The organism is Naasia sp. SYSU D00948 (genome assembly GCF_017916515.1).
Taxonomy (GTDB): Bacteria; Actinomycetota; Actinomycetes; order Actinomycetales; family Microbacteriaceae; genus Naasia.
In genome coordinates, this window is the sequence record NZ_JAFMTA010000001.1 from 1,353,127 (window position 1) to 1,579,098 (window position 225,972).

Here is a 225,972-nt window from a genome sequence, read left to right on the forward strand (position 1 = left end):
GTGCGGTGCGGCTGTCGGCGTCGCCGAGGACGCTGACGGCGTTGCCGCTGACGGTGACCGGTGCGGTGACGACGGGCGCGACCTGGTTGCCGCCCGCGATGCTGCCCGAGCCGCTCGTGGTGGCCGATCCGGCGTCCGGCTGGTGCACCGGCGCGCCGGTGGCGGGCGCCGAGGCGGAGGCGTCGCCGAGCACGCTCACCGCGTCGCCGGTGATGGTCACGGGCGCGTCCACGGACGGCAGGATCTGATTCCCGCCACCGATGCTTGCGGCTCCGTCCGTCCCGGCCGCGTTCGCGGCGCACGTGCCGGCGAGGCTCAGCCCGCCGGTGACGAGGACGAAGAGCAGTCCCCGATAGAGGCTTGTCGACATGGTGGTACTCCTGATCTGTTGACGAAGAAGGGGATGACCTGCGGCGGATCGCCGCAGCACTCGAGAACGGCGGAGAGCGCCGTCATCCCTCGTCAGTCAGGAGTGGAGGAGAGGTCTCCGGCAGGAGAGGCAGGAAGCCCATCTGGCGTTTCGGCCGTGGCGAGGCCGGTCGTGCGCGGGAGGACCCGGCCGGTGTCGAGGACCGCCCACGCAGCGAAGGCCGGCGCCGAACCCAGGGCGGAGTGGAGGGGAGCCGGCGTGCCACCGGGCGTCGCCGGCGCCCAGGGCGCCTGGGCCGGGGCCTCGAGGACCGCGTCCTGCGCCGGGACCGCCGACGGGATGCCCGAGCTCCGCTGAGTCCGCTCCGCGGCGGCGGCGGCGGCAGGCGCCGGCTCCTGCAGGGGGGCGGTCGCCGAGGCGGCGGGAGCGGACGATTCGACGGAATTCCCCGCGTCCGGCAGCGCCACGGGAATCGGGGTCTCGAGCTCGGGCTGCGGCACCGTGACGGCCTCGTCGAGCACTGCGCCCACCGTCTCGGTCGCCTCACCTGCGACGGTGTCGACCACGCCCACAGCGGCAGGAACGGTCGCGATGACGGCGGGGACGGTCGCGATCACGGCGGGCACGGCGGCCTCCGCGGAGGGCAGAGCCTCCACCGCGGCAGCGCCGGCATCGACGACCGCTGCGCCGGCATCCACGACGGCGGCGAGCTCCGCGGCGGCCGGCAGCGGGGCGGCGGCGACGGGCTCGGAGAGGTCATCCAGCACGTCCAGCTCGGTGGCGGACGCGGGCGACCCTCCGAGCAGGAGGGCCGCGAGGACCCAGGCTGCGGCGAGCGCGAGAGCGGCGAGCAGCAGGCGCAGCAGGTGCGGACTTCTGCCGTGCACCGACTCTTCCATTGCGCTCACCCCCCGGTTGCTGGCGCTGTGCCGAGAAAGCTAAGCCCCAGCAGAACGGTCCGTCTACCCCTGGAGGCCGGAGCGCTTCTCCGGTTGCGCGCGGAATGCATCCCTGCCTATAGTTCGCGATTCCGTGGATGTCGACGTGTCGAGGATCGGATTTCCGCGCTTCTCTGCAGACTGGGAACTTTCGCCCTGGGTGCTCCGGAGCTCTCTCCTGCGGGTCCCGAGCCTGCCGCGCTGCCCGCTTCACCCCTAGTGTGTGGTCGTGAGACCGCCGCTGGAGACGATCATGCTGTTCGCCGCCATCGCGGCGGTGTCGCCGATCCTCGGCTCGATCTTCGGCCGGGCCGCGCAGGTGCCGCTCGTCGTGTTCGAGATCCTCCTCGGGATCCTCTTCGGACCGGCGGTGCTCGGCTGGATCACGGTCAACGAGTTCACGACGTTCCTCGCCGCCGTCGGGCTGGCGACGCTCTTCTTCCTGGCCGGCAACGAGATCGACTTCAGCGCACTCCGAAGCCGCGCGACCGGTGCGGCGGTGCTCGGCTGGGTCATCTCGCTCGTCGCGGGGCTCGGGCTCGGCCTCCTCATCGGGGGGTCGCTGGCCGCGGCGGTGTTCATCGGCATCGCCCTGACGACCACCTCGCTCGGCGCGATCCTGCCGCTGCTCCGCGACGCAGGCGAGACGCGCACGCCGTTCGGCCGATCCATCGTGACCATCGGCGCCGTGGGAGAGTTCGCGCCGCTCGTCGCCATCTCGCTGTTCCTCAGCGGGCGCAGCCCCCTCACGGCCGGGGTCATCCTGATCGGGTTCGTCATCGTCACCGCCGTGGCGATCGTCGTCGCCGCGCGCGGTCCGTATCCCCAGCTGCACGGCCTGATCAGCGCGACGCTCCACACGAGCGGTCAGTTCGCCGTCCGGCTCGCGCTCGGGATCCTCGCCGCGCTCACGTGCCTCAGCATCGCCCTCGGCATCGACATGCTCATCGGTGCCTTCGCCGCCGGAGTCCTCGCCCGCGTGCTCCTGTCCGCCGCCCCCCAGGAGGAGCGCGAGGGAGTCGAGAGCAAGCTCGAGGCCGTCGGCTTCGGCTTCCTGGTGCCCATCTTCTTCATCAACACCGGCGTCACGTTCCCGCTCGATGAGCTCTTCGGCGACGTGCGGGTCCTGCTCCTGCTGCCTCTGTTCCTCGTCCTGATGCTGCTCGTGCGGGGCGTTCCCGCCCTGCTCGGCGCCGCGACGCGCAGCCACTGGGACCGCGGCGCCGCGGTCCTCCTCACCGCGACCGGGCTGCCGATCATCGTGGCGGTGACGAATCTCGGCGTCGAGGCCAAGGACCTGAGCGCCGGCATGGCGGCCGCCCTCGTCGGCGCCGGGATGCTGTCCGTGCTCCTGTTCCCCCTGGTGGGACTCGCCCTGCGCGGCCGCGGTGTCCGGGGGACGGCGCCCGCCCTGGTGCAGGACCCGGCCGCGACCGAGGGATGACCGGGAAGCGCATCGCCGACGCAGGCGGCGCTCGCGGCTGGAAGGATCGGGCTCACGGATCGGCGGGAGGCGGCATGGACGGGCGGCGGACCTACACGCGGAGCGAGATCGACAGGGTGCGGCTGGTCATCGGGTCGCAGCTCGAGGCGTACCGGGAGCTGACCCGGGCGGTGCGGGCTGCGGATGTCGGCGACGTGCAGCCGTCCCTCGCCGAGTTCGAGCATCTGCTCTTCAACACCCTCGCCCTCGCCCTCGATCGTCCGTTCGTGCACAGGGTGCGGACGGGGACCGGCGCGGGGCCGAGTCCGCTCGACGAGCTGGAGGTCATCTGCGATTCCCTGCTCCGCGACGGCGTGCTCCGGCCCGGTCTGCCCGGATACTCGCCCGGGTCGTCGATCACCGGACTCCCCGAGGGCGAGCACATCCGGCTGTCGGCGGAGCAGTTCGAGCGCCTCGCCGAAGCGGTCTTCGCCGAGCTCGAGGAGAGGTTCGCGGAGGAGGGGCCGGCGGGTCCGCCGTCCTCCTGACGCACGCGGGACGAACGCCCTTGAACGCCCGCCCGTCCCGGTCCTAGCTTGTGCGGTGATGCGACCCCTCCTCCCAGGGTCTGCGCCGCCGTGCGATCGGAGGACGAATGGGCGTTTCGGAGGATGCGGACATCGTCGTGGTCGGCGGGGGGCCGGTCGGTCTCGCGACCGCCGCGCTCCTCGGCCGGCTGGGTCACGACGTGCTCGTGCTCGAGCAGCGACCGGAGCCCGTGCCCCCGGACGAGTCGCGCGCGATCACCTGGATGCCCGAGGGCCTCCTGCTCGCGGATCACCTCGGCATCCACGATCGGCTCGCGCAGCGGGCGGTCGTGCGCACCGCGCACGAGTTCCGCCGGTCGCCGGGGGGAGGGCCGCTGCTCACCCTCCATCTCGACCGGATGCGGCACCGGCATCCCTACTCGCTGAACCTGGCGCAGCACGACACCGAGGTGGTGCTGGAGGCCGCCGCGCAGGCCGTGCCCGGCGTCCGTGTCCTCCGCGGCTTCACGGTGAAGTCGGTGTCCCAGGACGCGACGGGCGTGGAGATTCGAGGCATCGCCGCGTCGGGAGCCGCCGACGGAGCACGGGCCCGGTTCGGCGTCGTCGCGGACGGCGCCGGTAGCACCAGGCGGGGCGGGGCCGCCATGCTCCACGTCGCCCAGCGCTTCCGGGACTACGGCACCTACAGCGCGGTCGCCGACGTCGAGCTCGCGTCGGACCCCGACCGCAACGACCGCTCCTGGATCGCCCTCGACCCGCGCCGACCGCTCGGCGCCTTCGCCTTCGGGCCGCGACGCTGGCGGCTCGTCTACCGCGTGGAGGGCGAGGAGGAGCGGCTCCGCGCCGTCGAGCCGGACTTCGTCGAGCGCATGCTGCGGCGGGCATACCCGGACGCCGTCCTGACCCGTCACCTGTGGGCGAGCACGTTCCGCCTCGGGCAGGGACAGGCGCTCCGCTACGCGTCGGGCCGCTGGGTCCTCGTGGGCGATGCCGCGCACGCGATGGGGCCGAGCGCGGGTGCCGGGATGATGGTGGGCCTCCTCGGCGCCTGGCGTCTGGAGGACGCTCTGCGCCGGCACGGCCTTGACGCGTGGGAGCGCGCCGTCGCGGAGTACGCCGAGGGTCAGCGGGCGGCCTCCGAGCGGGTCCAGTCGGCCAACGCGCTGATCTTCCGCAACATCGCGCTGCGCAATCCCGCGCTCGCCGCCGCGCGGTCGACCGGGCTGTGGCTGGCCGGCCACCTCTCCCCGGCGGGCATGCGGATGACGCGGCGGGAGACCCTCGCCGGTCTCGCGCCCGAGGTGACCGAGGCCGAGAAGCTCGCGGTTCCGAGGTCCTGAGGTAAGGAGCGGACGTGTCGACAGGCAGAGGCGACTGGTTCGGCCCGGAGCCGGTGCGCGGGCGCGGCGTGGCGCAGGTCGCCGCCCTGGTCGCGCTCGTCCTCACCGGGGTGGTGCTCATCGCCCTGCCCGACCGCGACGACCGCGTGTTCACGCTGAGTCCCGAGCACGGACCGGCGCCGCTCGACCTCGTCGGCTCGATCCTGGTGACCGCCGGGTGGCTCGGCATCGTCGCGCGGCCGCTCGTCGCTCGCCGCCGGGTGGGCGGACGGGCCGGCAGGAGGGCGCTGTCGGTCTGCCTGTTCGCCGCAGGGGTCGGGGTGGGCCTGATCGCGGCGTCGATCTTCTCGCAGCTCAGCTGGTGGTGGGCGGTGGGGGCGGCCATCCTCGTGGCCGTCCAGCTGTACTTCGTCGCCCTCTCGATCCCGCCGCGGGGCTAGACCCGGGAGAGGACCTCCTCGAGCGCTGCGCGGTACTGGGACACCTCGAAGTAGTCCGAGTGGGTCGCGACCCGCTCGTACGGGCCGGGGAGCAGCTCGGCCGCACCGCGGTCGACCACGTTCGCGACGTCGCTGTAGCTGTGCACGGGGAAGCCGAGGAAGTCGGTGCGCCGCCACAGGTTCACCCAGGCCGGTGCCCCCTTCGTGGTGAGCAGCCGGGTCAGCGTGGGGGACGTCCCGGGCCCGCGGAACGTCTCCTTGCGGCCCTTCTCGTCACGGGCGATCGTGCGCAGCCAGGGGTCCGCGCCGAGCAGCGACGGGCGCAGGCAGGACCGGGTCCCGAGCACCCGGGGACCGAACAGCTCCGGGAAGAACCGGCCGAAGTACGGCCGGGGCTGCGCCCCGTAGGTGAGCAGCCCGACGTCGTGCAGGGGGGCGTCCTCCGCCGCGTACCGCGCGAACAGCGTCGAGATCGCGAGGACGACGCCCATGCTGTGCGCGGAGACGATGACCCGCCGCCGCAGGAGAGAGGGCTCCTGGAGCCAGGTGCGGATCCGGTCGTCGAGCTCCGGGACGGCGCGCTCGGCGTACGAGGGCGGCCCGAACGGGTGACCGGCCCGCGGGAGGAAGCAGAGGAGGTCCCACAGCACCGCGACCGGTCGCTCCTTGCGCGTCAGGGCGTTGGCCGCCACGGCGCCGAGCGCCGCGAGCGCGACCGCGCCGAGCATCGTGATCGCGACGCCCGACGCCCCCCGCAGCACCTGCTCGGACAGCTCGGGAGGGTCGTAGGCGGAGACCGCCGCCGGCCCCACCTGCATGTCGACGACGAGGGTCGCCGCGAGCCCGGCTCCGATCGCCATCGCGAGCAGGCCGAGCACGGGCTCGACTCGGTGGGCCAGGGCCGCGAATCTCCGCGCTCGCAGCACCCGGACCTCCACCCGGTTCTCGGTCGGGTCCTGCTGCGGCCGGCCGCCCGCGTAGGTGCGCAGCGGCGCGACCTCGCGTCCGCCGTCCCGGACCGGCGCGGACTTCAGGCGGGTCAGCCGCGTCATGCTCGTGAGCGCCGCGAGGCCGACGGCGACCGCGACCACGAGCACGATGCCGAGGAGCACGACGCCGAACTCGGCGTACACGTCCCCCCGCTCGACGGCGGACAGCCCGAGCCAGGCTCGGGTCCCGACGACGAGGAGGCTCGCGAGGACCATCGCGGCTCCGAGCGAGAGCAGGAGGACGACGCCCGGTCCCGTTCCGTGCCACCCGGTCCGGGCGTGCTCCGAGCGGGAGCGGGCGCCGGCCACGACCACGATCAGCAGCTGCGCGGCGACCGCAAGGCCGGCCAGCGCCTGCCACAGGGGGTTCAGGAGCTCGCCCGGCAGCAGGTACGGGAGGACGAGGAGCGCCAGGGCGGAACCGAGGAGCGCCGCGGACACGGCGGTCGGGACCCCGCGACGCCACCCCAGGGCGGCCAGGGCGATCGCGAGGAGCAGGGCGATCAGGATCTGCGGCGCCACGACCAGGCCGAGGAACGGCTGGGCCGGCGGCTCCTCGGCCGGAGGGACCGCGCTCGCGATGCCCGCGAGCAGGAAGAGCAGGATCGCGGTGACGAGGAGGCGACCCGCATGGGCGCGCCGGCGCCGCACGATGTCCGTGCGACCCGGGGTCTCCGAGGCCGCCGCGAGCACGACCACGACGATGACCAGCGCGAGCGCGGCGAGGAGCCCTGCGAGGACCGCGAGCGGGGAGGAGGAGAGGACCCGCTCGGGCAGCAGGCATCCGTTGAGGAGGAAGGTCGCGGGCCGTGCGCAGCCCTCCAGCGGGGAGAACACCCGGTCCCACGCGAGCAGCACGGCGAGCAGCAGCAGCACGGCCGCGAAGTGGAGGCGCTCGGTGGTGGGCCCGATGCGCGCCTTCGACCAGAACCCCGGAGTGGCGAGCGTCGGCACGGACTCCACGCGCTCGGCGGCGAGCGTCCCCGCCATCCGGCTGACGCTCGCCTCGTACTGCACGCGGCCGCGCCGCGCGACGACGTAGATGAGGAGCATGGCGGCGAGCGGGACGAGCGCGAGGAGCGCGATCCGCTGTCCTCGCGTCAGAGCGTCGAGCGGTGACAGGACGGGTGCGAGCGGGGCGCACGCCTCGTCCGTCGAGAAGCACTGGACGGCCACGAGGTCGAACGCGACCGTCGCCAGCGCCGCGACGTAGAGAAGGGTGAGGCCGAGGCCGAAGATGCGGAGCAGGACGGCGCCGCGGCCGGGCCGCCAGGCGTTCGGGTTCGGCTGGGGCTCCATCCGCCGCGTCCAATACGCGACGTTGCAGAGCCCGAACGGCAGCACGAAGAGCCAGCCGATGTGGACCGCGAGCTGGCCGAGCAGCGGGAGCGGCCCGCCCCCCGTGCGGGCGAGCAGGCCCCACGAGTACGCCTCGCGATGCACGTTCGGCGGGGTGTCCGCAGTCTCGCGCCGCGCGGCCCAGAAGCCGCCCAGCGAGTCGCCGGCCACCTGGCGGACCTGGGAGGCCGGCACGCCGAGCATCGACGACGGCAGAGCGTTCTTGACTCCGTGCACACGCAGCTCGAGCACGGGCCGCAGGAGGGGTTTCGGCACGCGGACTCCCCACGTCGGATGCGCCGGACGTTACTCGCGGGCGGGCCCCTTGTCGAGGGCACCCTCGAGGACCCCGCTCGCCGGTCGGTCACGGCGTGCGGCGACCGCCCTGCCGCGTGCCGTCCGATGCCGTCGCCCCGATCGTGTCCGCATTTCCGGGGACACGGGGTGTCACCCGAACTGGGCGTGGCTCGGGGGCAGGAGGCGTGGGTAGTGTCGCCCTGCACACGTGGGGGCGTGTGCGGAACGCTGGGGGGCGGCATGGCGGGGACCATCGTGCGGACCCGCGCCGCCGTCCGCCTGGAGAGACGGCACCGGGAGCGGGACGAGCGGAGACTGCTCCTCGTCCGCGTCGTGGCCGTGCTCACGGTCGTGCTGGGCCTCAACTACATCGGCTGGCGGTGGCTGTTCTCCCTCAACTGGGACGCCGCATGGATCGCGATCCCCCTCGTCGTGGCGGAGACCTACAGCCTCATCGACGTGACGCTCTTCGCCCTCACCGTCTGGCGCGCCCGCCGACGGACGCAGGCGCCCGTCGCGCCGGCGGGGCTCACGGTCGACGTCTTCGTGACGACCTACGACGAGCCCGTCGAGCTGGTCCTCGACACGGTGGAGGCGGCGAAGCGCATCACCTACCCGCACCTGACCTGGATCCTCGACGACGGCGACCGGCCCGAGCTGCGCCGGGCGGCCGAGCGGGCGGGCGTCGGCTACGTCACGCGGGGCCAGGACTGGCACGACCGCCCCCGCCATGCCAAGGCGGGCAACCTCAACAACGCGATGATGTCGACCGAGGGCGAGTTCATCCTCATCCTCGACGCCGACCAGGTGCCCGAGCCGGAGATCCTCGATCGGACGCTCGGCTGGTTCACGGACCCCCGGGTCGCGCTGGTGCAGACCCCTCAGGAGTTCCGCAACGTGCCCGCCCGCGATCCGCTCGGCAGCGACGCGCCCCTGTTCTACGGGCCGATCCAGCAGGGGAAGGACGGCTGGAACGCGGCGTTCTTCTGCGGCTCGAACGCGATCCTGCGTCGCGAGGCGCTCATGCACCTCGCCATCGCCCGTTACGTCGCCCAGGTGGAGCGGAACGTCCACCGCGCTCTGAAGCAGGCCCACCGTGTGCTCACCCGGGCGCTCGCTCGGGACAACGGCGACGATCCGCTGCTCGACGCGGCGCTCGCCGCCCTCGAGCACGCCGTCCGGGAGACGCGGCGCGCCCTGGCCCAGGGGGAGCCGGTCGGCCTGTGCACGTTCCGGCTGCAGCGTGCCGTCGAGGAGATCGCCGAGGAGATGGTGAGCGTCCAGCTGCGCGAGCTCGCCGCCGACCTCGCCGACCTCGGCGAGGTGGAGGCGGCGCAGTTCGCCGGCAGCCCGCCGAGCGAGACCCTGCACCAGCTGGCGACGGGGGAGGCGTCGCCGCTCGCGGCGTTCGCGAAGGTCCAGGCCCTCATCCGCTCCATCGACGTGGACCTCGGCGGCGAGGCGCAGCCCCTCATGCCGCTGGCGACGATCTCCGTCACCGAGGACATGGCGACGGCGATGCGCCTGCACGCGGCGGGCTGGAAGAGCGTGTACCACCACGAGACGCTCGCGTGGGGGCTCGCCCCGGAGGACCTCCGGACCATGATGCGGCAGCGTCTGCGCTGGGCTCAGGGCACCGTCCAGGTGATGCTGCGTGAGAACCCCCTCGTGCAGCGCGGCCTCACCCTCGCCCAGCGGCTGATGTACACCGCCACCATGTGGAGCTACCTGTCCGGCTTCGCGACCGTGGTGTACTTCCTTGCGCCCGCCCTCTTCCTGACCGTCGGGATCCTGCCCGTCGACGCGGGGGCCGTCGAGTTCCTCCTCCGGTTCCTGCCCTTCCTCGCCGTGAACCGCCTGCTCTTCCTCGTCGCGAGCCGGGGGATCCCGACCCGTCGCGGCCGCCAGTACAGCGTCGCCCTCTTCCCGGTCTGGATCCGGGCCACGCGCACCGCGATCGGGAACGTCGTGTTCAAGCGCCCGCTCGACTTCGTCGTCACCCCGAAGACCCGCCAGCTCGGCGGCGTCCCCTGGCGGCTGATCTTCTGGCAGTGCGCCGCCGCCGCCGTGCTCCTCCTCGCCTCCGTCGTGGGCGTCGTCCGCATCCTGCTCGGAGTGGCGGAGCCGGTGGGCACCCTCGTGAACCTCGTCTGGGTCGGCGTCGATCTCGCCGCACTCGCAGTCCTCGTCCCCGCCATCCGCTACCGCGGCTTCGGCACCGAGAAGGGAGCAATCTCATGAATCAGAACGTGCGCCACCTGGACGACGGGGTCGCCGTCCTCTCCCTCGGCGGGAAGCTCAACATGGTGAGCGCCCCCGCCGTCCGGGAGAGCATCGCGGGTCTCGTGGCGGGCGGCTCGTCCCGCGTCGTCGTCAACCTCGAGGGGGTCGAGTTCCTCGACTCCTCGGGTCTCGGCGCGCTGATCAGCGGCCTGAAGAGCACGCGGCAGGCGGGCGGCGACCTCCGGATCGCGGCGCCCGGCGAGCAGGTCCGCCTCGTGCTCCGCCTCACGAACATGGAGCGCGTGCTCGTCCCCTTCGAGACCGCCGAAGAGGCGTTCGCCCGTGCCTGACACCGTGTCCCGCCCGCCGAAGGCTCCCCAGACCCTGGACCTCGCGGCCCCGCCGGACGATGTCAACAGCGTCCATGCCCTGCTCGAGGCGGTCTGGGCCGCTCACGAGGACGTCGGCCCGATCGACCGGATCTCCTTCGAGACGGCGCTGATCGAGCTGGCGTCCAACGTCATCCGTCACGGAGACGACGGGGACGGCGTCGTGTGCTCGGTGACGGTCGACGTCACCGAGGACCGGATCGAGGCGAGGCTCATCGACTCGGGCCCCCGAGGGGACATCCAGCTGAGCCGAAGCGAGCTGCCGGACGAGCTGGCGGAGTCGGGACGCGGCATCCCGCTCATCACGGCTCTGGTGGACGTGGTCCGCTACGAGCACGACGCCGACGGCAACCGCTGGTTCCTGTCGCGGAGGCGGTCGGGATGACCGGGAACTCCGTCGAGGTGACCGGGCTGACCGAGGCCGAGCGCCGGGCGGTCGCCGAGCTGAGCCGCCAGCGCTCCCTCGACGAGCTCGGCATCCTGGACACCGCCTGCAGCGAGCGCTTCGACCGCATCGCCCGGACGGCCCAGCAGCTGCTCGGCTTCGAGACGGTGATCATCAACTTCGTCGACCACGATCGGCAGTGGACCAAGGCGAGCACCCGTCCCGACCTCCCGCGGGTGACGCCGCGCGACGAGTCCTTCTGCCACTTCGCGATCCAGCAGCGCGCGCCGCTGATCGTGCACGAGCCCGAGACCGACCCGCGCTTCCGCGGCAACCCCTTCGTGGCCCGCGAGGACGGCATCCGGTTCTACGCGGGACAGTCCATCCAGGGTCCGAGCGGGGAGCGCGTGGGCGCCATCTGCGTCGCGGACTACGGGCGGCGGGAGTTCGGCCCGGAGCAGCAGGCGATCCTGCGCGACCTGGCGGTCTGGGTGGAGGAGGAGCTGGCGCTCGCCCGCGAGCTGACGGACAGCGCCCGCGTCCAGTCGGGCCTGCTCCCGCAGTCGCTCGTGACGATGCCGGGCTACGAGGCCTCCGGCGTGTGCCTGCCGATCCGCACGGTGAGCGGCGACTTCTTCGACTGGTACCCCGTGCGCGGCGGCGCCGCCTTCACGCTGGCCGACGCGATGGGCAAGGGGATCCCGGCCGCCCTCATGGCCGCGACCGTCCGCGCGACGATGCGGGCCGGATCCCGGTTCGACGGGGTCGCGAGCGCGGTCGAGGCGGCGGCCGAGACGCTCGACGCCGACCTGGAGAACTCCCGGACGTTCGTGACGCTCTTCCACGGGCACCTCGAGGAGGACACCGGTGTGCTCCGCTACATCGACGCGGGGCACGGGCTCACCCTGCTCCTGCACGGGGACGGCTCGACGGAGCGCCTGGCCTCCACGGGGCTTCCGCTCGGCGTCGGCTGGGACGTCACCTGGGAGGAGCGCGAGGTCGCGATGCGCCACGGCGATCTGCTGATCTCGGTCAGCGACGGCGTCCTCGACGCCTTCGGCGGGACGCTGGACGCGCTCGGCCAGGTGGAGCGCATCGCGCGCGAGTGCTCCGGCGCGGCCGAGGCGGTGGTGGCGGCCATCACGGAGGAGGTCGGGTCGCGGGCCCCGGACGACGTCACCGTGCTCGCGGTGCGCCGCCTCCCGGCGCTCCGCGCCTGAACCCGGCGGCGGAACGAGCGGACGGCTACGCGAAGCGGCGCAGCGAGCGCTCCCGCGCCTTCGCCGCCTCGATCTCGCGGGTCTTCGGCGGCGCCGTCGTGACGAGGTCCTCGAGCAGGTGCTGCGTGATGTGCGCGATCTCGGCGACGGCGCGATCGAAGGCCTCGGCGTTCGCCTTCGAGGGCTTCGTCGACCCGCTGATCTTGCGCACGTACTGCAAGGCGGCGGCGTGGACCTCGTCGTCGGTGGCGGCCGGCTCGAAGTTGTGGAGCGTGTGGATGTTCCGGCACATGCCGGAAGGCTAACCAGGGCCGCGGACGCTGGGAAGCCCGGGTCAGCCGGGAGCGTCCACCGCGTCGGCGATGGCCGTCAGGAGCGCCGGCCAGTCCGCGTCGCCGGCGTCCCGGCCGAACCGGACGAGGACGAGGTCCTTCTCCGGTGCGACGTAGATGTACTGCCCGAAATTGCCGCGGGCGTAGAAGTGGGGCCGGTCCTCCCGCGGCGTGACCCACCACAGGTACTGGTAGAAGTCCGCGGGGTCCGACTCGTCGTCCACCCGGGTCGACTCCTCGACCCACTCCGAGGGGATGAGCTGCTCCCCGTTCCAGTTCCCGCCCTCGAGGAAGAGACGGCCGAACTTGGCGAAGTCGATCGCCCGGCCGTTGAGGCCGCTCTCCATCTTCTCGAAGCCGCTCGCCTCGCTGTCGAGGCTCCACGAGCCGTCCGCCTCCATCCCGAGCCTGCTCCAGAGCCTGTCCTCGAGGAAGCAGGCGACGCACTCGCCGGTCGTGCGCTCGAGGATCAGCCCCAGCAGGAGCGGGTGGAAGTTGTTGTAGTGGAAGCGCCGGCCGGGCTCCTCGCTGATCTTCGCGGACACGGCGACGTCGCGCAGATCCGGGGCGTAGTAGGTGGTGGCGTCGTCGCTGAAGGGCATCCCGAGCTCGGTGTAGGCGATGCCCGAGGACATGGTGAGCAGGTCCCGGATGGTGATCGCCGCGAAGCGCGGATCCCGGTCCAGCAGCTCCGGGACGTACTCGGTGATGGGGTCGTCGACGCCGCCGATCGCGCCCTCCGCGATCGCGATCCCGACGAGGGCCGACACGACGGACTTCGCCATCGAGAAGGACGTCTGCGTGGACTCCCGCTCGTAGCCGCCCAGGTACTCCTCGTGCACGAGGACATCGCTCTGGATGGCGAGGAGGGCGGTGGTGCTCGTGCGCTCGAGGAAGTCGCCGGGCGGCTCGCCCGTCTTCTCGGTCACAGTGGTGCTGAGGGCCCGGTCGAAGGCCCGCGCCTGCTCGGCGGTCGGAGCGGTGAAGTCGAAGACGGGCCCCGCCCGCTCCACCGTGCGGGCCGGGAACCGCTTCCAGTCGTCCACGTCGGCCTCGAGCCAGACGAGGGTCCTCGCCAGCTGCGAGTGCGGTGTCGACAGGTAGGCGGCGAGCCAGAGACACAGCAGGATGACGAGGAGGGCGCCCCCGACCGCAGCCGCTCGCCGCAGCAGCCGCCGAGGTGGCGGCGGTTTCACTGAGCCGGGCATGGTCCCAGTGTGCTCCACGCGGACGGGCTAGAACCGGTCAACCGGTTGTAGCATGCGGTGACCACTCGAGGAGGAGCCTGCATGAGCGATCGACTGAACGGCAAGACCGCACTCGTCACCGGAGCCGGGACGGGGATCGGCCAGGGCGTGGCGGCCCGCTTCGGGCGGGAGGGCGCGCGTGTCGTCTTCGCCGACCGCAACGGCGAGGCCGCGCAGGCGGCCGCCGCCGAGGTGCCGGAGGGCCGGGGCCGTGCGGTCACCATGGACATCTCCGACGAGACGGCCGTCGAGACGGCGTTCGCCGAGCTCGCCGCGAACGGGTGGTCCCCGGATGTCGTGGTGGCGAACGCAGGCGTGCAGCTGTTCGGCAAGGACGCGAAGATCGCGGACCTCGACCTGCGGTGGTGGCAGCAGACCATCGACATCAACCTGACCGGCACCTTCCTGACCGTGAAGCACGCGGTCCGCTCGATGCTCGCGAGCGGCGGAGGATCGATCATCCTCACCGGCAGCCCCACCGGCATCAACGGCGAGGGGGCGGACTTCACGGCGTACAGCACGTCGAAGGCCGGGATCCACGGCATGGCGCGCACGGTGGCCGCCGCCTACGCGAAGCAGGGCATCCGGGTGAACACCGTCGTCCCCGCCTACACGGAGACGACGCTCGTGACGAGCATCACGTCCGACCCCGAGTCCCGGGCCGCCATCATCGGGCGCATCCCCGTGGGCCGTGCGGGATCGCCCGCCGACATCGAGGGGATCATGGTCTACCTCGCGAGCGACGAGTCCGCCTTCGCGACCGGCGCCCTGTTCGCCGTCGACGGCGGCATGACGACCCTCTGACCATGGATCTCGCCGAGCACGCGGCCGCCGACGCCGCCTGGGGACTGCCCGAGCCCGAGCCGCGCGAGTGGCGGTCCGGCCCATGGTCCGTGGAGCTCCGGGGGGACGAGCTCGCGGACATCCGCTTCGAGGACCGGCTGGTCCTCCGTGCGGTCCGAGCCGTCGCGCGCGACCGCGACTGGGGGACCGTCCCCGTCGAGGTGCTCTCGACCACCGCAGGGGATCGCGCGCTCACGCTCGAGGTCCGCATGGCGGGCCTCGGGGCGGACCTGCTCGGCGCGGTCGAGCTGGAGGCGACGGGCGAGTCCCTGGCCGTGGCCTTCCACGCGGTGTCCCGCACCGACTTCCTGCGGAACCGGATCGGACTCGTCGTGCTGCACCCGCCCGGAGTGGCCGGCGCGCCCCTCGCGGTGGTCGACCCCGAGGGCCGCCGGACGGACACCCGATTCCCGGAGTCGATCAGCCCGCACCAGCCGGCGTTCGACATCGCCCGCCTCGAATGGGCCTCGTGCGGGCTCGAGTGCTCCCTCGACTTCGCGGGGGACGTGTTCGAGATGGAGGACCAGCGGAACTGGACCGACGCCTCGTTCAAGACCTACAGCACGCCGCTCGCCCTGCCGTTCCCGGTCCTCGTCCCCGCCGGGACGGAGCTGCGCCAGTCCCTGACCCTGTCCGCCCGGGTGGTCGGGCCGGCCGACCCGGAGCCGGAGCCGGGGCTGGTCGTGCTGGAGGACGCCGCGCGGCCCTTCCCCTCGGTGTCCGTGGGCGCATCGACGGCGCCGGAGCCGGCTCCGCGGCTCGGGATCCCTCCCGCCGACGCGCTCGTCGTCGAGCTCGACCTCACCACGGCGAACTGGCGGGCCGCCCTCCAGCGGGCCGCCCGGGAGGCCGGGCCGCTCCCGCTCGACGTCCGGCTCGTCGCGGACGAGGCGGCCCGGCTGGCGGAGGCCGTGGACGCGCTCGCGGACCATCGGATCGCCCGCCTCGGCGTCTACGACGCGACGACGCACGTGACCGAGACGCCGCTCCTCGCCGGGCTGCGCGACGCGCTGAGGGACCGCGAGGTGGCGATCGTCGGCGGGGCGCGCTCGCACTTCACGGAGCTCAACCGGAACCACGAGAGGCTCGACCCCTCGCTGCCCGCGCTCGCCTACAGCGTGACGCCCGAGATGCACGCGGTCGAGCGGAGCCAGCTCGTCGAATCGATCCCCATGCAGCGCCTGGTGGCGCTCGACGCCGTCGCGATCGCCGACGGGCGGCCGGTCTTCGCCGGACCGTTCACGCTGAAGGCTCGGTTCAACGCGGTGGCGACGTCCTCGGCCTCGGCGGCGCAGGGCGACGACCTCTCCGCTGGATACGGCGCGGAGCTCATCGACGCGACGGACCCGCGGCAGACCTCGCCCGCGCTCGCCGCCTGGACGATCGCGAGCGCGGCCGCGTCCGCCGTGCCCGGTGTCGCCGGTCTCGCCTACTTCGAGCTCTGGGGCCCGCGCGGCCTCTGCTCGGCGTCGGGCGAGCCGTACCCGGTGGCGCGCGCCGTCGCGTGGCTGGCGGCCCTGTCGGGGCAGCGGATGCTCGTGGACCCGGAGCCCGGGCGCGGGGGCGTCTGGGTGGTGGGCGCGGTGGGCGAGGGCGGGACGACGGTCCTCGCGGCGAACCTCGCGAGCCGGCCCCGATCGCTCCGGGTCGTCCTCCCCGACGGGCGCCAGGACGAGGTCGAGCTGGAGCCGCTGGGCGCGGAGCGCCGCGAGTACTGAGCCGGGACGGCTAGCCGGAGGTGACCGGCTGCGAGAGCCGGGCGGAGGCGGTGGCCATGTGCGCCGCCATGGCCGAGGCGGCCGCGTCCGCATCGCGCGCCTCGAGGGCCCGGTACACCGCCTCGTGCTCCTGCAGCGCGTCGAGGGCGTGGCTCTCGTCCTGCACTGCGCGGTCGACCCAGATGCGCAGCAGGGACCGCACGACCTGGAGGAGGTCGAGGAGCAGCGAGTTGTCGGCGGCGGTGGCGAGCTCGTGGTGGAAGGCGAGGTCCGCCTTCACGAAGGCGGCCAGGTCACCGGTCGACTCCTGCATGCGCTCGACGTGGCGCCCGAGGGCGGCGAGCTGCCTCTCGGTGAGGCGCTCGGCCGCGAGCCGGGCCACGTAGATCTCGAGCCCGGACCTCAGCTCGAGCAGCTCCGCGGTGTTGCGCTCGCCGATCAGGAGCCCCCAGCGCAGCGTCTGCGGCAGCAGCTCGCTCGCGTTCCCGCGCAGGTATGTCCCCGAGCCGGGTCGCACGTCCACGACGCCGAGGATCTCGAGGGCGGCGAGGGCCTCCCGCACGGCGGACCGTCCGACCTCGAGCGTCGCCGCCAGCTGGCGCTCCGGCGGCAGCCGTGTGCCGGGCGCGATGGAGCCGCTCGTGAAGAGGTCGAGGAGCCGCGTCGCGACCTGCGACACCGCCGAACCGGCGGGGAGCGAACCGAGCGCAGCGGTGATCTCCGCGGAGGTGTCGTCCCGGTACGCCGGCATGCCGTCACTGTAATAGGACTTCGCCTGGAAGCGGTGGGGGCGGCTACGCCCCAAAACCGGTCAACCGGTTTGACAACCGGGGCGGCGGCCGCGAATATCTATCGAGGTCGAGCGAGCGCTCGGTTTTCAGTACATCGAAGACGATCCCCAAGGAGTCAGCGTGGACACCACTGCCCACACGACGACGAGCGTCGAGCGCTCGGCAATCAAGAAGGTCGCCGTACGGCTCGTGCCGTTCGTGGCCCTGATGTTCTTCATCAACTACCTCGACCGCACGGCGATCGGGTTCGCGGCTCCCAACGGGATGAACGAGGACCTCGCGCTCAGCGCCGCTCAGTTCGGCTTCGCGTCGGGCGTCTTCTTCATCGGCTACATCCTGCTCGAGGTGCCGAGCAACCTGGCCCTGCACAAGTTCGGCGCGCGCAAGTGGCTCGCCCGGATCATGGTCAGCTGGGGCATCGTCGCCGCCCTCTTCACCTGGGTCGGCAACTTCGAGCAGCTCGCCATCCTGCGGTTCATCCTCGGTGTCGCCGAGGCCGGCTTCTTCCCCGGCGCGATCCTCTTCCTGAGCCTCTGGGTGCCCGCCCGGCACCGCAGCACGATCCTGTCGCTGTTCTACCTGGCCCAGCCGCTCACCACGGTCATCGGCGCCCCGCTCGCCGGCGTGCTCATCCAGCAGGACGGCGTCTTCTTCGGTCTCGAGGGCTGGCGCTTCATGTTCCTCGGCGTCGCGCTCCCGGCCATCGTCGTCGGCATCATCGCCTGGTTCTACCTCAAGGACCGCCCGGCGGACGCCAAGTGGCTCACCGCTGAGGAGAAGGCCTGGCTCGAGGGCGCCCTCGAGTCGGAGCGGGTGTCGACCGAGTCGTCCCACAAGCACGTGTCCCTCCGCCACGCGTTCTCGAGCGGCCGGGTCTGGGCGCTGTCCTTCATCTACTTCGGCTTCATCTACGGCCTCTACGCCCTCGCCTTCTTCCTGCCGACGATCATCGAGGGCTTCCAGGAGCAGAGCGGCGTCGAGTTCGACGTGATCCAGAAGGGGCTCATCACCGCGGTCCCGTACCTGCCTGCGGCCATCGCGCTGTACTTCTGGTCGCGTGACGCCCACAAGCGCGGCCTCAAGACCTGGCACATCGTGATCCCGGCCCTCGCCGGCGCGGTCAGCATCCCGCTCGCCCTGTTCGCGGGCTCGCCCGTCCTCACCATCGCCGTCATTACGATCACGGCCATGGCGATCTTCTCGGCGCTTCCCAACTTCTGGACGCTGCCCACGCAGTTCCTCACCGGCGTCGCGGCCGCCGCGGGCGTGGCGCTCATCAACACGGTCGGCAACCTCGCCGGCTTCTCGGCCCCGTACATCACCGGCGCGGTCCACGACTGGACCGGTGGCTACGAGATCCCGATGTTCATCGTCGGCTTCTTCATGCTCCTCTCCGCGGTGCTCATGGTGCTCCTCTCGCGGAAGCGCCACGACGCCGGCTCGGACGCCCCGAACGCGGCGCCGCTCATCATCGACGAGACGGCGAACCGGTGACGAGGCTCTACAACGAGCCCGCGGCCTTCGCGGACGAGATGATCGAGGGGTTCGCCCTGGCGAACTCCCGGTACGTCCGGCAGGTCCCCGGCGGCGTCGCGCGTGCGACGGCGTCGCCGGAGGGCCAGGTCGCCGTCGTGATCGGCGGCGGATCGGGTCACTATCCGGCCTTCGGCGGACTGGTCGGCCAGGGTCTGGCGCACGGCGCGGCGATGGGCAACCTGTTCGCCTCGCCCTCCACGCAGCAGGTGGAGTCGGTGGCGAAGGCCGCGTCGGACGGCGGCGGTGTGCTGCTGTCCTACGGCAACTACGCCGGCGACGTGCTCAACTTCGACGCCGCGCAGGACCGGCTGCGGGCGGCGGGCATCCCCACCGAGACGGTGACGGTCACCGACGACATCTCGAGCGCCCCGCTGGCCGAGAAGCACAAGCGGCGCGGCATCGCGGGCGACCTGACGGTGTTCAAGTCGGCGGCAGCGGCCGCCGAGGCGGGCTACGAGCTCGCCGAGGTCGCCCGGGTGGCCCGGCACGCCAACGAGCGGACCCGGTCCTTCGGCGTGGCGTTCACCGGCTGCACCCTGCCCGGCGCGGCGGAGCCGCTGTTCACGGTTCCCAAGGGCCGGATGGCGGTCGGGATGGGCATCCATGGCGAGCCCGGCATCGACGAGACCGGTGTGCCGACCGCGGACGAGCTGGCCGAGCTGCTGGTGTCGTCGCTGCTGAACGAGCTGCCCGAGGGCGTGGAGTCGGCGCAGGGCGCGCGGGTGGTGCCGATCCTCAACGGCCTGGGCTCGGTGAAGTACGAGGAGATGTTCGTCGTCTACCGGCGCATCGCCCAGCTGCTCGAGGCCGCGGGCCTGGAGATCGTGGACCCGCACGTGGGCGAGTTCTGCACCAGCTTCGACATGGCCGGCACCTCGCTGACCCTGTTCTGGCTGGATGACGAGCTCGAGCGCTTCTGGAACGCCCCGGCCGACACCCCCGCCTACCGCAAGGGGTCCGTCGCCGCCGCCGAGCGGGTGCAGACGTCCGCGGACACCGCGGACAGCGAGGACCGCATCCCCGACGCGACCGCCGAGTCGCGGGAGGCGGCGGAGCTCGTGCTGCGGGCCGTCGAAGCCCTCAGCAGGACGATCGACGACAATGTCGACGACCTCGGCCGGATGGACGCGATCGCCGGCGACGGGGACCACGGCATCGGCATGCAGCGCGGCGCCCACGCGGCCCTCGAGGCCGCCCGGTCGGCGCAGTCCGCCGGCGCAGGAGCGGGAACCGTCCTGGTCCTCGCCGGCGACGCCTGGGCCCACCGGGCCGGCGGCACCTCCGGAGCGCTTTGGGGAGTCGCGCTGCGCTCGCTGGGCCTCGCCCTCGGCGACGAGTCGCGTCCGACCGCGGCGAGCGTCGCCGACGGAGTCGCGGCGGGCGTCGCGGGCATCACCTCCTACGGCAAGGCGCAGGTCGGCGACAAGACCATGGTCGACGCCCTGGTGCCGTTCACGGAGACCCTGACCCGCGAGGTCGCGGCGGGCGCGAGCCTGACCGAGGCCTGGACCTGGGCCAGCGAGGCCGCCACGAGCGCGGCGGCCGCCACGGCGGACCTGCTGCCGCGGATGGGCCGCGCGCGCCCGCACGCCGAGAAGAGCCTCGGCACCCCTGACCCCGGGGCGCACTCGTTCGCCCTGATCGTGCGCGCGGTGGGCTCGGTGCTCGCCGCGCAGGAGGAGAGGAAGTGAGCATGCCCGAACCGCTGCGGCTCGTCATCGGCAGCGATGACGCCGGATTCGACTACAAGGAGATCCTCAAGAAGGACCTCGAGAGCAACGACGGCGTCGCCTCCGTCGTCGACGTGGGAGTGGACGCGGACGGCCACACGGCCTACCCGAAGGTCGCCGTCGCGGCGGCGGAGCTCGTGGCCAAGGGCGAGGCGGACCGGGCCCTCCTGATCTGCGGCACCGGCCTCGGGGTCGCGATCGCGGCGAACAAGGTCCCCGGCATCCGCGCCGTCACGGCGCACGACAGCTTCTCGGTGGAGCGCGGCGTGCTCTCCAACGACGCCCAGGTGCTCACCATGGGGCAGCGCGTGGTGGGCATCGAGCTCGCCCGTCGCCTCGTGCGGGAGTGGCTCACGTACCGCTTCGACCCGCAGTCCGCCTCGGCCGCCAAGGTCGCCGTCATCGAGCAGTACGAGACCACGGGCAGCTGCTGATGTCCGCACGCGTGTCGGTCGGCGTGAGCCTGAAGATGTACTTCGGTCATCGGCAGGCCCGCGACTGGTTCGCGCGCGTCGCGGGCATCGCCGCGGGGCACCCGGCGGTCGCGAGCGGCGCCGTCGAGGTGTTCGTGATCCCGACCTTCCTGCAGGTGCTCCCCGCGCTGGAGGCGTTCGCGGGGACGCCCGTCCTCGTGGGCGCCCAGGACCTCGCGACCGAGGACGGCGGTGCCTTCACCGGTGAGGTGAGCGGCGCCGAGCTCGCCGAGGTGGGCGTCCGCGTGGCGGAGGTCGGCCACGCCGAGCGCCGCCGCCTGTTCGGGGAGACCGACGAGATCGTCGCGGCCAAGACCGCCGCGGCGCTCCGGAACGGCCTGGTGCCGGTGCTCTGCCTCGGCGAGGCCGAGCGGCTCGAGCCCCGCGCGGCGGCGGCCGAGGTGATCGGGCAGCTGTACTCGGCGCTCGAGGGAAGCCCGTCCGGACGGCTCCTGGTCGCCTACGAGCCCGTGTGGGCTATCGGTGCCCCGGAGCCCGCGCCGGCGGAGCACATCCGCGCCGTCGGGGCCGCGCTGCAGGAGGAGGTCGCCGTCCTCGCCGGACGCGAGGGCAGCGGCGTCATCTACGGCGGCTCCGCGAAGCCCGGACTGCTCGGCACGCTCGGCGACTCCGTCGACGGGCTGTTCCTCGGCCGCTTCGCCCACGACCCGGCGGCCTTCGCCGCGGTCCTCGACGAGGCCGCGGAGCTGGCCGCGCGGCGGGAGGTGGTGACCCGATGATCGGGCTCGGGAGCTACGCCTTCTTCTGGCAGCAGTCCGAGCGCGTGCCGGAGCCGCTGAGCCTGATCGACGTGTTCGAGCGGACGCGCGAGCTCGGCGTGGAGCTGTTCCAGATCTGCGACTACGCCCCGCTGCTCGGGATGAAGGCGGCCGAGATCCGCGACGCCGCGACCGCCGCACGCGAGCTCGGCCTCACGATCGAGCTCGGGACGAAGGGCGTCGCCGTCGACCATCTGGCGACCTTCCTCGGACTCGCGGACGTCTTCGGCGCCCGCCTGGTGCGGAGCATGGTCTACGCGCCCGGCTTCCGCCCCACGCTCGCGGAGGCGGAGGGCCTCCTCAGGACCGCCCTGCGGGACTACGAGGCAGCGGACGTGACGCTCGCGCTCGAGACCTACGAGCAGGTGCCCTCGTCGGACCTCGTGGACCTCGTCGAGCGGATCGGCAGCGACTCGCTCGGCATCTGCCTCGACCCGGCGAACAACGTGGCGGCGCTCGAGCTGCCGAAGGACGTCGTCGAGCGCTGCGCCCCGTACACGAGGAACATCCACGCGAAGGACTTCGCGTTCGCCCGCCAGGACGGCTGGGTGGGCTTCACCTACGGCGGCGCCCGCATGGGTGAGGGCCTTCACGACTACCCCCACCTGCTGCGCACGGTCGACCCCGGCGCGCGCGGCATCAACCAGATCGTCGAGCACTGGCTGTCCTGGCAGGGCGACCCCGCCACCACCGTCGCAGCCGAAGCCGACTGGACCCGGACCGCACTGGAATACCTGAGGAGCAATGCATGAGCACGACAACGACCGAGACCTACGTGATCGCCGTCATCGGCGCCGGCGGGAAGATGGGGATGCGCGTCTCCAACAACCTCGTCAAGACGGGTCACACCGTCTACTACAGCGAGAACTCGCCGGCGGGGCAGGAGCGCGTGCGCGCCGCCGGACGTGAGCTGACCGACACCTCGACGGCTGTCGCGAACGCGGACATCGTCGTCCTCGCCGTGCCGGACCTCGCGCTCGGCCCGGTGACGAAGGAGATCGTCCCGCAGATGAAGCCGGGCTCGATCGTCCTCACGCTCGACCCCGCGGCGGCCTACGCCGGCCTCCTCACCACGCGGGAGGACGTCATCCAGGCCGTGGCGCACCCCTGCCACCCGTCGATCTTCCTCGAGCGCACCACCAAGGAGGAGTGGGCGGACACCTTCGGCGGCATCGCCGCGCCGCAGGACGCCGTCGCGGCGGTCGAGTCCGACGACCCCGAGAAGAAGGCGATCGTCGAGGCGACCGTGCGCGCGATCTACGCGCCCGTCATCGACGTGCACTGGGTCACGGTGAAGCAGCTCGCGCAGCTCGAGCCCACCCTGGTCGAGACCATCGCCTGCATGGTCGGCGCCCTCCTCAAGGAGGCGCTGGACGAGGCCGTCGGCACGATGGGCGTTCCCGAGGACGCGGCCCGCTCCATCCTGTACGGCCACACGCAGGTCGCTCTCGCCAACGGCCTCCGCGGCGACAACCCGTTCAGCGACGCCTGCCTCATCGCGATGGACTACGGGCGCGAGAACATCATCAAGGAGGACTGGAAGAAGGTCTTCCGCGACGACGAGCTCGACAAGAACCTCGCGAAGATGCTCCACCTGGACAAGATCGAGCGCTGACCCGGCGCCGACGGGAGGGCGTCGTGGCTCGCCACGGCGCCCTCTTCGCGTGCCGCGGGTGATGCGGACGACTCGCGACCAGCGGGGGTGCGGGTGTCCGCACGACCGGGGGCTCGGCTACGGGCGCTCGGCGAGCATGTCCTCCATCAGGGCCGTCTCGGACTGCTGGCTGGCCACCACCGCACGGGCGAAGGACTGCACGGTCGGGTCGTCCGTCCGCGCGAGCACGGCTTCGCTCATCTCGACGGCGCCCACGTGGTGGTCGATCATCAGGCGGAGGAACAGGCGCTCCGCGTCGACGCCCGCAGCGGCGCGCAGCTGCTCGAGCTCCTCCGGGGTGGCCATGCCGGGCATCGGCGCGGCTCCGTCGTGCTCGTGCGCGCCGCCCTCGTCCATCCAGGCCATGGGCGGCTCGGAGCCCGCCTGCGGCAGCCCCCACTGCGTCAGCCAGCCGTAGAGCTGACCGGACTGGTGCGCCTGCGTGGTCGCGATGTCGTAGGCCAGGAGCCGGACCGCCTCGTCGTCGGTGCGGTCCCGGACGATCATGGCCATCTCGACGCCCTGATCGTGGTGCGTCTGCATGTCCCGTGCATAGCCCGCCTCGGCGCTCGTCGTGCTCGGGCCCGACGCCAGGATCACGCTCAGCCGGCCGATCGAGAACGCCGGAAGGGCGACGGCCGCCGCCGTCACCAGCGCGACGAGGACCAGCCGGATGCGGGATCGCTGCTCAGGCGACCTTGCCGGGGCCATCGACCGCTCCGCTGCACGAGGCGCCCGGCTCCGGAGCGTCCTCGCTCAGCCAGTACTCCTCGAAGAAGGCCGAGATGGTCTCCCGGTCGACCGAGTCCAGCTTCACCTGGGCGTTCCACGCGCTGACCGCGATCGGGCTGTCCATGCCCTCGTACGGCGAGAGGAGCGCGTGCCGGGACGGCATCAGCGAGCGCAGGGCCGCGATGTCCTCCTCGCTCACCTGTGAGGGGTCGTAGGTGATCCAGATCGCGCCGTGCTCGAGGGAGTGCACCGCGTACTCGTTCGGAACGGCCTCGGTGTAGACGCCGCAGTTGAGCCACGCCGGGTTGTGCTCGCCTCCGGTGGGCGGAGTCTGGGGATAGGTCACCGGCGTCGTGACGTGCGTGGAGACGTTCTCGAACGTCTCCACGCCGGGCACCTCGCGGCCCTCGCTGCCTGCGCTGTAGGTCGCGGGCTTGGGCGCGAGGACGAAGGAGACGACGAGGAGGGCGACGATCGCGAGCCCTCCGACGATCGCGGCCGCGATCCCGATGCGCTTGTTGCGCTTGCGGCGCTCGTTCTCCTTGCGGAACTTCTCGAGCTTCGCGGCGCGGTCGGCCGCCCGCTGCTGCTTGACGCTGAGCCCGTTCCCGGTCGAGGGCGTGCGCCCGGAGTTGGAGGACGGCATGGTGGTCGAGTTCCGTTCTGAGAGGGGGCGGCGCGGCCCGGCAGCGCGATGGTTGCGGTGTCAACAAGACGATAGCCGCTTCCCTTCCGCGTGCCCGCAGAAGTCGCCGTGACCTCGCGCAAGCCCGTTCCGGGGCGCCCCGCCATCCACGACGCTGAGACGATGCCCTACACGTCGGCGACCGCTCAACAGCTCGTCGACGCCGCGCTTCCCCTCGCCCGCGGCCGTGCCGTGGTCTGGGACTTCGACGGCGTCCTCGCGGACACCGAGCCGCTGCACGCGGAGAGCTACCGCTCGATGCTCGAGGGCCGAGGGCTGACCGTCGCGCCCGACTTCTTCGACGAGCTCGTCGGCAGCACGGAGCTCCAGATCTGGGACCGGCTGACGGAGCTGAACCCGGGACTGGGGGAGGGGACTCGCCAGCTCCTCGTCGACGAGCGCCGCAGCCTGTTCCTCGAGGCCGCGCTCGCCGAGCTCGCCCCGAGCTGGATCGTTCTCGCGCTGCTCCCGCAGCTCGCCGCCGTGGCGCGGTCGCAGACGGTCGTCTCCAACGGCGACCCGGACGTGATCGGGACCCTGCTCGACAGCTGGGGGCTCGGCGACGCGCTCGGCGTCGCCCGCCGCGCCGAGGGCGAGGACAAGCGGAGCCTGGTCGTGGAGCACTGCTCCGGCCCGGCCCTGGTGATCGAGGACAGCGGGACCTTCCTCGCTCTGGCCCGCTCGATGGGCGCCGCCACCATCGGCGTCGTGCACCAGTACAACCGGGGACGCGGCATCGAGGCCGATCTCCTCTGCGAGCTGTAGGCCCTCCCTCGGAACTGCGGGAGCGCCCGGAAACGCCGAACGCGCCCCGGGGGACGAGGCGCGTTCGACGTCGAGCTCCGGCTGGACGGCTCCGCTGCTACTTCGGCTGGACGCTCCACAGGTAGGGCACGGCGTTGCCCACCTGCACTTCGGCCTTCGTGTTCGCGTCGCTCACGAAGATGTTCTGCGGACGGTAGAAGGGTGCGTTCCAGGCGTTCTCCACCAGGTACTGGTTGAGCTCCGCCCCTGCCTCGGCCGCCTCGTCCTCGCCGCCGGTCTGGATCGTCGAGATCAGGCCCTCGACGGTCGGGTCCTGCACATGGAAGAAGTTCCATGGCGACGCGGCTGCGACCTGGAAGTTCACGAGCTGCCAGTCGGTGGGGTCCTGCTGCAGCTGGAAGAACGCGGCCGGGTACTTGGCGCTGAGGATGTCGCTGATGAGGCTGCTGACCTGGACGTCCTCGTAGTTGACCGTGATGCCGATCTGAGCGAGCTGGTCGGCGATCAGGACGAAGTTCGCCGCCGCGGTGGTCGATGAGCGGGGCATCGTCATCTCGAAGCCGTCGGCGTAGCCGGCCTCCTCCATGAGCTCCTTCGCCTTGTCGAGGTCGTACTCGTAGTACGAGTCGAGCTCCTCGTCGAAGCTGGGGGAGTACGTGGGGAAGATCTGGGTCGTCGGTGTGGCATACCCTGCCGCGATGGTCGCCGCGAGGGCCTCCCGGTCGAGGGCGAAGTTGATCGCCTGCCGTACCCTCACGTCACCGAGGGCCGGCACGAGCTTGCCCTCCCGGTCACCGATCAGGAGCCCCGCCCATCCCGGCTCGCGCTTGTTCGCGGTGAAGCCGGCGGCCTCCATCTGAGCGACGGTCGTCGGGTCGAGGACGTCCGCCACGTTGACCTGCCCGCCCTGCACAGCGCTGGCGAGCGCGGAGGGATCCGGATACACCCTGAGGATCAGCTCGTCGTAGTACTGGATGTCCGGGTTCCAGTAGTCCTCGTTCCGGTCGAAGACGTAGCTGTTGCCCACCACCGTCTCGGCCTCGTTGAAGACGTACGGCCCAGAGCCCACGGGCACCGACGCGAGGGAAGCCGGGTCCGCGGCGGGGCTCGCGACGAGGCCGGCGTTCTGCGTCAGGTACACGAGGAGCGCCGGGTCGGGTGCGGAGAGCACGATCTCGAGCGTCGTCTCGTCGACCGCGCGGACGTCCTGCACCAGCGCAAGATTCCTCGCGTTCGGGGACGTGCCGGACTTGAACGCGAGCAGGCTCTTCGCGGCGGCGTCGGCCGTGAGCTTCTCGCCGTCGGTGAAGACGACGTCGTCCCGCAGGGTCAGGGTGAGCACGGTGTTGTCGTCGTTGTACTCCCACTCCGTCGCCAGGTTCGGCTCGATGGACCCGTCCGGCGCAGCCTTGAGGATCGTGTCGTACACCGCCTGCAGGTACGGGGACTGACGCGCCCACTGGGCATCGGCCGCCGCGAACGTCGTGACCGGAACCGGCACCCCCCAGTTGAGCGTGCCGCCCCTCTCCTGCCCGGACCCGGTTCCCTCACCGGCGGAGCCTCCGCCCCCACCGCTGCACCCGCTCAGCGCGATGACCGCCGCGACCGCGGCAGCCGCCGCCCGCTTCCACTTGAACACCTTCGTCCTCCATGCCTTCCGCCCCTCGGGGGGCGACGGGAAGGGACGCTAACACGGATCCGCGCTGAAACCTAGTAAGCGCTAGGTTAGTTTGTGATACCTTTCCTGCGAGGCGAGCGGAGCGGCCGCCCGTCGAAGGAGTGGCGCATGAAGGCGATCGTTGTCCTGTTCGACAGCCTCAACCGGCGGTTCCTGCCCTCCTACGGCGGCGGGGTGGAGCTGCCCGCCTTCGAGCGCTTGGCCGAGCGCTCCGTCACCTTCGACAACTGCTACGGCGGGAGCATGCCCTGCATGCCCGCCCGGCGTGAGCTGCACACCGGCCGCTCGAACTTCCTCCACCGGTCGTGGGGACCGCTCGAGCCCTTCGACGACTCCGTCCCCGAACTCCTGCGCGCATCCGGTGTCTACACGCACCTCGTGACCGATCACCAGCACTACTGGGAGGACGGCGGCGCGACGTACCACAACCGGTTCTCGACGTACGAGTTCTTCCGGGGACAGGAGGGCGACCCCTGGAAGGGACACGTCGCCGATCCCGAGATCCCCGAGACCGTCAGCTGGCGGAGGAACGCCGCGTGGCGCCAGGACTGGATCAACAGGGCGTACATGTCGGCGGTCGAGGACCACTCCCAGACGAGAACCGTCGAGGCGGGGCTGGAGTTCCTCGCGACGAACGCCTCGGCCGACTCCTGGATGCTGCAGATCGAGTGCTTCGATCCGCACGAGCCCTTCTTCAGCTACGAGGAGCACAAGCGGCCGGCCGCCGCGGAGTACGGAGGACCGCACTTCGACTGGCCGGACTACCGCCGGGTGGTGGAGGACGACGCGACGGTCGAGCATGCGCGGGAGGAGTACTCCTCGCTGCTCCGCTTCTGCGACCAGTCCCTCGGCCGCGTGCTCGACGCGATGGACGAGCACGGACTCTGGGAGGACACGCTCCTGATCGTCTGCACCGATCACGGGCTGCTCCTGGGCGAGCGGGGCTGGTGGGGCAAGAACGTCCAGCCCTGGTACGACGAGAACATCCACATCCCGCTGTTCGTCTGGGACCCGCGCCACGGCGTGGCAGGCGAGCGCCGGGAGGCGCTGGTGCAGACCCTCGACCTCGGTCCGACGCTCCTGGAGTTCTTCGGAGTGCCGCTCACGCAGGACATGGAGGGTCGCCCGCTCTCCGAGGTCATCGCCCGTGGAGTCCCCATCCGGGACACGGGCATCTTCGGTGTGTTCGGAGGCCACGCCTGCATCACCGACGGGCGATACGTCTACATGCGCTCGAGTGCGACCGCGGCGAACGGTCCGCTCTACGAGCACACGCTGATGCCGACCCACATGAACTTCCGGTTCTCCCCCGGAGAGCTCGCAGGTGCGGAGCTGGTGCCGCCGTTCCCGTTCACCAAGGGGGCGCCCCTGCTCCGGGTGCCCGGTGCGGGGATGGGATCGCCGTACAGCTTCGGCACCCTCCTCTACGACATGGACGTGGACCCGGGGCAGCTCGAGCCGCTGCGGGATCCGGGGATCGAGCTCCGGATGGCGGAGCTCCTGGTCGAGGCGATGCGGCGGAACTCCGCGCCGCCCTCCCAGTTCGAGCGGCTCGGCCTGCCTGCCGAGGGGCCGGTCACCAAGGATCACCTCCTCATCGACAGGCAGTGGGACCAGGTGCAGCTCGGGCTCCGGGGCGTGATCCCCGCGGAGGAGTTCGATTCCGCCCATCCCGGCGTGCACACCCCCATGGCCGACCTCGTGGCAGGCGACGCCACTCGCGATGCTCTGATCGAGGTGATCCCCGCCGCGGCCCGGATGCTGCACTGGTTCGGCTATCTCACCCCCTGGCAGCTCTCCGTCATGAATCCGGCGATCGGCACCGACGTCCTCCGCGAGCTCGAGAGGCGGCTCCGTGCCGGCGCCGAGGAGCCGGCGAGACGCGCGGCCGATCTCTCCGCGACTCGGTGATCTCCGGCGCCCTCGAAGCTCGTGCCCCGCGTGCGCCCGTCGCCGTGGAGGATGGCAGGGTGACCACTGCGGAGGACATCACGGAGCCGAAGGCGCGGGCGACGCGTCCGCGAGGTGACGCGCGGCGTCAGCAGATCCTCGACACCGCGATGGAGCTGTTCGCCGGGGGCGGCTTCCACACGGTGACGCTGGCCGACGTGGCGAACCGAGTCGGGATCACCCAGGCGGGACTGCTCCACCACTTCCCGAGCAAGGCCGAGCTCCTCCTCGCCGTGCTCCAGGAGCGCGACCGGCGCAACGATCAGGAGTCGGAGGAGGACCGGACGCGCGGCGACGGCCCCCTGGACTGGTTCCTCGCGATCCTGGAGCGGAACGAGCGGAGCCCGATGCTCGTCCAGCTGATGGCGATCCTCTCCGCCGAGGCTCTCGCCGAGGGGCATCCCGGGTACGACTGGTTCCGCGACCGTCAGGAGCGCTCGATCCGGACGGTGACGCGCCAGCTGGAGCCGCTGCTCGACGAGTCTCGGCTTCCCGACGGCGTGACGGCGGAGACGGTCGCCCGATGGCTGATCGCACTCGCGGACGGAGCCCGGCTGCAGTGGCTCCACAATCCGCGGGCGGTGAGTCGCCACGGTCTCGTCGGGCAGTTCGTCGCGCTGCTCCGGCCCTACCTGAAGGATCAGGACCGGGAGCCCGACGTGTAGTCGGGCTCACCGCAGCGCGACCGGCGGTCAGACCGTCAGCCCGTGACCGAACTCGTAGAGCGGGTTCTCCGTGTCCGAGGGGACGTCCGGACGGCTGGCCCGCACCGCGTCCATCGACCGGGGCAGCTCGAACGGCAGCCGGCCCCGGGGCGCGATCCGCCCGGTCAGCGCGTCGAGCAGCGCGGCGTCGGACGCGCCGTAGGTGACGGTCAGGGCGCGTGCGGCCGCGTCGATCGGCGTGAGCACCGCGGCTCGGTCGAGGCCTACGTCGACGACGAGGGGCACGGAGGCCGCCAGCGAGCGGATCCGCTCCGCGTCGTCACCCGCAAACTCCAGCGAGCCCTGGTGGAACATCGCCTCCAGGAAGTAGTGGTCCCGCTCCTCGAAGGGCGCCTGGAGCCGCACGAGGGCCACGTCCGCCTCCGCCGGCTCATCGACGACGGCGCCGTACTGCTCGGCGATCGACCGGTCGACCCCCTCGATGTACAGCTTGACCCCGCCCGCCAGCGGCAGGACGGCCTCGTTCTTCAGCACGGTCACCGATTCCGCCTGCGCGCGGTGTCCGGCCTCCCGGAACCCGGGAGAGCCGACCACGCGCTCGGCCTCGTCCTCGTCCAGATAGGGGTCGTCGAACAGGCCGAGCCGGAACTTGACGAGCAGGAGACGGCGGACGGCGTCGTCGAGCCGCGACTCCTCGATCCGCCCCGAGCGGACGAGCTCGAGCACGAGGTCCGGGCGCTGCTCGCCGCCGAACTGGTCGACCCCGGCGTCCAGCAGCTTCGCCATGCGCTCGATCGGCGAGAGGTGCTCGACACCCCAGGCGCGAGCCGGGAAGGGCTTGCCCATGATCTCGACGTCGGTGATGAGCCCCCAGTCCGTGAGGATGACGCCGTCGTAGCCGAGCTCCTCGCGGAGGAGTCCGGTGATGATCCGGCGGTTGAAGCTGAAGCCGACCTCCTCGACGGGCTCGCCGTCGAGCTCGAGACCGATGGGCATCCCGTAGTACGGCATGATGGCCGCGGTCCCGGCGGCGATCGCCGCCCGGAACGGCGCCAGGTGCTCCTCGAACCGCCCGCCGGGGTAGACCTGCTCGCGGCCGTACTCGAAGTGCGGGTCCTCGCCGTCCTTCTGCGGCCCGCCGCCCGGGAAGTGCTTCGTGGTGGCCGCCACGCTGTCCGGGCCGATGCTGCTCCCCTGCAGTCCTTCCAGGAAGGCGACGACGAGCTCCGAGGTGAGCCGCGAGTCCTGTCCGAACGAGTGGACCTGCCGCGCCCATCGAGGCTCGGTCGTGAGATCGACCTGAGGGTGCAGCGCGGCACGGATGCCGAGCGCGACGTACTCCCGCCGGACGACGTCGCCGAAGTCCCGGAGCAGCTCGGGGGAGGCGATGGCGCCGAAGCCGAGCGGCTCCGGCCACTGCGACATCGATCCCGCAGCGAGCGAGGCTCCCGTGTTCTGGCTGAACGAGTGGCGCGGGTCGGTCGAGATCGTCACCGGGATGCCGTGCGGCGTCTCCTCGGCGAGCTCCTGGAGGGCGTTGTGCCAGCGGGCGGCCTCCCGCGGCGCGGGCAGTGCGTGCACGTTGAAGTGGTTCAGGAGCGCGACGCCGACCTGCTCGCGGGGGGAGGAGCCGAAGCGACCCTCGGTGTCGTGGTCGCCCGGCTCGCCCACCGCGATCGTCGGGTGGAACAGCAGGCCGGCCTTCTCCTCGAGGGACAGCCGGCCGAGCAGGTCCTGGGCCCGCTCCTCGGGCGTGAGCCGGGGATCCTCGTACGGGTCCAGCCGCCCGTTCCCGTTCAGGTCGCGGTACTCGACGCCGTCCTCGGTGACTGCTCGGCTGCGGCTCATGGTCCTCCTCGGCCCCGGTTCGCCCGCCCTCGGGACGACCCTCGCACACGCTATCCCGAACAGCGAGTGACCGCTAGGTTTTAGTCGCCCGGTCAGACCCCGGCCGGACGGGGCTGGGAGGGATGCGGTGCGTCGCCCAGCCTCTCCTGCTCGAGCCACATGGCCCGCTTCAGCTCCTCGCGGATGTCGGCGTACTCGGGGTCGTCGTACACGTTGCGGAGCTCGTCGGGGTCCTTCTCGAGGTCGTAGAGCTCCCACTCCGGCGGGTAGCTGTAGAAGCCCGCACCCTGCTGGCCCAGACCGTCGTTGTAGAAGTAGATGAGCTTGTACCGGTCGGTGCGCCAGCCGTAGTGGGCGGACGCCTTGTGGATGATGTCGTCGTTCTCCCAGTACCGGTAGTACGCTCCCTCGGCCGGCGGGGAGGTGGGGGCCCCGACGAGATCCCCCCAGAAGCTCCGGCCCTGCATGCGCGGGTGGTGCTCGGCGCCGGCCGCGTCGAGGATGGTCTGCGCCCAGTCGACGTTCGTGACGATGCCGTCGAACACCTCGCCCGCCGCGAGCTTGCGCGGGTAGCTGAGGAGGAGCGGCATCCGCAGCGACTCCTCGTACATGAAGCGCTTGTCGAACCAGCCGTGCTCGCCCAGGAAGAAGCCCTGGTCGGAGGAGTACATGAGCAGGGTGTCGTCGAAGTCGCCGCGCTCCTTGAGCCAGTCGATGACCCGGCCGACGTTGTCGTCGACCGAGGCGACGCAGCGCAGGTAGTCCTCCATCATCCGCTGGTACTTCCAGAGCGCCTGGTCCTCGTAGCTCAGGTGCTCGGGCGGGTTCTCCTTGAGGTCGGAGGTGCTGAGGTCGTCGGCGACCCGCATGCGGGCGCGGCGCATCGAGACCGAGCGCGTGGCGTAGTCGTCGAAGAACGTCCGGGGAACCGGGATGGGGTCGCTGTAGAGGTCCTGGTGCTTGGTGTCCGGCTCCCACGAGCGGTGCGGCGCCTTGTGGTAGATCAGGACGCACCACGGATCGTCGCCCTCGAGGCCGTCGACCCACTGCGTCGAGAGGTCCGTGATGATGTCCGTCGCGTACCCCTCGACGACCCGCTCCCCGTTCTCGGACAGCAGCTTCGGGTTCCAGTACTCGCCCTGGCCGTGCGTGCCGCTCAGGACCTCCCAGTAGTCGAAGCCCTGCGGGTTGTGGCCCTCGCCGATGCCCATGTGCCACTTGCCCACCATCGCCGTGCGGTAGCCGGCCGCCTTCAGCTGGGTGATGAACGTCGGCTGGCTCGCATCGATCGCCGTCCAGAGGGTCGTGACGCCGTTGATGTGGCTGTGCGTCCCCGTCAGGATCGAGGCGCGGCTGGGGGAGCACAGCGAGTTGGTCACGAAGCACGAGTCGAATCGGACCCCTGCCTCGCCGATCTCGTCGATCCGGGGGGTGGTGTTCACGACGGAGCCGTAGGCGCCGATCGTCTGGGTGCCGTGGTCGTCCGTGAGGATGACCACGATGTTCGGCCTGCGGTCGTTCATCGGCTCTCTTCCTGAGTGCTGGATGGGATGGTGTGGTGAGGGGCCGAGTTCCGGACGAGCAGCGCGAGCCGCGCCTCCGTGGACTCGAGCCAGGTGATGAGGTTGCCGGCGAGCAGGCGTCCCCGCTGCTGGAGGAGGAGGGAGACCTCGTCGCTCCACTCCCGCTCCTCGGGTCCGGAGTCGAGGGGCAGGAGCGAGCCGTCCCAGACGACCGGGCGGTCGTGCTGAGCGCGGCGGTACGCGAGCTCCGTCCGGACGAGCTCCAGGAGGACCTGCGGTCCCCGGTGGCGGGTGAAGGTCATCCGCACCTGGAAGTCGGGGTCCATCGGCCGCTCCGCGGGCTCGTACGGGGAGTCGACCCACTCCTCGAAGGCGGCGCGGCCGGCCTCCGTGATGCCGTAGAGCTTCGCGTCGGGGCCGGCCTCGCGCGGATCGAGTGAGGACGTCGCCCAGCCGCGCTCGACCAGCCGTGCCAGGTGGCGGTAGATCTGCGACGTCCGAGCGGTGTAGCCGAGGCTCCAGCCATAGCGGTCGAGCCACTTGCGGACGTCGTAGCCGGTCCTCGGGCGCACGCTGAGGAGCCCCAGGACGACGACGTCCAGGCGTTGCAGCATCGCACTCCTCGCATCCGCCCGCTATTCCATCAGTGGAATAGGGCTCCGGGACACGGTAGCGGGCGAGCAGGCCTTCGACAACCCGATCCCGGCTCTGATGGAATAGCCGGTCGTCGACGCTCGGACCGCGGCCCCGTTCCCGGCGCCTCTGCGAGGCCGGAAGCGTTACCGAATCGCGACCGTCGTGGCGCCCCCGAAAACCTTGTGAGCACTCGGAATTGCACCTACTCTGCGACAGGCGGTTCGACGACGGGCTGCACACAGACGAAAGGACAGCGATGTTCAAGTTCAAGCGAGCCGCGGCTGTCGCGGTCGCCGCGGCGCTTGCGCTCGCCGGCTGCGCCTCGGGCGGGGACGGCGGGAACGGCGGCGGAGGAGAGGGCTCCGGCGGTGGAGGCACCCTCACCTGGGGCATGATCGCCCAGGCGTCGACCTTCGCTCAGAAGGACATGCGCTGGGCGAACGAGTCGCCGTATGCGCAGGCCGTCTACGACACCCTGCTGCGGGCCAACCCCGAGGGTGAGCCCGAGGCCGGGCTCGCCACCGAGTGGGAGTACAACGAGGACAACACGGTCCTCACGCTGACCCTCCGCGACGATGTCACGTTCACCAACGGCGACACCCTCACGGCCGAGGACGCCGCTGCCAGCCTCCTCGCCTTCAAGGGAGGAGCGTCCCCGAACGCGAGCAACCTCGCCAACCTGGCCGGCGCGACGGCGGTCGACGACACCACGCTGGAGCTGACGCTGTCGGCGCCGGACCCCGCGCTGACGACCTACCTCACGCAGAACTCCGGTCTCGTCGCGCCCGCCGAGCTGGTCGACGACCCCGCGATGGCGAACGAGCCGGTCGGCTCGGGACCCTACATCCTCAACACGAGCGAGACGGTCGTCGGCAGCAGCTACGTCTTCGACAAGAACGAGGACTACTGGAAGCCCGAGGACCAGCACTACGACAGGCTGATCCTGCAGCCGTTCTCGGACCCGACGGCGCTGCTCAACGCGGTGCAGGGCGGGCAGCTGAACGTCACCAACACCATCGACCCCACCACCATCGGCCAGATGGAAGGGGCCGGGTTCACGGCGAACGAGCACGAGCTCAACTGGTGGGGCTTCCTCATCATGGACCGCCAGGGCACGCTCGTCCCCGAGCTGGGAGACGTCCGCGTCCGCCAGGCGATCAACTACGCGCTCGACAAGGAGTCCCTCGTCGAGGCCGTCGGCGCCGGCCGGGCGACCCCGACGTCGCAGATCTTCCCGCCCTTCTCGCCGAGCTTCGACGAGGAGCTCGAGGACTACTACACCTACGACCTCGACAAGGCGAAGCAGCTGATGGAGGAGGCGGGCTACGCGAACGGGTTCGACATCACCATGCCGCAGACCCCGCTCGTGCCCGCCGCGACCTGGACGCTCTACGCGGAGCAGCTGGCGCAGATCGGGATCACCGTCAACTACGAGCAGGTGCAGGGGCCGGAGTTCATCCCGAACATCCTCGGGGGCAAGTACGGCATGACGTGGTTCACGCTGCAGCAGGACCCGACGGACTGGCAGCTCGTGCGCTTCCAGATCGCGGAGAGCGCGGCGTGGAACCCGCTGCGCCAGACGACTCCCGAGATCCAGCAGTGGGTCTCCGCCATCCAGACCGGCACGGAGGAGGAGGCCGAGACGGCCGGCAAGGAGCTCAACCGCTACCTCGTCGAGAACGCCTGGTTCGCGCCGATGTACCGTCCGCTCTCGACCTTCATGAGTGACGCCAACACCCAGGTCCAGACCCAGCGCGGCAACGCCGTTCCGTACCTCTGGAACGTCCAGCCCAAGTAACACCAGAACGAGCGAGGGGCCGGATCCGTGCGGATCCGGCCCCTCGTCGTGTTCGCGCCTATCGGTTCGCGAAGCTCGCGAGCTTCGCGGCGGCGCCTACCGGTTCGCGAAGCTCGCGAGCTTCGCGGCGACGCCTATCGGTTCGCGAAGCTCGCGAGCTTCGCGAACATGTCCTCGAACATCAGCCGGGTGTCGAGCGCCGTGTAGATGCGCATCGGGCGGCCCGCCGGGCGGTCCTCGTACCAGCCCTCCGCCGTCATGCGAGGGGTCGGGCGGACGACGTAAGTGCTCGACGAGGGGTCGGCCTCGAACGCGGAGTGCAGCGCCGTCAAGAGGACCAGCGGCTGGTCGCCCATGGCGTAGGTCTCGCCCATCAGCAGCCCGTGCTCCTCGGCGGACGCCTGCAGGCCGTCGATGCTCTCGGCGAGGCGGCGGCCCAGCTCGCCGTGGGGACGCACTCGGGCGTCGAGCTCGGCCAGCGAGATCAGGGCCTGGCGGTACGTGTTCCGCGGGACCTGCCAGATCGGGATCGCCGAGTCGTTGAAGATCGTCTGCGCGGCGGGGATGTCGATCGCCAGGTTGTACTCGACGCGCCCCGCGATCGGGAACTCCAGCCCCAGGCCCTCGTGCTCCGGCCCGCCGATCCAGACGGCGGCGGTGATCCGCTCGGCGATCCGCGGCTCAGCGAGCACCGCGCTCGCGAGGTCCGTCATGCCCGCCCCGAGGGCGACGAAGAGCGGGAGGTCGGTGTCGTCGCGCATGGCCTCGCGCACGATCGCGTCCGCGGCCTCGGAGGCGGCCGGCACATCCGGCCGGATCAGCCCCTTGTTGCTCCCGGCGATCACCGGGATCGTGCTGCCCAGCAGCTCGAGGAGTCCTCGCGCCACCTCCGCGGCGTTGTCCGCCTGGCGGTCGGAGGGGTCGAAGTGGTCGCCGGGGGCGAGGTGGGAGCCGATGACGAACGGGATCTCCACGGACGGGCTCAGCACATGGTGCGCCAGCTGGAACAGGTCGTCCGGGTCGCCGGAGAAGTCGTTGTCGATGATGACTCGGTACCGCGGCCGCATGTCGCTCCCCTGCTCGCGAGCCCCGCCATGAGCGGGCGCCCGCCCGCCACGCTATCCGCGATGCGCAAGCGTTAGCAAAACGTTAGGGACCACTAGAAATTGGGGGCGCGAAAACCTTGTGGGCACTCGGGATTCCGCTTACAGTTCCACAGCAGACGGTCCGAAGGCGGACTGCACAGCATGGAAGGACAACGATGTTCAGACTCAAGCGCGCCGCCGCAGTCGCGCTCGCCGCGACGCTGGCGCTGGCCGGCTGCGCCGCAGGCGGCGGGGAGACCGGAGGCGGCGACGGCTCCGGCGGTGGGGACGGCGGGGGCGGCACCCTCACCTGGGGCGTCATCGCTCCGGCCTCGACCTTCGCCCAGAAGGACATGCGCTGGGCGAACGAGTCGCCCTACGGCCAGGCCGTCTACGACTCCCTGCTCCGCGCCAACCCCGACTTCGAGGTCGAGCCCAACCTCGCCACCGAGTGGGAGTACAACGAGGACAACACGGTCCTCACGCTGACCCTGCGCGACGACGTCACCTTCACCAACGGCGAGACCCTGACGGCGGAGGACGCCGCGGCGAGCCTGCTGGCCTTCAAGGGCGGCGCCTCGCCGAACGCCACGCTCCTCCGGAACCTCGCCGACGCTCGCGCGATCGATGAGACGACCCTGGAGCTCACGCTCGGCGCACCCGACCCCGGCATGCTCTCGAACCTCACGCAGAACGCCGGTCTCGTCGCTCCTGCCGAGCTCGTCGACGACCCGGCCATGGCGACCGAGCCGGTCGGCTCCGGGCCGTACATCCTGAACACCGGTGAGACGGTGGTCGGCAGCAGCTACGTCTTCGACAAGAACGAGGACTACTGGAAGCCCGAGGACCAGCACTACGACAAGCTGGTCCTGCAGGTGTACACCGACCCGACGGCCCTCCTGAACGCCGTCCAGGGCGGCCAGCTCAACGTCACGAATGTCGTCGACAAGACCACCGTTCCGCAGATGGAGGCCGCCGGCTACACGCTGAACCGGTCCGAGCTCGACTGGAGCGGCTTCCTGATCATGGATCGCGCCGGCACGCTCGTTCCGGCCCTCGGCGACGTCAGGGTGCGTCAGGCGATCAACTTCGCCCTCGACCGCGAGGCCCTGCTGGCGACGATGGGCGCCGGATTCGGCGAGCCCACCACGCAGATCTTCGCGCCGTGGTCGCCGAGCTTCGACGAGGAGCTCGACGAGTTCTACGAGTACGACGTGGACCGCGCGAAGGAGCTCCTCGCCGAGGCCGGCTACGAGGACGGCTTCGAGGTCACCATGCCGCAGACCCCGAGTGTCGCGGCCTCCACGTGGACGCTCATGGCCGACCAGCTGGCGCAGATCGGCATCACCGTCAACTACGAGCAGGTGCAGGCGACCGAGTTCATCCCGGGGATCCTCGCCGCGAAGTACCCGATGACGTGGTTCCAGCTCCAGATGGGCCCCACCGACTGGCAGCTCAGCCAGTTCCAGATCGCCGAGCAGGCGACGTGGAACCCCCTCCGCTACACCACGCCCGAGGTCGAGGAGTGGATCGCCACGATCCAGACGGGAACCGAGGACGAGGCTGCTGAGGCCGGGCAGGAGCTCAACCGCTACCTGGTGGAGAACGCCTGGAACGCCCCGTTCTTCCGTCCGACGGTGACGTTCATGAGCGACGCGAACACCGAGGCCGTGCCCCAGACCGGCAACGCGGTTCCGTACCTCTGGAACGTCCAGCCCAAGTAGTCCCCTGGTGCCGGGCCGGGCACGCCCCCGCCCGGCACCTCCCCTCAGTCCCCTCTCTCGAAGGACCGTTGATGCTCCGCTTCATACTCCGCCGCCTGCTGGCCGGCGTGATCCTCCTCTTCGCCGTCTCGAGCCTCGCCTACCTCCTGCTCTACCTCGGCGCGGGTGACATCGCCCGCCAGATCCTGGGCCAGGAGGCCACGCAGGAGCAGGTGCAGCAGCTGAACACCCGGCTCGGGCTCGACCAGCCGCTGCTCACCCGCTACTTCGGCTGGCTCGCCGGCGCCGTCACCGGCGACTTCGGCGCCTCCTGGTTCACCAACCAGCCGGTCATCGCCGCCATCACCTCACGACTGGCCGTCACGCTCTCGCTCGTGATCGGCACCGTCACGCTCACCGCGATCGTCGGAACGGCGCTCGGCGTCTGGGCGGCGCGCAAGCGCGGCGCAGCGGACCGGACCGTGCAGATCGTGTCCGTGCTGGGCTTCGCGATCCCCGGCTTCCTCATCGCCATCTTCCTGGTCAACCTGTTCGCGCTGAACCTCAAGCTGTTCCGCCCCACGGGCTACATCCCCATCGGGACCTCGTTCACGGGCTGGCTCAGCACGGTGACCCTGCCGATCATCGCTCTGGCGATCGGCGCCATCGCCGCCATCGCGGCCCAGGTGCGCGGATCCGTGATCGACACGATGCGGCAGGACTGGGTGCGCACCCTGCGCAGCCGCGGCCTGTCGGAGAACCGCGTCCTCTACAAGCACGTCCTCCGCAACGCGGGCGGCCCGGCTCTCGCGGTCCTCGCGGTGCAGTTCGTCGGCCTGCTGGGCGGCGCGGTCATCGTCGAGCAGATCTTCGCGATCCCCGGGCTCGGTCCGATCGCCACCCAGTCGACCGGTCAGGGCGACATCCCCCTCGTGATGGGCCTCGTCGTGGTGACCGCCGCGCTCGTGGTCGTCGTCAACATCGTCATCGAAATCCTGCACGGCTTCCTGAACCCGAAGGCGCGTATCTCATGAGCGAATCAGCCATCATCCCTCCGACCGAGGTCGCGACCGAGGTGCGCGCAGCGCGCTCGCACATCGGCCGCCGCATCCTGAAGAACCCGACGGGCCTGGCCGCGATCATCGTGCTGAGCCTGATCGTGCTGTCGGCGATCTTCGCCGACCTCCTGGCACCGATGAGCCCGACCACTCCCAACATCCAGGAGGTGCTCGCTCCTCCGGGGGAGGGCGGACACGTGCTCGGAGCCGACTCCGCCGGTCGCGACGTGCTCTCCCGGCTGCTGTTCGCGACCCGCTTCAGCCTCGCGGGCGCCCTGTGGGCGGTGCTCATCGCCGCGGTGATCGGCGTCACCAGCGGCCTCATCGCCGGCTACTACCAGAAGTTCTTCGAGCAGTTCTCCGTCTGGGTCATCAGCATCATCCAGGCTCTGCCCGGGATCGTGGTCCTGCTCGCCGCCCGCGCGGTCGTGGGGCCCTCGCTGTGGATCATCATGGCGGTGTTCGGCCTGATCCTCTCGCCGGCGTTCTACCGGCTGACGTACGCGGCGGTGGTCGGTGTGCGCAACGAGCTGTACGTCGACGCGGCGCGCGTGGCCGGTGTGGGGGACCTCAGCATCATCGGCCGGCACATCCTCTCGGTGGTCCGGGCGCCGATCATCATCCAGGCGGCCCTGCTGTCCGGCATCGGCATCGCGGTGCAGTCCGGACTGGACTTCCTCGGCCTGGGCGACCCGAACGTGCCGACCTGGGGGCAGATGCTCTCCGACGCGTTCTCGCGCATGTACCAGCAGCCGCTGCTGCTCGTCTGGCCCGCGGCCGCGATCGCGTTCACGTCGATCGCCCTCGTGCTCTTCGGGAACGCGCTGCGTGACGAGCTCGAGCGTGCGGCCGGCAAGCCGAAGAAGCGCCGCCGCGGCAGTGCCGCCTACACCCCCGACACCTCCGGCCCTGCGCCGGTGGTGCACGCGGAGGACCGCGAGGACGGCCGGCCGACGCTGCTCGAGGTCAACGACCTCGTGGTCGGCTACGACCAGCCGGACGGCACCGTGAAGCAGGTCGTCAACGGCGTCTCGCTGAAGGTGAAGAAGGGCGAAGTGCACGGCCTGATCGGAGAGTCCGGGTCGGGCAAGACGCAGACCGCCTGGTCGATCCTGCGCCTGCTTCCGGCCGGCGGCCGGATCGTCGCCGGCACCGTGTTCTTCGACGGCAAGGACCTCGCGCACCTGTCCGAGAAGGAGATGACGAAGATCCGCGGTCGCCGGATCTCCTACATCCCGCAGGAGCCGATGTCGAACCTCGACCCGTCGTTCACGATCGGCAGCCAGCTGGTCGAGCCGATGCGGGTCACGCTCGGCATCTCCAAGGCGGAGGCGACGAAGCGGGCCCTCGGCCTGCTCGCCCGCGTCGGCCTGCCGAACCCGCAGAAGACCTTCGACTCCTACCCGCACGAGGTCTCCGGCGGCCAGGCCCAGCGCGTGCTGATCGCCGGCGCCGTCTCCTGCGAGCCGGACCTGATCATCGCCGACGAGCCCACCACGGCGCTCGACGTCACGGTGCAGGCCGAGATCCTCGACCTGCTCCGGGAGCTGCAGAACGACCTGCACGTCGCGATCCTGATCGTCACGCACAACTTCGGCGTCGTCGCCGACCTGTGCGACCGGGTCTCGGTCATGCAGCACGGCAAGATCGTCGAGACCGGCCCCGCGCGGTCCATCTTCAAGGACCCGCGACACCCCTACACGAAGTCCCTGTTCGACGCGATCCTCGAGGACGGCGCCGCCCGCGGCCCGCTCGCTCACTCCGCGGATCGCAACATGCTCGAGGAAGGTGCGGCCCGATGAAGGCCAACGAACAGCTGCTGGTCATCGACAACGTCGAAGTCGAGTACCCCGCGAAGGGGTTCGGCAAGAAGCCGTTCCGTGCGCTCAAGGGCGTCTCGATCGACATCCACCCCGGCGAGTGCGTCGGCCTGGTCGGCGAGTCCGGCTCCGGCAAGACCACTCTCGGCCGCGCGGTGCTGGGCCTCGCCCCGGTCACCGGCGGGAAGGTGCTCTACAAGGGGAGGGACATCGCGCACCTGGGGCGCAAGGAGCGGCGCGCGCTCGCGGACGAGATCCAGGTCGTGTTCCAGGACCCGTACACGTCCCTGAACCCGTCGCTGACCATCGAGCAGACCCTCTCCGAGCCGCTGCGGGTGAAGAAGATGTCCGGTCCCGACGCGTCCAAGCGCATCCGGAGCCTGCTGGACCAGGTGGGGCTGCCCTCGAACGCGGCCGATCGCCTGCCCCGGGAGTTCTCCGGCGGCCAGCGCCAGCGCATCGCCATCGCCCGAGCCCTCGCGCTCGAGCCGGAGCTGATCGTCTGCGACGAGCCGGTGTCCGCGCTCGACCTGTCGACGCAGGCGCGCGTGCTCGACCTGTTCAAGGACATCCAGGAGGCCACCGGGGTCGCCTACCTCTTCGTCTCCCACGATCTCGCCGTGGTGCGGCACCTCAGCCACCGGGTCGCGGTCATGTACCACGGGGAGATCGTCGAGTTCGGCGACGGCGGCAAGGTCACCTCCGACCCCGAACACCCCTACACCCAGCGCCTCCTCCTCGCCGCGCCCGTGCCGGACCCCGTCCGTCAGGAGCAGCGGCGCGCCGACCGGCGCCGCCTCCTCCAGGCCCAGGAAGACCTCGCCATGCAGGCCGGCGCGGTCTGACCCTCGGCCGCCCGGCACCTCTCCTCCCAGCAGCGCCCCTGGGCCTCCACCACCCCGTCGTGGCGGAGGCCCGGGCGGACGCGCGCGCCTTCCAACCCGTATTAAGGAGTCCTCTCCATGAGCACCACCACCGCCGAGCGCATCGACGCGACCGTCGAGTCCGCCCTGTCCGAGCTGACCCTCGAGGAGAAGGTCCACCTCCTCACCGGCCGCGACTTCTGGAGCACCCTGCCGATCGAGAGGATCGGCCTGCGGAGCATCGTCGTGTCGGACGGCCCCTCGGGCGTCCGCGGACCCGTGTGGGACGAGCGGTCCCCGTCCCTCAACCTGCCCTCCGCGTCCGCGCTCTCCGCGTCCTGGGACCCCGAGATGGCGCGCCGCTACGGCGCCGTCGCGGCCTGCGAGGCCCGGCGGAAGGACGTCGACGTCGTGCTCGGCCCGACGATCAACCTCCACCGCTCCCCGCGGGGCGGGCGGCACTTCGAGGCCTTCAGCGAGGATCCGGTGCTCACCTCCGAGCTCGCGGCGACGTACGTCCAGGGACTGCAGGACAACGGCGTCGGCGCCACCCCGAAGCACTACATCGCCAACGACTCCGAGACGGAGCGGTTCACCGTCGACGTCCAGGTCGACCCGCGTCCGCTGCACGAGCTCTACCTCCGCGCCTTCGAGAAGGCCATCACCGAGGCCAAGGCGTGGCTCGTCATGAGCGCCTACAACTCGATCCACGGCGTCACGGCCACCGAGCACGAGCTCCTCGAGACGCCCCTCAAGACCGACTGGGGCTTCGACGGCGTGGTCATCTCCGACTGGACCGCGGTCCGCAGCCTCGCCTCGGCCGAGGCCGAGCAGGACCTCGTCATGCCGGGGCCGGAGGGCCCCTGGGGACAGGCCCTGATCGACGCGGTCCGCGACGGCCGCATCGACGAGGAGGTCGTCGACCGCAAGGTGCGCCGCATCCTGCGTCTCGCCGTGCGCGTCGGCGCCCTCGGCGACGCGAAGCCGGCCCCGCTCGTGCACGTCGAGGACGGCATCGCGTTCGCCCGTGAGGCGGCCGCCGACGGCATGGTGCTCCTCGAGAACCGCGGCGAGCTGCCCTGGGACGCCTCGTCGCTGCGGAGCATCGCGGTGATCGGCAACAACGCCGAGCACTCCCGCACCCAGGGCGGCGGCAGCGCGACCGTGCTGCCGGAGAGGACGGTCTCCCCGCTCGAGGGCATGCAGAACGCGCTTCCCGGCGTCGACATCCGCTACTCGGTCGGCGCGATCAACCAGACGGGACTGGCCGGCATCCCGCGCGAGCGGATGACGAACCCCGTCACCGGCGGCCCGGGCGCCCGCGTCCGTTTCCTCGGCAGCGACGGCGAGGAGCTGTTCGCCGAGGACCGCCTGTCGACGGAACTCGTGTGGTTCGGCGGCGACGCTCCCATCGCGCAGACCAAGGAGGTGGAGGTCGCCTTCACGTTCGTGCCCGCCCGATCCGAGCGGCTCGAGCTGGGCTTCTCCGCGGTCGGTCGCGGACAGTTCTGGATCGACGGCGAGCTCGTGATCGACGAGGTGCTCGAGGCCGAGGGCGACGACCTGGGCGCTGCGCTCATGGCGCCGCCCGCCCGCACGGTGACCGTCGACCTCACCGAGGGCACCCCGGTCGAGGTGCGCTACCTGTACGGGCAGCCGGAGCGGGACGACGCGCTCGCCAACGCGCTCGCGCTGAACGTCGGCACCCAGCCCGCCGCCCTCGACGAGGATCAGCTCATCGCGGAGGCCGTGGAAGCGGCGCGCGGAGCCGACGTCGCGCTCGTCGTGGTGGGCACCAACCCGAAGGTCGAGTCGGAGGGCTTCGACCGCACCGACCTCGCCCTCCCCGGCCGGCAGGACGACCTCGTCCGCGCCGTGGCGGCCGCGAATCCCCGCACGGTGGTCCTCGTCAACGCCGGGTCCCCTGTCCTGATGCCGTGGCGGAACGACGTGGCCGCGGTCGTCGTCGGGTGGTTCGGCGGACAGGAGTTCGGCAACGCGGTGGCGGACGTGCTCCTCGGAGTCGCCGAGCCGGGCGGTCGCCTGCCCACGACGTGGGCCGCCGAGGAGGAGCACGTGCCCGTGCTCAACACCACTCCGACCGACGGGGTCCTCCACTACGACGAGGGCATCCACATCGGCTACCGCGCCTGGCTCCGCTCCGAGGAGGCCCCCGCCTACTGGTTTGGACACGGGCTCGGCTACACCGAGATCGAGCTGAGCGACTTCGTCGCGCCCGCCGCGGTCATCGAGGGCGACACCGTGCACGTCTCGGTCACGGCCACGAACCGCGGGGAGCGTGCCGGCAAGCAGGTGGCGCTGGTGTTCGCCGAGCGTCCGGACTCCGCCGTGGAGCGCCCGGTCCGCTGGCTCGTCGGCTTCGCGCCCGTCCGCCTCGCCCCGGGGGAGTCGGGGAAGGTCACGATCCCGGTGTCGTCCAAGCACCTCGCGCACTGGGCCGAGGGCTGGCAGTACGAGGTCGGCGAGTTCGTCCTCCGGGCCGGTACCACCGCCGTCGAGCTCCCGCTGGAGGCGACGATCACCGTCGAGACCGACTCTTGAGGCTCCACAACCCGCTGATCCCTGGCTTCAACCCCGACCCGAGCGCCGTCCTCGTCGACGGCACCTACTATCTCGTCACCTCGACGTTCGAGTACCTGCCCGGCATCCCGGTGTACGCGAGCACGGACTTCGAGGACTGGACGCAGATCGGCAACGTGATCACGCGTCCGGAGCAGGGGCAGCTCGAGAACGCGACGACGGGCCTCGGCGTGTGGGCACCGACGATCCGGCACCGGGACGGGGTGTTCTACGTCATAGTCACGATCGCAGGCGGTCGCGGCTGCGTGGTCTACACGGCGGAGAGCCCCGAGGGCCCGTGGTCGGACGGCCTCGTCCTCGGGGGCGTCGAGGGCATCGACCCCGACCTCAGCTGGGACGACGACGGCACCGCGCTCGTCACGTATTCCGGCCTCGTCATGAAGGGCGAGGACATCGGGAAGCACAGCGGCATCCGCCAGGTGGACGTCGACCTCGCGACCGGGGAGACGCTCGCCGGCCCGCGCGACCTGTGGTCCGGATCGGGGTTCAAGTTCCCGGAGGCCCCGCACCTTTACCGCAGGGGCGACTGGTGGTACCTCATGATCGCCGAGGGCGGCACTGAGCGCGGACACGGCGTCAGCGTCGCCCGTTCCCGCGATCCCCGAGGCCCGTTCGAGCCGGGGCCGGCCAACCCCATCCTCAGCGCGCGAAGCACGAACCGCCCCATCCAGAACACCGGCCACGGCGATCTGGTCGAGACTCCGGACGGCAGGACGCTCATGGTGCTGCTCGGGGTCCGTCCCCGAGGAGCAACGCAGGCCTTCTCGGCGCTCGGCCGCGAGACCTTCGCCACCGAGGTGCGCTGGGAGGACGGGTGGCCGGTCGCGGAGCCCGTGCACCTGGATCCGCGCGAGGGGGACATGGAGGTGGAGCACCGCTTCTCCGCGGAGCTCGACCCCGGCTGGCTCGCCATCCGCCGCCCGCCCGCATCCCTCGCGGACCTGCGGTCCGAGCCCGGCCGGCTGACCCTGCACGGCGAGGGGACCGACATGACCGCTGCCCGGCCCGTCTTCCTCGGGCGGCGACAGCTGCACCAGACCGCGACGGTGGCGACGACGATCGACGCCTCCAAGGGAACCGGCGGCCTCGCCGTGCGCTACGACGAGCAGACCGTCTACAGCATCACCGTCACCGGCGAGGGGAAGGGCTCCATCATCGTCGCCGAGGCGCGGGTGCCGGGCATCACGCAGACCTGGACCGCGTCTCTGCCCTCAGGTCCGGTCGAGCTCAGGCTCGAGTCCGAGCCGTCGGCGGGCTTCCAGCCCAGCGAGCTGTCCACAGCGGACTTCCTCGACATGATGACGAGCGACTTCGTCTCCTTCATCGCCCGGTCGGGCGACGAGGAGGTGCGGCTCGCGCGCGTGGACGGCCGCTACCTCAGCGCCGAGACGGCCGCCTCCTTCACCGGGCGGGTGATCGGCCTGTTCGCCGTCACCGGGACCGTCGGCTTCGACGGCTTCCGGTACTCCGGCTCCAACCGCTGACGACGAAGAGGGGCCCGCACTCTGGCGAGTGCGGGCCCCTTCTCGTCGTCCTGGTAGGTCAGATGTCGCCGGTCACGAGCGACTCGAGGTACGTCCTCACCTCGGCCGCCATGTCGACGGAGTTCCGGTCGATCAGCCACTGGATCTGCAGGCCGTCCATCAGGGCGATCGTCGCCTTGGCGGCGCTCGCGGGGTCCACGCCCGGCCTCAGCTCACCGCGGCTCTGCAGGTCCTCGAACGCCGTCCGCGCCATCTTCCGCGTGTAGTCGTAGCGCTCCGCGAAGTACTGGTGCGCGGGGTGCTCGGGCGAGGTCGCCTCGGCGGACAGGGTGCAGAACAGCTCGACGACTCCCGGCGTCGACGCGTTGTACTTCGCCAGATCGATGAGCGACCGCAGCCAGTGCCGTCCGTCGCCGGAGCCGAAATCGAACTGCTCCTGGGTCAGGTCGTCGCGGTGCTCGAGCACGGCCGCGAGCAGGGCGCTCTTGCTCGGGAAGTGGTGCAGCAGCCCGGCCTCGCTCATCCCCACGCGATCGGCGACCGTCCGCAGGGAACCGCTGCGATAGCCTGACTCGGCGAAGACGCTGAGTGCGGAGTCGATGATCGACTTCCGGGTCTGCTCGCTCTTCGCGTACGGACCTCGCGGACCGCGCCGGCTCGGCGGTGCCTCCCCGATGACCACGGTGCCTCCTCGCTCCAGAGGTCGAACTGGACCTCAATACAGAGTATCCACTAGAAATTGGTAGTGGGACCCTCAACATAGCGGGAACGGAGGTCTCGATGAAGAGATTCCCGGGTTCCGTGTACGCACAGGGGACAGAGCCGGACCCGCGGTTCAGCCTGGCCAACGAGCGGACCTTCCTCGCCTGGATCCGGACCTCCCTCGCGCTGCTCGCCACCGGGGTCGCTCTGGAGGCGCTCGAGCTGCCGATCCAGTCCGGATTCCGGCTCGTGTCCTCGGTGCTGTTCGTGCTTCTGGCGCTGCTGGCCGCCGTCCAGTCCTGGGTCGGCTGGATGCGCACCGAGCGGTCCCTGCGACTCGAGCGCGCGCTTCCCGGGCCGTCGCTCGCCGTCCTGCTGGCCGGGGGAGTTGGCCTCGGGATCGTGCTCCTCACGGCCGGGTTCCTCCTCGCGTGAGCGCGGACAGGCCCTTCGACGCCGGGCTCCAGCCCGAGCGGACACTGCTCGCATGGCGCCGCACCGCGCTGGCGCTCGGCGTCGGCAGCGTGGTCGGCGCGCGTCTCGCCCTGCCCGTGCTCGGCGCGGCCGCGGTGGGGATCGGGGTCGCCGGCGCCGCGTCCGCTCTCGTCGCCTATGTGCTCGCCGCCCGGCGGTACCGTCGTCAGCACCGGGCTCTGACGGCCGAGGAGGAGCTCCCCGGAGGCGGTCTCGCGCTCGCCGCCCTCGCCGCTGCCGCCGCCGTCCTCGCTGCAGGCGGCCTGGCCTATGTCCTGATGCTGTCCGGTCGATCGTGAAGGAGAATCCCCGAATGGACGAGCCACTCGAGCCCCCGGTCGATCGCCGCTCGAACGCGCCGGACAACCATGCGGAGGAGGCCCCCGTCGCCTCCTGCTGCGCGCCGTCCCGGAACGCCGGAACGGCGCGGGCCATGGCCCCGTCCGTGTCGGGAGGAACCCACCGCATCGAGCAGGTGCACGTCCCGGCCGGGAGCTTCCGGATGGGGGACTCCAGCGGCGACGGGAACCGCCCGGACGGCGAGACCCCGGTCCACGACGTCGAGCTCGACGCATTCGAGATCGACGCGACGAGCGTCACCAACGCCGACTTCGCCGCCTTCGCGGACGCGACGGGCTATCGGACGGAGGCTGAGACCTTCGGGTACTCCGCCGTGTTCCACCTCGCCCTGGCCGCCGAGCCCGACGAGATCATGGGCCCCGCCGCCGGCGCTCCCTGGTGGCGCGGTGTTCGGGGCGCCGACTGGCGACACCCGGGCGGCTCTCGATCGAGCGTTGAGGGGCTGGAGGACCACCCGGTCGTCCACGTCAGCTGGAACGACGCCCAGGCCTACTGCGCGTGGGCGGGCCGGCGACTGCCGACGGAGGCGGAGTGGGAGCGCGCCTCGCGCGGCGGCCTCGACGGCGCCCGATTCCCCTGGGGGGACGAGCTCATGGACGGCGACTCCTGGCGGGTGAACATCTGGCAGGGCACCTTCCCCGGCACGAACACGACGGAGGACGGCTGGCTCACGACCGCGCCCGTCCGCTCCTTCCGTCCGAACGCGTACGGGCTGTGGCAGACCGTCGGCAACGTGTGGGAGTGGTGCTCGGACTGGTTCGACCCGAGCTACTACGGCCGTTCGCCGTCCTCGAATCCCCGGGGGCCGGGGCTCGGCATGGCGCGGGTGCTGCGCGGGGGCTCGTACCTGTGCCACATCTCGTACTGCTACCGGTACCGCAACTCGGCGCGCTCCTCGAACACCCCGGACTCGTCGATGGGCAACGCGGGCTTCCGCACCGTGGCCATCTGATCGGGCGAACCGTCAGGCGGAACCCGGGCTGGAGTCGGCGAGGACGATCGGCGACGACTGGACCGGGGACAGGAGCGGCTCCCACTCCTCGATCTGGCGTTCGAGGAAGCGGATCCACTCGTCGGTCCGCTGACGGCCCGCTGTGTCCATGTCGGCGAGGAGGCGCTCGATGAGCTCGGCGTCGACACGGACGAACTCGCCGTCGATCTCGTAGGAGCGCGGGAAGCTCCGGAAGTACTGGCGCTGATACCGGCGGTACTCGAGCTCGATCCGCATCATCGGAAGGACGCCCTTCGGGTTCAGCAGGATCATGAACAGCAGCCGGGCGCCGAAGTCGGCCTCCTGCCAGCGCGCGGGCGGCTCGTAGGGCTGGTCGAGCACGGCTGCGATCCGCCGCGCACCGTCCGCGGTCGCCTGGTACACCTTCGCCTCGGGACCGGCGCGGCGCTCGGTCCGGAAGTCGGCGAGCTCGCCCTTCACGAGCCGACCGAGCGTGCGGTAGATCTGCGCCTGGTCCGAGTTGGCGCGGATGAACACCCCCTCGACGTCGAGCCACTTCTTCAGTTCGTAGCCCGTCCTCGGCTTGAGGAGGATCAGTCCCAGCAGGATGTCGTCGAAGGTCATCCGTCTCTCCTCGTCGGTCGGCCCGCACTCATTGTGCCGGTCGCGCCACCACCGGCCGACGGCAGTCTTTCAGCTATTCGACTCGTCATATAGACTCGCCATCCGGCGGCGCGGCTCCTCCTCGCCGTCGAGTGAGGTGGCTGCCCGCTGTCGGCGGTGCCACCACGGCTGGAGGTCACATGGACGCGCGCCCGAACATCCTGTTCATCTCCACGCACGACATCAGCCCGCACCTCGGGGCCTACTCGGGAGTCTGGCCAGGCGCCGACGAGGCCTCGACGCCGAACCTGGACGCGCTCGCGGAGCGCGGGCTGCTGTTCGAGCAGGCATTCGCTGCAGCCCCTGTCTGTGCGCCGTCGAGGTCCGCGATCATGACCGGCTGCTATCCCACGGCCATCGGCACGATGCACATGCGCACGAAGGCCGTACCGCCGCCCGAGGTCGCCCTGTTCCCGCAGTACCTCCGCGCGGCGGGCTATTACACGACCAACAACTGGTTCACCGACTTCCAGGTCGACACACCGCCGACGGTGTTCGACGACTGCTCCCCGTCTGCTCACTGGCGCAACCGCCCGAGTCAGGACACGCCGTTCTTCGCCGCCTTCCACGGCATGGTCACTCACGAGTCGCAGATCTACACCCCTGACGAGGTCTTCGCGGCGGCGACGAGTCATGTCCTGCCCGAGCAGAGGCACTCGCCGGAGAAGGTGACGCTCCCCCCGTACTATCCGGACACCGCCGTGTTCCGGACCGCCTGGGCCCGCTATCTCGACCTCATCAGCGAGATGGACTCGTGGGTCGGACGTCTGCTGCGAGAGCTCGACGAGGATGGCCTCGCCGACGACACGATCGTGGTCTTCTGGAGCGACCACGGTGTGGGTATGCCGCGAGCCAAGCGCTGGGCTCACGAGGCGGGGTTGCGCGAGCCGCTGATCGTCCGATGGCCCGCCGTGATCGAGCCCGGCCGGCGGGAGGATGTGGTCGAGCTGCTCGATCTGGCGCCCACCCTCCTCACAGCAGCAGGCCTCCCGGTCCCCGATCACATGCACGGGGAGCCCCTCTTCGACTCCGGGGGTCGGCAACTGCCCTCGAAGGGCTTGGCCTTCGGGGTTCGGGATCGGATGAACGAGGCCCACGACCGGGTGCGGACTGTGCGCGACGACCGGTACCGCTACATCAGGAACCTCCACCCTGATCGGTCGGAGATGCCGCACATCGACTACCCGGACCATACGTCCACCTGGACGGAGCTGCGCCGCCTTGCGGTCGCGGAGGGCGCGCAGCTCGCGCGCGGCGTCCGCCCGGACCTGCTGTCCCCGCTGCAGCGGTCGATGACGGCTCCGGCTCGCAGCGCGGAGGAGCTCTATGACATCGGGGCCGACCCGCACGAGACCCGCAACCTCGCCCAGGACCCCGAGTACGCCGCCGTCCTGGGCCGGCTCCGGAACGCGCTGGACGGCTGGCTCGAGCGCTTCGACGACTTGGGCGCCCTCCCGGAGGAGGAGCTTCTGGAGCGATGGCTCCCCGGCGGCATCCGGCCCAGAACCGCTGCGGCGACCGTGGACCTCGTCGACGGCCGGATCGTCGCGCGGTGCGCGACGGATGGCGCCGCGATCGGCTGGACGGCGGATCCCCCCGCGGTTCCCGTCGATGCCGAGCCGGCCCCGCTCGCGGAGTCGATCGGCTCGCCGCTGGCCGACGGCCGTCGCTGGCAGCTCTACAGCGGGCCGATGGACGTGATCTCGACTCCGATCTGGTTCAGATGCTTCCGCATCGGTTTCGAGCCGAGCGACGACGTCGAGCTGCAGCCCGGCGTACCCGTCTCTCGGGCCTGAACTGCCGCCCCTGGGGCCAGGCGACGTCTTGTCCTTGCCGCGCTCGACTAGTAGATTTGTCACATAGATTAGTCTTACCGCCCCTCCGGTGCGCGCTGGGACGTGGGCGGTCGAAAGCGGATCTCCAAGGCAATCGGAAGGACAACGATGTTCAAGTTGAAGCGGGCCGCGATCGTCGCGGCGGCCGCGGTGCTGGCGCTCGCCGGCTGTGCCGGGGGCGAGGGTGGGGAGACGGGGGGCGGTGACGGCTCCGGCGCTGGAGGCGGAACCCTGACCTGGGGGGTCATCGCCCAGGCGACGACCTTCGCCCAGAAGGACATGCGCTGGGCGAACGAGTCGCCCTACGGCCAGGCGGTCTACGACTCCCTCCTCCGGGCGAATCCCGACTTCGAGGTCGAGCCGAACCTCGCCACGGACTGGGAGTACAACGAGGACAAGACGGTCCTCACCATGACCCTCCGCGACGACGTCACCTTCACCAACGGCGAACCCCTCACCGCGGAGGACGCTGCGGCGAGCCTGCTGGCGTTCAAGGGCGGCGCCTCGCCGAATGCCACGCTCCTCCGCAATCTCGGCGATGCACGCGCGGTCGATGAGACGACCCTCGAGCTCACGCTGTCGGCGCCCGACCCGGGCATCCTCACGAACCTCACCCAGAACGCCGGGCTCGTGGCGCCCGCCGAGTTGGTGAACGACCCGATCATGGCGACCGAGCCGGTCGGCTCCGGGCCGTACATCCTGAACGCCGGTGAGACGGTGGTCGGCAGCAGCTACGTCTTCGACAAGAACGAGGACTACTGGAAGCCCGAGGACCAGCACTACGACAAGCTGATCCTCCAGGTGTACACGGACCCGACTTCCCTGCTGAACGCGGTGCAGGGCAACCAGCTCAACGTCACGACCGTGATCGACCTCACCACTGTTCCCCAGATGGAGGCGGCCGGCTACACCAAGAACGAGTCCGTCCTCAACTGGACCGGGTTCCTCATCATGGACCGAGCGGGCACGCTCGTCCCCGCTCTCGGTGACGTCAGGGTGCGCCAGGCGATCAACTACGGCATCGATCGTGAGGCTCTGCTCAAGACGATGGGCGCCGGGTACGGGGAGCCGACCGCTCAGATCTTCGCGCCCTGGTCGCCCGGCTTCGACGAGGAGCTGGACTCCCTCTACGAGTACGACGTGGACCGCGCGAAGGAGCTCCTCGCCGAGGCCGGCTACGAGGACGGCTTCGAGGTCACCATGCCGCAGACCCCGAGTGTCGCGGCCTCCACGTGGACGCTCATGGCGGACCAGCTGGCGCAGATCGGCATCACCGTCAACTACGAGCAGATCCAGGCCACGGAGTTCATCCCGGGGCTGCTCAGCGGGAAGTATCCGATGTCCTGGTTCCAGCTCCAGATCGGGCCGACGGACTGGCAGCTGAGCCAGTTCCAGATCGCCGAGAACGCGACCTGGAACCCCCTCCACTACACGACCCCCGAGGTTCAGGAGTGGATCGGGACGATCCAGACCGGCAGCGAGGACGAGGCGGCCGAGGCAGGGCGGGAGCTCAACCGCTACCTCGTCGAGAACGCCTGGAACGCGCCCTTCTTCCGGCCGACCCAGATGTTCATGAGCGATGCGAACACCGAGGCGGTACCGCAGACCGGGAATGCCCTTCCGTACCTCTGGAACGTGCAGCCCAAGTAGCGGTCATCGTTGGAAGGGGGCCGGGTCCGGAAGAGCCCGGCCCCTTTCTACTATCCGACTTGTCACATAGACTGGGCGAGCGTAGAGGCGAGAGGTCGCCTCACTCGGCGATGAGGGAGACCCATGCGGGCGATCATGGTGATGTTCGACAGCCTCAACCGGAGGCTTCTGCCGAACTGGGGAGCCGACGAAATCGATGCCCCCAACTTCGAGCGCCTCGCCCGCAGAAGCGTCACCTTCGACAACTGCTACGCGGGAAGCATGCCGTGCATGCCCGCTCGGCGGGAGCTGCACACCGGCCGCTACAACTTCCTGCACCGCTCCTGGGGCCCGCTCGAGCCGTTCGACGACTCGATGCCGGAGATCCTCAAGCAGAACGGCGTCCACACCCACCTCGCCACCGACCACCAGCACTACTGGGAGGATGGCGGCGCCACCTATCACAACCGGTACAGCACCTACGAGTTCTTCCGCGGTCAGGAGGGCGACGCGTGGAAGGGACACGTCGGAGGCGTCACCCCGCCCCCCAACGACAACGGCGACAACTTCCTCACGCGCCAGGACTGGGTGAACCGGCTCTACCTCACCGACGAGGCGGACCACCCCCAGACCCTGACGTTCGACGCGGGGCTGCACTTCCTCGAGACGAACAAGGACCAGCAGAACTGGTTCGTGCAGATCGAGACGTTCGACCCGCACGAGCCGTTCTTCAGCTACGAGCGGTATCGCGAGCTCTACCCGGACCGGAACGACGACCGGATCTACGACTGGCCGTCCTACCGCCGCGTCATCGAGTCCGACGAGACCGTGGACGCCGTGCGGGCGGAGTACTTCGCGTTGGTGACCATGTGCGACCGGTCCCTCGGCCGCGTGCTCGACTTCATGGACGAGCACGACATGTGGGACGACACGATGCTCATCGTCAACACCGACCACGGCTTCCTCCTGGGCGAGCACGGCTGGTGGGGCAAGAGCGTCATGCCGTGGTTCGACGAGACCATCCACACCCCGCTCTTCCTCTGGGACCCGCGCGCGCGAGAGCAGGACGTCCGGCGGTCGAGCCTCGTGGCGACCATCGACATCGCGCCGACCCTCCTCGACTTCTTCGGCGTGCAGCCCACTCCCGACATGCAGGGACACCCGCTCCAGCCGGTCGTCGCGGACGACACCCCCGTCCGCGAGGCGACCCTCTTCGGCGTGCACGGGTCCCACGCCAGCGTCACCGACGGCCGCTACGTCTACATGCGTGCCTCCGCGACCGACGACAACCAGCCGCTCTACGAGTACACCCTCATGCCGACGCACATGCGGAGCCGCTTCTTCGTCGAGGAGCTGCGCGACTTCGAGCTCGCTGATCCCTTCACGTTCACGAAGGACGTGAAGACGATGAAGATCCCTGCGGCACCGGCGGGGAACCCCGCGGCCTACGGCACCCTGCTGTACGACCTCGCGGAGGACCCGGACCAGAAGAACCCGCTCAACGACCCGGAGCTCGAGCTGCGGATGGCCCGCCTCCTCGTGGACGCCATGCGCGAGAGCGATGCGCCCGAGGAGCAGTACGAGCGGCTGGGACTGCCGGCCGAGGGGCCGGTGACCTCCGAGCACCTGCTGATCGATCGGCAGTGGAGCCGCGTCGCTGCGGCGTCGTCCCCCGCTCCGCGCATCGCAGACTTCCCGCGCGACGCCATCGTGGTGTCCACGCCGGTCGGGCGCCTGATGGAGGATGAGCGGACCCGGCCTCTGATTCAGGAGGTGTTCCCGCTCATGCGCAACGACTCGTCCCGCCGGTACTTCTCGGGCATGACGCCGCTCATGCTGTCCGCGGCGATGCCGCAGCTGCGGAAGCAGCAGCTCGAGGAGCTCGAGTCGCGGCTCTCCGCCGCCGGCGCGGCTGCTCCGGGCACCGAGGCCTCCATCCCGGCCCACTGAGACGGATCGAGCGGCGAGGGATGGGGAGCACCGCGGCGGTCCGAACCGAGGACGGGCACCGGCCGCACCGCCAGGTGCCCGCGATGCTCAAGGTCGGGTTCATCGGCTTCGGCGGAGGCAGCGCTCTGATCCCGGTCCTCGAGAAGGAGCTGGTCACCCCGCACGGCGGGCTGACCGAGAAGACCTTCGTCCAGGACACGGTGATCGCCAACATCACGCCAGGAGCGCTGCCGGTGAAGATCGCGGCGCTGTCCGGCATCCAGCTCGGCGGTCCCGTGCTTGCGACCGCGTCGGCGGTCGCGGTCGCGCTGCCCGGCGCGGCGATCACCGTGGCCCTGCTCGCGTTCTTCGCCGCACTGGGTCCGGACGCGATCCGGATCGTCGAGTACGCCTCGCTCGGGATCACCGCGTTCATCCTCTATCTCCTCGCGCACTACGTGGCCAAGGTGATCCGCACCAGCGGACACCGCCGGCACGTGTACGTCGCCATCGCGATCGCCGCGTTCCTCCTGACCGGCGCCGACAAGACCGTCGGTCTCGTGAGCGAGGTCGCCGGGGTCGAGCAGCCGTTCACCGTCCCGGAGCTGTCGGCGCTGGGCCTCATCCTCGCCGCGATCGCCGGGATCGCTCTGGTCTCCGTGATCGAGAGGATCCGCTTCGGACGACAGCGGTTCGAGGAGCACCCGGAGGAGCCGGCCGGGCTGAAGCGGACCCTCGCGGGGGTCGCGGTGCTCGCCGGGCTCACGGTGGTGAGCGTGCTCGCCGCGGTGCTGCTCGGCCCGGCGCCGGAGAACGGCTCGTTCCTCGGGCTGATCACGTTCTCGACGCTGTCCTCGTTCGGCGGGGGAGAGGCCTACGTCGGTGTGGCGGACGGCTTCTTCGTCGCGCCCGGACTCGTCGAGTCCTCCGTCTTCTACGGTCAGGTCGTTCCGGTCGCCAACGCGCTGCCGGGCCCGATCCTCGTGAAGATCGCCTCCGGCCTCGGGTACGTCGTCGGCTTCGACCTCGCCGGTCCGGCTCTGGGCGCGGTGCTCGCGTCGGCGGCGTTCCTCGCGAGCATCGGGGCGTGCTCGGCCCTCGCGCTCGGGGTGCTCGCCGGCTACGACAAGGCCCGGCACTCCCTGTTCGTCCGGAACATCGCGAGCTTCATCCTCCCGGTCATCTGCGGGCTGCTCGCCTCGACGTCGGTGTCGATGCTGCACTCGAACGCGGCCATCGGAGCGGAGGCGGGGGTGCCGCCGGTCCTCATCGTCGGAGGCACCATCGCCGTGGCCGCCGCGGTCCCGCTCGTGCACCGCCTCGCCCGCGTGCCCGACGTGCTCATCATCGTCGCATGCGGGGCCCTGAGCCTCGCGCTGCTCGCGGCGCTCTGACCCTGCAGCGTCACGCGGGCGCGACCTCGACGAGCTCGCTCGGCTCGAAGCCGAGCCGCCAGGCGCCGACCCACACCGTGGCGCCGGACGGAGGCTCGAACGGCCCGGTGTAGAGGCGCCAGCGGCGACCGCCCGTCCTCGGCATCCCGATGGTGCTGCCGAGCACCGCCGCCAGCCCCGTCTCCTGTGCAGGGGCGGGTGCGTCGGTCGTCCAGCCGAGCGAGGAGCCCGGCGTCGAGCTGGTCGCGGTGATCCTGCCGCCCTCGCTCGTGACCTCGGGCCGCGCCGTGACCTGGGGGCGGCCGCCCGGGCGCCACCGCTCGATCAGCTCCGCCTCCGGGATCAGCCCGAGGTCCCCGTACCGATCCGTCCACTCGTCGAGCGCGGCCCGCAGCCGGTCGAGCACGGGGGCGTACGCGGGATCCTCCGCGAGGTTCGCCGTCTCGTGGGGATCCACCGCGATGTCGTAGAGCTCCTCGACGGGCTTCGACGGAGCGACGATCGCGCGCTGCAGGTCGGTGAGGAGGTCGGGCCGCTCGCCGCGGCCCAGCTGATTCGCCTCGTCCTTCGCGAGGCGGCGGAACTCGCGCCAGGTGTCGAGGTGGTCCGCGTACTCGAGGTGCCCGAGCTCCGAGCGGTCCGGGTGGAGGTTGCGGATGTAGCGGTAGCGCTCGTCCCGGACCGTGCGCGCCGCGTCCTGCTGCTCGTCCATCCGGTCCCGCGCGCCGAAGGCGTACGTGTTGGGAGACAGGAAGGTGCCGTCGCCGTCGAAGAGCGGAGCGCCGTGCATGTGCTCCGGAATGGGGAGTCCCGCGACGGTCAGCATGGTGGGCGCGAGATCGAGCAGCTGGGCGATCTGGGTCCGCACCTCGCCGGGCGGGATGGTCCCCGGCCAGCGCACGATCAGCGGCTCCCGGAGTCCCGACTCGTGCGCCCAGCGCTTGGCGCGCGGCATTCCGACGCCGTGGTCGCTCCAGAAGACGACGACGGTGCTGTCGGTCAGGCCGTCCTCGTCGAGCTGTGAGAGCAGCTCGCCGACCTGGTAGTCCATCTCGGTGATCAGGTCGAGATAGCGGGCCCACGACCGGCGGAACACCTCGGTGTCGGGATAGTAGGGCGGAAGCTGCACGTCCGCCGGGTCGTGCCGCTGCTCGGGCGAGACGTGCGCGGTCGCCGCCGCGAACGCGTCGTCGGCCAGGTAGATGGCCGACTCGTGCGTGACCATGCCGTGGAACGCCGCGAAGAAGGGCGTGTCGGGCGTCGGCCGGTTCCGCCAGTGCCCGGTCTCGCTGCAGTCGTCGAACGCGGTCGGCGGGACCTCCACCTGGAAGTCCGTGAACCAGTTGTTGGTCGTGTAGTAGCCCGCGGCGCGCAGGTACTCGGGGAGGAGCTTCACCTCCGGGGGCGGCACGGCCTTCGTGCGCATGTGCATCGTGCCGATCGCGGTGGGATAGCAGCCCGTGACGATGGCGGCCCGCGAGGGCGCGCAGACCGGACCGGCGGCGAACGCGTTGTCGAAGCGGGCGCCCTCGGCCGCGAGCGCATCCAGGTTCGGCGTCACCGCCTGCTCGGCGCCGGGCCAGACGCCCGCGTAGGTGCCGAGGTGCGGGCTGATGTCGTGGGTGGAGATCCAGAGGATGTTCGGACGCTCGGACATGCGGTCAGCCCTTCGGAGGAGGAACGCGATGGGTGCTCGCGATGGTGACGAGGTCGTGCAGCCCTGCGCGCTCGAGATCCTCGGGACGGCGGATCTTCACGTGCCGCATCAGGCGCCCGGTGCCCTCGAGGAGGCCTTCCGGGTCCGGGAGCTCGGTTCCGTAGTAGAACCCGAACACGACGTGCTTCGGGTAGGGCGCGAGCCAGCAGAACTGGTCCGTCATCTTCCGGGGCCCGGTTCCGTATCCGGCGGTCCTCTGCTGCGCCCACACGACCTCGACCGCGCGCGGGAAGACGTCGAGGATCAGCGATCGGCTCGCGACGGCGAGCTCCGGGACGGGCGCAGGGAAGTCCGACACCATGGCCTCGAACGGGGCGGAATCGGAGGTGACGACGCCCGCCGCGCTGCTCATCCTGCTCCTCCTCCGCCGGCCCTCGCCGCCTTTCGAGCGTAGTGGGCGGGGGGCGGCGGCCGGCACGAGGACAGCCCGGGACCACCGGCCCCGGGCTCTCGGGTGACACGGCTACGCGGCGGGCCCCTCCGTCAGCGTGACCGTCACGAGGTTCATCGCTCCCGTCGAGTCGGTGTAGGAGATCTCGACCGGGTCGCCGGGCTCGTGGGCGGCGATCGCGGCGCCGAGCTCGTCCGCGCTCGTGACCGGCACGCCGTCGACCGCCGTGATGCTGTCGCCCGCGACCAGACCCGCGCTCGCCGCGGGAGACCCGTCCACCACCCCGCCGATCAGGACGCCCGGGGCGCTCGGCGCGCCCGACAGCAGCACGCCGAGGAAGGCGGGAAGCCCGATCTCCACCGTGACGGTCTCCTCGCCGGATTCGACCTGCTCCCACACCTCGATCGCGACGTCGATGTCGATGGCGTAGCCGGTCACGCTCGCCGTTCCCGAGGACGCGGCGGTCACGAGGCCGATGACGTCTCCCTCGGCGTCCAGGAGCGGACCGCCGGAGTCGCCGGAGACGACGTAGGCGTCGATCTCGATCAGGCTGGTGAGCCGCTCGGCGTCCCCGCCGGAGGCGTCCCCCGCGGTGATGGTCTCGTCGAGTCCGGTGATCGTGCCCTCGGCCGCGACGAGGTCGCCGGTGCCCTCGGCGTTGCCGATCGAGGTGACGGACTCGCCGAGCGTGAGCTCCTCGGACGGGTCGAGCTCGACGGTGTCGAGGCCCGACGCGCCGTCCAGCTGGAGCACGGCGACGTCCTCGGACTCGTCGTAGCCGACGACGGAGGCGGAGTAGGTCTCCCCGGTGGACTCCACCGTGACCTCGATGCTCGTCGCGCCCTCGATGACGTGGTGGTTGGTCAGCACGGTGCCGTCCGAGGTGACGACGATGCCGGTCCCCGCCGCCTCGCCCACGCCGTAGTCGAGCTCCGAGACGATCGTGACGACGCCGATCATCTGCTCGGCCGTCGCGTCGACCGGCGGTGACTGGGTGCCGCCCGTGCTCGTCCCGCCTTGGCCCGACTCCCAGCCCGGGTAGCGGTCCCGGCCGGGCAGCAGGGCCGGGACGACGGTGGTGGTCGTGGTGTCCTCGGCGACCGAGGAGCTGCCCACGGCGGTGCCCGCCGCGAAGCTCAGGCCGAGGACGAGCGCTCCGGCGGTCGCGGCGCCCGTGATCGTCAGGGTCCGTCGGCGGCGGAACCAGTGGGCGGGCCCGCGAGGCTCGGCGGCGGCAGGGAGGTCGGCGCTCGACGCGGCGGTCGACGAGGCGGCAGGCCGGTCGGTGGCGGTCTGGAAGTCCGGCTCTCGCTCGGTGCTCGAGTCGGCCGGCTCGTTGTGGTTGGTCATCGGGATCCCTTCGGCAGTGGACTCCGCCAGGAAACGCCTCGCCCCCAAGACGATCCGATACGGCGCCTTTCGGCTTCCTATGAGATCCAGGCGGCGGGGTGGGCGGCGGCGGGGTCGCTCCCGCCGGTACGGCAAGGGCCGCGCGCCGCGTCCGCTTCCCGTGCAGGGTGGGGGGATGCAGCTGTACTCGGCATCCCCACTGGTCCGGACGCGGCAGGTCGTCGCCGACGTCGTCGCCCTCACCGCGATCGTCGTCGCGGCGGTGCTCGGGACCGGCATCGGGACGGCCATCGCCGCGCTCGGGGGCTTCGGGCGCAGCGTCGAGGAGGCGGGCGACGGGCTCCGGCGCTCCATGTCGGATGCGGCCTCCACGCTCGGCGGGATCCCCGTGCTCGGGGACGCGGCGGCCGCGCCCTTCGAGGAGGCGAGCGGCGTGGGGGCCTCGCTGGCGGCCTCCGGCCAGGACCAGCAGCGCCTCATGACGACCCTCGGCGTCACGGTGGGCCTGATCGTCGCGGTGCTCCCCATCGCGCTCGTCCTCGCCGTCTGGCTTCGGCGGCGCATCGCCTTCGCCCGCCGGGCCCGGGCCACGGCGCGGCTGGCCGCGACGCTCGAAGGCCGCGACCTGCTCGCCCTCCGCGCGCTCGTGCTTGCGCCGTCTGCCCGGCTGCTCGCCCTGGCGTCCGATCCCGCGACCGCCTGGCGGGAGCGGGATCCCGCGACGGTCGCCGCGCTCGCGGACCTCGAGCTGAAGGCCGCCGGGGTGATCCGGTGACGCGGCATGATGGCGGCATGGACCCGGTCGCCGCCCTCAACGAGATCGCCTTCTGGCTCGAGCGGGAGCAGGCGCCCGGGTTCAAGGTGCAGGCGTTCCGTCGCGCGGCCATCGCGGTCGGGGCGCTGGACGGGGAGGACGTCGTCCGCCGGGCGCGGGACGGGCGGCTGAAGAGCGTGAAGGGCGTCGGGGGCCGCAGCTACGAGGTGGTGCGCCAGGCCGTGGACGGGCAGGTGCCGGACTACCTCGCCGCTCTCCGCGAGCGCGGCGCGGGGTCGCTCGCCTCGGGCGGGGAGGAGCTGCGTGCGCTGCTGCGCGGGGACCTGCACTCGCACAGCGAGGAGTCGGACGGCACCGTGCCGATCGAGGTGATGGTCGATGCCGCACGCGTGCTCGGCCGTGAGTATCAGGCGCTCACGGACCATTCGCCGAGCCTCACCATCGCGAACGGCCTCAGCTCGGAGCGGCTCGAGAAGGAGCTGGAGCGGGTCGACGAGATCAACGGGCGCTACGACGACTTCCGTCTCCTCAAGGGGATCGAGGTCGACATCCTCGAGGACGGCACGCTCGACCAGACGCCCGAGATGCTCGGGAAGCTCGACGTCGTCGTCGCGAGCGTGCACTCGAAGCTGCGCTCGCCGCGGGAGGTGATGACCGAGCGGATGCTCGGCGGCATCCGGGACCCGCACACGAACGTGCTCGGTCACTGCACGGGCCGCCTCGTGCAGGGCACGCGCGGCACCCGGCCGCAGTCCGAGTTCGACGCCGAGCGCGTCTTCCAGGCGTGCGTGGACCACGACGTGGCGGTCGAGATCAACTCGCGGCCGGAGCGGCAGGACCCGCCCGACGACCTCCTCCGGCTCGCGGTCGAGATGGGGTGCCTGTTCAGCATCGACACCGACGCGCACGCGCCCGGCCAGCTCGCGTTCCTCGACTACGGCGCTGAGCGCGCGGCTGCCAACGGCGTCCCGGCCGACCGCATCGTCACGACGTGGCCGGTCGACCGTCTCCTGGAGTGGACCTCCCGCAAGCGCTGACCCTCGAGATGCCACCTGGTGCTCCCATTCCGCCGGGATGGCGACACCAGGTGGCACTTCGACGGTCCGGGGTGACCGTGCGGAGCGGCTCCTGTCGCGGATCGCGGGCGGCGTCCACCCCTTGAGCGCGCCGGGGGGCGGGTGGAACGCTGGCGGCGAGCCCACGAGTCAGGAGGAGCCGGATGAAGGCGATGGTCTACCGCGGCCCGTACAAGATACGGGTGGAAGAGAAGGACATCCCCGCGATCGAGCACCCCAACGACGCGATCGTGCGGGTGACGAAGGCGGCCATCTGCGGCTCGGACCTGCACCTGTACCACGGGCTCATCCCGGACACCCGCATCGGTCACACCTTCGGCCACGAGTTCATCGGCGTGGTCGAGGAAGTGGGCCCCTCCGTGCAGAACCTGAAGCGCGGAGACCGGGTGATGGTCCCGTTCAACATCTTCTGCGGCTCGTGCTACTTCTGCGCCCGCGGCCTCTACTCCAACTGCCACAACGTCAATCCGAACGCGACCGCCGCCGGCGCCATCTACGGCTACTCCCACACCACCGGGGGCTACGACGGAGGCCAGGCGGAGTTCGTCCGGGTTCCGCTCGCCGACGTCGGGCCGACCGTCATCCCCGACTGGATGGACGAGGAGGACGCGCTCATGCTCACCGACGCATGTGCGACGGGCTACTTCGGGGCGGAGCTGGGGGACATCGTCGAGGGCGACACGGTGGTCGTGTTCGGGGCCGGCCCGGTGGGCCTGTACGCCGCCAAGTGCGCCTGGTTCATGGGCGCCGGCCGCGTGATCGTCGTCGACCACCTGGAGTACCGGCTCGAGAAGGCGCGCACCTTCGCGCACGCCGAGACGTACAACTTCGTGGAGTTCGACGACATCGTCGTGCACATCAAGCACATCACCGACGGGCTCGGCGCGGACGTCGTGATCGACGCGGTCGGCGCGGAGGCGTCCGGGCACTTCCTCCAGCACGTCACCGGGAGCCAGCTCAAGCTGCAGGGCGGCTCCCCGATCGCCCTCAACTGGTCGATCGACTCCGTCCGCAAGGGCGGGAACATCTCGGTGGTCGGTGTCTACGGCACCGTGCCGAGCGCGGTCAAGTTCGGCGACGCGGTGAACAAGGGCCTGACCCTGCGGATGAACCAGACGCCGGTGAAGCGGGAGTGGCGGCGCCTGTTCGACCACGTCCGCGCCGGCTACCTCAAGCCGAGCGAGATCATCACGCACCGCATCCCTCTCGACGAGATCGCCGAGGGCTACCACATGTTCTCGTCCAAGCTCGACGACTGCATCAAGACGGTCGTCCTCCCCGCCGCATAGGAGTCGCCATGGTCTACACAGCGGACAAGCCGCACCTCGCGCCGTCGAGCGACGAGCTCCGCGCGCGGATCCCGGGATGGGGCACCGACCTCGACCCGGCGAACCGGCCCGGCGTGCCGAAGATGCGGTTCGACCCGGCCGCCTCGGGCGCCCACTGGGAGATCCCGGAGCAGCAGGAGGAGAAGGTCCCGCGCGAGCGGTCGATCGAGCACGAGCGGCTCCCACCGGTGTTCGGCACGGCTCAGCCTCTCAAGGGGCTGTCCGGCCGGATCCGCCGCTACGCGTACGAGCGCTACAGCGAGGCCCGGTCGATCCACTGGATGCTGCTCATCCTCGGCGATCGCGTGGACTCGATCGAGAGCCAGGTGAGCTCCCTGCTGGCCCTGAAGCCCGACAACCCGATCACCGAGACGGGCGTCCTCGCCGAGTTCCGGCGCGGCGGCCTCTCCTCGCGCCTCGGGAAGAACAGGGCGGACGGCTCGCACCAGTGGATCGCGGGGTTGCTCGTCGCGGCCCCGTACGTCCTGACGGGCGTCGCGCTCGTGAGCGGGATCCGGCGCCTCGCGAGGCGGCGCTGACCTTCCCGCCGCCCAGTCATGGCTCGTAGCGGGTCAGCTCGCCGTTCCGGCCGAGCTCGACCCAGGTCGTGATGCGGAGCCGGCGGAGGAATGCGTCGTCGTGGCTCACCACGAGGAGGGCGCCCTGGTAGCCGGACAGCGCGGCCACGAGCTGGTCGAGGCTGGCGAGGTCCAGGTTGTTCGTCGGCTCGTCGAGCACGATCAGCTGCGGGGGAGGGTCCGCGAGCAGCAGCCGCGCGAGCGCGACCCGGAAGCGCTCGCCGCCGGACAGCGTCCCCACGGGCCGGTGCACCGCATCCCCGCGCAGCAGGAACCGCGCGAGCCGGTTGCGCACCTCCCCGGGCGGCACCGCCGGAGCCGTCGCGCGCACGTTCTCGAGCGCGCTCGCGGCGTCCTCGAGGTCGTCGAGCCGCTGCGTCAGGTAGCCCACGCGGTCGGTGTGCGCGACCGCCGCCGGGCGCCCCGGTATCGGGTTCCGGAGCCCCAGCAGGATCTCGAGCAGCGTCGTCTTGCCCACTCCGTTCGGCCCGGTGAGCGCGACCCGCTCGGGCCCCTGCAGCACGAGCGACGAGGACGTCCCCCGCAGTTCGGCGAGGCGGCGGCCCGCCGGGACGCGAGTGTCGGGGAGGTCGACGTGGATCCGGTCGTCGGACCGGACCCGGCGCTCGGCGACGTCCAGCGCCTCGCGCGCCGAGGACACGCGCGCGTCGAGATCGCCGCGCAGCTTCCCGGCCGACACCTCGGCCGAGTTCTTGAGCGTGTTCGCGAGGATCTTCGGCATGCTCTCCGCGGCCTTGCGGCCGGCCTTCGCACGGCGGCCGATCTTCGCCTCCGCCTCGATGCGCTGGCGCCGCTCGGTGGCAAGAGTCTGCTTCGCCGTCCGCTCCGCCTGCTCGGCAGCAGCCTGCTCGACCGCGAGCATGTCGCGGTACGCCGAGAACGGGCCGCCGAAGACGGTGAGCGAGCCGCGGCGGAGCTCGGCCGTGTCGTCCATCCGGTCGAGCAGCGCCACGTCGTGGCTCACGACGACGAGCGCGCCCCGCCACGACTCGACGGCCTCGTACAGGCGCCCGCGTGAGCCGCGATCGAGGTTGTTCGTGGGCTCGTCGAGGAGAGCGATCGGCGCCCCGCGCAGCCGGATGCCGGCCAGCGCGGCGAGCACGGTCTCCCCGCCGGACAGCCGGCCGACCGGCCGGTCCAGAGCGACGTCGTCCAGTCCGATCGCGCGCAGCGCCTCCTCCGCACGCGTCTCGAGGTCCCAATCGTCCCCCAGCACGTCGAAGTGCGCCGGGGAGGCGTCGCCGCCGAGGATCGCCCGGAGCGCGGCGAGCTTGGCCGCGATCCCGAGCAGCTCCGCGACGGTGGAGCCGACCTCGAGGGTGAGGGTCTGCGGGAGGTAGTCGACCGCGCCGACGGCGGTGACCGACCCGGCGGTGGGCGCGAGCCGGCCCGCGAGGATGCGCAGCAGCGTCGACTTGCCGGAGCCGTTGGCGCCGATGAGGCCGGTGCGGCCGGCCCCGAACGCCCCCGAGATGCCGTCGAGGACGGTGGTCCCGTCGGGATGCGTCAGCCGGATGCCGGTGAGGACGAGCGAGGGAGGAAGTGCCGAGGACATGCGGCTCCTTGGGAGTCAGGAAGCACTGACTCGCGGGGCCGGAAAGCGGCGGGATCGACGGGAGTCAGCGCGCGGACAGGGGCGCGGAACCGTCGGAGATCTTCACCGGAGGCCTTTCCTCGATGGGCGCGACGAGTCTGCCAGCCGAACCGGCACCGGATCAAGAGCAGATGTCGCAGCCGGGCGCTATGGTCCCGCCATGCCAGTCACCCACGTCAACCCGAAGTCGCTGCCGTCGAACCCCGCCTTCTCCCACGCGACGATCGCGGAGGCCGGCCGCACCCTCTACATCGGCGGTCAGAACGGCACGACCTCCGACGGCTCCATCCCCGCCGACCCCGCCGAGCAGACCCGGCTCGCGCTCCGCAACCTCCTCGCGATCCTCGAGGAGGCGGGGGCGACACAGGCGGATGTGGCGAAGCTCACCATCGTGGTGGTCGACACCGTCGACATCCAGGCCGGCTTCGCGGCCTCCCGTGAGGTGTGGGGCGACGTCCCCACGGCGATCACGGTGCTCCGGGTGTCAGGGCTCGCCCGGCCCGACGCCCTGGTCGAGATCGAGGCGATCGCGAGTCTGCCGCCCGCGACATAGATCGTCGGATTCCCGCCAACCTCGCCCGCGCAGCACGAGGCCGGGCGTGCGCTCCGAGGCGAGGCGGCAGAATCGGGCGGGTGAGCTCGAAGGCCCCCGTCGCTCCTCCGGTGCGCACCCGGCGCCGGATCCATCCCGCCTGGATCGTCGCGGCGGTCGCCTTCCTCGCCCTGCTGGGAGCGGCGGGCTTCCGCAGCGCCCCGAGCGCGCTCATGGTCCCGCTCGAGGCCGAGTTCGGCTGGACGCGGAGTGAGCTGTCCGTGCCGGTCGGGATCAACATCCTGCTGTTCGGTCTCACCGCTCCGTTCGCCGCCGCTCTGATGGAGCGGTTCGGCATCCGTCGCGTCACCAGCGCCGCCCTTGTGCTCATCGCCGCCGGTGCCGCGCTGAGCATCTTCGTCACGCAGTCGTGGATGCTCATCCTCACGTGGGGCGTCCTCATCGGCCTCGGCACCGGGTCGATGGCCCTCGTGTTCGCCGCGATGGTGGCCGACCGGTGGTTCCTCGAGCGGAAGGGCCTCGTCACCGGCATCCTGACCGCGGGAAGCGCGACGGGACAGCTCGTCTTCCTGCCGATCGTCGCCTCGATCGCGGAGGACCAGAGCTGGCGGTACGCCTCGCTGCTCATCGCACTGATCGCCCTCGTCGTCGTGCCGGTCGTGGCCGCCCTCCTCCGCGACTCTCCGGCGGACCTCGGCGTCACCCCGTTCGGCTCCCCGGATGACGCGGTGGTCGCGTTCCCGCCGAGGAGCACCGTCAACCCTGCTCGCCGAGCGCTCTCGGTGCTGGGTCGCGCCGCTCGCGTCCGGACCTTCTGGGCGCTCGTCGTCGGCTTCGCGATCTGCGGCGCGACGACCAACGGCCTCATCGGCACCCACTTCATCCCCAGCCTGCACGACCACGGCGTCTCGCAGACGACGGCGGCGGGCCTGCTCGCGGTGATCGGCATCTTCGACGTCGCCGGGACCATCGCGTCCGGGTGGCTCACCGACCGGGTGAACCCGCGGATCCTGCTCGCCATCTACTACTCGGGTCGGGGCGTCTCTCTCCTGCTGCTGCCGCTCGTCCTGAGCGCGGAGGTGCAGCCGCCGATGATCCTGTTCGTCGTCGTCTACGGCCTCGACTGGGTCGCCACCGTCCCGCCGACCGCAGCTCTGTGCCGGGAGGTGTTCGGCGCGGAGGGCGCCGTCGTCTACGGCTGGGTGTTCGCCTCCCACCAGGTGGGCGCGTCGCTGGCCGCCATCGGTGCCGGCCTTCTCCGGGACGCATTCGGTGACTACGGCGGCGCCTTCCTCGCGGCCGCCGCGCTCTGCGCCGTCGCCGCGGTCGTCAGCGTCGGCATCACCCGGAAGCCGGCGTCGCTGCCCGCCTAGGGCGCTGCCGCGGCGCCGGTCTCGCGGACATCTCGCGACCGTGCCCGGGGGTGCGGGCGTCCGCAGCCCCCGTGCCAGGCTCTAGTGCCGGTGCGCCCTCGTCCGCGCCGCGTAGGCGCGCGGCGGGAACGAGAACCCCACGATCGCCCGCAGCGCGTCGAGGTCGCCGCGCACCAGGCCGTGGGTGCGCGCCTGCACGAGCAGGTTCCCGATCGCGGTGGCCTCGACCGGCCCCGCGACCACGGGAACGCCGACCGCATCCGCCGTGAGCTGGCACAGGAGCGCGTTCTGCGCGCCGCCACCCACGAGGTGCACGGTCCTGATCGTGCGGCCGGTGAGCCGCTCGATGTCCTGGATCGTTGCGGCGTACGCGTCCGCGAGGCTCTGCAGGATGCTGCGGACGAACTCGCCGCGCGTCGCGGGGACGCGCTTGCCCGCCCGGATCAGGAGCGCCTCGATGCGGGCCGGCATGTCGCCGGGCGGCAGCAGCGACGGATCGGTCGCATCGAAGGTCGGGACGTCGACCGGGGCATCCGCCGCGAGGCGCAGGAGGTGCTCGAGATCCTCCTGCTCGCCGCTCTTCGCCCAGGTCCGCACCGACTCGCTGAGCAGCCAGAGCCCCATCACGTTCTTGAGGAACCGGGTGCGCCCGTCGACGCCGCCCTCGTTCGTGAACCCGGCCCCGCGGGCCTCCTCGGTCGCGAGCGGCGACGGAAGCTCCGTGCCCACCAGCGACCAGGTGCCGCAGGAGATGTAGACGCTGTCGTCCCCGGCCGACGGGACGCCCACCACGGCGGACGCGGTGTCGTGAGAGCCCACCGTGCTGAAGCCCAGCTCGTGCGCGATGCCGAACTCGGCGCGCACCTCCGGGCTCACGGTGCCCACGTGCGTGCCGGGGGGCACGAGCTCGGGCAGGAGCGCGGACGGCAGCCCGAGCAGGTCGAGCAGCTCCCGGTCCCAGTCGGTGCTCCCCACCGGGACGAGCCCGGTCGTGCTCGCGTTCGTCAGCTCCGCGATGGCGCGACCGGTGGCCCAGTAGCCGATGAGATCCGGGATGAGCAGGAGCCGATCCGCGAGGTCCAGCATCCCGTCCTCGGCCTCCGCCGCGAGCTGGAACACCGTGTTGAAGGGCAGGTGCTGCAGTCCGTTGCGGTGGAACAGCTCCGCGGCGGACACGCGGGAGTGGACGGACTCCACTCCCCGCGCCGTCCGGTCGTCGCGGTAGTGGTACGGGTTCCCGAGCATGCGGCCTCCGCGGAGCAGCGCGTAGTCGACCGCCCACGAGTCCACGCCGGCCCCGACGAGCTCCGGCTCCTCCCGGGACGCCACCCCGAGGCCCGACATGGCCGCCGAGTACAGCGAGAGGACGTCCCAGTGGATCCCGTCCGGCGTTCGGACCGGGGTGTTCGGGAACCGGGCGACGTGCCGCAGGTGCAGCTCGTTGTGCCCGAGGGACCCGAGGATCACCCGGCCGCTCGTGGCGCCGAGGTCGATCGCCGCGACCGCGCGCATCAGCGGAGGAACGCGGCGGCGACGCCGGCGTCGACCGGGATGTGCAGGCCGGTCGTGTGGCTGAAGTCGGGACCGGTGATCGCGGCGACCGCGTTCGCGACCGACTCCGGCAGCACCTCGCGCTTGAGGATCGTGCGCTGGGCGTAGAACTTGCCGAGCTCCTCCTCCGGGATGCCGTACGTCTTCGCGCGGTTGGCGCCCCAGCCGCTCGCGAAGATGCCGGAGCCGCGCACGACGCCGTCCGGGTTGATGCCGTTGACCTTGACGCCGTGCTCGCCGAGCTCGACGGCGAGGAGGCGGACCTGGTGGGCCTGGTCGGCCTTGGTCGCCGAGTAGGCGATGTTGTTGGGACCCGCGAACACGGAGTTCTTCGACGAGATGTAGATGACGTCCCCGCCCATGCCCTGGTCGATGAGGGCCCGCGCCGCGGCCTTCGACACGAGGAACGAGCCCTTGGCCATGACGTTGTGCTGGAGGTCCCAGTCGGCCGCGGTCGTCTCGAGCAGCGGCTTCGACAGCGACAGGCCGGCGTTGTTGACGACGAGGTCGACGCCGCCGAACGCGAGCACGGTCGCGTCGATCGCGGCCTGCACCTGCTCCTCGTCGGTGACGTTGGCCTGGACGCCGATCGCGACGTCCGAGTTCCCGATCTCCTCCGCAGCGGCCTGCGCCTTGGCGAGGTCGAGGTCGGCGATGACGACGCACGCGCCTTCGGCGGCGAGGCGGGTCGCGATCGCCTTGCCGATGCCGGAGGCGGCGCCCGTGACGATCGCGACGCGGGACGCGTGCGACTTCGGCTTCGGCATCCGCTGGAGCTTGGCCTCCTCGAGCGCCCAGTACTCGATCCGGAACTTCTCCTCGTCCGAGATCGGGGCGTAGGTGGAGAGCGCCTCGGCGCCGCGCATCACGTTGATCGCGTTGATGTAGAACTCGCCGGCGACGCGGGCGGTCTGCTTGTTCGCGCCGTAGCTGAACATGCCGACGCCCGGCACGAGCACGATGAGCGGGTCGGCCCCGCGGATCGCGGGGGAGTCCGGGGTCGCGTGGCGGTCGTAGTACGCCTGGTAGTCGGCGCGGTACTCCTCGTGCAGCTCCTTGAGGCGCGTGATGGAGTCCTCCACGGACGCGGTCGCGGGCAGGTCGAGCACCATCGGCTTGACCTTGGTGCGCAGGAAGTGGTCCGGGCAGCTCGTGCCGAGGGCCGCGAGGCGCGGGTGCTCGGCCCGGGCCAGGAAGTCGAGGACCACCGGGTCGTCCGTGAAGGAGCCGACCATCGGGCGGTCGGTGGAGGCGAGCCCGCGGATCGTCGGCGCGAGCCGCGCGGCCTTCGCGCGGCGCTCCTCGTCCGGCAGCGCCTCGTACCCGTCGAGGACGGCGCCGAACGGGTCGGCCTTGCCGTGCTCCTGGATGTACTTCTCGGCCGTCGCGATGATCCACAGCGAGTTCGCCTCGGCCTCGTCGCTCGTGTCGCCCCACGCGGTGATCCCGTGGCCGCCGAGGATCGTGCCGATGGCCTCGGGGTTCTGCTCCTTGATCGCCGCGATGTCGAGGCCGAGCTGGAAGCCCGGGCGTCGCCACGGGACCCAGACGACCTTGCCGCCGAAGATCTCCTTCGTCAGCGCCTCTCCGTCCGCTGCCGTCGCGATCGCGATGCCCGAGTCGGGGTGCAGGTGGTCGACGTGCGCCGCGTCCACGAGGCCGTGCATGGCCGTGTCGATGGACGGGGCGGCGCCGCCCTTGCCGTGCAGCGTGTAGTCGAACGCGGCGACCATCTCGTCCTCGCGCTCGACGCCGGGGTAGACGTCCTTCAGGGCGCGCAGGCGGTCCAGTCGGAGGACCGCGAGTCCCGACTCCGTGAGGGTGCCGAGGTCGCCGCCGGAGCCCTTCACCCACATCAGCTCGACCTGCTCGCCGGTGACCGGGTCGGTCTCGGAGCCCTTCGCGGACGTGTTGCCGCCCGCGTAGTTCGTGTTCTTGGGGTTGGCGCCCAGCCGGTTCGAACGCGTCAGCAGTGCCGCGACGGTGGGGTTGGTCATGAGGATGCAGCTCCAGAGTGTGAGGAGGTCTCGTGGGCGGTCCCCACGAGCGGGTTGGGGATGAGCCACGCGACGATGCGCTCGATGCTGCGCGTGGCACCGGGCGTGCCCGGCTCGTCGAGATGCCCGTGGCGCGTGTCGTCCTCCCGGATGAGGAGGAGGTCGACTCCGGCCGCGGCGAGCTCTGACGCGAACAGCTCGCCCGAGGAGCGGAGGCTGTCGGCGTCCGAGTTGAGGATGAACACCGGCGGGAGCCCGTGCAGGTCCTGCGTGCCGGCGAAGGCGTACGGCGAGGCGAGGACGGCGGGCTCGCCGACGTAGTTGATGTTGATCGCGAGGACCGACTCCGGCTCGAAGCGCGCCTCCTGCGGGAGCGCCTCGATCTTGGCGGCGAGCTCCGGCCGATGGGGCGGGAGCTCCGCGTGCACGAGCGGGTACGCCAGGACGATCGACCGCGGCTGGACGCGGCCCTCGTCTCGCAGGCGGAGCGAGGCACCGGCGGACAGGTTCGCGCCCGCGCTCGCGCCGCCGAGCGACCAGTGGCCCTCCGGGACTCCGAGGTCCGCGGAGGTGGCGGCCCACTCGAACGCGGCCGACACCTCCTCGGAGGCCACGGGGAACTGCACGCCCTCGCGCGGCCCGACGTCCAGGTGCGGAGCGAGGCCGGTGGTCGGCGCGAGCTGGTAGTCGACGGAGACGACGGGGATCCCGCTCGCCGCGATCTGCCGGGCGACCCAGTCCGCCTCGGGCATGTCGAGATCCCCGAACGCGAAGGCCCCGCCGTGAACCCAGACGAAGCCCGCGAGCGGCGGGTTGTCGAGCTGCCGGTACGTGCGGACCCGCAGCGGGCCGTGCGGTCCCTCGATCTCGCGGTCGTGGACCTCGAGGGCCCCGATCTCGGCGTCCGTCATCGGTTCAGGCGCCCCAGCCGGCCTGGTTGCCGCCGACGCGCTCGGCGTCCACCTTCTCCTGGTAGCCGCTCTCGAGGAACGCCCGCATCGGGTCGGCGGGGAGACCGCGCGACTCGCGCCAGGCGGCGAGCTCCGGACGGACGTCACGGTAGAAGGCGTCCATCATGATGTCGTTCGCGGCGAGGACGTCGCCCGCCTGCTGAGCCGCCGTCAGCGCCTCGCGATCGAGCAGCAGGGCGCGCGCGAGCATCTCCTGCACGTTGAGCACGCTGCGGATCTGGCCCGGGATCTTGCGCTCGATGTTGTGGCCCTGGTCGAGCATGAACGCGACTCCGCTGTCCTTGCCGTACCCGCCGCCGCGCAGGACCTCGACGAGGATCCGGAACAGCTGGTACGGGTCCGCCGCCCCCACGATCAGGTCGTCGTCGGCGTAGAACCGCGAGTTGAAGTCGAACGAGCCGAGCTTCCCGAGGCGCAGCAGCTGCATGACGATGAACTCGATGTTCGTTCCCGGCGCGTGGTGGCCGGTGTCGAGGCAGACGAACGCCTTGTCGCCGAGCGCCGCCACCTGGGCATAGGAGGTGCCCCAGTCGGGAACGTCGGTGTGGTAGAAGGACGGCTCGAAGAACTTGTACTCGAGGACGAGCCGCTTGCCGTCCGGGATGCGGGCGTAGATCTGCTCGAGGGAGTCGGCGAGGCGGTCCTGGCGCGCGCGCATGTCGTCCTGGCCCGGGTAGTTGGTGCCGTCCGCGAGCCAGATCTTGAGGTCCTGCGACCCCGTCTCGCCCATGATCTCGATGCACTCGAAGTGGTGATCGATGGCCTTCTGCCGCACACGCTCGTCGAAGTGCGCGAGGCTGCCGAACTTGTAGTCGTCGTCCTGGAACGTGTTCGAGTTGATCGTGCCCAGCGCGACGCCGAGGCCTTCGGCGTGCTGCCGCAGAGCGGCGTAGTCGTCGACCTTGTCCCACGGGATGTGCAGCGCGACCTTCGGAGCGAGGCCGGTGAGCTCGTTCACCTTGGCGGCGTCGGCGATCTTCTCGAACGGATCGCGGGGGACACCAGGCTGGCCGAACACCCGGAAGCGGGTGCCCGAGTTGCCGAAGGCCCAGGAGGGGAGCTCGATCGCCTGCTCGGCGAGCTGATCGGTGATGGCGGAGAAGTCGGTCATTGCCGTCCTAACTGGGCGTCCTTGCCGGATGAATCGATTCATTCTGGAGCGCAGGGGCTCCCGTGTCAATCTATTCCGCTCGGCGCGCCCGCCCCAAGGGGAGGGATGGTCGCGGTGCGCGAGGAGTAGTGACACGTGCAAGTGATTCTGGCACACTGCCCGCATGACTCTTCAGCAGGGCGAGGTCGCCCCTCCCGCCGTCCGAACGTCGATCCGGCCCGGAGAGGTGTGGCTCGACACCGCCGGCAACCGCATCCAGGCGCACGGGGGATCCGTGATCGCGGTCGACGGCGTCTTCTACTGGTACGGCGAGAACAAGGAGTTCACGACGCCCGGCAGCGACATCTGGCACTGGGGCGTGCGCTGCTACTCGTCGACGGATCTCTACAACTGGGAGGACCGGGGCCTCATCATCCCCCCGGACGAGGACGACCCGACCTCGCCGCTGCATCCCACGCAATACCTCGACCGCCCGCACATCATCTACAACGAGCGCAGCGGCCGGTTCGTCTGCTGGATCAAGGTCATGACGAAGGGGGAGGCGACTCAGCGGTCCACGGTCCTCGTCGCGGACTCGATCCTCGGCCCGTACCGCATCGTCCGGTCCTGGATCCGCCCGCTCAGCATGCATGCCGGCGACTTCGACCTGGTGGTCGACCCGAGCGACGGCAAGGGCTACTACTACTTCGAGCGCGTGCACTCGGAGCTGATCTGCGCCGACCTCACCGACGACTACACCGATGTGACGGGCTACTACTCGACGCACTTCCCGCAGCCGCAGCCGCCGTACGTCCGCGAGGCCCCCGCGTACTTCCGCCGGGGCGGCTCGCACTACCTCATCACCTCCGGCACGACCGGGTACTACCCGAACCAGTCGGAGGTCGCGATCGCGAAGACGTACCACGGGCCGTTCACCGTGCTCGGGGACCCGCATCCGACCGACGCGTCCCGGACGTCGTTCCGGACGCAGATCTCGTCGGTGTTCAAGCACCCCGGCAAGAAGGACCTCTACATCGCGCTCGGGGACCGGTGGCTGCCGAACTACCACGCGGACGGGGCCCAGGCGCGGGACGCCTTCGAGGAGTACTACCGGCGGCACGACCTCACCGTCCCGCTCGAGGAGTTCGCCGAGGTCAACACGTCGATCGCCGACTACGTCTGGCTGCCCATCCGCTTCGAGGGCGACATGGCGCTCATCGACTGGCGCGACGAGTGGCGGGTCGAGGACTTCGACTGACCCGTCAGGTCGAGGCGCGCTCGACCACCTGGGCCCGCTCGGGGAGGAGGACCTCCGCGCCCTCCTCCCCGCGGGCGATCCCGGCGACGCTGGCCGCGAAGGCGGCGACGAACTCGGTCACGTCGGATTCCACGGTCGACAGGGCCGGCACCGCGAGCGGTCCCAGCGGGTGATTGTCGACCCCGATGACCGCGATCCTTCCCGGGACCGGCACCCCCGTGTCGTGGGCCGCCGCGAGCACGGCGAAGGCCACCTCGTCGTTGTACGCGCAGACCGCGTCGGGAGCGGGGTCGGCGTCCAGCAGGGAGGCGAGCTCCCGGCCTGCCTGGGCCCGGTCGTCCGGCACGGTCAGCAGCAGGGGCTCGGGGAGGCCGAGCCGCTCGGCCGTCGACCGGATCGCCCGCCAGCGGATCTCCGACGTCGGCTGGAGCTCGGGCCGGGACGGCGCCGCGTACGCCAGCACCCGTCGCCCCCGGCCGGCCAGGTACTCGACCTGCGCGGTCGCCGCCCCGGCCAGGAAGCCGTCCAGACCGGGGAACGCGGGGCGGACCGGGACCGAGAACTGCTGACGGAGGTCGGTGAACGCGGCCTCCTCCTCGCCGGCCGAGGAGAGCACGACGGCGGGGGCGAGATCCACGGACGCCCCCCGCTCGTCCTCGGTGCCGAGCTGCCAGACGAGGTGGAGGCCGTGCTCGCGGAGCGCGAGCCCCAGCTGAGTGACGATGCCCGCCGCCACGAAGTCGGTCGCGTGCTGGAGGCCGGGGGTCAGCATGAGCACGAGGGTGCTGCGAGCTCCGCGCAGCAGGCGGGCGGGTCCGTACGGCCGGTAGCCCAAGCGCTCGGCCGCGTCGAGGACGCGCTGTCTGGTCGCCTCGGGTATGGTCTGCCGGGTGTCGCCGTTCAGCACGTAGCTGACGGTGGCCCGGGACAGGCCCGCCTCGCGCGCGACGTCGGTGCTGGTGACGCGGCCGCTCATGCCCGATCGTCTCCGGTTCCGTGGCTCATGGCGACACCGTAGTGCACCGGAATCCTCGCCGTACACGTGCCATTGACACGTGCAAGTAGACCGCTCTACCATCGCCTCGATCGGGACAACGACGCCCGACGGACACCAGGAGGTCCTCATGCGGCAGAAGCTCGCCGTCACCGCCGCCGGCGCCGCCCTCGCTCTCGTTCTGAGCGGTTGCGGGGGAGGCAGCAGCAGCGGCCAGGCCTCGTCGGACGGCCCCCTCGAGATCTCGTTCCTCACGGGATCCGCGGAGGGCACCGGCAGCGCCTTCACCATGCAGAAGCTCGTCGACGACTACGGCAGTGACGCCGCTCTCGAGATGGACTATCTCGGCGCGGACATGGATCAGAAGATCCAGCTCCTCGCATCGCAGGACGCCCTTCCGACGTTCTTCCAGATCGGCACCCCCTCCCAGGTCGTCGACCTGTACGAGGCGGACAAGATCGTCGACCTCGAGCCGGTCCTCGAGGATCTCGGCGTCCTCGACAACCTGAGCCCGCTGTCGATCGACATCATCAAGAAGACCTACGGCGGCAGGCTGCTGGGTCTCCCGCTCGAGGTCGCGATCGAGGGCTTCTGGTACAACACCGCGCTCTTCGAGGAGAACGGCATCGAGCCGCCGCAGACCTGGGACGACCTCGCCGCGGCCGCCGAGACCCTGAAGGCCGCGGGCATCCAGCCCTTCGCGACCGCGGGGAAGGCGGGCTGGCCCGTCACGCGGCTCGTCAGCGGGTACATCCACCGCGAGGTCGGCCCGGACGCCTTCACCGCGATCCACGACGGCGACGCCGCCTTCACCGACCCGGAGTACGTCGCCGGCGCCCAGGCCGTCGCGGACTTCGCGGCCGCCGGCTACTTCGGCGAGGCGCCGGGCGCACTCGACTACGCCCCGGCGCAGGACCTCTTCCTGCAGGGGAAGGCGGGCATGTACTACATGGGGTCCTGGGCGATCAGCGACTTCAACAAGACCGACCTCAACAAGATCGGCGCCGAGAACATCGGCTGGTTCCCGATCCCCGCGGTCGACGGCGGGGCGGGCGACGTGGGCCAGACCCCGGCGAACGTGGGTCTCCCGATGGCGGTCACGGCGAAGACCCTCACGCCCGAGGTGAAGGAGTTCCTCAAGTACCTCGTCGAGAACTACGGCGACGTCGCGATGGAGGACCTGGACCTCATCACCGGCTTCGCGACCGACGTCGAGCCCGACTCGCCCCTGGTCGCCGAGACCGCGCAGCGCATCGCCGGCATCACGGAGTCGGTCGGCTGGTTCGAGGCGAAGCAGGGACCCGAGGGCACCTCCGCCTCACAGCAGGGCGGCACCGCACTGATCTCCGGGACACTCACTCCGCAGCAGTTCATGGAGCAGGTCCAGGCCGCACAGTAGTCGCGGACCGATCGAGCGGCGGGTCCGGGGCGCTCCGACCCCGGGCCCGCCGCTTCCACGAACGAGGGGGATCGAATGGACAAGGTCCTGAGCGACCGCCGCGCGATCGCGGTGTTCCTCGCACCCGCGCTGCTCCTGTACAGCGCCATCATGCTCGTGCCGATCGTGTGGTCGGCGGGCTACACCTTCGTCGACGGCGACCCGATCACCGGCTTCGAGTGGGTGGGCCTCGGCAACTACGCGCGCCTGCTCGGCGACTCGGGGTTCTGGGACGCGACCTGGCTGAGCGTCCGGTACGCGGTCGTCGCCACAGTGCTGCAGGTCGCCGCGGGCCTCGGGCTCTCCCTCCTGTACGTCTTCGTCCTCCGGCGCTCGTCGGCGCTGATCCGGACGCTCGTCTTCTTCCCGATGGTGCTCCCGACGGCCGCGGTCGCACAGATGTTCGTCAAGCTGTTCGAGCTGGTCCCGCAGCCGGGACCGCTGAACGCGCTCGCCACCTCGCTCGGGTTCGGCGCGACCGACTGGCTCGGCCGGCCGGACACCGCGTTCGCGGTGATCGTCCTCATGGACGTCTGGCGGTCGATGGGGTTCTACGCGGTGCTGCTCTACGCCGGCCTCGTCACCATCCCCGACGACGTGATCGAGGCCGCGAGGCTGGACGGCGCGCACCGCTGGAAGCTCGTGCGCCACATCGTGCTCCCGTCGATCCTCCCCGTCCTCGTCTCGGCGCTGATCTTCAGCATCAACGGCAGCATCAAGGTCTTCGACTCGATCTACGCCCTCACGGGCGGCGGCCCGAACGGGGCGACGACCCCGCTCACGCTGCTGATGTTCCGGACCTCGTTCAACTTCATGGAGTACGGCTACGGCAGCACGATCGCGATGGCGCTCACGGTGCTGAGCCTCGTCGTCACGGTGGCGATCTTCCGCGGCGCCCGGAAGGACCTCACCTCGTGACCGCCATGGCCTCCTCGCTGGAATCCCGGAATCTGGCCGCGGCTCGGCCGCGTCGCGCGTCGTCCGCGCTCAAGATCGTGCTCGGCGGCCTCGGCATCGCCGTGCTCGTCCTCGTCTACGTCGTGCCGCTGCTCTGGCTGTTCGCCTCGTCCCTGAAGTCGCCGGACGAGTTCAGCCTGAAGCCCATGTGGTCCCTTCCCGAAGGGCTGCACTGGCAGAACTACGCCGACGCATGGACCCGCGGCAACATGGCGGCGTACATCGCCAACAGCGCGGTCGCGACCTTCCCGGCCATCCTGCTCCTGCTGCTGACCGGAGTGATGGCGGGCTTCGCGCTCGAGGTGCTGCGCTGGCGGGGCCGGAACGTGGTCCTGCTCACGTTCCTGACGGGTCTCATGGTCCCGCTGCAGATGATCCTGCTGCCGCTGTTCACGATGTACATCCGGGCAGGACTGCTGAACAGTCCGATCGCGCTGATCCTGACCTACACCGCCACGGGCCTTCCGCTGACGGTGTTCCTGATGGCGGGGTACTACCGCTCTCTGCCGCGCGAGATCATCGAGGCCGCGGTCGTCGACGGCGCCAGCATCTACCGGGTCTTCTTCTCGATCTCGCTGCCGATGCTGCGCAACGCGATCCTCACGATCGCGATCGTGCAGTTCTTCTTCTTCTGGAACGACCTGCTGTTCGCGCTCACCTTCACGACGACGAACGACTCGCGGACGATCCAGGCCGGTCTGCTCAGCTTCGTCGGGCAGTTCGGTCAGACCGAGTGGGGACCGACGTTCGCGTCGATCTGCATCTCGATCGTGCCGACGCTGCTCATCTACCTGGTGCTCAACCAGCGCGTGATGAAGGGCCTCACCGAGGGGGCGGTCAAGGGCTGAGCCGGGTCGGCCCGCAGGGGCGAGGGGCCCGCCGCAGGCTCGGACCGTCAGGCCGACGAGGCGCGGACGACGAGCTCCGGCTGGAAGACCACGTCCTGCGGCGGCTTCCCCGGGTCCCCGGCCTCGCCGAGGAGGAGCTGGACAGCGGTCTCGCCGATGAGGCGGCTCGGCTGGCGGATCGACGAGAGCGGGACGACGGCCGTGCTCGCGAAGTCGATGTCGTCGTAGCCGATGAGCGCGATGTCGCGCGGCACGCGGAGGGATCGCTGCATCACGAGGGCCTGCAGGAGCCCGACGGCGACGAGGTCGTTGGCGGCGAAGACGGCGTCCGGCCGGTCCTCCGCAGGACGGGCGGCGATCTCCTCCCCGGCGCGGCGGCCCTCGAGCACGGTCAGGGAGGCGGTCTCGAGGACCTCGAGACCGGCGCCGTCCACGCCGTCCGCCGCCGCACGAGCCCCGAGGAGGCGGTCCGCGACCTGCCGCACGCCGGCCGGTCCGCCGACGAAGGCGATGCGGCGGCGTCCCGACTCGAGCAGGTGCTCGACGGCCAGCCGGCCTCCGGCCACGTCGTCGACGGCCACCGAGCTGAGGGAGCCGTCCTCGCTGCGGCGGTCGACCAGGACCGCGGGGGTGCCCCGGCTGCGCAGCCGCCGCAGCCGCTCGTCCACGTCGCCGTTCGGGGAGATCAGGACGCCGTGCACGCGCTGCTTCTCGAACAGGTCGAGGTAGGAGAGCTCCCGCTCGGCATCCTCGTCGCTGCTGCCGAGGAGGACCGTGAAGCCGTGAGCCGCGGCCTCCTCCTGCGCCCCGCGTGCCACCTCGGCGAAGAACGGGTTGCTCACGTCGAGGACGACGAGCCCGATCGTGGTGCTCCGCCCCGCCCGGAGCTGGCGCGCGGCGTCGTTGCGGACGTACCCGAGCTCCTCGATCGCGCGCTGGACGCGGTCCACTGCATCGGGCGACACACGGTCGGGACGGTTCAGGACGTTCGACACGGTCCCCACCGACACTCCGGCGTGCCTCGCCACGTCCCGGACGCTCGTCGTCGACACGTCGCTCCCCTTCCAGCATCCCGGCGTGCCGCCGCCGGGAGGGGCGGCCGGACGTGCGATCCGAGCCGTCCCCTGGCCGAACTCTAGTGAACCGATTCAGGGTCGGGCTAGAGGCGTGGCGCATCCCCGCAGACCCGAGTCGCTCCTCGTCAGGAACGCGGGCGGGCGTCATCGCTCGCCGCCCCCTTGCCGCTCCGGCGGGGACGGAGTTGAGTGAACGGGTCGAAGGAGGATCGGATGAGGAGCACCCGGCTCGGCGCGTCGGACCTGGAGGTGTCGCGGATCGCGCTCGGCACCATGACGTTCGGCTGGGAGGCGAGCCGGGAGGAGTCCTTCGCGATCCTCGACGCCTATGCGGAGGCGGGGGGCAACTTCCTCGACACCGCGGACGTGTACTCGAACGGCGCGAGCGAGGAGATCCTCGGCGAGTGGCTGAGGGGGCGGGACCGGGACCGGTTCGTCGTCGCCACGAAGGGTCGCTTCCCGGTGGCCGGTCAGCCGTCCGCGCTCAGCAAGGAGTACCTGGACGGTGCGCTCGACGCGAGCCTGCGGCGGCTCGGCCTGGACCACGTCGACCTCTACCAGGCGCACGCGCCCGACTCCCGGCACGCGCTCGCGGAGTTCGCGGAGTTCCTGGAGGGCGCCTACCGCTCGGGGAAGGTCCGGTACGGCGGGGTGTCGAACATGACCGCCGCGCACCTGGTCGAGCTGCACCTCGCCGAGCGCGAGCTCGGGATCCCGCACATCATCGCGCTGCAGCCGCAGTACAGTCTCCTCGTCCGCGACGTCGAGCTGGAGATCCTGCCCACAGCGCAGCTGCTCGGCATCGGCTCCATCGCCTGGGGGCCGCTGGCGGCGGGGTGGCTGACCGGGAAGTACGTGCGCGACGCGCCGCCGCCCGAGGGGAGCCGGCTCGGCGACGACCCCGAGCGCGGGGTCGAGGCCTGGAGCAAGCGCGGCACCGAGCAGACCTGGTCCGTCCTCGAGGTCCTCGAGCGCGTCGCCCGCGAGGCGGGGCAGACCCAGGCGGTGGTCTCCCTCGCCTGGCTGCTCAGCCGGCCGGGGCTCTCGAGCGCGATCGTCGGCGCCCGGAGCGTCGACCAGCTGACCGGCACCGTGGGGGCGAGCGACGTCGACATCGATCCCGCGCTCCTGGAGCAGCTCTCCGCCGTCAGCGCTCCCGAGCTGCCGGGCTACTACGCGTTGATGGCGCAGAACGCCCGGCAGCACTGAGCGCGTCAGCGGTTCAGTCGTCGGAGCCGGCGGAGACGTCGGCGAGAGCGCGCTCGACGGCCTCGACCACGTGGGTGGGCATCGAGAACAGCGACATCCGCAGCGGAGTGTGGCTCGCCCATGGCGTGTGCCGCCGGTACGCCCGTGCCTTCTCCGGGTCGTCATCGGCGATGGCGCCGACGATCGCCGAGAACGCCTCGCGGTCGTCGACCACATGCGTGAGCGGAGAGTCCATCGTCAGCTCGCGGACCGGCTTCTGCGGCTCGGCCACCTCGGCGGTGAAGGAGTGGCTGCCGGAGCCGACCCGGCGCGGCTCGGTCTCGCCGGGAAGCCAGACCGACGCGCTCGTGTTGGCGGGCACGACGAGCTCGAGCGAGAAGGCCGTCCCCTCGCGCCGCCACTCCACGCTCGCGAGGCCGTACGGCGTCTCGTGCGAGGTCTTCGCCCAGTCGATCTCCTCGAGGAGGACGGGACGGACCTCGATCTCCTTGTATCCGGGCGCGGCAGGGGCGAGGCCGCCGACGGACCGGTGCAGCCAGTCGGCGACAGCCCCGAAGGCGTAGTGGTTGAACGACGTCATCTCGCCGGGATTGATCGAGCCGTCCTCGAGCATGCTGTCCCAGCGCTCCCAGATCGTCGTCGCGCCCATCGTCACGGCGTAGAGCCAGGAGGGGTTCTGCGTCTGGGTCAGCAGGCGGCCGGCGACGTCCGCATGTCCGGAGGCGACCAGGGCGTCCTGGATGAGCGGGGTGCCGACGAAGCCGGTGCTCATGTGGAAGCCGGCCCCGCGCACGAGGAAGGCGAGACGGTCGCCCATCGCCCTGCGGCGGTCGGGCTCCTGCACGAGATCGAACTGGAGCGCGAGGGCATAGGCGGTGGGCGCGTCGCTCACCACGCGACCGGTGGGGGTCACGTACTCGCGCACCCACGCCTCGCGGACCCGCTCGGCCAGCTCGCCGTAGCGCGCCGCCTCCTCGCTCCGGCCGAGCTGCTCGGCGGCCCGCGCGACGAGCCACGTCGACCGGTACAGGTAGGCGCTCGCGACGATGTCGTCGTCGGTCTTCGCGTCGCCGGGGCGCTCCGGGGGCGCGTCCGGGTCGAGCCAGTCGCCGAACTGGAAGTGCCCCTCCCAGAGCATCCGCTCGCCGGCGATCCGCAGCAGCGCGTCCGCCCAGCCCCGCATGCTCTCGAACTGGTCCTCGAGGACCTGGAGGTCGGCGAAGCGCTCGTGCAGAACCGTGGGGACGACCGTCGCGGCATCACCCCACGCGGCCGCCGCCCTCGGCTCGGTCGGCAGGACGCTCGGGACGATGAAGGGGACGACGCCCTCGTGCGGCGCCTGCTCGAGGGCGAGGTCCTCGAGCCAGGAGGTGAGGAACGCGTCGCAGTCGAAGAGGTAGCTCGCGGTGGGGGTGAAGACCTGGATGTCCCCGGTCCAGCCGAGACGCTCGTCGCGCTGGGGGCAGTCGGTCGGAAGGGACAGGAAGTTGCCCTTCATGCCCCACACGACGTTCTCGTGGAGCCGGTTGACGAGTGCGTGGGAGCTCTCGAACCACCCGGTGCGGCGCATGTCGCTGTGCATCACGACGGCGGTGACCGCGGAGGGGTCCAGCTCGCCCGGCCAGCCGTCGATCTGGGCGTAGCGGAAGCCGTGGAAGGTGAACCGCGGCTCCCACGTCTCCTCGCCCCCGCCCGCCAGCGTGTAGTGGTCGGTCGCGGCGGCACGGCGCAGCGGGCGGGTGCCGAGCTCGCCGTGCTCGAGGACCTCCGCGTGACGGAGGGTGAGCACGGTCCCGGCCTCGCCGGTCACGCGGATGCGCAGGCGCCCGACGAGGTTCTGCCCGAAGTCGAGCACGGCGGCGCCGCTCGGCGTGCGGATCACCTCCGCGACGGGCAGCTCCTCGGTGCGGCGCACAGGCTCGGCCGCGCGCGGCGTGGGCACGACGCTCGTCTCCACGACCCGCACCGCGGCCCACTCCTCGGCGAAGCCGGGGGAGGACCAGCCCTCCTTCTGCAGGCGGGCGTCGTAGTCCTCGCCCTGGTAGATGCTGCTCGCCGTGCGCGGTCCGTCCCCGGTCGCGCGCCAGGACGCGTCGGTGGCGACGACCTCCTCGGCGCCGTCCTCGTACTCCAGGACGAGCTGGGCCGCGACGCTCGGCTGGTCGCCGTAGAAGCGGTGCGTGTTGTCGCGGAAGCCGTACTCCTCCGTGAACCAGCCGCCCGCGAGCTCGATCCCGATCGCGTTCGCGCCCTCCTGGAGGAGCTCCGTGACGTCCGTCATGTCGTAGAGGAGCCGCCACTGGTAGCTCGTCCAGCCGGGCTTCAGCTCGGCGTCGTCGGTCTCGCGGCCGTTGAGGAGGATCTGGTGCACGCCCTGGGCCGTGGAGTACAGGGTGGCCCGGCGCAGCGGCCGGTCGACCGCGAACTCGTGCCGGAGCAGCGCGGGCTGCGCCTCGCCGGCGGGATCGGCGAGACCGATGAACTGTGCCGCCCACTCGCCGTCCGCCAGGTGCCCCGCCGTGATGATCAGCGGCTCGCTCCAGTCCGAGGTCTCTCCGTCCTCGCCCGTGACGCGGACGCGGAGAACGGCCTGCTCACGGGGAGCGAGGGGAGCGAAGGGCCACGCCACGAACACCGACTGGTCGCCCTCGATCCGGGTGGTCTCGCCATCCCGCTCGATCTCGGCGGACGCCTGCCGCCACCCCTCTCCGGGCGCCTCCACCATCCAGCTGAGGCGCGGGGTCGGGGTCGCGACCGGGGCTCCGTCGGATCGTCGCTCGGCCTTGACGCGGAGAACGCGTGCGGGCTGGTCAGCACTCATGTGCTCTGCTCCTCTTGGGTTTCGTCTACGTCCGGGCGGACGGAGGTCAGCCGGCCTGCGCGACGGCAGGCGCGGTCACGACAATCGTGTGCTCGCCGTGACCCAGTTCGCGAGGGGCGTCCTCGCTCCCGTCCACGGTGACGGTCGACGCGTCGGTGACGGGGAGGTCGAGCCAGGCGGTCGAGCCGAACGGCACGGTGAGGCGCGCCTCGAACCGGTCGTCGGCCGACAGCCGCCAGTCGATCGCGAGGCGACCGAGGCGCGTGTCGATGCTCGCCTGTGCCGAGCGCACACCGGTCGCCGGCCGCGGCGCCACCAGGACGACCCGGTAGCCCGGGTGCTCCGGGACCGGGGCGAGCCCCGCGACGCGCCGGTACATCCAGTCGACGACGGCGCCGTACGCGTAGTGGTTGAAGGACAGCATGTGGCCGCCCTCCTCGGTGTCCATGTCTCCGGGATGGATGGAGCCGTCGGGCCGGAGGGCGTCCCAGCGCTCCCAGACCGTGGTGGCCCCCATGTCCACCTGGTACAGCCAGGAGGGGGCGTCGTGCCGCAGCAGCATGAGGTACGCCTCCTCGACGTGGCCGGTGTTCGCGAGTGCGTGCAGCACGAGCGGCGTGCCGAGGAAGCCGGTGGAGATGCGGCCGTTCTCGGCCCGCACCTGGTCCGCGAGGGAGCGGGCGATGGCGTCGCGATCCTCGTCCGGAGCGATGCGGAATTCGATCGCGATGGCGCAGCCGGTCTGCGTGTCGATCGCGTGGTCGCCCCACTTCGCCCAGGTGGCGGCTCCGACCTCGTGGGCGAGCCTTCCGTAGCGCTCGGCGTTCGCCGGGTCGCCGACGAGGTGCTCCGCTCGAGCGAGGAGGCGCGCGCTGTGGGCGTAGAAGGCGTTCGCGACGAAATCCGACGACACCTTCGCCTTCCACGGCTCGGCGCCGGGGGCGTCGGGGTCGAGCCAGTCGCCGAACTGGAACTCGGTCGGAAGCAGTCCGCCCAGGCCGGCCCGGCCGGACAGGTAGTCGACCCAGCGCCGCATGCTCTGCAGCTGACGGGACAGGACCTCGGTGCTGCCGAAGGACTCGTAGACCGACCAGGGCACGATGGTGGCGGCGTCCGCCCAGCCGGCCTTGCCCATGATCCGCTCCGGCACCCCGTCGGCGTGGAAGTCGGTGTCCGAGACGATGTTCGGCACGACGGCGGCCACCGATCCGTCCTCGCCCTGGTCGAGCTCGAGATCCCGCAGCCAGGACAGCCAGAAGGACTCCACGTCGAAGAGGGTGTTCGCGGTGGCGGCGAAGGCCTGGGCGTCGCCCGTCCAGCCGAGCCGCTCGTCGCGCTGCGGGCAGTCCGTCGGGACCGACACCGAGTTGTCGCGCCAGGACCACGCCACGTTGGAGTGGAGCCTGTTGAGCGAGTCGTCGGAGGACTGGAAGCTCCCCCGGACCTCGGTCGTGCTGCTGATGGCGACCGCCGTCGCCGACACGACCGACGCCCCGACGACGTCGGCGTAGCGGAACCCGTGGAAGGTGAACACGGGCTCGAGGGCGATCCGGCCGTCCTCGGCCAGGACGTAGACGTCGCTCGCCCGGGCGGAGCGCAGCGAGCGGGTGTGGATCCGCCCGTCGGGCTCCAGGACCTCCGCGTGCCGGATCGTGACGGTGTCGCCCGCCTTCCCGTCGACGACGAGACGCACCCAGCCCGCGATGTTCTGGCCCGCGTCCAGGAAGACGTGGTCGCCGCGATCCTCCGCGGTCATCTCGAACTCGGCGATCGTCTTGACGCCGGTCGTGATGCGCGGCTCCAGCACGGCGCGGTCGACCTCGACCTCGCGCACCGGCTGCCAGGAGGAGTCGTCGAAGTCGGCGGTGTCCCAGCCGGCCGGGTCGAGGCGGAGGTCGAGGTCGGTCCCGTCGTAGATGCTCGACATGGTCACGGCGCCGGTCGACGTCCGCCAGCCGGCATCGGACACGATCCGCACGGACGAGCCGTCGGCGAGCTCGACGTCGAGCTGGGCGAGCAGCGCGAGATCCGGGCCGTAGTGCGAGGCGCGGTCGGTCCAGCCCAGCCGGCCGCGGTACCAGCCGTCGGCCAGCGCGGCACCGATCGCGTTGCGTCCTTCACCGACCAGCTCGGAGACGTCCCAGGTGGTGACCACGACGCGGTCCTGATAGGCGGTCCAGCCCGGCGCGAGGTGTTCGTCGCCGACCTTCTGCCCGTTCAGGCGGATCTCGTGGAGGCCGAGCGACGTGACTCGCAGTCGCGCCCGCACGGGCAGCGACGGCAGGTCGAACGTGGTCCGCAGCAGCGGGGAGGGGCCCGCGAGGGGAGTGTCCGCGCCGATGGGGACGGCGGTGAAGTCGCCGAGGTCGAGTGCGCCCTCGATCTCGAGGTCGTCGCTCCACTCCGTCCAGCCGGACGGGGTGGCGATGCGGACCGCGTAGCGGCGGACGCCGCCGGCCGCGAGCGGGCCTCCGGGCGCCGGCACGGCGATGCTGTCGCCGCCGGGGATCGTTCCGGTCTCGCCCGTCGCGTCACCGGTCCACCGCAGCTCGTAGCCGAGCTGCCGGGCGCCGGGATCGCTGCTCGCGACCTGCCAGGTGAGGCGGAGACCCTCGAGCGGGACGCCGAGCAGTTCCGGGGGGTACTGGCTGCGCAGCGAGGTGACGGTGGTGGCGGAATCGGTGGCGGAGCCCGCGGGCAGGGAGTCGGACACCCTTGTCCTTTCGACGACGACGACCCTCGCCACACTAGTGGAACGATTCACCGACCGTCCAAGGGGGGCGTGTCGTCCCGCGATCGGGCGGATCAGCTACCCGGCGGCCCCGCGGAGGGCGGACGTGTGGAGCCGCGCACCACCAGGCTCGGCTCGATGACCTCGTGCACGGGCTCCGACCGTCCCGCGATCCGCTCGAGCAGCAGTCGGATCGCGCGCTCGCCCATCCGGACGCCCGCCTGGTCCACGCTCGTGAGCGAGACCGCCGGGTGGCTCGCCACGCGCACGTTGTCGTACCCGGCCACGGAGATCCCCGGGTCCACCTCCGCCACCGCGCGGAGCGCTCCCATCGCGAGCTCGTCGTGTCCCGCGAAGATCGCTGTCGGGGGCTCGTCGTCGGCGAGCAGGGCGAGCGTCGACTCGTACGCGGACACGTCGCCCTCGCCCGACCGCTGCACGCGCACCAGTCCGCCGTTACCCGACTCCGTCATCGAGGCGATGTAGGTCTCGAGCCGGAGGGAGTGGGGTGTCCCCGATCCGGGCGCCGTCACCTCCTCGTCCCGCGTCAGATGCGCGATCCGCCTGTGGCCGAGACCCAGGAGGTGCTCCATCACCAGGCGCGCTCCTTCGGAGTCGTCCCCGACGACCGTGTCGTAGTGCTCGCTCGCGTCGTGCCGGCCGAGCATCACGATGGGCGTGTGCTCAGCCAGTCGCTCGAGCCAGTTCGTGGAGACCTGCGGCGAGATGGCGACCACTCCGTCGACCTGCCGGTCGGCCAGCGCCTCGATGGCGCGATAGCCCTCGCGTCCGGGTCCCCCCGCTGCGGGAGCGATGATCAGCTGGTAATCGGTGCCCTCGAGCGCCGTGGTGGCCCCGGCGAGGACCATCGTGAAGAACTGGTTCGCGAAGTCCGGGATCTCGATCCCGAGTGTGAAGCTCGATCCGCGCATCGCCCGGGCTGCGATCCGGGGTCGGTAGTTGAGGTGTTCGATCGCCGCACCGACCCGGGTCCGCATCCCTTCGCTGACCCCGTACGCATTGCGGAGGACCTTGGAGACCGCCGCCCGCGACACCCCGGCCTCGCGGGCCACGTCCTCGATCGTCGCAGGGCGGCGGCCGTTGGGGTGGGACACCGTGTTCTCCTGTCCGACGGATGAGCGGGGCTCCATCGTCGCCGATCGGCCAGGGGGGCGCCAGCAGCGCCGAGCCGCCGCGCCCCAGCAAGGGGGCGCGTCGGCACGTGAAGCGGCACGAAACGGGGAGTTGCCGCATAGATCGCTCTACGCGTTACTCGATCGTTAGCGAGATCGTGTTTGACGCGGTCGTACCCTGGCCGTACCGTGGCACGCAATGAACCGTTTCATGCGGTTCGGCGCACCAACAACGAAGTTGTCTTTACACGGAGGTAAAGAATGTTCTCCCGGCAATCACGGCGCTCGATGCTCGCGTTCGGCGCGAGCGGGATCGCCCTCACCCTCACACTGGCGGGCTGCAGCGGCGGCGGTGGCGGGTCGGGCGAAGGGGAGGACGGCAACGTCACCCTCTCGATCCTGATCCCCAGCGACGAGGCGACGGTCACGACCTTCGATGCGCTCATCGAGGAGTTCGAGAAGCAGAACCCCGACATCACCGTCGAGACCGAGACGCGCCCCGGCGGCGCCGAGGGCGACAACATCGTCAAGACCCGCCTCTCGACGGGCGAGATGAACGACCTCTTCCAGTACAACTCCGGCTCGCTGTTCCAGGCGCTCAACCCGGACCAGACGCTCGTCAACCTGGACGACCAGGACTACGCCGACAAGCTGGCCGAGGAGTTCCGGACCGTCGTCTCGACCGACAACGGCGTCTACGGCGTCCCCTACGGCCAGGCCATGGCCGGTGCCGTGCTCTACAACAAGACCATCTACGAGGAGCTCGGGCTCGAGATCCCGCGCACCTGGGACGAGTTCATGGCCAACAACCAGGCCATCAAGGACGCCGGACGCGCCGCGCCCATCGTCCAGACCTACGGCGACACGTGGACGTCGCAGCTCTTCGTGCTCGGTGACTTCTACAACGTCCTCGCCGAGGACCCGGACTGGGCCGAGAAGTACACGAACAACGAGGCCAAGTTCGTGGACGAGCCGGCGCTGGCGGGCTTCCGTCACCTGCAGGAGGCGTTCGAGGCCGACTTCTACAACGAGGACTTCGCCTCGGCCCTCTACGCCGACGGCGTCAGCATGGTCGCGACCGGGGAAGGCGCCCACTACCCGATGCTGACCTTCGCGGCACAGCAGCTCGCGGTGACGAACCCGGAGGCGTTCGACATCGTCGGCACGTTCCCGCTCCCGGGCGAGAACGCGGAGAGCAACGGGCTCACGGTCTGGATGCCCGCCGCGATGTACATCCCGAAGAGCACCGAGGGCGCACAGCTCGAGGCCGCTCAGAAGTTCAACGAGTTCATGACGACGACCGACGCCTGCGACATCCAGAGCGTCACGATCCCGCCGCAGGGTCCGTTCGTGGTCGAGGGCTGCGAACTGCCGGAGGATGTCCCGGCGATGATCTCCGACATGCAGCCCTACTTCGACGAGGAGGGCAAGACGGCTCCCGCCCTCGAGTTCCTCTCGCCGATCAAGGGCCCGGCTCTCGAGCAGATCACGGTCGCTGTCGGCTCCGGGATCACCTCCGCTGAGGACGGTGCCGCGCAGTACGACGAGGACGTGAAGAAGCAGGCTCAGCAGCTCGGTCTCGAGGGCTGGTAGGGGCGTAGCCTCTGACCGTCAACGTGGGGCCGGTCGCCGGCGCGGCCGGCCCCACGCCATATATCGATCGACGGAGATCCGATGACGACAACGACGACGCGGCCTGGGGCGGGGGTCGCCGCAGCCGGCGAGGACACCGGTCCAGGGCGCAAGCGGCGGGGCATGAAGAGCCCGTACCCGCTCTGGTTCTACATGCCGGCGGGACTCTTCTATGTGGTCCTGTTCCTCATCCCGACGGGCGCATCCTTCTACTTCGCCCTCACCCGATGGACCCTCTTCGACATCGAGTTCATCGGCTTCGACAACTTCATCCGCTTCTTCCAGGAGCAGGCCCTCGTCCAGGGCTTCATCAACACCTTCATCTACGCCTTCGTGACGTCCGGTGCGAAGGTAGTCCTGGGGCTCCTGCTCGGTGTCCTCCTGACATCCCAGATCATCGCCCGGGGCTACCTGCGGAGCGTCGTCTTCTTCCCGGTGCTCGTCAGCACGATCGGCGTCGGAGTCACGTTCAAGGTGCTGCTCGACCCCTTCGATGGACTGGTGAACCAGGTGCTCGGCTGGTTCGGGATCACCGGGCCCGGCTGGCTGACGGACCCCGCGTGGGCCCTGATGTCCGTCGCGCTGGTCGACATCTGGAAGGGGATCGGCCTCGCCACCCTCATCTACATCGCAGGCATGGTGGCGATCCCTCAGGAGTACTTCGAGGCGGCGAAGGTGGACGGCGCCAACTCGTGGAAGAACTTCTGGCACATCATCCTGCCGCTGGTGCGGCCGGCGACCACGACGGTCATCATCCTGTCCCTGATCGGCGGTCTGCGCTCGTTCGACCTCATCTGGGCGATGACGCGAGGAGGCCCGGGGTTCACGAGTGACGTCATCGCCTCGGTGATCTACAAGCAGTACCAGGCCGGGTTCTACGGCCTGTCCACCGCGGGCAACGTCGTGCTGTTCATCGTCGTCGCGGCTCTGATCGTGCCGCTGTCCGCGTGGCTCAACCGAGGGGAGAAGGACGCGTGAGGAACAACACGTGGCGCTTCGGCGGGGGGATCGCGGCCATCGTGCTGTCGATCATCGTGTTCATCGTGCCGTTCATCTTCATCTTCCTGACCGCTGCCAAGAACCAGCAGGAAGCCACGGCTCTCCAGTTCACCTGGCCGACGGAGTTTGCGCTGTTCGACAACATCGTCCAGGTGCTCCAGGCGCGGGACTACCTGCTGCTGACGGCCTTCCTCAACAGCGTGATCCTGACCGTGGGAGCCGTGGCGATCATGGTCATCCTGTCGGCGATGGTCGGCTTCGTGCTGCAGCGGCGGCGCTCGCGCTGGAATCCGCTCGTGAGCGGCCTCGTGCTCGCAGGCCTCATCATCCCGCCGGCGGTCGTGCCGACGATCTGGATGCTGCAGACGCTCGAGCTGTTCAAGACGATCCCCGGGCTCATGTTCGTGCACGTCGCCTTCGGGCTGTCGTTCTGCGTGCTGCTGTTCCGCGCGTTCATGGCGACCATCCCGCGGGAGCTCGACGAGGCGGCGATCATCGACGGATGCGGCCCGATCCGGCTGTTCTTCACCGTGATCTTCCCGCTTCTCCGGTCGGTGATCATCACGGTGATCGTCGTGCAGGCGGTGTCCGTCTTCAACGACTTCACCTACGCGCTGTACTTCGCGCCCGGGGACGAGAACGCGACCGTGCAGCTGCAGCTGTACAACTTCTCGGCCCAGAACGTGACCCAGTGGAACCTGCTGTTCGCGAACGTCCTGCTGATCACGATCCCGCCGCTGATCATGTACATCTTCTTCAACCGGCAGATCGTGGCGGGCATGACCTCCGGCGCGGTGAAGGGCTAGCGCCCGAGCCGGCGATCCAGGAAGCCCCACGCCTCGGCCTGCATCTCGGGGTCGAAGGCGTGGGGTCCCGGGAAGAAGCTGCCCTCGTAGGACGACGTGGAGTCGCGGGAGCGGAGGCGCTCGTGCGCCTCGCGCATCCCGTGCAGGGGGAACAGCTCGTCGTGCTCCCGGTACTGCACGAGCAGAGCGTGCTCGGCGTCCAGCCGGGGGAGGTCCGGCAGATCGATCTCGCGCGCGAGGCCGGGCACGTTGATCAGCCACGAGTGGAAGCGGGCGTGAGCGTCGGCCATCGAGCGCCACGTCGTCATCATCGCCACCGTGACTGTCGCGCGGACGCGCGCGTCGAGCACGCCGAGGAACAGGGCGCGACCGCCGCCGCCTGAGAAGCCGAACGCCCCCAGCCGGCCGGGGTCGACGCCGGGGATCCGGCTGAGCTGTTCGAGGGCGAGCAGGTCGTCCGAGGCGACGACGCCTGCGAAGGAGGAGCCGAGCAGCGAGGCGGTCTTCTCGAGGACCTCCTCGTGCAGCGCCGAAGCCGTGTTGTACTCGTCGATCTCGCTCCAGGGCCGGCCCTCCGACAGGCGGAGGCGGCCGAGGGCGGAGGCGAGCTCGCGCTCGCGCTCGGACAAGGCATCGGCGGGAATGCGGCGCGTGCCCCAGGCGAAGGCGTCGTGGGCGAGCACGGCGTAGCCGCGGCGTGCCAGCTCGAGAACCGGGGCGCCGCCGTACTGCAGCCTCCCATGAGCAGCGGCGTAGGGGTCGCCGTCGTCCAGGCCCGGGGCGACGAACTGGTCGGCGCCCGTCCACATGGCACCGCCGTGGCTGTGCAGGGCCAGCACGCCCGGGATGTCGCCGGACGCCTCGAGCGGGCGGGCGAGCCACGCGCCGGTGGTGGGGCCGATGCCCGTCTCCCAGCTGAGCCGCTCGAGTCGCACGTCCCCGACCGTTCGCGAGGGGATCCTGTGCACCGGACCGGGACGGGGGGCGGGCACCCCGAGGATCCGAGCGAGCTGGGCCGCGCGGTCGTCCGCGCCCTGGAGACGCGGCCGATCCGCGAGCGCCGACGCCCATGCGCTCATCCCGCTCCTCCTCGCGACGCTCCATGCTACGGTCGGGAAGCGGTTGCCTCAGGCAAGCAAGCTGCATGCGGCGCGGGGAGCGGAACGATGGAGTCGACGGGTCCGGCAGTCGGGCATCTTCGCGTGGAGCACCACCGGGAGCCGATGGGGATCGGCGAGTCCCGGCCCCGCCTCTCCTGGTGGGTGACCGGCGGGGAGCAGGCGGCCTACGAGGTGCGCCGGCGGAACGCCGACGGCACCGAGGAGACGTCTCCCGTCGTCCACTCGGCCGAGCGCGTGCTGGTCGACTGGCCCTTCCCGGAGCTCGCGTCGCGTGAGGCGTGCCGTCTGGCGGTGCGCCTGACGAGCCCGGAGGGGATCGTCGGGGACTGGAGTCAAGAGCTCGCCGTCGAGGCCGGTCTCCTCCACCCGGGGGACTGGACAGCCCGCTTCGCCGAGCCCGGGGATGACCGAGGCGCCGGCGGACCCGCGCATCTCCTGCGCCGATCCTTCCGCGTCGGATCGGCCGTGCGCCGAGCACGCCTCTACGCCACCGCGCACGGCCTGGCGGTCTTCGAGATCAACGGACGGCGCGTGAGCGACGAGCTGCTCGCGCCCGGCTGGACGAGCTACGAGCACCGGCTCCGCTACCGCACGGCGGACGTGACGCCGCTGCTGCAGGAGGGCGAGAACGCGCTCGGCGCGCATCTGGCCGACGGCTGGTATCGGGGCCGCTTCGGCTTCGACGGCGGGCGGATCAACGGCTACGGCGAGCGGGTCGGAGTGCTGGCGCAGCTGGAGATCGAGCACGCGGACGGCAGCCGCACCGTGATCGAGAGCGACGGCGAGTGGACCAGCGCGGAGTCGCCCGTCCGCTCCTCCAACATCTACGACGGAGAGGAGTTCGACGCGCGGCTGCGGGTGCCGGGATGGTCCTCTCCGGGCTTCGACGACGGAGCCTGGGCCGGCGTCACGCTCTCCGATGCCCGACCCGAGGTGCTCGTCGCGCCCATGGGGCCTCCCGTCCGGGCCACCGAGGTGCTGCATCCCGTCGCGCAGGGCGAGGTGAGTCCGCGTGTGCTGCGGCTCGACTTCGGCCAGAACCTGGTGGGCCGCCTGCGGATCCGCCTGCGAGGGCCTCGCGGGGCCTCCGTCACGCTGCGTCATGCCGAGGTGCTCGAGCACGGGCAGCTCGGAGTGCGTCCGCTCCGAGCCGCCCGTGCCACGGACCGGTTCGTTCTGGGCGGAGCCGGCGAGGAGGAGTGGGAGCCCGAGTTCACCTTCCACGGCTTCCGGTACGCCGAGATCGCGTCCTCCGACCCCGAGATCACGGTGCTGCAGGCGGTGGCCGTCGTCCTGCACACCGATATGGAGGAGACGGGATCCTTCTCGTGCTCGGATCCTTTGGTCGAGCGGCTGCACGAGAACAGCCGCTGGGGGATGCGCGGGAACTTCATCGACGTCCCCACCGACTGCCCGCAGCGCGACGAGCGGCTGGGCTGGACGGGAGACATCAACGTCTTCACCCCGGCGGCGACCGGCCTCTACGACTGCTCGGGCATGCTCGCCTCCTGGATGGAGGACCTGCTGGCCGAGCAGCGCGACCGCCCGGACGGCATCCCCCCGCTGGTCGTGCCGGACTTCCTCACCGTGGACTTCCCCTCCGCCATCTGGGGCGACGCGGTCGTCGACGTGCCGTGGGTGCTGCACGAGCGGTACGGCGATGCCCGCATCCTCGCCCGCGCCCTCCCGGGCATGACGGCGTACGTCGACGCGGTCGCGGCGCGCGCCGGAACCTCGCTGATCTGGGACTCGGACTTCCAGCTGGGCGACTGGCTCGACCCGTCGGCGCCCGCGGACGAGCCCGGCGCGGGCCGGACGAGCGGGGCCCTGGTGGCGACCGCGTACTTCGCCCGTTCCGCCGAGCGCACCGGCCGCGCGGCCGCACTCCTCGGCGAGGAGGAGATCGCGGAACGATACCTGGCACTGGCCGGCAGGGTGCGGGACGCCTTCGCGGAGGAGTTCGTCAGCCCGCGCGGGCGCGTCGCGAGCGACTCGCAGACCGGCTACGCGATCGCGCTGACGTTCGGGCTCCTCCCGACCGACCAGCAGCGACGGCATGCCGGCGAGCGGCTGGCCGAGCTCGTGCACGCGGGCCGGTATCGCATCGGGACGGGGTTCGCGGGAACACCCCTCCTCCTCGACGCGCTGGTGTCCGCGGGGCACCCCCAGCTCGCCCACCGCATGCTGGCGGAGACGGGCTGCCCGTCCTTCCTCTACCCCGTCACCATGGGCGCGACCACGGTCTGGGAGCGGTGGGACAGCATGCTTCCGGACGGCACGATCAATCCGGGGGAGATGACCTCCTTCAACCACTACGCCCTCGGAGCCGTCGCGGACTGGCTGCAGCGTCGCCTCGCCGGGCTGGCTCCGGCGGCGCCGGGCTACCGGCGCATCATCGTGGAGCCCGTCCCGGGCGGCTCCATGACCTCGGCCGCGTTCCGGCTGCTCACGCCCTATGGCCCGGCGCGCTCGTCCTGGACGCTCGACGGCGCCTCCTTCGAGCTCGTGGTGGAGGTGCCGGAAGGAACGACGGCCGAGGTCCGTCTGCCCGACGGGCGGGACCCGATGGAGGTCGGACCGGGCCGGCACACCTTCACCGCCACGCTGGAGCTGGCCGCATATCCCCCTGCCGTGCCGCCGGCGGTCCGGCAGCCGCCCGTCTCGATCGACCCGCAGCACGCCCGGCGCTGACCGCCGTCCGGCGCGTCATGCGGGAAGGGCGAGCACGACCCGCTGGGGGCCGGCGACCTCCTCGCCGTCCTGCCGCATGAGTACAGCACCCGAAGGGACGTCGACCGTGACGGTGTCCCCCTCCGCCACGACGCAGATCTCGCCGTCCGGCGTCGGCACGACCGCGGCGGCCCACTCCAGTGCGCCGAGCGCGGGTCGCACCTCGAACCGGCGCCAGCCGTCCTCGAGCGGGCGGACTCCGAGCACGATGTCGGGAAGCAGGGCGGCAGGCCCTGACGCCCAGGCGTGGCAGAGGCTCTTGCCGAAGGGGCGGCCGTACATCGCGTAGGGGCTTCCGCCCTCGCTCGCGAACTCCTCCCAGAAGGTGCGCGCGCCCACGTCCAGCATCGCGCCCCAGAGGGCGGAGATCCGCGCCACCGCTTCGTCCGGCGCGCCCGCGCGCGCGAGCCCGAGGAGCGCGAACGAGGCCATGAACGGGGTCCTGGGCGGGTCGGCCGTGAGGAGCGCCGACCGCACGCCCTCCGGAACCGGACCGGCGTGGATGCCCGACAGCACCGCGAGGAAGTTCGGGTAGGCGGAGGAGGTGCCGGGCTGCCCGAGGTACTCCCGCCAGGCGTCCGCGTCCTCGTCCCACGCCTGCTCGACGAGCGTGACGCGCAGACGCTCGGCGAGTCCGCGCCACCGGGGAGCGCCCGGATGCCCGGCGGCGCCGAGGAGGGCCGCCCCGCTCTCCAGAGCCCAGAACCACAGCATCTGCAGGGCGGTGTACGGCGGACCGGGAGCGACCTGGACGCCCCAGTCGATGAAGACCGAGCCCTCGGCGGCGTCCCCGAACCCGTCCGGCTCCTCACGGGGACGGAACACCCCGTCCGGCCCGGCGTAGCCGGCGAGATGCTCGAGGAAGCGCTGCAGGTGCTCCGCGTCGGCGGTGGGCGCGGGCCCGAAGTACCGTGCGACGGCCGCCGAGTTGATGACCCACCACAGCGAGTAGTCCGAGATGCCGTTGACGTAGCCGTGGCGCGGCTGCCCCAGCGCGGTGGAGCTGTCGCGGGCGATGGCGGCGTCGGCGAAGGCGTAGGCGTTCGAGAGCGTGTTGAGTGCCTGGTCGCCGGTCCAGGGCATCCGGTCCCGCTTGATCCCGTCGAGCATCAGCTCGTGCATGCAGAGGCGCAGGGTGTACGCGCTCGTCGCCCAGATGGCGCTCAGCCGCTCATCGGAGCAGAGGAAGGCCCCTCGTCGTGGCGCCGGATGCGCGGACGCCTCGACGACGACCTCGGCCGGCTCCACATCGTTGACGGCGAGCCAGCGGAAGCCGAGCTCGTGCAGCGAGGTCCACCGTCCGTCGTCGAGCTGCACCAGCTCGTGCCGGACCTCCTGGTCGGCCGGGTCGGCGAGGGCCTCCTCCCGCGACTCGCCGGTCGAGAGGCGGGGAACGCCGTCGCAGCGGAGGACGGGCCGGCCGAGCACCGGAGCCTCCAGCTCGTACAGGCCGTCGGGGCGCTGGAGGGCGGGCAGGGTCACAGTCGGCTCGCGGTCGAGATGGGGAGGGGATCCGGGACCGCCCCGGCGCACGCTCGCGGGCGCCCAGGCGGCGCCGTCCCCCGAGGCCTCCCACCGCGTCCCGGTCGCGAACCCCTGCGGGCTGAGGATGCCGACGGCGGCGGGGGAGTCGGCTCTGGCGGTGACGGACACGGTGAGGACGCGACCCGGGGGCAGCTGGGCCGTCAGCACGCCGCCGTCCTCGCTCGTCTCCACCGCCAGTCCGTCGACCGTCACGCGCAGCTCCCCGTCCGCGGCGAGGGTGAGGGGCGCGGCCGTGCCCTCCAGACGGCGCCGGAACTCGACGCGGCTCTGGAGGGCCCCGTAGTTGCCCGCGTAGTGCACGGACCGGTTCGCCGCGAACCCCTCGCGCACCAGCCGGTGGAGCCGGGCGAGCTCGAACTGACCCCGCCCGTACAGCCACTCGACCCGCGCGGGAGGTGAGTCCGGGAGATCCGGCAGCGGATCGGGGCCGAGGAGCCGCGCTCGGCTCACGATCTCGGCGGCGCTGCGGGGTAGATCGATATACACCGTTCCTGGCTACTGCACGACGAACCCGGACGCAAGCGGCCGCGGCGGCCGGCAGCGCAGCGCCGAGATCCGTCCGGTCACCGCGAGCGGCCCCGCCCCGAACGGGACGAGCAGCGTCGTCCCGCGGCTCAGCGGGAGGCTGCCGCCGTGCCAGCCGAGGATGGCAGTGCCGTCGAGCACGACGAGGATCGAGAAGCCCGGGTCCAGCTCGATCCGCTGCTCGGACTCGATGCGCTCCGCTCGGAAGAACCGGTCGGCCTCCTCGGGGAACAGGGGAGTGATGCCGCGGTCGTTCCCCGCGGACGCCCGTCCGCCGGTGAGCTCCAGGATCCGTTCGGGGGGCGTGGCACGGCGGTCGAGCGCGCCCAGCGCGACGTCCGGCTCGAGCCCGAGGAACGCGTCATCGGCCGTCAGGCCCCGGTATCCCTCGTACTCCATCAGGACCGACAGGTCGCTCGGCTCCTGCAGCTCCACGAGGGTGACGCCGGGACCGATCGCGTGCGGCATGCCTGCCGGCACCAGCAGGGTTCCGCCCGGCTCCAGAGGCACCAGGTGCATCGCGTCGAGCATCTCCTGGACCCGCTGCCCGCGGACCCACGACCTCACCTCGTCATCGCTCACGTCCCGAGTGAAGCCGAGCCGGGCCCAGCCGGGATCCCCGTCCGGGCGGACCGCCACGACGATCCACGCCTCGGTCTTGCCGTGGCCGAGCGACAGGTGCTGCCGGGCGAACGCGTCATCGGGGTGGAGGTGCACGAAGAGCCGCTCGGCGGTATCGAGCAGCTTGACGAGCAGCTCCGTGCCGGCACCGAAGCGCTCGACGTGGTCCCGACCGAGCCAGCCCTCCGGATCCGCCTCGACGGCGTCGCGGAGCAGGACCCCGGACGGGAGGCGGCTGAGCCCGATCCCTCCGCCGGCGAAGATCTCCGTCGTCGATCCGACGAAGTCCTCGGGGCTGTACTCGCTCGGCCTCGGTGTGCCGCGGAACGTCGCGATCCCGGCGCCGCCGCGGTAGGGCCGGTCGGGCTGGTTCGGCCCCAGCGGGATCGGGGCGAGCGAGGTCGTCATCGGTCTCCTCCTCGTCGCGGTGCTCGTGTCAACGCTAGCCCTGCGCTCGCCGGCGGGTGATGCGAGAGGATACGAGCGTGAGCGCCGCCGACCTTCAGCAGGTCGCCGACGAGCTGTACTCGCTCCCGCTGCCCCAGTTCACGGCGGAGCGGAACGCCCGCGCCAAGGAGATGCGCTCGGGCGGCGACCGGGCGCTGGCTGCCGAGATCGCCCGCCTCCCGAAGCCGTCCGTCGCCGCGTGGGCCGCCAACACGCTCGTTCGGGAGCGGGGCGACCAGGTCGGCGACGTGCTCTCGCTCGGCGCCATGCTGCGCGAGGCACAGCAGGACCTGGACCCGGACGCGCTGCGCACCCTGACCCAGCAGCGCCGGCAGCTGGTGGCCGCACTCGGCCGCGAGGCCGCCCGCATCGCGGCCGGCAAGGGGCAGCAGCTCAGCTCCGCAGTGGTCGAGGAGCTGGAGCACACGCTGCAGGCGGCAATGACCGACCCCGACGCCGCCGACGCTCTGCGCACCGGCCGCCTCCTCCGCTCCCTCTCGGGCACCGGCCTCGAGGCGGTGGACCTCACGGATGCCGTCGCGCTGCCGGGCGGGACGCCGGCTCCTGCGCCGCGCCGGAAGGCGACCGCGCCACCGCGGGACGACCTCGCGGCAGCCCGCGAGCGGCGGAAGGTCCAGGAGCAGGACGACGCCGAGGAGCGCGCCCGAGCCGCCCGTGAGGAGGCCGAGCGGGAGCTCGAGCGCGTCCGTGGGGAGGCCGACGAGGCGGACGCGGCGGCGGGACGCGCGGACCGGGTGCTGCGCGACGTCGAGCGGCGACGCGAGGAGGCGCGGGGACGGCGGGAGGAGCTGCGCGCGGAGCTGCGGCGCCTGAAGGCCGCGCTCGCCGAGGCCGAGCAGGGCCTCGGCACGGTGGAGGACGAGCTGGAGGACCTCGAGACGGAGCGCGACGAGGCGGCTCGGGCCGCCGACCGCGCTCGCCTCGCCGCCGACCGGATGCAGGAGGAGCTCCGGCGGGGCGAGGACCGGCTCCGGTCCGCCGAGAGAAGCCCGCAGACGTCCTAGAGGCAGGACACGTTGTAGTCGAGGTCGCCCTTCACGTACTGCACCAGGCTCACCGTGCCGCCGCTGGTCAGGGGATCGGACGAGCAGCGGACCCTGGCATCCGCCTCGTTCCTCGCGCCCGCGAGCCAGGAGGGCAGTCCGTTGAGCGGGCTGCCGGTCGGGACCACCCCGACGATGAGGCTCCACTGGTAGGAGGTCGAGTAGAGCCCGACATCGGCGCCGATCCCGGCGAAGTAGGCGACCATGCCCTCCAGCGAGGCGCGGTTCGCGGTGAAGTCGAACCGGGACCAGCTGTTCATGGTCTCGACGTCGAGCCACCACCGGTAGGCCAGTGGGTCGGGCACGTTCCGCAGCGTCGCGTCGTCCTGCGCCATCGAGTAGCCGTAGACGAAGGCGCACGCGGCGCCCTCCGCGTTCCGGCAGCTGCCGTACGGGTTGTAGATCGATGTGCCCTGCCTCGTCGTGTTCGAGGCCGGCCACCAAGACGCCTGCAGTCCCGGGTTGGCGGTGTTGACGTAGAGCGCCACCTTCGGCTGGATGGTCGCTCCGGTGGATCGCTGCGCCCAGCTGAGCTGCCGCAGGAAGCAGGGGTTCGAGTCGTTGGCGAGACCCCCGTTGACGCCGATGATGGCGAACGCCTGACCCGCGGGCGGCCGAGAGCCGCACTGCGGCCACGAGATGTCGATGCCGACGGGGTCCGGATCATGGGACGCCATGGCAGGCTGCGGCGCGATGAGGACGGCGACGGCGGCCAGCAGCGCCGTCATGGCCCCCATCAGCCGATACCGCATCCGGCAAGTATGAGGCGGAGACCCGTCGCGGGCAACACCGGATCGACGTCGGCACGACGGGCGCCGGGGGACAGCGGCCTTGTCCGCTGAGCGCACGATCGGGGGGGTGGGATCGATGTCCCACGTGCCTCGTGTGGGGGACAATTCGCGGATCCGGTCCCCGTGTCGGGGGACATTCCGTTCCGCGTACCCGTTCGACGGTCTAACTTCTGACGCACGGGATCCGGAGCGCGAGCGAACAGATTCCGAACCAGCCGAACCGAAAGCTACCCGATGCTCCCCGGCCACGGGGGGCAGGCAGTCGGATCGACCTCCCGGCAGTGAACTGATCGCCGATCCACCCAATCGGCTCCGCAACGCGAAGCAGTTCAGACCGAATGCCGGTGGCGGTGTCAGCCGCCACCGGCAGAGTCGGTCTCCGCGATGCCGGCCCGCAGCGTCTCCGTGAGCCGCTGCAGCTCGTCGAGCTGTTCGGGAGCGAGCGCGGGGCCGATGGTCCGCTCGATCGACTTCATGTGCTGAGAGGCGACCTCGAGGAACGTGCGGTACCCGGCCTCGGTCAGGTGCACGACCGTGCCGCGCCGATCCGTCGGATCCGGCAGGCGCTCGAGCAGGCCCCGCGCCACGAGGCGGTCCACCAGCCTGCTGATGCTCGGCTGGCTCAGGAGCACGACGCCGTTCAGGTCGCGCATGCGGGCGCTCCGACCCGGCAGGCGGCTCAGGTTGAAGAGCACGTCGTACTCGTTGAAGGACAGACCGGGCGGGAAGTCGGCGACGAGGCGGCGCATCACGGCGACCTGGGCGCGGAACAGCGACTCCCATGCCTCGACCGCGCTCGCCATGACGCCTCCAGCCTAGGGGCGAGGCGCGCCGGTGCCCGATCCTGGTGGTTGCGGCGCCGTCCTGGGCCGGAACAGAATCGAGGGCCGGTCGCAGAGGCTAGCGACCGGCCCTCTCCCTTGCACCAAGAGTGTCCTGCAATCACATTCCGCGGTAGCTGCCACAGCAAACAACTAACGCTCTTCGAATATATAACGGTTCGATAACGGTCGCCAGTCCCCCGCCTGTCCTTTTTCCTGGGAGTTCGCTCGGTTCCGCCGCGCCGGATCAGAAGTCGGGGCTGGGACCGCGGTGCGTGTGCCGGACGACGACGTCGGCGTGGCGGTCGAACCGGTAGCCGGTGCCGCGGACGGTGCGGACGATGTCCTGGTAGTCGCCGAGCTTCGAGCGGAGGCGACGGACGTGCACGTCGATCGTGCGCTCGTTCGGCGCATCGGCGTCCGGCGCAGGCCAGAGAGCGGAGATGATCTCCGCGCGCGCGACGGTGCGTCCCTCGCGGAGCACGAGGTACTGCAGGAGCTCGAACTCCTTGTACGTGAGGGGCGCCGTCTGCTCGTTGAGCAGGACGCGCTTGCGCGAGAGGTCGATCACGACGCCCTCGACCACGTCGGGGGAGGGCTCCTCGACGTCGCGCTGCCGCGCGAGGGCGGCGGGATCCTGCAGAGCGAGGCGCACGACGTCGACGTCGCGGCCCCCGACACCGCGCGGAGCGAGGGCGACGGCGGCGTGCGTCTGGGCGCCGGGGACGAGGTCGGAGGTCAGGCGGCGGAGCGCCTCGACGAGCGTGACGAGGTCGGTTCCGGCGGCGGCGGCCTTCGCCTCGTCGACGCCGACGTAGAGGACGAAGCCGCGGGCCTCGGTGCCTTCGGGAACGGCGCGGAGCTTGGCCGAGGAGGTGGCGGGCGAGGCGGAGCGGACGGTGGGAGCCGGTGCGACAGCTGCGATCGACATGGGAGGAAAGCCTTCGATGATGAGTTCCGGCGGTTCGCCGGGGAGTCGTGCTGGATTCGGGGACTCCTGAGCGGAGATCCGGGAGGGGTCGCCCTCGGAGACGGCGTCGAAGGACGTCACTGAGGAGGGCGTGGGAACGGGCTGAGCGGGAGAGTCGTCAGCGGCACATTCGACAGCACATCGCGCGGCCGGCCATCATCATGCCGGCGTTCCCCAGGGCCTCGAAGGAGGTCGGGATGCGCGAGTTGTCAGACATGGCGTCGATCCTGAAGCACCGTGCGGGCGAGTGTCAAGTCGCGCAGCCGGGATGTCGGCGTCAGGAGGCGGTGCCGTAGAGCCGGTCCCCGGCGTCGCCCAACCCGGGGACGATGTAGCCCACCTCGTTGAGGCGCTCGTCGAGCGCGCCCAGCACGATCGTGAGATCGCGGCCCTGGGTGGCCTCCTCCACGGCACGGAGTCCCTCGGGAGCGGCGATCAGGCAGACGGCCGTCACGTCCTGGGCGCCGCGGTCGAAGAGGTAGTCGATCGCCGCGAGGAGGGACCCGCCGGTCGCGAGCATCGGGTCCAGGATGAAGCACTGGCGCCCGCCGAGGTCGTCCGGCAGCCGCTCGGCGTAGATGGTGGGCTGAAGGGTCTCCTCGTCGCGGACCATGCCGAGGAACCCGACCTCGGCGCTCGGCATCAGCTTGACCATGCCCTCCAGCATCCCGAGGCCCGCGCGCAGGATCGGGACCACGAGCGGCTTCGGATTGCTGATCGCGAGGCCGGTGGTCGTGGCGACGGGCGTCTCGATCCGGATGGGCTCGACGCGGACGTGGCGGGTCGCCTCGTAGGCGAGGAGGGTCACGAGCTCCTCGGCGAGTGCCCGGAACGTCGGCGAGGGAGTGTTCTTGTCGCGGAGCACCGTGAGCTTGTGCGTGACGAGAGGGTGGTCGGCGACGTGCACTCGCATAGGGTCAATCTAGCCCGGGCGGGTTCGGGCCCGGCGAGGAGGGTCGGTGCGGGCGTACGAGGAGTGGATGCGCCTCGCCCTCGAGGAGGCGCACGTCGCGCTCACGACCGATGATGTCCCGGTCGGCTGCGTCGTGGTCGATGCCGCCGGAACCGTCGTCGGGCGCGGCCGGAACCGACGGGAGGCGGACGGGGATCCGCTCGCCCACGCCGAGCTCGTCGCGCTCCGTGACGCCGCCGCCGCCCGCGGGGAGTGGAACCTCGAGGACTGCACCCTCGTGGTCACCCTCGAGCCCTGCGTCATGTGCGCGGGGGCGGTGCTGCAGTCTCGACTCGGGCGGCTCGTGTACGGGGCGTGGGACGACAAGGCGGGCGCGGTCGGGTCCGTCTACGACGTGATCCGCGACCGGCGGCTGCCGCACCGGGTGGAGGTCGTCGCCGGGGTGGCGGCGGAGGAGAGCGCCGCGCTGCTTCGGGAGTTCTTCCGGAAGCGGCGCGACTAGTCCGCCTAGGCGCTCCGTCGGCCGGTGGTCAGCGATCGCGCGTGACGCCAGGCGGACCCGGGTGATGCCAGGGCGGGAGACTCAGTCGAGGGCGCGGATGACGATCGTCTCGGTGGGCGTGCCCGAGTCGGCCGCGATGTCGGGTTCGACGAAGACCGCACGAACCCGGCTGTCGGTGGTCTTCACCTTGTGCTCGACGTCGGCGATGGCGAGGACGACGTCCGGAAGCCGCAGAGAGGGCGAGAGGCCGACCCGCGTGACGACGACGATCCCCTCGTCGCCACGGTCGAGGGCGTGCAGGGCGGAGACTCCGCGGACCTGGGGCACCTCGAGGATGGCTCGCTCGATCTCGGACAGCTCCTCGGACACCTTCGACATGCAGACCTCCCGGTTTCCGGATGGCTGCGATTCTAGGATGGGCAGCGTGTCGGACGCCGCCGGAATCGCACTGCCCACCATCGCGATCCTCGGGGCAGGATCCATGGGCGGCGCCATCCTGCAGGGCCTCCGGCAGCCGGGAGTCACGGTCGAGGGCGGCATCCGCGTGACGAATCGTCACGCCGATCCCTCGAGGCACTCCGGCGTGACCTCCTATGCCCTCGAGGAGGACGAGACGGCGAACCGCCGCGCCGTCGAGGGCGCCGGGGTCGTGCTCCTCGGCGTGAAGCCGGTCGGGATCGCTGCGCTGCTCGAGGACATCGCGCCGGCGCTCGCCGAGGGGACCCTCGTGATCAGCCTCGCGGCAGGTGTGACGCTCGCCGCCATGGAGACGCGGCTCCCTGCCGGCACCCCCGTCGTCCGCGCGATGCCGAACACCCCCGCCACGGTCGGCCTCGCGGTCACGGGGATCAGCGCGGGCAGCGCGGCCGGTCCCGACCACCTGGCGCTGGCCCGTGCGCTGTTCGAGACCGTCGGCGACGTCCTCGAGGTGCCCGAGGAGCGGATCGACGCCCTCAGCACGATCTCCGGCTCCGGGCCGGCGTACGTCTTCTTCCTGATCGAGCAGCTGCAGGCGGCCGCGCGGTCCCGGGGCTTCGACGAGGAGGAGGCTCGGCTTCTGGTGCAGGGGACGTTCCGGGGCGCGGTCGAGCTGCTGCGCACGACGGACCTGCCTCCCGAGGAGCTGCGCCGGCGGGTGACGAGCCCGAACGGGACCACCGAGCGTGCGATCGCCGTCCTCGAGCGCGCGCGGCTCGACGAGGTGTTCGACGAGGCGACGGCCGCAGCGCTGGCTCGCGCGAGGGAGATAGCGCGCGAGCTCGCCTGACGGCGGGCGTGGTGCTCGCGAGGCGGTGATCGGCTCCGCACGGAGAAGCGTCGCAATCCACTTCAACCAGTAGTTGAGGGTTGCTGTGGAAAACCGTTCCCGGTGAGGTCGGAGTGTCGGTGGTGGCGGGCAGAATCAGGCGCGTGGAAAGGCCCACCGACACTCTCGCGGCGCAGGCGGCCGCGCTCGCTCAGCGGGTGGCGGAGCTGGCCTGGGCCGGGGAGGCGGCGTCGCTGGCGGAGGTGGCCGACGGGCTCACCGACGCGGCGCTGATCGAGTGCCTGGAACGGGTCGGGAGCCTTTCGAACCTGGTCGATGCGATCGGCAGCCGGCTGGCCGGAGTGTTCACGGCCCGCTCCGCCCGCGACGGGGAGGAGCCGCTGGCGAAGCGGCTGGGCAGCCGGTCCGCGCCGCTCGCGGTCGCCGCGGTCGCGCACGTGTCCACCGGCACCGCGACCGGCTGGTGCCAGATCGGCGACCAGCTTCGGCTCCGCCGCTCGCTCACCGGGGAGCTGCTGCCCGAGCCGCACCCCGTCACCGCCGCCGCCCTGGAGACCGGGTCGATCGGCGCCGACGCCGCCTCGCTCATCCTGGACACCCTCGGCACCGTCGCCGACCAGGCCGACCCGGAGCGGCTGACCGCGTGGGAGGAGTTCCTGGTCGGTGAGGCCCTCACCGAATCCAGCACCGGGCTGCGGCAGGCCTGCCGCGCACTGATCGCGCACGCCGACCCCGACGGCATCCAACCTCGCGAGGAGGAACTGCGCGCCAAAGCCGGCGTGAGGATCCTCACCCGCCGCGACGGCATCACCCGCTACCTCATCGACGCCGACCCGGAAAGCGACGGCTGGCTGCGCACCGCCCTCGATGCCCGCACCGCACCCCGCCGCGAGGTCCGCTCCACCGACCAGGACGTCCCCTCAGACACTGCCCTCGAAGACTCCCGCACCCTCGGCCAGAAGCGGCTCGACGCCCTCGTCGGCATCGCCCGCGACTCACTCACGCACGACCCCGGCGAGGTCTCCGGCACCGCCGTGACCATGCTGGTCACCATCACCCACGACGCGCTCGTCACCGGCATCGGCGCCGCCACCATCGACGGCATCGACCAGCCCATCTCCGCCGCGACCGCCCGCCGGCTGGCGTGCCACGCCAGGATCCTCCCGGTCGTGCTCGGCGGGGACTCCCAGCCCCTGGACCTCGGCCAGAGCCGCCGCCTGTTCAGCCAAGCCCAGCGCTACGCCATGACCATCCGCGACCGCGGCTGCATCTGGCCCGGCTGCCACGAACCACCCGGCCGCTGCGAAGCCGCCCACCTCACCGCCTGGCACCAGAGCCCCGGCCTGCCGCACGGACCCACCGACCTGAGCAACGGCGTCCTGCTCTGCCGCTTCCACCACCGACGACTCGACAACGACGGCTGGACCATCCGATTCATCGACCGGACCCCGCACCTGATCCCACCACCCTGGGTCGACCCCACCGGCACCCCACGACCAGCCGGACGCCACACCCTCGCCGCCTGACGCGTACCGCGCCGCGGCTACCGCTGCAGAGCGCGCGCCACCGGCCGCACTCTTGCTCCGCTGAAGCTTCTCCGCCATCGGCGCTTGCTCCGCCGTCAGTGGCTGCTCCGCATTCCGGCGCTGCTTCCGCCGACCTGCGCTACCTCCAGGGGGAGCTCCGCCCGACGTGTCAGACCAGGGCCGCGAAGCGCTCGATGTCGCCCGTCGTGCCCGACACGATGACGAGGTCGTGCGTCGAGACGACGGTGTCGGCCGTCGCGTACGTGAACGGCTTTCCCGGCGACTTCACGCCCACAACGGTGACGTGGTGCTTCTTCCGGACCTGGGACTGACCGAGCGGCATGTCCCGGATCGGCTTCGGCGGGTGCATCTTCACGATCGCGAAGTCGTCGTCGAACTGGATGTAGTCGAGCATCCGGCCCGAGACGAGGTGGGCGGTGCGCTCTCCCGCCTCCGCCTCCGGGTAGATGACGTGATTCGCGCCGATGCGCTCGAGGATCGTGCCGTGCGAGCGGGAGATCGCCTTCGCCCAGATCTGCGGAATCCCGAGGTCGACGAGGTTGGCGGTGATCAGCACGCTCGCCTCGACGGAGGAGCCGACGGCGACGACGGCGACCTGGAAGTCGCGCGCCCCGAGCTGCTGCAGCGCCTCGATGCTGCGCGCATCCGCTTGGACCGCGTGCGTCACCCGCTCCGCCCACTTCTGCACGAGGCCCGCGTCCTCGTCGACCGCGAGCACCTCGCGGTCCAGACGGTCGAGCTGACCGGCGGTGGCGGCGCCGAAGCGTCCCAGCCCGATCACCAGGACGGGCGCATTGTGCGGGATGCGATCAACCAACGATCGGCCTCTCCTCGGCTCGATTGAACAGCTGCTGCCGCTGGCTCGCGGCGAGGGCCGCAGCGAGCGTAACCGTTCCGATCCGGCCCATGAACATCGTGGCACTCATGACGTACTTGCCCGGATCGTCGAGGGTCGCCGTGAAGCCGGTGCTGAGCCCGACGGTGGCGAACGCGGAGATCACGTCGAAGAGCACGAAGTCGAGCCCGGCGTCCGAGAGCTGCAGCAGGATGATCGAGGCGACCGCCACGGTCGTCGCGCCCCACAGCACGACACTGACGGCGAGCCGCAGCACGTCGCCCGGGATCTTCCGCTCGAAGACGCCCATCGACGCGTTCCCCCGAGCCTCGGCGAATGCGGCGATGAAGAGGACCGCGAGCGTCGTCACCTTGATGCCGCCGGCGGTCGAGGCGGATCCGCCGCCGACGAACATCAGCATGTCGGTCACGAGCAGACTCGACTCGCGGAGATGACTGAGGTCGAACGTCGAGAACCCGCCGGACCTCGTCATGACGGACAGGAACAGCGACTCGAACGCGATCTCGGGCAACGGCTGATCGCCGTACGAGTCCGCGTTGCCCCACTCGAGCACCATGTACGCGAGAGCGCCCGCGAACATCAGGAACACCATCGCCACGAGCGTGAGCTTGACGTGGACCGACCAGCGGTGGGGGCGACGCAGATTGTGCGAGAGCGCGTAGATGACCGGGAAGCCGATGGCGCCCAGGAACACCGCCACCATCATCCAGGACAGGAACCAGATGTCGTCCACGAAGGGGTCGAAGCCGACATTGGGCAGCACGAAGCCCGTGTTCGTGAAGGCGGAGGTCGAGAACGCGATCGCGTCGCCCGCTGCGATGACGGGATCCACTCCCTTGAGCAGGATGCTGGGGTAGAGCAGGATCGCGATGGCCAGCTCGATGACGATCATGCTGACCGCGACGGTCAGCAGCAGGCCGCCGACCTCCGCGAGACCGGAGCTCGATGACCCGCGGCGCATCGCCATCGGGTTGACGTCGCCCGCCACGAGGAGCCGCTGACGCAGGCTCAGCCGCCGCGACACGATCAGGCCCATCACCGAGGCCATGGTCAGGACGCCGACGGCGCCCAGCTGCGTGCCGATCACGATGACCACCTGACCGAGGACCGACCAGTGGGTCGCCATGTCGACCGTCGCCAGGCCGGTCACGCAGATGGTGGAGGTTGCCGTGAACAGGGAGTCCGCGAGGCCCGTGATGGTGCCGTCGGCCGACATCACCGGCAGGGACAGGAGGAACGTGAACAGGGCGATCATCCCGATGAACAGCGCGATCGCGAACCGGGCGGGCGTGACCGAGACGAAATGGGACAGCACACCGGCTGCCCGCTCCGCCAGGTTGCGGCCGCGCGTGAGCCCGTTGCTCATGCTTTCTCCTTTATCCCCATGGGGGATGGGGCTTTCTCCTCCAGAGCCCTACCCTTGCAGAATGGCGGACATCTTCGACGTCGTGGCCGACCCAACACGGCGCGATCTGCTGCAGATCCTGCTGCAGCGATACGCCGAGGGAGCCGGTGCTCCTCACGGCGGAGAGTCCAGCGTGGGGGAGCTCGTCCAGCGTCTGGGCCTCAGCCAGCCGACCGTCTCCAAGCATCTGAAGGTCCTCCGGGACAGCGCACTCGTGACGGTGCGCGACCAGGGCCAGCACCGCTTCTACAAGCTCGACCTCGCACCGCTCAAGGCGCTCGAGGACTGGCTCGTGCCCTTCCTCACCGCGGACCTGCCGCAGGAGGACGTGGCGCTGCTCGAGCCCACACCCGTCCTCGTGCTGCCGGAGCGACTCCGCAGCGTCGCCCGGACGCTGGGCGCGGCGGGAGCGACGGCGGTGTACTCGGCGCAGCGCGTGGTCCGGCCGCGGCAGCGGTCGCGGGGCGTCCTCGGTCCGGTGCCCTGACCCTCCTTTACACGCGTTCTCCGCCGCACGTAAGGTGACTCCACCCTCTGCACCCTTCTCCTGGAGAGCCCGATGTCGCTCGCGGACGCCCGTTTCCTCACCGTCGCCGAAGTCGCCGACATGATGAGCGTGTCCCGCATGACGGTGTACCGACTCGTGCACTCGGGCGACCTCCCCGCGATCCGCTTCGGCCGCTCCTTCCGAGTGCCCGAGTGGGCCGTCGAGGAGGCGCTCCGCAACCTCGTCTCCGAGGCGTCCTGACGCGGGGGCCGGCGTCCGCCGGCCGTTCGGTACACTGGGTCGTCACGTTTTCCCGGTTCTGCAGTGGAACCCGGGCTCTCCGTTCGTTCCAGTGAGGTGGACCCATGGGCTCAGTCATCAAGAAGCGCCGCAAGCGCATGGCGAAGAAGAAGCACCGCAAGCTGCTTCGCAAGACCCGTCACCAGCGCCGCAACAAGAAGTAGTCGCGGCCCCGATCCTGGTGCGCCGTTCCCTTTGCGGGGCCGGCGACCGGATCCTTCGCAACGCCGGCTCCCTCTCGGGGCCGGCGTTCGTTCTTTTGTGGTGCCCGCTACGCTGACGCGGTGGCGACGGTGATCGTGACCCTGCTGGGCAAGCCCGGCTGCCATCTCTGCGACGACGCCCGCACCGTCGTTGAGGACGTGGTGGCCGGGTTCCCCGCCGGATCCGTCGAGTTCGAGGAGCGCAGCATCCTCGACGACGCCGACCTCCTCGAGCGCTACGCGGACGACATCCCGGTCGTGCTCGTCGCGGGCCGCGTGCACACGTACTGGCGGGTCGACCCCGACCGACTGCGCCGCACGGTCGCCGACGCGCTCGCCTGACGCATCCCGGGCCGATCCGGAGGATCCGGGCCGGAACGCCGGCCCGGAGACGCCGAACCGGCCCCGGTTGCGCCGAGCTAGGGCTTCAGCCGGTTCGGCCCGCGGAAGAGGTAGGTGACCTCGCGGATGCTCGGCAGGCCGAGCAGCAGCATGATCACCCGGCTGAGACCCATACCGAACCCGCCGTGTGGCGGGACGCCGTACCTGAAGAAGTCGAGGTACGAGCCGAGCTCCTCGACGTCGAGGCCCATGTCGCGCGCCTGCGCCTCGAGCACGTCGATGCGGTGCTCGCGCTGCGCGCCCGTCGAGATCTCGACGCCGTTGAAGATCAGGTCGTAGCTGTTCGTCAGTCCCTGATCGTCCGCGTGACGCATGTGGTAGAAGGGCCGGATGCTCGACGCGTAGTCCGTGAGGAAGACGAACTCGTGCCCGTACGTCTCCTTGACGTACGCCGCGATGCGGCGCTCGCCCTCCGGGTCCATGTCCTCGTCCGCGCGCGGGACGACGTATCCGCGGTCCGCGACGATCTGCTTCGCCTCCGCGAGCGGGATGCGCGGGAACGGCAGCGCCGGCACGGTCACCGAGACGCCGAACGCCTTCTCGATCTCGTCGCCGTGCCGGTCCTTGACAGCGGTGAGGGCGGCGACGAGGAGCTCCTCGTGCATCCGCATGACGTCCTCGTGGCTGTCGACCCAGCTGATCTCGGCGTCGATGCTCACGAACTCGGTCGCGTGCCGCGAGGTGAATGAGGGGTCGGCGCGGAACGCGGGGCCGATCTCGAAGATCTTGCCGAAGCCCGCCGATTGGGCCATCTGCTTGAAGTGCTGCGGGCTCTGAGCGAGGTATGCCGTGGTCTCGAAGTACGGCACCTGGAAGAGCTCTGCGCGCGACTCGCTCGGGCTCGCCATGAGCTTCGGCGTGTGGATCTCGATGAAGCCGCGCTCCACCCAGTACGTGCGCAGGGCGTGCTCGAACGTCGTCTGGATCCGGAAGATCAGGTTGTGCTCCGGACGCCGCAGGTCGAGCCAGCGCCAGTCGAGCCGCTTGTCGATGCTCGTGTCCTCAGCGATCGGGCTCTCCGGCAGGGAGGCGCCGGTGACCTCGAGGGCGCCGATCCGCACCTCGATGCCGCCGAGCTTCACGCGCTCGTCGTGCTTGAGCTCGCCGTCGACCCGCACGAAGCTGCCGAGCGCCAGCCCGGAGATGATGCGCGAGGTGTCGTCGTCGCCCTCGGGGCGGGGCCGGACGAGCTGGACGGCGCCCGACTCGTCGCGGAGGACGAGGAACTGCACCTTCTTCTGATCCCGGACGGTCTCGACCCAGCCGGCGACGGTGACGGGGCCGTCCTCGAGGGCAGCGAGGTTCTGGACGAGGGTGCGCTCACTCACGGGCTCCAAGCCTAGGGGCTTCCGCGACGGGCGAACGGGCGGCGGGGATCGGCGCAGGATCGCCACAGGAGAGCCTCCGTAGACTTGACTGCGTGGTCGCCAGCGCTCTCCATCTCGTGCGCCACGGCGAGGTGGACAACCCGGGGCGGGTGCTCTACGGGCGCCTCCCCGGCTTCCGGCTCTCCACGCTCGGCAACCGCATGGCGGAGGCCGCGGCCGAAGCGCTGGCCGACCGTCCCGTCCGCCGGGTGATCGCATCCCCGCTGCAGCGGACCCAGGAGTCGGCGGCCCCGGTCGCCGCGGCCTTCGAGCTGCCGGTCGAGACCGACGAGCGGCTCATCGAGCCGTTCAACCGGTTCGAGGGCAAGCGCGTCTCCTTCGGCCCCAGCATGCTGGCGACGCCGGAGGCCTGGCCCTGGATGAGCAACCCGTTCCGACCCAGCTGGGGGGAGCCGTACGTCAGCATCGCGGCCCGGATGCTCGCCGCGATCAGCGACGCCTACTCCTCCGTCGACGACGGCGATGTGGTCCTCGTCTCGCACCAGCTGCCGATCTGGATGGTGCACCGCAGCCTCCGCGGCGAGCGGCTGTACCACGATCCGCGCCGCCGCCGCTGCGACCTCTCGAGCATCACGACCGTCGAGATGCGGGGTGCCCGCTTCGTCGAGACCCGCTACCTCAACCCCGCCGGGCCCCTTGCGCGCGCGGCCGTCGACGAGGGGGCCGTGTGAGGCGATTCCTCGCCGCGCTCGCGCTCGTCCTGGCGGCGGTCTCCCTGGCCGGCTGCGGCTCCGACCCGCTCGCGGAGCAGTACCGGGAGGGCAGCGGCAAGGAGTACATCGCGGGCGACGGCACCGTCGAGACCTACGCGGCCGGACAGCGGGAGGCGCCGCGCGCGTTCAGCGGCGAGACCGAGCAGGGCGGCTCCATCAGCTCGGCCGAGCTCGCGGGGACCGTCACCGTGCTCAACTTCTGGTACGCCTCCTGCCCGCCCTGCCGTGCGGAGGCGCCCGACCTGCAGGCGCTCGCGGAGCAGTTCGAGCCGGACGGTGTGCGGTTCGTCGGCGTGAACACGCGCGACGAGGCGGGGACCGCAAGCGCCTTCGCCGAGACCTTCGGCATCACGTACCCGTCGATCCTCGACTACCGGGACGCGGCGGTGCAGCTCGCCTTCAGCGAGGCGATCCCGCCGAACGCCGTCCCCACCACGCTCGTCCTCGATCACGAGGGCAGGATCGCCGCCCGGATCCTCGGCCAGGTCACCGAGCCCGGCATCCTCAAGGCGATCATCAGCGACACCGTCGCAGAGACGGCCTGACATGGGCAGCGTCGCCGACGCCGTCACCGGGCCCCTCGCGCTCGCGCTGCCGGTCGCCCTCCTCGCGGGGCTGGTGTCGTTCGCGTCGCCGTGCGTGCTCCCGCTCGTGCCCGGCTACCTCGCGTACATCGGCGGGTTCGCCGACGGCCGATCCACCGCGGCGGACCGGCGGGGCCGGCTGCGCCTGGCGTCCGGGGTCGGCCTGTTCATCCTCGGCTTCGCCGTCGTGTTCGTCGCCTTCGGGATCGCGTTCGGCGCCGCCGGGTTCTGGCTGGTGCAGTGGCGGGACCTGATCACGCGCATCGCGGGCGTCGTCGTCATCGCGCTCGGCATCGTGTTCGCCGGGCGGTTCGGCTGGTTCCAGCGCACGGTGCGCCCCCGCTGGCAGCCGGTCGCCGGCATTGCGGGGGCACCGCTGCTCGGCGCGATCTTCGCGATCGGCTGGACCCCGTGCATCGGTCCGACGCTCGCCGCCATCCTCGGCATCAGCCTCGACGGCGGGTCGCCGTGGCACGGAGCCGTGCTGGGCCTCGCCTACGCGCTCGGACTCGGCATCCCGTTCCTCCTCGTGGCGCTCGGCTTCGGCTGGGCCGCGCGCTCGATCGCGTTCCTCCGCCGGCACATCCGTGCCATCAACCTCGCGGGCGGCGTGCTGCTCGTCGCGATCGGCGTGCTCATGGTGACGGGGCTCTGGAACGCGTGGATGCTGCAGCTCGGGGCGGTGATCGGCGGCTATGTCACGGTCCTCTGACCTCGCCCGGCCGACCGACCACATCGAGCAGGAGGACGGCGCCGAGCCGGTCGGCGGTCCGCGGCTCGGTCCGATCGGATGGGTGCGGTTCGCCTGGCGTCAGCTGACGAGCATGCGGACGGCGCTGTTCCTCCTGCTGCTCCTCGCGATCGCCGCCGTGCCGGGATCCCTCGTCCCGCAGCGCAGCTCGGACCCCAACGGCGTCGTGCAGTACCGGGCCGACCACCCCGACCTGTACCCGATCGTGGACGCGCTGCAGGGGTTCGACGTCTACACCTCCGTCTGGTTCTCGTCGATCTACCTCCTGCTGTTCGTGTCGCTCATCGGGTGCGTGCTGCCGCGCACCCGCCAGCACTGGCAGGCGATGCGGAGCCGGCCGCCGCGCACCCCGGCCCGGCTGTCCCGCCTCGACGCCGCCGAGGAGCGCGTCGTCACGGGAGACGCCGACGACGCCCTCGGCCGGGCGGAGGCGCTGCTGCGGAAGCGCCGCTACCGCACCGAGCGCTACGGCGCCTCGATCTCCGCCGAGCGCGGCTACCTGCGGGAGACCGGGAACCTCGTCTTCCACGGCTCGCTCGTGGGCATCCTCGTCGCGGTCGCCGTGGGCGGGAGCCTCGGCTACAGCGGTCAGAAGATCGTCGTCGAGGGCGAGCCGTTCGTGAACTACGTCGGCGGCTACGACTCGTTCAACCGCGGGCGGCTCGTCCCGGACACCGCGCTCGACCCGTACCGGATCCGCCTCGACCGGCTCGACATCGTGTACGAGCGGGAGAACGAGAACGCCGTCGGGCAGCCGATCGACTACACCGCGCACGTCACGGTGCAGCAGCCGGACAGCGGATCCGCTGCCGACGCCGACATCAAGGTGAACGAGCCGCTCCAGATCGACGGCACCGACGTCTACCTGCTCGGCAACGGGTACGCGCCCCGCATCACGGTGCGGGACGCGGACGGGGACGTCGCCTTCTCGGGCGCCGTCCCGTTCCTGCCGCAGGACCAGCAGATGACGTCGGTCGGCGTCGCGAAGATCCCGGACGGCCTTCCCGAGCAGCTCGGCATGATCGGGTTCCTCTATCCGACGGTGGGTCAGCTGGAGTCCGGCGCGCTCGCCTCGGGCTTCCCGGATCTGCTGGATCCGGTCCTCTCCCTCAACGTGTACCGCGGTGACCTGGGCCTCGACACCGGTGTGCCGGTCTCGGTGTACACGCTCGACACCGACGACCTCACGCAGATCGCGGGACGCGGCACCGACGTGCCGGCGGTCGAGCTGCGGCCCGGCGAGACCCAGCAGCTGCCCGACGGACTCGGCAGCGTCACCTTCGACGGAGTCAGCCGGTTCGCCTCGCTCGAGATCCACCACGACCCCAGCCAGGGCTGGGTGCTCGCCTTCTCGATCCTCGTGCTCGCAGGTCTGCTCGCGTCCCTGTTCGTGCCGCGCCGGCGCATGTGGGTGAGGGTGCACGAGGAGCAGGACGGGCGCCTGCGCGTCGAGTACGCGGGCCTCGCCCGGGGCGACGATCCGGGCCTCGCCGCCGCCGTCCGGGAGCTCGCGGACGAGCATTCCGGCTCGGAACGGACTGTCGGTGGCACGACGTAGGCTGTCGCCGTGACTCAGACCCTCGACGAGTTCTCCGCCCTCCTGCTGTACCTGGCGATGGGTGTGTACGCGATCTCGTTCATCGCGTTCACCCTCGACCTGGCGCGCCGGTCGGCGGGGGCGGCCGTCGTGGCGGAGAGCGCGGCGGACCGCGTGGCCCGTGCGCGCGGGGCCGCTCGCGGGTCGGCTGCCGGGTCCGTCGCCACGCTCGACCCGCCCCGCGCGGACGCGCCGGCACGCCCGCGGGAGTCGCTGACCCTGCGGGTCGGCGTCACTCTCGCGATCCTCGGCTGGGTGCTCCACCTCGGGGCGACCGTGCTCCGCGGCGTCGCCGGCGCCCGGGTGCCCTGGGCGAACATGTACGAGTTCAGCATGACGGGGACCCTCATCATCATGGGCGTCTTCCTGCTGCTCCTCGCCCGGCGCGACCTCCGTTTCCTCGGCGCGATCATCACCGGGATGGTCGTCCTGATGCTCGGCGTCACGACGGTCGGATTCCGCGTCGACGTCGTCCCGCTGCCGCCGGCGCTGCAGTCGTACTGGCTCGTGATCCACGTGCTCGTCGCGATCCTCGCCACGGCCTTCTTCACGGTGGGCGCCGCGCTGTCGATCGTCCAGCTGGTGCGCGCTCGCCGTGAGAACGGTCCCGAGTCGGGGCTCCGGCTCCCGGTGGCGATCCCCGGCACGGTCACGCTCGAGAACTGGGCCTACCGCGTCAACATCGTCGGGTTCATCTTCTGGACGTTCACCCTCATCGCCGGAGCGATCTGGGCGGAGCACGCCTGGGGCCGGTACTGGGGCTGGGACACCAAGGAGGTCTGGACCTTCATCATCTGGGTCATCTACGCGGGCTACATCCACGCCCGCGCGACCCGGGGATGGCGCGGCTCCCGCTCGGCCTGGCTCGCGATCGTCGGCTACTCGGCCGTGCTGTTCAACTTCGGCATCGTCAACGTCTTCTTCAAGGGCCTGCACGCCTACAGCGGCCTCTGACCCCGCGTCGTAGAACCCTCGAAGTGCCACTTGGTGCTCCCATCCCGCGGGAATGAGAGCACCACGTGGCATTTCGGCGGCTACTGCGGAGGCTGCAGGAGGGCGTGGCAGCGGGTGATGCGGGCGCGCCACCACTCCGCGCGCTCGGGTGACGCGGCGTAGCGGTCGAGGAGCGCGGCGTCCGGCTCGACGCGGCGGACCCGGATGGCGCCGTCGCGGGGGAGCAGCGGGTCCTCGGTGACGTCGGCGGCGAGGAGGGACGCCGTCCCGAGGCCGCAGTCGTAGTCGAGGTCCGGCAGGGCGGCGGCGAGCCAGGCGCCCATCGCGAGACCCACCGACGTGTCGAGGGCGCTCGACACCACGGCGGGCAGACCGGCCTCCGCCGCGAGCTCGAGGGCCGGCCGCACCCCGCCGAGCGGCGCGGCCTTGAGCACGAGGATGCCCCCTGCCCCTGCGCGCACGGCCGTGAGGGGATCCGCGGACTTCCGGATCGCCTCGTCGAGCGCGATCGGGATGTCGAGCTCGCGCAGCCGCCGGTTCAGCTCGACGAGGTCGCCGACCGACTCGCACGGCTGCTCGAGGTACTCGAGGTCGAACCGCTCCAGGCGGTGCACCGCCCGCTCCGCCTCGTCGAGCGTCCACCGGCCGTTCGCGTCGAGCCGGATCCGGCCCTCGGGACCCAGAACCTCGCGCACGGCCCGGACGCGGGCGACGTCCTCATCCGCCGTCTGGCCCGGCTCGGCCACCTTGACCTTGGCGGTCCGGCAGCCGGGGAACGCGGCGAGGACCTCCGGGACCTCGCCGGGCGCGACGGCCGGCACCGTGGCGTTCACGCGCACCTCGGACCGCAGGAGCTCAGGCTGCTCCGTCCAGCCGAAGTCGAGCGCGGCGGCGAGCCAGCGCGCCGACTCCGCGTCCCCGTACTCCGGGAACGGCGAGAACTCCGCCCAGCCCTGCGGCCCGCGCACGAGCGCCGCCTCCCTGCGGGTGATGCCGCGGAACCGGCGCCGCATCGGCAGGTCCACCACCCGCAGGTCCGCGAGGACCTCCTCGAGCGGCACCGTCATGCGGCCATTCTGCCGCCGGAATAGAGTGGGCACATGGTGTCCGAGCTCTTCGACGAGCGGCAGTGGACGCCAGGGCCGGGTTCCGACGGCTTCTCCGACATCACCTACCACCTCGATACGAGCGGTCAGGTGGCGCGCGTCGCGTTCCACCGTCCCGAGGTGCGCAACGCCTTCCGGCCGCAGACGGTCGACGAGCTCTACCGCGCTCTCGACGACGCCCGGCAGAACCCGCGCGTCGGCGTCGTGCTGCTCACGGGCAACGGTCCGAGCCCCAAGGACGGCGGCTGGGCCTTCTCGTCCGGCGGCGACCAGCGGATCAGGGGCCGTGCCGGGTACGAGTACGGCGACGACCCCGCCCGCACCGGCCGCCTGCACATCCTCGAGGTGCAGCGGCTCATCCGGTTCATGCCGAAGGTCGTCATCGCGGTCGTCCCCGGCTGGGCGGCCGGGGGCGGCCACTCGCTGCACGTCGTCTGCGACCTCACGATCGCGAGCGCGGAGCACGCCCGCTTCAAGCAGACGGACGCCGATGTCGGCTCGTTCGACGCCGGCTACGGCAGCGCCTACTTCGCTCGCCAGGTCGGGCAGAAGTTCGCGCGCGAGGTCTTCTTCCTCGCCCGGGAGTACGACGCGCGGCGCGCGCTCGAGGCGGGCGCGATCAACGCCGTCGTGCCTCACGCCGAGCTCGAGGCCACCGCTCTCGACTGGGCCCGGGAGATCCTGACCAAGTCGCCGACGGCGATCCGCATGCTGAAGTTCGCCTTCAACGCGGTCGACGAGGGACTCGTCGGGCAGCAGGTGTTCGCCGGCGAGGCGACCCGGCTCGCGTACGGCACGGACGAGGCCGCCGAGGGGCGCGACGCCTTCCTCGAGAAGCGGCCGCCGGACTGGTCCGGCTTCCCCTGGCACTACTGAGGGAGCACGCGGCATGAGGGAGCTCGCCGTCCTGCCCGGCGGTCCCGCCGTCGTCCTTCCGACCCTTCGGGCGGCGCTGTCGGGCGACGGGCCCGCCGTCCTTCCCCTCGCGTCCGGCGCCCCGGCCGCCGGACTGCCCGCGCGGGTTCCCCGGCGCATCGCGGCCGTTCTCCAGACGTCGGGCACTGCCGGGCCTCCCAAGCGCGTCGCGCTGACCGCGAACGCCCTCCTCGCCTCCGCCGGGGCGACGGAGGCCGCTCTCGGCGGACCGGGGCGCTGGGTGCTCGCGCTGCCCGTGCACTACATCGCCGGATTCCAGGTGCTCGTCCGCGCGATCGCGGAAGGAGGCGACCCCGTCGTCCTGCCGCCGGGACACCTCGACCCCGGCTCCTTCGCCGACGCCGTGGAGTCGATCCCGGCCGCGGAGAGGGCCTACACCTCCCTCGTGCCCGCGCAGCTCGGCGACCTCCTCGCGGCACCGGAGCGCAGGGTTCGGGAGGCCCTCCGGCGGCTCGACGCCGTGCTCGTCGGGGGTCAGCGGCTGCCCGACCAGCTCCGCGAGGCGGCCCTCGATCACGGCATCGGGGTCATCCGCACCTACGGCTCCTCGGAGACGAGCGGCGGCTGCGTCTACGACGGCCTGCCCCTCGGTCCGGCCGAGGTCCGCATCCGGGACGGCGAGGTGCGCATCGCGGGACCCATGCTCGCGGAGGAATACCTCGGGGATCCGGAGCGGACGGCTGCGGCGTTCGTGCACGAGGACGGGCTCCGGTGGTTCCGGACCGGGGACGCCGGGGAGCTGCACGAGGGACGGCTGCGCGTGACCGGGCGCCTCGACGACGTCCTCGTCTCCGGCGGCGAGAAGGTCTCGGTCGGGCTGGTCGAGTCCGTCGTCCGTGAGCTCCCGGGGCTCCAGGACGCCGTCGTGGTCGCGGCTCCCCACGCCCGGTGGGGCGATGCCCCGGTCGTCGTGCTCCCGCACGCGGCCGACGAGACGGTGCTCGCCGCCGTCCGTGACGCGGTCGGCGCCCGCCTCGGCGCCGCCGCGCGCCCGGACCGCATCGAGACCGTCGACCCGCTCCCGACCCTGGCGACGGGCAAGCCCGACCGGATCGCCCTCGCGGCGCTCGTCGCCGCCCGCTCCCGCGCCTGACCCGCGTCCACCGGCGTCGGACGACACCCTCCCCTGGCCCTCAACAGGCGGAATCTTCCTCGACAGGCTGCGCGACGGCGTGTCGCCCTGTCCACGACGATTCCGCCTGTTGAGCGCGAGAAGGACCGGAGCCTGACGGACGGGTCCGGAGCAGGGTGACCGCGAGTCCCCGCGCCCTAGGATTTCCCGGTGGCACAGAGCAAGAAGCGTCCTCCCCAGCGCCGCCCGCAGCGCGGTCCCCGCCCTTCGGTGGGGGCAGTACCCGCCCGCGGCAGGACGACCGCCAGGCCGGGAGGAGCACGCCCGGCCCCGCCGCGGAAGGCGACGCTCGCGGACTGGATCGCCGCGTCGCGATGGCGCACGCTTCCTCTGTCGATCGCGCCGGTCGCGGCCGGCACCGGAGCGGCGTACGTCGCCGACGGCGGCGTCTTCCACGAGTACCGCATCCCGCTCTGCCTCGCGGTGGCGGTGTTCCTCCAGCTCGCTGTCAACTACGCCAACGACTACTCGGACGGCATCCGCGGCACGGACGACTTCCGGGTGGGGCCCGCACGGCTGACCGGCTCGGGCGCTGCGAAGCCGCGGCACGTGCTCATCGTCGCGCTCGTGTTCTTCGCGCTCGCGGCGATCGCGGGACTCGCGCTGGTGATCATGTCCCAGCAGTGGTGGCTGCTCCTCGTCGGCGCCGCCGCCATCGTCGCGGCCTGGTTCTACACCGGCGGCAAGCGCCCGTATGGCTACGCCGCCCTCGGCGAGGTCGCCGTCTTCCTGTTCTTCGGGCTCGTCGCGACCGTCGGCACCACCTTCGTGCAGACGGGCGACGTGAACACGGAGTCCTGGCTCTCCGGGATCGGCATCGGATTCCTGGCGTGCGCGGCGCTGCTTGCGAACAACATCCGCGACATCGACCAGGACCGCGCGGCGGGCAAGCGCACCCTCAGCGTCCTGATCGGTCCGGTCGCCTCGCGGGTCCTCTACTGCGTGCTGCTGGTGCTCGCGTTCGCGATCCTCGCCTTCTTCGCGATCTTCTACCCGTTCGCGTACCTCGTGTTCTTCGGGCTCCTGATCGCGATCCCGGCGGGACTCATCGTCGCGACCGGGCGCACAGCCCGGGAGTTCGTCCTCGCCCTGGTGCTGACGAGCGCGCTCACCCTGGTCTACGGCGTCGGGCTCGCGGCCGCGTTCATCCTCTGATCGGCACGGCGTCCTCTGAGCGGGACCGCGGCGATCAGCTGCGGAAGTCCGGGGTGTCGAGCGCGGCGTCCTCGGACTCGCCGTCGGTGTCCCGGGAGGGAGTGCTCCGCCGGTCGTGCAGCTGCCGCGACAGTCGGGACCTCGGACCGGCGAGGAAGATGACCGACAGGCAGAAGGCGATGACGGCCGCGACGATGGTCGAGACCCACGGCGGCGCGGGCATCACGAGCAGCAGGACGACGAGCACGACGGCGAACAGGCCCACCCGTGCGAGGGTGAACCACAGCCAGGTCAGCCCCGCGCCCCGCCGTTCGTCCACCCGGCAAGTGTAGGCACGGTGGGCGTTCAGCCCGCTCGTCTATGGTTGTCGCATGGCCCGGTTCTGGGTGATCGCAGCGGTGGTCGCCGCCGCGTTCATGATCTACTCGCTCGTCGACTGCGCCATGACCGACCGCTCCCGCATCCGCGGCCCCCGCAAGGGCGTCTGGCTCCTGATCATCCTTCTGCCGGTGCTCGGCGGGCTCCTCTGGTTCCTCGTTGGGCGCGGTCGCGCCTCCGGCCGACCGACCCGCACCGTCGCCCCGGACGACGATCCCGCGTTCCTCCGGCGCCTCGCTCAGGACAAGGACCAGGAGGAGCGGATCCGCCGCCTCGAGCAGGAGCTCGCCGACCTGGACGGGGACGGGCCGCCGCCGCAGGAGCGGCTTCCCGAGCGGGACAAGGACAGCGACGGGGGCGACAAGCCCGACCGGCGCGATGCCTGAGGCGGGCAACCCCGCGAGCACCTTCGCCACGGCGCTGCTGACGCGCCTGGTGGCAGGCGGTGTCCGCCACCTCGTCCTCGCGCCCGGGTCCCGCTCGCAGGCGCTCGCGCTCGCGGCCGCCCGGCTCGAGCAGGACGGCGCCGTCCGCCTGCACGTGCGCATCGACGAGCGGGATGCCGGCTTCCTCGCCCTCGGCATCGCGCTCGAGACGCGGCGCCCCGTGCCGATCATCGTGACCTCCGGCACCGCGGTCGCGAACCTCCATCCCGCGATGCTGGAGGCGTGGCACTCCGGGGTGCCGCTCGTGGCGCTCACGGCGGACCGCCCGGAGGAGCTGCGCGGCGTCGGGGCGAACCAGGCGACGCGGCAGCCGGGCATCTTCGGGCCCGCCGCGGTGTGGTCGGCGGATGTCGACGCGCCGTCGCCGGGCGAGGACAACTCCCGAGCGGTCGCGCTCGCGGATCAGGTCCTGTCCGCGTCGGCGGCCGGGCCCGTGCACGTCAACCTCGCGTTCCGCGATCCGCTCTCCGGTGCCGCGGGCGACGTCCCGGCGCCGGACCGGAGCGCCGCCGAGGAGCGGACTCCGACCGCGACCCCGATCGAGCTCCGGCCCCGGGCGGTGGTCGTGGCGGGCACGGGAGCGGGACCGGAGGCGGCCGACTTCGCGCGCGCCGCCGGCCTCCCCCTCGTGGCCGAGGTGACAAGCGGGGCGCGCTTCGGTCCGAACCTCGTCCCGGCCTACCGCACCGTGCTCGCCGATCCGGAGCTCGGCGGCGCCGTCGAGCAGCTGGTCGTCTTCGGGCGCCCGAACCTCAGCCGCGAGGTGCCCGCTCTCGCCGCCCGTGTGCCCACCGTCACCGTCCGGACCCCTGGTGCGGAGCAGTTCGACCCGGGTCGCCGCGCCAAGATCGTCGACGCCGTGGCCCTCCCCGAGGAGCCCTTCGACCCGCAGTGGCTGCGGGCATGGATCGTCGCGGGCCGGCGGGCGCAGATCCCCGAGGACGACGTGCCCTACCTCGGCGACCCCTTCTCCGAGTCGCCCACGGCGGCCGGACGGGTGGCGCGTGCCGTGATGGCCGCGCTGCGGGCGCCGGTCACGCGGCAGTCGCTCGTGGAGGCCGTCTGGCGGGCGACGTGGCCGCACGACCGCCTCGTCCTCGGCGCCTCCCGCCTCATCCGCGACGCCGACCGGCACGTCCCCGGCAAGCGCATCCGCGTCCACTCGAACCGCGGGCTCTCCGGGATCGACGGGACCGTCGCCACCGCGCTCGGCGTCGCCGCGGGAGCGGCGGACGACCCGCGATCGGCCGCGGGGACGACGCGCGTGCTGCTCGGCGACCTCGCGTTCCTGCACGACGTCGGCGGACTCCTCCTGCCGCCCGGCGAGCCGCGCCCGCGTGTGCAGCTCATCGTGGGCAACGACGGCGGCGGCACGATCTTCGACGGGCTCGAGGTCGCGTCGGACGCCGACCCTGCGGCGTTCGACCGCGTCCTGTACACCCCGCACACGGTCGAGCTCGCGCCGCTCGCGGCCGCCTACGGCTGGGAGCACCAGCGCGTCTCCTCCCGCGGCGACCTGGACAAGGCGCTCACCGCGCCTCCGCGGGGGCCGTCGCTCCTCGAGGTGCCCCTGCCTCGCTGACCGCGGCGTGTCCTCCCGACGGTTCGGCGCCTCGCACATACCGTGACGGCGAAGGGGGCTGCGATGGCGACGGATGATCTTCTCGGTTTCACGATCCTGATCGTGTCGGGCGGTGCGATGGTCGTCGGCCTCGTCCGCCAGTTCGCGCCCCAGGTGCGCCGCCGCCGCGACTAGCGGATCAGCGGAACGCGTCCATTACGGGCTTCAGCTTGAGCGTGGTCTCGACGAGCTCGCGCTCCGCGTCGGATCCGCCCACCACGCCGGCGCCCGCATAGGCCGTCACGGTCCCGTCCTGGTCCACCTGAGCGCAGCGCAGGGCCACCGCCCACTCCCCGTCGCCCGCGGCGTCGACCCAGCCGACCGGTCCGGCGTAGCGGCCCCGGTCGAACGGCTCCAGCTCGGCGATGAGCTCGAGCGCGTCCGCCGTGGGGAAGCCGGCCACGGCGGCCGTGGGATGCAGCGCCTCCACGACCTGCAGCGTGCCGACCGACGGGGCGAGCACCCCGGTCACGTCGCTCGCGAGGTGCCACACGTTGGGCAGCATCAGCGGGAACGGCGCCGGGCTCGCGCTCAGCTCACCCGCGTACGGCGCGAGGGCGGAGAGCACGCTCACCACCGCGAAGTCGTGCTCGTCGAGGTCCTTCGCCGATACGAGGAGCGCGTTGGCCCGTGCGGCATCGGATGCGGGATCGAGGCCGCGCGCCGTGCTGCCGGCGAGCACGCGGGCTCCGAGCCGCCTGCCCCGCGCGCGCACCAGCGTCTCCGGGCTCGCTCCCAGAAGGCCGTCCACCGCGAAGGTCCAGCACTCCGGGTAGCCGGCGGCGAGCCGGACGAGCGCCGTTCGCAGATCGGATCCCTCGGGGACGCTGCCCACCATGTCGCGAGCGACGACGACCTTGCCGAGGGCGCCGTCCTCGATGCGTCGCAGCCCCTCGCGGACGGCCGCGACGTATCCCTCCGGTGTCAGTCGGCCGGGGGAGAAGCGGATGCGGTAGTCGGCGGCCGGGACGGGGTGGAGCTCGGGCGCCGGTCCTTCCTGCCCGTCGAGGGAGATGCGCGTCAGCCAGCCGGTGCCGCCACGGCGACCCACGATCAGGCGCGGCACGACGACGGTGCTGGTGCGGTCCGAGCCGTCGGCGAAGGCGAGCGTCCCGAAGGCGACGAGGCCGGTCCCGGGAACCCGCACGTCGTCCGCGATCTCCGCTCGGGCGACCAGTTCCGTCCACGCCGCGCGCGCTCTTCCGAACCGATCAGGTCCGCGGAAGGTGAGGCGGACCGCCTCGCCGAGGCCGACGAGGCCGTCCCCGCCGCGCATCCAGACCAGCGGATGCCGAGGATCGGCGTAGGGCAGGAGGGCCTCGGCCGCGAACTCCTCCGTCGTCACCGACAGGGTCGGCGGGGGCGCGGAGGGCACCGCCTCAGCCTAGCCGGGCGGTTCGCGGGCCCCTGACGGCGGCCGCTCAGGAAGGGACGGGGGCGCCGCGCCCTACAATTGAGCCGTGAACCAGGCCGACCTTCGGAAGAGGGGAGCGGACGTGGCAGCGATGTTCGACAAGGTCTCGGCGCGCTACGACCGCACCAACACCGTCCTCTCCGTCGGCAACGACATGATCTGGCGGGCCGCCACCGTGCGCGCCGTCCGTCCCCGGCGCGGTGAGCGCATCCTCGACCTCGCGGCCGGGACCGGCACCTCGAGCGCCGCCCTCGCCCGATCCGGGGCCCACGTGGTCGCGGCCGACTTCTCGGACGGGATGCTCGAGGTCGGCCGCCGCCGGCACGCCGGCACTCGCACCATCGAGTTCGTGCACGCGGACGCGCAGCAGCTGCCGTTCCGCGACGGGGAGTTCGACGCGGTGACCATGTCGTTCGGCCTCCGCAACGTCGAGGACCCGAAGAAGGCGCTCGCCGAGCTCTTCCGTGTGACCAAGCCGGGTGGGCGGATCGTGATCTGCGAGTTCTCGACCCCGCCGAACGGGCTCCTGCGGCGGGGGTACGCGCTCTACCTCAAGCGCGTGCTGCCCGTGGTCTCCCGCGTCACCAGCTCGGACGCGCCCGCCTACGACTACCTGGGCGACTCGATCCTCGACTGGCCGGACCAGCGCACCCTGAGCCAGTGGATTCGGGACGCGGGGTTCGTTGACGTGGGATACCGGAACCTCACGGCCGGCGTGGTCGCGATCCACCGCGGCCGCAAGCCGGCCGGGGCGTCCCGGTGACCCGGGCGGTTCCGGTGACGCGGCGGAGCAAGGCGCTCTCCCAAATCGGCCTGACCGAGCGGATCTTCACCAGCGCGGAGGACCGGGCGACCGCTGCGGCGATCGACGCCGGGCTGACCGAGGTCGAGGAGGGGATCCTCCGCGAGGTCGCCTTCACGGACGTCGTCGCGAACGTGACCTCGCGCTACCTCCTGTCCGCGGGCGGCAAGCGGGTGCGCCCGATGCTGACGCTCCTCACGGCGCAGCTCGGCGACGGCATCGTCCCCGACGTCCTCACCGCCGCCCAGGCGGTCGAGATCACGCACCTCGCCTCGCTGTACCACGACGACGTGATGGACGACGCCGAGCAGCGGCGGGGCGTGCCGACCGCGCAGGCGGTGTGGGGCAACTCGGTCGCGATCCTGACCGGCGACCTGCTCTTCGCCCGCGCGAGCAAGCTCGTCGCAGTGCTCGGTGAGCGCGCCATCCGGCTGCAGGCGGGCACCTTCGAGCGTCTCGTGCTCGGGCAGCTGCACGAGGCGGTCGGCCCGCAGCCCGACGAGGACCCCGTCGAGCACTACCTCGGCGTCCTCGCTGACAAGACGGGCTCGCTGATCGCCGCCGCGGCGCAGCTCGGCGTGTTCTTCTCGAACGCTCCGCGGGAGTACGAGGAGCCCGTCATGCTGTTCGGCGAGAGGATCGGTGTCGCCTTCCAGCTCGTCGACGACGTGCTCGACCTCTCGCCGCGGGCCGAGGAGACCGGCAAGGTCGCCGGCACCGACCTCCGCGCGGGCGTTCCCACGCTCCCGCTCCTGTACCTGCGCCGCCAGGCGAGGACGGACACCGACGCCGCCGCGCTGCTGCAGCGGATCGAGGCGGACCTCGCCTCGCCCGACGGAGCCGACCTGCCGCGCGCCATCGAGGCGCTCCGCGAGCACGAGGTCACGTCGATCACCCTCGCGGAGTCGCACCGCTGGGCCGAGGAGGCCGTCGCGGCGCTGGCGCCGCTTCCGGACGGCACCGTGAAGAGGGCTCTGACTCGGTTCGCGGACGTGATGGTCGAGCGGACCAGCTGACGCGGATCCGCAGACGTGCTCTAGAACGGATCCGCTGACGCGGTCCGCAGACAAGGTAAGGAACGACTACGCATGACCAAGCTTCGGCTTGCCATCATCGGCGCGGGCCCGGCGGGCATCTACGCGGCCGACCTCGTCCGCAAGGCGGAGCGCAGCTTCGACGTCTCGATCGACCTGTTCGAGCGGCTGCCCGCCCCGTACGGCCTCGTGCGCTACGGCGTCGCGCCCGACCACCCGCGCATCAAGGGCATCATCTCCGCGCTGCGCGAGGTGCTCGACCGCGGCGACATCCGCTTCTTCGGGAACGTCGAGTACGGCGTCGACATCACCCTCGACGACCTGAAGCGCCACTACAACGCCGTCATCTTCGCGACCGGCTCGACGAAGGACGCGAGCCTCGACATCCCCGGCATCGACCTGCCGGGATCGTACGGCGCCGCGGACTTCGTGTCCTGGTACGACGGGCACCCGGACGTGCCTCGCGAGTGGCCGCTCGACGCCAAGGAGGTCGCCGTCATCGGCAACGGCAACGTCGCGCTGGACGTGGCCCGCATCCTGGCGAAGCACGCCGACGATCTGCTGCCGACCGAGATCCCCGACAACGTCTACGAGGGGCTCAAGGCGTCGCCCGTCACCGACGTGCACGTGTTCGGGCGTCGCGGTCCGGCCCAGGTCCGCTTCACGCCGCTGGAGCTGCGCGAGCTCGGCGAGGTGCACGACGTCGACATGATCCTGTACGACGAGGACTTCGACTACGACGAGGCGTCGAAGACGGCGATCGCGACCAACAAGCAGGTGCTCGTGATCGACCGGGTGCTGCAGCAGTGGCGGAAGCGCCCGGCCGGAACGGCCAGTCGCCGCCTGCACCTGCACTTCTACGCGAAGCCGCTCGAGATCGTCGGCAACGGCAAGGTGGAGGCGTTCCGCTGGGAGCGCACCGAGCCGGACGGCGCCGGCGGCGTCCGCGGCACCGACGAGATCCGCGAGATCCCGGTGCAGGCCGTGTACCGGGCGGTCGGCTACTTCGGCTCCCCGTTGCCCGGCGTCCCGTTCGACGAGCGCCGCGGCGTCATCCCGAACCGCGAGGGCCAGGTGATCGACGACGCCGACGAGCCGGTGAACGGGGTCTACGCGACGGGCTGGATCAAGCGCGGACCGGTCGGACTGATCGGTCACACGAAGAGCGACGCCATGGAGACCCTCCAGCACGTGCTGTCGGACCAGCCGAACTGGTGGACGCCGTCCGAGCCCCAGGAGGAGGCGATCCCCGCCCTGCTCGAGGCGCGCGGCGTCCCGTACACGACGATCGACGGCTGGCACCGGCTCGACTCCCACGAGCTCGCGATCGGCGAGGCGGTGGGCCGCACGCGGATCAAGGTCGTGCCCCGCGAGGACATGACCCGCATCTCCCGCGCGTCCTGACCCCTGGGTCCCCGGCCCCCGCGTCCTCCCCTCTCGCTCAGCAGGAACAGCGGGCCTTCAGCAGGCGGATCTGCGCCCGCGGCACCTGCTGAGGCGCCGACCTTCCTGCTGAACCCCAAGGTGCGGGGGGCGCGGCGGTGGGATTCAGCCGCGGACCGCCACGCGCGCGAGGAAGGCGGCGACCCGTCCGGCGACGTCGTCCGGGTCGGTCAGCCACGGGGCGTGGCCCCCGGGGACGACGTGGAGCTCCGCGTTCGGCAGGGCGGCCTGGACCTGCTCCCCGACCTGAACCGACCCGAACGGGTCGTCGCGCCCCCAGACCAGCTGCACCGGCTGCCGGACGCGGGCCAGGCCGGCCGCGGTCAGGGCGTACTCGGGGCGCGCTCCCCGCAGCCGCAGCGCCGCATGCAGGAGCGTCGGCCAGGCGCTGCGGTACGACGGCAGCGCCTCCATCGCGAGGACCAGCTCCCGGAGCTCCTCGTAGTGGCGGAGGTCGACGCCCGCGCTCGCCAGCGTCCGCTCCACCTGGCGCGGGGATGGACGCTGGAGCCGCAGGAGCAGGGGCCCGAGGCCGCGCACGGACAGCAGCCGCATCGGAGGCGGTGCCGACGTGCCCAGCGCGAGCGCCGGACAGCCGAGGAGGACCAGGGCGGACACCCGCTCCGGGCGCTCTTGTGCGTACCAGAGGGACCAGAGGGCGCCCATCGAGCCGGCGACCAGGACGGCGGCCGGGATGCCGAGCGCGTCGAGGCTGCCGTCGAGATGAGCGACCGCCGTCGCACGCAGATCGCGGACCGGACCGCGGAGCGGGTCGCCGAGCCCGAACCCCGGCAGTTCGAGGGCGTGAGCGCGGTACCCCGGCAGCCGGCCGATCAGCGGGGCCCAGCCCGCGGCCGGCATGCCTCCGCCCGGGACGAACACCAGCGAGGGACCGCTGCCGGTCACGAGGGCGCGTGCCCTGCTGCCGGCCGCGGCGAAGGTCGCCTCCTCCGCCGCGAGCCCCTCGCGCTCGAGGGCTTCGCGCTCGTGCTTCCTGAACTCCTGCATTGGAAACTCCGCCCTTGACACCGTGTCAAGTGCGACGGTACGACTAGGTTTACACCGTGTCAAGAGATGAACCGGCGTCGACCCGTCACCGGATCCTCGAGGCCGCATGGGGTGCCGTCGAGGAACTGGGCGCGGGCGTCCGGATGGGCGACGTGGCTCTGCGAGCAGGGGTCTCCCGTCAGGCCGTCTACCTCCACTTCAAGGACCGGGCGGCTCTGCTCCTCGCGCTCGTCGATCACATGGACGAGACGCTCGAGGTCGACCGCCTCGTGGGCGAGGTGTTCGCCGCACCCGGCGGGGTGGCGATGCTCGACCGGGCCCTCGCGCTGTACGCCCAGCTCACACCGCGCATCGACCGGGTCGCACGCGTGCTCGAGCGATCCGACGACCCCGCCATGGCGGCCGCCTGGCGAGACCGCATGAGCAGGCGGCGCTCCGGACACCTCGCGGTCATCGGCCTCATCGCCGCGGAGGGACGGCTCGCGGATGGGTGGACCGTCGAGGAGGCGGCGGATCTCCTGCAGACGCTGACGCTTCCGGCGACGTGGCGCACCCTCACCGAGGAGCTGGGGTGGACGTCCGAGCAGTACCGGGAGGGTCTCGGACGGACCCTGCGGAGCGCGCTGCTCAAGCCCTGAGCAGCCCACGCGCGCCGGCGCCGGGCCCTACTGCAGGGCGGAGGTCAGACGGGCCAGGTTGTCGACGACGGAACCCGCGAAGTGCTGGCCGCTCCACTCCTCGAGGGTGAGGCGGCGGCTGGCGCGGCGGTAGTCGTCCTCGACGCGGCGCAGCCGGTCGACGAAGTCGCGGCCGCGGACCATCAGCGAGACCTCCATGTTCAGGCTGAAGGACCGCATGTCCATGTTGCTCGAGCCGATGACCGCGACCTGATCGTCGACCGTGACGTGCTTGGCGTGGAGCACGACCGGACGGTGGTACAGCCAGATCACGACGCCGGCCTCCAGCAGCGCCCGGTAGTAGGAGCGCTGTGCGTGGTAGACGAGGAACTGGTCGCCGATCTCGGACACGAACAGCTCCACCCGCACCCCGCGCTGGACCGCGGTGGTGATGGCGTAGAGCATCGACTCGTCCGGGACGAAGTACGGCGAGGAGATGACGATGCGCTCCTGCGCGTAGTACAGGAGCGCGTTGAAGAGCCGCAGGTTGTTCTCGCCCTCGAAGCCGGGGCCGCTCGGCACCACCTGGCAGTCGAGCATGTGCTCGGCGACGTGGTCGTCCATCGGCTCGGCCTCGCGGGCGAGGAACTTGCCCGTCTCGCCGTACCAGTCGGTGATGAAGATCGCGTTGATCCCCGCGACGATCGGGCCGCGGAGCCGGACCATGAGGTCCTTCCACTGCAGCTCGCGTCGCCGGTTGATCCAGCGGTTGTAGCTGCGGTGGATCATGTTCTGCGATCCCATGTAGGCGACGTTGCCGTCGACCACGAGCAGCTTGCGGTGGTTGCGGAGGTCGGGTCGCTGCCAGCGCCCCTTGAGCGGCTGCACCGGGAGCATCAGGTGCCACTCCGCCCCTGACCTGCGCAGCCGGCGGATCGTCCTGCGGTATCCCGGGTACTGCAGCGAGGCCACGTGATCGAGCAGCACCCGCACCGTCACGCCCCGGCGCACGGCGTTCTCGATCGCCGCGAAGAAGGGCTCGGTGGCCCGGTCCGCGGAGAGGATGTAGAACTGCGCGTGCACGTAGCGGCGCGCGCGGTTCACCTCGTCGGCCATGGCCCGGATCGCGTCGTCGTATTCGGGCAGCAGGTGGGCCGAGTTGCCGCCCACCATCGGCATGGAGCCGAGCCTCCGGTTCAGCTCCACCACGGACTCGAGCCAGGAGGGCCACCCGGGCGTCGTGTTGACCCGGTCCATGCCCTCCGTGGTCTCCACGATGAACCGGTCGATCTCGCGCTGCCGCTCCCGCCGCCGCTTCGGCAGCTTGGGGCTGCCGATCAGGAGGAAGAGGATCAGGCCGACGTAGGGGAGGAAGAGGACGAGGAGGAGCCACGCGGTCGCCGACGTCGGCTTCCGGTTGCGGGGGATGACGATGACCGCCCCGATTCGGATCGTCAGGTCGAGGACGATCAGGAAGACGGTGACCGCCAGCGTGGCACTGGCGGAATCCATGCCGGGCAGTCTACTGAGCGCTTCTCACATCCCTCTTTCACGCGTTCGGGGGACGCGGACGAGGGGGAGCGCGATCAGCGGAAGTTGACGAACTGGAGGTCGAGGTCGAGGTCGGCGCCCTTGAGCAGCGCGATCGTCGCCTGGAGGTCGTCCCGGCTCTTGGACTGCACCCGCAGCTCGTCGCCCTGGATCTGGCTCTTCACGCTCTTCGGCGCCTCGTCCCGGATGAGCTTGTTGATCTTCTTCGCGTGCTCCTGGTCGATGCCTTCCTTGAGCTTCGCCTCGATGCGGTACTCGCGGCCGCTCGCGTGCGGCTCGCCGGCGTCCAGGCTCTTGAGCGAGATGCCGCGCTTGATGAGCTTCGTCTCGAACACGTCGAGGACCGCCTTGGCGCGGTCCTCGCTGTTGGCCTTGATGAGGATCGTCTCGCCGCTCCACGCGATCGAGGCGTCGGTGCCCTTGAAGTCGTAGCGCTGCTCGACCTCTTTGCGCGCCTGATTGAGGGCGTTGTCGGCCTCCTGCCGGTCGACCTTGCTCACGACGTCGAACGAGGAATCTGCCATGACGCCATGGTAACGAGCGGCCGCGGAGCGCCTGTCAAGGTCGGCGGGCGCCCGATGCGCCGTGCCTAGGGTGAGCAGGTGCTGGAGTTCGACGGCAGCGGCGCCCCGTTCGCGGTCGTCGGCGTGGCCATGCTGGCTGCCGCGCTGCTCCCGCGAGTCCTCGGACGGCTCCCCGTCTCCATGCCGATGGTCTTCCTGGCCGCCGGCCTGCTGGGCTTCGCGCTCCTGCCCGACCTCCCCGCTCCCGACCCGATGGAGCACGCCGAACTGGCCCTGCACCTCACCGAGGTGTGCGTGATCATCTCGCTCATGGGAGCGGGGCTCGCCCTCAATCGCCGCGTCTCGTGGCGCGGCTGGTCGTCGACGTGGCGCCTCCTCGCGATCACGATGCCGCTCTCCATGCTCGCGGTCGGCGTCCTCGGGTGGGCGGTGCTCGGCCTGGGTGCCGCAGCCGCCCTCCTCCTGGCTGCGGCCCTGGCGCCGACCGACCCCGTGCTCGCGACCGAGGTGCAGGTCAGCGAGCCGGTCACCGAGGCGGAGGCGGCGGACGACGAGATCCGCTTCTCCCTCACCTCCGAGGCCGGACTGAACGACGGGCTGGCCTTCCCGTTCACCTACGCCGCGATCGCCGTCAGCCTCGCCGGCGCGGGCTCGCTCGAGTGGCTCGGCTCCTGGTTCCTCGTCGACGTCGGCTGGCGGCTGGCGGTCGGGGTCACGGTCGGGCTGCTCGCCGGTTGGGCGCTCGGCCGGCTGTTCTTCTCGTCGATCGCCGAGCGGCTCGAGCTGGCGGAGCGCGCGGAGGGCTTCGTCGCGCTCGCGGCGACCTTCCTCGCCTACGGCGTCGCGGAGCTCGCGGAGGGCTACGGCTTCGTGGCCGTCTTCGTCTGCGCGTGCGCGATCCGCGCGGCGGAGCGGACGCACCAGTACCACGGCGTGCTGCACAACTTCGTCGAGCAGGTCGAGCGCCTGCTCACCGTGGTCGTGATCGTGCTGCTCGGCGGAGCCGTCGCACGAGGGCTGCTGGCGAGCGTCGGCTGGCTGGAGATCCTCGTCGCCGCCGCCTTCCTCCTCGTGATCCGCCCGGTCACCGGCTGGGCCGCGCTCACGCCCGGCAAGACGGGCCCGCGGGAGAGGGCGGTCATCTCCTTCTTCGGGGTCCGGGGCGTCGGCTCCCTCTTCTACGTCGCGTTCGCGCTCACGCACGGCGAGTTCCCCGAGGAGGAGCGGATCTGGGGGATCGTCGGCCTCGTCATCGTCGGCTCGATCCTGATCCACGGCGTGGCCGCGACGCCCGTCATGGCCTTGATCGACGAGAAGCGCGCGCGACGGGCGGACCGCCGCGGCGACGGGCACGCCCCGGAGACCGTTCCCGTATGACGTGAAGCCGTTGCCCGGATGTGCGCCGGAGGTGGATCATTGCCCCATCCGACGGAGGCGATAGGACGGCGAGACGATGCCCGAGTCAGGCGGCGAACCCCCCTCGTACCGCGCGCAGCTGCTCGCGACCGAGCACTGGAGCCTCCTCGCCTCCCGGAGCACGACTCAGAGCGAGGTGCTCGTGCGCATCAACATGTTCCTGACCCTGGTGTCGGCGGGGCTCGTGAGCCTCGCCCTCATCGGGCAGGCCACGGGGTTCGGCGAGTCGTTCCGGCTGTTCGCGGTCGTGGTCCTCGCGTTCATCTGCGTGGTCGGCGTGCTGACGCAGGTCCGGGTCCTCAACGTGGGACAGGAGGACCTCATGTACGTCCTCGCGATGAACCGGCTCCGGGGCGCCTATGTCGAGCTGGACCCCGGGGTAGCGCCCTACCTCATGGCCTCCACGCACGACGACGAGGAGGGGATGAGCCGGACGTACTTCTTCCTCGGCAGGAGGAGCTCGCTCAGTCAGCTGTCCGGCAGCAGCATGATCTTCATCATCGTCGTGGTGTCGATGCTGCTCGGGCTGCTCGGCGCCACGATCACCCTGGCGTCGGGTGGACCGACCGGCCTCGCGATCACGATCGGCACCGTCGTCGGGCTCGCCCACGCCCTCGTCGCGGTCGGGATCGGCGGCGTCCAGTTCTACTCGTTCTGGCGCACGTACCGGCCCCTCAGCCCCACCCCGGAGCCCTCCGAGGCGACATGAACGTCGTCGCGCAGATCCTCGCCGTCCTCCTCGGGCTGACCGGGATCGGGGTCGGGATCCTCGAGTCATTCTTCTACCGGCACCCGCGGCTGTTCCCGATCTTCCGCATCCGGCCGGAGGATCGGCGAGCGGTTCGCCTGTGGGTGGTGAACCAGGGCTTCTACAACATGGTCTTCGGACTGGGCAGCATCCTCGGGGTGATCCTCGTCAACACCGGCGAGGTGGTCGTGGGGCGCACGCTCGTCCTGTTCGTCGCCGCCTGCCACATCGTGCTCGGGATCGTGCTCGGGGTCTCCGAGCCGAAGCTGTGGCGCAGCGCCGCGGGGCAGGCAGGGCTGCCGGTGCTCGTGATCGCCGCGACGCTGCTGCCGTGACCCCGGCCGCGGGAGGCGGGGGCCGGGCGAATTTCGCCCGCGTCGGCGCCGCTTGTATCCTTGTCGAGCGCCTCCGGTCGGATCGAACGATTCGGCCGGAGCAGCCTGGCGAGTTACCCAAGCGGCCAAAGGGATCTGACTGTAAATCAGCCGGCATAGCCTTCGGGGGTTCGAATCCCTCACTCGCCACGAACGACGAAAGGACCGCCCGCAGGGCGGTCCTTTCGTCGTCGTCAGCGGGTGGAGGACGAGAAGCGCTCCCGGACACCGCACATCCCATCCCGCGCGGTTGGATGGAGACATGACGCTCGCCCCGCACGGACTCGACGAACTGCTGCTCATCGCCCGCGACACCGCCCTCGCGGCCGGTGCGCTCGCCCTCCAAAGGCGTCGGGACGGCGTCGAGGTCGCGGCGACGAAGAGCTCGCCCATCGACATCGTCACCCAGGCGGACCGGGACGCCGAGGAGCTCATCCGCTCCCTCCTCGCCGACGCCCGTCCGGACGACGGCTTCCTCGGCGAGGAGTCCGGAGCAGGCGGCGGCACGAGCGGGCTCACCTGGGTCGTGGATCCGATCGACGGGACCGTCAACTTCCTCTACGACATCCCCGCCTGGGCGGTCAGCATCGCCGTCGTCGAGGGCGACCCGGACCCGCTGACCTGGCGGGCGCTCGCCGGATGCGTCCTCAACCCGGTCACGGGCGAGGTCTACACCGCCAAGGCCGGCGGGGGAGCGCGGCTCGGGGACGTGGAGCTCGCGGTCAACCGGGACGTGGCCCTCGACCGCGCGCTGGTCGGCACCGGATTCGCCTACGCGCTCGACAGCCGGAGGCCGCAGATCGACGTCGCCTCGGCCGTGCTCGGCCAGGTGCGGGACATCCGCCGCATCGGCTCCGCCGCCCTCGATCTGTGCGGAGTCGCGGCCGGCCGCTTCGACGCCTACTATGAGTGGGGCCTGAATCCGTGGGACCACGCCGCGGGAGCCCTGATCGCCGCCGAGGCGGGGGCCGCGGTGGTGGGCAGGGACGGTGCTCCCGGTGGCAAGGACCTTCTGGTCGCCGCCGCTCCGGAGCTCGCGAGCGAGCTCGCGGTCCTCGTCGAGACGCTTCGCAGCAGGTAAGCGAACCTGAGCGGAACCTCCGAATTCCGATCACTCGCTCGCTTTTAGGTGGCGTCGGCCTCTACGGTGGTTGGCGGCCCTCGTACGGGGGGCATACCCGAACCGTGCCCGTTTCCCGGCGAGCCCCTCGCCGCGCTGATCCCGAGACTCCTACGCGTGCAGCTTTCCCCCTCTTCGTACGTCCCCGTGCCCGGCTCCGACGGCACAGCCCCCCGGCGTTCTGCCGCGGCCCCCGCGCCGACCCGGCGCGGTCGCCGCTCCAGCTGGGTCGAAGGCCCGCGCCAGCCCCGCCCCCGTCGCGGGCTCTCGATGCGCGTCGCGCGGCCGATCGTCACGGCGACGACCATGCTGTCCGTCGTCGCGATGGCGTTCGTGACGTCGGTGCCCGCCAACGCGGTCCTCAACGGCGACGACCTCGTGTCGGTGCAGACCACCGGCTCGGTGACGGCCAAGGCGCAGCGCCTGGCGGAGACCTCCGCCGCCGCAGCGGCGATCAGCCGGGACAACTACACCGCCACGTCGGCTCCCAAAATCACGGTCACCACGCCCACCGGCCCCGTCGCGGTCGCCATGTCGACGGCGGAGGCCGTCCGCTGGCCCTTCGACGGCGAGCTCCGCCTGTCCGACGACTTCGGTCCCCGCGTCTCCCCGTGCTCGGGCTGCTCGTCGATGCACCCCGGCACGGACTTCCTGCCCGGTGAGGGCAACCCGGTCTACTCAATCGCGGACGGGGTCGTGACTCAGGTCGTCTCGTCCGACGTCGGTCTCGGCGTGCACGTCGTCATCGAGCACCTCGTCGACGGTCAGGTCATCACGAGCACCTACGCCCACCTGCAGTTCGGCTCGCTGACGGTCGTGCAGGGCCAGAAGGTGCCGATCGGCACCCAGATCGGGCGGGTGGGCAACACCGGCGCCTCCACCGGACCGCACCTGCACTTCGAGCTCCGCCCGGGTGGCGGGGACCCGATCGACCCCTACGCCTGGCTGTCCGCGCGCGTCGGCTGACCGACGCGCCGTCGGACTGCGCCGCCCCCCGAACGGGGCGACCGGTAGTGTGAGCCCCGTCCGACGACCGGGGGGCGATCAGACGTGCAGTTCACCGAGGCAGCTCTGCGAGATTCCGACCCGTCGAGCCGACGCGTCAGGAGAGCCAGCGCGAGCCGTCCCGGACTCCGCCGGCGCCCCGTCTCGCTCGACCATCGCGGGAGCTCGTCGTCCGCGCGGGCGCCCAAGCCGACCGTGCGCCGGACCTTCCTCAGCGGGCTGACCATCGTCTTCGTGGCTGCCGTCACCCTCGTGACGGTCGTGCCCATCAACGTCCTGATCACGCCTGCGGAACTCGCGGAGGCCTACGCGCCCTCCGTCGTCGTGACGTCGGCGGAGCCGCAGCAGCTGGCCGCCGTGAGCGGCGGCGCCGACGTCCCGATCAGCCGGGACCAGTACACGGTGACCGCGCTGAGGAAGAAGCTCCTCGCGGTGACGGCGGGACGCAGGGCTTCGTACTTCAACGACCCGAGCTGGAAGGTCCAGTGGCCGATCGGTGTCGGCGTGCCGATGTCCGACCAGTTCGGGCCCCGCGTCCTCTGCGCCTCCTGTGGCGTGACGCAGCACCGCGGCACCGACTTCCTGCCGGGCCGCGGCGCTCCCGTTCAGGCGATCGCCGAGGGCGTCGTCCGCTACGTCGAGGAGTCGGACAACGGCCTCGGCGTGCACGCCATCATCGACCACCGCATCGACGGCGAGCTCGTGTCCTCGGTGTACGCCCACATGGAGTTCGGCTCCCTCGCGGTCTATCCGGGTCAGTCGGTGTCCGTGGGCCAGCTCATCGGAACCGTCGGTGACACCGGGTTCTGCTTCGGCCCGCACCTGCACTTCGAGATCCGCCTCGGCGGCACGCAGCACGTCGATCCCGTGGCGTGGCTGGAGCACCACGTCGGCTGAGGTCAGCCCGAGACGCGAAGCCAGACGGTGGTGTCGGCCGGCAGCGCCGCCTCGGAGAGGGGCTCGCTGGAGAGCAGCACCTCGCCGGCGGGCAGCTCGACCGGAGTCTCGCCCGTGTTGGCGACGACGGTGACCTCGCCGACGACGAGCGCGACGACCTGCTCCGAGTAGCCGGGCAGCCACTCGATCGCACCCCTGCCGAGGCCGTGCTCGCGCCGCAGCTCGAGCGCCCGCCGGTAGAGCTCGAGGGTCGAGCCCGGTACCCCCTGCTGCGCATCGCGCGCCAGCTCGGCCCACTCCTCCGGCTGCGGGAGCCACGTCCTGCCGGTCGGGCTGAAGCCGTACGCGGGCGCCGACGCCTCCCACGGAATGGGCACGCGGCACCCGTCGCGTCCGTAGCGCTCGCCTCCGGTGCGGTACCAGGTCGGGTCCTGCCGCGCCTCGTCGGGGAGGTCGATCACCTCGGGCAGGCCGAGGTCCTCGCCCTGGTAGACGTAGGCGCTGCCCGGCAGGGCGAGCATGAGCAGGGACGCGGCCCGAGCGCGCCGGATCCCGAGGTCCGGGATCGGCTTGCCGTCGCTGTTCGGCCCGATGCCGGCCCCCTGAGGGTTCTCGGCAGTCAGCGCGAGCCGGCTCGCATGGCGGACGACGTCGTGGTTCGACAGCACCCACGTGCTGGGCGCGCCGACAGCGCCGAAGGCCGAGAGCGAGTCGGCGATGACACGGCGCAGCGCGGGGCCCTCCCACGGCGTCTCGAGGTACGCGAAGTTGAAGGCCTGGTCCATCTCGTCCGGCCGCACCCACTTGGCGAGCTTGGGCAGCGGATCCACCCACGCCTCGGCCACGAGCATCCGGTCGCCCTCGTACTCGTCCAGCACGCGCCGCCACTCCCGGTAGATCTCGTGGACGCCCTCCTGGCCCCAGTAGGGCGGGGTAGGGGGCTCCTGCGCGGCCTCGGCCTCGATCTCGGGCGTGAGCGGCACGCCGGCCCCGCCCATCGAGCCACCCGTCAGAGGCTTGGCGTAGTCCGGCAGGCCCTCCTCCTTGACCAGACCGTGCGCGACGTCGACCCGGAAGCCGTCGACGCCCCGGTCCAGCCAGAAGCGGAGGATGCGGACGAACTCCGCGCGGACCTCCGGGTTGCTCCAGTCCAGATCGGGCTGGCTCTCGTCGAAGAGGTGCAGGTACCACTGGCCGGGGGAGCCGTCGGGCCGGGCGGTGCGGGTCCAGGCGCGGCCCCCGAACACGGACTCCCAGTTGTTCGGCGGAACGTCGCCGTTCTCGCCCCGGCCGTCGCGGAAGATGTAGCGCGCCCGCTCCCGGCTCCCCTCGGGGGCGGCGAGAGCTTCCTCGAACCACGCGTGCTCCGACGAGGTGTGGTTCGGGACGAGGTCCACGATCACCCGGAGGCCGAGCTCGTGGGCCCGCTCCTGAAGTCGGCCGAAGTCCTCGAGGGTGCCGAAGATCGGGTCGACGTCGCAGTAGTCCGAGACGTCGTAGCCGCCGTCGCGCTGCGGCGAACGGTAGAAGGGGGAGAGCCAGATCGCGTCGACGCCGAGCTCCGCGAGAGCGGTCAGGCGGGCGGTGATGCCGGCGAGGTCGCCCATCCCGTCCCCGTTCGCGTCCGCGAAGGAGCGGGGATAGATCTGGTAGATGACGGCGGAGCGCCACCACTCGTCTCCCCCTGGCGTGGTCGCGACCGGCGCGGGGTCGGCGACCTGCTCGGGCGTCTGGGAGGTGTCGTCTGCGATCGTCACCCCAGCACCCTAGCCAGGCGGCCGGGGCGGCAAGGGAGACGCCGAGGAGGTGCTAACCTCTTACGGTGCCGAAGGCGAGGGGCACGTTTCCGCCGCCTTCACGCGCCCCGATAGCTCAGTGGTAGAGCATCTCCATGGTAAGGAGAAGGTCAAGGGTTCAATCCCCTTTCGGGGCTCGACCTCCAGCACCGCCTCGGCGGGACTGGAGCCGCGGCGGGGTAGCTCAGGTGGTTAGAGCACACGGCTCATAATCGTGGTGTCGCGGGTTCAAGTCCCGCCCCCGCTACTTCCAAGCTCGGCCTCGGCTCCATGCCGACCACGAGCGAGCTCGCCGAGTGCCTCGGCGTCCAGCCAGGCGATCTACGACCTCCGGGTTGAGGTTGACCCCGGCAGGCTCGATCCCGTCGGCAGTTGCTCCAGTTGCTCATCGGCGCGCTCCTCAACGAGGGGCTCGTGCGGGCGCCGCTTCGGGTAGAGGTAGCGAACGACGAGAACGCCGAGGACACCCCCGATCACCTGCGCGCCGATGTACCCGGGAGCCGATGTCGGCGCGATCCCGGCGAAGGTGTCGCTGAACATGCGGCCGACGGTGATCGCCGGGTTCGCGAAGCTGGTCGAGCTGGTGAAGAAGTAGGCCGCGCCGATGTACGCCGCGACGGCCGGCGCCGCGAGGTGCGCCTTGCCGGAACGAGCGAGCGAGAAGATCACGAGCACCAGGCCCGCGGTGGCGACCACCTCGGCGAGAAGATGTGGCCCAGTCAGGCGGTGGGTGGTGCTCCAGTTGAGGGCACCCACGTCGAACATCGCGTTCGCGAGGATGGCGCCGGCGATGCAGCCGAGGATCTGCGCCGGGACGTAGGCGAGGACATCCCGCCAGGGCCGGTAGCCGAGCGCGGCGTCCGCTGCGGACACGACCGGATTGAAGTGCGCGCCGCTGACGTGCTGGAAGACCGCGATCAGCACGAACAGGCCGAGCGCGGTCGCGAGTGCGTTCTCCATCAGCTGCAGACCGCCATCACCCGGTGAGAGGGTCTGCGCGGCGATGCCGGAGCCGACGACGAGTGCGGAGAGCAGCAGGGAGCCGAGGAACTCGGCGACGAGCCTGCGAGTCGCCGCGCCGCTCACGCGGTGACGAGGAGCTCGGCGACCGAGTCGAGCGCGCCCGGGACCAGCCGGTAGTACGCCCAGTTCCCTCGCTGGCTGCGAGTCAGGTAGCCCGCCTCGGTCAGGAGCTTCAGGTGATGCGAGACCGTCGGCTGGCTCAGCCCGATCGGCTCGGTGAGGTCGCAGACGCACGCCTCCGCATCCTCGGAGGCGGCGACGATCGAAATCAGCCGCAATCGCGCGGGATCGGCGAGGGCCTTCAACTTCCGGGCCAGCAGCTCCGCCTGCTCCGAGTCGAGCGTCTCCCTCGTGATCGGAGAGCAGCACGCCGAGATGTCGGTGAGGGGAAGCAGGGTCGACGAGGCCATGGTCAGCATCGTAGCGCTGTATTGACAATCTTCGATACAGCTCGAGATACTCCGTATCGATGAACTTCGATGCGGCGCCGGGTCGGCGCCTATGGACCAGGAAGAGAACATGACCCTCATCGACCTTGCCGCCCCTGTCGTCCGGTCCTCTCGACTCGACGGATTGCCGGTCGCCATCATCGGCGCCGGACCCATCGGCCTCGCCGCCGCGGCTCACCTGCTGGAGCGCGGTCAGGACTTCGCGATCTACGAAGCGGGGAAGTCGGCCGGTGCTGCTGTCGCCGCCTGGGGGCACATCCGTCTCTTCTCGCCGTGGAAGCACCTCGTCGACCCTGCCGCGCGCCGTCTGCTCTCCGCCGCCGGCTGGGCCGAGCCGGAGCCCGAGGGGCTGCCGACCGGGGGCGAGCTCGTCGCCGACTACCTTGCGCCCCTGGCCGCCCTTCCCGCGATCGCGTCGCGCACCCTGACCGGAGCGGAGGTGGTCAGCGTGAGCCGAGAGGGGATGGATCGCACCCGCTCGACCGGACGCGCTCAGACTCCGTTCCTGCTGCGGCTGCGCACCGCCGACGGCGTGAGGGAGGTCACGGCCCGTGCCGTCATCGACGCTTCCGGGACCTACCGGACCTCGAACAGCCTCGGCTCCAGCGGCCTGGACCCTCTCGGGTTGGACGAGGTCGGCGAACAGGTCACGAGCGCGATGCCGGATGTGCTCGGCGCGGAGCGGAAGCGCTTCGCCGGCCGTCGCGTCGCCGTCGTCGGCGCCGGTCACTCCGCCGCGAACACGCTGCTGAACCTCGCGACGCTCGCCGCCGAGGAGCCCGGCACCGAGGTCGTCTGGGTGATCCGGAACAAGAGCGCCGTCCGCGTCACCACCTCCGCTGAGGACGAGCTCCAGGCCCGCGCCTCGATCGGGGCCCGCGTCGATGCCCTGGTCGACGCCGGGACGATCGAACGTGTGGACAGCTTCGAGGTCGTCCGGCTGCGGAGGACCTCGGACGGCCGCGTCGAGCTCGTGGGTCGTCGTGGCGATGGCCTTTCGAGCATCGAGGTCGACCTCGTCGTCAACGCCACCGGCTTCCGCCCCGACCTGGACATGCTGCGCGAGATCCGCCTCGAGCTGGACGAGATCGTCGAGGCGCCCAAGCGTCTCGCGCCGCTCATCGACCCGAACGTCCACACCTGCGGCACGGTCGAGCCCCACGGCTTCGCCGAGCTCGAGCAGCCGGAGCCGAACTTCTTCCTCGCCGGCATGAAGAGCTACGGCCGCGCGCCCACGTTCCTGCTCGCGACCGGGTACGAGCAGGTGCGCTCGATCGTCGCGTTCCTCGACGGAGACGTCCGGGCCGCGCGCAACGTCGAACTCGTCCTCCCCGCCACGGGCGTCTGCTCGACAGGAATCGGAGGCGGCTCCTCCTGCTGCTGATGTCCGTCCGGCATGGCCCCGACCCTCGTAGACTCGCGGCCATGCCGGACGGACACGAGCTCGACGTCGTCGAGCGGAGTGTCGCGGAGCGGGCCGCGCGAACCGCCCGGACCCTGACCGACCCGACCCGGATGCAGATCCTCAGCCTCATCGTCGGAAGCCCCGACGGGCGCGCGCTCGTCGGTCAGCTCGCCGAGCGGCTCCGACTCCGACAGCCGACCGTCAGCCACCACGTCCGCATCATGGTGGACGAGGGCATCCTCGACCGCGACCAGCAGGGACGGGTCGCCTGGTACTCCATCCGTCCGGAACGCCTTCCGCAGGTCCTCGACCTGCTCCATGGCGCCGCTCCCGCCGAACACGACGAATCCGTGCTGGGCCGCATCGCCGACGACCTCGCCCTCCGCTTCGAGGGGATGTTCTCGCCAGAGACGGTGGACCGGTACGTCCGGGAGAGCTACGAGATGCTCGCGACCCGGGCCAAGATCACCAAGTACCTCCCATCGCTGACGGGAAAGTTCGCGGCCGACCGGCTGCGCGCCCTCGCGAGCGCGGAACGCCACCTCCGCGCGGCGGTGCCGGAGGTCCTCTTCGTCTGCGTGCAGAACGCCGGCCGCTCCCAGCTCGCGGCGGCGATGCTCCGCTTCCTCGCCGGAGACAGGGTCGAGGTGCGCACGGCGGGATCGGAACCGGCGCCGGACGTGAACCCTGCGATCGTCCGCGTCCTCGACGAGATCGGCGTGCCGCTGGCCGGCGAGTTCCCCAAGCCGCTCACCGACGAAGTCGTTCGCGCATCCGACTACGTGATCACCATGGGCTGCGGCGACGCCTGCCCGATCTACCCCGGCAAGACCTATCTGGACTGGGATCTGCCCGACCCCGTCGGCAAGTCGATCGACGAAGTCCGCCTCATCCGCGATGACATCTCCACACGCGTCCGGTCCCTCCTGACCCAGATGAACCTTCCGTCTCCGGTGAACGACCGGTGAAACCTCTCCGCGACACCTTTCTCGACCCATAGATAGGCGCCTATGCTTCAAGCGAGCCGTGAAGGAGAGAACCAAATGAGCGACACCCCCACCGTCCTGTTCGTCTGCGTGCACAACGCCGGCCGCTCCCAGATGGCCGCCGGCTACATGGAGGAGCTGTCCCAGGGACGCGTTCAGGTGCTGTCCGCCGGCTCGGCCCCGAAGGATCAGATCAACCCCGTCGCCGTGCAGGCCATGGCGGAGGAGGGCATCGACATCGCGGGCAACGTGCCGAAGATCCTGACCACTGAGGCGGTCAAGGAATCGGACGTCGTGATCACCATGGGCTGCGGCGACGAGTGCCCCTTCTTCCCGGGCAAGCGCTACGAGGACTGGGAGCTCGTCGACCCGGCCGGCAAGGACATCACCGTCGTCCGCGAGGTCCGAGACGACATCAAGCAGCGTGTCCAGCGGCTCCTGTCCGAGATCCTGCCCGTCACCGCCTGACTCAAGGCGCACCTGGCCACCCGGACCTGGCTCGACTCCCCACGCCCTACTGCAGCCGCTTCCTCAGGAAGTACCGCTCCTGCCCCGATCCGGCCGGCATGTCGTCGATGGTTCCGTAGACGCTGTAGCCCTGCTTCTCGTAGAAGCCGAGCGCCTGGAAGGACATGGTGTCGAGCATCGAGTGGCGGCAGCCGCGCTCGAGCGCTGCCCGCTCGGCGCGCTCGAGGAGCTCCGTGCCCACGCCCTGACCCTGCAGCGACTCGTCGAGCCAGAGCGTCTCGACGTAGAGCCAGCCCCAGTACGTGCCTCCGGTGAGGCCGCCGATAGTCCTGCCGGCTGCGTCGCGGACGAACAGGGCGAGGGGCTCCCAGTTCGTGGGGCCGACGTGACGGACGTTGTACGCGTCGAGTCCCTCTCGCACCGCGCGACTGTCGTCGGCGCTCGGCTCTTCGCTGAACGTGATCGTGTAGGCGTCTGCGCGCTCGTCGTCGGCCACGACGGTTCCCTCCCTGCGGTCGCCGGTCACCAAGGTTCGCTCCCTAGCCTGGGGCGATGGACACTCCCACGATCCTCCCGCGGCGCGCCTCGTGACCTCGCACCATCGCGTCGTGGTCGTCGGCGGCGGCAACGCGGGTCTCTCCGTCGCAGGCCGGCTCGCGCGCTACGGGGTCGACGACGTCGTCGTGGTCGAGCCCCGCGAGCATCACCGCTACCAGCCGCTGTTCTCGCACGTGGCCGGCGGCACGGCCAGGGCGAGCCAGGCGGTGCGCCGTCAGGCCGACGTGATCCCGCGCCGGGTCGGCTGGATCCAGGACGCCGTGGCCGAGTTCGACCCGGACTCCGACACGGTGCGCCTCTCCTCCGGCGAGGAGCTCGGCTACGACCACCTGATCGTCTGCCCGGGCATCCAGGAGGACTGGGACAGCATCCCGGGCCTGTCCGAGGCGATCCGGACCGGTGCGGCGGCGTCGCACTACGCGTTCGAGCTGCTCGGGACGGCGTCGCGCCGCCTGCGCGACCTGCGGGCCGGGACGGTGGTGTTCACTCAGCCGCCGGGACCGGCGAGCTGCGCGGGAGCAGCGCAGAAGCCGATGTACCTCGCCTGCGACTACTGGCGGGCGACCGGCGTGCTCGCCGACATCCGGGTCGTGTTCGTCGTCCCCACACCGACGATGTTCGGGATGCCGGCGATCGACGAAGAGCTCGAGCGCAAGGTCGAGGAGTACGGCATCGAGGTCCGGCGCGAGGCGCGGCTGCTCGAGGTGGATGCGCCGGGCAGCACCGCCCTGATCGGTTCCACCGCGGACGGGACGGAGCGGATCGCCTACGACTACCTCCACGTGGTTCCCCCGCAGTCCGCCCCCGACTTCCTCAAGGCGAGCCCGCTGCCGGCTCCCGGCGACCCCGGCGGCTTCGTCGAGGTCGACCCGCGCACTCTGCGGCATGCGCGCTACCCCAACATCTGGTCGCTCGGGGACGCGGCCGCGACCACCAACTCGAAGTCCGGCGGGGCGCTCCGCAAGCAGACGAAGGTGCTGGCCCGCAACCTGGTCGCGGCGCTGGACGGCCGAGAGCCCGTCGCCCGGTACGACGGGTACTCGGTATGCCCCTTCACCGTCTCGCGGAGGACCATGGTCTTCGCCGAGTTCGACGACGAGTACCGGCCGCAGCCGACGATCCCGTTCTGGCCGGGGCTCGCGCGCGAACGGCGCCTCACCTGGCTCGCCGACCGGTACGTGCTGCCCTGGGTCTACTGGCACCTCATCCTGCAGGGGCGGGCGTAGGCCGGCGCGCCATCACCGAGAGCTCGAGTTCCCTACCACAGACGGACCGGTTCGAGATGTCCCCCGAATGGGGTGGACCGGACCCCGCCGAACCACTACGTTGGGCTGGGCGCTCCCTTCGGGTAGCCGGGGCGTTGCCTTCGGGAATCCTGCGGGCCGTCTGGACGGGCTGGTCCAGGCGGCCCGCAGTCTCGGCGAGAGCCTCGCCGTCAGTCGTGAAGCGGCAGCCGCACGAGTCCGCCCTGGATCCGCAGCTCGAGCTCACGCGTGAGCGGCATGTCCTCCGGCAGCCACGCGGCCGCCCCTTGAGGGAACTGGACCGCCGCCCTCCAGATGCCGTGACGGAGGGTCCGCCGGACCCCGCCGACGGCCCTCAGCACGACGGCGTCGGGTCCGCGGAGGGTCACGGCCGCCGAAACCTGGTCGGGGGAGACGTCCACGCCGCGGAGCCGGAAGTCGGCGGACACTGCGAACGAATCCCGCCGCCGCACGAACCGCGAGTCGCGGATCTCGGCGGTGAACGAGGGCACCGGCCGGAGATGTCGTTCGCGCGCGCGCTCGAGCACCGTCCGCCAGCGCTCCAGCACCGCCTCGTCGGAGAAGGCGGACGCCTGCCGCGCCGCCTGCTCCCGCATGCCGTCCGGAACCCCGCGAGCAATGGCGGCGATGCGGTCGGAGAGGGCCGGAACGTCGGCGGGCGGGACCAGGAAGCCGCTGCGCCCGTCCTCGATGATGTCCGCCGGTCCGTAGGGGATGTCGTAGCTGATCGGGATGCAGCCCCGCGACATCCCCTCGGTGAGGACGAGCGGGAAGCCTTCGGAGCGGCTCGTGAGGAGGAAGAAGGAGGCGCGACGGAACTCGTCGAGCGCGTCCGGGCGGAAGCCGTGGAGCACGACCGGGCCGGCGACGCCGAGCTCCGCCACGAGGGCCTCGAGCTCCGGCCGCAGGGGACCCTCGCCGTAGACGTCGAGCCGGACGTCGGCGCCCGACTCCCGGGCGAGGGCGACGGCCCGGATGGCGTCGTCGACGCGCTTGCGGTCGATGAGGCTGCCGAGAAGCACGCCCCGGAGCGGGTCGCGCGGCTCCGGGGGCGACGGCGTCGGGAGTGCGGCGGCGTTCGGCACGACGTGCACGGCGTCGGAGCGTCCGAGGAGGACGGCGAGGTCGTCGCGCTGCCGCTCCGACAGCACCACCACCGCGTCGAGGTCGTCCAGACGGGGCAGGACGTCGATCCGCGTGGGCTTGAGCGGTGCCCAGGGACGCGACTCCCCGTCCAGATGCGAGTTGTGCAGCACGTGGATGCGCGTCGCCCGCGGCGACCGGTACTCCAGCAGTGCGCCGGCGGCCGCCTTGCTGTCCACGACGAGGAACGCGTCCTCATCGCCGAGGACGGTGTCGAGCCACCAGTGGTAGAACGGCCGGGCCCTCGTGAAGCCGAAGACCGGGACTCCCGCGGCATCGCACAGCACGATGGAGCGGCCGCCCAGCTCTCCGGGCACCCGGGTGTCCCGGCGGTCGCTGATGGCGAGAGTGCCGTCGGGACGGCGGCGGTCCAGCTGGAGCAGTGTGCCGTCGGCGGCCCGGCGGAGGCTCGTGCGGCCTCCCGCGGGCAGGGGGGCGAAGCCGTCGAGCGCAGCCGCCTTCGTTCCTGCAGGCGGTCCCGGCCGCGCCGGGGCGTCCGTCAGCTCGTCCCAGAGGTTCCGGACCCGCAGGAGAGGGTCCAGTCTCCCGTCCGCGCGCAGATCGCTCACGATCCGGTCGTAGTCGTCCCGGGCGTCGAAGGTGAGGATGTCGACGGGGGCCCCCGTCGACTGCGCGAACGTCCGGGATCGCCTCAGCATCGCGGAAGTCATGCCGCCGAACGTCCGCTCGAGACCCCACAGGACAGCGAACTGGCGGCCGCTCGGAAGCGGCGCGGAAGCGATGCTCATCGGGCACCTCCCGGGCGCGTCTCAGGCTTCCCGCCAGCCTAGGGCGAGTGTCGGAGGCCCCTCCTAAACTGGGGGCACCGACACGCCCGGGACACAACATCTATGGAATGACACGAGTGTCATTCCCGTTATATAGTGAAGCACTACCGCAAGGTGGATGACAGCGACAGCTCATCGAAGGGGAGACGCTCATGGAATTCGACAACGAACTCGGCTACGCGGTCCCGGTCGACCCGATGGACCTCCTGCAGTGCGACAGCTGCCAGTGAGCTGGCGCTGACACGAAGCGGAAGAGCCCCCGAGCGCATGGCGCCGGGGGCTCTCGCTTTGCAGCGGCGAGGGGGCTCATGGCGCGAAACTAGACTGACGGGGTGGCAGTGAATCCGGCGGTCGAGGGCCGAAGCTATCCGCCCACCGAGCCCTACCTCGTCGGACGCGAGAAGGTGCGCGAGTTCGCCCGGGCCGTCTTCTCCGCGGATCCCCTGAGCCTCGACCCGGCCGCGGCCCGCGAGGCCGGCTTCGCGGACGTCGTGGCGCCGCCCACGTTCGCCGTCGTGGTCCAGGAGCACACGCTCGCCCAGCTCCTCGCCGACGAGGAGGCGGGCGTCGACTTCACGAGGGTGGTGCACGGCGACCAGCGGTTCAGCTTCACCCGGCCGATCGTCGCGGGCGACGAGCTCACAGCGACGCTGACGATCACGGGCGTGAAGAGCCTCGGCGGCAACTCGATGGTCACGGCCGAGTCCGTGATCCGCGACGGTGCCGGCGAGCACGTCGTCACTGCCGTGTCGACGCTCGTGGTGCGGGGGGAGGACTCGTGACCGAGCTGGCCGTGGGCGATGTGGTCGCCGAGCGCACGATCCCGCTGACGCGCGACTCGCTCGTGCGCTACGCCGGCGCGTCCGGCGACTTCAACCCCATCCACTACCGGGACGACGTGGCCGAGCAGGTGGGCCTTCCCGGTGTCCTCGCGCACGGGATGCTGACGATGGGCGCCGCGGTGCAGCCGGTCGTCGACTGGGCGGGCGGCGCCTCCCGCGTCCGGGACTACCAGGTCCGGTTCACGCGCCCGGTCGTCGTCGACCCCGTCGAAGGGGCGACGCTCGAGGTGACCGCGAAGGTCGGCGCTCTCGACACCGAGGCGGGAACCGCGCGCATCGACCTCACGGTGAGGGCAGCCGGCGCCACCGTCCTCGGCAAGGCGCAGGTCGTCGTGCTCGTGCCGGGAGCATGAGCGCGCCGGTCGGGGTCACCGAGGAGGAGGACGTCGCGCTCGCCTCGCTGACCACCCTCCGGGTCGGCGGCCCCGCTCGCCGCGTCGTGCGCGCCGGATCGGCGGTGGAACTCGTCGAGGCCGCGCTCGACGTCTGGTCCGATGGAGAGCCGTGGCTCGTCGTGGGCGGAGGCTCGAACCTCGTCCCCTCGGATGAGGGATTCGACGGGACGGTCCTCCTCCCGGTCGGGCGCGGCATCCGCACGCTCGACCCGTCGCCGGACGGCCGGGTGCTGCTGCGGGTCGACGCGGGGGAGCCGTGGGACGACCTCGTCGCCTTCTGCGTGGACGAGGGCCTCGCCGGCATGGAGGCGCTCTCCGGGATCCCGGGATCGACCGGGGCGGCTCCCATCCAGAACATCGGCGCCTACGGGCAGGAGCTCGGGGCGAGCGTCGTCGCGGTCGAGTTCCTCGACTACGCCACCGGCGACCTGTCGCGGCTCCCGGCCGCCGAGCTGGGGCTCGGGTACCGCACGTCGGTGTTCAAGCGCGGTCGCCAGGGGATCGTCACCGAGGTGGAGTTCGAGCTCACCGCGTCCGAGCTGAGCGCGCCGGTCCGCTACGCGCAGCTGGCGAACGCCCTCGGCGTCGAGCTCGGGGACCGGGTGCCGCTGCGGGAGCTGCGCGATGCCGTCCTCGACCTGCGGCGCAGCAAGGGGATGGTGCTCGATCCGGGGGATCCCGATTCGGTGAGCGCCGGATCGTTCTTCACCAACCCGGTCGTCGGCGAGAGCTTCGCTCGCACCCTTCCCGCCGAGGCGCCACGGTGGCCGGTCGGAGGCGAGGACGCGGACGTCATCGCCTCGCTCGGCGACCCGATCGCCGCTCCGGTCCCCCACGAGCACCGGGTGAAGCTCTCCGCCGCCTGGCTCATCGAGCGCTCGGGCGTGACCCGCGGCTTCAGCCTGCCAGGATCGCGTGCCGCCGTCTCGTCCAAGCACTCCCTCGCGATCGTGAATCGCGGCGGGGCGACGGCCGAGGAGATCGCCGAGCTCGCCCGGTTCATCCGCGCCCGGGTCCAGACCGAGTTCGGGGTCCTGCTCCAGCCCGAGCCGGTGCTGGTCGGCCTGACGGTCTGACCCGCTAGCGGTTCGGCGGCAGCAGGCCGAGCTCGAGCGCGCGCGTCACCGCCCTGGTGCGGTCGCCGACCTCGAGCTTCTCGAACACGTGCAGCAGGTGGGTCTTGACCGTCGCCTCGCCGATGAACAGCTCGCGCGCGATCTCCGGGTTGCTCCGGCCGGCGGCGACGAGGGTCAGCACCTCCTGCTCCCGGGTGCTCAGCCGCACCGCCGGGCGGCTCTCCTTCCGCACCCGGCCGACCAGCGTCGCCGCGATGGACGGCGCCAGCACGGTGTCGCCGGCCGCGACCGACAGGATGCCCGCGAGGATCTCCTCGCGCGGCGCGGCCTTCAGCAGGTACCCGCTCGCGCCGGCGGTGATGGCGTCGAGGATGAGCGTGTCGCTCTCGTAGGTGGTGAGCACGAGCACCCGGGCGCCGGAGCCGCCCGCGGCGATTCGCTCCGTCGCGCCGACCCCGTCCAGGCCCGGCATCTGCAGGTCCATGAGCACGACATCCGGCCGGAGCTCCTCAGTGAGCCGGACCGCCTCGGCCCCGTCCGCGGCCTCGCCCACGACGTGCAGTCGCTCGTCGTCCGCGAGGAGCGCCACGATGCCGCTCCGGACGATCGGATGGTCGTCCGCCACCAGCACCCGCACCGGCGCCTCGCTCATGCCGTCCTCCTTCCCTCGCCCGCGATCGGGGCCCGCACCGTCAGTCTGGTGCCGCCGCCCTCGCGGGGCGCCACGGCGACGTCGCCGCCCACGAGCTCCAGCCGTTCCCGCATGCCGGCGATGCCGAACCCCGGCGACGACTCCGGCATCCCGGCGGCGAGGCCGCGGCCGTCGTCCTCCACGGTGAGGACGACGCCGTCCGGCGCCTCCTCGATCGTCAGCGACGCCGCCCGTGCCCCGGAGTGCTTGCGGATGTTCGCGAGGGCCTCCTGGGCGCAGCGCAGGAGCACCACCTCGAGCTCCCGGGGCACCCGCGCCTGCACGTGCGCCGACACCGCGATCCCGGTCTCCCGCTCGAACCGCGCCGCCAGCCGGTCCGCGGCGTCCGCGAGGCCACCGTCGACCGCGACGGATGCGTTCGCGGCCACGACGGCCCGGGCCTCCGTGAGCGCGTCCCGCGCGATGGACTCGATGAGCGCGAGGTCCTCGCGGAGCTGCTGAGGCGTCCTGGCCGGCGATGAGGCGCGCTGCGCGGTGATCACGAGCCCGGTGAGGCTCTGCGCGAGAGTGTCGTGCAGCTCCCGGGCGATGCGCTCGCGCTCGGCCGCCGTCCCCTGCTCCCGGTTGGCCGCGGCGAGCCGGTCCTGCGCCGCTGTGAGCTCGTCGAGGAGCCGCGCGCGCTCCTCGCCCCACTCGGCGATGCGGGTGATCCACAGTCCGAAGGCGAGGCTGAACGCGAGGGACAGCGCCGTGATCGCGGCGGGGGCGAACACGGAGCCGTCGTAGGCGACGACGAGGCCGGCGAAGACCCCGACCGCGACCGCCGCGTTCCAGGCCACGGCCGCCCGCGTGGACTCGGACCGGACCCAGACGAAGGGGTAGACCAGGGACTGCAGCAGGGCCGCGTTCGGCTGGATCGCGATCACCGCGGCCGCGAGCAGGATCAGCACGGCCGCGAAGGCGGCGCCCACCCGCGGCCGGGCGAACGACAGCCGGCCGAACGCGAGCCAGCAGAGCGGGACGAGCGCGAGGAGCACGCCTGCCGCCAGCCGGCGCTCCGGGGCGCTCTCCTGCGCCATGGTCAGGGCGAACGCCGCCAGCGGCACCCCGGCGAACGCGAGGTGCCACCAGCGGAGGGACCGGGCGAGGCCGGTCGCGGGATCGCTCACCGGGTCAGGAGTCCTTGCGGATCCAGCGGAAGGCGAACCGGCACGCGATCAGCCCGGCGACGAGCCACACGCCGAGGACGAGCGCCGTGGTGCCGAGGTCCCAGGTGCCGGTCTGCTCCTGGGCGGCGAAGGCGTCGGGGAGGAACACCGAGCGCATGCCCTGGGCCATCCACTTCAGCGGGAACACCGAGGCGAGGTTCTGCAGCCAGTCGGGCAGCGCCGCGAAGGTCACGTAGACGCCGGAGACGAACTGGAGCACGAGCACGATCGGGATGATGACCGCGGACGCGCTCTTGCCCGAGCGCGGCACACCGGACAGGGCGATCCCGAGCACCGCGGACGTCCCGAGCCCGAGGAGGTACACCCACGCGAACGTGACCCACTTCTCCGGCGCGGTCGGCAGCGGGACGCCGAACAGGATGCGCGCCACCGCGAGCAGGAGCGCGAGCTGCAGCAGCGACGTCACGAGCACCTGGCCGAACTTGCCGAGGAAGTAGGACAGGACAGGCAGGGGCGTGCCGGCCAGCCGCTTCAGCGTGCCGTCGCCCTTCTCCATCGCGATGTCGATCGCGAGGTTCTGCACGCCGGAGAGCAGGAGGCCCGCTGCCGCCATGCCCGGGAGGTAGGAGTGGGCCATGCTGATCCCGTTCACCGGATCGGGCTGCCCGTTCACGCCGACGAGGCCCGCGCCGCTGAAGGCGACCGAGAAGATCGCGAGCATCACGACGGGGAACAGGAACGTGAAGAAGAGGGTGTCGCCGAGCCGGAAGTAGCTGCGGATCTCGTACGCAGCCCGGGACAGGCCGAGCCTCAGCGCCGACGGCCGCCGGGCGGCCACCGCGCGCAGGGGGAGTGCCGTGGTGCTCATGATGAGACCTCCGTCGCCGAGCCCGCCGCGACGAGCTCCAGGTAGACGTCCTCCAGGGTGGGCCGGGCGACCTCGAGGTCCTCCGGCTCGTGGCCGAGGCGGCGGACCAGCTCGCTCACGACGGCGCCGGGCGTCTCGGTGCGCAGCTGGCGGCGCTCGCCGCGCTCGGTCCACCGGACGGTGGGGGTGCGGGCGTCCTCGCCGCCGAGCTCCGCGATCGCGCCGGACGCGACGATCGCCCCGCCCGCGATCACCGCGGCGCGGTCGCTCAGCTGCGCCGCCTCGTCGAGGTAGTGGGTGGTCAGCAGGATCGTCGTCCCCTCGCCCTGGAGGCGGCGGATGAGCTCCCGGAACCGCCGCCGGGCCTCCGGATCGAAGCCCGTGGTGGGCTCGTCGAGGAACAGCAGCTCCGGGCGGCCGATGATCCCGAGCGCCACGTCGACGCGCCGGCGCTGTCCGCCCGAGAGGGCCTTGATGCGGGTCGTCGCCTTCTCCTCCAGTCCGACGGAGGCGATCACCTCGTCGACGTCGCGCGGAGCGGGGTAGAAGCCGGCGAAGTGGGTCAGCTGCTCGCGGACCGTGACGTTGCCCGACTCGCCGGTGCTCTGCAGCACGATCCCGAGGCGCGCCTTCCAGTCGAGGTCGCCCTCGTGCGGATCCACGCCGAGGACGGACACGCTGCCCGACGTCCGCTCGCGGTAGCCCTCGAGGATCTCGATGGTCGTCGACTTGCCGGCGCCGTTGGGGCCGAGCAGGGCGAACGTCTCGCCGCGGAAGATGTCGAAGTCGATGCCGCGCACCGCCTCGCGGGTGCCGTAGCGCTTCACCAGGTCGCGCACCCGGACGACCGGCTCGGATCGGGGGATGTCCATGGCGACCATGCTGGCCGCGCCCGCTCGCTCCCGGCACCGGCCGATGGTCTGATTCCGGCATCCACCGACCGGTGGATGCCGCCGCTGGTCGCGCGGACATGCGCTTCCCGCTGCCGGGCGCGAGTCGTTCCTACGACCCGCGCCTCAGCCGAAGAGGCGCTGGAGGCGCTGCACGCCCTCGAGGAGGGCGTCGTCGCCGAGCGCGTACGAGAAGCGGAGGTAGCCGCTCGGCCCGAACGCCTCGCCCGGCACCGCCGCGACCTCCGCCTGCTCGAGGATCAGGTCCGCGAGCTCGAGCGACGTGGTCGGGGTCGTGCCGTTCCAGTCGCGGCCGAGCAGCGCGGTCACGTCCGGGTAGACGTAGAACGCGCCCTCGGGCGTCGGGGTGACGAACCCGTCGATCGCATTGAGCTCCGCGACGATCCGCCGGCGCCGTCGGTCGAAGGCCCGGCGCATCGCCTCCACCTCGTCCTGAGGGCCGGTGAGGGCCGCGATCGCGGCGCGCTGTGAGATGTTCGACACGTTCGAGCTCAGGTGCGACTGCAGGTTCGCCGCCGCCTTGATCGCATCCGCCGGTCCGACCATCCAGCCGAGGCGCCATCCGGTCATCGCGTAGGACTTCGCCACGCCGTTCACGAGGATCGTGCGATCCGCGAGGGACGGGACCGCCCGGACGATCGACACCGCGGCCTCGGGCGTCGCGTCCTCGGCGAGCCCCTCCGGGTAGACGAGGTTCTGGTAGATCTCGTCGGCGATGACCCACAGCCCGTGCTCGTCGGCCCACTGGCCGATCTCGCGAGCCTGCTCGGCGCTGTAGACGGCCCCGGTCGGGTTGGAGGGGGACACGAAGAGCAGCACCTTCGTGCGCTCGGTGCGCGCGGCCTCCAGCTGCTCGACGGTCACCAGGTAGTCCTGGTCGGCTCCGGCGAACACCTCCACGGGAACGCCACCCGCAAGCTTGATGACCTCCGGGTACGTCGTCCAGTACGGAGCCGGCACGAGCACCTCGTCGCCCTCGCCGACGATGGTCGCGAACGCCTGGTACACGCCCTGCTTGCCGCCGTTGGTGACGATCACCTGCGACGGGGAGACCTCGAGGCCGCTGTCGCGCAGGGTCTTCGCCGCGATCGCCTCGCGCAGCTCCGGGAGGCCCGCCGCGGCGGTGTAGCGGTGGTTGCGCGGGTCCCGCACGGCGCGCTCCGCGGCCTCGACGATGAAGCCCGGTGTGGGGAAGTCCGGCTCGCCCGCCGCGAAGCTGATGACCGGGCGGCCCTCCGCCTGGAGCGCCTTCGCCTTAGCATCCACCTTCAGGGTCGCCGATTCGCTGATCGCGGCGATGCGGGGGGAGATGCGCGAGGAGGCCATGCCTGCAAGACTAGCCAGGCGCCCGGGAGGCAAGGATCGGCTCGTCACCGGGCCTCTGTTAGACTGGGCGACACTGGTCGGAAGAAGCCAGCATTTGCCGCGCCCATCGGCGGAACATCGTCTCCCCTCGGGAATGGCGAAGCCCTGTGCCTCTTCCTCCTAGGGCGGTGGCTCAATTGGTAGAGCAGCGGTCTCCAAAACCGCAGGTTGCAGGTTCGAGTCCTGTCCGCCCTGCAGCCGTCCACGCAGCCGCGTGGACGGGCCCGCCGCCGAGCGGGTCCCTGGCCCGACCGGCCGAGGTGGAACACAAGGAGTTGTCGTGGCGCGGAAGGTGATCGACGAGCCCAGCGAGGACGTCGTAGCCATTGCGAGACGGGAGCGGCAGGCCCGACGGTCGCCGTTCGCCCGCATCGCGCTCTTCATCCGCCAGGTGATCGGCGAGCTGAAGAAGGTCGTGACCCCGACTCGGCGCGAGCTGTTCGGGTTCACCGCGGTGGTGCTGGTCTTCGTCATCATCATGATGGCGATCGTCGGCGGCCTGGACTTCGTCTTCAGCGCGCTGGTCGTCTTCGTGTTCGGGAACCCGCCCGCCTAGCCCACGTTTCCGCCCGCTCCCGCGGGCAGCAGAGAGAGAGCACAGTGTCCAACGAGTTGCGCGGGTACCGCGATCACCGTGGAGACCTCGACGTCGTCCCGGCCGCCGAGCAGGACTCCGAGGTCGGCGAGGTCCAGGAGGGTGACGTCCTGGGCGGTGGCGAGGTCGGCCACGCCCCCGAGGGCCCGGGCGGCATCCATGTCGTGAGCGACGACGAGGAGAACCTCGACGAGGTCCTCGACGCCGTCGAGCAGGCCGCGGACCCGGAGGCGGACGCCCTCGTGGACGAGGCGCTCGAGATCGACTCGATCGACGAGGCGGATGCCGCTGTCGCCGCGACGGACGACGAGGCCGAAGAGGCCGCGCTGGACCCGTACGAGGAGTTCCGCCGCGACCTGCGCCTCAAGCCGGGCAAGTGGTACGTCATCCACTCCTACGCCGGCTTCGAGAAGCGCGTGAAGCAGAACATCGAGCAGCGCAAGGGCAGCCTCGGCCAGGAGGACGCCGTGTTCGAGGTCCAGGTCCCCATGGAGGACGTGGTCGAGATCAAGAACGGCCAGCGCAAGCTCGTGAACCGGGTGCGGATCCCGGGCTACGTGCTCGTGCGCATGGACCTCAACGAGGACTCCTGGTCGATGGTCCGGCACACGCCGGGCGTCACCGGGTTCGTCGGCAACGCGCACAACCCGACGCCGCTCCGCTTCGAAGAGGCGTTCAACATGCTGAAGAGCACGGTGCAGGTGACCGAGGCTCCCGCGAAGGCCGCCGGCGGCGCCCGCGGTGCCGCGACGCAGGCGCGCTCCATCGCCGCCGAGGTCGACTTCGAGATCGGCGAGACGATCACCATCAAGGAGGGCTCGTTCGCGGGCCTGCCCGGAACGATCAGCGAGATCAAGCCGGAGAGCGGCAAGCTCACCGTGCTCGTCTCCCTGTTCGAGCGCGAGACGCCGGTCGAGCTCAGCTTCGACCAGGTCACCAAGCTCTAGCCGGGAATACCGGGAGCGCCTCGAGCGCTCGAACTCCAGACCACCGCACCTCGGAACCGCCGGGGAGGCGGGAGAGCGGCCCCGGCCGCTCGATGAAAGGGAAAACACACAATGGCACGTCAGAAGAAGGTCACGGGGCTCATCAAGCTCCAGATCAAGGCTGGCGCCGCGAACCCCGCCCCGCCCATCGGGCCGGCGCTGGGTCAGCACGGCGTCAACATCATGGAGTTCTGCAAGGCGTACAACGCCGCGACCGAGTCGCAGCGCGGCAACGTCATCCCCGTCGAGATCACCGTCTACGAGGACCGGACCTTCACGTTCGTCCTCAAGACCCCGCCGGCCGCCGAGCTGATCAAGAAGGCCGCGGGCGTCGCGAAGGGCTCGGCCACGCCGCACACGGCGAAGGTCGCGAAGCTCACGCGTCAGCAGGTGCGCGAGATCGCCGAGCAGAAGCAGCCCGACCTCAACGCGAACGACATCGAGGCCGCCGAGAAGATCATCGCCGGCACCGCCCGTTCCATGGGCATCACGGTCGAGTAAGGGCGGGGAGAAGAACATGGCACAGAAGTCCAAGGCCTACCGCGCCGCCGCTGAGAAGCTCGAGCCGGGCAAGTACTACACCCCTGCGGAGGCCGTCGGCCTCGCCAAGCAGACCGGGTCGAAGAAGTTCGACTCCACCGTCGAGGTCGCGCTGAAGCTCGGCGTCGACCCGCGCAAGGCGGACCAGATGGTCCGCGGTACGGTCATCCTCCCGCACGGCACCGGCAAGACCGCCCGTGTCATCGTGTTCGCGAACGGCGCCAACGCCGACGCGGCGCGTGCTGCGGGCGCCGACGAGGTCGGCGGCGACGAGCTCATCGAGCGCGTCGCGAACGGCTGGACCGACTTCGACGCGGCGGTGGCGACTCCGGACATGATGGGCAAGGTCGGCCGCCTCGGTCGCGTCCTCGGCCCCCGCGGCCTCATGCCGAACCCGAAGACCGGCACCGTCACGCCGGACCCGGCCAAGGCCGTGTCCGACATCAAGGGCGGCAAGATCGAGTTCCGCACGGACAAGCACGCGAACGTCCACTTCGTGGTCGGCAAGGCGGGCTTCTCCGAGGAGCAGCTGAGCGACAACCTGCGCGCCGCACTCGAGGAGGTCCTCCGGCTCAAGCCGGCCGCCGCCAAGGGCCGCTACATCCAGAAGGGCGCCGTGTCGACCACGTTCGGCCCCGGCATCCCGCTGGACGTCAACGCGCTGTAGAGACGCATCCGGAACGCCCGGCTCCCTCGCGGGGCCGGGCGTTCCGCCGTTCCCGGAGGTCCCCATGCCCGTCGTGCGCCCCGCCGCTCCGGCGGACGCCGCCGCCCTCGCTGAGCTCGCCGCGCTCACGTTCCCGCTCGCGTGCCCGCCCGGCACGTCGCCGGAGGCCATCGCGCAGCACATCGCGACGACGCTCAGCGTCGCGAGCTTCGAGGGGTATCTCGCCGATCCGGGCCGCATCCTCCTCGTCTCGGCCGCGCCCGAGGGACTCGCCGGCTACACCATGCTCGTGCGGGGTGAGCCGCAGGACGCGGACGTGGCGGCGGCTGTCACCGTCCGCCCCACGATCGAGCTGAGCAAGGTGTACGTCCACCCGGATCGGCACGGCCGGGGAGTCGCCGGCGAGCTCGTCGCGGCGACCCTCGTCCGCGCCGTCGAGGAGGGCGTCCGCTCGGTGTGGCTCGGCGTCAACTCCGAGAACGCGCGCGCCATCCGCTTCTACGGCAAGAGCGGCTTCGCGATCGCCGGGCCGCGCACGTACTTCGTCGGCGACCAGCCGCACTCCGACCACGTGATGGTCGCCCTCCTCTGAGCGCCTCCCGACCGGGACCCAGAAGTGCGAGGCGCTCGCACCGTGCCGGAGAATGGCGGGCGTGATCGGCGACCGGGAGCTCGTGTTCGACGAGCGGTTCGACGACCCGGCCGGGTTCGGCAAGCGCTGGATCCCGCACTACCTGCCCCAGTGGTCGTCGCGGGAGCGCACCCGGGCCCGCTGGCGGCTCGCGCACGACGGGCTGCACCTGCTCATCGAGGCGGACCAGGAGCCGTGGGCTCCCGAGTGGGACGGCGGCATCCGCGTCTCCAACCTGCAGACGGGCGTCCGCTCCGGACCGATCGGCAGCCGCGACGGGCAGCACCGGTTCCGGCCGGACCTCGTCGTGCGCGAGGCGCAGGCCGAGCGCTGGGCGTGGACCCCGCAGCGCGGCCGCATCGAGATCCGGGCCGCGGCGAACGCGGATCCCCGGACCATGGTGGGCCTCTGGCTCATCGGCGTGGAGCGCACCCCGGAGGAGAGCGGCGAGATATGCCTGCTCGAGATCTTCGGCGGCGAGATCCATGCCGATCGCGGCATGATCGGTATGGGCGTCCATCCCTTCGCCGACCCGGCGCTGACGGACGACTTCGAGAAGATCGAGATCGAGGGCGACCTCACCGCCATGCACGACTACGCGGTCGAGTGGACCCCGGAGGGGCTCGTGTTCGAGGTCGACGGCGTCGTGGTCAAGACGAGCGCGCAGTCGCCGTCGTACCCGATGCAGCTCATGCTCGACGTCTTCGAGTTCGAGCCGGATCCCGAGGGCCGGTATCCGAAGGAGTTCGTCGTGGAGCGGGTGCGGGGATGGGCCCCGGTCAGTAGTCGCTGACCTGCAGCACGACCTTGCCGCGCACGTGGCCCTGCTCGAGCAGGCGGTGCGCGTCCGCGGCGCGTTCGAGGGGGAAGACCGCGTCGGCCGTTACCCGGACGTCGCCGGAGTTGATCAGGCGCGCGATCACGGCGAGCGTCCCGCCGTCCGGCACCACCCAGAAGCCGGTGGCCCGCACGCCTGCCGCGGCGGCGTCCTCCCGCATCGTCGTCCAGCCGCCCGAGGGGAGGCTGATGAGGTGGCCGCCCGCGCGCAGGACGTCGAGGGAGCGGCGGCCGGTGTCCCCGCCGACCGCGTCGATGACGACATCGAGGCCGTCGAGGACGTCCCCGAAGTCCTGGCTCGCGTAGTCGACCACGCGGGACGCGCCGAGCCCGGTGAGCCAGCGGGCGTTCTCCGCCGAGGCGGTCGTCGCGACCTCGGCGCCGAAGTACGACGCGAACTGCACGGCGAAGTGCCCGACGCCGCCCGCGCCCGCGTGGATCAGCACCCGCTGGCCCTCGTGCGCCTTGGCCAGTTCGACGACCGTGCCCCACGCGGTGAGCGCCGCGAGCGGAACCCCCGCGGCCTCGACGTGGGACAGCACCCGGGGCTTGCGGGCGAGGTTCAGCGCCGGCACGCTCACGTACTCGGCGTAGCTTCCCGTCGTGCGGGGAAAGGCCGTCATGCCGAACACCTCATCGCCCGGCTGCAGGGGGAAGGCGTCGTAGGGCGACTCCACAACGACGCCGCTGAAGTCGAAGCCGGGGACGAGGGGCCACGACGCCGCGCGAGAGACGCCGCGTCCGGCGCGGGTCTTCGCATCGACCGGGTTCACACCGGCGGCGAGCACGCGCACGAGGACCTCACTGCCCGTGCGCACCGGCGAGGGTACGGAGGACGAGATGCGCAGCTCGTCCGGTCCGCCCGGTCGGCCCGCCGTCACCGCGCGCATGAGCTCCGGCACGGCACGGTCGACGGTGGGGACGAGGCCTCGCTGCACTGTGCCCGACACGAGCGTCCTCCTCCCCGGCGCACGGGCGCCATGCCCGCTCAGTCAACCGGGATTGTGAGTCGGCGGTGTTTCGTTCGCGTTCCAGGCCCGAGAAGGATGCCGCGCCCCAGTTCCTGACGACTCGCCGAGAAGGCGCCCCCGATTTGTTGCGCCTCCCGCCATGGCGGTTACCGTAGACACGCAACAGAAAGTTGTCGCTGGTGACCACGAAACTTTCCTGACAGTGGCGTCAGCGGTACGAAGACAAAGGAGTGCTTCTCGTGTCCTTCCGTCGAACCTTGGTTCTCGGTACAGCGAGTGTGGTGGGTGCGGCCACGCTCGTCCTGGGTGGTGTGCCGGCCTACGCCGCTGCGCCGCACTCGACCCCCGCCTCGCACCAGCACGACGACTCCCTCCGCGACCTGGGCGCGGAGTACGGCCTCCGGATCGGCACGGCCGTCAGCCCGGCCGGCCTCCAGGACCCGGAGTACCGGGAGATCATCGCGGAGGAGTTCTCCTCGGTGACCGCGGAGAACGAGATGAAGTGGGAGACCCTCGAGCCGGTCCGCGGCGAGTACAACTGGGGCCCCGCTGACGAGCTCGTCGAGTTCGCGAAGGAGAACCACCAGCTCGTGCGCGGCCACGTGCTGCTGTGGCAGAACCAGCTGCCCGCGTGGCTCACCGAGGGTGTCGCCGACGGCACCATCGGCACGGAGGAGCTCCGGGAGATCCTCCGGCAGCACGTCTACAACGTGGTGAGCCACTTCAAGGGCGACATCTGGCACTGGGACGTCGTCAACGAGGCGTTCGTCGATGACTGGGAGACCGGGGACTTCGAGTCGGGCATCCACCCGGAGCGCTTCTGGGTGCAGCACCTCGGGCCGGAGATCCTCGCCGACGTGTTCCGCTGGGCGCACGACGCCGACCCGAAGGCCGTCCTCTTCTACAACGACTACGCGATCGAGCACATGGGCCAGAAGAGCGACGCGCTCTACGCCTGGGTCCAGGAGCAGCTCGCCGCGGGTGTCCCGATCGAGGGCATCGGCTTCCAGACCCACCTCTCGACCGAGTACGGGTTCCCGGGCGGGTTCCAGGAGAACATGCAGCGCTTCGCCGACCTCGGACTCGACATCGCGCTGACCGAGGTGGACGTGCGGACGTTCGTCGACAGCCCCGAGACGCAGGAGCCGCTGACGCCGGCCCTCCAGCAGCAGCAGGAGGACTACTGGCGGCAGACCATCGAGGCCTGCCTCGCCGTCCGCGAGTGCGTCTCGTACACGGTCTGGGGCGTCTCCGACGAGCAGTCGTGGGTGCCCGGCTGGTTCACGGGCATGGGCTCGGCCCTGCTCTGGGACGAGAACCTCGAGCGCAAGCCGCAGTACTACGTGGTCCAGGACGTCCTCGAGACCGCGGACGCGAAGCACCGCACGGGCCGCGGCGCCGGCCGCAACTGACCCGATGCGGGGGCGGGTCTGACCGCCTCCATCACGAAGCGGGCCGGGGAATCTCCCCGGCCCGCTTCTGTGTTCCCGCAAAGGAGCGCCACAGGCCGCTCATAGACTTCTTCCCATACTGAGAGGCATGGCCTCCTCCGACACCGCCGCCCGCGTGGCCCGTGCCCCCATGCGCCGCGCCGACGGCTCCCCGATCCGGGTCCTCGTCGTCGACGACGAGGCGACGCTCACCGATCTCCTCTCCATGGCCCTCCGCTACGAGGGCTGGGAGGTGAAGACGGCGGGCGACGGCCGGCAGGCCCTCGCCATGGCGCGGGAGTTCAAGCCCGACGCGATCGTCCTCGACATCATGCTCCCGGACATCGACGGCCTGCAGGTGCTCCAGCGCGTGCGCGCCGACGGCACCGACACTCCCGTCCTCTTCCTCACGGCGAAGGACTCGCTGGACGACCGGATCACGGGCCTCACGGCGGGCGGCGACGACTACGTCACGAAGCCGTTCAGCCTCGAGGAGCTCGTCGCGCGGCTCCGCGGCCTCATCCGCCGCTCGATCGTCGCCGTCTCGGACGAGTCGGACCCGGTGATCACCGTCGGCGACCTGTCCCTCGACGAGGACAGCCACGAGGTGTTCCGCGCCGGCGAGCCGATCGAGCTCACCGCGACGGAGTTCGAGCTGCTCCGCTACCTGATGCGGAACCCGCGCCGGGTCCTCAGCAAGGCGCAGATCCTGGACCGGGTCTGGAGCTACGACTTCGGCGGCAAATCGAGCGTTGTCGAGATCTACATCTCCTACCTGCGCCGCAAGATCGACGCCGGCCGCGCCCCGATGATCCACACGGTCCGCGGAGCCGGGTACATGCTGAAGCCGGCGCCATGACCGGAACGCGATCGCTCCGGCTCCGGCTGGTGCTGATCGTCGCCGCCCTCCTTGCCGCCGTCGCCGCGGTGATCGGCGTCGTGTCCGTCGCCGTCCTGCAGACCTACCTGGTCGGGCAGGTGGACGCCGAGGTGCTCGAGGCCGCGGACCGGGCGGGCCGCGGACCGGGCGACGGGTCAGGGCCGGGCGGCGGGTTCGTGCTCGGCCAGGGCGAGGGCACGGTGATCGCGCTCGTCGAGGCCGGCCGGGTGACCTCGTCCGGCTACCTCGACCGCTACGGCGAGCTCCAGTCCCTGTCCGAGCCCGCGCAGGAGGCGATCCTCCAGCTCATCGGGGACGGCAGGCCGCACAGCGTGGACCTCGGCGGCGACCTGGGCGAGTACCGGATGGTGGCGATCGTCGACTCCGGCTTCGGACGCGCCCTCGTCACCGGACTGCCGCTGTCGCCCGTGCAGGACACGGTCCGACAGCTCGGGGCCATCGTCCTCGTCGTCACGGCGATCGGCCTCCTGCTCGCGTGCGCGGCGGCGTGGATCACGGTCGGTGCCGCGCTGCGGCCGCTGCGCCGGGTCGCATCGACCGCGACGAGCGTCGCGGAGCTGCCCCTCGACCGCGACGTCGACATCAGCATCCGCGTGCCGGAGAAGGACACCGATCCGGCGACCGAGGTCGGCCGGGTGGGCGCCGCCCTCAACCGCCTCCTCGGGCACGTGGGCGAGGCGCTCGCGGTGCGCAAGGCGAGCGAGGACAGGATGCGGCAGTTCATCGGGGACGCGAGCCACGAGCTGCGGACGCCCCTCGCCTCGATCCGCGGGTATTCCGAGCTGACCCGGCGCACGCAGCCGGACCTGCCGGAGGACGTCCGGCACAGCCTCGCGCGCATCGAGTCCGAGGCGATCCGGATGACCTCCCTCGTCGAGGACCTGCTCCTCCTCGCCCGCCTCGACTCGCGCCGCGAGCTCGAGCGCCGGGAGGTGGACCTGTCGCGCGTGGTGCTCGAGGCCGTCGGCGACGCCCATGCGGCGGGCCCGGACCACGACTGGACGCTCGACCTGCCCGAGGAGCCCGTCGTGCTGCAGGGTGACGAGGCGCGGCTGCGTCAGGTCGTCGTCAACCTCCTCGCGAACGCCCGCATCCACACCCCGCCCGACACGACGGTGACGGCGGGCCTGGAGCGCGCGGAGGACGGCACGTTGACGCTGCGGGTCCGCGACAACGGGCCGGGCATCGACCCGGCGGTCGCCTCGACCCTGTTCGAGCGGTTCTCGCGCGGCGACGCCTCCCGCGCCCGCACCACCGGCACGACGGGCCTCGGACTGTCGATCGTGCGGGGCGTCGTCGAGGCGCACGGCGGCACGGTCCGCGTCGACAGCGCGCCGGGCTCGACGGTGTTCACCGTGACGCTCCCCGCCGTGCCGCCCCGTGAGGACGCCGTCCGGCCGGAGCCCGCGACGGCCACGGCGTAGCCGGGCGTCAGCCGACCAGGTGCGTCGGCTCGCGCAGGGCGCGGTCCGGCTCGGGCGCCGTGACGGTCGGCTCCGGCGCGGCGTCGAAGCTCGGCAGCAGCGTCGTCGGCAGGGAAACGGCGAGGGCTCCCCAGGAGCACGCGTAGCCGAGAGCCGCGGGAAGCGCGAGCGCGGCCGGCCGGCCGGGCTCCGCCGGGACGTCGTCGCGGACCGAGTGCGCGAGGAAGCCGGCCAGGGTCGCGTCCCCGGCGCCCGTGGTGTTGACGACCTCGCTCGCGACGGCCCTGCCCCAGTGCGCCTCGTCCGCGGTGATCGCGAGGGCGCCGTCCACGCCGAGGGACACCAGCGCGATCTCGATCCCGAGCGCGTTGAGCTCGCGCCCGGCCTCCAGCGCGTCCTGGATGGTGTGCAGGTTCCGGCCGACGAGGTTGGCGAGCTCGTCCGCGTTCGGCTTGATGAGGTTGACGAGGCCGCTGCTGACCCAGTGCTCGAGCGGCGGGCCGCTCGTGTCGAGGGCGACGCGGGTCCCTCTCGCTCGGACGGCCCCGAAGAGGTCGCTCAGGTCGACGTACTCGCCCGTCTCGGCGATCCTCGGATGCACGCCCGAGACGACCAGCCAGTCCGCGTTCGTCTCATCGACCTGCTCGCGCGCGAGCTCGCACACGCGCGCCCAGTCCGACGAGCTCATCGGGATCGCCGTCTGGTTGATGTTGGTGGTGCGTCCGCCCCGGTCGACGACGGTCGTGTTGACGCGGACGCGGCCGGCGATCGGCACGATCCGCAGGATGTGCGGGTACGGGGTGCGGAAGAGGAGGTGCTCGTCGTCCTTCCCGATGGGCAGGATGCCCGCCACGGGGACCCGGGCGAGGTGCAGGGTGCGCGCGACGTTGAGGCCCTTGCCGCTCATGTACTCGTGCACCTCGTACGCGCGGTTCACCTTGCCTTCGGCGAAGGAGTCGACCAGGTAGGTGCGGTCGAGCACGGGCGCGGGCGTCAGTGTCACTACTGCGGTCAACGTGGTCCTTCCGCGACGCCGCAGCGCCGACATGGGAGCGCCGGCGTGGGCGCCGGCTCCGATCAGCCTACTGACGCGCCGCGAAGCACCCCGGTCGCGGGCGGTCACCGGGAACTCCGGCGCTGTTTCCCGCCCGTAACACCCGCGGCCTAGGGTGACGGCTGTGGCCGACCTCATGCTCAGAACGCGCTTCGACGCGCTCCAGCCCGGAACGGGGCCCCGCCCCGGGGACCACTACCTTCCCGCGCGCCCGGAGGAGGTCTTCTGGGGCCGGCTGCCCTGCGAGGAGGACGCGCCGGTGCTGACGGTCCGTCCGGGCGAGACCGTGACCGTCGACACGCTGAGCCACGAGGGCGTCCTCGAGGACCAGGGGCGGGACCCGCTCGCGTTCTTCGGCCGCCACGGGGTCCCCGCCGGCCTCGTGCTCGAGGACGCCGTCGCGCTCGCCGCGTCGGCGCATCCGCGCACGCCGGACGCCGACGGCCCCCACGTGGTGACCGGACCGATCGCGGTGGAGGGCGCGCAGCCGGGAGACCTGCTCGCGATCGAGATCGTGCGCCTCGAGCCCCGCGTCCCCTACGGCGTCGTCTCCAACCGGCACGGCAGGGGCGCCCTGCCCGGGGAGTACCCGGTGGGAGGCCGCACCGTCAGCCTCTTCTCGCCGCTGGAGCAGGCGGCCGACGGCGCCCTGAACGGGACGCTGCCGTTCGGGCCGGACTCCGACCGGGTCGCGCGCTTCCCGCTCGCGCCCTTCCTCGGTGTCATGGGTGTGGCCGTCGCCGGACCGGAGCGGCCGCACTCGGTGCCGCCCGGCGCGTTCGGCGGCAACATCGACGTCAAGCTCCTCGTCGAGGGAACCCGCCTGCTGCTGCCCGTCCAGGTTCCGGGCGCCCTCGCCTACGTCGGCGACCCCCACTTCGCCCAGGGCGACGGCGAGGTCGCCCTCACCGCCCTGGAGGCGTCCCTGCGCGCGACGCTGCGCTTCGAGGTCCTCCCCGCCGCGGAGGCGACGCACGAGTACGGAGCCGTCAGCGGACCCCTCATCGACACCGGGAAGTACCTCGTCCCCACCGGACTGCACGAGGACCTCGACGAGGCGGTGGCCCGCTGCGTCCGCGCCTCGATCGAGCTGCTGCATGCCCGATGGGGCATGGACCGCGCGCACGCCCTCGCCTACCTCTCCGCCGCGACGGACTTCGACATCTCGCAGGTCGTCGACCGGGTCAAGGGCGTGCACGCGCGCATCCGGGTGGCCGACCTCGATGGCTGAGATGCCGCGCACCGACGACATCACGGCGGACGGTCCCGTCCCCGACGGGCTCCTCGACGCGTTCTGGCGCTACGAGCAGGCCCTCATGGAGGACGACGTGGCCGTGCTCGACGAGCTCTTCGCGCCCGGTCCGCACACGCTGCGCGGCGATGCCGGCGGGCTCCTCGTGGGCTCCGACGCCATCGCCGCGTTCCGGCGGGCGCGCGGCGGCGCGCCGCGCCGTCGCATCGGAGCGGTGCACGTCCGCCGCGCCGGCGAGCAGTCGGCGCTCGTCGTTGCGGTGCTCGAGCCGGAGACCGGCGGGCGGGGCCAGCAGACGCAGCTCTGGCACCGCCACGCCGAGGGGTGGCGGATCGCCGCCGCGCACGTGAGCACGCCGGCGCCCGCGCTCGACCGCCGGATCTGGCGCGTCGCCGGCACCCCGCTCGTGCCCGGGTTGGGAACCGGCCCGCTCGTCGGGGAGACCGTCGCGGTCAAGGACCTGTTCGCGATCGCCGGACAGCGGATCGGCGGAGGGGTGCCGCAGTACCTCGACGAGGCGCAGGAGGAGAGGACGACCGCGCCGGCGGTCCAGGCCCTCCTCGACGCCGGCGCCGACGTCACGGGCATCGCCCGCACGGACCAGTTCGCGTACAGCATCGCCGGAGACAACGGCTCCTACGGAACGCCGCCGAACGCCGTCGTGCCGGGGGCGCTGCCCGGCGGCTCGTCGAGCGGACCCGCGTCCGCGGTCGGCCTCGGTCACGTGTCGGTCGGCCTCGCGACCGACACCGCGGGTTCCATCCGCGTGCCCGCCTCCTACCAGGGCCTGTGGGGCCTGCGCACGACGCACGGCGCGGTGCCCGCCGAGGGGCTCCTGCCCCTGGCCCCGTCCTTCGACACGGTCGGCTGGCTGACCCGGGACGCGGGCACCCTCGAGCGCGTGGCCGGGGCGATGCTGCCGCAGGGCGGTCCGGCGGAGCAGCCGCCCGCCGTCGTGCCCGCCCTCCTCGACACCCTCGAGAGCGACATCCGTGCGGCCTTCGAGTCGGCGGTGGGACGGCTCGTCGCCGACGGACTGCTGGAGGCGCCCGACGACGCGTCGGTTCCCGACGTCGGGGGCACCTACTCCGCCTTCCGCACCGTCCAGGCGGCCGAGGCGTGGCGCGTCCACGGCGAGTGGCTCGAGGCGCACCCCGGCGCGGTCACCGGCGCTGTCGCAGCCCGCTTCCGAGCCGCCGCTGCGGTGACGGGGGATGAGGAGCGCCGAGCGCGGGACGTCCTGGCCGAGCGGCGCGACCAGCTGCGGCGGCTGCTGACGGAGCGCGTCCTGCTGCTGCCCGCCGCCGCCTCGCCGGCGCCCCTCATCTCCGCTGCGCAGGACGAGGTCGATCGGCTGCGTGCCGCCACGCTCACCCTGACCTGCCTCGCCGGGGTGGCGGGGGCACCGTCGCTGTCGGCACCGCTCGCCGGAGTCCGCGGGGCCCCGCTCGGGGTCGCCCTCGTGTCGGCGCCCGGCACCGACGTCGCGCTGGTCCGCCGCGCCGCGCGGTTACATCCCTGAAACACCCGTTTCGTACACTTGCCTCCTGAAACGCGTGTCTCGCACGCGACGAGGAAGGATGCCGTGACCGCCCTGCCCATCGCCCCGCCCCCGCGGCTGCTCATGGGACCCGGTCCCATCACCGCCGACCCCCGCGTCCTGCGCGCCATGTCGGCTCAGCTGGTCGGGCAGTACGACCCCGCCATGACCGGGTACATGGCGGAGACGCAGGAGCTCTACCGGCAGGTCTTCCGCACGCGCAACGACGCCACCCTGCTCGTCGACGGGACCAGCCGCGCCGGCATCGAGGCCGCGCTCGTGTCGCTCCTGCGCCCCGGGGACCGCGTCCTCGTGCCGGTGTTCGGGCGGTTCGGGCACCTCCTCGTCGAGATCGCCCAGCGCGCGGGCGCCGAGGTGCACACGATCGAGACCGAGTGGGGCACGGTGTTCGCGCCGGAGCAGATCGAGGCGGCGGTCCGCGAGGTGCGACCGGCGATGCTCGCGGTCGTGCACGGGGACACCTCCACGACCGTCGCCCAGCCTCTGGAGGGCCTCTCGCACGTTTGCCGCGAGCTCGGCGTCCTCTTCTACACCGACGTCACGGCGACCCTCGGGGGCAACCCGGTCGAGTCGGACGCCTGGGGCCTCGATGCGGTGAGCGCGGGCCTGCAGAAGTGCATGGGCGGACCGTCCGGCAGCGCTCCGCTGACCCTCTCGCCGCGCGCGGTCGAGGTCATCGACTCCCGGCGCAGCATCGAGGCCGGCATCCGCGACGCCGAGTCCGAGGTCCGGTCGGACCCCATCCGCAGCAACTACCTCGACCTCGCGATGATCCTCGACTACTGGGGGCCGAAGCGCCTCAACCACCACACCGAGGCGACGACGATGCTCTACGGCGCCCGCGAGTGCGCCCGGATCCTGCTCGAGGAGGGCCTCGACGCCGCCGTCGACCGGCATCGGCTGCACGGCGCCGCGATGCTGGAAGGCGTCCGCGGGCTGGGGCTCCGCCCGTTCGGCGACCTCGAGCACAAGATGACGAACGTCGTCGGTGTCGAGATCCCCGAGGGCGTGAACGGGGACGCCGTGCGCGGCGAGCTCCTGGAGGACTACGGGATCGAGATCGGCACGTCGTTCGGACCCCTGCACGGGCGGATCTGGCGCATCGGCACCATGGGCTACAACGCGCGGCGCGACGCCGTGCTGACGACGCTCGCCGCCCTCGAGCAGGTGCTGCGGCGCGCGGGCGCGCCTGTGACGGCCGGTGGCGGAACCGGTGCCGCCCTCGACGTGTACGGAGCGGCGGCGTGAAGCCGACGCTCGCGGCGCCCGGCGTCGACCGCGCCCTCGCGCACCTCGACGAGCTCGCCCGCATCTCCTCGCTGCCCGACGCCCTCGAGCGCGTCTCGCTCTCGCCCGAGCACAAGCTCGCCAACGCGCTGACCGCCGGATGGATGCGCGAGGCGGGCATGGAGACGTGGCAGGACCAGGCGGGCAACCAGTGCGGCCGCCTCGAGGGCCGCGAGCCCGACCTGCCCGCGCTCGTGCTCGGCAGCCACCTCGACACCGTCAAGGACGCGGGCCGGTACGACGGCATGCTCGGCGTGATGCTCGCGATCGAGGTCGTCGACCGCATCCGGCGGAGCGGGCGCAGCCTGCCCTTCGCGCTCGAGGTCGTCGGCTTCACCGACGAGGAGGGCACGCGGTTCGGGACCGCGCTGCTCGGCTCCCGGGCGTTCGCCGGCACCTGGGACGACGCGTGGCTCGGCCTGACCGACCGCAAGGGCACGACCCTGGCGGATGCGGCACGCGCCTTCGGTCTCGACCCCGCCGCCATCCGTGAGGCCGGCCGCCGGCCCGAGGAGCTCGTGGGCTACCTCGAGGCGCACATCGAGCAGGGCCCGTACCTCGAGGACGCCGGCCGGCCGCTCGCGGCCGTCTCCTCCATCGCCGGCGCCCGGCGCTTCGCGCTCACCGTGACCGGGCGAGCCGGCCACGCGGGCGGCACCCCCTACGACCGGCGGCGGGACGCCCTGGTCGGCGCCGCGGAGATCGTCGTCGAGATCGAGCGCGTCGCGAAGGAGACGGGCACCATCGGGACCGTCGGCCGCATCCGCGCCTTCCCCGGCGGTGTCAACGTCGTCCCGGGGACCGCGCGGTTCTCCCTCGACCTGCGCGCCGAGTTCGACGAGCAGCGGGACGGGGCGTGGGGCCGCATCGACGCGTTCGCGCGCGAGGTGTGCGCCCGCCGCGGGCTGGGCTGGAGCGTGGAGGAGTTCTACCGCGCGGACGCCGTGCACTGCGACCCCGCGCTTCAGGCGGCGATCGAGGAGGGGATCCGCACCGTCGACCCGGATCCGCCCGTCCTGTGGAGCCGCGCCGGCCACGACGGGATGGCGGTCGCGGCCGTCACGGGCATCGCGATGCTCTTCCTCCGCTGCGGCAACGGCGGCATCAGCCACCACCCGGACGAGACCGTGACCACGGAGGACGTGCGAGCCGCGCTCGACGCGTTCGAGGCGGCCGTGCTCGCGGTCGCCGACCGGCACGGCGGATGACGACCCTCTCCGACGCGGTCGCCTCCTCGTACGGCGACCTGTCGCCGCAGGAGCAGCGCGTCGCCGACCTCATCCGGGCCCGCCCCGACGAGATCGCCCTCTACTCGTCCGCCGAGCTCGCCCGGCTGTCGGGCGTCTCCAAGGCCACGGTGTCCCGCCTGTACCGGAGGCTCGGCTTCAGCGGCTCGCGGGAGGTGCGGGACCTGCTCCGGGCCCAGCGCGGCGGGGGAGTGCCGGTCGACCTCGCCCCGGGGCGCGGCGTCGACGACCGGCTGGCCGGGCAGTACCGTTCCGATGTGGAGAACCTCACCCGGTTCTACGAGTCGCTGGACGCGGGGGTCATCACCGACGTGGCCGCCCGTCTCGCCGTGGCGAAGCGGGTCCTCGTGGTCGGCCACCGCAGCGGCTTCCCGGTCGCCCTGCACCTCCGGCAGCAGCTGGCGCAGGTGCGCGACGGCGTCCGGCTCGCCCCGGAGCCGGGGCAGTCGGTGGGGGAGGAGCTCGAGGGGCTCGAGTCCGGGGACGTCGTCGTCCTCCTCGGGTTCCAGCGCCGCCCCGCGGGGTTCCTGCGCCTCCTCGACACCGTCGCCGCCTCGCCGGCGACCGGGGTGCTCGTCACCGACCCGTCGGGACGCCGGTACGACGGCGTCCTCTCCGCGACGATCGAGGTCCCGACGCGCTCGCCGTCGGCGTTCGACAGCTACGCCGTGGCGGGAAGTCTCGTCAGCGTCCTCGCGGGAGCGGTGCTCGCGGCGGTCGGCGAGGGCGGAGCCGCTCGGGTGTCGGCGATCGATCGCCGGTACACCGAGCTCGGCGAGCTGGAGGTCCGGTGACCCCTGACCTGCGCCGCGAGGTGCTCGCCGATCACGCCCGCCGGCGTGCGGGGTTCCAGGGATCGCCGCACGACGGCGCATGGCAGGAGGCGCGGATGCGCTCGGACACATGCGGCGACGACGTCACGATGCGGATCTCGGTGGACGGGGGCCGGATCGCCCAGCTCGAGTGGCACGGCATCGGGTGCGAGGTGTCGCAGGCGAGCGCGTCGATGCTCGCCGAGCTGGTGCCCGGCCGTCCGGTCGCCGAGGTCCCCGCGCTCGTCGGCCGGGTGCAGGCCCTCGTGCAGGCGCCCGAGGGCACCGAGGATCCGGGGCTCGGCGACGCCGAGGCGCTCGCCGGCGTCGGCCGCTACCCTCTGCGCGCGAGGTGCGCGCTCCTCGCCTGGCGGGCGCTCGAGGCGGCGGCGCTGGGCGCGCCCGCCGCCTGAGCGCGGACTCCCGATCAGCGTCGGTCGACGTCCTCGCCCGACCACAGGTCACCGCACTCGATCTCCTCGACGCCCGCGGCCACGAGGTACTGCCGTGCGCCGTGGTCGCCCGACAGCGCCTCGCGGAGTGGTCGCCAGTGGTCCCGCCCGATGACGACCGGGTGACCGGGGCGGCCGGAGTAGACGGCCTGCCGGAGCATCCCCGGGTCGCCGACGCCCCCGGTCATGCGGCGCACGGCGGAGGCCGGCAGCCCGGGCAGGTCCACCAGGGTGACGACCACGGCGACGGCCGGCAGCGCCTCGACGGCCTCGAGTCCGGCAGCGAGGGACGCGGCGATGCCCTCCCGCCACCGCTCGGCGACGATGGTCCGGACGCTGTCCGGCACGAGAGCGGCGGCCGCCTCCGCGGAGGCGCCGAGCACGGCGATCACCGGATCCGCGCCGCCGTCCGCGAGTGCGCGCGCGGCGTGCTGCAGCCACGGCTCGCCGTCCTCGCTGCGCGCCAGGGCCTTCGGAGCGCCGAAGCGGAGGCCGCCCCCGGCCGCGAGGATGAGCCCGGGGAGGGTCGCGGAGGCCACGGATACAGTTAACGGCACGCGACGGACGGAACGGAGGCCGGGTGCTGGAGGTTCCCGACACGGAGCTGCGCGAGCGGCTCGCGGCGGCGCTCGGCGTGGCGCGCTGGGTGGACGAGGTCGCCGCGAGGGCGCCGTACCGCGACGTCGAGGAGCTGGTGGACATCGGCCGGGCCGCCGCGACGCCGCTGTCGGACGCCGAGCTCGACGAGGCCGTCGCGCATCATCCGCGCATCGGCGAGCGGCCGCAGGGCGAGGGGTCCGCTCAGCGGCTGTCGTCGGGCGAGCAGGCCGGGCTCGGCGCCGCCGAGGAGGGCCTCGATGCCGCGATCGCGCGCGGGAACCGGGTGTACGAGGACCGGTTCGGCCGGGTGTTCCTCATCCGGGTCGCCGGGCGGACCCGCGAGGAGGTGGCGGACGAGCTGCAGCGCCGGCTCACCAACTCGCCGGATCAGGAGGCCGAGGAGGCGAAGGAGCAGCTGCGCCAGATCATGGAGCTGCGGCTCCGGAACCTGTTTCCCGAGGGGACGGCATGAGCCACATCACGACGCACGTCCTCGACGCCGCCCTTGGCCGACCCGCCTCGGGCGTGGCGGTCGCCCTGCAGGCGCGCACGCCGGAGGGCTGGGCCGCCGTCGGCAAGGGTGAGACGAACGCCGACGGCCGCGTGCCGGACCTGGGCCCGGACCTGGTGGAGCCGGGCGTGTACCGGCTCCTCTTCGCGACGGGGGACTGGTTCGAGGCGAGCGGCCGCGACACCTTCTACCCGGAGATCCAGGTGACCTTCACGGTGACCGGTCCGGACCACTACCACGTCCCGATCCTGCTCAGCCCGTACGGCTACTCCACCTACCGCGGGTCCTGAACGCCGGCGGACTGCTCGCCCTCAACAGGCGGTCCTGCCTCGGACAGGGGGACACGCCGCCTCCGCTGCTGTTGACGGCGAAACCGCCTGTTGAGCGCGAGGGCGACGAGCGCGAGGGCGAGGGCGACGAGCGCGACGGCGACCGTCAGTAGTCGGTGCGGCTCTCGAGGGCGAGCCAGGCGTCGAAGGGCGCCGGAGCTACGTCGATGCGGTGACCGTCGATCTGCAGGTGCCACTCCGAGCGGTCCCTGCGGAACAGCTCGTGGAACGCGCTGTCGTCGAAGCCGCCGCGGGCCGCGTCCTCGCGGTCCGCCGCGTAGACGACCCGGTCGACGCGCGCCCACAGCGCCGCGGACAGGCACAGCGGGCACGGCTCGCACGAGGTGTAGAGCGTGGCGCCCGCCAGCGAGAAGTCGCCGACGGCCCGGCAGGCCGCCCGGATCGCCTCGACCTCGGCGTGCGCCGTCGGGTCGAGGCTCGCCGTCACGCGGTTCGCGCCCTCGGCGAGGAGCACGCCGTCCCGGACGACCAGCGCGCCGAACGGACCGCCCCCGCCCGCGACGTTGGCCAGAGCGAGCTCGACCGTCCGCTCCAGCCAGCCGCGGTCCTCGGCGCTCACGCGAGCCCCGCCGAGGATCGCCACGCGTCGCCGGCCTCCGGACCGCCCTCGCGCACCACGGTCGCCTCGATGAGGCCGTAGGGGCGGTCGGCCGCGTGGAACACCTCGCCCGAGTTCTCCACGCCGAAGGGCGTGAAGTCGACGACGAAGTGGTGCTTGTTCGGGGCCGCGAGCCGGATCTCGGCGATCCGCGGGTGGGCTTCGAGCGCCGCGCGACCCATGTGCCACAGCGTCTGCTGCAGGGCGAGCGAGTGCACCGTGGCGAACTGCTCGAGCATCGCCTGCCTGACGCCCGCGTACATCGCGTTCCAGTCGGTCCCTTCGACGTCGTCGCCGCTGACCCGCCACTTGGCGACCAGGGATGTGGCCATCACCCGGTCATCGGTCGGGGCGAGCGTCGTGTACTCGTCCGTGAGGAAGTCCTTAAAGGCGGAGCCGGTGGACTTGAGGAGGACGAGGTCCTTGACCCCCTGCACGACGTGGGCGGCGCCCGCCTCCACCGTGATCGCCGCAGTGCGGACCTCCTGGCCGCTGCGGACCCAGCTGTGGTCGTGCTCCACGCCGCCGACCGTCACCCGCGTCCAGTCGAAGCGCTCGATCTCGATCCGAGCGGACTCCACCGGCTCGACGTCGTCAGTGAAGTGACGCGCGAGGGAGAGGCCCCACTCCTCGACGGGATCCACCGGGTGCGTCTTGGCCCAGACGAAGGCGGTGTTCTTCTGGGTGTCGGTGGGGAGCACCGACGACTGGTCGCCCTCCAGGTACGCGGCGGAGAAGTCCCCGCGCAGCGCAGTCGTCACGTTGAGGTCGACGATCTCGTGGCGGGGGGTGTCGCGGACGATGCGCACGACGCGCGTCTCCGCCTTCCCGTATTGGTTCGATCCGAGCACGATGGCCATGGACGCGAGCCTGGCAGAGGCGTGTGTCGGCGGTGTTACCGCGACCGCCACTCCCGTTCCAGCAGCGCGTAGACGAGGGTGCTCGACCACTCGCCCTTGAACCAGTCGTCCTCCACGAAGTGGCCTTCGAGCCGCATCCCGAGCCGCTCGAGCACCCGGGCGGAGGGCGCGTTGCGGGCGTCGAGCCGGCCGATCACGCGGTGCATCCCGAGGTCGTCGAAGGCCAGGGCGAGCAGAGGGCGGCACGCCTCCGTCGCGAACCCGCGACCGGCGACGTCCGGCGAGAAGATGTAGCCGATCTCGGCGGTTCCCTCGGGCTCGGCAGGGCGCATGAGGACGACGTCGCCGACGAGGACCCCGTCGTGCTCGACGCCGAGCGTGATGTTGGCGCCCGGCTGCTCCGGCAGCGAGGTGACCGCCCACATCCCGCCCATGCGCCGGTCGATCTCGGCGAGGTCCATCGGCTCGAACGGCACGTACCGGCACACCTCGGGGATCGACCGGTAGGCGAGCAGCGCCTCGCGGTCGTCCGACGTGAGCGGGCGCAGCAGCAACCGCTCGGTGCGGATCGGGTAGTCGGGGACGATCATCTCGGCCGCTTCAGGAGCCGGCCCGCAGCCGGACCTTCCGGGTTCACGGGGCGCCCGCGCAGGAGGGTCGCGCGGACGCGACCGGAGAGATCCGCCCCGTCGTAGGCGCTCACCGGGTTGCGATGGAGCAGCCCGCGGGCGTCGACGTGGAGCGGCTCGTCGGGGGCGAAGACCACGAGGTCGGCCTGCGCTCCCGCGGCGATCCGCCCGCGGTCGGGAAGGCCGGCGAATCGGGCCGTGTTCTCGGCCATCCACCGCACGACCCGCTCGAGCGGGATGCCGCGCCGGCGCGCCGCGGTCCACACGGCCGGCAGGCCCAGCTGCAGCCCTGCGATGCCGCCCCAGGCCACCGAGAAGTCCCCGTCGCCCGCGAACTTGCGCTCCGGAGTGCTGGGGGAGTGGTCCGAGACGATGAAGTCGAGGGTGCCGTCGAGCAGTCCTCGCCACAGCGCGTCCTGGTTCGCGGCGTCCCGGATGGGCGGGCAGCACTTGTACTGGGTCGCTCCGTCCGGGATGTGCTCCTCGTCGAGCGCGAGGTAGTGCGGGCATGTCTCCGCGGTCACCGGCAGTCCCTCGGCCTTGGCCGCGGCGAGCACGGGAAGCGCGTCCGCGGCGGACAGGTGCAGGATGTGCGCCCGCGCGCCGGTCCTGCGCACGCCGTCGATCACCGCCTCGATCGCGCTGATCTCGGCCTCGGGCGGGCGGGAGTCGACGAAGCGGGGATAGCTGCGGCCGCCCTCGTTGCCGCTGCGCTCGAGCACGGCCGGATCCTCCGCGTGCACGATGAGGAGGCCGCCGAAGCCCGCGATCTCCTCGAGCGCCCGGAGCAGCTGCTCCCGCGACAGCTCCGGGAACTCGTCGACGCCGCTCGGGGAGAGGAACGCCTTGAAGCCGAAGACTCCCGCGTCGTGCAGCTGCCGGAGCGAGCCGAGCGAGTCCGGCACGGCCCCGCCCCAGAACCCGACGTCGACCACCGAAGCGGCCCGCGCCGCATCCCGCTTCAGCTCGAGCGCCGGCACGTCCACAGTGGGCGGGATCGAATTGAGCGGCATGTCGATCAGGGTCGTGACCCCTCCGGCCGCGGCGGCCCTCGTGGCCGTCGCGAACCCCTCCCACTCGGTGCGGCCGGGCTCGTTGATGTGCACGTGCGTGTCGACCAGCCCGGGGAGCAGCACCTCGTCGTCCGCGAGGTCGGTCACCTCGCCGGCGCTCAGCTCCGCGTCGACCTGCGCGACGGCCGCGATGCGCCCCTCGCGGATCCCGACGGCGGCCGGGCGGAAGGACCCGTCCACGAGGACCCGGCGCCCGCGCACCACCCGGTCGAGCCGTTCCGCCATGTCGTCCCCGTTCCGTCGAGCGCCGCTCGCCGCATTCAACCAGGAGCGTGCGACAGCGGTGTTACAGGGAAGCAGGCCAGGCGACGCTGATGAGCGACAGGAGCGCTGCCAGTCCGCCCGCCCACGCCGCCCCGCGCACTCCGGCTCGCGGGGACCCGCGGCGCCGGCGGAGGTCGAGCACTGCGAGGACGACCGCGCAGGTCCCGAGCGGGATCGCCGCGACCTCGCCGACGAGCCATGGCGACACGGGCAGGCCCACGAGGGCGTCCATCGGGATCAGCCCGCCGAGGATCCAGGAGTACGAGAACAGCCAGAGCGCCACGGCGGCGACCGCCAGGACGATCGAGGCAGTGCCGAGCGGCGTCCGTCGCATGGACGCATTCTGCAGGGCGACCGGGGGCCGGCGCGGGAGGGTCAGCGGAACACCGCGCGTCGCGTCGCGGCGAGCCGCTCGAGCAGGCCGGCGGACTCGGCGGGGCCGTCGTGCGCCGCGAGCTCGTCGCGCAGCTCCCTCGCGCGCTCCCGGTATCCGGGCTCCGAGAGGACCGTGCGCACGGCGTCCCGCACCTGACCGGGCCGCGGGGTCGCGGTGCGCAGGTTGATGCCGACGCCGCTGTACGAGATGCGGTTCGCGACCTCCGCCTTGTCCTCGGTGGTGCCCGCCGCGACGATCGGCACGCCGGATGACAACGCGTACTGGACGCCGCCGTACCCGCCGTTCGTCACGAAGGCGGCGACGTGCGGGAACAGCGGACCGAACGGCACGAACGGCGCGGTGCGGACGTTCGCCGGAAGGCTGCCGAGCGCCTCCGGCTGCCGGACGCCCGCGACCACCACGAGCACGTCCTCGCCGGCGAGCCCGCGGATCGCCGGCAGCGCGAGGTCGCGCAGGCGGGTGGCGACCGTGCCCTGGGTGACGAGCACCACCGGGCGCTCGCTCGTCGTCGCCTCCTCCCACCACTCCGGTAGCGCGACGTCCGGCGCCGGCGGCACCAGCGAGCCCACGAAGTGCACCTGCGGCGGCAGGTCGGACCGCGGGTACTCGAATCCCGGCACCGAGGGCTGCAGGTACAGATAGGGGGACGCGGGCGGACCGTCGAAGGCGCGCGGGGCCGCGCCCACCGCGACGCACTGCTGGGCCAGCTCGACCGAGACCGCTCCGAAGACGACGCGCGACGCGACCGTGCGGAGCACGCGGTTGCGCATCCGTCCGGGAAGCGTGGCCGAGGGCAGGCGCCCGAGACCGAACGGAGCGACCTCCCGGCCGGGCAGGCCGAGGCAGGAGACGTTGTAGATGGCGTTCGGAGGCCCGCCCGTCTCGGTCAGGGTCAGCACCGCGTGCATCGCGGTGTCCCCGACGACGGCGTCGGCGGGGAACTGCGCGAGCACGCGCGTCAGGTCGCGGTGCTGGGCCGCGATCTGCCGCATGAAGAGGTGGAGGAAGTCGAAGCGGATCTGGTCGAGACCGCTCAGGTTCGCGCGTCCGGGGAACGCGCGGTTGTAGTCCGAGTCGTCGAAGTCGTAGGCCTGCCGGTACGGCTCGTACCTCGCGCCGGCCGCCTCCGCCTGCTCGCGGAACTTCCGTCCGCAGTACCAGTGGACCTCGTGGCCGCGCCGCACGAGCTCGCGGACGATCGGGATCCCCGGGAGCATGTGCCCGGTGATCGGGTGCGTGGCGATCAGGAACTTCGGCATCCTGCCCCTCCGCGGTCCGGTGGCCTGCACGCTAGCATCCCCTCCACACAGCGAGCGAGGGCCGGCCCGCTGCCGTGCGGGTACGGTGCCCCGATCGGGCAGGATGGGCAGGCCTGCGCCGCCGGAAGGAGAGACGGATGCTGGAGATCGCCGAGCGGCTGCTCACCGCCGCCCGCGAGGGCGAGCCGGTGGCCGTGGTGACGGTGACCGAGGTGCTGGGCAGCGCGCCCCGGGACATCGGCACGTCGATGGCGCTCGCCGGCGGACACGTGCTCGGCAGCATCTCCGGCGGATGCGTCGAAGCCGCCGCCGTGGAGGCGTGCGAGCGGGTGCTCGACACCGGCCTGGCCGAGGTCTCCCGGTTCGGCTTCGGGGACGACGAGGCGCTCGCGGTGGGGCTCGCCTGCGGAGGCGAGCTCGACGTCGTCGTCCACATTCCCGATTCCGCATGCGTCCGCGCGGAGCTCGAGGAGGCGGCGAGGGGACGTGCCGCCGGCATCGCCACCGTCGTCGGCGGTCCGCCGGCACTCCTCGGGAGGAGCATCGCCTGGGGCGCCGGGCGCGGCCTGGCGGGTGAGATCGCCGACCGCGAGCTGCGGGACGCCGGCCTCGAACCGGCACGGGTGCGCGCCGCGATCGACGCCCAGGTCGCGACGGGCGTCAGCAAGGGGGTCGACCTCGAGTGCGACGGGACGCCGCTGCGGCTGTTCGTCGAGTCGGCGCTGCCTGCCCCACGGCTCCTGCTGTTCGGTGCCGTCGAGTTCGCCGCGGCGCTCGCCGCGGCCGGCAGGGCGCTCGGCTACCGCGTGACGGTGTGCGACGCCCGCCCCGCGTTCACCACGCCCGAGCGCTTCCCCGATGCGCACGAGGTCGTTCCCGAGTGGCCCCACCTCTACCTCGCCGGGACGCCCACCGACGACCGCACCGTCGTCTGCGTCCTCACCCACGACGACCGCTTCGACCTCCCCCTGTTGCGGGAGGCCCTCAGCCGGCCGCTCGCGTACATCGGCGCGCTGGGGTCCCGGCGCACCGCCGAGCGCCGCCGCAGCGCCCTCCTCGACCTCGGCCTCCCGGAGGAGGCGGTCGCCCGGCTCCACTCGCCGATGGGCCTCGACCTGGGAGCCGCCACCCCCGCGGAGACCGCGGTCTCCGTGCTCGCGGAGGTGCTCGCGGTGCGCACGGGAGGCACCGGGATCGCCCTGCGGGAGACGGAGGGCCCCATCCATCGCGCGCGCACCGAGGCCGGGGCCGGCCTGTGAGCCGGCGACGGGTCCGGCCTGGCCGGACGGCGTAACACCGCCGACACACCGGTGGGGTTCACTGGATCCGCCCGGGCAGGAAGGGAGGCGAGCCGTGGATCTCAACACCGTCATCGGCTATCGCCTCGCCCGCACACGGGAGGACCTCGCCCTCGCTCCCGGTGAGCGCATCCTCGCCGGCGGCACCTGGCTCTACTCGGAGCCCCAGCCCGAGGTGACCGGGCTCGTCGACCTCACCGGGATGGGCTGGCCCTCACTCGAGCTCCCGCGGCAGGGCGGGCTGCGGATCGCGGCGACGTGCACCCTCGCCGAGCTCGTCGCGCTTCCCCGGCAGCCCCGCTGGCCGGCGCAGCCCCTCTTCGAGCAGTGCGTGAACGCCCTGCTCGCCTCGTTCAAGGTCTGGAACGTCGCCACCGTGGGCGGCAACGTCTGCCGCTCGTTCGCCGCGGCGGGGATGGTCGCGCTCGCGGTCGCGCTCGACGGTGTCGCGCAGGTGTGGCGGCCGGACGGCACCGACTACCGCCTGCCGGTGGCGGAGCTGGTGACCGGGAACGGCACGAATCGCCTCGCCGCCGGGGAGGTGCTCCGCGCGGTGGAGCTCCCGGAGCACGCCCTCCGTGCCAGCACAGGGTTCCGGAAGATCGCCCTCGCCGAGCTCGGGCGTTCGGGTGCGGTCCTCACGGGCCGGGTCGATCCGGACGGCTCGGCGGTGTTCGCCGTGACCGCCGCCACGGCCGCGCCGACCGTCCTTCGCTACCGCGCGCTCCCCGGAGCCGACGAGCTCCGCCACGACGTGCTCGGCGCGCCCGGCTACTACACCGATCCGCTGGGGACGTCCGACTGGCGCCGAGGCGTGAGCGCCGTGCTCGCGGAGGAGATCCGGCAGGAGCTGGAGGCCGCGTGAGGTTCCGCGTCAACGGCGAGGACGTCGAAGCCGAGCCGCGCCCGGGTCAGTGCCTGCGCACGGTGCTGCGCGAGAACGCCCGCTTCGAGGTGAAGAAGGGCTGCGACGCGGGCGACTGCGGGGCCTGCACGGTCCTCCTCGACGGCCAGCCCGTCCACTCCTGCATCTTCCCCGCGCAGCGCCTGGAGGGCCGGGAGGTGACGACGGTCGCGGGCCTCGGCACCCCCGACGACCCGCATCCGATGCAGGAGGCGTTCGTCGAGCACTTCGGCTTCCAGTGCGGGTTCTGCACGCCGGGCATGGTCGTCACCGCCTCCACCTTCAGGGAGGAGGACCTCGACGACCTCCCGCGCCGGCTGAAGGGCAACCTGTGCCGGTGCACCGGGTACCGCGCGATCGAGGACTCGATCCGGGACGGCGTCCGCCGGCAGCGGGGCCCGCAGGACCGCGGGTCGACGGGGCGGGGCGCGCAGAACCTCGGGTCCACGGGCCTGCCCGCGCCGATCGAGGCGGGCGGGGCGGTCGGCCGCTCGGTGCATCCGCCGGCGGCCCGCCGGGTCGTCGCAGGCGCCGAGCCCTTCACGTTCGACGTCGACGTGCCCGGCCTGCTCCACCTGCGGGTGCTCGGCAGTCCCCACCCGCACGCGCGCATCACGTCCATCGACACGACCCGGGCGGAGGCGGTGGACGGGGTCGTGCTCGTCCTCACCCACCGCGACGTTCCGGATGTCCGCTACTCGACCGGCCGGCACGAGCACCGCGACGACGACCCGGACGACACCCGGATGCTCGACGACATCGTGCGCTTCCGGGGGCAGCGCGTCGCGGCGGTCGTCGCCGAGACCGCCGGGGCCGCCGAGGAGGCGTGCCGGCGGATCGACGTCGAGTACGACCCGCTCCCCGCGGTCTTCGATCCCGAGGAGGCCAGGAGCCCGGGCGCGCCCGTCCTGCACCCGGACCGGACGGCGGACGATCGCGTCGACGACGCGGCCCGCAACGTCATCGCCGCCGTGCACAGCGGCTACGGCGATCTCGACGCCGAGTTCGCGCGGGCGGATGCGACGGTGTCGGGCGAGTGGCGCACGCAGCGCGTCTCGCACGCCCAGCTCGAGACGCACGGCGCCCTTGGCCGCCTCGACGAAGACGGGCGGCTCGTCATCCGCTCGAGCACCCAGGTGCCCTTCCTGACCCGCGCCGAGCTGAGCCGCATCCTCGGCCTGCCCGAGGACCGCGTGCGCGTGCTCACCGGCCGTGTCGGCGGCGGCTTCGGCGGGAAGCAGGAGCTGTTCGCCGAGGACCTCGTCGGGCTCGCGGTGCTGCGGACCGGCCGCCCGGTGGCCTGGGAGTTCAGCCGCACGGAGGAGTTCCAGCGCACCAGCGTGCGGCACCCGTTCCGCGTCCGGGTCCGCGCCGGGGCCACCCGGGACGGCCGCCTGACCGCGCTCGCCGTCGACGTCCTCAGCGACACAGGGGCCTACGGGAACCACTCGCGCGGCGTCCTGTTCCACTCCCTCGCGGAGTCGATCAGCCTCTACCGGGCGCCCGCGAAGCGCGTGGACGCCGAGGTCGTCTACACGAACAACGTCCCGTCGGGCGCCTTCCGCGGCTACGGGCTCGGACAGGTGATCTTCGGGGTCGAGTCCGCTCTGGACGAGCTCGCCGAGAAGCTCGGCATCGACCCGTTCGAGCTGCGCCGGATCAACGCGATCCGCGAGGGCGAGCCGATCCTCACCGGGCACGGCGAGGCCGAGGACGGCCTGATCTGGGGCAGCTACGGCCTCGACCAGTGCCTCGACCTCGCGCAGGCCGCCCTCGCCCGCGGCAACGGCGTGGCGGCGCCGGAAGGGGACCGGTGGCGGGTCGGGGAGGGCATGGCCGCGTCGATGATCGCGACGCTCGCTCCGCGCGGGCACTCGTCGACGGTCACTGTGACGGTCCGCCCGGACGGCGCGTACGAGGTCGGCGTCGGCACGACCGAGTTCGGCAACGGCACGACGACGGTCCACCAGCAGATCGCCGCGACGGTCCTCGGGACGACCCTCGACCGGATCCGGATCCGCCAGTCGGACACGGACGCCGCCTCGTACGACACCGGCGCGTTCGCCTCGGCCGGCACGACGGTCGCCGGGAAGGCGCTCGCGGCCGCCGCGGGATCCCTGCGCGAGGTCCTGATCCGCGCCGCTGCGAGGCTGACGGGAGCCGACGCGGCCTCGGCCGTGCTCGAGGCGGACGGCGTGCGCCTGGGGGACCGGCTCCTGGGCTTCCCCGAGCTGATCGCCGCGGGCCCTCCCGAGCGGCGCCACGGCGACGGCCTGCGGACCGACGGCAGCGAGCACGGCGACCTCCGATCCCTGTCGTTCAACGTGCAGGCCTTCCGCGTCGCGGTGGACGTCGAGACCGGGACGGTGCGCATCCTCCAGTCCGTGCAGGCGGCGGACGCAGGCACGGTCATCAACCCGGAGCAGTGCCGCGGCCAGGTGGAGGGCGGCACGGCGCAGGCGATCGGCGGTGCCCTCTACGAGGAGGTCGTGCTGGACGGGGAGGGGCGGATCCTCAACCCCGTGTTCCGGATGTACCGCGTCCCGCAGCTCGCGGACATCCCGCGCACGGAGGTCCTCTTCGCGCAGACGAGCGACGACCTCGGCCCGTTCGGGGCGAAGTCGATGAGCGAGTCGCCGTACAACCCGGTCGCCGCGGCGCTCGGGAACGCGATCGCGCGCGCCCTGGGCCGCCGCCCCTACGAGACGCCGTTCTCGCGCGACCGGGTCTGGCGGCTCGCCCGCTCCTGACGCCGCAGGACCGGCCCGAGCCGCCGGCCCCGGCTCAGGCGGGCAGCTGCACGCCCTGCTCCGCCGCGTAGGTGCGCACCCGCTCCACGTACGCCGAGCGCCTGCCGGCGGGCAGCCAGGAGGCCTCGAACGAGTTGATGGCGAGCTGCGCGAGCTCCGCCGGGCCGAGGTCCGCCTGCTCGGCGAGCGCGACGTAGTTGTCCGCCACGTACGCGCCGAAGTACGCGGGGTCGTCGGAGTTCAGCATCACCCGGACCCCTCGGCGGAGGAGGCCGACGATCTCCTCCGCCTTCATCTGCTCGGTCACGAACGAGTTGGACACCGGGCAGCACGTGAGCCCGAGGCCCTTCTCGCGGACGACCTCGACCAGGGCCTCGTTCTCGACGATGTTGGTGCCGTGGTCGATCCGGTCGACGCCGATCTCCTCGATCACCTGCCGGATGTGCTCGATGGATCCGGCCTGGTCGATGTCGCAGTGCATGGTGAGGAGGAAGCCCTCGGCCTTGGCCCTGGCGAAGACGCCCGCGAACTTCGCCGGCGGGTTGTCCCGCTCGTCCGAGTCCAGGCCGACGCCGACGATCCACTGCCGGTAGGGCAGCGCCTCCATCAGGGTCGCCATGGCGTACTCCGCCGAGAAGTCGCGGAGGAAGCAGAGGATGAGCTCCGCCGAGATCCCGAGCTCGTCCTGGGCGCGGAGGGCCGCCCGGCGGTACCCGCCGATCACGTTCTCGAACGGCACCCCCCGGCTGGTGTGCGCCTGCGGGTCGAAGAACATCTCGACGTGGACGACGCCGTTCTGCTGCGCCCGCTGGAGATAGGCCCAGGCGAGGTCGTGGAAGTCCTCGGCCGTCTGCAGGACCTGCATCGCCGGGTAGTACACCGCGAGGAAGCTCGTCAGGTCGGTGAAGCGATACGTCGCCCGGACGTCCTCGACCGTCTTCTCGGCTAGCTCGATCCCGTTCCGCTCCGCCAGGGCGAACTTGAGCTCGGGCTCGAGCGTGCCCTCGAGGTGCAGATGCAGCTCCGCCTTGGGCAGGCCGTAGGCGAACGCCGTCAGGTCGATGTGCCGGGTCATGGGTTCCTTTCGAGAGAGGGGGATCAGCTTCGGCCGGCCATGCCCATGCGGGCTAGGACGACGGCCTCGATCACCTGCACCAGCTGATAGAGGAGCAGCGAGAGCAGGGTGACGACGACCACGGCCGCCCACAGCGCGGGGAACCTGGCCTGCGTCGCGAAGATCATCGCCGCGCGTCCGACGCCGTCCCCGGTCGAGAGGAGCTCGGCGAGGAGGGCGCCCGTGATCGCTCCGGGGACGGAGACCCGGATCGCCGCGAACAGCGAGGGCAGGGCGCCCGGCAGGGCCACCTTGCGGACCGCGGTCCAGGTGCTGCCGCCGTAGACCGAGACGACGTCGAGCATCTCGGGCGAGGCGCTCCGCAGGCCGAACGCGATGGTGACGAGGGCGGGGAAGAGCACGACGATGCCGCCGATCACGGCGACGGAGGCGTCGGTGCCGAAGCCCACCGCGAGGATGATGACCGGGGCGAGGGCGACGAGCGGCACGGAGCGCAGCAGCGTCGCAAGGGGCATGAGCGCCGACTCCACCGTCCTCGACAGGCGAAAGAGGATCGCGGCGGCGACGGCCACGGTGAGGCCCGACGCGAAGCCGATGGCCGAGTGCCGCAGCGTCACGAGCAGGTCCGCTCCGAGCTCGGCCCGGTTGGCGGCGGCCTCCTCGTCGAGGAAGAGGAAGTCGACGACGTCCAGCGGGCCCTTCGCGACGTAGGGCGAGACGCCTGTGAGGTGGACGACCGCGAGCCAGAGGGCGAGCACGAGGACGAGCGTGGAGAGCGCGACCAGGGAGCTCTGCGCGAGCGCTCGCAGGATCGCCCGCCGTGTGCCGGACGCGGCGGAGGGGTGCGGCCGCGCGGGCGCGGGAGAGGGGACGCGGGTGTCGGGCATGTCAGGCGCTCCGTCCGGACGACCAGGGCGCGACCAGTCGCGCGACGAGTCCCACCAGAGCGAAGCCCGCGATCGCGACGACGGCGCACAGCAGGAACAGGGCCCACACGCGGGGCGAGTTGAGCGAGACCTGCGAGGCGACCAGCATGGGCCCGACGCCCCGGTCGATCTTGCCGAAGTACTCCCCGAGGATCGCGCCGAGGAAGGCCGCGGGGACGGCGATCTGGAGCGCGTTGAGGATGGCGGGGAGCGCCGCGATCAAGCGCACCTTGCGCAGCTGCGTGAGACGCGAGCCGCCGTAGACGGCCACGACGTCGAGCGCGGCCCGGTCCGCGGCCTTCAGCCCGAGGAGCGTTCCCACGACGGTGGTGAACACGACGGAGAGCGCGGCGAAGAAGACCGCGGTCGACGAGGGCTCGCCGGGGCCGCGGGCGCCACCCAGGATCACGATGGCGAGGGGGCCGATCGCCACGATCGGGACGCAGTAGGTGATGACCGCGAGCTGGGAGATGACCCCGTCGAGCCAGGGCACGACCAGGACGAGAGCGGCGAGCACGATCGCGATCAGGTTGCCCCAGAGGTAGCCGAGTCCGGCCTCGGTGATCGTGACGGCGAAGCTCGACCAGTAGAGCTCGACCCCGTCGTCGATCAGCGCCTGCAGGACGGCGGGCGGCGCCGGGATGGGGGCGTAGGAGCCCGTCGAGGGGACGAGGAGCGACGCGACCCACCAGGCCCCGACGAGGGCGGCGGCGCCGAGGAGGCCCGACGCCCATCCGGGCAGGACCAGGGACCTCATGCCCGCTGCACCGCCGGGGTCACGGCCGAGGAGGCGGGGACCGGTTCCGCCACGCTCGCGGGAGCGGCGCCGTCGGTGCTGAACAGGAGATCCGACGCGTGGTCGACGTAGGCGTGGAACTCGGGTGTCCGCATCATCTCGGGGGTCCGCGGGCGCGGGAGGTCGATCTCCATGACCTCCTTCACGCGCCCCGGTCGGGCCGACATGACCGCGACCTGGTCGGACAGGAAGATCGCCTCGGAGACGCCGTGCGTCACCATGAGCGTCGTCGCCGGCTTCTCGGTCCAGATCCGCAGCAGCTCGAGGTTGAGCCGCTGCCGAGTCATGTCGTCGAGCGCGCCGAACGGCTCGTCGAGCAGGAGCACGGACGGCTTCAGCACGAGCGACCGGGCGATGGAGACGCGCTGGCGCATCCCTCCGGACAGCTGCGCCGGCTTCGCCTTCTCGAACCCGCGGAGCCCGACGAGATCGATGAGCTCGTCGACGTAGGCCCGATCGACCGGCTTGCCCGCGATCTCGAAGGGGAGGCGGATGTTCGACAGCACCGAGCGCCAGGGCAGGAGCGCGTGCTCCTGGAAGGCGATCCCGAGCTCGTTGTCCTTCCGGAGCTCTGCCGGGCTCTTGCCGTCGACACGGGTCGTCCCCGAGGACGGGCGCTCCAGGCCGGCGAGGATGCGGAGGATCGTGGACTTCCCGCAGCCCGACGGGCCGAGCAGGGAGAGGAAGCTTCCCTGGTCGGTGTGGAGGTTGGCGTCCTGCAGCGCCACGACGGTGCGGGTGCCGACGCGGAACTCCTTGTGCAGGCCGCTGATGTGCAGGCCGGTGCCCGAGGCCGAAGGGCCCCGGGCACCGGCGGACGTGCTCGTCGTCACAGAAGGGATCCGATCAGCCCGCGTAGTCCACGAGGTCCGGGTTCTCCTCGTAGACCTCCTCGAGCAGCGAGAGGTCGAAGAGGTCGGAGGCCTCGATGTCGAGGCCCACCGCCTGGAGCGTCGCGATGGTCTGCTCCTGGAGGTCCTCGGTGATGACGAAGAGGCCGTGCTCCTCGGTGTCCGGCGACACGACCAGCTCGTTCTGCGCCTCCGACGCGACGACGGCCTTCTCCATGTCGAGCTCGAGGTCCGCGCCGTACTCCTCGACCGCGAGGCGGGCACCCTCCTCCGGGTCGGCGAGCTGGTCGGTCCAGCCCTTGATCTCCGCGACGAGGAACGCCTTCAGCTTCTCGCGGTCCTCGGCGATCGTCTGGTCCGTCACCGTGAACGTCTCGGCCACGAAGGGCAGTCCGTTCTCCGCGAAGTCCATGGTCGTCGTCGCGAGGCCCTGCATGCTGACCGTGATCGCCTCGTTCGTGATGTAGGCGACGAAGCCGTCGACGTCGCCGTTCACGAGCACCGAGGGGTCGTAGTCGACGGGCACCACGGTCACCTGCGACGCGGCGATGTCGTTCGCGGCGAGGAGCGCCTCGAAGAGCGACGTGTTCGACGCCTGGACGCCGATGCGCTTGCCGATCATGTCCTCCGGCGCGGCGATGTTCCCGCCGTCCGCGAGGGACAGGATCGTGAAGGGGTTGGCCTGGAAGGTCGCGCCGATGATCTTGAGCGGGGCCTCCTCGTTGGCCACGACGGTGCCGACCGCGACCGAGTCGGACAGGGCGACGTCCGCGCTGCCCGAGAGCAGCTCGGCCGTGCCGGTGGAGGGGCCCGCGGTCATGACGACCTCGGAGAAGCCGGCCTCCTCGAAGTAGCCCTTGCTGTCGGCGAAGAACTCGCCGGCGAACTCCTCGTTCTTGATCCAGGACAGCTGCAGGTTGAGCTCCCCGTGATCGGCGCCTCCCCCGGAGCCGGACGCCTCTCCGGTGTCGCCGGAGGCGCCGCCGGAGCAGGCGGCGAGGGTGAGGGCGGCGGCGCCTGCCGCGAGGGCGAGGGCGAGCCGGCGGGGCCGGCTCAGGGAGGGTCGCGGTGCCATGGGGATAGGTCTCCTCGGGATCGGGAGCCGGAACTTCCGGCGGCGGTGTCCGCCGCTGCTGTGCAGGGAGCCCGGCGGTGGACAACAGTGCGAGGCTAGGAGGCGGGTGTTTCGGGCAGATGCGCGCCTGTTTCCGTCACGTAAACAACGGGACGGCCAGGCCGTCAGGGCCCCGTTTGGCCCCCGGCGCGTCGTCGCCTACACTGTTCGGAGCCAAAGACCGCCGGTTGTCGGTGCGCCTGCAGATCCTCGGATCGGGATGCGCCGCCTAAGGCTCGCGGATGCGAGGGCCTGCGCAGGCGTATGAAGACGTCCCGATCGGGATCCGAGCTCCGTGCGCATGCGCCGGAGCTCTTCTCATTCGTGCTCCGTGCGGTCCTTTTCGACACGTAAAGGAGTCCCATGGCGACGAAGGAAGCGTCGGTCGCCGAGCTCACGGACCAGTTCCGGAACTCGAACGCCGCCCTGCTGACCGAGTACCGCGGGCTCACGGTGGCGCAGCTCAAGACGCTGCGCAAGAGCATCAGTGAGCACGCGACCTATGCCGTGGTGAAGAACACCCTCACCAAGATCGCGGCCAACGAAGCGGGCATCTCGTCGTTCGACGACGATCTCGCGGGGCCGTCCGCGATCGCCTTCGTCCACGGTGACACCGTCGCCGTCGCGAAGGCGCTGCGGGACTTCGCCAGGGCGAACCCCCTGCTTGTCGTGAAGAGCGGCTACCTCGACGGTGCTCCCCTGAGCGCCGACGATGTGACGAAGCTCGCGGACCTCGAGCCCAAGGAGGTGCTGCTGGCCAAGGTCGCCGGCGCCGCCAAGGGTCTCCTGTTCCGCGCCGCCTACACGGTCAACGCGCCGCTGTCGAAGGCCGTTCGCACGGTCGACGCGCTGCGCGACAAGCAAGAGTCCGCCGCCGCCTGACCCTCAGGCACGGCACGAGAAACCTGATCCCAGGACAGACAACAAACAAGGAGATACCGATGGCGAAGCTGTCGACCGACGAGCTGCTTGACGCGTTCAAGGAGCTGTCCCTGATCGAGCTCAGCGAGTTCATCAAGAAGTTCGAGGAGACCTTCGACGTCACCGCCGCCGCGCCCGTCGCGGTCGCCGGTGCCGCCCCTGCCGCCGGCGGTGCCGGTGGCGCTGCCGAGGAGGAGGAGGAGAAGGACTCCTTCGACGTCATCCTCGAGGCCGCGGGCGACAAGAAGATCCAGGTCATCAAGGAGGTGCGCGCCCTCACCAGCCTCGGCCTCGGTGAGGCGAAGGCGCTCGTCGACGGCGCCCCCAAGCCCGTCCTCGAGGGTGCCAACAAGGAGACCGCGGAGAAGGCCAAGGCGCAGCTCGAGGGCGCCGGCGCCACCGTCACCCTGAAGTGAGCTCGCGCGGCGCATCGCGCCGCCGAGGTCGGGTCAAGGAGCGCCGCATGCGTGCGGCGCGTCTTGAGACCCAGCCGTTCCCGTAGGCGCATCCGCGCCGAGGGAATCTCGTCCCACAAGGGCGTCCCGGGGACGCCGCTCCTTCCGGAGCGGCGTCCCCTTCCTTTTTGCCCGATAGCAAGACGTAACGATTAGGACAACCTCCTCTTGCGCCCTCTTCCCAGGTCTGGCCCCGGGAGTAGCGTGAGCCGAAGGGCTCCGGCACCGCTTCCACACCCTGGGCTGCCGTATCCCGCTCGATGAAGAGGCAGGAGAATCCATGAGATCCACAATCACCCGCCGGCTGATGCTTCCCATCGCACTCGCTGGGGCGGCCGGGCTCGTCCTCGCCGGCTGCGCCGATGGAGGCGGGGGCGGAGGCGGCGGCGGAACCGGGCCCGGCGACGTCGGGGAGGCGGACGGCGTCGTCACGATCCTCGGCACGATCGTCGACACGGAGGCCGAGCTGCTCGAGGAGTCGTGGGCCGAGTGGGCCGAGGAGAACGACATCGAGATCCAGTACGAGGGCACCCAGGAGTTCGAGGACATCATCGGCACGCGCGCGCAGTCCGGTGACACCCCGGACCTCGCGATCACCCCGCAGCCGGGTCTCGTCGCCGACCTCGCGTCGCGCGGCTACCTGCAGGAGGCCCCCGAAGGGGTCGCCGCGAACGTGGCGGAGTACTGGACCGAGGACTGGGCCCAGTACGCGACGACCGACGGCGTCCTCTACGGCGCGCCGCTGATGGCGAGCGTCAAGGGCTTCATCTGGTACTCGCCGCAGACCTTCGCCCAGAACGGCTGGCAGGTCCCCACCACGTGGGACGAGCTCCTCACCCTGAGCGAGACGATCGCCGCCTCCGGCACCAAGCCGTGGTGCGCGGGCTTCGCCTCCGACGCGGCGACCGGCTGGCCGGGCACCGACTGGATCGAGGACCTCGTGCTGCGGCAGTCGGGCCCTGAGGTCTACGACCAGTGGGTCTCCCACGAGATCCCGTTCACCGACGACGCCATCGCGAGCGCCTTCGACAGCCTGGGTGAGATCCTCCTCAACCCGGACTACGTGAACGCGGGCATCGGCGACGTGGTCTCGATCAACAGCACGCCCTTCGGTGCGGACATCGCCACCGCCGTCGTCGACGGTCGCTGCCCGATGACCCACCAGGCGTCCTTCTTCGAGGGCTTCCTCACCGACGCGGGCGGCACCGTGGCCGAGGACGGCGACGTGTGGGCCTTCCTCACGCCGGGTCCCGAGGCGGGCGAGACGGCCGTCACCGGTGGTGGCGAGATCGTCGCGGCCTTCTCGAACGACGAGGACACCATCAAGGTCCAGGAGTACCTGTCGAGCCCCGAGTGGGCGAACAGCCGCGTCGCCCTCGGCGGCGTGATCAGCGCCAACAAGGGCCTCGACCCGTCGAACGCCTCGAGCGCGGTTCTGGAGCAGGCCATCGGGATCCTGCAGGACCCCGAGACCACGTTCCGCTTCGACGCGTCCGACGTGATGCCCGCCGCGGTCGGTTCCGGGACCTTCTGGTCCGGGATGGTCGACTGGATCAACGGCACCCCGACCGAAGAGGTGCTCGAATCCATCGACGCCGGCTGGCCGTCGGAATAGAACTCTGACAGGAGGGCCGCGCGGGCTTGTTCCGGGCGGCCCTCCCTGTTTCCGCTTTCGCGTCCACCGTCGAACTCGAAAGGCAACCCGTGCTCAAGGACTTCTTCAACTGGCTGGGCGACCTACCGCCCCTCCTGCAGGTCCCGGTCGTCATCCTGGCGTTCCTCGCCGCCGTGGGCCTGCTGCTGTTCTTCCTCGAGGTGGCCCCGCGTCGTGGACGCGGCTACACCATCATGCGCGTCGCCGTCGCGGTGCTCGTGCCCGCCTTCGTCCTCTTCGCCTTCGGCTCCGTGTGGTGGGCCATCGCCATCGGAGCGCTGGCGGGCGGGGCGATGTTCCTGCTGGACTACCGCTCGCGGGCGGGCACGGGCTACGTGCTGCAGCTCGTCGGGTTCCTCGCTCCGGCGCTCTTCCTGCTGGTGATCGGGCTCATCTACCCGAGCATCGCGACGATCTTCCAGGCCTTCCAGAGCTCGCGGGGCCGGTGGGTCGGCTTGGAGAACTTCGCGTGGATCTTCAGCCAGCCGGACAACCTCGTGACGATCCGGAACACGATCATCTGGGTGCTCGTCGTGCCGATCATCTCGACGATCGCGGGGCTCGCCTACGCGGTGTTCATCGACAAGTCGCGCGGTGAGAAGTACTTCAAGATCCTCGTGTTCATGCCGATGGCGATCTCATTCGTCGGCGCGAGCATCATCTGGCGGTTCATCTACGGCTACCGCGAGGCGGGCCAGAGCCAGTACGGCCTCCTGAACCAGATCGTCGTCTGGTTCGGCGGCACTCCGGTGAACTGGCTGCAGCAGGCTCCCCTCAACACGTTCCTGCTGATCGTCGTCCTCATCTGGGTGCAGACGGGCTTCGCGATGGTGGTCCTCTCGGCCGCCATCAAGGGCGTGCCGACCGAGCAGATCGAGGCGGCGCAGCTCGACGGGACGAACGCCTGGCAGCGGTTCCTGAACGTGACGGTCCCGGGGATCCGCAGCTCGCTGGTCGTGGTCCTCACGACCATCTCGATCGCCTCGCTGAAGGTCTTCGACATCGTGCGCACGATGGGGACGGCCTACCCCGACACGGACGTCATCGCGAACGAGATGGTGACGCTGGCGCAGAACTTCGAAACCGGGCGCTCCGCAGCGTTCGCCGTGCTCCTGTTCATCCTCGTGCTGCCGATCGTGATCTACAACGCACGGGTCATCAAGAAGCAGAGGGAGATCCGATGACCTCGACCATTCCTGCCGACCTTCCGCTCCCCGGAGCGAAGACCACCCAGGGGGCGGTCGAGCGAGCGGACGAGGGGAACATCACCCGGCGGAGCAAGCGGCGGCTGACGAGCCGGGGAGCGACGATCGCCTCGCTGGTGATCGCCATCCTGTGGACCATCCCGACGTTCGGGCTCTTCGTGACCTCGCTGCGGCCGCAGGAGGAGATCACCCGCTCCGGTTGGTGGGAGGTCTTCCTCCGCTGGGACCTCACGCTCGAGAACTACCAGACGGTGCTCGCGAACGAGGACCTGAGCCGGTCGTTCATCAACTCGATCGTGATCACGCTGCCCGCGACGGTCGCGCCGCTCGTCGTGGCCGCGCTCGCCGCGTACGCGTTCGCGTGGATCGACTTCAAGGGCAAGAACACCCTCTTCATCCTCGTGTTCGCGCTGCAGATCGTGCCGATCCAGATGACGCTGGTGCCCCTGCTGACCCTGTTCTTCCGCGGGCTGCACACGGCCGGGGGGACGCTGTTCGAGGGCTTCCAGGGCGCCGGGATCTACACCCAGGTGTGGATCGCGCACACGATCTTCGCCCTCCCGCTCGCGATCTTCCTGCTGCACAACTTCATCTCGGAGATCCCGGGCGAGGTCATCGAGGCGGCACGGGTCGACGGCGCGGGCCACGGGCAGATCTTCCTGCGGATCGTGCTGCCGCTCACCGTCCCGGCGATCGCGTCCTTCGCCATCTTCCAGTTCCTCTGGGTCTGGAACGACCTGCTGGTGGCGCTCATCTTCGCCAGCGGCGAGGCGTCACCGATCACCCGCACATTGGCGGAGCTGACGGGACAGTTCGGCCGGACCGCCTACCTGCTCCCGGCCGGCGCGTTCATCGCGATGATCGTCCCGCTCATCGTGTTCTTCGCGCTGCAGCGGTACTTCGTCCGCGGCCTGCTCGCCGGCTCGACGAAGGGCTGATCCGCACTCACCCGACGTGCCTCCGGACCCGGCCGATCAGCCGGATCCGGGGGCGCGTCCGTCTCGCGGCTACTCCGACGTCCAGGTCCGCCAGAGCAGCGCGTACTCGCCGTCCGCCGCCATCAGCTCCTCGTGCGAGCCGATCTCGACCAGCCGGCCGGCCTGCATCACGGCGACCCGGTCGGCGTCGCGTGACGTGTGCAGCCGGTGCGCGATCGCCACGACCGTGCGACCGTGCAGGACGGCGTTCATGGTCCGCTCGAGATCCCGGGCCGAGCCGGGATCCATCAGCGAGGTCGCCTCGTCGAGGACGAGCGTCGAGGGGTCGAGCAGCAGGAGGCGGGCGAGGGCGAGCTGCTGGGACTGCGCCGGGGTGAGGGGGCGGCCTCCGGAGCCCACGGGTTCCTCGATGCCGTCGGGAAGCCCGCTGACCCAGGACCAGGCGTCCACGACGCGCAGGACCTCCACGAGATCGTCCTCCGTCGCGGACGGAAGGGCCAGGCGCAGGTTCTCGGCGATCGTGCCGACGAACACGTGGTGCTCCTGGGTCACGAGCGCGACGTGCCGGCGGAGGTCCTCGACGGGGAGGTCGACGAGTCGCACGCCGCCCACGGTCACCCGCCCCTCTCCCGGCGCGTCGATCCCGGTGAGCAGGCGGGCCAGCGTCGACTTCCCGGAGCCCGTCGGACCGACGACGGCGAGACGCTCGCCGACCCGCAGGTCGAGGTCGATGCCCCGCAGCACCTCGATGCCGGTCCGGTAGGAGTAGTGCACGTCCTCCGCCACGAGGTGCTCGTCGACCGGGGTCTCGCCGCTCGGGGTCCGGTCGGGCGGCACCTGGCTCACGCCGATGATCCGGGAGAGCGCCGTCGTGCCGACCTGGAGCTCGTCCATCCAGATGATGAGCTCCTGGATGGGCCGGACGAGCTGGGTCGCGAGGAGCGCGACCGCGGTGACGTCGCCGATCGTGGCGGCGCCGGTCGAGACGAGGTAGGAGCCCCACGCGACCACCGCGACGACGGGCAGCAGGAACCCGAGCTCGGTGACGGGGAAGAAGACGGTGCGCAGGCCCAGCGTGTGGAGCTCCGAGTCGCGCCGCTCGCGCACGGCGGCGTCGACCTCGTCCCGCCGAGCGGGTGCGAGACCGATGGCCTCGACCGTGCTCGCCGCCTCGACGGTCTCGGTGACGGTGCCGCTGAGCGTGGCGAACGACGCGAGCTGCCGCTGGTATCCCGTGGCCGCCCGCCGCAGATACCAGCGCACTCCGAGCGCGATCACGGGCACGCCGGCGAACACGGCCAGGGCGACGAGCCAGTTCGTGAGCAGGGCCGCGCCGACCGTGAGGATCGCCGTGACCAGGGCGACGAGAACGCGGGGGACCCCGAACCGGACCGTCTGAGCGATGCTCTCGACGTCGTTCGTGGTCCGGGAGAGGAGGTCGCCGGTGCCGGCCCGCTCGACCGTCGTGAGGGGGAGCCGGCTCACCGCGGCCAGGAGCTCCTCGCGGAGCCGCGCGAACACCGTCTCGCCGAGGACCATGGATCTCAGCTGGGCGTAGCGCGTGAGGACGGCCTGGGCGAGGACTGCGCCGAGGAGCCAGAGCGCGGCCGCCGACACGGAGGACGTCGTGGCGGTCCCCGCCGCGATCGCGTCGAGAACGCGGCCGATCAGCACCGGACCGACGAGGCCGGCGAGGGCCGCGAGGGTGTGCAGGCCGAGCACGGCCGCGAGCCCGAGGCGGTGGTCGCGCATCAGCCGCAGAGCGGTCCTGCGGACGTGGCGGGTGTCAGCGATCGGCAGCAGCATCGTCCCTCCTCTCGGGCGCGCGGGTGACGATCGAGCGGTAGAGGCGTCCGGCGCGGTCGGTGCGCCGCAGCAGCTCCTCATGTCTGCCGGTGGCCACCAGGTGCCCCTTCGACAGGACCGCGACCGTCTGCGCCTTCTGCAGGAGGAGCGGGCTCGCCGAGACGACCACGGTGGTCCGTCCGGAGCGGGCCTCGGCGAGGCGCTCCGCGATCCGCTCCTCGGTGCGCGAGTCGACGGCGCTCGTCGGCTCGATCAGCACGAGGACCTCCGCCTCGGTCAGCAGGGCGCGCGCGAGGGACAGCCGCTGCCGCTCGCCTCCCGAGAAGGACCGCCCGCGCTCCGGGATCGGCTCGTAGAGGCCCTGCGGCAGGTTCGCGATGGTCTCGGCGGCGGCCGCGGTGGACACGGCGCCCTCGACCCGGCGGATGGCGCCCGTGTCGGTCGACGCCTTCTCGGGCTCCCGGATCCGGGTCACGTCGAGCCCGTCGATGAGGCGGCCGCTGAACAGATGCGGCACGGCGTCGTTCACCACGATCCGCTTCCGCACCGCGTGGACGGGCACGCTCGTGTGCGGCTCGCCGCCCCACAGCACGGGGGCCTCCGCGCTCGCGAGGTCGTCGAAGCGCCCGAGCCGGGTGGCGACCTCGGCGGCGGCGTCCGGGTCCTCGTCGACCAGCGCGGTGAGGAGCCCGGGCTCGATCGTCACACCGGAGGCGACGTCGTGCAGTCCCGAGCCGGGCGGTGGTGGGGGGACCGGAGCCGCCGGATCCTTGACCGCCGGCTCGACGGCGAGCACCGCGGTGATCCGGCGGACGCCGACGATGCCGCGGGAGAAGACGCCGAGCGACTCGACCGCCGTGCGGATCGGCAGGACGAGGAACGCGGCGTACCCGTGCAGCGCGACGAGGTCGCCGGGCGTCGCGCGTCCGGCGAGGACCAGCTGAGCCCCGTACAGCACCACGGCCGCGAGGAAGAGACCCGGGATCAGGACCTGCGCCGCGTCGAGCAGCGAGGCGACGCGGGCCACGCGCACCCCCGCGTGGCGCACCTCCTGGCTGCGGGCGGCGTAGCGGGCGACGAACTCGTCCTCCCCGCCGACGCCGCGCAGCACCCGCAGCCCCGCCACGGCGTCCGCGCCGAGCGTCGCGAGGCGGCCGAACGTGGCCCGCTGCTCGAGCTGCCGCCGGGCCAGCGGCCGGACGAGGATCGCGAGCAGCGCCGACGCGGCCGGAACCCCGAGCAGGACGAGGAGGCCGAGCTCGAGCGACACGGTGGCGAGGATCCCGGCGACCACGAGCCAGGCGACCACCGAGCCGACGAGGCGGGGGAGGATGTCGAACATCGCGCCGAGACGGTTCACGTCCGCGGAGACGGTGGCGACGATCTCGCCCGTCGTCTTGTCGGCCGTGATGGCGCGTCCCGTGTCGGCGGCGTGGTGCCCGAGGAGGCGAGCGACCGTGAGCGAGGACCGCAGGCGGCTCGTCACCGCGGTCCTGTGGCGCATGACCCCGGCCCCGACCTGCACGAGCACGGCGGTCAGCAGCGCGAGGAGCCAGGGGAGGAGGTCGCCGCCCCGCTCCGAGGTCCCGGCGTCGATGGCGCGGCCGAGGAGGAGCGGCCACACCGACTGGGCGAGCATCCAGACGACGCCGTAGAGCACCCCGGCGGCGAGGAGAGCCTTCTGCCGCCCGGCCAGCCACAGGAGGAATCCCGTCACCGAGCGCAGCGGGGGCCGGGTGGCGGGGGGATCGGGGAGCGGGGGACTGGCGGCGGAGCGGGGCACGGGGCCTCCGGGTTCAGGGGGGCGGACGGAGGGCGGCGAGCTCGTCGGGCGGCAGCGTGCGGGGGTCGCGGCCGTGCAGGAGGAGCGTCACCTGGGCGGCGGTCTCCAGCTCCTCGGCGAGGTCGACGGCCGCGTCGATGCCCTCGCCCGAGACCACGGATCCGTGCTGGGCGAGGAGGAGCACGGCGGCGCGGGCCGCCAGCAGCTCCACGCCGGCGGCGAGCTCCGCCGATCCGGGTGCGGCGTACGGGGCGACCGGGACGTCGCCGAGGCGCATCACCCGGTACGGGGTGAGCGGGGGCAGTGCGGCGCGGCCCTGCTCGTCCGGCGGGAGGCAGGAGATCGCGGTCGCGTAGGGGGAGTGGAGGTGGACGACCGCCGTCGCGTCCGGACGCTGCCGGTACATGGCGAGGTGCAGCGGGTACTCCTTCGAGGGCCTGCCCGTCCGGACGGTCCCGTCCTCGAGGGAGACCTCGGACAGGTCCGCGGCCTCGACGCGGCTGAGGCTCGACCCCGTCGGCGTGAGCAGGATCCGCGTCCCGATCCGGACGCTCAGGTTGCTCGAGCTGCCCGGCGAGAGCCCGCGCGCCGCGAGGTGGCGGGCGGCGCGGACCAGGTAATCGGCGTCGCCCGTCACGGTGCCGTCTCCCAGGCCGTGCGGAACAGATCCGGGCCGCCGAAGTTCCCCGACTTGAGCAGGAGCGCGACCTCGGGCGAGCCCGGAACCGCCGTCGCCCGACCGGTGGTCCACGGGACTCCGGGCGCGGCGAGGGTGCCGACCGCGAGCCGGCGCAGGCCGAGGGCGGACGTCACCGCGCCCGAGGTCTCCCCGCCCGCGACGAGCAGCCGGCGCACGCCGAGCTCGCGGACGCCCGCGACCGCGAGGCGCCCGAGGGCCGACTCGACGAGCTCGGCCGCGCGCTCCACGCCGAGGGCGGCCTGCGCGGCCCGCACGAGCGCGGGCTGGGCGGTGGCGGACACCAGCACGGGATCCTCTCCTGCGGCGGTCACCACGTCACGCAGCCGCGCGACGAGGCCGTCCAGGCCGTCCCGCGACAGGGCCACGGGGTCGAGCCGCAGGACCGGCCCCGGGAACGCCGCCACCTGCTGCCGTGTCCGTTCGGACGCGCTTCCGCTCAGCACGAGCCGCGCGCCGCCCGCCGGAAGGACCTGTGCGGAGGGGGCCGCCCCGGTGCTCCGCCGGCGGGCGAGGGCGAGGGCGACGCCCGCGCCGCCGCCCAGGACCAGCGGGACGCGCACCTCGTCCGCCGCCGCGGCGAGGACGTCCAGGTCGCCGTCGTCGATCGCGTCCACGAGGAGATGGCGCGCGCCGGACTCCGCCCGGGCCTCGATCTCGCGGGCGAGGGCTCCGGCGCCCGCGCGCACAGCGGGCAGGGGAAGGAGCACGACGGGGGACGGCGTCTGCCGGGAGAGCACGGCCACGAGGTCGCTGTCGCGCATCGGCGTGAGCGGATGGTCGCGCATCGGGGACTCCGAGAGGAGCCGGTCGCCGACGAACAGGTGCCCGAGGTACTGGGTCCGTCCGGCGGCCGGGGTCGCCGGGGTGCCGAGCGTGATCCGGCCCTCCGCGGCGAGGGCGTCCGCCACCGGACCGATGTTCCCGCGGTCGGTCGAGTCGAAGGTGGAGCAGTACTTCTGGTAGATCCGCGCCGCCCCGCGGTCGCGGAGCCAGCCGGCCGCGGCCGCGGACTCGCGCACCGCGTCCGTCGCGGCGACCGTGCGCGTCTTGAGCGCGACGACCACGCAGTCGTCCTCCGCCCGCTCGTCGTCCCCGGGCACCCCGAGGTGCACGCTGGTGGTCACGCCGGCGGCCGCGACGCCTCCCGCGAGGTCGCAGGCGCCCGTCACGTCGTCCGCGACGACGCCGAGCCAGGGGCCCGTCACCGCGGCTCCTCGAGCGGATCGGCGACGTAGAGCACGTCGTGGGCCGCCGCGAGGAGGTCCCGGCCTTCGGCGGACAGGGTGGCGCTCGTGATCACGAGGTCGATCGCGTCGAGGGTCCCGAACCGGATGGGCGCCCGGGCCCCGATCTTCCCGGAGTCGACGAGCAGGATCCGGTGCCGGGCCGCCGCCGACATCGCCTGCTTGACCTCGGCGTCGAGATCGTTCGCGCACAGGAGACCGGTCGTGTCGACGGCCGTCGCCGACAGGACGGCGACGTCGATGGAGACCCGGGAGATGCCGTCCCGCGTGGCCTGGCCGCCGAACGACCGGGTGGAGGGCTGGTACGTGCCGCCGAGCCCGATCACCGAGAGGTCGTCGCGCTCCGTGCAGGTGCTGAGGACCGGCATCGAGTGGGTGACGACCGTGGTGCCGGGGGAGAGGAGCGCGGCGACGCCGGCGACCGTCGTGCCGGCGTCGAGCGCGATCGTGGCAGCGCCGGACAGGCGCTCCGCGCACGCCGCGGCGATGGCGGCCTTCTCCAGCGAGGCGGAGAGGTCCCGCTCCTCGAAGGAGGTCCCGCGTACGCCGCCCGCCGGCAGGCTGGCGCCTCCCGCCACGCGGCGCGCCTGGCCCTCCGAGTGCAGCTGGCGCAGGTCGCGGCGAATCGTCATCTCCGAGACGCCGAGCTCCTCGGCGAGCGCGGCCGACGACACGTATCCCTCGCTGCTGAGGCGCCGGAGCAGCTCCGCGCGTCGCGCTGGTGCCTCGGTGTAGCGCACCCGTCCATCCCACCGTCACCGAGAAAAGTTGTCAACGATCTGACAGAGGCTTGACGGGAATGTTCGGAAGTGAACAGAATCGGATGTGACCAGCGGAGCCGCCGCCCGCCCGGCGGCGATCGCCCTGGGCGTCGACATCGGCAGCACGAACCTCAAGGTCGCTCTGGTCGGCGCGGGGGACGGCGTGACCGAGCTGGCCGTCGCGAGCGCGCCGACGCCCGTGGACGGCGAGGAGCTCGTCCGGACCGCGGAGGATCTGATCCGCACCGTCCTCGCTGCGGCGCCCGCCCGTCCTGACGCCGTCGGGATCGCCTCCATGGCCGAGTCCGGCGTCCCCCTCGGCGCGGACGACCGCCCCCTCCGCGCCGTCGTGCGCTGGGACGGACTCGACGACACGGGCGACCTGGACGCCCTCCTCGAGGGCCTCGGAGCCGAGAGGCTCTACGCCGCAACGGGCGTGCCCCCCCTCCCCAAGGCGCCGCTCGCGCAGTGGGCCCGGCTCGCGAGGACCGAGCCCGGCATGTGGGAGCGCCTGCACCGCTGGGCCGGGGTGGCCGATCTGGTCGGTCTCGCGCTGACCGGCGAGCTCGTGACCGATCAGACCCTCGCCGCGCGCACGATGGCCTACCGGACGGCCGAGGCACCGACCGTGTTCGCCCCCGAGCTCCTGGCCGCGGTCGGGCTCCGTCAGGAGCAGCTGCCGCGCGTGCTCCGGCCGGGGGAGGCGGCCGGCGCCACCACATCCGGCGCGGCCGCACGGACGGGGCTCGCCCCCGGCACGCCGGTCTACATCGCCGGGCACGACCACGCCGTCGGGGCCTGGGCCGCCGGCGCCCGCAGGCCCGGAGAGGCGGCCGACTCGCTCGGCACCGCCGAGGCGCTCGTCCGCGTCCTCTCCTCCGCGCCGGAAGCCGACGCCGTCCGGCCCACCGGCATGAGCATCACGCGCACGGTGACCGGCGAGCCCGCGCTGCTCGCCGGGTCCGCCGCCGCCGGAGCCTTCGTGCGGTGGTGGTTCTCGCACCGGATCGGCGCCCGCGACGCGAACGACGTCCTGGAGGAGCTCGGCCGGCTCGGCGATGCGCCGACGGGTCTTCTCGTCCTGCCCTACCTCTCCGGTCGGCAGACGCCGCGGCCGGAGCGGCGCTCGGACGTGCGGATCCTCGACGCGGACGGCGCCGAGGTGGACGGGCGATCGGTCGACGTGGCCGTGCTCGCGCGCGCGATGCTCGAGGGCCTCGCGCTGCACGCGCGGTGGATGCTCGCCGAGCAGTCCGCGATCGCCGGACCGCCCGCTGCGCCGCTGCGGATCCTCGGCGGCCCGGGCGGCGGCAACGAGCCGTGGATGCGCATCAAGGCCCAGGTGCTGCCGATCGAGGCGCGGCTGACCGTCGCCGCCGAGCCGGTGGCGTCCGGTGCGGCGCTGCTCGCCGCCGCGCGGGCGGGGCTGCTGCCGGACGAGCCCCCGGCGCTTCCGAGCAGGGCGCTCGTCCGCGAGCCGGGGGATCCCTATTCCGAGCTGTACGAGCGGTTCGTGGCTGCCGCATCCGGCGCCGCGGCCGTCCGGGAAGGAGAACGATGACGACGACGACCGGCGTTCCGACCCTCGATGCCATAGCCCGCCCGGGCGGCGGCTTCGCGATGGTCGCGATGGACCAGCGCGAGAGCCTCCGCGCGATGTTCGACCAGGCGGGAGCGGGGCGGCCCGAGGACGAGGTCCTCGTGCGCTTCAAGCTCGACGTGGCCGAGGTCCTCGGGCCGCTCGCCTCCGGCTTCCTCATCGACCGGCACTACGGGTTCGATCGGGTGCGGGACGAGGGCCTCCTCCCCGCGAGCGACGGGCTCATCCTCGCCGCGGACGCCCTCCAGCAGGAGGACGGGGGACCGGTCGAGGAGACCGGCCTCGACGAGGACGTGGTCGGGGGTGCTCTGGACCTCTCCGGCGTCGCGGCCCTGAAGCTCCTCATCATCTGGCGACGCGACGCCCGGCGGGAGGAGCGGGTGGAGCTCGCCGACCGGTTCATCCGCCGGTCGGCGGAGCTCGGCCTCCTCTCCGTGCTCGAGCCCGTCGTCCGCGCCACCCCCGCCGAGCTGGACGCCGGCACCTGGGACATGGACGCCGCGATCCGGGAGGCCGCGCGCGAGCTCTCGCCCCTCGGGCCGAGCCTGTACAAGGCGCAGGTGCCCCTCGCCGGTGCGGGCGACGCGGACGAGCAGCGACGGGCGAGCGAGAGCCTCGGGAAGGCCGTGCAGGGCCCCTGGGTCGTCCTGTCCCAGGGCGTGGAGCGCGACCGCTTCCAGGGTGCGGTCGAGGCCGCCTGCCGGGCGGGCGCCAGCGGCTTCCTCGCGGGGCGCGCCCTCTGGAGCGACGTGGTCGGCTCGCCCGACGTGCCCGCGCGGCTGCGGGAGCTCTCCCGGCCGAGGCTCGAGCGGCTCATCGAGGTCGTCGACCGGAACGCGCGTCCCTGGCGGGAGGCGCGATGACCGGCGCACGCCTCGGGCTGCTGCACACCGTGCCCGCCCTGGCCGTCACCTTCGACGACCTGCTCAAGCGCACGGGCCACGGCGGGCCCATCGTGCACGTCGTTGACGCGGGACTGCTCGCGGCGGCGGTCGACCACGGGGTCGACGACGAGGTGCGGGCGGAGGTGCTCCGCCACGTCCGCCATCTCGCCGACGACGGCGCCGACGCCATCCTCGTCACCTGCTCCTCCATCGGCGAGGCCGTCGAGGAGGCGGCCCGCCGCGTCGACGTGCCCGTCCTCCGGGTCGACGCGACGATGGCCGAGGAGGCCGTCGCCCTCGCCGCCGATCGGGCCCAGGGCGATCGATCCGGCCGGATCGCGGTGCTCGCGACCCTCGCGGCCACCCTCGGACCCACCGGCCGGCTCCTCGAGAGCCGCGTGCGCGAGGCGTCCTCGCCGGTCGAGGTGACCGCTCGCGTCGTGGGCGGGGCGGCCGCCGCGCGAGCCTCCGGGGACCAGGCGGGGCACGACCGTCTCGTCGCCGACGCGATCGCCGAGGCCGCCTCCTCCGCCGACGTGGTCGTACTCGCCCAGGCGTCGATGGCCGCCGCAGCGGCCGGGCTCGACCTCGACGTCCCCGTCCTCACCTCGCCGGAGGGCGGCGCCGCGGCCCTGGTCGCCGCGGTGACGAGGCTCCCGTCGTGACCGGCCGGCACGAGGTCCAGCTCCTCGCCTATGCGGATCGGCTCGGCGGAGGGATCGCGGGGACCCGGGAGCTGCTCGAGGGGCCGCTCCGCGCGTTCGCGGGCGTGCACCTGCTGCCCTTCTTCGTGCCCTTCGACGGCGCCGACGCCGGATTCGATCCGGTCGACCACGGGAGCGTCGATCCGCGGCTCGGGACGTGGGACGACGTCCGGGCGATCGCCGCTCGGCGCGAGGTCGTCGCCGACCTGATCGTGAACCACGTGTCCGCCGACTCCGCCGAGTTCCGCGACTGGCTGGAGCACCAGGAGGGATCGCCCTACGAGGGCATGTTCCTCACGTTCGACGCCGTCTTCCCCCGAGGCGGTACGGAGGCGGAGATCACCGCGTTCTACCGTCCGCGTCCCGGCCTGCCGTTCACGGCGTACCGCACCGGCGACGGGCGGCGCCGCCTCGTGTGGACGACGTTCCTGCCCACGCAGGTCGACATCGACGTCCGCCATCCCGCCGGCATCGCCTACCTCGAGCGGCTGCTCGACGCGCTCGCCGCCGGCGGCGTGACGACGATCCGCCTGGACGCCGTGGGCTACGCCATCAAGACGCCCGGCACCGACAGCTTCATGACCGAGCACACGCTCGAGTTCGTGCGCCACATCACCGCGATGGCGCACCGCGGGAACCTCCGCGTGCTCGTCGAGGTCCACGCCCACTACTCCCAGCAGCTGGCGATCGCGCCGCTCGTCGACCTCGTCTACGACTTCGCGCTTCCCCCGCTCCTGCTGCACTCGCTCGGCACGGGCACGGTCGACCGCCTCGCGCGCTGGCTCGAGATCCGGCCGGCCAACGCGATCACCGTCCTCGACACCCACGACGGCATCGGCGTCATCGACGCGGGACCGTCGGCAGAGCGACCGGGGCTCATCTCCCTCGAGGAGATGCGGGACATCTTCGAGCGGGCGGCCGAGGCGACCGGCGGGCACTCCGCTCTCGCGTCCGTCGTCCCGGCCTGGATGGCCCTGCCGCACCAGATCAATGCGACGTTCTTCGCCGTCCTCGGCGGCGACGAGGACGCCTACCTGCTGTGCCGTGCCGTGCAGTTCCTCCTGCCCGGCACGCCGCAGGTGTACTACGTCGGCCTGCTCGGCGGGCTCGACGACCGGGAGCTGTTCGCCCGCACGGGGAACGGGCGCGACGTGGGCCGCCACTTCTACACTCCCGACGAGATCGACGCGGCGCTCGGCGGGACGGTCGCCCGGGCGGTCCTCGCGCTCGTGCGGCTGCGCGCCACACATCCGGCCTTCGACGGGGAGTTCTCGTGGGCCGTCACGGGGGCGGACTCGCTCCGCCTCGCCTGGAGCGCGGGCGAGGTCGGCGTCGCCCTCGAGATCCGGACCGCGCCGGCCGCTCGCGGCTTCGTCCTCGAGGTCAGCGGCCCCGAGGGCACGTCCCGCCACGACAGCGCCGAGTCGCTCGCCGGATGACCCTCGTCGGCGTCCTCCAAGCCGCCGGCGGGCGGGGATGCGGAGGCTGGGGGAGAGCCACAAGCGCGTGGGACCGGCCCGGAGACTCGGCCTAGTCTGCCGCGGTGGACATCCTGCGCCGCTCCCTCCGGCTGCTCCAGCTGAACCTGACCGCGGGTCGCCGTCCCCCGCTGGACCTCCACGACGTGGCGGTCATCGAGGGCCGGGTCTGGCCCACCGACCTCGACGAGCTGCGGCACGTCAACAACGGCGTCTACCTCTCGATGATGGATCTGCCGCGCCTCGACCTCCTGATGCGCTCCGGCCTCTGGCCCCGCTTCCGCGCGGCGGGCATCTATCCGGTCGTCGCGTCGCAGACGATCACGTACCGCAAGTCGCTCCAGCTCTGGCAGCGCTTCCGCATCGAGACGCGCATCGTGGGCTACGACGACCGTGCGGTGTATCTGGAGCAGCGCTTCGTGGTCGACGGCGAGGTGTACGCGCGGGGCTTCGTGAAGGGACGCTTCCTCCGCCGGACCGGCGGCGTGGCGACGATCGAGGAGGTCGGGCGGCTCGCCGGCATCGACCCCGCGCTGCACCCGATCCCGGAGTGGATGCGGAGCTGGTCGGAGCACGTGGCGCTGCCCTCCAGCCGGGCCGAGGCGCCGAGCCGCTGGGACTGACGCCTACGGGCTCCGCTGGTCGACCGGCTCGTCGAGCACCTCCGCGACGACCTCGGCGAGGCCGAAGGGCGGGATCCGCACCCTCCCCGGCGTCACGCGCACGGAATCCCCGCTCCAGGTGACGGAGGCGTTCACCGCGTCCGCGGAGGTGTTCCGCAGCCGGATCCGCACCCCTGCGCCGATAGGCCGGACCTCGGCGAGCAGCGCCTCGGCAGGCGCCACGCTGAGCCCGGACGGGCCCTCGAGCCCGAGCGGACCGGCGTAGGCGCGAGCCTGGAGAGGCTGCAGCAGGTCGCGCCCGAACCGCTGGACCTCCGCCGGCGTCGGACGGGCGGGCCGGAAGCGGTACCGGTAGCGCCACGTGCCCTCCTGCCGCGCCTGGAAGTTCGTGAAGTGCAGGTTGTTCATCAGCCAGCTGTTGATGTGGCCGGTGCCCGGCTCGAAGGTCCGCGACCACCGTCCGGTCCGGAACCCGCCGAGCTGGACGAGCGGGGGGTCGAGCGCTCCCCAGAGGACGCCCCCGTCATCCCCGTCCACGCCGACCGCGTGCTGGATCGAGTACCAGTCCTTGCTCGTGTCCGGCAGCTGCTCGCGGTCGGCCTCGTACACGGCGCCCGCCGTGTCGAGGAGGAAGCGGGGCGCCGACACCGCGAAGGGGAAGGCGACGAAGATGCTCTCCGGGGCGAATACCTCGGGCTTGACGAGGTCCACCTCGAGGTCGAGGAGGTCGCTGTCGCGGTAGAGCCGCAGCACCGCGGTCACGGACGGCACCGTCGGCGCCGAGCCCGTCCAGCGCACCTCGACGGTGTCCGCCGTCTCGAGGATCTCCGGCTCCGCCTGGCCGGAGGACGGTGTGCGCACGAAGTCGGGTCCGGGGAAGTCGGGGGAGAAGTGCTTCGGGGTGCGCGTGATCATCGGGTGCGTGCTCCCCGGCGCGACCTGCTCGACGACGACGGCGCCGACGCCGTGCCCGGCGCCCGGGTCCACGAGCTCGCGACCGGACGCGAGGTGGACGAGCGACACGACGCCTCCGGCCGCGGGGTCGACCCTGACCTCGTACCGCTCGGTGCGGGTCGTGCGCCCGATCCGCGGCGCGGGCGGCACCGGAGGGACCGGGAGGAGCGCGAGCCCGAAGGGCGGCACCTCACGGGCGAGCACGGTGGCGTTCCGGACGCCGTCGATCTCGACCGTGACGGGCTCCGTGCGCGTGCTCTCGGTCGGGTTGACGACGACGATGCCCCGCCGCTCGGGCGCACCGTCCGGGGCGCCGCTCGCGGCGAGCCGGAAGAGCCCCTCCACCGCCAGGTCCCGGGCCCAGTCGTACGCGCCGTAGGCGAAGCCCGCCTTGGCGTTCCAGTGGGAGTGGCTGAAGACCGAGTGCGGCTTCGAGTAGGTCTCCCAGGAGCCCCAGGTGTGCTCGGTGAAGAGGAGGAGGTCGTCCTCGACCGCGGCGAGGTCGCGCTCCACCTCGTCGTCGGTGCGCAGGCGGACGGGTCCGCGACGGTAGCCGAGCACGGCGGCGGTGGCGACCGGGCCGTCGCCGCGCAGGCGGGCCAGGCCGAGTGCGGCCTGCGCCGTGAGGGAGAGCGAGCGGGCCTCGCGGTAGACCGCGACCTCGCGGGCGGTGGATCCGTGGCCGTGCGACCACCAGTCCGACCACTCGCCGCGCACGACCGGGATGTCCGCTCCGCGGGCCTGCTCCTCGAGGACGTCGAGCGCCTCATCGACGGTGGCGGTCGCCATGCGGACGTCCGGGTGCCGGTCGTTCCAGTGCCGGACGACCTCGAGGAACAGCGGTGTCGGCCAGCGGTTGTCGTTCGCCGCGTGCACGATCGCGGCGTCGTACGGGTAGTCGTCCCGCGCGGCCAGCCGGTCGAGGAACGCCGCGATGCTTGCCTCCGCGAGGTCCACGTCGCCGTCGACAATGCCCCACTCCTCGCCGAAGCCGTAGTGCGTGGACAGCCACACGAAGATCCGCTCGCCGTCGGGCGCCTCCCACCAGAAGCCCGTCGGCTGCTCGAAGGGCGCCCGCCCGTGATCGGGATTGAGCGCCATCAGGAGGCGAGTCACCCCCGCCCGCCGCATCGCGGGCACGGCGCCCCAGGACAGGCCGTTGACGTCCCCCTGCTGCTGGGTCCGCACCGGGATCCCGGCCCGTTCGAAGGCGGCGAGGCGGTCGTAGGCGACGTCGAGCTCGGCCGCGGAGGCGAGCTGGGTGGGGTTGAGGTACCCGGCCGTGACCGCGAGGCGCCCCTCGCTCACGCCCGCTCGCAGCCGAGCGGCGTCCTCGGGACTCGCGTGCTCCAGGAAGCGCAGCACCGGGCGGGCCACCTCGAAGGTCCAGCGGAAGTCGTCGGCGCCCGAGGAGCGGTGGGCGTCGGCGAGATCCAGCACCTCGGCCACGACGGCCTCGTGCATCCGGTCGATGACACGCGGGCTGTTCGTGTAGCCGACATCGTGGTGGGTGTGGCCTACGAGAAATACTCTGGTGATGGTGCCCATGGCACTCCCTCACTCGCCCTGGTGTGGCATCGTTCCCAGACGACCCTAGTGCGGCGATCGCGGCTCCGACAAGCCGCTTTCCGCGCGTTTCTCACGATTCTGTCTCATCCGGTGGCGTCGGGTTGTGGGGGATCAGGAGGTCGGCCATACTCCGGAGTGGGAAGGATTCCAGTTACAGCCCAGGAGTCTGCCCTCCGGCGGGAGCGACGGTGCCTCGCTGGATCTCTTGCGAAGGGAATCTGATGAAGAAGAGGCAAAGGGTCCTCCTCGCCGTCACTGCTGTGACGTCGATCGCGGCTCTCACGGCATGTGGATCGGGAGGCGGAGGAGGCGGCGGCAACAACGCCGGCGGGAACGCGGACTTCTCGGCAGAGCCCACCGGCACGCTCAACGCGTGGGGCTTCGAGAACGCCGACGACGTGGGCCAGGCGCGCCTGGACTACGCGGCGGAGCAGCTCGCGGACGTCGACATCCAGCTCGAGCAGACGGCCTTCGACGCCCAGAAGTTCACCGCGGCGACCGCGAGCGGCCGGGTCCCCGACGTCGTGCAGATGAGCTCCCAGTTCGTCGGCACCTACGCGGCCAAGGACCTGATCCTCCCGCTCGACGAGTGCCTCGCGGAGAACGACGTCACCGCCGACCACTGGTACGACGCGGTCATCGACGACGTCACCTACGACGGCTCGATCTACGCCGTGCCGCAGTTCTACCAGCCGCCGGCCATCCTCGTGAACACGCGCCTGCTCGACGCCGCAGGCCTCACGCCCGAGAGCATCGACACGTCGAACCGCGAGGGTCTCCTCGCCGCGGTCCAGGCCCTGTACAAGGAGTCGGGCGGCAACCCGTCGACGCTCGGCATGGACCCGAACGTCCCCGGCAGCGCGGGCCTGTGGTTCCTCGGCAACGGCGGCCAGATCATGGACGAGGACGGCAGGCCGACCCTCGACAACGAGGCCAACGTGGACGCCCTCAACTTCCTCAAGCAGCTGACGGACGCCCAGGGCGGCTTCGCGAAGGTGAAGAGCTTCATCGACACCTTCGACATGTTCGGCGCGGAGAACCAGTTCGTGAAGGACCAGGTCGCCTCCGGCGTCTACGCCCAGTGGTACCCGAACGTGCTCGCCGCGACGCAGGCGAACATCACGATCAACGCGGTCCCGTTCAAGGACAAGGACGGCAACCCGTTCACGGTCGCGAGCGGCACCGCCTTCGTGATCCCGAAGGGCGCCGAGAACCCGGCCGCCGCCTGCGCGTGGGCCCTCAACCTGACCTCGGACGAGGCGTGGATGGCCGCGGGCGAGGCCCGTGCCACCACGATCGAGGAGGACCCGGACCCCAACCGCATGAACACCGGCCTGTTCACCGGCTCGCCCTCCGCTGACCAGGCAATCCGTGAGCAGTTCGTGGTCCCGACCGGCAACGCCGGCTTCGACCAGGTCATCGCGACCTTCTACGAGGTCGTCGGCGAGGGCAAGTCCTTCGGCTCCTCCGCGGCGGGTCAGGAGATCCAGACCGAGCTGCAGACCGCGGTCACCGCTGCTCTGAACGGCGAGAAGACGCCGGAACAGGCCCTCGCGGACGGCCAGGCGGCCGCCCTCCGGGCCTACGAGCAGACGACCGGCCAGTAGCGGCCGATCGCACCACTGAGGGCGGTCCTCCTCCGGGAGGGCCGCCCTTCGGCGTTCCCGGGCGCGGTGAGGGTGTGCGGGAGCGGTGGAGGTGGCGGTGGCCGGGGAAGGTACAGCCGGCGACGCGGGGACGGCAGCAGCGGCGACGCGAATACGTCGAGTGCGCCCTCGCACACCGAGCGCGCCCTGAAACACCGATTGCGCCCCGGGCACGAGGTGCAGTCGGTGTTCCGAGGCGCACTCGGAAACAGCGAACGCCCCCTGCCACGCCGGGTCGGAAGCGAACGCGGTCGGAGTCACCCAGCGCTGCTTCCCTACGACCGAGCGCGGGTCGAGCGACGATCGCGGCCTGTACACGACCCGCGCTCGTCGTCGAGATCCGCGCTCGGCATTTCAGCGCGCGGGCGCGTCGCCGCGTTCGCCTGCCCACGTAAGCACGTCGGTATCCGCATTCGCCGCCCTGCGTCCCGCCTGCCCGAGCGCGCAAGCACAGCGTGCGCAGCCCTGGACCGCCCGCCCGCGGTGGCGCCGGCATCAGCGTGCCCCGCGCCCCCCCCCACGTCGCTCGCCCCCGCGCCGCCGCCCGCCGCGCGGCGTCCCGCCTCTCAGCGCACGACGGCGACGGCGAACCCGTCCCAGCCCTTCGAGCCCACCGTCTGCAGCGCGGTCGCGTCCAGGCGCGGGTGGCCGCCCAGCACCTGCAGCGCCTCGCGGCTCCCCGCCGAGGCCGGGTCCGCGCCGTCGACGACGCCGCCGCCCCGGACGACGTTGTCCACCACCAGCACCGATCCCGGGCGGCACAGGGCGAGGGCCGCCTCGATGTAGCGAGGGTTGTTGGGCTTGTCCGCGTCGAGGAACACCAGGTCGAACGGGTCCCCGCCCTCCTCGCGCAGCCGCGCGAGCGAGTCCAGCGCCGGACCGACGCGGATCTCGACCCGGTCTGCGAAGCCTGCTCCCGCCACGTTCGCCGCGGCGACCTCCGCGTGCCGAGGAGAGAGCTCGAGCGTGACGATGCGGCCCTCCTCCGGCAGGCCCCGCGCGAGCCAGACCGTGCTGTACCCGCCGAGCGTGCCGACCTCCAGCACCCGGCGGGCGCCGGAGAGCCGCGCGAGAAGCATCAGGAGGCGCCCCTGCAGGGGCGAGACGTCGATCGCGGGGAGCGCCGCCGCACGATTCGCGGCGAGCACCTCGTCGAGGACCGTGTCGTGCACGTCCAGCACGCCCTCGAGGAAGCGGTCGACGTCGGCCCAGCTGCTCGCCATGCGTCCACCCTGGCACGGAGTGCCGCGCGGGTCATCCGGACGGACGCCACCCCGTGCCTCGACGTGCGATGTCCGCAGCGCCCGCGGACACCGCCCCGGGAACGCCGAACGCCCCGGCCCGCCGGAGCGGTGCCGGGGCGTTCGGTGAGCGGCGGATCAGCCCTTGCGGCCCTGGGTCGCGATGCCCTCGATGAAGTACCGCTGCCCGAAGGCGAACAGGATCAGCATCGGGAGCGTGACCAGCAGCGCGGCCGTCATGACCCACTGGTAGTCGCCCTGACCGCCGTTGCCGGGGCTGAAGGCGGTCATCGCGTAGGAGATGCCCAGCGGCACCGTGAAGCCCTCGATCGACCCGAAGTTCAGGTAGATGAGCGGTGCCTGCAGGTTGTTCCAGCTGGCCTGGAACTCGAAGATGAACACGATGATGAAGGACGGGATCGACAGCGGGGCCGCGATCCGCCAGAAGAGTCCCCAGTAGCTCGCGCCGTCCACGCGCGCCGCCTCGAACAGCTCCCGCGGCAGACCGAGGAAGAACTGGCGTTGCAGGAAGATGTAGAAGGCGGATCCGAAGAGGTTCGCTCCCCAGAGGGGGATGTTGGTCCCGACGAGACCCAGGTTGTTCCAGATCAGGTAGACCGGGATCAGGGTCACCGCGCCGGGCAGCATCATGCTGGCGAGGACGAGGCCGAAGAGCAGGTCGCGTCCCGGGAACTTGAAGTAGGCGAAGCCGAACGCGACGATCGAGCTCGACAGCGTCACGAGCGCCGCCGCGAGCACCGCGATCAGGAGGCTGTTGCCCACCCAGTTGAGCAGCGGCAGCTTGTCCCACACCTCGGCGTAGTTCTGCGGGTGGAACGTCCTCGGGATCAGCCGGTTGTCGAACACCTCGCCCCGCGGCTTGAGGCTCGCGGAGAGCAGCCACGCGAACGGGTACATGAACAGGATCGCGAAGCCGATCAGGAGGACCCACAGGACGGCCTTCCCGACGACGCTCCTGACCGGACGCCCGGGTGCCGCGGGCGACTTCCCGCCGGCTTCCTGGATGCCGACCGACTGGAGCCGAGGGTCGACGGTCGCCTGGCTGGTGCCGATGGGCGCGTTGGTGCTCATCGCTTGTCCCCCTCGTAGTAGACGAACCGGTTTCCGAACTTCACCTGGATGAGCGTGATGATCATGATGATCACGAAGATCAGCCACGCCATGGCCGCCGCGAAGCCGAAGTTGAAGCTCCGGAAGGCCTGCTGGAACAGGTAGACCGCGTAGAAGAGTGATGCGTCGGGGGAGGCGTTCGTCTGGTTGCGCCAGAACAGCAGGAACGCCTGGTCGAACACCTGCAGCGCCGCGATCGTGAGCACGAGCACGTTGAAGAAGATCGTGCCCGAGATCATCGGGATGGTGATGTTGAAGAACTGGCGCACCTTGCCCGCCCCGTCGAGCGACGCGACCTCGTAGAGGTCCCTCGGGACGTTCTTGAGCGCGGCCAGGAAGATGATCATCGTGCCGCTGACCGACCAGAGGGTCATCAGCACGATCGACGGCTTCACCCAGTTGGGGTCGGTCAGCCACTGCGGGCCCTGGATGCCGATCGCGGCGAGCGCCCGGTTGATCGCTCCGAAGTTGCCGTTGAGCAGGAGGAGGAAGACCGAGGCGGCCGCCACCGAGGGCGTCATCTTGGGCAGGTAGTAGATGGTCCGGAAGAAGCCCGCGCCCTTGCCCACGCGGTTCAGCAGCATGGCCAGGAACAGGGCGAAGGCGATCTCGAGCGGGACCGCCATGATCGCGTAGAAGAGGGTGTTGCCGAGGGCCAGCATCACGCGGGGGTCCTCGAACAGCTCGGCGTAGTTGGCGCCGCCGTTCGGGATGGCCGTGTCGGTCGCGAGGTCGTAGTCGCTGAACGAGATGACGAGGCTGTAGACCATCGCGCCGAGCGTGAAGACCAGGAACCCGATGACCCACGGCGCGACGAACAGGTACCCCGCCATCGCCTCGCGCTTGTTGTACTTGTCGCGCGGCTTGAGGCGGGACTGCTTGGGGTTCTTGCCCTCGCCCTCCTTGACGGCGGCGGTCGCGCGATCCTCGACCGCCGTCATGGCCGGTTGGCCTTGCGCTGGCGGATGGCCCGGGGGAGGTGGTCGACCTGTGGCTTCATCGTCATCCCTTTCAGAGACGCCTGCGGCTCCGGCCAGTCGGATGTGGCATCGTTGCCACACAGGGCGACTATAAGTGCCGACCTGCCGGTCCGCAACTCGGCGGCGCGTTCCTGCCGTCATCGCTGATGATAGGGCCGCGCGGTGCCGCCGAAGCCAACGACTTGGGCACGATTGCGCCACCGGGCCAGGAGAAACACCGCCGCCGCGGCGCGTGGGTGCCGGGGCCGCGGTAGGTCGGACGTGCTCAGGCGAGGGCCGCGCTCGTCGCGCTGTGGACGGGCGCGAACGCGTGCGACGCCGCCGACTCGTAGGCGGCGAGGATGATGCCGAGCACCTCGATCCCCTCCTTCTCGCTGTGCAGCGGACGCGTCCCGTCGAGGAGGCAGCGCGCGAAGTGCGCGATCTCCGCGGCGAACTCGTCGACCGGCGGGAACTCGAGGAGCGCGCGCTCGCCCGAGCGCAGGGAGTAGGAGAGATTCGGGCCGTCGCTGAAGAGGGAGCCCTTCTCGCCGACGACGGAGAAGCGCTCGGTGTTCGACGACGGCATGTAGGCCCAGCTGGTGGTCAGGGTGCCGAGCACGCCGTTGTCGAAGCGCACGAGCACCTGTGCTGAGTCCTCGCCCTCCATGAAGCGGAGGCGGTGGGTGCTGAGCATCGCGGCGACCTCGACCGGCTCCCCACCCGCGAGCTCGAGCATCAGGTACGTCGGGTGGTAGCCGGTGTCGATGAGCTCGCCGCCGCCGCTCGTCGCCGCGGACGCCCGCCAGCCCATGTTCTCGGGGCTGAAGTCGTTGAAGAAGCTGTCGGTGGTGCGGACCTCGTAGATCTCCCCGAGCAGTCCGCTCCGCAGGAGCTCGACCGCCTTCGCCACCGGCGGCGAGAACAGCTGGTTGTGTGCGCACATGAGGGTCATACCGCTCCGCTCGACGGCGGCGTGGACCTCCCGCGCCTCCTCCTCGGTGAGGCACAGCGGCTTCTCGCAGAGGATGTGCTTCCCGGCGTTCGCTGCGGCGACGATCGCGTCCTTGTGCAGGTGGTGGGGGAGGCAGATGTCGACGGCGTCGATGTCCGCCTCCTGCAGCAGCTCGGTGTAGCTCGCATACGTCGCGGCCCCCGTCGGCTCCGCCCGTCGGGCGGCGTTGGCGGCGACCGGGTCGGCGATCGCGACCAGCTCCGTCGTGTCCCGATTCGCGAGGTAGCCCTTCACGTGGGCGCCCGCGATGCCTCCGGCCCCGATGAGTCCGACGCGGATCTTCCTGGTGCTGGTGGTCATGGCCTTCTTCTCAGGTGCTGTGGATGGCGGGAACGGAGTAGTCGAGGGTGCGGCCGGCTGCTGCGGCGTGGTTGGCGGCCTGCACCAGCCGGGTGAGCTCGACGGCCGCGGCGGTGTTCTCGTCGGTGTCCCGGCCCTCGCGGATGGCGGCGATCCACGCCGCCAGCGGCAGCGGCCGGTCGGCGGGCGTGGGCAGCTCCACCCACTCCTCGCCCGAGAACGCGTCGCCCTTGGCGAGGAGTCCGCGGCCGGCGAACCCCAGGACGAGCGAGCCGCGGGTGCCCCGGACCTCGATGGCGGACGCGCCCGGAGTGGTGACGTTGCTCGCCTCCACGACGGCGAGCGCGCCGCCGGGGTAGCGCAGCGTGACGACCGCGTTGTCCTCGAGGGGCTCTCCGGTGACGGACGAGTAGACGGCGCTGACCGTCTCGGGATGCGATCCGAGGAAGTGCTGGGTCAGGTAGACGGCGTGGCAGCCGAGGTCCGTGAGCGCGCCGCCGACGGCGTCGGCCGGCTCGTAGAAGCGGCGCGGGAGCCAGCCGGCGACCGAGCCGTCGTGCGCGAGGCGCACCCGGGTGTAGGTGACCCGGCCGAGCGATCCGTCCTCGATGGCGGCGGCGATGGCCGCGGTGGCGCCCTCCGTCAGCCGGGGCAGCGAGACGGCGAGCCGGACGCCCATCTCGCGCGCCGCGTCCACGAGCGCCTCGCACTCCGCGACGGTCGGAGCGAGCAGCTTCTCGGTGAACACGTGCTTCCCAGCGGCGATGGCGCGGCCGATCACGTCGGTGTGCGCTGCCGTCGAGGTGGTGACCACGATCCCATCCAGATCGGCCCTCGCGAGGAGCTGGTCGAGGTCGTCGGTGAACGGGATGCCGAGCCGGTCCGCGCCGTCGCGGCCGCGGAGGGCGTCGTCGTCCCAGGCGGCGACGAGCTCGGCGCCTTCCATGGCGCGGATCTGGGCGGCGTAGTCCTCGGCGTGGACGTGCCAGAAGCCGACGAGGGCAAGGGAGAGCGGTTCCGACAAGGGGACTCCGGATGCGGGGGATTGCTGTGGGAACGATGCCAGCGGTGGTTGGTTCCGGGATCGTAACTTCTGCTCGAAAGGCGGCGCTAGGGGAAGCGGCAGGGTGGGGCGGGCGACTCTCCGCACGGGTGCGACGATGGGCGTGAGGAGGGTGTCAGCGGCCGGTCGTAGGCTCACTCGCGTGAGCTTCGGACAGGCGGGACGGCCTCGGCGCCGGGTCGCCGGTCGCGACGAGGAGGCGCAGCGCGCCGTGAACGCGGAGGCCCCGCGCATCGAGCACCTGCTGCGCCGGATCCTGGCGCTGTTCGCCCCGCACCGGGCGACCCTCACGCTCACCATCTCGCTGGTCCTGATCGACGCGGCGCTCACCGTGGTGCCGCCGCTGCTCACCCAGCAGGCGTTCGACCGGGGGCTGTTCCCGCCCGGCGGGCCCGACCTGCCGGTGCTGCTCGAGCTGGTCGGCCTCATGGTCCTCATCTGGGTGGCCTCGGCGGGCCTCGGCATCTGGCAGACGTACCTGACGGCGTCCGTCGGCAACAGGGTGATGGGCGCACTCCGCGTCTCGCTCTTCCAGCACCTCCAGCGGATGGAGCTCGGGTTCTTCACGCGCACGAAGACGGGCGTGATCCAGTCCCGGCTGCAGAACGACGTCGGAGGCGTCGCCGGTGTCCTCAATAACACGATCTCGAGCGTGATCGGCAACCTCGTCACCGTCCTCGCCGCGTTCGTCGCGATGCTGCTCCTCAGCTGGGAGCTCACCCTCGTCGCCCTGGTCCTGCTTCCGGCGCTCGCGTACGCGCAGCGCCGGGTGGGCAGGGTACGGGCGAAGATCGCGGCCGCGACACAGGAGTCCCTGTCCGAGATGAGTGCCATCACTCAGGAGAGCCTCAGCGTCTCCGGGATCCTGCTCGCCAAGAGCTTCGGCCGCGCGGACGCGGAGAACGAGCGGTACGCGGAGGAGAACCGCACCCAGATCCGGCTCCAGGTCCGCCAGGCGATGAGCGGCCAATGGTTCTGGGCCCTCGTGCAGATCTTCCTGTCGATCGTGCCGGCCGTCGTCTACCTGGTCTCGGCGTACCTGATCCAGGGCGGCGCGGACATCACCGCGGGAACGATCGTCGCCTTCACGACCGTGCAGGCCCGGCTGATGTGGCCGCTGCTCGGGCTCATGCGCGTCGCGCTCGATCTGCAGACCGCGGGCGCGCTCTTCGCGCGGATCTTCGAGTACCTCGACCTCGTGCCGGCGATCCGGGATCGGCCAGGCGCCGTCGCGCTCGGCCCCCGCGATCCGCTCGGGCGCATCGAGTTCCGCTCGGTCACCTTCCGCTACCCCGGCACGCCGGACACGGCGCGGCCGACGCTCGAGGACGTGTCCTTCCGGGTGGAGCCCGGCCAGTTCGTCGCCTTCGTCGGCCCGTCGGGCGCGGGGAAGACCACCATCTCCTACCTGATCCCGCGCCTCTACGACGTCAGCTCGGGCGCCGTGCTGTTCGCGGGCCACGACGTGCGGGACCTGACCCAGGAGTCGCTGCGCGAGCAGATCGGCATCGTCAGCCAGGAGACCTACCTGTTCCACGCGACGATCCGGGACAACCTGCGGTACGCGCGGCCGGACGCCGGCGACGACGAGCTGCGGCGCGCGGCCGAGCTCGCGAACATCGCGGAGACGATCGAGTCGTTCCCCGAGGGCTACGACACGGTGGTCGGCGAGCGGGGCTACCGGCTGTCGGGCGGGGAGAAGCAGAGGATCGCGATCGCCCGCGTCATCCTGAAGGACCCGGCGGTCCTCGTCCTCGACGAGGCGACCAGCGCGCTCGACTCGGTGTCCGAGCGGGCGGTGCAGGCGGCACTCGACACCGCCACCCGCGGCCGCACCACGATCGCCATCGCCCACCGCCTCTCCACGGTCGCGGAGGCCGACGTCATCCACGTCGTCGAGCGGGGCCGCATCGTGGAGAGCGGCACCGCCGAGCAGCTGTTCCGCCGCGGCGGCCTCTACAGCCGTCTCGCCGGGCAGCAGGAGTCCCGGTCGGCCTGACCCCGCCCCTTCTCCTGGCCCGGCCTTCCTCTCGCTCAACAGGCACTTTCGCCGCCGACAGGCTGCCGAGGCCCTTCCGACGCTGTTGGACGCAAAGCTGCCTGTTGAGCGCAGGGGAAGGGCACGTAATGCGGATCCGGGCCGCCGGTAGACTCGAGGTCGTGCGCTCTCCGACGTGCCGCTGTCCTCGCCGCTAGGCGCCGACATCCGTCCTGCCCGTGCGCTCGCCCGGCGAGCCGGGCCCCGACCGAGAGCGAAAGCCATGAAGTACGCCCGCACCGTCCTCGACCTGATCGGCGGCACGCCGCTCGTGCGCCTCAACCGGGTGACCGAGGGGATCGGCGCCACCATCCTCGCCAAAATCGAGTACCTGAACCCGGGTGGATCGAGCAAGGACCGCATCGCGGTCCGGATCATCGACGACGCCGAGCGCCGCGGTCTCCTCCGGCCCGGCGGCACCATCGTCGAGCCGACCTCGGGCAACACCGGGGTGGGGCTCGCCCTCGTCGCGCAGCAGCGCGGCTACCGCTGCGTGTTCGTCCTCCCGGACAAGGTCGGCGAGGACAAGATCAACGTCCTCAAGGCCTACGGGGCCGAGGTCGTCGTCACCCCCACGGCGGTCGCCCCCGAGGACCCCCGCTCCTACTACAGCGTCTCGGACCGGCTCGCCCGCGAGATCCCCGGCGCGTTCAAGCCCGACCAGTACTCGAACCCCAACGGCCCGCTGTCTCACTACGAGACGACCGGGCCCGAGATCTGGGCCGACACCGAGGGCCGCGTCACGCATTTCGTGGCCGGCGTGGGAACGGGCGGCACCATCACGGGTGTGGGTCGCTACCTCAAGGAGATCTCGGGCGGCGCGGTTCAGGTCATCGGCGCGGACCCGGAGGGATCCGTGTACTCCGGCGGCACGGGACGGCCCTACCTGGTCGAGGGGGTCGGCGAGGACTTCTGGCCGTCCGCGTACGACCCGTCCGTCGTCGACCGCATCATCGCCTCCTCCGACGCGGAGTCCTTCGACCTCACGCTGCGGCTCGCGCGCGAGGAGGGCCTGCTGGTCGGCGGCTCGAGCGGGCTCGCGGTGAGCGCGGCGATCAAGGCCGCGCGGGACCTTCCCGACGACGCCGTGGTCGTGGTGCTCCTGCCGGACGGCGGCCGCGGCTACCTCGGCAAGATCTTCAACGAGGAGTGGATGCGCTCCTACGGGTTCGCCGGGGTCGAGGAGCAGGAGAGCACCGTCCGCGACGTCCTCACCGGGAGGACCGGCTCCGTCCCGGATCTCGTCTACGTGAGCCCGGGGACGACCGTCCGCGACGCGATCGCGACCATGGAGAAGCACGGCGTCGCCCAGGTCCTCGTCCTCGCCGCGGACCCGCCCGTCGTGATGGGAGAGGTGCTCGGCGCCGTCGACGAGAAGCACCTGCTCGACCTGGTGTTCGGCGGCCGCGTGCAGCTCGACGACCCCGTGGGCGGCGTCGTCGGTCCCCGTCCGGGTCTCATCGGTGCCGGGGAGAGCGTCGCCGTGGCGCGCACAGCGCTCGTCGCCTCCGACGCCCTGCTCGTGACCGAGGGCGGCAAGCCGATCGCCGTGCTCACCCGCTCCGACCTCCTATCCTTCCTGTCCGCCTGATCCGAGGGAATCCATGTCCTCCCGCTTCGACACCCGTGCCATCCACGCCGGCCAGGAGTTCGACCCGGCCACCGGCGCCGTGGTCCCGCCGATCTACCAGACCTCGACGTTCGTCCAGGACGGCATCGGCGGGCTGCGCGGGGGCTATGAGTACGCCCGCTCCGGCAACCCGACTCGCGACTCGCTGCAAACCCTGCTCGCGGCGCTCGAAGGCGGCAGCCACGGCGTCGCCTTCTCCTCGGGGCTCGCAGCGGAGGACGCCCTTCTGCGCGCGGTCCTCCGTCCCGGCGACCACGTCGTCCTGGGCAACGACGTGTACGGCGGCACGCACCGCTTGATTTCGCGCGTCCACGGCCCGTGGGGCGTCGAGGTGGACCCGGTCGAGATGAGCGACTTCGACCAGATCCGCGCGGCCGTCCGGCAGGGGAGCACCAAGGTGCTGTGGGTCGAGACGCCGAGCAACCCGCTCATGAAGATCACCGACATCGCGGCGCTCGCCGAGATCGGCAAGGAGGCCGGCGCGCTCGTCGTGGTCGACAACACGTTCGCGTCGCCCGCGCTGCAGCGTCCGCTCGAGCTCGGCGCCGACGTCGTCGTGCACTCGACGACGAAGTACCTGGGGGGCCACTCGGATGTCCTCGGCGGCGCGGTCGTGACGAGCGACGAGGAGCTCGCGGAGAAGGTCCGCTTCCTGCAGTTCGCCGCCGGCGCCGTGCTCGCGCCCATGGAGGCGTGGCTCACGGTGCGCGGCATCAAGACGCTCGGCGTCCGGATGGAGCGCCACTCGAAGAACGCGCTGGCGGTCGCCGAGCACTTCGCGGAGCACCCGAAGATCGAGCGCGTCTACTACGCCGGTCTCCCGACGCATCCCGGGCACGAGCTCGCGGCGCGGCAGATGACGTCGTTCGGAGGGATGCTGTCGATCGCGCTCAAGGACGGCGAGCAGGCGGCGCGCACCATGGCCGAGTCGACGAAGCTCTTCCAGCTCGCCGAGTCGCTCGGCGGCGTCGAGTCGCTGATCGGGTACCCGGCGGAGATGACGCACGCGTCGGTCCGCGGGACTCCGCTCGAGGTCGCGCCGAACATCCTGCGGCTCTCGGTCGGCATCGAGGACGTCGACGACCTCCTCGAGGACCTGGAGCAGGCGCTGCCTCGCTCCTGACGGCGCCGCCGAGCGGCGGGAGCGGGGACGCGCACCGCGATGTGACAGTGTCACATCGCGGCCATACTGGTGCCGTGACCGTCGATGGCACGGACCGCAGGCCCGCGAGCATCCGCGACGTCGCGCGCCTGGCCGGGGTCTCGCACCAGACGGTGTCCCGCGTCCTGAACGACTCGCCGAGCATCCGCGACGAGACGCGCGCTCGGGTGCTCGACGCCATGGGCCGGCTGCAGTACCGCCCGAACCGGGCCGCGCGGGTGCTCGTCACGAGCCGCTCGCGCACGATCGGCATCCTCACCTCCGACCGGATGCACTACGGGCCCTCGAGCAGCATCGTCGCCATCGAGGCCGCCGCCCGCGCCGCCGGGTACTCGGTCGTCACCGCCAACCTCCCCTCGACCGAGCCGCAGGCCATCGCCGCCGCTCTCGATCACCTCCTCGACCAGGCCGTCGAGGGGCTCGTCGTGATCGCGCCCCAGGCCCGCGTCTCCACCGCGATCTCGTCCCTCGCGAGCCGGGTGCCCTACGTGACGCTGCAGTCCGCGGGCGCCGACGAGTCGCACTCGGTGTCGGTCGACCAGATCGCGGGCGCGCGCCTCGCCACCCGTCACCTGCTCGACCTGGGTCACCGCCGCATCCGCCACGTGTCGGGGCCGCCCGACTGGATGGAGGCCGAGGGCAGGATGCGCGGCTTCCTCGCCGAGCTGGCCGACTGGGGCGTCCCCAGCGGCGAGATCAGCGCGGGGGACTGGACGGCCGACTCGGGCTACCGAGCGGGCCAGGCCCTGCTCGCGGAGGGCGGGGTCACCGCGGTCTTCGCCGGCAACGACCAGATGGCGCTCGGCGTCCTGCACGCGGTGCGCGAGGCAGGCCTCGACTGCCCCGGCGACGTCAGCGTCGTCGGCTTCGACGACATGCCCGAGGCCCGCCACTTCGCTCCCGCTCTCACGACCGTGCGCCAGGACTTCGGCGAGCTCGGCCGCCGCTGCGTGATCCGGCTGCTCGGTGAGCTCGAGGACGGCCGCACGTACAGCGGGTCGATCGCCCCGGAGCTCGTGGTCCGGTCCTCGACGGCGGCCGCCTCATGCTGACGCCCCCGGTGCCCGCGAGCGGTTGACACCGGCGGGAGACGGGCGCCTAGGATGGCGACGGTCATGTGACCGTTCACATCCGATCGACGAAGAGGTCTCCGTGAGCGCGAGAACGCATCAGCCGACCGACGGGCCCGCGGGCAGCAACTCGAAGGTGCCGGCGGCACGGACCGGCGGGGCCGTGAGCGCGTTCTCCCCCGAGGTCGAGGCGGCGATCGCGCGCCAGCGCCACGACGTAGCGCGCCTGCACGCCGAGCTGATCCGCTGGGGCCTCGTGATCTGGACCGGCGGCAACGTCTCCGGACGGGTCCCCGGTGCCGACCTGTTCGTCATCAAGCCGTCCGGTGTGAGCTACGACGACCTCGCGCCCGAGAACATGATCCTCTGCGACCTCGACGGCAACGTCGTCCCCGGCACCCCGGGCAGTGAGAACGCGCCCTCGAGCGACACCGCCGCGCACGCCTACGTCTACCGGAACATGCCGGAGGTGGGCGGCGTCGTGCACACGCACTCGACCTACGCGGTGGCCTGGGCGGCGCGGGGCGAGCCGATCCCGTGCGTGATCACCGCGATGGCCGACGAGTTCGGCGGCGAGATCCCCATCGGCCCGTTCGCGATCATCGGCGACGACTCCATCGGGCGCGGCATCGTGGAGACGCTGCGCGGCCACCGCTCGCGGGCGGTGCTCATGCAGAACCACGGCCCGTTCACGATCGGCTCGAGCGCGAAAGATGCCGTCAAGGCGGCGGTCATGGTCGAGGATGTCGCGCGCAGCGTGCACATCGCCCGCCAGCTCGGCGAGCCGCTGCCGATCCCGCAGGAGGCGATCGACGCGCTCTTCCACCGGTATCAGAACGTCTACGGCCAGCAGGGGGACGACCGCCGATGAGCGCCGACGACGGAACGGCCGCCGCCCGGGACGCCATCGTCGCGGGACGGGCGACTCTCGGCATCGAGCTCGGGTCGACGCGCATCAAGGCGGTCCTCCTCGGCGACTCGCCCGCCGTCGTGATCGCGGCCGGCAGCCACGAGTGGGAGAACCGCTTCGCCGAGCGGATGTGGACCTACTCCCTCGAGGACGTCGAGACGGGCCTCCGGGCGGCGTACGCCGACCTCGCCGCCGATGCCGAGCGCCGTTACGGCGTCCGCCCCGCCAGCTTCGCGGCGCTCGGCGTCTCCGCGATGATGCACGGCTACCTCGCCTTCGGCGCCGACGACGAGCTCCTCGTCCCCTTCCGCACCTGGCGGAACACGACGACCGGCCGAGCGGCCGACGCCCTGACGGAGCTGTTCGGGACGAACATCCCGCTGCGCTGGTCGGTCGCGCACCTCTACCAGGCGGTCCTCGACTCCGAGCCCCACGTGCCCCGCGTGCGCTTCCTCACCACGCTCGCCGGATACGTGCACTGGCGCCTCACGGGCCGGCGCGTGCTCGGCGTCGGCGACGCCTCGGGCATGTTCCCGATCGACGTGGCGACCGCCGACTACGACGCCGAGCTCCTCACGCGCTTCGACGAGCTCGTGGCGGAGACCGTGCCGGGACTGCGGCTCCGCGAGCTGCTGCCGGACGTGCTCGTCGCCGGGCAGCCGGCCGGGACCCTGACCCCGGAGGGCGCCGCGTTCCTGGACCCGTCGGGGACGCTGCAGCCCGGCGCCGTCCTGTGCCCGCCCGAGGGGGACGCGGGCACCGGCATGGTGGCGACGAGCGCGGTCGCCCCGCGGACCGGCAATGTGAGCGCGGGGACGAGCATCTTCGCAATGGTCGTGCTCGAGCGCCCGATCGCGGGCATCCACCGGGAGCTCGACGTCGTCACGACGCCCGCGGGCGACGCGGTCGCGATGGTGCACTGCAACAACGGCGCGAGCGAGCTCGGCGCCTGGGCCGGGATCTTCGGCCGCTTCGCCGAGGCCGTCGGCGCCTCTGCGGACGGCGACGCGGTGTACGAGGCCCTCTTCCGGGAGGCCCTGCAGGGCGACGCGGACGCGGGCGGTCTCCTCGCCTACAACACGCTCGCCGGCGAGCCGATCCTGGGGCTCGACGAGGGGCGGCCGCTCGTCGTGCGGACCCCGGACAGCCGGCTCACGCTCGCGAACTTCGTGCGGGCCCAGCTCTACGGGGCCTTCGGTGCGCTCGCCCTCGGGATGCGGGTGCTGGAGGCGGAGGGAGTCGTGCTCGACCGGATGATGGCGCACGGGGGCATGTTCCGCACCGCGGGCGTCGCCCAGCGCTTCCTGGCGGGGGCGCTCCGGGCACCCGTCGCCGTCGCGCACATGGCGGCTGAGGGCGGAGCCTGGGGCATCGCGGTGCTCGCCGCCTACGTCTCCGCCGCCGAGAAGGGCGACGCGCAGGGCATCGACCTCGACACGTACCTGAGGGAGGAAGTGTTCGCCGGCTCCGCGGTCGACACGGTCGACCCCGATCCCGTCGACGTGACCGGCTTCGCCGCATTCCTCGACCGCTACCGCGCAGGGCTCCCGGTCGAGCGCTCCGCGGTGGACGCGCTCTGACCGACGCTTCGACGAGAAGGAGAACCATGCCCTCGATCACCCCCGACCTCGCCGCCCACCAGGTCTGGTTCCTCACCGGCAGCCAGGGCCTCTACGGCGAGGAGACGCTCCGCCAGGTGGCCGAGCAGTCGACCCGCATCGCCGAGGAGCTCGGCGCGGCCCTGCCCGTGGAGCTCGTCTGGAAGCCCGTGCTCACCGACACGGACGCGATCCGGCGGGCGGCCCTCGCCGCCAACGCGGACGACCGCGTCATCGGCGTGATCGCGTGGGCGCACACGTTCTCCCCGGCGAAGATGTGGATCACGGGGCTCGACTCGCTGCGCAAGCCGCTGCTGCATCTGCACACGCAGGCGAACGTGGACCTGCCCTGGTCGAGCATCGACTTCGACTTCATGAACCTCAACCAGGCCGCGCACGGCGACCGGGAGTTCGCGTACATCCAGACCCGCCTGGGCGTCGCCCGAAAGACGGTCGTCGGGCACGTGTCCGACATCCGCGTGCGGGCGGAGGTGGAGACGTGGTCGCGCGCGGCCGCCGGATTCGCGGCGGCCCGCTCGCTCCGGCTCGCGCGCTTCGGCGACAACATGCGGTACGTGGCGGTGACCGAGGGTGACAAGACGGAGGCGGAGCTGCAGTTCGGCGTCCAGGTGAACACCTGGGGCGTGAACGAGCTCGCGGCCGCCGTGAACGCGGCGGCGGACTCCGAGGTCGATGCGCTCGTCGCGGAGTACGAGGAGCTCTACGACGTCGTGCCCGAGCTGCGCCGGGGCGGCGAGCGGCACGGGTCGCTCCGGGACGGCGCTCGCATCGAGCTCGGCCTGCGCTCGTTCCTCGAGGGCGGCGGGTTCGGCGCGTTCACCACGAGCTTCGAGGACCTCGGCTCGCTGCCGCAGCTGCCCGGCCTCGCGGTGCAGCGGCTCATGGCGGAGGGCTACGGGTTCGGCGCGGAGGGGGACTGGAAGACCGCGATCCTGGTCCGGGTCGCGAACGTCATGGGGACGGGGCTCCCGGGCGGCGCGAGCCTCATGGAGGACTACACCTACCACCTCGAGCCGGGCAACGAGCTCATCCTCGGCGCGCACATGCTCGAGGTCAGCCCCGGCCTCACGACCTCCCGGCCCAGCCTCGAGATCCATCCGCTCGCCATCGGCGGGAAGGCCGACCCGGTGCGCCTCGTGTTCACGGCGGACCCCGGGCCGGCGGTCGTCGTGGCGATGAGCGACATGCGGGACCGCTTCCGGCTGGTCGCCAACGTGGTGGAGAACGTGGAGCTGCCCGAGCCCATGCCCAAGCTCCCCGTCGGGCACGCGGTCTGGAAGCCGGCCCCCGACTTCCGCACCAGCGCAGCGGCCTGGCTGACCGCCGGAGCTGCCCACCACACGGTGATGTCGACCGCTGTCGGGGTGGACGCGTTCCGCGACTTCGCCGAGATGGCGAGGACCGAGCTGCTGGTCATCGACGAGTCGACGACGCCTCACGGCTTCCAGGACGCCGTCCGCTGGAATGCGGCATATTACCGGCTGGCCCGGGGGATCTGACACCCCCGCAGTCGGTCGGACACGGTTCGGTCACGGCCGTTGCGCGACGTCCCGGGCGGTCATAAGTTCTGGGAGTCGGCACAGCGCCGACGCGGGCGCTCCCCGTTCCGAGGGCGCCACGACGAGGTGTTGCCTGCCCGAGGAGGGGACTTCCCCTGCCTCCCGCGGGCCGCCCTGTCGCGACGCCCCGAGACCGCGCGAACCGAGTGGTGACCCTCCACAGCCCAGCGGTGCACGGAGGGCCACCGGCTCAGACCTGACACATCCACGAAGGGAACCTGCTCCCAATGTTCACAGTGAAGAAGCTCGCGACGATGTTCGTCGCCGGCGGCGTCCTCGCCTCGCTCGCCGCCTGCGCCCCTCCCGGCGCCCCGGCCGGTGGCGGCGGCGGTGAGGGCGGCGAGGGAGGCGCGGACTGCAACGTCGGCATCTCGATGCCGACCCGCAGCCTCGAGCGCTGGATCAACGACGGCGAGAATCTGCAGCAGCTCCTCGAGGAGGACGGCTGCACCGTCGACCTGCAGTACGCCGACAACCGGACCGAGCAGCAGATCACCCAGATCCAGAACCAGGTCGCGGGTGGCGCGCAGATCCTCGTCGTCGCCGCGATCGACGCTGCCACGCTGGGCCCCGTCCTGGAGGATGCGGCCAGCCAGGACATCACGATCATCGCCTACGACCGCCTGCTCACCGGCACCGAGGCGGTCGACTACTACGCCACCTTCGACAACTACCAGGTGGGTCAGCTGCAGGGTCAGTTCATCGAGGAGGAGTTGGGGCTCGCCGACGGCGAAGGTCCGTACAACTTCGAGCCCTTCGCCGGCAGCCCCGACGACAACAACGCCGGGTTCTTCTTCCAGGGCGCGTGGGACGTCCTTCAGCCCTACGTGGAGAGCGGCCAGCTCGTGATCCCGTCGGGCAAGCTCTCGGCCACGAACGACGACTGGAAGTCGATCGGAATCCTGGGCTGGGGCTCGCAGGACGCTCAGGACGAGATGGACAACCGGCTCCAGTCGTTCTACACCGGCGGCCAGAAGGTCGAGGTGGTCCTCTCCCCGAACGACAGCCTGGCGCTCGGCATCGAGGCGTCGCTGAAGTCGGCGGGGTACCAGCCCGGAGTCGACTGGCCCCTCATCACCGGCCAGGACGCCGACAAGGCGAACGTCCAGGCGATCCTGAACGACGAGCAGGCGATGACCGTCTGGAAGGACACCCGTGAGCTCGGCAAGCGGGTGCACGAGATGATCAAGTCCCTGACGGCCGGCGAGGAGCCGGAGGTGAACGACACCGAGACGTACGACAACGGCGTCAAGGTCGTGCCCTCCTACCTGCTCGACCCGCAGGTGGTCGTGAAGGAGGACGTGGAGCCGGTCCTGATCGAGTCGGGCTTCCTCGACCCGGCGGACGTCGGACTCTCCTGAGCAGGGAGCGGCCGGCGGCGCACGTGCCGCCGGCCGCTGCCTTCCGATCGACGGCGAATGCAGGGCGTAGTAGAAGGAGCGATGGGGTGAGCGACGACGACGTCATCCTCAGGATGCGGGACATCACGAAGGACTTCAGCGGGGTCAAAGCCCTCGACGGGGTCTCGATCGAGGTGCGTCGCGGCGAGGTGCATGCGATCTGCGGCGAGAACGGGGCCGGCAAGTCGACCCTGATGAAGGTGCTCAGCGGGGTCTACCCGCACGGCACGTTCGGCGGGACCATTGAGTTCGACGGTCACGAGGCGGCCTACCGGTCGATCAACGACAGCGAGCACGACGGCATCGTGATCATCCATCAGGAGCTCGCGCTGAGCCCGTACCTCTCGATCGCCGAGAACATCTATCTCGGCAACGAGATCCAGAAGAACGGCGTCATCGACTGGAACAAGACCAATCGCGAGGCGGCGCTGCTCATGGAGCGCGTCGGCCTCAATGAGAACCCCGCGACCAAGATCCACGACATCGGCGTCGGCAAGCAGCAGCTCGTCGAGATCGCGAAGGCGCTCTCGAAGGAGGTGAAGCTGCTCATCCTCGACGAGCCGACCGCGGCGCTGAACGACGAGGACTCCGAGCATCTGCTCGGACTGATCGACAACCTGCGCAAGCAGGGGATCACCGCGATCATCATCTCCCACAAGCTCAAGGAGATCCGGCGGATCGCGGACACGGTGACGATCATCCGGGACGGCAAGACGATCGAGACGTTCTCGATGAAGGGGCCCGACGCGACCGAGGGGCGCATCATCCGCTCGATGGTCGGGCGTCCGCTCGACAACCTGTTCCCGCCCCGGGAACCGAGGATCGGTGAGGAGAAGTTCCGGGTGGAGGGCTGGACGGTCCATCACCCGGTGCACCCCGAGCGGAAGGTCATCGACAACGCCTCCTTCACGGTGCGGGCGGGCGAGATCGTCGGCTTCGCGGGACTGATGGGAGCGGGGCGGACCGAGCTGGCGATGAGCATCTTCGGACGCTCGTACGGGACGGACATCAGCGGCCGCCTCTACAAGGACGGCAAGGAGATCACGGCACGCACCGTCGACGAGGCCATCCGCAACGGACTGGCGTACGCCACCGAGGACCGCAAGCGGTACGGGCTCAACCTCATCGGGGACATCACGGTCAACGTGTCGGCGGCCGCGCTCGCCAAGCTCGCCAAGCGGGGCGTGATCGACCGGAACCGCGAGTACAAGGTGGCCGACTCGTATCGGACGCAGATGAACATCAAGGCCCCGACGGTCGCCGCCATCACGGGGAAGCTGTCGGGCGGCAACCAGCAGAAGGTCGTGCTCAGCAAGTGGATCTACTCGGGTCCGGATGTGCTGATCCTCGACGAGCCGACGCGAGGGATCGACGTCGGCGCGAAGTACGAGATCTACGGGATCATCAACGCGCTGGCCGCGGAGGGCAAGGCGGTCATCGTCATCTCCTCGGAGCTTCCCGAGCTTCTCGGCCTCGCGGACCGCATCTACACGATCTCCGAGGGACGGATCACCGGGGAGGTCCCGCGTGAGGAAGCCACCCAGGAGAAGCTCATGCACTACATGACCGCAGGAAAGGACTGAGCTCATGACCACCACCACACCGGTCCAGGCGAAGGATCCGAACGCCGCGCAGACGCCGCGCCGGCGTCTGCGCCTCGGCGTGGACCTGCGGGCATACGGGATCCTCGCGGCGCTGCTGGTCATCGTCGTCCTCTTCCAGATCCTGACCGGTGGCCGGCTCCTCTTCCCGGGCAACGTCAACAACCTCATCCAGCAGAACGCCTACGTGCTGATCCTCGCGATCGGCATGGTGATCGTCATCGTCGCGGGGCACATCGATCTGTCGGTCGGCTCGGTCGTCGCCGTGGTCGGCGCGATCGCGGCGATCTCGATGATCGACTGGGGTCTCCCGTGGTGGGGCGCGGTGATCCTCTCCATCGTGGTGGGTGCGATCATCGGCGCCTGGCAGGGATTCTGGGTGGCCTTCGTGGGCATTCCGGCATTCATCGTGACCCTGGCCGGCATGCTCCTGTTCCGCGGCCTCGCGCTCGTGCTGCTGACCGGCGGCACCATCAGCGGGCTTCCCGCGCCGTTCGTCGCGATCGGCTCCGGTGCCCTGCCGAAGGCCGGTGAGCCGGACCTCATCACCCTCGGGGTCGCGGCGGCGGCGAGCGTCGTCGTCGTCCTGCTCCAGCTCCGTGAGCGGGCGGCGCAGCGGCGTCTCGACCTGCCCGTGGAGAAGCCGGTGTCGTTCTGGGCGAAGATCATCATCGCCGTCGTGGCGATCATGTACGTCGGCTACCTGCTGTCCTACAGCCGCGGGCTGCCGATCATCCTGCTGATCCTCGCCGCGCTGGTCGTGGTCTACACCTTCATCCTGAATCGCACGGTGTTCGGCCGGCATGTGTACGCGATGGGCGGCAACCTGTTCGCCGCCATGATGTCCGGCGTGAAGACCAAGTGGGTCAACTTCTGGATCTTCGTGAACATGGGCGTCCTGGCCGGTCTCGCAGGCGTGGTCAGCACGGCGCGAGCCGGAAGCGCCGTGGCCTCC

203 protein-coding genes, 4 tRNA genes and 1 pseudogene (1 of these 208 only partly in view) are annotated in these 225,972 nt (G+C 71.7%); 128 read left to right on the plus strand and 80 right to left on the minus strand.

Annotated features, from left to right (window positions below):
* Together J3P30_RS06445 and J3P30_RS06450 are read right to left on the minus strand one after the other, a co-directional pair.
* A pseudogene (locus tag J3P30_RS06445) lies at positions 1-370 on the minus strand (hypothetical protein); the annotation flags it as partial.
* A 92-nt stretch (positions 371-462) separates the two neighbouring features.
* Positions 463-1,278 (minus strand): hypothetical protein, encoded by an 816-nt coding sequence (locus J3P30_RS06450; RefSeq protein WP_210480112.1) that lies wholly within the window; start codon positions 1,276-1,278, stop codon positions 463-465.
* A 259-nt stretch (positions 1,279-1,537) separates the two neighbouring features.
* On the opposite strand from J3P30_RS06450, the gene J3P30_RS06455 reads away from it, so the two are divergent.
* The 4 genes from J3P30_RS06455 to J3P30_RS06470 all read left to right on the plus strand — a co-directional run bounded on the left by J3P30_RS06455 (position 1,538) and on the right by J3P30_RS06470 (position 5,059).
* Positions 1,538-2,752, plus strand: a complete 1,215-nt coding sequence (locus J3P30_RS06455; RefSeq protein WP_210480113.1) for a cation:proton antiporter — start codon at positions 1,538-1,540, stop codon at positions 2,750-2,752.
* Entirely contained in the window at positions 2,749-3,279 is a 531-nt protein-coding gene (locus J3P30_RS06460; RefSeq protein WP_210480114.1) for a hypothetical protein, read from the plus strand. Before J3P30_RS06455 ends, J3P30_RS06460 begins: the two co-directional genes overlap by 4 nt.
* Positions 3,280-3,386: 107 nt before the next feature.
* A complete protein-coding gene (locus tag J3P30_RS06465) occupies positions 3,387-4,619 on the plus strand; it encodes an NAD(P)/FAD-dependent oxidoreductase (RefSeq protein ID WP_210480115.1) in 1,233 nt (410 codons plus the stop codon).
* A 14-nt stretch (positions 4,620-4,633) separates the two neighbouring features.
* Complete coding sequence (locus tag J3P30_RS06470) at positions 4,634-5,059, plus strand: hypothetical protein (protein WP_210480116.1); 426 nt, start codon at positions 4,634-4,636, stop codon at positions 5,057-5,059.
* Here the strand turns inward: J3P30_RS06470 and J3P30_RS06475 are convergent.
* Positions 5,056-7,662 (minus strand): hypothetical protein, encoded by a 2,607-nt coding sequence (locus J3P30_RS06475; RefSeq protein ID WP_210480117.1) that lies wholly within the window; start codon positions 7,660-7,662, stop codon positions 5,056-5,058. The genes J3P30_RS06470 and J3P30_RS06475 overlap by 4 nt on opposite strands.
* Before the next feature lie 261 nt (positions 7,663-7,923).
* Between J3P30_RS06475 and J3P30_RS06480 the strand changes: the two genes are divergently transcribed.
* Genes J3P30_RS06480 through J3P30_RS06495 form a run of 4 tightly spaced genes read left to right on the plus strand, consistent with a single transcriptional unit; the run spans position 7,924 to position 11,900 of the window.
* A complete protein-coding gene (locus tag J3P30_RS06480) occupies positions 7,924-9,924 on the plus strand; it encodes a glycosyltransferase family 2 protein (RefSeq protein WP_210480118.1) in 2,001 nt (666 codons plus the stop codon).
* Positions 9,921-10,256, plus strand: coding sequence for an STAS domain-containing protein (locus J3P30_RS06485; protein ID WP_210480119.1), 336 nt, complete (start codon positions 9,921-9,923; stop codon positions 10,254-10,256). Before J3P30_RS06480 ends, J3P30_RS06485 begins: the two co-directional genes overlap by 4 nt.
* Positions 10,249-10,680, plus strand: coding sequence for an ATP-binding protein (locus J3P30_RS06490; protein ID WP_210480120.1), 432 nt, complete (start codon positions 10,249-10,251; stop codon positions 10,678-10,680). Before J3P30_RS06485 ends, J3P30_RS06490 begins: the two co-directional genes overlap by 8 nt.
* Complete coding sequence (locus J3P30_RS06495; RefSeq protein WP_210480121.1) at positions 10,677-11,900, plus strand: PP2C family protein-serine/threonine phosphatase; 1,224 nt, start codon at positions 10,677-10,679, stop codon at positions 11,898-11,900. Before J3P30_RS06490 ends, J3P30_RS06495 begins: the two co-directional genes overlap by 4 nt.
* A gap of 25 nt (positions 11,901-11,925) precedes the next feature.
* Here J3P30_RS06495 and J3P30_RS06500 read toward each other — a convergent pair whose 3' ends face one another.
* Together J3P30_RS06500 and J3P30_RS06505 are read right to left on the minus strand one after the other, a co-directional pair.
* Positions 11,926-12,192 carry a DUF2277 domain-containing protein gene (locus J3P30_RS06500; protein ID WP_210480122.1) on the minus strand — a complete coding sequence of 89 codons (267 nt, stop codon included), beginning with the start codon at positions 12,190-12,192 and terminating at the stop codon, positions 11,926-11,928.
* A gap of 42 nt (positions 12,193-12,234) precedes the next feature.
* Positions 12,235-13,440 (minus strand): serine hydrolase, encoded by a 1,206-nt coding sequence (locus tag J3P30_RS06505; RefSeq protein ID WP_210480123.1) that lies wholly within the window; start codon positions 13,438-13,440, stop codon positions 12,235-12,237.
* Positions 13,441-13,521: 81 nt separating this feature from the next.
* Between J3P30_RS06505 and J3P30_RS06510 the strand changes: the two genes are divergently transcribed.
* Both J3P30_RS06510 and J3P30_RS06515 read left to right on the plus strand, forming a co-directional pair.
* Positions 13,522-14,283, plus strand: a complete 762-nt coding sequence (locus tag J3P30_RS06510; protein WP_210480124.1) for an SDR family NAD(P)-dependent oxidoreductase — start codon at positions 13,522-13,524, stop codon at positions 14,281-14,283.
* A 2-nt stretch (positions 14,284-14,285) separates the two neighbouring features.
* Positions 14,286-16,040, plus strand: a complete 1,755-nt coding sequence (locus J3P30_RS06515; RefSeq protein WP_246852728.1) for a hypothetical protein — start codon at positions 14,286-14,288, stop codon at positions 16,038-16,040.
* Positions 16,041-16,050: 10 nt separating this feature from the next.
* On the opposite strand, the gene J3P30_RS06520 is transcribed toward J3P30_RS06515, so the two are convergent.
* The gene (locus tag J3P30_RS06520) at positions 16,051-16,791 is read right to left on the minus strand and encodes a FadR/GntR family transcriptional regulator (protein ID WP_210480125.1); all 741 of its coding nucleotides are present in this window, start codon (positions 16,789-16,791) and stop codon (positions 16,051-16,053) included.
* 247 nt (positions 16,792-17,038) lie between these two features.
* On the opposite strand from J3P30_RS06520, the gene J3P30_RS06525 reads away from it, so the two are divergent.
* The 6 genes from J3P30_RS06525 to J3P30_RS06550 are packed head-to-tail and all read left to right on the plus strand — an operon-like array spanning position 17,039 to position 22,964.
* Entirely contained in the window at positions 17,039-18,325 is a 1,287-nt protein-coding gene (locus J3P30_RS06525) for an MFS transporter (RefSeq protein WP_246853088.1), read from the plus strand.
* The gene (locus tag J3P30_RS06530; protein WP_210480127.1) at positions 18,322-20,058 is read left to right on the plus strand and encodes a dihydroxyacetone kinase family protein; all 1,737 of its coding nucleotides are present in this window, start codon (positions 18,322-18,324) and stop codon (positions 20,056-20,058) included. The genes J3P30_RS06525 and J3P30_RS06530 overlap by 4 nt, the downstream gene beginning before the upstream one ends.
* Positions 20,059-20,060: 2 nt before the next feature.
* Entirely contained in the window at positions 20,061-20,531 is a 471-nt protein-coding gene (locus J3P30_RS06535; RefSeq protein ID WP_210480128.1) for a ribose-5-phosphate isomerase, read from the plus strand.
* Positions 20,531-21,310, plus strand: coding sequence for a triose-phosphate isomerase family protein (locus J3P30_RS06540; RefSeq protein WP_210480129.1), 780 nt, complete (start codon positions 20,531-20,533; stop codon positions 21,308-21,310). The genes J3P30_RS06535 and J3P30_RS06540 overlap by 1 nt, the downstream gene beginning before the upstream one ends.
* A complete protein-coding gene (locus J3P30_RS06545) occupies positions 21,307-22,101 on the plus strand; it encodes a sugar phosphate isomerase/epimerase (RefSeq protein WP_210480130.1) in 795 nt (264 codons plus the stop codon). The genes J3P30_RS06540 and J3P30_RS06545 overlap by 4 nt, the downstream gene beginning before the upstream one ends.
* Positions 22,098-22,964: a phosphogluconate dehydrogenase C-terminal domain-containing protein gene (locus tag J3P30_RS06550; protein WP_210480131.1), complete on the plus strand. Its 867-nt coding sequence runs from the start codon at positions 22,098-22,100 to the stop codon at positions 22,962-22,964. The genes J3P30_RS06545 and J3P30_RS06550 overlap by 4 nt, the downstream gene beginning before the upstream one ends.
* 117 nt (positions 22,965-23,081) lie before the next feature.
* On the opposite strand, the gene J3P30_RS06555 is transcribed toward J3P30_RS06550, so the two are convergent.
* Together J3P30_RS06555 and J3P30_RS06560 are read right to left on the minus strand one after the other, a co-directional pair.
* Positions 23,082-23,714: a DUF305 domain-containing protein gene (locus J3P30_RS06555; RefSeq protein ID WP_210480132.1), complete on the minus strand. Its 633-nt coding sequence runs from the start codon at positions 23,712-23,714 to the stop codon at positions 23,082-23,084.
* Positions 23,692-24,381 (minus strand): DUF3105 domain-containing protein, encoded by a 690-nt coding sequence (locus J3P30_RS06560; RefSeq protein ID WP_210480133.1) that lies wholly within the window; start codon positions 24,379-24,381, stop codon positions 23,692-23,694. The genes J3P30_RS06555 and J3P30_RS06560 overlap by 23 nt, the downstream gene beginning before the upstream one ends.
* Before the next feature lie 108 nt (positions 24,382-24,489).
* Here J3P30_RS06560 and J3P30_RS06565 point away from each other — a divergent pair, with 108 nt between their 5' ends.
* Positions 24,490-25,185: an HAD family phosphatase gene (locus J3P30_RS06565; RefSeq protein WP_210480134.1), complete on the plus strand. Its 696-nt coding sequence runs from the start codon at positions 24,490-24,492 to the stop codon at positions 25,183-25,185.
* A 97-nt stretch (positions 25,186-25,282) separates the two neighbouring features.
* Here J3P30_RS06565 and J3P30_RS06570 read toward each other — a convergent pair whose 3' ends face one another.
* Positions 25,283-26,824, minus strand: a complete 1,542-nt coding sequence (locus J3P30_RS06570) for an ABC transporter substrate-binding protein (protein WP_210480135.1) — start codon at positions 26,822-26,824, stop codon at positions 25,283-25,285.
* 147 nt (positions 26,825-26,971) lie between these two features.
* On the opposite strand from J3P30_RS06570, the gene J3P30_RS06575 reads away from it, so the two are divergent.
* Positions 26,972-28,774, plus strand: coding sequence for a sulfatase (locus J3P30_RS06575; RefSeq protein ID WP_210480136.1), 1,803 nt, complete (start codon positions 26,972-26,974; stop codon positions 28,772-28,774).
* Positions 28,775-28,833: 59 nt separating this feature from the next.
* A complete protein-coding gene (locus J3P30_RS06580) occupies positions 28,834-29,478 on the plus strand; it encodes a TetR/AcrR family transcriptional regulator (RefSeq protein WP_210480137.1) in 645 nt (214 codons plus the stop codon).
* Positions 29,479-29,505: 27 nt separating this feature from the next.
* Here J3P30_RS06580 and J3P30_RS06585 read toward each other — a convergent pair whose 3' ends face one another.
* The 3 genes from J3P30_RS06585 to J3P30_RS06595 all read right to left on the minus strand — a co-directional run bounded on the left by J3P30_RS06585 (position 29,506) and on the right by J3P30_RS06595 (position 33,463).
* Positions 29,506-31,326 carry a glycoside hydrolase family 3 protein gene (locus J3P30_RS06585; RefSeq protein ID WP_210480138.1) on the minus strand — a complete coding sequence of 607 codons (1,821 nt, stop codon included), beginning with the start codon at positions 31,324-31,326 and terminating at the stop codon, positions 29,506-29,508.
* A gap of 92 nt (positions 31,327-31,418) precedes the next feature.
* Positions 31,419-32,849 (minus strand): sulfatase, encoded by a 1,431-nt coding sequence (locus tag J3P30_RS06590; protein ID WP_210480139.1) that lies wholly within the window; start codon positions 32,847-32,849, stop codon positions 31,419-31,421.
* Positions 32,846-33,463, minus strand: coding sequence for a PadR family transcriptional regulator (locus J3P30_RS06595; RefSeq protein WP_210480140.1), 618 nt, complete (start codon positions 33,461-33,463; stop codon positions 32,846-32,848). Before J3P30_RS06595 ends, J3P30_RS06590 begins: the two co-directional genes overlap by 4 nt.
* A gap of 278 nt (positions 33,464-33,741) precedes the next feature.
* On the opposite strand from J3P30_RS06595, the gene J3P30_RS06600 reads away from it, so the two are divergent.
* A complete protein-coding gene (locus tag J3P30_RS06600; RefSeq protein WP_210480141.1) occupies positions 33,742-35,283 on the plus strand; it encodes an ABC transporter substrate-binding protein in 1,542 nt (513 codons plus the stop codon).
* Between the two features lie 134 nt (positions 35,284-35,417).
* Here the strand turns inward: J3P30_RS06600 and J3P30_RS06605 are convergent, their stop codons facing one another.
* The gene (locus J3P30_RS06605) at positions 35,418-36,350 is read right to left on the minus strand and encodes a nucleoside hydrolase (protein WP_210480142.1); all 933 of its coding nucleotides are present in this window, start codon (positions 36,348-36,350) and stop codon (positions 35,418-35,420) included.
* 194 nt (positions 36,351-36,544) lie between these two features.
* Here J3P30_RS06605 and J3P30_RS06610 point away from each other — a divergent pair, with 194 nt between their 5' ends.
* The 6 genes from J3P30_RS06610 (at position 36,545) to J3P30_RS06635 (ending at position 45,897) form a co-directional block, all read left to right on the plus strand.
* Positions 36,545-38,092, plus strand: coding sequence for an ABC transporter substrate-binding protein (locus J3P30_RS06610; protein WP_210480143.1), 1,548 nt, complete (start codon positions 36,545-36,547; stop codon positions 38,090-38,092).
* A 71-nt stretch (positions 38,093-38,163) separates the two neighbouring features.
* On the plus strand, positions 38,164-39,105 hold the full coding sequence (locus tag J3P30_RS06615) for an ABC transporter permease (protein WP_210480144.1): 942 nt from the start codon (positions 38,164-38,166) through the stop codon (positions 39,103-39,105).
* Positions 39,102-40,931: a dipeptide/oligopeptide/nickel ABC transporter permease/ATP-binding protein gene (locus J3P30_RS06620; protein WP_210480145.1), complete on the plus strand. Its 1,830-nt coding sequence runs from the start codon at positions 39,102-39,104 to the stop codon at positions 40,929-40,931. Before J3P30_RS06615 ends, J3P30_RS06620 begins: the two co-directional genes overlap by 4 nt.
* On the plus strand, positions 40,928-41,794 hold the full coding sequence (locus J3P30_RS06625) for an ATP-binding cassette domain-containing protein (RefSeq protein WP_210480146.1): 867 nt from the start codon (positions 40,928-40,930) through the stop codon (positions 41,792-41,794). Before J3P30_RS06620 ends, J3P30_RS06625 begins: the two co-directional genes overlap by 4 nt.
* A gap of 117 nt (positions 41,795-41,911) precedes the next feature.
* Positions 41,912-44,374: a glycoside hydrolase family 3 protein gene (locus J3P30_RS06630; RefSeq protein ID WP_210480147.1), complete on the plus strand. Its 2,463-nt coding sequence runs from the start codon at positions 41,912-41,914 to the stop codon at positions 44,372-44,374.
* Positions 44,371-45,897 (plus strand): glycoside hydrolase family 43 protein, encoded by a 1,527-nt coding sequence (locus J3P30_RS06635; RefSeq protein ID WP_210480148.1) that lies wholly within the window; start codon positions 44,371-44,373, stop codon positions 45,895-45,897. Before J3P30_RS06630 ends, J3P30_RS06635 begins: the two co-directional genes overlap by 4 nt.
* Positions 45,898-45,955: 58 nt before the next feature.
* Here J3P30_RS06635 and J3P30_RS06640 read toward each other — a convergent pair whose 3' ends face one another.
* Positions 45,956-46,579, minus strand: a complete 624-nt coding sequence (locus J3P30_RS06640) for a TetR/AcrR family transcriptional regulator (protein WP_307807424.1) — start codon at positions 46,577-46,579, stop codon at positions 45,956-45,958.
* A 98-nt stretch (positions 46,580-46,677) separates the two neighbouring features.
* Between J3P30_RS06640 and J3P30_RS06645 the strand changes: the two genes are divergently transcribed.
* The 3 genes from J3P30_RS06645 to J3P30_RS06655 all read left to right on the plus strand — a co-directional run bounded on the left by J3P30_RS06645 (position 46,678) and on the right by J3P30_RS06655 (position 48,385).
* A complete protein-coding gene (locus tag J3P30_RS06645; protein WP_210480149.1) occupies positions 46,678-47,034 on the plus strand; it encodes a YidH family protein in 357 nt (118 codons plus the stop codon).
* Entirely contained in the window at positions 47,031-47,372 is a 342-nt protein-coding gene (locus tag J3P30_RS06650) for a DUF202 domain-containing protein (RefSeq protein WP_210480150.1), read from the plus strand. The genes J3P30_RS06645 and J3P30_RS06650 overlap by 4 nt, the downstream gene beginning before the upstream one ends.
* A gap of 134 nt (positions 47,373-47,506) precedes the next feature.
* Positions 47,507-48,385 (plus strand): formylglycine-generating enzyme family protein, encoded by an 879-nt coding sequence (locus J3P30_RS06655; protein WP_210481898.1) that lies wholly within the window; start codon positions 47,507-47,509, stop codon positions 48,383-48,385.
* A 12-nt stretch (positions 48,386-48,397) separates the two neighbouring features.
* Here the strand turns inward: J3P30_RS06655 and J3P30_RS06660 are convergent, their stop codons facing one another.
* Entirely contained in the window at positions 48,398-49,009 is a 612-nt protein-coding gene (locus J3P30_RS06660; RefSeq protein ID WP_210480151.1) for a PadR family transcriptional regulator, read from the minus strand.
* A gap of 179 nt (positions 49,010-49,188) precedes the next feature.
* On the opposite strand from J3P30_RS06660, the gene J3P30_RS06665 reads away from it, so the two are divergent.
* From J3P30_RS06665 to J3P30_RS06680, 4 genes are all read left to right on the plus strand, one after another.
* On the plus strand, positions 49,189-50,844 hold the full coding sequence (locus J3P30_RS06665; RefSeq protein WP_210480152.1) for a sulfatase: 1,656 nt from the start codon (positions 49,189-49,191) through the stop codon (positions 50,842-50,844).
* 147 nt (positions 50,845-50,991) lie between these two features.
* Positions 50,992-52,533, plus strand: coding sequence for an ABC transporter substrate-binding protein (locus J3P30_RS06670; protein WP_210480153.1), 1,542 nt, complete (start codon positions 50,992-50,994; stop codon positions 52,531-52,533).
* A gap of 123 nt (positions 52,534-52,656) precedes the next feature.
* Positions 52,657-54,462 carry a sulfatase gene (locus J3P30_RS06675; RefSeq protein WP_210480154.1) on the plus strand — a complete coding sequence of 602 codons (1,806 nt, stop codon included), beginning with the start codon at positions 52,657-52,659 and terminating at the stop codon, positions 54,460-54,462.
* 20 nt (positions 54,463-54,482) lie between these two features.
* Complete coding sequence (locus tag J3P30_RS06680) at positions 54,483-55,835, plus strand: chromate transporter (protein WP_210480155.1); 1,353 nt, start codon at positions 54,483-54,485, stop codon at positions 55,833-55,835.
* Positions 55,836-55,845: 10 nt separating this feature from the next.
* Here J3P30_RS06680 and J3P30_RS06685 read toward each other — a convergent pair whose 3' ends face one another.
* From J3P30_RS06685 to J3P30_RS06695, 3 genes are all read right to left on the minus strand, one after another.
* Complete coding sequence (locus J3P30_RS06685; RefSeq protein WP_210480156.1) at positions 55,846-57,492, minus strand: sulfatase; 1,647 nt, start codon at positions 57,490-57,492, stop codon at positions 55,846-55,848.
* A 4-nt stretch (positions 57,493-57,496) separates the two neighbouring features.
* The gene (locus tag J3P30_RS06690) at positions 57,497-57,904 is read right to left on the minus strand and encodes a DUF1801 domain-containing protein (protein WP_210480157.1); all 408 of its coding nucleotides are present in this window, start codon (positions 57,902-57,904) and stop codon (positions 57,497-57,499) included.
* 111 nt (positions 57,905-58,015) lie between these two features.
* Positions 58,016-59,293: a S1C family serine protease gene (locus J3P30_RS06695; protein WP_210480158.1), complete on the minus strand. Its 1,278-nt coding sequence runs from the start codon at positions 59,291-59,293 to the stop codon at positions 58,016-58,018.
* A 175-nt stretch (positions 59,294-59,468) separates the two neighbouring features.
* Here J3P30_RS06695 and J3P30_RS06700 point away from each other — a divergent pair, with 175 nt between their 5' ends.
* From J3P30_RS06700 to J3P30_RS06715, 4 genes are all read left to right on the plus strand, one after another.
* Positions 59,469-60,068 carry a hypothetical protein gene (locus J3P30_RS06700; RefSeq protein ID WP_210480159.1) on the plus strand — a complete coding sequence of 200 codons (600 nt, stop codon included), beginning with the start codon at positions 59,469-59,471 and terminating at the stop codon, positions 60,066-60,068.
* Positions 60,069-60,085: 17 nt separating this feature from the next.
* Positions 60,086-61,105, plus strand: a complete 1,020-nt coding sequence (locus tag J3P30_RS06705) for a PHP domain-containing protein (RefSeq protein WP_210480160.1) — start codon at positions 60,086-60,088, stop codon at positions 61,103-61,105.
* Positions 61,106-61,287: 182 nt separating this feature from the next.
* On the plus strand, positions 61,288-62,433 hold the full coding sequence (locus J3P30_RS06710) for a zinc-dependent alcohol dehydrogenase (protein ID WP_210480161.1): 1,146 nt from the start codon (positions 61,288-61,290) through the stop codon (positions 62,431-62,433).
* Between the two features lie 8 nt (positions 62,434-62,441).
* Positions 62,442-63,011 (plus strand): hypothetical protein, encoded by a 570-nt coding sequence (locus J3P30_RS06715; protein ID WP_210480162.1) that lies wholly within the window; start codon positions 62,442-62,444, stop codon positions 63,009-63,011.
* Between the two features lie 16 nt (positions 63,012-63,027).
* Here the strand turns inward: J3P30_RS06715 and J3P30_RS06720 are convergent, their stop codons facing one another.
* Complete coding sequence (locus J3P30_RS06720; protein WP_210480163.1) at positions 63,028-64,626, minus strand: ABC-F family ATP-binding cassette domain-containing protein; 1,599 nt, start codon at positions 64,624-64,626, stop codon at positions 63,028-63,030.
* 199 nt (positions 64,627-64,825) lie between these two features.
* Here J3P30_RS06720 and J3P30_RS06725 point away from each other — a divergent pair, with 199 nt between their 5' ends.
* Entirely contained in the window at positions 64,826-65,218 is a 393-nt protein-coding gene (locus tag J3P30_RS06725; RefSeq protein WP_210480164.1) for a RidA family protein, read from the plus strand.
* An 80-nt stretch (positions 65,219-65,298) separates the two neighbouring features.
* A complete protein-coding gene (locus tag J3P30_RS06730; protein ID WP_307807425.1) occupies positions 65,299-66,591 on the plus strand; it encodes an MFS transporter in 1,293 nt (430 codons plus the stop codon).
* A gap of 81 nt (positions 66,592-66,672) precedes the next feature.
* Here J3P30_RS06730 and J3P30_RS06735 read toward each other — a convergent pair whose 3' ends face one another.
* Genes J3P30_RS06735 through rhaI form a run of 4 tightly spaced genes read right to left on the minus strand, consistent with a single transcriptional unit; the run spans position 66,673 to position 72,221 of the window.
* Positions 66,673-68,103 carry a rhamnulokinase family protein gene (locus J3P30_RS06735; RefSeq protein ID WP_210480165.1) on the minus strand — a complete coding sequence of 477 codons (1,431 nt, stop codon included), beginning with the start codon at positions 68,101-68,103 and terminating at the stop codon, positions 66,673-66,675.
* On the minus strand, positions 68,103-70,139 hold the full coding sequence (locus J3P30_RS06740; protein WP_210480166.1) for a bifunctional aldolase/short-chain dehydrogenase: 2,037 nt from the start codon (positions 70,137-70,139) through the stop codon (positions 68,103-68,105). Before J3P30_RS06740 ends, J3P30_RS06735 begins: the two co-directional genes overlap by 1 nt.
* Positions 70,136-71,050, minus strand: a complete 915-nt coding sequence (locus J3P30_RS06745) for an alpha/beta hydrolase (RefSeq protein ID WP_210480167.1) — start codon at positions 71,048-71,050, stop codon at positions 70,136-70,138. Before J3P30_RS06745 ends, J3P30_RS06740 begins: the two co-directional genes overlap by 4 nt.
* Before the next feature lie 4 nt (positions 71,051-71,054).
* A complete protein-coding gene (gene rhaI, locus J3P30_RS06750) occupies positions 71,055-72,221 on the minus strand; it encodes an L-rhamnose isomerase (protein WP_210480168.1) in 1,167 nt (388 codons plus the stop codon).
* Positions 72,222-72,384: 163 nt separating this feature from the next.
* Between rhaI and J3P30_RS06755 the strand changes: the two genes are divergently transcribed.
* Positions 72,385-73,458: a family 43 glycosylhydrolase gene (locus J3P30_RS06755; RefSeq protein ID WP_210480169.1), complete on the plus strand. Its 1,074-nt coding sequence runs from the start codon at positions 72,385-72,387 to the stop codon at positions 73,456-73,458.
* A gap of 4 nt (positions 73,459-73,462) precedes the next feature.
* Here J3P30_RS06755 and J3P30_RS06760 read toward each other — a convergent pair whose 3' ends face one another.
* On the minus strand, positions 73,463-74,434 hold the full coding sequence (locus tag J3P30_RS06760; RefSeq protein WP_210480170.1) for a LacI family DNA-binding transcriptional regulator: 972 nt from the start codon (positions 74,432-74,434) through the stop codon (positions 73,463-73,465).
* A gap of 148 nt (positions 74,435-74,582) precedes the next feature.
* Here J3P30_RS06760 and J3P30_RS06765 point away from each other — a divergent pair, with 148 nt between their 5' ends.
* The 3 genes from J3P30_RS06765 (at position 74,583) to J3P30_RS06775 (ending at position 77,695) form a co-directional block, all read left to right on the plus strand.
* Positions 74,583-75,851: an ABC transporter substrate-binding protein gene (locus J3P30_RS06765; RefSeq protein ID WP_210480171.1), complete on the plus strand. Its 1,269-nt coding sequence runs from the start codon at positions 74,583-74,585 to the stop codon at positions 75,849-75,851.
* A gap of 75 nt (positions 75,852-75,926) precedes the next feature.
* Complete coding sequence (locus J3P30_RS06770) at positions 75,927-76,808, plus strand: carbohydrate ABC transporter permease (RefSeq protein ID WP_210480172.1); 882 nt, start codon at positions 75,927-75,929, stop codon at positions 76,806-76,808.
* Between the two features lie 5 nt (positions 76,809-76,813).
* Positions 76,814-77,695: a carbohydrate ABC transporter permease gene (locus J3P30_RS06775; protein ID WP_210481900.1), complete on the plus strand. Its 882-nt coding sequence runs from the start codon at positions 76,814-76,816 to the stop codon at positions 77,693-77,695.
* 47 nt (positions 77,696-77,742) lie between these two features.
* On the opposite strand, the gene J3P30_RS06780 is transcribed toward J3P30_RS06775, so the two are convergent.
* Positions 77,743-78,747, minus strand: coding sequence for a LacI family DNA-binding transcriptional regulator (locus tag J3P30_RS06780; protein ID WP_210480173.1), 1,005 nt, complete (start codon positions 78,745-78,747; stop codon positions 77,743-77,745).
* Positions 78,748-78,984: 237 nt separating this feature from the next.
* On the opposite strand from J3P30_RS06780, the gene J3P30_RS06785 reads away from it, so the two are divergent.
* Positions 78,985-79,980, plus strand: coding sequence for an aldo/keto reductase (locus J3P30_RS06785; protein WP_210480174.1), 996 nt, complete (start codon positions 78,985-78,987; stop codon positions 79,978-79,980).
* Positions 79,981-79,993: 13 nt separating this feature from the next.
* Here the strand turns inward: J3P30_RS06785 and J3P30_RS06790 are convergent, their stop codons facing one another.
* From J3P30_RS06790 to J3P30_RS06800, 3 genes are all read right to left on the minus strand, one after another.
* On the minus strand, positions 79,994-82,801 hold the full coding sequence (locus J3P30_RS06790; protein WP_210480175.1) for a family 78 glycoside hydrolase catalytic domain: 2,808 nt from the start codon (positions 82,799-82,801) through the stop codon (positions 79,994-79,996).
* A gap of 46 nt (positions 82,802-82,847) precedes the next feature.
* Positions 82,848-85,514, minus strand: coding sequence for an alpha-L-rhamnosidase (locus tag J3P30_RS06795; RefSeq protein ID WP_210480176.1), 2,667 nt, complete (start codon positions 85,512-85,514; stop codon positions 82,848-82,850).
* Positions 85,515-85,606: 92 nt separating this feature from the next.
* Complete coding sequence (locus tag J3P30_RS06800; RefSeq protein WP_307807426.1) at positions 85,607-86,647, minus strand: LacI family DNA-binding transcriptional regulator; 1,041 nt, start codon at positions 86,645-86,647, stop codon at positions 85,607-85,609.
* A gap of 279 nt (positions 86,648-86,926) precedes the next feature.
* On the opposite strand from J3P30_RS06800, the gene J3P30_RS06805 reads away from it, so the two are divergent.
* The 3 genes from J3P30_RS06805 (at position 86,927) to J3P30_RS06815 (ending at position 90,102) form a co-directional block, all read left to right on the plus strand.
* Positions 86,927-88,258: an ABC transporter substrate-binding protein gene (locus J3P30_RS06805; RefSeq protein ID WP_210480178.1), complete on the plus strand. Its 1,332-nt coding sequence runs from the start codon at positions 86,927-86,929 to the stop codon at positions 88,256-88,258.
* 81 nt (positions 88,259-88,339) lie between these two features.
* Positions 88,340-89,275 carry a carbohydrate ABC transporter permease gene (locus J3P30_RS06810; RefSeq protein ID WP_374058541.1) on the plus strand — a complete coding sequence of 312 codons (936 nt, stop codon included), beginning with the start codon at positions 88,340-88,342 and terminating at the stop codon, positions 89,273-89,275.
* Entirely contained in the window at positions 89,272-90,102 is an 831-nt protein-coding gene (locus tag J3P30_RS06815; RefSeq protein ID WP_210480179.1) for a carbohydrate ABC transporter permease, read from the plus strand. Before J3P30_RS06810 ends, J3P30_RS06815 begins: the two co-directional genes overlap by 4 nt.
* On the opposite strand, the gene J3P30_RS06820 is transcribed toward J3P30_RS06815, so the two are convergent.
* Entirely contained in the window at positions 90,099-91,181 is a 1,083-nt protein-coding gene (locus J3P30_RS06820) for an acetylesterase (protein WP_210480180.1), read from the minus strand. The two genes, J3P30_RS06815 and J3P30_RS06820, sit on opposite strands and share 4 nt — an antisense overlap.
* 123 nt (positions 91,182-91,304) lie before the next feature.
* Here J3P30_RS06820 and J3P30_RS06825 point away from each other — a divergent pair, with 123 nt between their 5' ends.
* Positions 91,305-93,914 (plus strand): family 78 glycoside hydrolase catalytic domain, encoded by a 2,610-nt coding sequence (locus J3P30_RS06825; protein WP_307807427.1) that lies wholly within the window; start codon positions 91,305-91,307, stop codon positions 93,912-93,914.
* 15 nt (positions 93,915-93,929) lie between these two features.
* Here J3P30_RS06825 and J3P30_RS15550 read toward each other — a convergent pair whose 3' ends face one another.
* A complete protein-coding gene (locus J3P30_RS15550) occupies positions 93,930-95,984 on the minus strand; it encodes an alpha-L-rhamnosidase C-terminal domain-containing protein (RefSeq protein WP_210480182.1) in 2,055 nt (684 codons plus the stop codon).
* A 9-nt stretch (positions 95,985-95,993) separates the two neighbouring features.
* Entirely contained in the window at positions 95,994-97,052 is a 1,059-nt protein-coding gene (locus J3P30_RS06835; protein ID WP_210480183.1) for a class I mannose-6-phosphate isomerase, read from the minus strand.
* 77 nt (positions 97,053-97,129) lie between these two features.
* Here J3P30_RS06835 and J3P30_RS06840 point away from each other — a divergent pair, with 77 nt between their 5' ends.
* A complete protein-coding gene (locus tag J3P30_RS06840; protein WP_210480184.1) occupies positions 97,130-98,116 on the plus strand; it encodes a hypothetical protein in 987 nt (328 codons plus the stop codon).
* On the opposite strand, the gene J3P30_RS06845 is transcribed toward J3P30_RS06840, so the two are convergent.
* The 4 genes from J3P30_RS06845 to upp all read right to left on the minus strand — a co-directional run bounded on the left by J3P30_RS06845 (position 98,113) and on the right by upp (position 101,650).
* Complete coding sequence (locus J3P30_RS06845; protein WP_210480185.1) at positions 98,113-98,907, minus strand: hypothetical protein; 795 nt, start codon at positions 98,905-98,907, stop codon at positions 98,113-98,115. The two genes, J3P30_RS06840 and J3P30_RS06845, sit on opposite strands and share 4 nt — an antisense overlap.
* 392 nt (positions 98,908-99,299) lie before the next feature.
* Positions 99,300-99,749, minus strand: a complete 450-nt coding sequence (locus J3P30_RS06850) for a MarR family winged helix-turn-helix transcriptional regulator (RefSeq protein ID WP_210480186.1) — start codon at positions 99,747-99,749, stop codon at positions 99,300-99,302.
* Between the two features lie 265 nt (positions 99,750-100,014).
* Positions 100,015-100,698 carry a winged helix-turn-helix domain-containing protein gene (locus J3P30_RS06855; protein ID WP_210480187.1) on the minus strand — a complete coding sequence of 228 codons (684 nt, stop codon included), beginning with the start codon at positions 100,696-100,698 and terminating at the stop codon, positions 100,015-100,017.
* A gap of 316 nt (positions 100,699-101,014) precedes the next feature.
* A complete protein-coding gene (gene upp / locus J3P30_RS06860; RefSeq protein WP_210480188.1) occupies positions 101,015-101,650 on the minus strand; it encodes a uracil phosphoribosyltransferase in 636 nt (211 codons plus the stop codon).
* A 67-nt stretch (positions 101,651-101,717) separates the two neighbouring features.
* On the opposite strand from upp, the gene J3P30_RS06865 reads away from it, so the two are divergent.
* Entirely contained in the window at positions 101,718-102,152 is a 435-nt protein-coding gene (locus tag J3P30_RS06865) for a nucleoside deaminase (protein WP_210481902.1), read from the plus strand.
* An 81-nt stretch (positions 102,153-102,233) separates the two neighbouring features.
* Here the strand turns inward: J3P30_RS06865 and J3P30_RS06870 are convergent, their stop codons facing one another.
* Positions 102,234-102,530, minus strand: a complete 297-nt coding sequence (locus J3P30_RS06870) for a hypothetical protein (protein ID WP_210480189.1) — start codon at positions 102,528-102,530, stop codon at positions 102,234-102,236.
* Positions 102,531-102,567: 37 nt separating this feature from the next.
* Between J3P30_RS06870 and proC the strand changes: the two genes are divergently transcribed.
* Both proC and J3P30_RS06880 read left to right on the plus strand, forming a co-directional pair.
* On the plus strand, positions 102,568-103,419 hold the full coding sequence (gene proC / locus J3P30_RS06875; protein ID WP_210480190.1) for a pyrroline-5-carboxylate reductase: 852 nt from the start codon (positions 102,568-102,570) through the stop codon (positions 103,417-103,419).
* A gap of 143 nt (positions 103,420-103,562) precedes the next feature.
* The gene (locus J3P30_RS06880) at positions 103,563-104,945 is read left to right on the plus strand and encodes an HNH endonuclease signature motif containing protein (protein WP_210480191.1); all 1,383 of its coding nucleotides are present in this window, start codon (positions 103,563-103,565) and stop codon (positions 104,943-104,945) included.
* Between the two features lie 169 nt (positions 104,946-105,114).
* Here J3P30_RS06880 and J3P30_RS06885 read toward each other — a convergent pair whose 3' ends face one another.
* Positions 105,115-105,783 (minus strand): TrkA family potassium uptake protein, encoded by a 669-nt coding sequence (locus J3P30_RS06885; protein WP_210480192.1) that lies wholly within the window; start codon positions 105,781-105,783, stop codon positions 105,115-105,117.
* Complete coding sequence (locus J3P30_RS06890) at positions 105,776-107,188, minus strand: TrkH family potassium uptake protein (protein WP_210480193.1); 1,413 nt, start codon at positions 107,186-107,188, stop codon at positions 105,776-105,778. The genes J3P30_RS06885 and J3P30_RS06890 overlap by 8 nt, the downstream gene beginning before the upstream one ends.
* Positions 107,189-107,249: 61 nt before the next feature.
* On the opposite strand from J3P30_RS06890, the gene J3P30_RS06895 reads away from it, so the two are divergent.
* From J3P30_RS06895 to J3P30_RS06910, 4 genes are all read left to right on the plus strand, one after another.
* Positions 107,250-107,714: a helix-turn-helix transcriptional regulator gene (locus tag J3P30_RS06895; protein ID WP_210480194.1), complete on the plus strand. Its 465-nt coding sequence runs from the start codon at positions 107,250-107,252 to the stop codon at positions 107,712-107,714.
* Positions 107,715-107,786: 72 nt separating this feature from the next.
* Complete coding sequence (locus J3P30_RS06900; RefSeq protein WP_210480195.1) at positions 107,787-107,975, plus strand: helix-turn-helix domain-containing protein; 189 nt, start codon at positions 107,787-107,789, stop codon at positions 107,973-107,975.
* Positions 107,976-108,079: 104 nt separating this feature from the next.
* A complete protein-coding gene (locus tag J3P30_RS06905; protein WP_003792170.1) occupies positions 108,080-108,178 on the plus strand; it encodes a 30S ribosomal protein bS22 in 99 nt (32 codons plus the stop codon).
* A 120-nt stretch (positions 108,179-108,298) separates the two neighbouring features.
* Positions 108,299-108,559 carry a glutaredoxin family protein gene (locus J3P30_RS06910; RefSeq protein WP_210480196.1) on the plus strand — a complete coding sequence of 87 codons (261 nt, stop codon included), beginning with the start codon at positions 108,299-108,301 and terminating at the stop codon, positions 108,557-108,559.
* Positions 108,560-108,636: 77 nt separating this feature from the next.
* On the opposite strand, the gene aspS is transcribed toward J3P30_RS06910, so the two are convergent.
* Complete coding sequence (gene aspS / locus J3P30_RS06915) at positions 108,637-109,947, minus strand: aspartate--tRNA(Asn) ligase (protein ID WP_210480197.1); 1,311 nt, start codon at positions 109,945-109,947, stop codon at positions 108,637-108,639.
* 92 nt (positions 109,948-110,039) lie between these two features.
* Between aspS and J3P30_RS06920 the strand changes: the two genes are divergently transcribed.
* From J3P30_RS06920 to ccsB, 5 genes are read left to right on the plus strand one after another with little or no spacing between them, the layout of a single operon-like run.
* The gene (locus J3P30_RS06920) at positions 110,040-110,678 is read left to right on the plus strand and encodes a histidine phosphatase family protein (protein ID WP_210480198.1); all 639 of its coding nucleotides are present in this window, start codon (positions 110,040-110,042) and stop codon (positions 110,676-110,678) included.
* Complete coding sequence (locus J3P30_RS06925; RefSeq protein WP_210480199.1) at positions 110,675-111,265, plus strand: TlpA disulfide reductase family protein; 591 nt, start codon at positions 110,675-110,677, stop codon at positions 111,263-111,265. The genes J3P30_RS06920 and J3P30_RS06925 overlap by 4 nt, the downstream gene beginning before the upstream one ends.
* Before the next feature lies 1 nt (position 111,266).
* The gene (locus tag J3P30_RS06930) at positions 111,267-112,016 is read left to right on the plus strand and encodes a cytochrome c biogenesis CcdA family protein (protein ID WP_210480200.1); all 750 of its coding nucleotides are present in this window, start codon (positions 111,267-111,269) and stop codon (positions 112,014-112,016) included.
* Positions 112,000-113,613, plus strand: coding sequence for a cytochrome c biogenesis protein ResB (locus J3P30_RS06935; protein WP_210480201.1), 1,614 nt, complete (start codon positions 112,000-112,002; stop codon positions 113,611-113,613). Before J3P30_RS06930 ends, J3P30_RS06935 begins: the two co-directional genes overlap by 17 nt.
* A gap of 9 nt (positions 113,614-113,622) precedes the next feature.
* On the plus strand, positions 113,623-114,606 hold the full coding sequence (gene ccsB / locus J3P30_RS06940) for a c-type cytochrome biogenesis protein CcsB (RefSeq protein WP_307807429.1): 984 nt from the start codon (positions 113,623-113,625) through the stop codon (positions 114,604-114,606).
* A gap of 80 nt (positions 114,607-114,686) precedes the next feature.
* Here the strand turns inward: ccsB and J3P30_RS06945 are convergent, their stop codons facing one another.
* On the minus strand, positions 114,687-115,673 hold the full coding sequence (locus J3P30_RS06945) for an o-succinylbenzoate synthase (protein WP_210480202.1): 987 nt from the start codon (positions 115,671-115,673) through the stop codon (positions 114,687-114,689).
* Between the two features lie 33 nt (positions 115,674-115,706).
* On the opposite strand from J3P30_RS06945, the gene J3P30_RS06950 reads away from it, so the two are divergent.
* The 3 genes from J3P30_RS06950 to J3P30_RS06960 all read left to right on the plus strand — a co-directional run bounded on the left by J3P30_RS06950 (position 115,707) and on the right by J3P30_RS06960 (position 118,935).
* Positions 115,707-116,588, plus strand: coding sequence for a 1,4-dihydroxy-2-naphthoyl-CoA synthase (locus tag J3P30_RS06950; RefSeq protein WP_210480203.1), 882 nt, complete (start codon positions 115,707-115,709; stop codon positions 116,586-116,588).
* A gap of 13 nt (positions 116,589-116,601) precedes the next feature.
* On the plus strand, positions 116,602-117,741 hold the full coding sequence (locus J3P30_RS06955; RefSeq protein WP_210480204.1) for an AMP-binding protein: 1,140 nt from the start codon (positions 116,602-116,604) through the stop codon (positions 117,739-117,741).
* Positions 117,742-117,930: 189 nt separating this feature from the next.
* Positions 117,931-118,935: a 1,4-dihydroxy-2-naphthoate polyprenyltransferase gene (locus tag J3P30_RS06960; protein ID WP_210480205.1), complete on the plus strand. Its 1,005-nt coding sequence runs from the start codon at positions 117,931-117,933 to the stop codon at positions 118,933-118,935.
* 34 nt (positions 118,936-118,969) lie between these two features.
* Here J3P30_RS06960 and J3P30_RS06965 read toward each other — a convergent pair whose 3' ends face one another.
* Entirely contained in the window at positions 118,970-119,254 is a 285-nt protein-coding gene (locus tag J3P30_RS06965) for a DUF4229 domain-containing protein (protein WP_210480206.1), read from the minus strand.
* Between the two features lie 52 nt (positions 119,255-119,306).
* On the opposite strand from J3P30_RS06965, the gene J3P30_RS06970 reads away from it, so the two are divergent.
* Together J3P30_RS06970 and menD are read left to right on the plus strand one after the other, a co-directional pair.
* On the plus strand, positions 119,307-119,699 hold the full coding sequence (locus J3P30_RS06970; protein WP_210480207.1) for a PLD nuclease N-terminal domain-containing protein: 393 nt from the start codon (positions 119,307-119,309) through the stop codon (positions 119,697-119,699).
* On the plus strand, positions 119,692-121,341 hold the full coding sequence (gene menD, locus J3P30_RS06975) for a 2-succinyl-5-enolpyruvyl-6-hydroxy-3-cyclohexene-1-carboxylic-acid synthase (protein WP_210480208.1): 1,650 nt from the start codon (positions 119,692-119,694) through the stop codon (positions 121,339-121,341). The genes J3P30_RS06970 and menD overlap by 8 nt, the downstream gene beginning before the upstream one ends.
* Positions 121,342-121,519: 178 nt before the next feature.
* On the opposite strand, the gene J3P30_RS06980 is transcribed toward menD, so the two are convergent.
* Positions 121,520-122,755, minus strand: a complete 1,236-nt coding sequence (locus J3P30_RS06980) for an isochorismate synthase (protein ID WP_307807430.1) — start codon at positions 122,753-122,755, stop codon at positions 121,520-121,522.
* 85 nt (positions 122,756-122,840) lie between these two features.
* Between J3P30_RS06980 and ubiE the strand changes: the two genes are divergently transcribed.
* From ubiE to J3P30_RS06995, 3 genes are all read left to right on the plus strand, one after another.
* Positions 122,841-123,557 carry a bifunctional demethylmenaquinone methyltransferase/2-methoxy-6-polyprenyl-1,4-benzoquinol methylase UbiE gene (gene ubiE, locus J3P30_RS06985; RefSeq protein WP_210480209.1) on the plus strand — a complete coding sequence of 239 codons (717 nt, stop codon included), beginning with the start codon at positions 122,841-122,843 and terminating at the stop codon, positions 123,555-123,557.
* Complete coding sequence (locus tag J3P30_RS06990) at positions 123,554-124,612, plus strand: polyprenyl synthetase family protein (RefSeq protein ID WP_210480210.1); 1,059 nt, start codon at positions 123,554-123,556, stop codon at positions 124,610-124,612. Before ubiE ends, J3P30_RS06990 begins: the two co-directional genes overlap by 4 nt.
* A gap of 72 nt (positions 124,613-124,684) precedes the next feature.
* On the plus strand, positions 124,685-126,034 hold the full coding sequence (locus J3P30_RS06995; protein WP_210480211.1) for an FAD-dependent oxidoreductase: 1,350 nt from the start codon (positions 124,685-124,687) through the stop codon (positions 126,032-126,034).
* Positions 126,035-126,178: 144 nt separating this feature from the next.
* Here the strand turns inward: J3P30_RS06995 and J3P30_RS07000 are convergent, their stop codons facing one another.
* A complete protein-coding gene (locus tag J3P30_RS07000) occupies positions 126,179-127,081 on the minus strand; it encodes an alpha/beta fold hydrolase (protein ID WP_210480212.1) in 903 nt (300 codons plus the stop codon).
* Between the two features lie 56 nt (positions 127,082-127,137).
* Between J3P30_RS07000 and J3P30_RS07005 the strand changes: the two genes are divergently transcribed.
* Positions 127,138-127,719 carry a TetR/AcrR family transcriptional regulator gene (locus tag J3P30_RS07005; protein ID WP_210480213.1) on the plus strand — a complete coding sequence of 194 codons (582 nt, stop codon included), beginning with the start codon at positions 127,138-127,140 and terminating at the stop codon, positions 127,717-127,719.
* A gap of 27 nt (positions 127,720-127,746) precedes the next feature.
* Here J3P30_RS07005 and cls read toward each other — a convergent pair whose 3' ends face one another.
* Both cls and J3P30_RS07015 read right to left on the minus strand, forming a co-directional pair.
* Positions 127,747-129,210, minus strand: coding sequence for a cardiolipin synthase (gene cls / locus J3P30_RS07010; RefSeq protein ID WP_210480214.1), 1,464 nt, complete (start codon positions 129,208-129,210; stop codon positions 127,747-127,749).
* A 74-nt stretch (positions 129,211-129,284) separates the two neighbouring features.
* On the minus strand, positions 129,285-129,773 hold the full coding sequence (locus J3P30_RS07015; RefSeq protein ID WP_210480215.1) for a YajQ family cyclic di-GMP-binding protein: 489 nt from the start codon (positions 129,771-129,773) through the stop codon (positions 129,285-129,287).
* A 129-nt stretch (positions 129,774-129,902) separates the two neighbouring features.
* On the opposite strand from J3P30_RS07015, the gene J3P30_RS07020 reads away from it, so the two are divergent.
* From J3P30_RS07020 to J3P30_RS15555, 7 genes are all read left to right on the plus strand, one after another.
* Positions 129,903-131,150, plus strand: coding sequence for a sodium:proton antiporter (locus J3P30_RS07020; RefSeq protein WP_210481905.1), 1,248 nt, complete (start codon positions 129,903-129,905; stop codon positions 131,148-131,150).
* 76 nt (positions 131,151-131,226) lie between these two features.
* Positions 131,227-131,898, plus strand: a complete 672-nt coding sequence (locus tag J3P30_RS07025) for a hypothetical protein (RefSeq protein ID WP_210480216.1) — start codon at positions 131,227-131,229, stop codon at positions 131,896-131,898.
* Positions 131,895-132,272 (plus strand): DUF1304 family protein, encoded by a 378-nt coding sequence (locus tag J3P30_RS07030; protein ID WP_210480217.1) that lies wholly within the window; start codon positions 131,895-131,897, stop codon positions 132,270-132,272. Before J3P30_RS07025 ends, J3P30_RS07030 begins: the two co-directional genes overlap by 4 nt.
* 107 nt (positions 132,273-132,379) lie before the next feature.
* A tRNA-Tyr gene (locus J3P30_RS07035) sits at positions 132,380-132,461 on the plus strand.
* 112 nt (positions 132,462-132,573) lie between these two features.
* On the plus strand, positions 132,574-133,392 hold the full coding sequence (locus J3P30_RS07040) for an inositol monophosphatase family protein (RefSeq protein ID WP_210480218.1): 819 nt from the start codon (positions 132,574-132,576) through the stop codon (positions 133,390-133,392).
* Between the two features lie 309 nt (positions 133,393-133,701).
* The gene (locus tag J3P30_RS07045; RefSeq protein WP_210480219.1) at positions 133,702-134,397 is read left to right on the plus strand and encodes a M23 family metallopeptidase; all 696 of its coding nucleotides are present in this window, start codon (positions 133,702-133,704) and stop codon (positions 134,395-134,397) included.
* A gap of 234 nt (positions 134,398-134,631) precedes the next feature.
* On the plus strand, positions 134,632-135,333 hold the full coding sequence (locus J3P30_RS15555; RefSeq protein ID WP_210480220.1) for a M23 family metallopeptidase: 702 nt from the start codon (positions 134,632-134,634) through the stop codon (positions 135,331-135,333).
* A gap of 2 nt (positions 135,334-135,335) precedes the next feature.
* Here J3P30_RS15555 and J3P30_RS07055 read toward each other — a convergent pair whose 3' ends face one another.
* Positions 135,336-137,090, minus strand: a complete 1,755-nt coding sequence (locus J3P30_RS07055; protein ID WP_307807431.1) for a glycoside hydrolase family 13 protein — start codon at positions 137,088-137,090, stop codon at positions 135,336-135,338.
* A gap of 104 nt (positions 137,091-137,194) precedes the next feature.
* Here J3P30_RS07055 and J3P30_RS07060 point away from each other — a divergent pair.
* Together J3P30_RS07060 and J3P30_RS07065 are read left to right on the plus strand one after the other, a co-directional pair.
* Positions 137,195-137,266, plus strand: a tRNA-Thr gene (locus J3P30_RS07060).
* Between the two features lie 36 nt (positions 137,267-137,302).
* Positions 137,303-137,376, plus strand: a tRNA-Met gene (locus J3P30_RS07065).
* A 74-nt stretch (positions 137,377-137,450) separates the two neighbouring features.
* Here the strand turns inward: J3P30_RS07065 and J3P30_RS07070 are convergent.
* Together J3P30_RS07070 and J3P30_RS07075 are read right to left on the minus strand one after the other, a co-directional pair.
* The gene (locus tag J3P30_RS07070) at positions 137,451-138,215 is read right to left on the minus strand and encodes an MIP/aquaporin family protein (RefSeq protein ID WP_210480221.1); all 765 of its coding nucleotides are present in this window, start codon (positions 138,213-138,215) and stop codon (positions 137,451-137,453) included.
* Complete coding sequence (locus J3P30_RS07075) at positions 138,212-138,562, minus strand: metalloregulator ArsR/SmtB family transcription factor (protein ID WP_210480222.1); 351 nt, start codon at positions 138,560-138,562, stop codon at positions 138,212-138,214. The genes J3P30_RS07070 and J3P30_RS07075 overlap by 4 nt, the downstream gene beginning before the upstream one ends.
* A 109-nt stretch (positions 138,563-138,671) precedes the next feature.
* Here J3P30_RS07075 and J3P30_RS07080 point away from each other — a divergent pair, with 109 nt between their 5' ends.
* From J3P30_RS07080 to J3P30_RS07090, 3 genes are all read left to right on the plus strand, one after another.
* Positions 138,672-139,985, plus strand: a complete 1,314-nt coding sequence (locus J3P30_RS07080) for an NAD(P)-binding domain-containing protein (RefSeq protein WP_210480223.1) — start codon at positions 138,672-138,674, stop codon at positions 139,983-139,985.
* A 41-nt stretch (positions 139,986-140,026) separates the two neighbouring features.
* Positions 140,027-140,974, plus strand: a complete 948-nt coding sequence (locus J3P30_RS07085) for a metalloregulator ArsR/SmtB family transcription factor (protein WP_210480224.1) — start codon at positions 140,027-140,029, stop codon at positions 140,972-140,974.
* Positions 140,975-141,049: 75 nt separating this feature from the next.
* Positions 141,050-141,460: an arsenate reductase ArsC gene (locus tag J3P30_RS07090; protein ID WP_210480225.1), complete on the plus strand. Its 411-nt coding sequence runs from the start codon at positions 141,050-141,052 to the stop codon at positions 141,458-141,460.
* Positions 141,461-141,506: 46 nt separating this feature from the next.
* On the opposite strand, the gene J3P30_RS07095 is transcribed toward J3P30_RS07090, so the two are convergent.
* On the minus strand, positions 141,507-141,986 hold the full coding sequence (locus J3P30_RS07095; RefSeq protein WP_210480226.1) for an N-acetyltransferase: 480 nt from the start codon (positions 141,984-141,986) through the stop codon (positions 141,507-141,509).
* A 61-nt stretch (positions 141,987-142,047) separates the two neighbouring features.
* Between J3P30_RS07095 and J3P30_RS07100 the strand changes: the two genes are divergently transcribed.
* Positions 142,048-143,244 (plus strand): NAD(P)/FAD-dependent oxidoreductase, encoded by a 1,197-nt coding sequence (locus tag J3P30_RS07100; RefSeq protein WP_210480227.1) that lies wholly within the window; start codon positions 142,048-142,050, stop codon positions 143,242-143,244.
* Between the two features lie 209 nt (positions 143,245-143,453).
* Here J3P30_RS07100 and J3P30_RS07105 read toward each other — a convergent pair whose 3' ends face one another.
* On the minus strand, positions 143,454-145,175 hold the full coding sequence (locus tag J3P30_RS07105) for a glycosyltransferase (RefSeq protein WP_210480228.1): 1,722 nt from the start codon (positions 145,173-145,175) through the stop codon (positions 143,454-143,456).
* Positions 145,176-145,546: 371 nt separating this feature from the next.
* On the opposite strand from J3P30_RS07105, the gene J3P30_RS07110 reads away from it, so the two are divergent.
* Genes J3P30_RS07110 through J3P30_RS07120 form a run of 3 tightly spaced genes read left to right on the plus strand, consistent with a single transcriptional unit; the run spans position 145,547 to position 147,527 of the window.
* Entirely contained in the window at positions 145,547-145,996 is a 450-nt protein-coding gene (locus tag J3P30_RS07110) for a MaoC family dehydratase N-terminal domain-containing protein (protein ID WP_210480229.1), read from the plus strand.
* Positions 145,993-146,409, plus strand: a complete 417-nt coding sequence (locus J3P30_RS07115) for a MaoC family dehydratase (RefSeq protein WP_210480230.1) — start codon at positions 145,993-145,995, stop codon at positions 146,407-146,409. The genes J3P30_RS07110 and J3P30_RS07115 overlap by 4 nt, the downstream gene beginning before the upstream one ends.
* A complete protein-coding gene (locus J3P30_RS07120) occupies positions 146,406-147,527 on the plus strand; it encodes a UDP-N-acetylmuramate dehydrogenase (RefSeq protein ID WP_210480231.1) in 1,122 nt (373 codons plus the stop codon). The genes J3P30_RS07115 and J3P30_RS07120 overlap by 4 nt, the downstream gene beginning before the upstream one ends.
* A gap of 4 nt (positions 147,528-147,531) precedes the next feature.
* On the opposite strand, the gene J3P30_RS07125 is transcribed toward J3P30_RS07120, so the two are convergent.
* From J3P30_RS07125 to J3P30_RS07145, 5 genes are all read right to left on the minus strand, one after another.
* Positions 147,532-148,179 (minus strand): response regulator transcription factor, encoded by a 648-nt coding sequence (locus J3P30_RS07125; RefSeq protein ID WP_210480232.1) that lies wholly within the window; start codon positions 148,177-148,179, stop codon positions 147,532-147,534.
* Positions 148,176-149,348 carry a sensor histidine kinase gene (locus J3P30_RS07130; RefSeq protein WP_210480233.1) on the minus strand — a complete coding sequence of 391 codons (1,173 nt, stop codon included), beginning with the start codon at positions 149,346-149,348 and terminating at the stop codon, positions 148,176-148,178. Before J3P30_RS07130 ends, J3P30_RS07125 begins: the two co-directional genes overlap by 4 nt.
* A gap of 4 nt (positions 149,349-149,352) precedes the next feature.
* The gene (locus J3P30_RS07135) at positions 149,353-150,216 is read right to left on the minus strand and encodes an ABC transporter permease (RefSeq protein ID WP_210480234.1); all 864 of its coding nucleotides are present in this window, start codon (positions 150,214-150,216) and stop codon (positions 149,353-149,355) included.
* Positions 150,213-151,088, minus strand: a complete 876-nt coding sequence (locus tag J3P30_RS07140) for an ABC transporter ATP-binding protein (RefSeq protein WP_210480235.1) — start codon at positions 151,086-151,088, stop codon at positions 150,213-150,215. The genes J3P30_RS07135 and J3P30_RS07140 overlap by 4 nt, the downstream gene beginning before the upstream one ends.
* Before the next feature lie 144 nt (positions 151,089-151,232).
* The gene (locus J3P30_RS07145; protein ID WP_210480236.1) at positions 151,233-152,453 is read right to left on the minus strand and encodes a pyridoxal phosphate-dependent aminotransferase; all 1,221 of its coding nucleotides are present in this window, start codon (positions 152,451-152,453) and stop codon (positions 151,233-151,235) included.
* Between the two features lie 161 nt (positions 152,454-152,614).
* On the opposite strand from J3P30_RS07145, the gene J3P30_RS07150 reads away from it, so the two are divergent.
* The 7 genes from J3P30_RS07150 to J3P30_RS15390 all read left to right on the plus strand — a co-directional run bounded on the left by J3P30_RS07150 (position 152,615) and on the right by J3P30_RS15390 (position 156,704).
* Positions 152,615-152,687: transfer RNA gene (locus tag J3P30_RS07150), tRNA-Trp, on the plus strand.
* Positions 152,688-152,772: 85 nt separating this feature from the next.
* Complete coding sequence (gene secE, locus J3P30_RS07155) at positions 152,773-153,048, plus strand: preprotein translocase subunit SecE (RefSeq protein WP_210480237.1); 276 nt, start codon at positions 152,773-152,775, stop codon at positions 153,046-153,048.
* A 44-nt stretch (positions 153,049-153,092) separates the two neighbouring features.
* Positions 153,093-154,034, plus strand: coding sequence for a transcription termination/antitermination protein NusG (gene nusG, locus J3P30_RS07160; RefSeq protein WP_307807432.1), 942 nt, complete (start codon positions 153,093-153,095; stop codon positions 154,032-154,034).
* 111 nt (positions 154,035-154,145) lie between these two features.
* Positions 154,146-154,574: a 50S ribosomal protein L11 gene (rplK, locus tag J3P30_RS07165; protein WP_210480238.1), complete on the plus strand. Its 429-nt coding sequence runs from the start codon at positions 154,146-154,148 to the stop codon at positions 154,572-154,574.
* A gap of 16 nt (positions 154,575-154,590) precedes the next feature.
* On the plus strand, positions 154,591-155,280 hold the full coding sequence (rplA, locus tag J3P30_RS07170; protein ID WP_210480239.1) for a 50S ribosomal protein L1: 690 nt from the start codon (positions 154,591-154,593) through the stop codon (positions 155,278-155,280).
* Between the two features lie 64 nt (positions 155,281-155,344).
* Complete coding sequence (locus tag J3P30_RS07175; protein WP_210480240.1) at positions 155,345-155,872, plus strand: GNAT family N-acetyltransferase; 528 nt, start codon at positions 155,345-155,347, stop codon at positions 155,870-155,872.
* Between the two features lie 61 nt (positions 155,873-155,933).
* A complete protein-coding gene (locus tag J3P30_RS15390) occupies positions 155,934-156,704 on the plus strand; it encodes a glycoside hydrolase family 16 protein (protein WP_210480241.1) in 771 nt (256 codons plus the stop codon).
* Here the strand turns inward: J3P30_RS15390 and J3P30_RS07185 are convergent.
* The gene (locus J3P30_RS07185) at positions 156,691-157,698 is read right to left on the minus strand and encodes an NADP-dependent oxidoreductase (protein ID WP_374058542.1); all 1,008 of its coding nucleotides are present in this window, start codon (positions 157,696-157,698) and stop codon (positions 156,691-156,693) included. The genes J3P30_RS15390 and J3P30_RS07185 overlap by 14 nt on opposite strands.
* Positions 157,699-157,976: 278 nt before the next feature.
* On the opposite strand from J3P30_RS07185, the gene J3P30_RS07190 reads away from it, so the two are divergent.
* The 3 genes from J3P30_RS07190 (at position 157,977) to J3P30_RS07200 (ending at position 161,474) form a co-directional block, all read left to right on the plus strand.
* Positions 157,977-159,131, plus strand: a complete 1,155-nt coding sequence (locus J3P30_RS07190; protein WP_210480242.1) for an endo-1,4-beta-xylanase — start codon at positions 157,977-157,979, stop codon at positions 159,129-159,131.
* Positions 159,132-159,258: 127 nt separating this feature from the next.
* Positions 159,259-160,008 carry a response regulator transcription factor gene (locus J3P30_RS07195; protein WP_282593728.1) on the plus strand — a complete coding sequence of 250 codons (750 nt, stop codon included), beginning with the start codon at positions 159,259-159,261 and terminating at the stop codon, positions 160,006-160,008.
* A complete protein-coding gene (locus J3P30_RS07200; RefSeq protein ID WP_210480243.1) occupies positions 160,005-161,474 on the plus strand; it encodes a cell wall metabolism sensor histidine kinase WalK in 1,470 nt (489 codons plus the stop codon). The genes J3P30_RS07195 and J3P30_RS07200 overlap by 4 nt, the downstream gene beginning before the upstream one ends.
* 7 nt (positions 161,475-161,481) lie before the next feature.
* On the opposite strand, the gene J3P30_RS07205 is transcribed toward J3P30_RS07200, so the two are convergent.
* Positions 161,482-162,489 (minus strand): 1-phosphofructokinase family hexose kinase, encoded by a 1,008-nt coding sequence (locus J3P30_RS07205; RefSeq protein ID WP_210480244.1) that lies wholly within the window; start codon positions 162,487-162,489, stop codon positions 161,482-161,484.
* A gap of 175 nt (positions 162,490-162,664) precedes the next feature.
* On the opposite strand from J3P30_RS07205, the gene J3P30_RS07210 reads away from it, so the two are divergent.
* The 6 genes from J3P30_RS07210 (at position 162,665) to sufU (ending at position 169,100) form a co-directional block, all read left to right on the plus strand.
* Positions 162,665-163,759, plus strand: a complete 1,095-nt coding sequence (locus J3P30_RS07210) for an acetamidase/formamidase family protein (RefSeq protein WP_210481910.1) — start codon at positions 162,665-162,667, stop codon at positions 163,757-163,759.
* On the plus strand, positions 163,752-165,302 hold the full coding sequence (locus tag J3P30_RS07215; RefSeq protein ID WP_246852731.1) for an AtzH-like domain-containing protein: 1,551 nt from the start codon (positions 163,752-163,754) through the stop codon (positions 165,300-165,302). Before J3P30_RS07210 ends, J3P30_RS07215 begins: the two co-directional genes overlap by 8 nt.
* Before the next feature lie 102 nt (positions 165,303-165,404).
* The gene (locus tag J3P30_RS07220) at positions 165,405-166,589 is read left to right on the plus strand and encodes an alanine--glyoxylate aminotransferase family protein (protein WP_210481912.1); all 1,185 of its coding nucleotides are present in this window, start codon (positions 165,405-165,407) and stop codon (positions 166,587-166,589) included.
* The gene (locus J3P30_RS07225) at positions 166,586-167,836 is read left to right on the plus strand and encodes an allantoate amidohydrolase (protein WP_210480245.1); all 1,251 of its coding nucleotides are present in this window, start codon (positions 166,586-166,588) and stop codon (positions 167,834-167,836) included. The genes J3P30_RS07220 and J3P30_RS07225 overlap by 4 nt, the downstream gene beginning before the upstream one ends.
* A complete protein-coding gene (locus J3P30_RS07230) occupies positions 167,833-168,669 on the plus strand; it encodes a MurR/RpiR family transcriptional regulator (RefSeq protein WP_210480246.1) in 837 nt (278 codons plus the stop codon). The genes J3P30_RS07225 and J3P30_RS07230 overlap by 4 nt, the downstream gene beginning before the upstream one ends.
* The gene (gene sufU / locus J3P30_RS07235; RefSeq protein WP_210480247.1) at positions 168,666-169,100 is read left to right on the plus strand and encodes a Fe-S cluster assembly sulfur transfer protein SufU; all 435 of its coding nucleotides are present in this window, start codon (positions 168,666-168,668) and stop codon (positions 169,098-169,100) included. Before J3P30_RS07230 ends, sufU begins: the two co-directional genes overlap by 4 nt.
* A gap of 14 nt (positions 169,101-169,114) precedes the next feature.
* Here sufU and J3P30_RS07240 read toward each other — a convergent pair whose 3' ends face one another.
* Positions 169,115-169,678, minus strand: a complete 564-nt coding sequence (locus J3P30_RS07240) for an NTP transferase domain-containing protein (protein WP_210480248.1) — start codon at positions 169,676-169,678, stop codon at positions 169,115-169,117.
* 41 nt (positions 169,679-169,719) lie between these two features.
* Between J3P30_RS07240 and uraD the strand changes: the two genes are divergently transcribed.
* Both uraD and uraH read left to right on the plus strand, forming a co-directional pair.
* On the plus strand, positions 169,720-170,211 hold the full coding sequence (gene uraD, locus J3P30_RS07245) for a 2-oxo-4-hydroxy-4-carboxy-5-ureidoimidazoline decarboxylase (protein ID WP_210480249.1): 492 nt from the start codon (positions 169,720-169,722) through the stop codon (positions 170,209-170,211).
* On the plus strand, positions 170,208-170,540 hold the full coding sequence (gene uraH / locus J3P30_RS07250) for a hydroxyisourate hydrolase (RefSeq protein ID WP_210480250.1): 333 nt from the start codon (positions 170,208-170,210) through the stop codon (positions 170,538-170,540). The genes uraD and uraH overlap by 4 nt, the downstream gene beginning before the upstream one ends.
* A 145-nt stretch (positions 170,541-170,685) precedes the next feature.
* Here the strand turns inward: uraH and J3P30_RS07255 are convergent, their stop codons facing one another.
* The 6 genes from J3P30_RS07255 to J3P30_RS07280 form a co-directional block, all read right to left on the minus strand.
* Positions 170,686-171,159: a nucleoside deaminase gene (locus tag J3P30_RS07255; protein WP_210480251.1), complete on the minus strand. Its 474-nt coding sequence runs from the start codon at positions 171,157-171,159 to the stop codon at positions 170,686-170,688.
* Positions 171,156-172,058, minus strand: a complete 903-nt coding sequence (gene pucL, locus J3P30_RS07260; protein ID WP_210480252.1) for a factor-independent urate hydroxylase — start codon at positions 172,056-172,058, stop codon at positions 171,156-171,158. The genes J3P30_RS07255 and pucL overlap by 4 nt, the downstream gene beginning before the upstream one ends.
* A 35-nt stretch (positions 172,059-172,093) precedes the next feature.
* Positions 172,094-172,648 carry a GNAT family N-acetyltransferase gene (locus J3P30_RS07265; protein ID WP_210480253.1) on the minus strand — a complete coding sequence of 185 codons (555 nt, stop codon included), beginning with the start codon at positions 172,646-172,648 and terminating at the stop codon, positions 172,094-172,096.
* On the minus strand, positions 172,645-173,985 hold the full coding sequence (gene allB, locus J3P30_RS07270) for an allantoinase AllB (protein WP_210480254.1): 1,341 nt from the start codon (positions 173,983-173,985) through the stop codon (positions 172,645-172,647). Before allB ends, J3P30_RS07265 begins: the two co-directional genes overlap by 4 nt.
* A gap of 61 nt (positions 173,986-174,046) precedes the next feature.
* Positions 174,047-174,358 (minus strand): hypothetical protein, encoded by a 312-nt coding sequence (locus J3P30_RS07275; RefSeq protein WP_210480255.1) that lies wholly within the window; start codon positions 174,356-174,358, stop codon positions 174,047-174,049.
* A 41-nt stretch (positions 174,359-174,399) separates the two neighbouring features.
* Complete coding sequence (locus J3P30_RS07280; RefSeq protein ID WP_210480256.1) at positions 174,400-175,680, minus strand: glycosyltransferase; 1,281 nt, start codon at positions 175,678-175,680, stop codon at positions 174,400-174,402.
* A gap of 137 nt (positions 175,681-175,817) precedes the next feature.
* Here J3P30_RS07280 and J3P30_RS07285 point away from each other — a divergent pair, with 137 nt between their 5' ends.
* From J3P30_RS07285 to J3P30_RS07295, 3 genes are all read left to right on the plus strand, one after another.
* Positions 175,818-176,939, plus strand: a complete 1,122-nt coding sequence (locus J3P30_RS07285) for an XdhC family protein (RefSeq protein WP_210480257.1) — start codon at positions 175,818-175,820, stop codon at positions 176,937-176,939.
* Positions 176,940-177,033: 94 nt separating this feature from the next.
* Positions 177,034-177,843, plus strand: a complete 810-nt coding sequence (locus tag J3P30_RS07290; RefSeq protein WP_210480258.1) for an FAD binding domain-containing protein — start codon at positions 177,034-177,036, stop codon at positions 177,841-177,843.
* Positions 177,840-180,632: a molybdopterin-dependent oxidoreductase gene (locus J3P30_RS07295; protein ID WP_210480259.1), complete on the plus strand. Its 2,793-nt coding sequence runs from the start codon at positions 177,840-177,842 to the stop codon at positions 180,630-180,632. Before J3P30_RS07290 ends, J3P30_RS07295 begins: the two co-directional genes overlap by 4 nt.
* A gap of 34 nt (positions 180,633-180,666) precedes the next feature.
* On the opposite strand, the gene add is transcribed toward J3P30_RS07295, so the two are convergent.
* The 5 genes from add to J3P30_RS07320 are packed head-to-tail and all read right to left on the minus strand — an operon-like array spanning position 180,667 to position 185,355.
* A complete protein-coding gene (add, locus tag J3P30_RS07300) occupies positions 180,667-181,707 on the minus strand; it encodes an adenosine deaminase (protein WP_210480260.1) in 1,041 nt (346 codons plus the stop codon).
* Between the two features lie 23 nt (positions 181,708-181,730).
* Positions 181,731-182,594 carry an ABC transporter permease gene (locus tag J3P30_RS07305; protein WP_210480261.1) on the minus strand — a complete coding sequence of 288 codons (864 nt, stop codon included), beginning with the start codon at positions 182,592-182,594 and terminating at the stop codon, positions 181,731-181,733.
* A 1-nt stretch (position 182,595) separates the two neighbouring features.
* Entirely contained in the window at positions 182,596-183,390 is a 795-nt protein-coding gene (locus J3P30_RS07310; protein ID WP_210480262.1) for an ABC transporter permease, read from the minus strand.
* On the minus strand, positions 183,387-184,262 hold the full coding sequence (locus tag J3P30_RS07315; protein ID WP_210480263.1) for an ABC transporter ATP-binding protein: 876 nt from the start codon (positions 184,260-184,262) through the stop codon (positions 183,387-183,389). Before J3P30_RS07315 ends, J3P30_RS07310 begins: the two co-directional genes overlap by 4 nt.
* A gap of 13 nt (positions 184,263-184,275) precedes the next feature.
* Positions 184,276-185,355 (minus strand): ABC transporter substrate-binding protein, encoded by a 1,080-nt coding sequence (locus tag J3P30_RS07320; RefSeq protein WP_210480264.1) that lies wholly within the window; start codon positions 185,353-185,355, stop codon positions 184,276-184,278.
* Between the two features lie 402 nt (positions 185,356-185,757).
* Here J3P30_RS07320 and rplJ point away from each other — a divergent pair, with 402 nt between their 5' ends.
* The 5 genes from rplJ (at position 185,758) to J3P30_RS07345 (ending at position 190,567) form a co-directional block, all read left to right on the plus strand.
* Entirely contained in the window at positions 185,758-186,276 is a 519-nt protein-coding gene (gene rplJ / locus J3P30_RS07325) for a 50S ribosomal protein L10 (RefSeq protein ID WP_210480266.1), read from the plus strand.
* Positions 186,277-186,335: 59 nt separating this feature from the next.
* Entirely contained in the window at positions 186,336-186,731 is a 396-nt protein-coding gene (rplL, locus tag J3P30_RS07330) for a 50S ribosomal protein L7/L12 (protein WP_210480268.1), read from the plus strand.
* A 319-nt stretch (positions 186,732-187,050) separates the two neighbouring features.
* A complete protein-coding gene (locus J3P30_RS07335; protein ID WP_210480270.1) occupies positions 187,051-188,385 on the plus strand; it encodes an ABC transporter substrate-binding protein in 1,335 nt (444 codons plus the stop codon).
* An 89-nt stretch (positions 188,386-188,474) separates the two neighbouring features.
* The gene (locus J3P30_RS07340; protein WP_210480272.1) at positions 188,475-189,608 is read left to right on the plus strand and encodes a carbohydrate ABC transporter permease; all 1,134 of its coding nucleotides are present in this window, start codon (positions 188,475-188,477) and stop codon (positions 189,606-189,608) included.
* Positions 189,605-190,567, plus strand: coding sequence for a carbohydrate ABC transporter permease (locus J3P30_RS07345; protein ID WP_210480274.1), 963 nt, complete (start codon positions 189,605-189,607; stop codon positions 190,565-190,567). The genes J3P30_RS07340 and J3P30_RS07345 overlap by 4 nt, the downstream gene beginning before the upstream one ends.
* Positions 190,568-190,636: 69 nt before the next feature.
* On the opposite strand, the gene J3P30_RS07350 is transcribed toward J3P30_RS07345, so the two are convergent.
* The 5 genes from J3P30_RS07350 to J3P30_RS07370 all read right to left on the minus strand — a co-directional run bounded on the left by J3P30_RS07350 (position 190,637) and on the right by J3P30_RS07370 (position 196,840).
* Positions 190,637-192,373, minus strand: a complete 1,737-nt coding sequence (locus tag J3P30_RS07350; RefSeq protein WP_210480276.1) for an ABC transporter ATP-binding protein — start codon at positions 192,371-192,373, stop codon at positions 190,637-190,639.
* Entirely contained in the window at positions 192,354-194,090 is a 1,737-nt protein-coding gene (locus tag J3P30_RS07355) for an ABC transporter ATP-binding protein (RefSeq protein ID WP_210480284.1), read from the minus strand. The genes J3P30_RS07350 and J3P30_RS07355 overlap by 20 nt, the downstream gene beginning before the upstream one ends.
* Positions 194,091-194,169: 79 nt before the next feature.
* Positions 194,170-194,793, minus strand: a complete 624-nt coding sequence (locus tag J3P30_RS07360) for a class II aldolase/adducin family protein (protein WP_210480286.1) — start codon at positions 194,791-194,793, stop codon at positions 194,170-194,172.
* On the minus strand, positions 194,790-196,061 hold the full coding sequence (gene otnK, locus J3P30_RS15560) for a 3-oxo-tetronate kinase (RefSeq protein WP_210480288.1): 1,272 nt from the start codon (positions 196,059-196,061) through the stop codon (positions 194,790-194,792). The genes J3P30_RS07360 and otnK overlap by 4 nt, the downstream gene beginning before the upstream one ends.
* On the minus strand, positions 196,058-196,840 hold the full coding sequence (locus tag J3P30_RS07370; RefSeq protein ID WP_210480291.1) for a DeoR/GlpR family DNA-binding transcription regulator: 783 nt from the start codon (positions 196,838-196,840) through the stop codon (positions 196,058-196,060). The genes otnK and J3P30_RS07370 overlap by 4 nt, the downstream gene beginning before the upstream one ends.
* Before the next feature lie 85 nt (positions 196,841-196,925).
* Here J3P30_RS07370 and J3P30_RS07375 point away from each other — a divergent pair, with 85 nt between their 5' ends.
* The 5 genes from J3P30_RS07375 to J3P30_RS07395 all read left to right on the plus strand — a co-directional run bounded on the left by J3P30_RS07375 (position 196,926) and on the right by J3P30_RS07395 (position 202,150).
* On the plus strand, positions 196,926-198,422 hold the full coding sequence (locus J3P30_RS07375; protein ID WP_210480292.1) for an L-fuculokinase: 1,497 nt from the start codon (positions 196,926-196,928) through the stop codon (positions 198,420-198,422).
* Positions 198,419-199,324 (plus strand): hypothetical protein, encoded by a 906-nt coding sequence (locus J3P30_RS07380; RefSeq protein WP_210480294.1) that lies wholly within the window; start codon positions 198,419-198,421, stop codon positions 199,322-199,324. The genes J3P30_RS07375 and J3P30_RS07380 overlap by 4 nt, the downstream gene beginning before the upstream one ends.
* Positions 199,321-200,010, plus strand: coding sequence for an aspartate/glutamate racemase family protein (locus J3P30_RS07385; RefSeq protein WP_210480296.1), 690 nt, complete (start codon positions 199,321-199,323; stop codon positions 200,008-200,010). Before J3P30_RS07380 ends, J3P30_RS07385 begins: the two co-directional genes overlap by 4 nt.
* Positions 200,007-201,488, plus strand: a complete 1,482-nt coding sequence (gene gtfA, locus J3P30_RS07390; RefSeq protein WP_210480298.1) for a sucrose phosphorylase — start codon at positions 200,007-200,009, stop codon at positions 201,486-201,488. The genes J3P30_RS07385 and gtfA overlap by 4 nt, the downstream gene beginning before the upstream one ends.
* A 104-nt stretch (positions 201,489-201,592) precedes the next feature.
* Positions 201,593-202,150, plus strand: coding sequence for an acyl-CoA thioesterase (locus J3P30_RS07395; RefSeq protein WP_307807433.1), 558 nt, complete (start codon positions 201,593-201,595; stop codon positions 202,148-202,150).
* A gap of 3 nt (positions 202,151-202,153) precedes the next feature.
* Here J3P30_RS07395 and J3P30_RS07400 read toward each other — a convergent pair whose 3' ends face one another.
* The gene (locus J3P30_RS07400) at positions 202,154-204,652 is read right to left on the minus strand and encodes a hypothetical protein (RefSeq protein ID WP_210480300.1); all 2,499 of its coding nucleotides are present in this window, start codon (positions 204,650-204,652) and stop codon (positions 202,154-202,156) included.
* 242 nt (positions 204,653-204,894) lie between these two features.
* Here J3P30_RS07400 and J3P30_RS07405 point away from each other — a divergent pair, with 242 nt between their 5' ends.
* A complete protein-coding gene (locus tag J3P30_RS07405) occupies positions 204,895-206,280 on the plus strand; it encodes an ABC transporter substrate-binding protein (protein ID WP_210480302.1) in 1,386 nt (461 codons plus the stop codon).
* A gap of 605 nt (positions 206,281-206,885) precedes the next feature.
* Here J3P30_RS07405 and J3P30_RS07410 read toward each other — a convergent pair.
* From J3P30_RS07410 to J3P30_RS07430, 5 genes are all read right to left on the minus strand, one after another.
* Entirely contained in the window at positions 206,886-207,542 is a 657-nt protein-coding gene (locus J3P30_RS07410) for an O-methyltransferase (protein WP_210480304.1), read from the minus strand.
* Positions 207,543-207,698: 156 nt separating this feature from the next.
* Entirely contained in the window at positions 207,699-208,652 is a 954-nt protein-coding gene (locus tag J3P30_RS07415; RefSeq protein ID WP_210480306.1) for a carbohydrate ABC transporter permease, read from the minus strand.
* Positions 208,649-209,524, minus strand: a complete 876-nt coding sequence (locus J3P30_RS07420) for a carbohydrate ABC transporter permease (RefSeq protein ID WP_246853127.1) — start codon at positions 209,522-209,524, stop codon at positions 208,649-208,651. The genes J3P30_RS07415 and J3P30_RS07420 overlap by 4 nt, the downstream gene beginning before the upstream one ends.
* A gap of 412 nt (positions 209,525-209,936) precedes the next feature.
* A complete protein-coding gene (locus J3P30_RS07425; protein ID WP_210480315.1) occupies positions 209,937-210,965 on the minus strand; it encodes a Gfo/Idh/MocA family protein in 1,029 nt (342 codons plus the stop codon).
* A 10-nt stretch (positions 210,966-210,975) separates the two neighbouring features.
* Positions 210,976-211,989: a Gfo/Idh/MocA family protein gene (locus tag J3P30_RS07430; protein WP_210480317.1), complete on the minus strand. Its 1,014-nt coding sequence runs from the start codon at positions 211,987-211,989 to the stop codon at positions 210,976-210,978.
* A gap of 136 nt (positions 211,990-212,125) precedes the next feature.
* On the opposite strand from J3P30_RS07430, the gene J3P30_RS07435 reads away from it, so the two are divergent.
* From J3P30_RS07435 to mmsB, 10 genes are all read left to right on the plus strand, one after another.
* Positions 212,126-214,027: an ABC transporter ATP-binding protein gene (locus J3P30_RS07435; protein WP_210480319.1), complete on the plus strand. Its 1,902-nt coding sequence runs from the start codon at positions 212,126-212,128 to the stop codon at positions 214,025-214,027.
* Positions 214,028-214,289: 262 nt separating this feature from the next.
* The gene (locus J3P30_RS07440) at positions 214,290-215,657 is read left to right on the plus strand and encodes a cystathionine beta-synthase (RefSeq protein WP_210480321.1); all 1,368 of its coding nucleotides are present in this window, start codon (positions 214,290-214,292) and stop codon (positions 215,655-215,657) included.
* A 13-nt stretch (positions 215,658-215,670) separates the two neighbouring features.
* Positions 215,671-216,819: a cystathionine gamma-synthase gene (locus J3P30_RS07445; RefSeq protein ID WP_210480323.1), complete on the plus strand. Its 1,149-nt coding sequence runs from the start codon at positions 215,671-215,673 to the stop codon at positions 216,817-216,819.
* A 74-nt stretch (positions 216,820-216,893) separates the two neighbouring features.
* Positions 216,894-217,910, plus strand: coding sequence for a LacI family DNA-binding transcriptional regulator (locus J3P30_RS07450; RefSeq protein WP_210480325.1), 1,017 nt, complete (start codon positions 216,894-216,896; stop codon positions 217,908-217,910).
* 181 nt (positions 217,911-218,091) lie between these two features.
* On the plus strand, positions 218,092-218,799 hold the full coding sequence (locus J3P30_RS07455; RefSeq protein WP_210481914.1) for an L-ribulose-5-phosphate 4-epimerase: 708 nt from the start codon (positions 218,092-218,094) through the stop codon (positions 218,797-218,799).
* Positions 218,796-220,418 carry a xylulokinase gene (locus tag J3P30_RS07460; protein WP_210480327.1) on the plus strand — a complete coding sequence of 541 codons (1,623 nt, stop codon included), beginning with the start codon at positions 218,796-218,798 and terminating at the stop codon, positions 220,416-220,418. Before J3P30_RS07455 ends, J3P30_RS07460 begins: the two co-directional genes overlap by 4 nt.
* Positions 220,419-220,444: 26 nt before the next feature.
* Positions 220,445-221,956, plus strand: a complete 1,512-nt coding sequence (gene araA / locus J3P30_RS07465) for an L-arabinose isomerase (protein ID WP_210480329.1) — start codon at positions 220,445-220,447, stop codon at positions 221,954-221,956.
* Between the two features lie 287 nt (positions 221,957-222,243).
* Positions 222,244-223,377 carry a multiple monosaccharide ABC transporter substrate-binding protein gene (gene chvE, locus J3P30_RS07470; RefSeq protein ID WP_210480331.1) on the plus strand — a complete coding sequence of 378 codons (1,134 nt, stop codon included), beginning with the start codon at positions 222,244-222,246 and terminating at the stop codon, positions 223,375-223,377.
* Between the two features lie 113 nt (positions 223,378-223,490).
* Positions 223,491-224,999 (plus strand): multiple monosaccharide ABC transporter ATP-binding protein, encoded by a 1,509-nt coding sequence (gene mmsA, locus J3P30_RS07475; RefSeq protein ID WP_210481915.1) that lies wholly within the window; start codon positions 223,491-223,493, stop codon positions 224,997-224,999.
* A 4-nt stretch (positions 225,000-225,003) separates the two neighbouring features.
* Positions 225,004-225,972, plus strand: partial view of a multiple monosaccharide ABC transporter permease gene (gene mmsB / locus J3P30_RS07480; RefSeq protein ID WP_210480333.1) — the 5' portion only. It continues 237 nt past the right edge of the window; only the first 969 of its 1,206 coding nucleotides appear in the window; its start codon is at positions 225,004-225,006; its stop codon lies beyond the right edge, outside the window.

What these genes read in the sequence shown, in the direction of transcription:
- proC (WP_210480190.1), top strand. Translation starts at nt 102,568, where the DNA reads ATGGGCAGCGTGTCGGACGCCGCCGGAATCGCACTGCCCACCATCGCG.
- J3P30_RS06605 (WP_210480142.1), bottom strand. Translation starts at nt 36,350, where the DNA reads ATGCGGCCGCGGTACCGAGTCATCATCGACAACGACTTCTCCGGCGAC.
- J3P30_RS06735 (WP_210480165.1), bottom strand. Translation starts at nt 68,103, where the DNA reads ATGCGCGCGGTCGCGGCGATCGACCTCGGCGCCACGAGCGGCCGGGTG.
- J3P30_RS06655 (WP_210481898.1), top strand. Translation starts at nt 47,507, where the DNA reads ATGGCCCCGTCCGTGTCGGGAGGAACCCACCGCATCGAGCAGGTGCAC.
- J3P30_RS07135 (WP_210480234.1), bottom strand. Translation starts at nt 150,216, where the DNA reads ATGAGCACCACGGCACTCCCCCTGCGCGCGGTGGCCGCCCGGCGGCCG.
- J3P30_RS06700 (WP_210480159.1), top strand. Translation starts at nt 59,469, where the DNA reads ATGCAGCTGTACTCGGCATCCCCACTGGTCCGGACGCGGCAGGTCGTC.
- J3P30_RS06510 (WP_210480124.1), top strand. Translation starts at nt 13,522, where the DNA reads ATGAGCGATCGACTGAACGGCAAGACCGCACTCGTCACCGGAGCCGGG.
- J3P30_RS07335 (WP_210480270.1), top strand. Translation starts at nt 187,051, where the DNA reads ATGAGATCCACAATCACCCGCCGGCTGATGCTTCCCATCGCACTCGCT.
- J3P30_RS07280 (WP_210480256.1), bottom strand. Translation starts at nt 175,680, where the DNA reads ATGCCGAAGTTCCTGATCGCCACGCACCCGATCACCGGGCACATGCTC.
- J3P30_RS07440 (WP_210480321.1), top strand. Translation starts at nt 214,290, where the DNA reads ATGAAGTACGCCCGCACCGTCCTCGACCTGATCGGCGGCACGCCGCTC.
- J3P30_RS06685 (WP_210480156.1), bottom strand. Translation starts at nt 57,492, where the DNA reads ATGTCCGAGCGTCCGAACATCCTCTGGATCTCCACCCACGACATCAGC.
- J3P30_RS06460 (WP_210480114.1), top strand. Translation starts at nt 2,749, where the DNA reads ATGACCGGGAAGCGCATCGCCGACGCAGGCGGCGCTCGCGGCTGGAAG.
- J3P30_RS07125 (WP_210480232.1), bottom strand. Translation starts at nt 148,179, where the DNA reads ATGAGCGAGGCGCCGGTGCGGGTGCTGGTGGCGGACGACCATCCGATC.
- J3P30_RS06755 (WP_210480169.1), top strand. Translation starts at nt 72,385, where the DNA reads ATGACTCTTCAGCAGGGCGAGGTCGCCCCTCCCGCCGTCCGAACGTCG.
- J3P30_RS06525 (WP_246853088.1), top strand. Translation starts at nt 17,039, where the DNA reads ATGTTCTTCATCAACTACCTCGACCGCACGGCGATCGGGTTCGCGGCT.
- J3P30_RS06820 (WP_210480180.1), bottom strand. Translation starts at nt 91,181, where the DNA reads ATGAGCGCATGGGCGTCGGCGCTCGCGGATCGGCCGCGTCTCCAGGGC.
- add (WP_210480260.1), bottom strand. Translation starts at nt 181,707, where the DNA reads ATGACCCGGCACATCGACCTGACGGCGTTCGCCTACGGCCTGCCCAAG.
- J3P30_RS07025 (WP_210480216.1), top strand. Translation starts at nt 131,227, where the DNA reads ATGCCCGAGTCAGGCGGCGAACCCCCCTCGTACCGCGCGCAGCTGCTC.
- J3P30_RS07105 (WP_210480228.1), bottom strand. Translation starts at nt 145,175, where the DNA reads ATGAGCATCGCTTCCGCGCCGCTTCCGAGCGGCCGCCAGTTCGCTGTC.
- J3P30_RS07415 (WP_210480306.1), bottom strand. Translation starts at nt 208,652, where the DNA reads ATGAGCACCAACGCGCCCATCGGCACCAGCCAGGCGACCGTCGACCCT.
- J3P30_RS07320 (WP_210480264.1), bottom strand. Translation starts at nt 185,355, where the DNA reads ATGGCACCGCGACCCTCCCTGAGCCGGCCCCGCCGGCTCGCCCTCGCC.
- J3P30_RS06515 (WP_246852728.1), top strand. Translation starts at nt 14,286, where the DNA reads ATGGATCTCGCCGAGCACGCGGCCGCCGACGCCGCCTGGGGACTGCCC.
- J3P30_RS06560 (WP_210480133.1), bottom strand. Translation starts at nt 24,381, where the DNA reads ATGCCGTCCTCCAACTCCGGGCGCACGCCCTCGACCGGGAACGGGCTC.
- J3P30_RS06600 (WP_210480141.1), top strand. Translation starts at nt 33,742, where the DNA reads ATGTTCAAGTTCAAGCGAGCCGCGGCTGTCGCGGTCGCCGCGGCGCTT.
- rplK (WP_210480238.1), top strand. Translation starts at nt 154,146, where the DNA reads ATGGCACGTCAGAAGAAGGTCACGGGGCTCATCAAGCTCCAGATCAAG.
- J3P30_RS06760 (WP_210480170.1), bottom strand. Translation starts at nt 74,434, where the DNA reads ATGAGCGGCCGCGTCACCAGCACCGACGTCGCGCGCGAGGCGGGCCTG.
- J3P30_RS07145 (WP_210480236.1), bottom strand. Translation starts at nt 152,453, where the DNA reads ATGGCCTCCTCGCGCATCTCCCCCCGCATCGCCGCGATCAGCGAATCG.
- J3P30_RS06810 (WP_374058541.1), top strand. Translation starts at nt 88,340, where the DNA reads ATGACGACAACGACGACGCGGCCTGGGGCGGGGGTCGCCGCAGCCGGC.
- J3P30_RS06615 (WP_210480144.1), top strand. Translation starts at nt 38,164, where the DNA reads ATGCTCCGCTTCATACTCCGCCGCCTGCTGGCCGGCGTGATCCTCCTC.
- J3P30_RS06950 (WP_210480203.1), top strand. Translation starts at nt 115,707, where the DNA reads ATGGTGTCCGAGCTCTTCGACGAGCGGCAGTGGACGCCAGGGCCGGGT.
- J3P30_RS06520 (WP_210480125.1), bottom strand. Translation starts at nt 16,791, where the DNA reads ATGCCGGCGTACCGGGACGACACCTCCGCGGAGATCACCGCTGCGCTC.
- J3P30_RS07435 (WP_210480319.1), top strand. Translation starts at nt 212,126, where the DNA reads ATGGGCGTGAGGAGGGTGTCAGCGGCCGGTCGTAGGCTCACTCGCGTG.
- J3P30_RS07085 (WP_210480224.1), top strand. Translation starts at nt 140,027, where the DNA reads ATGCCGGACGGACACGAGCTCGACGTCGTCGAGCGGAGTGTCGCGGAG.
- J3P30_RS06575 (WP_210480136.1), top strand. Translation starts at nt 26,972, where the DNA reads ATGAAGGCGATCGTTGTCCTGTTCGACAGCCTCAACCGGCGGTTCCTG.
- J3P30_RS07230 (WP_210480246.1), top strand. Translation starts at nt 167,833, where the DNA reads ATGACGACCCTCTCCGACGCGGTCGCCTCCTCGTACGGCGACCTGTCG.
- J3P30_RS07090 (WP_210480225.1), top strand. Translation starts at nt 141,050, where the DNA reads ATGAGCGACACCCCCACCGTCCTGTTCGTCTGCGTGCACAACGCCGGC.
- J3P30_RS06535 (WP_210480128.1), top strand. Translation starts at nt 20,061, where the DNA reads ATGCCCGAACCGCTGCGGCTCGTCATCGGCAGCGATGACGCCGGATTC.
- J3P30_RS07040 (WP_210480218.1), top strand. Translation starts at nt 132,574, where the DNA reads ATGACGCTCGCCCCGCACGGACTCGACGAACTGCTGCTCATCGCCCGC.
- J3P30_RS07410 (WP_210480304.1), bottom strand. Translation starts at nt 207,542, where the DNA reads ATGGCGAGCAGCTGGGCCGACGTCGACCGCTTCCTCGAGGGCGTGCTG.
- J3P30_RS06610 (WP_210480143.1), top strand. Translation starts at nt 36,545, where the DNA reads ATGTTCAGACTCAAGCGCGCCGCCGCAGTCGCGCTCGCCGCGACGCTG.
- J3P30_RS07445 (WP_210480323.1), top strand. Translation starts at nt 215,671, where the DNA reads ATGTCCTCCCGCTTCGACACCCGTGCCATCCACGCCGGCCAGGAGTTC.
- J3P30_RS07175 (WP_210480240.1), top strand. Translation starts at nt 155,345, where the DNA reads ATGCCCGTCGTGCGCCCCGCCGCTCCGGCGGACGCCGCCGCCCTCGCT.
- J3P30_RS06540 (WP_210480129.1), top strand. Translation starts at nt 20,531, where the DNA reads ATGTCCGCACGCGTGTCGGTCGGCGTGAGCCTGAAGATGTACTTCGGT.
- menD (WP_210480208.1), top strand. Translation starts at nt 119,692, where the DNA reads ATGCCTGAGGCGGGCAACCCCGCGAGCACCTTCGCCACGGCGCTGCTG.
- J3P30_RS06775 (WP_210481900.1), top strand. Translation starts at nt 76,814, where the DNA reads ATGGCCTCCTCGCTGGAATCCCGGAATCTGGCCGCGGCTCGGCCGCGT.
- J3P30_RS06745 (WP_210480167.1), bottom strand. Translation starts at nt 71,050, where the DNA reads ATGACGGACGCCGAGATCGGGGCCCTCGAGGTCCACGACCGCGAGATC.
- J3P30_RS06865 (WP_210481902.1), top strand. Translation starts at nt 101,718, where the DNA reads ATGCGCCTCGCCCTCGAGGAGGCGCACGTCGCGCTCACGACCGATGAT.
- J3P30_RS06955 (WP_210480204.1), top strand. Translation starts at nt 116,602, where the DNA reads ATGAGGGAGCTCGCCGTCCTGCCCGGCGGTCCCGCCGTCGTCCTTCCG.
- J3P30_RS07460 (WP_210480327.1), top strand. Translation starts at nt 218,796, where the DNA reads ATGAGCGCCGACGACGGAACGGCCGCCGCCCGGGACGCCATCGTCGCG.
- J3P30_RS06725 (WP_210480164.1), top strand. Translation starts at nt 64,826, where the DNA reads ATGCCAGTCACCCACGTCAACCCGAAGTCGCTGCCGTCGAACCCCGCC.
- J3P30_RS06855 (WP_210480187.1), bottom strand. Translation starts at nt 100,698, where the DNA reads ATGTCGATCGCAGCTGTCGCACCGGCTCCCACCGTCCGCTCCGCCTCG.
- J3P30_RS07275 (WP_210480255.1), bottom strand. Translation starts at nt 174,358, where the DNA reads ATGCGACGGACGCCGCTCGGCACTGCCTCGATCGTCCTGGCGGTCGCC.
- J3P30_RS06790 (WP_210480175.1), bottom strand. Translation starts at nt 82,801, where the DNA reads ATGAGTGCTGACCAGCCCGCACGCGTTCTCCGCGTCAAGGCCGAGCGA.
- J3P30_RS07425 (WP_210480315.1), bottom strand. Translation starts at nt 210,965, where the DNA reads ATGACCACCAGCACCAGGAAGATCCGCGTCGGACTCATCGGGGCCGGA.
- J3P30_RS06675 (WP_210480154.1), top strand. Translation starts at nt 52,657, where the DNA reads ATGCGGGCGATCATGGTGATGTTCGACAGCCTCAACCGGAGGCTTCTG.
- J3P30_RS07045 (WP_210480219.1), top strand. Translation starts at nt 133,702, where the DNA reads ATGCGCGTCGCGCGGCCGATCGTCACGGCGACGACCATGCTGTCCGTC.
- J3P30_RS06710 (WP_210480161.1), top strand. Translation starts at nt 61,288, where the DNA reads ATGAAGGCGATGGTCTACCGCGGCCCGTACAAGATACGGGTGGAAGAG.
- rhaI (WP_210480168.1), bottom strand. Translation starts at nt 72,221, where the DNA reads ATGACCGACTTCTCCGCCATCACCGATCAGCTCGCCGAGCAGGCGATC.
- J3P30_RS06850 (WP_210480186.1), bottom strand. Translation starts at nt 99,749, where the DNA reads ATGGCGAGCGCGGTCGAGGCATGGGAGTCGCTGTTCCGCGCCCAGGTC.
- J3P30_RS06590 (WP_210480139.1), bottom strand. Translation starts at nt 32,849, where the DNA reads ATGAACGACCGCAGGCCGAACATCGTGGTCATCCTCACGGACGACCAC.
- J3P30_RS07015 (WP_210480215.1), bottom strand. Translation starts at nt 129,773, where the DNA reads ATGGCAGATTCCTCGTTCGACGTCGTGAGCAAGGTCGACCGGCAGGAG.
- cls (WP_210480214.1), bottom strand. Translation starts at nt 129,210, where the DNA reads ATGGATTCCGCCAGTGCCACGCTGGCGGTCACCGTCTTCCTGATCGTC.
- J3P30_RS06720 (WP_210480163.1), bottom strand. Translation starts at nt 64,626, where the DNA reads ATGTCCTCGGCACTTCCTCCCTCGCTCGTCCTCACCGGCATCCGGCTG.
- J3P30_RS07195 (WP_282593728.1), top strand. Translation starts at nt 159,259, where the DNA reads ATGGCCTCCTCCGACACCGCCGCCCGCGTGGCCCGTGCCCCCATGCGC.
- J3P30_RS06500 (WP_210480122.1), bottom strand. Translation starts at nt 12,192, where the DNA reads ATGTGCCGGAACATCCACACGCTCCACAACTTCGAGCCGGCCGCCACC.
- J3P30_RS06995 (WP_210480211.1), top strand. Translation starts at nt 124,685, where the DNA reads ATGACCAAGCTTCGGCTTGCCATCATCGGCGCGGGCCCGGCGGGCATC.
- J3P30_RS06870 (WP_210480189.1), bottom strand. Translation starts at nt 102,530, where the DNA reads ATGTCGAAGGTGTCCGAGGAGCTGTCCGAGATCGAGCGAGCCATCCTC.
- J3P30_RS07080 (WP_210480223.1), top strand. Translation starts at nt 138,672, where the DNA reads ATGACCCTCATCGACCTTGCCGCCCCTGTCGTCCGGTCCTCTCGACTC.
- J3P30_RS06505 (WP_210480123.1), bottom strand. Translation starts at nt 13,440, where the DNA reads ATGCCCGGCTCAGTGAAACCGCCGCCACCTCGGCGGCTGCTGCGGCGA.
- J3P30_RS06900 (WP_210480195.1), top strand. Translation starts at nt 107,787, where the DNA reads ATGTCGCTCGCGGACGCCCGTTTCCTCACCGTCGCCGAAGTCGCCGAC.
- J3P30_RS07120 (WP_210480231.1), top strand. Translation starts at nt 146,406, where the DNA reads ATGAGCGCGCCGGTCGGGGTCACCGAGGAGGAGGACGTCGCGCTCGCC.
- J3P30_RS07385 (WP_210480296.1), top strand. Translation starts at nt 199,321, where the DNA reads ATGACCGGCGCACGCCTCGGGCTGCTGCACACCGTGCCCGCCCTGGCC.
- J3P30_RS07350 (WP_210480276.1), bottom strand. Translation starts at nt 192,373, where the DNA reads ATGCTGCTGCCGATCGCTGACACCCGCCACGTCCGCAGGACCGCTCTG.
- J3P30_RS06660 (WP_210480151.1), bottom strand. Translation starts at nt 49,009, where the DNA reads ATGACCTTCGACGACATCCTGCTGGGACTGATCCTCCTCAAGCCGAGG.
- J3P30_RS07000 (WP_210480212.1), bottom strand. Translation starts at nt 127,081, where the DNA reads ATGCAGGAGTTCAGGAAGCACGAGCGCGAAGCCCTCGAGCGCGAGGGG.
- J3P30_RS06625 (WP_210480146.1), top strand. Translation starts at nt 40,928, where the DNA reads ATGAAGGCCAACGAACAGCTGCTGGTCATCGACAACGTCGAAGTCGAG.
- J3P30_RS06695 (WP_210480158.1), bottom strand. Translation starts at nt 59,293, where the DNA reads ATGACCAACCACAACGAGCCGGCCGACTCGAGCACCGAGCGAGAGCCG.
- J3P30_RS06805 (WP_210480178.1), top strand. Translation starts at nt 86,927, where the DNA reads ATGTTCTCCCGGCAATCACGGCGCTCGATGCTCGCGTTCGGCGCGAGC.
- J3P30_RS06930 (WP_210480200.1), top strand. Translation starts at nt 111,267, where the DNA reads ATGGGCAGCGTCGCCGACGCCGTCACCGGGCCCCTCGCGCTCGCGCTG.
- J3P30_RS06680 (WP_210480155.1), top strand. Translation starts at nt 54,483, where the DNA reads ATGGGGAGCACCGCGGCGGTCCGAACCGAGGACGGGCACCGGCCGCAC.
- J3P30_RS07310 (WP_210480262.1), bottom strand. Translation starts at nt 183,390, where the DNA reads ATGAGGTCCCTGGTCCTGCCCGGATGGGCGTCGGGCCTCCTCGGCGCC.
- allB (WP_210480254.1), bottom strand. Translation starts at nt 173,985, where the DNA reads ATGGCGGAACGGCTCGACCGGGTGGTGCGCGGGCGCCGGGTCCTCGTG.
- J3P30_RS07140 (WP_210480235.1), bottom strand. Translation starts at nt 151,088, where the DNA reads ATGGACATCCCCCGATCCGAGCCGGTCGTCCGGGTGCGCGACCTGGTG.
- J3P30_RS06890 (WP_210480193.1), bottom strand. Translation starts at nt 107,188, where the DNA reads ATGAGCAACGGGCTCACGCGCGGCCGCAACCTGGCGGAGCGGGCAGCC.
- J3P30_RS07030 (WP_210480217.1), top strand. Translation starts at nt 131,895, where the DNA reads ATGAACGTCGTCGCGCAGATCCTCGCCGTCCTCCTCGGGCTGACCGGG.
- J3P30_RS07265 (WP_210480253.1), bottom strand. Translation starts at nt 172,648, where the DNA reads ATGATCGTCCCCGACTACCCGATCCGCACCGAGCGGTTGCTGCTGCGC.
- rplA (WP_210480239.1), top strand. Translation starts at nt 154,591, where the DNA reads ATGGCACAGAAGTCCAAGGCCTACCGCGCCGCCGCTGAGAAGCTCGAG.
- J3P30_RS06765 (WP_210480171.1), top strand. Translation starts at nt 74,583, where the DNA reads ATGCGGCAGAAGCTCGCCGTCACCGCCGCCGGCGCCGCCCTCGCTCTC.
- J3P30_RS07075 (WP_210480222.1), bottom strand. Translation starts at nt 138,562, where the DNA reads ATGGCCTCGTCGACCCTGCTTCCCCTCACCGACATCTCGGCGTGCTGC.
- J3P30_RS07215 (WP_246852731.1), top strand. Translation starts at nt 163,752, where the DNA reads ATGGCTGAGATGCCGCGCACCGACGACATCACGGCGGACGGTCCCGTC.
- J3P30_RS06690 (WP_210480157.1), bottom strand. Translation starts at nt 57,904, where the DNA reads ATGAGCAGCGCGGCGGGCGTCGTCACCTCCGATTCCGCCCCGTTCGAG.
- J3P30_RS07400 (WP_210480300.1), bottom strand. Translation starts at nt 204,652, where the DNA reads ATGGGCACCATCACCAGAGTATTTCTCGTAGGCCACACCCACCACGAT.
- J3P30_RS06715 (WP_210480162.1), top strand. Translation starts at nt 62,442, where the DNA reads ATGGTCTACACAGCGGACAAGCCGCACCTCGCGCCGTCGAGCGACGAG.
- J3P30_RS06785 (WP_210480174.1), top strand. Translation starts at nt 78,985, where the DNA reads ATGAGGAGCACCCGGCTCGGCGCGTCGGACCTGGAGGTGTCGCGGATC.
- J3P30_RS07345 (WP_210480274.1), top strand. Translation starts at nt 189,605, where the DNA reads ATGACCTCGACCATTCCTGCCGACCTTCCGCTCCCCGGAGCGAAGACC.
- pucL (WP_210480252.1), bottom strand. Translation starts at nt 172,058, where the DNA reads ATGGCCATCGTGCTCGGATCGAACCAATACGGGAAGGCGGAGACGCGC.
- J3P30_RS06555 (WP_210480132.1), bottom strand. Translation starts at nt 23,714, where the DNA reads ATGGCCCCGGCAAGGTCGCCTGAGCAGCGATCCCGCATCCGGCTGGTC.
- J3P30_RS07405 (WP_210480302.1), top strand. Translation starts at nt 204,895, where the DNA reads ATGAAGAAGAGGCAAAGGGTCCTCCTCGCCGTCACTGCTGTGACGTCG.
- chvE (WP_210480331.1), top strand. Translation starts at nt 222,244, where the DNA reads ATGTTCACAGTGAAGAAGCTCGCGACGATGTTCGTCGCCGGCGGCGTC.
- J3P30_RS06480 (WP_210480118.1), top strand. Translation starts at nt 7,924, where the DNA reads ATGGCGGGGACCATCGTGCGGACCCGCGCCGCCGTCCGCCTGGAGAGA.
- rplJ (WP_210480266.1), top strand. Translation starts at nt 185,758, where the DNA reads ATGGCGACGAAGGAAGCGTCGGTCGCCGAGCTCACGGACCAGTTCCGG.
- J3P30_RS06945 (WP_210480202.1), bottom strand. Translation starts at nt 115,673, where the DNA reads ATGACGGTGCCGCTCGAGGAGGTCCTCGCGGACCTGCGGGTGGTGGAC.
- J3P30_RS06845 (WP_210480185.1), bottom strand. Translation starts at nt 98,907, where the DNA reads ATGCGGTATCGGCTGATGGGGGCCATGACGGCGCTGCTGGCCGCCGTC.
- J3P30_RS06595 (WP_210480140.1), bottom strand. Translation starts at nt 33,463, where the DNA reads ATGCTGCAACGCCTGGACGTCGTCGTCCTGGGGCTCCTCAGCGTGCGC.
- J3P30_RS06705 (WP_210480160.1), top strand. Translation starts at nt 60,086, where the DNA reads ATGGACCCGGTCGCCGCCCTCAACGAGATCGCCTTCTGGCTCGAGCGG.
- J3P30_RS06905 (WP_003792170.1), top strand. Translation starts at nt 108,080, where the DNA reads ATGGGCTCAGTCATCAAGAAGCGCCGCAAGCGCATGGCGAAGAAGAAG.
- J3P30_RS06935 (WP_210480201.1), top strand. Translation starts at nt 112,000, where the DNA reads ATGTCACGGTCCTCTGACCTCGCCCGGCCGACCGACCACATCGAGCAG.
- J3P30_RS06465 (WP_210480115.1), top strand. Translation starts at nt 3,387, where the DNA reads ATGGGCGTTTCGGAGGATGCGGACATCGTCGTGGTCGGCGGGGGGCCG.
- J3P30_RS07210 (WP_210481910.1), top strand. Translation starts at nt 162,665, where the DNA reads ATGCTCAGAACGCGCTTCGACGCGCTCCAGCCCGGAACGGGGCCCCGC.
- J3P30_RS07020 (WP_210481905.1), top strand. Translation starts at nt 129,903, where the DNA reads ATGCTGGCTGCCGCGCTGCTCCCGCGAGTCCTCGGACGGCTCCCCGTC.
- J3P30_RS06585 (WP_210480138.1), bottom strand. Translation starts at nt 31,326, where the DNA reads ATGAGCCGCAGCCGAGCAGTCACCGAGGACGGCGTCGAGTACCGCGAC.
- J3P30_RS06665 (WP_210480152.1), top strand. Translation starts at nt 49,189, where the DNA reads ATGGACGCGCGCCCGAACATCCTGTTCATCTCCACGCACGACATCAGC.
- rplL (WP_210480268.1), top strand. Translation starts at nt 186,336, where the DNA reads ATGGCGAAGCTGTCGACCGACGAGCTGCTTGACGCGTTCAAGGAGCTG.
- J3P30_RS07420 (WP_246853127.1), bottom strand. Translation starts at nt 209,524, where the DNA reads ATGGCGGGGTACCTGTTCGTCGCGCCGTGGGTCATCGGGTTCCTGGTC.
- J3P30_RS06970 (WP_210480207.1), top strand. Translation starts at nt 119,307, where the DNA reads ATGGCCCGGTTCTGGGTGATCGCAGCGGTGGTCGCCGCCGCGTTCATG.
- J3P30_RS07200 (WP_210480243.1), top strand. Translation starts at nt 160,005, where the DNA reads ATGACCGGAACGCGATCGCTCCGGCTCCGGCTGGTGCTGATCGTCGCC.
- J3P30_RS06770 (WP_210480172.1), top strand. Translation starts at nt 75,927, where the DNA reads ATGGACAAGGTCCTGAGCGACCGCCGCGCGATCGCGGTGTTCCTCGCA.
- J3P30_RS07380 (WP_210480294.1), top strand. Translation starts at nt 198,419, where the DNA reads ATGACGACGACGACCGGCGTTCCGACCCTCGATGCCATAGCCCGCCCG.
- uraH (WP_210480250.1), top strand. Translation starts at nt 170,208, where the DNA reads ATGAGCCACATCACGACGCACGTCCTCGACGCCGCCCTTGGCCGACCC.
- J3P30_RS06550 (WP_210480131.1), top strand. Translation starts at nt 22,098, where the DNA reads ATGAGCACGACAACGACCGAGACCTACGTGATCGCCGTCATCGGCGCC.
- J3P30_RS06545 (WP_210480130.1), top strand. Translation starts at nt 21,307, where the DNA reads ATGATCGGGCTCGGGAGCTACGCCTTCTTCTGGCAGCAGTCCGAGCGC.
- J3P30_RS06630 (WP_210480147.1), top strand. Translation starts at nt 41,912, where the DNA reads ATGAGCACCACCACCGCCGAGCGCATCGACGCGACCGTCGAGTCCGCC.
- araA (WP_210480329.1), top strand. Translation starts at nt 220,445, where the DNA reads ATGCCCTCGATCACCCCCGACCTCGCCGCCCACCAGGTCTGGTTCCTC.
- J3P30_RS06835 (WP_210480183.1), bottom strand. Translation starts at nt 97,052, where the DNA reads ATGACGACCTCGCTCGCCCCGATCCCGCTGGGGCCGAACCAGCCCGAC.
- J3P30_RS07220 (WP_210481912.1), top strand. Translation starts at nt 165,405, where the DNA reads ATGGGACCCGGTCCCATCACCGCCGACCCCCGCGTCCTGCGCGCCATG.
- mmsA (WP_210481915.1), top strand. Translation starts at nt 223,491, where the DNA reads ATGCGGGACATCACGAAGGACTTCAGCGGGGTCAAAGCCCTCGACGGG.
- J3P30_RS06740 (WP_210480166.1), bottom strand. Translation starts at nt 70,139, where the DNA reads ATGACCAACCCCACCGTCGCGGCACTGCTGACGCGTTCGAACCGGCTG.
- J3P30_RS07285 (WP_210480257.1), top strand. Translation starts at nt 175,818, where the DNA reads ATGCTGGAGATCGCCGAGCGGCTGCTCACCGCCGCCCGCGAGGGCGAG.
- J3P30_RS06895 (WP_210480194.1), top strand. Translation starts at nt 107,250, where the DNA reads ATGGCGGACATCTTCGACGTCGTGGCCGACCCAACACGGCGCGATCTG.
- J3P30_RS07305 (WP_210480261.1), bottom strand. Translation starts at nt 182,594, where the DNA reads ATGCCCGACACCCGCGTCCCCTCTCCCGCGCCCGCGCGGCCGCACCCC.
- J3P30_RS06620 (WP_210480145.1), top strand. Translation starts at nt 39,102, where the DNA reads ATGAGCGAATCAGCCATCATCCCTCCGACCGAGGTCGCGACCGAGGTG.
- J3P30_RS06495 (WP_210480121.1), top strand. Translation starts at nt 10,677, where the DNA reads ATGACCGGGAACTCCGTCGAGGTGACCGGGCTGACCGAGGCCGAGCGC.
- J3P30_RS06670 (WP_210480153.1), top strand. Translation starts at nt 50,992, where the DNA reads ATGTTCAAGTTGAAGCGGGCCGCGATCGTCGCGGCGGCCGCGGTGCTG.
- J3P30_RS06645 (WP_210480149.1), top strand. Translation starts at nt 46,678, where the DNA reads ATGAAGAGATTCCCGGGTTCCGTGTACGCACAGGGGACAGAGCCGGAC.
- upp (WP_210480188.1), bottom strand. Translation starts at nt 101,650, where the DNA reads ATGCGAGTGCACGTCGCCGACCACCCTCTCGTCACGCACAAGCTCACG.
- J3P30_RS06485 (WP_210480119.1), top strand. Translation starts at nt 9,921, where the DNA reads ATGAATCAGAACGTGCGCCACCTGGACGACGGGGTCGCCGTCCTCTCC.